Genomic DNA, 230,686 nt, shown 5'->3' on the forward strand with positions numbered 1-230,686 from the left:
TTGGATATGACAAAACGGGCAAAAAAATCTGTGAAACAGAAATTAAAACTGCCGGAAAACCTGCTGCAGTCAAACTAACTGCAATTCAAAGACCGGGAGGAACATTAGCAGATGGCAGTGATGTCGCAATTGTTGAAGTTGAAGTGGTAGATGAAAAAGGAAACCGCTGTCCGACAGCTTTAAATATGATCAATTTTGATGTTCAGGGACAGGGAACATTTATTGGCGGAATCGCACAGGGACCGGATAATTACATCGGTTCGAAAAACATTCCGGTTGAATGCGGCGTTAACCGAATTATGGTAAGAGCCGGAGAGAAACAAGGAGAGATTAAAATAAATGCTTCTTCTGAGAATCTTAAAACGGGAACCCTGGTAATTAAAACCATTGCTGTAGATAATGCAAAACTCACGACAGTTATGCCGGATCATCAATTACCGTCTTATACTAAAAAAGGCCCGTCACCAGGTACACCTTCTTTTAAAAAGACAAGAACCCCGATTGCCATAATTGACGCTAAAACTGCTTCGAATCAGACTGATGCTGCTAAAAGTTATGATGATAATGAATTAACAGAATGGTCAAACAGTAAAGACGGAAATCCGGTAATTGAATTTGAATTAGAACGTGAAGCCCTAATCAGTCAGTCAGTAATAAAATTTGCAGGATGGAGAAGCAAAAAATATCCCATCCTAATTTATGTAGACAATAAGGAAGTATTCAATGGTACAACACCAACCAGTTTAGGATATGTAACTCTGGAATGCAAGCCAACAAAAGGTAAAAAAGTCAGAATTGAATTAGCTGGCGCCACTAAAGACAGTAACGAGATAAACCTTGTCGAAATTACAGGAAAAGTGGATCAGGCGGGATTAAAGTCAGGAGATAAAAAGAACGGCGAATTGACAATCGTGGAAGCAGAATTTTATGAGCCTCTTGACAAATAATTTCAGTTTTAAAATAAAAATATTCAAAAATAAAGTTTGTTTGGTTTAATTGGTTTGCTATCAGGTAATTCATACTTACCTGATAGTTTTTTTTACTTATTTAAACAAACAATTTGGTCATTTTTAATAATTTATTTAAAGTCAGATAATATTCAAAGTTCGAACCGACAAGTTCATTTACTCTTCCGGAACTTTGTAACTGCCTTCTCCCGGATACTGAATACTGTCTTTTAATTCTTCTACACGTTTAGGGTCAAATTTAGGAAGCTGAAGTTCGTTATTTTCCTTCCATTTTTTAACAGTTTTCGCTACCTCCTCAGTTTTCTCTTCTGACATTCTGTTATCTCGTGCCATATAAAGTGTTTGGGAAGGATATGCTAAAGATGTTCCGCTATTTTCTATAACATCCATCATTCGCAGTAAAATATCTTCCTGCACTTCCTGCGATATGTCAAAAGTAAAAGCTTCTATATAAGCTGTAATTTCCACTTTTAATGCATCGGTTGTAATACCCGTAAAACGTACCACAGGAGGTGAATTGAGTACGGCAGGATGAGCATACAATAAAGACCGAAGCTCTACCAGCAGGTAACGCATTTGATCAGGCGTGGTTTCCATTCTGAAATTGAATACAGGATTAAAGATAAAACGGTCGCGATGGGCAAAATTTTCTATTTTACTTGCAGAGAGTTGTCCGTTGGGAATGGTCACAATGCTTCGGGCAGACGTGCGCAGCGTAGTAGAACGCATCCCGATAGATTCTACGGTACCTTTGATGTCGTCAACTCTGCAATAATCCCCTACTCTTAATGGCTGGTCGGCGATAAGACTTACACTGCCTACAAAATTCTCTATTGTTTTTTGTGCTCCCAAAGCCAGTGCGATCCCCCCAATTCCCAACGCTGCAAGACCAGCTGTAACATCTACACCAATAATACCAAGGAGCGCAATTATACCGATACAAACGATTGCCGCTTTTGTGGTACGACTTAAAAATAATACGGCAGATACAGCGGATATACGTCCTCTTCTCGTCATCCTGCTGCGTGTAAACATACTGATAAAGTCCGTTATCCTCCAAAGCAGTATAAGAAAAGCTGTAATTCCGATGGTAATCAGGATAATACTAAATCGTTGTCGAACTACTATAGAAATTCCCATACGCTGGGTGAAGGCTATAAATAAAATTACGGTAAGATACATTTGCACAGGTAATGAAAAAGCTTCTATAATTGCTGTCCCTTTATCAGTAGCCGATTTTTTCCATACTTTTTGTATCATAAAAACAAACAGATAAATCAGCATTCTGGAAAGCAGGTAAGAAGCCACAGTCATAATAACCACTACGACCCAATGTCCTATGGGCACATTTCCAAATTTTCGTTCTATTAATGCAGGAGGCAGTATCCTGTCCAGAAAAGTTTTCTCTACCCTGATATCAGCAGAAACTATCGATTCTACTGTAGCTGCAGAGAAAAGCCATACAGCAGGCTGGCTATCGTCGGACTGGTTTTCTACATACAGAGGCAATACTGTTTTTCCGGCCGCTATATTTCCGACAAGGTCCTCTCCTGCTGCCAGATCATCATCAGTACGTCCTGTTTCCTTATTACTAATAATCGAAGAAGGTGATAAATTACCGCCCTGATCCAGCAACTGTTGGAAAGTTTTCGCAATACGTATTCTTTCAGCGGTTCTGCGGTATGAGCGTTTGCTAAGTACAAAATATTGGCTGGCACGAAGATAATTCTGCTCTCCTATAGCTCTTATAAAACCATTCACTGTTCCCTGTGGTGTTCTTCTTCCAAGGGAATCCTCCGGAGTTTTTGCCGGCTCTTCCGTTACAGTTTTATTCGAACCCAATAGCTGGGCTGCAGCTGTGTTCGGCTTTATTAGTAATATCAGTAACAAGAGTAATGACAGTAAACGCTTAATATCTAAAATCATAGTTTTACAGGTTTCAATTTATTGAACTACTAAATTTAATAAATATAGCAGACAAAAGAAACCTTTTCATAATAGAAGTACTAAATATAACCCTGCCAATCTGATTTCAAACAAACAAGGCCTAATATTAAAAGAATATTAGGCCTTGTCTTAAAAGATGTTTTTTTACTTACATCATCAAACTTTCAATTCTGGAATATGAAATTTCAGGATTTGCACCCGGAGCTTCAGCTACTAATGCTCCTACCGCACAGGAAAAATCTATAGCATTTTGCGGATCTTTACCGGAAAGCAACGAGGTAATTAAGGCTGCCAAAAACGAATCTCCTGCGCCTACTGTATCAGCTACCTCAACAGGGTAACCTTTGTTTTCATATAGCTGGCCTTCCCACATTAATAATGCACCATGTTTTCCTCTTGTTACGCACATAGCTGTGACTTTATTTTTTTCTGCTATGAAGTTCATATTGTCTTCAAGAGTTGTAAACGGTGAATCCATACTTGCAGTAATTTCTAACAATTCTTCATCATTAAACTTAATAAAATCAGCCGAATGCATTAATTTTTCCAGAATTTCATAGGAATAATGGGGTTTTCTTAAATTCACATCAAAAACCTTATAGACTTTAGCCTGTAACAATTCTTCGAGAGATTGTCGGGATATTTTGTCTCTGCAAACCAGACTTCCATAAATTAAGACATCTGAATCAGCTACTATTTTTTTAGCTAAATCATTCAGTAGAATTTTGTCCCATGCGGCTGGGTAGCTTATTTCGTAACTGGCAGATCCACGTTCGTTTAGTGTTACATTTACCACTCCGGTAGCAAAATCTTCTGTTTCCATAATGGCATTGGTATCCAGACCTAAACTTTTCACCTGATCTAAAATTGCTTTTCCGTCTTCATCATGGCCTACGCAGCTGATCATGGCCACTTCACAGCCAAACGTTTTCATTCGTAAGGCTACATTTAATGGTGCACCGCCAATCTTTTTCTCATTTGCAAAAACATCCCACAGGACTTCTCCGTACGCCACCGCCTTAAGGTTTTTTCTGTTATTCATTCTAAAATTATTTTAATTAATGTTATTCGGGTTGTGTTACCTGAAGATTTGTAATTATTGCATTCTGTCCTTCAGATACTAATCCCCATTTATTTTTGTCACGTCCGTAAATACGATTGGTCAGCGCTGCTTTTCCGTTGATATAAAGTACAACAACACTTCCTTCTGCGATTATTTCAACATCATATTTAACACCGGTTTGAAATGGATACGATATTCTTGTCACTTCCTGAGAAGCCGAATTAAATCCTTTAATTTTTCCCTGAGCAATGTCAAAAACTATTTTGTAATAAACTCCGGTATCATTGGTATGAAAAGCAAATCCTGCCGTACCGGAATTATTTGCCAAAGTAACTTCTGCTTTTATTCTGGCTTTTTTTCCTATCGGTTTAAAAGTCACCATTGCTTTTTCTGCAGTGCCCTGTAAAGCATAACTTTCATTGTTCACTGTCGTATTTCCTAAAGTTACCTCAACCTCAGCAGTAATGCTTTTCTTAGAAAACAAATCTATGACAGCTTTTGGCGACTGTGTCCCTAAAGTTCCATCTGTATTCTGAATCAGTTCATGAATAACCATATTTCCTGCCCAATCTTTATTACCAAGATCGTTTTCAGGAGTTTTTCTGGCATTCCATCCAAAAACATATCTTTTGTTTCCATCAGAAGCTGTTTTTCCTGCATAAAAATATTCTCCATCAATCATATCGTTTTGTGGCGTTGTCCAGGGACCATTAAGAGATGTTGCCATTTTATAATGTGTTCCTGTATTGCCACTCCAGTTTTCAGAAAACATCAAATACCAGTAATTTCCCATTTTAAATATGTCGGCACACTCCATCATTAAATAATTCTCCTGAGGAGTTGTGGTATAAAGCGGCGTTTGAACATCCCATTTTCCCGAAGCCGGATCAGCACTTGTAAAATGCAGTAAAACCGCTTTTCTTCCGGGATCAGTCTGTGTACTAACGAGCATTGAATACTTTTTCAGATCTTCATTATAAAATACATGCGGATCTCTGAAATCATAATTATAATAACCTGCAGGCGCTGTAATTTTAAACGAAGAAATTTTGGTCCAGTTTTTCAAATCCGGGCTTGTAGCGCACAATACACTTTCTCTTGCGTTAGACTGCAAAAATGCCGGTAAACCATTGTGTCCGGTATAATAAAAGTAGTAAAGATTCCCCACTTTTACAACTGATCCTGTACCAACAGCAAAATCGGAATCAGTAGTTTGTCCATACGGAATCGTTTGGCCTTCGTATGTAAAATGTGCTAAATCGGTACTTAAAAATTCATGAATATCGTGAAATCCTTTTCCGGCCGGTTTATTTTGTGCATCATGCAGAAAATAAATATGGAACTTGCCATTATCAAAAAACGGCATTATATCACCAGTATAACCAGCACTGTAATACGGATCGTTTGCTCCCATCCATTGTGCAGGCGGCATAGGAAACACACTGGTTATCTCAGAATTACCTCCTGAAATAGAACCACCAATATATGTCTCGTCAGAACTGCATGAAACAAGTGACAAGAAAATGGCGGCTATCGTTATTATATTTTTATATTTCATTTTTGTTGCGTTCTTAGGTTATTTTTTAGCCAGATAATTGATACTGTTTTGAGTCAAAAACTTGATATTATTGATAAATTCATTTGCCTGACTCGGAACACCACTGCTGTTGGTTTCATTATACCAATCGTAAGCTCCCATTGAAATTACAATTACATTTTTATTAGCAGATGAGTTAGGAAACTCTGCAATTGTCACTCTTCCGTCAAGGTTATTGTCCCAGGCTTCACTGGCTAAATTGGTTCCACCGCTTTGGTTTCTCCAGCCTTCACCATTTCCATAACCGCCCCATTCCGGTAAGAACCACCATGCGGTATGATTCTGTCTAAAAGTTCCGCTTTGCAGTAAATTGGCTTTTCCGGCTTCAAAAGTGACCAATCCTTCAAAAACTGGATGGTTCTCGTGTCCAACAAATGACATTCCCCATGAATTGTTGTCTACAAATCCGTTTGGAGCAAAATCTCCAAAAACGTTATTCGGGCCTTTTCCTGATGGTACAATTCCTAATGCATCAACATATTGTGAAGCAAAAGACGTCAAAAGTAAATTGCCTCCGTTAGATCTAAAATTCTTTAAAGCTGTAGTAACTGCAGGCTTGTAGGCAATTGCCGGTAAATTAGCGGCCGAATCAAAATGCCACCAAATCACATCAACATCGCTTAAATCAGCACCGTTTTCAATACTGCCAAAGGAAATATATTTTGCTCCGTTAAAAGTTGAAAAGAACCAATTGGCTGCAGTTATTTCATCCATATTCGTTAACTCCCCTCTTGTTGCTGCTGTCCCTAAAAAAGCTACAACTAAACCTGTTACAGGAACACCTACATTCGCAGTATAATTTACACTTTTTCCGTTTGAAGTTATTGTAAAAGTTACAGCATTTGTAAAATCTATAGTCGCTCCGGAAGTTGGCGAAATACTAACTCCTTCGGTCAATTCAATAACCGGTTTCAAAGCCGTTAAATCAGTATTTTCAGGTAGTGTCATTGTAATGGTTTTACTCACATCATTGATGGTTGCAGCAACGCCATTAATTTTAAAACTTTTAACAGGACTCAATACCACAGTTGTCACGGTATAATCTTTATATAGATTTCCGTTTGTGACCCTGAATTTTACAGGATTTGTAAAATTAATTGCTGTTGTTAAATCCGCTTTAGAACTTGCTCCTTCTTCAAAAACAACTTCTGGTTTAACTGCAGTGATATCTGATCCGTAAGGCATCGTAACCTTAATATTTCCTGTTTTCTGATCAATTTCTCCTGCAACACCGTTTATTTTAAAAGAAGTTACATTTGAAGGGGAATCGACATCAAAACCTCCGCTTTCAAAACCATTTTCACAAGCTGTAATTATAAAAAGTATTGCTAACAGCAGAGATACTTTTCCCCAATATTTATTTATATGTTTTTTCATATTGCTATCTTAAATAAATTAATAACCCGGATTTTGTTTGTATAATCCCTGACTGAAATTAATTTGCTTCAGCGGAATTGGGCAATACTCTTCTTTATTGGCATCAAAAAAGGCATCCTGATAGTAATTACGTTTTGTTTTTTCTTTCGTATAAAATGCATTCATTACTTCATCTGTCACTCCCCATCTTACCAAATCAAAGAAACGGCTTCCTTCCATAGCCAATTCTAAACGGCGTTCCCAGCGCAAGGCTTTACGGGCAAAATCCTGAGTCCAGTTGCAATTGCTCCCGTCAACATATTTTTCGATTTTGAAGTTGTTTACATACGGAAGTCTTCCGGTACTTTGAGCAGCTCTTTCCCTGATTTGATTAATAAGCGGCAAAGCTTCTGTATGTCTTCCCAGTTCAATTAAAGCTTCTGCGCGCATCAGGATTACATCCGCATAACGAATTTGTATTCTGTTTTTTGAATTTCCATAAAACGGATCAATATTCACTACACAACTGCAGTTTGGGGCAACATTTTCTTTTAATGAGGCAAAATAACCGTATGTTCCCGGAGATCTCACCCATGCTTCAACATATAAAAACTCAGGATCATATTTGTATGGCAGTCCCGGCATGGCAACGGTATGGTACAAGCGGGGATCTACGGTTGTAGCATTGATGTTTTTATAATCAAAATCCTGATCATTATAGGTGTCAAATTCAGGTAAACCATTAGTCCCTGTTTTAAAAGCATTCACTAAGTTTTGACTTGGTTTATGAAAATCACAGCATCCTAAACCTTGTGGTGTAGACAGCACATCTGAAAAATTCAGTCTGCCGTATAAAGTTCCGTCATTATCTGAAAACTGAATCGAGAAGATGGATTCTGTTCCGTTTTCAAAAGATCCCGGTAAAAAGTTATTCGCAAAATCAGGTTCTAAATTTGCTTTTCCGATCACTTTATCTGTCGCAGTAATTACTTCCTGCAAGTGCTGTTGGTTGATTCCGGTAACGTTGAATTTATCATCCTGCGTGTATGCCTGATACAAACGTGTTTTGGCTAAATAAGCATAGGCGGCTTTTTGGGTGGCACGTCCTACCTGTGGCTGTGTTTCCGGTAAAACATCGGCTGCAGCCTGAAAATCTTCTGCAATTTTGTTCCAAAGTTCTTCGTTGGAAAAAACCTTATTCGAAATTGTTTTATATTGTTCTACAGGAACATCCTCTGTGATATAAGGAACATCCCTAAACATAATTTTTAGCATAAAGTAGAAATGGCCTCTTAAAAAACGCATTTCGGCTATTCGTGTTTTTTTCAGCGGATAATCGGCTTCCGAAATTTGTTCTAAAGCTTTCAAAGCTTTATTGGCTCTGGAAACGCCTACGTAGCTGATGTACCAAAAACTATCTAATTCTCCAAAATCAGGTCGGATATTATTAGACACTTCAAAAAAGTGAAAATCCTGAATATCATTTGTTCCGCTTCCGCCTTTATAAGCATCATCAGAACGTACGTTCCCAAATGGCCACAAGCTGTACGGAGAGTCGTAATGATCGTTGCCTAATTGGGCATAAGCTGCATTCATAAATCCTTCTATTGATTGCGGTGTCACAATATCATCTTCTGACAATACGCCACGAGGATCATTTTCAAGAAAATCCGAACAGGAAGCAAAAATCCCCATCACTAAAAATCCTGCTATATATAGTATCTTTTTCATATGTAAATAATATTTGTCTTTCATTGGAATATGGAATCGCCATTCTTCATTACTTTTTATGATTTTGATTCATGGCGATTTCATGTTTTTCGATTAAATCTTTTATAAAGTAAAATTTAGACCTGCCGTAAATGTCGTTGGCTGAGGGTATCCAAATCCAGCATTTTCAGGATCGATACCTGTGAAATTTTTGGCATCAATAATCAATAAATTCTGTCCGCTGATATACAGGCGGAAACTGTCAAAATTTATTTTTTTCAGGAACTCTTTTGGCAGACTGTAGCCCAACTGCAAAACCCTAAGTTTCAAGTAACTTCCGTTTTCTACATAATAGGTTGAAAATCTTGACTCTGCATTTCTATCGACAGTAGTTAAAGCCGGAATAGTAGAATTTGGATTGTCTAAAGACCAGGCATTCAGCAAGCGTGTTCCTTTGTTTGACCCAACATCATCCACACTCCAGAAATCTGTCTGATATTTGGTATTGTTAATCACATCGACATCTGAAGCTCCTTCCCAAAAAGTGGTAAAATCAAAGTTTTTGTAAGCCAGATTCAGGTTGATTCCGTACAATAATCCCGGATTTGGATTTCCAATCCACGTACGATCTTTATCTGTAATAGTTCCGTCGCCGTTTAAATCCTGATAGCGAATTCTTCCAAGGCCTTTTCCTTCCTGAATGGCCGAGTTATCTACTTCATCCTGACTTCTGAACAATCCATCAGCCACATATCCATACATTGAATTGATCGGGCGACCTAAAATATTATCCTCTAATCCGTCTCCTCCGTAATTATTTTTCACTTCATCAGGCAATTCGGTAATCTTATTTTTATTGGCTGAAATATTTCCTGAAATTTCATATTTCAATCCAAATGAAGTTTCATCACTGTAACCCAGCGTAAATTCCCAACCCTCATTTTCCATCGATGCTCCGTTTACCCAACGGTTTCCTCCTTCTCCAATCACTCCCAGGTAAGGTGGCAATACCAAAATGTCTTCTGTTTTTTTGATATAATAATCAATTGAACCGCTTAGTTTTTGTTTGAATAAACCAAAGTCTAAACCAATGTTGGTCTGCGTGGTTGTTTCCCATTTTAAATCGTCATTGCCTGACTGTGTAGCAATAAATCCGGAAGGAAGCAATCCGTTTCCGTTTCCTGCAATATCATAGGCTGTCCCAAAAGACGTTGCCCACGTAGGGCTTCCGCCTGCATAACTGGCCAGATAAAGACTGTAAACTGCCGTATTACTGATTTCCTGGTTTCCTGTTTGTCCCCATCCTGCCCTTAGTTTTAAATCTGAAAATACCGGAGCATTGTTTTTAATGAAATTTTCGTTGCTGATTCTCCATCCTGCAGAAACAGCTGGAAAGGTTCCGAATTGGTTGTTTTTTCCGAAACGTGAAGATCCGTCACGACGAATTGTAGCCGAAAGTAAATATCTGTTACCAAACTCATAATCTGCTTTTCCGAAATAAGAGAGAAGCGAATAAACTGTTGAAGTCCCACTCGTAAAAGATTCACCCGTTCCTGCATCCGGATACATATAATCCGGTGTTTCGATCAAAAAGTCATTTTTACGCAGGGTATTGGTATCAAAAACATCTTTATACATCTCTGTTCCTCCCATTAGGGTTAAATTGCTTTTTCCTAAATTCAGGTTGTAAATAGCAGTATTAGTCCAGGTCCATTTATCACTTTGTGACTGATCGATGGTTACCGAATTCTGGTCATTTTCAAGATAACCTGATTTATAACTTCTCTGTAAAGTGCGTTTTTTGTAAAATCCGTAGTCCATACCAAAACTTGTTTTGATGTGCAGATTTTTGATGATTTCTAAATCAGCATATACATTTCCGAAAAGACGCAGATAATCGTAATTATTATCTTTATTGTATTCTAAAAGACGTGCCGGATTTTGTCTGTCATTCATTCCTCCTACAGGTCCTCCCCATCCAATTCCGTCTACTGTACGAACCGGAATTATTGGCAATGCACGAAGTGCGGGATCCAGAACACCAGGATCTGTAACCTCTTTGGTACGATTGAGACTGAAATTTTCACCAATGACCAATTTGCCATCAAAATATTTATACGAACTATTCATTCTGGCTGAAATTCTTTCGAAATCAGTTGTTTTTACAACACCTTCATTTCCATAATAACCCAATGAAAAAACGTAATTTCCTTTGTCTGACGCATTCGACACCGACAGGTCATACGAATTGGCTACTCCGGTTTGCGAAATGGCATCGTACCAGTCTGTATTTGAAGCTTTCAGAGTCTGATCAGCGTCTAGATATTCGGGAACTAAAACCCTGTTTAATTGAGGTTTATTATTATTTACTGACCAGTCAAATTGGTAACGCAGGTTATTATTGTTTGGATTTAATCCGTCGTTAATATTGGCCTGCCATAAAGCCTGACCAAACTGATTGGCATTCATCACATCTAATTTTCTTGAGTAGTCAGAAATAGAAGCATAGGTGCTGAAGTTAATTCGCATTTTGCCTGCTTTTCCTTTTTTGGTTGTAATAATGATCACTCCGTTTGAGGCTCTTGATCCATAAATACTGGCAGAGGATGCATCTTTTAAAACCTGAATCGTTTCGATGTCATTCGGATTCAATTCATGCATTCCTGATTTCGTAGGCATTCCGTCAATAACATAAAGAGGGTCTGTATTGTTTAAAGTTCCGACACCACGAATTACGACTTTCGTATTTCCTCCGCTCGGAGAACCGTCAGATGAAACCTTTACCCCTGCGATTCTTCCCTGCAATGCTTTAATTGGGTTAGGTTCCGGCTGTTTCATGACTTCTTTCATGTTTACAACTGCAACGGCACCGGTAATGTCGGTTTTCTTTTGTTTGGAATATCCTGTTACAACCACCTCGTTCAGCTGATTGTTATCCACTCTTAAAGTGATATTGAGCGTTTTTTGTCCTTTTACGGAAACCGACTCAGGTGCATAACCGATAAAAGAAACAATAATTGTCGCATCAGGCGCTATGTTTTGGAAAGTAAAATTTCCGTCAAAATCTGTTGTTGTGCTCGTGTTTGTACCTGAAATAAGTACACCTGCTCCCGGAAGCGGCATTCCGTCACTGGACGAAAAAACCGTTCCTTTAATTCCGCCTTCCTGTGCTGTCATCAGCAGCACCGGGAAGAAGAAAAATAGAAAATAAATCATTTTACTTTTCATAGTTTGTGGTTTGGTTTAAGTTAGTTTAGTTAATATTTAATTGGTTTAATACGATATTGCTCATCTCAATTCCTTCATTTGAAGAAACTGAAAGAGAAGTAAATGGCTGATTAGAAAAAAAGATTTCTGTCAATACTCTTTCGCCATTGTTATAAAATATTTCAATAGATGTTTTGTCTAGGATGATTTTAAAAGCACCTTCTTTTTGGCTTCCTTCCAAGGCTGCTTTGCTAATCTTTGAAGCAAATTTTTCTGAAAAATCAGTTTTTCCGGATTTAGAACGATCCAAAAACAAATGATTTTCTGTATTGTTAATACCAAAAGTCAAAGATTCTCCTGATGGATTTGAAAGTATAAAAGTGTACGTGTCCTCTTTTAAGTTCTTCACATTAAAACTGATAATTGCCTTAGTTAAATCTACTTTTTCTGCTTCCGGAATCGAAAGTTTTCCTTTTCCTTTAAGGTTTTTTCCTTTAATAGTTTTAGAAACATATTTATTTATTTCCTTTACTGGATTACTGATGAGATTATAATCATTTCCTTTTTTAACTAGCTCTATTTCACGTGCAATTGTCGTCGCGCTTCTCCATGTATTAGTTGGTACATCTTGCGCATAATCCCAATTGGACATCCATCCAATAAATAATCTTCGCCCGTCTGCGCTCGGAACATTATTCCAGGTTACGCCTGCATAGTTATCTTTTCCGTAATCAATCCAAACGGCTTTTTCTTTTTCTACTTTTTGAGCAAAATTATTGTCCTGTGTAAAGGTTTTTCCATCAAAATCCCCAATAAAATATTGCGTTCCGGAACCACCGTTTGCTCCACCCGGATTTAAACTCTGAATTAAAACCCATTTGGTTTCGTTAGTTCCTTTTACTTTTATTTCAAAGAAATCCGGACATTCCCAAACACCTCCGTGAGCACCGATATTTTTTCCAAAATCCGATAAATATTCCCAGTTTTTAAGATCTTTCGATTTGTAAAATTGGGATCGATCCTGAGCTGCCAAAACCATTATCCATTGTTTATGCGTTTCATCCCAGGTCATTTTTGGATCACGGAAATCACGAATTCCAGGGTTTTTGATGACAGGATTTCCTTCCTCAAATTTCTGCCATGTAAAACCGTTGTCATTCGAATACGCAATATCCTGCTGTTCTACATCAATCTTGTTTTCTTTTTCCTTTGTCATATCATGCAACGTATAAATCGCCACAATTGGAGCTGTTTTTCCTGTACCCAATCCCGAAGTATTGTTCACGTCGACAGCAGCACTTCCTGAAAAAATATATTTGTCACGGTCTGGATAAATAGCAATAGGCTGTTCTTCCCATTTAATTAAATCTTTGCTTATCGCATGTCCCCAATGCATTGGCCCCCATTTATTTCCATCAGGATAATACTGATAGAATAAATGATAATTTCCGTTAGCATAGAACATTCCATTCGGGTCATTCATCCAACCTTTTTTTGGTGTAAAATGAAAATTAGGACGGTACATTTTTTCTTCAGCTGTATTTACAACCGAAGTCTGAGTATTTTGTGCAGCAGCTGAAAATGGTTTACAGCCCGATATTGAAAATAGAACAGCACTACAGAATGCCAGCGGTAGATGTTTCATTGATTTCATGGTTTTTGATATTTTTTTTAGTTAGATTTTCACTTAATGCTTCTAAAGAAATTCCTTTGGTTTCCGGCATCATAAAAATGACAAACAGTAATTGCAGCACCATCATAAGTGTAAAAATTAAGAATACAACTTCAGGTCCGATTTCTGAAAATAACATCGGAATTAAAGACGGAATTATCGCTGCCAAAACCCAATGCACTGAACTTCCAAAAGCCTGACCCGAGGCACGAATGTGATTTGGAAAAATCTCTGAGATGAAAACCCAGATAACCGCTCCCTGACCAATGGCGTGCGACGCAATAAATAAGAAAAGGAAAATAGGTACTGATAATCCTCCCCAATTGAAATAAAACGAAGCAGAGACCAATCCTAAGGAAATAATATATCCAACAGAACCAATGTACATTAACAACTTTCTTCCTAATTTGTCGATTAATGCTACACCGATTAAAGTAAATATAAGATTAGTAATTCCGATTCCGATACTGCTTAATAAAGCTGTATTTTGTCCTAAACCTGCTTCTTCAAAAATTCTTGGTGCATAATATAAAAAAGCATTTATTCCCGAAAACTGATTGAAAAATGCAATTAAAAAAGCCAGCATTAATGGGAAACGGTATTTTTTCATGAAAATATTTTCATGTCGGGTAACGCCGTTTTCCCTGGAATCGTCCATAATATCGGTGAGGTTGGCAGTCGGATCAATTTGAAACAGCACTTTACGGGCTTCTTCATCACGATTTTTTGATAGTAACCATCTTGGACTTTCCGGAATTGTCAGTATAAAGAGAATATAGATAAGTGATGGAAAAGCCTGAACCCCTACCATCCAACGCCAGGCATTTTCTCCAATATCTTTTAAAAAGTAATTTGAAATAAAGGCAATTAAAATTCCCAATACAATATTAAACTGGTACAAAGCTACTAAACGACCTCTTTTATCAGCAGGGGCAATTTCAGATACATAAGCCGGGGCAGCAATAGTAGAAGCGCCAACCCCTAAACCACCTAAAAATCTGAAAGCTGCAAAAACAAAAGGATTGTTTGCGTACGCAGCACCAACTGCAGAAATGAAGTATAAAATTCCAATCCAGAATAACGTCTTTTTACGACCTAATTTATTGGTTGGGATTCCTCCAAAAATAGCACCAACTACAGTTCCCCAAAGTGCCATTGCCATCACAACAGATCCATGAAAAGCATCAGATGAATGCCAGAGAAGCTGCAATTGTTTATCAGCTCCAGAAATAACTACGGTATCAAAACCGAATAGAAAACCTGCCAGTGCAGCAGTAACAGACCAAATCAATATCTTATTCATTGTACATGTATTAAAAACTTATCGCTAAGATATCTGCAATAAAATCAACTTATTTTTAATGATGTTACAATTTAATTATATAAATATTGATAGTTTGACAATTAACCCGTAAAGCTTTTATTTACAGTACTTTGACTAATTTTTATTTTATTTACGAAAACCGTGTAGTTTCGATTTTGTTACATTAGGTTTAAAATTGATACCTGATTTGCATCAATTTTAAACCAACTTTAATTTGAGGATTTGTATTCCTTAGGTGATATTCCAAATTTATTCTTAAAAGCTGTAGAAAAATAGTTTGGAGAAGTAAATCCAAGAGCGTATGCAATTTCAGAAATATTCATTTCATTTGACTTTAAAAGCTCTGCAGCTTTCTCCAGTTTGACATTATTAATATGATCGCTGATATTGATTCCAATGATTGCTTTTACTTTTCGGTACAGCTGAACCCTTGAAACACCAAGCTTGTCTGCCAAATCTTCTACTGAAAATTTAGGGTTTTCAACATTTTTATTGATCAGGTCATTCATTTTAGTAATAAACGACTGTTCGGGGTTACCAAATTTCGATTCAGGTTCTACACGGTAAATATTGTTGGTATAATAATAACGTAATTTTTCTCTGTTAAAAAGCAGGCTTAAAATAGATTGTTTTAAAATCGCAAGGCTAAAAGGCTTGGTAAGATACTGATCAACTCCGCTCTGCAATCCTTTTAAAACAGATTCCTTATTACTTTGAGCCGTTAATATAATAATCGGAATATGAGAAGTCCGTAAATCCTTCTTAAGATCTTTACTAATTTCGTAGCCATCTTTATCTACTAAATTAATGTCGCAGATTATAATGTCCGGTACAATTTCCATAGCTTTTTCAAAAGCATCGCTTCCATCAGAAGTATGCACTACATACTCACCTGATAATTTAGATTTTAAAAAAGCAACCAGATCTGTGTTGTCTTCAATCACTAAAAGAGTATGTTTCTCCGATTCAGAAGTTAAGACAGCCTCTTTGAATTCAGTATCTTCTTCAAGATAATCCGTTATCAGATTTGGAATCCTGTTTAGATTTTCCGCTGCATTTATAATTTCTGATGGCTCCAGATGACTGCTTCCTTTCAATAAAGTAATTACAAATTCGCTTCCCTGTTTCGATTTAAGTTCAATATTTCCATGATGTAAAAGCACAAACTCTTTTGACAGATGAAGCCCGATTCCGGAGCTGTTTTTGTTATTGTTCGACGCTTTAAAAAAGGGGCTAAACACATTGGACAACTCATTTTCCGGTATTCCTATTCCAGAATCCTTAAAGCTAATTTTAACCGAATTGTCCTGATTCTCTGTAATGGAAATGACTATTTTTCCGTTATCCGGAGTAAATTTAAAAGCATTAGACAGCAAATTGAAATACACTTTGTCCATCAGGCTTCTATCCATAAACAGTTCCAGGTTTTTATTTTTGCAAATAAGCTGAAAATCTATATTCCGGCGCGACGCTTCACCTTTAAAGTTGGTCATGACTTCATTTGTAAAATCGTAAACTTTAGTGTTTATAGCTCTTAAGGTAAATTTTTGCTCTTCAATTTTTCTAAAATCCAAGAGCTGATTTATTAATCGCAACAGCCTGTTCGAATTTTTATGAATCAGTTTTACTTCATCAATAAGTACAGTTCCTTTAATCTTATCATTTTCTATCAACGACTCCACATAACTCATAATCAATGTTATGGGGGTTTTAAATTCATGTGAAAGGCCAGTAAAGAAATTCAATTTTGCTTCGTTGCTCCTATCGGCAATTTTAGCCATTTCCTGAATTTCATTATTCTGATGAATTACGGTCTGGTTAATTTTTTCGAGCTGCTTTTTCTTTCTTGAAATTGAAATCGTCGAATAAATACTGTAAATAGTCAGACTCAGAATAATTACTAAGAAAAAACTCAACAGTCTTACCAGATTATTTTGCGAAGCATATTCTTTTTCCTGAACATTTATAGCACCTTGCTGGGATTCAATAACAGCTTGCTGCTGATCTACTTTATCCATCTGATTTTCGATGATCTCGGCATTATTCCTGTCGATTACAATTGTATTGAGAATATTATTTTTGGCAAAAGGTTCTTTATTGTAAATTTTCAAAGCCAGTTTCAATGCTTCATTTCCTCCGGTGGGATACAAGATTGTACCATCTAAAATGTCATTTTTTACCAACTCAATACCACCGCTAACCGTATTAAGCCCGTCAACTCCCAAAAATTTAATCTTTTTTTCTAAACCTAATGTTTTAGCAGTTTCCCATGCGCTTAAAGCCATGCGATCGTTGTGGGAAAAAATATATTCGATATCCTTATTTTGTCCCAAAATTGATTTTAGAGAAGCCTTAACAGATTCACCTTCCCAGTTGCCATGAATAGTGTTTTCGATTTTGAAACGTTTATTTTCGTTGACTACCTGAACAAATCCCAAACTGCGTTCGTAAGCCGGTGATGAACCGCTTGCTCCTGTAATTTCAACAATTTTACCAGATCCTTTACTATGTGAAATGATATACCTGGCGGCAATTCTTCCGATTTCAATATTATCAGCCCCAAGATAAGCCGTATAATTTTCTCCTTCAATTTTTCGGTCTACCACAAGAACCGGAATTCCTGCTTTTATTGATTTTTCTACAACAGCAGTCAGGGGTTTTGACTGAATAGGTGAAACGATAATAACATCTACTCTATTGGATATAAATTTTTCAATATCTTCTATCTGCTTTTGAATGTTGTTATTGGCATCACTAATATACAAATCGACTTCAGGGCGTAATGAAGCTTCAATTTTTATCGAACTGTTCATTTGTTTTCGCCAGTCGTCTGTAGTCATGGCCTGAGAAAATCCGACTTTTATTTTATTTCCCTGTTTTTGTGTGCAGGAAACTAAACTTAATGATGCTAAAAAAAACATCAAAGTATATTTTACAAATTGATACATGAAATTATGAGTTTATGTAATGAAACGAATTTAGAAACTATCTTTTAGAACAAAAACCTGTCAAAATAATTAGGAAGGATTATTTTTCTGTGACAAGCATTAAGATATATAAATAAAAGGTAAAATTAAGCTTTTATTCCGTCCATACAAATTAGAATCGACAATTCATTATTAGCAGGATTTTTTAGCAAACTTTATCTTGAATGAATTGTTGCGATTATTATATCTGACTATATTTTTTATTACTTTAAATAATATGTAAAATTATAATTGTATTTTTTACACTAATGTTTAAAAAATGATTATATTCGGCAAATAGATTAATAACAAATGAAAGCAGAAAGAGAGAATGCCACAATTAATTTAGAAATAAATTCAAGTATCCCTAAATATATCCAGATCGCAAACAGTATTGCAGATGATATTTTTGAAGGGAAATTTGTTATTGGTGAACGTCTTCCCTCGATAAGGACTATAAGCAACAAAAACGCTGTGTCACGTGATACAGCCGAAAAGGCATTTAAGGAATTACGGGATCGCAGTTTAATTTATTCGGTTACGGGACTTGGCAATTTTGTAGAATCTAAAGATCTTGATTCTAATATTAATGTGTTTTTTCTTATAAATAAGCCATGTACTTATAAAATGGAAATTTATAATTCATTTGTGAGTGCGTTGGGAGAAAAAGGCCAGGTTGATATGTACCTGTATTATTGTGATGAACAGCTTTTTATTAATGCTATAAAGAAAAATATAAATAATTACAATTATTTTGTCATCATGCCTCACTTCAGAGACGTTAACCAAAGCCATATCAATCATACACCAATAACAATTAAGGCTATTAATTCTATCCCGAAAGATAAATTGGTTCTGTTAGATAATTCCCATGCTGAAATTTCAGGAAGTTTCCCTGTGATTTATCAGGATTTTAAATTAGATGTCATTAACGCCCTTAATGAAGGAGCTGGAAAATTAAAAAAATATGAAAAAATAATTTTAGTATATCCTACAAAAGCGGTTTTTCCTTACCCTGCGGGACTTTTAGAAGGATTTTTAGAATTTTGTTCCGATCATCAATTTGAATTTAGGATTATGGAACAAATACCTGCCAGTCTGGAATTTACATCAAAAGATGCCTATATTATTATCGAAGATAATGACCTCGTAAATCTGGTACAGCAAACCAAAGAAAAAAAACTTAAAATAGGAGATGATATCGGAATTATATCTTACAATGATACTCCGCTAAAAGTTTTGTTGGATATTACGGTATTAAGCAGCGATTTTATAACAATGGGACAAAAAGCTGCAGAAGCCATACTTACCAAAACAAAAGATAATTTTAAAAATCCTTTTCTATATATTGAACGTAATTCATTGTAAAAACTAATGTTTTATACAACTGATAAGAATTGGCATTTAATTAAACATGGTCTAGACACGCAATAGTGTTGTCAAATGTTTTCGACCGGTGATGGAAATTATACAACACTTCTGTCAAACTATGTAAAAATCAATTGTTACTATTTAACAAATTTTGGTAAAGCTCCTAATTTGTATAAAAAATGAAACGAATTTTATTTTTATATTGTGTAATTTCTCCTGTGCTTTCTTTTTCACAAGCTTTCAATTATAATTCCAAAGTTTCATTTGCTATTGAGACATACGCTTTTCTTAAGGGACAGAACACAGCTCTTCAAAAAATTGCAGTCCAGTTTCCACAGCTTAAACCTAATGTTACTGTTGCAGAAAAAAATTTAAAAACCGTTTTCGGCAGAGCTGAGAAGAATCTTAAACAATTTTTGAAAGAAGAACTTAACCACAAACAATATAACTCATTACAGAATTACCTTGATTCTCTTTTACATCACCAATTTCCAAATCAAATTGAGAAAGAGAAATATGCTCACGACTTCCTTTTAAAAGTTCAGGAGCGATCTAATAATATTAATAATGAAATGCTGTCAAAAGGGATTTTGTCGTTTAAATATCATGACGCACCACATCAGGAAATTACCGATGGCCATGTTGATTTTTTTACTACCGAAAATCATCCTAAAGCAGAAGAAACTTCTTTGACAATCCCGATACCAAAAAGCTGGCTTGCTGAAGAAGCTGAAATGCCTCAAACAATTCAGCAATTTACCAGTTACTATGGGAATGGCAATGAAAAAATACTGATTGTGGTATATGATTTACCTGAAGAGCTGCAAGGTATCAAGCTGACTGAAAAATCAATTGCATCCATACTGCCTCCCAATACCAAACTTTTCCGCTCTGAAGCCGTAACAATTGATGGACTTCCTGCACTTATGATAGAAGTCGAAGAATCATTACAATATCACAAAGACTCCATGAAGGTACGAATGCTGCAATTTATGCTTGTTCAGAATCAGAAATTGTACTGTCTGCAGGGAAGCATTGGACCGGAAGAAGCACATGAAGATCTGGAATTACAGATTGAAAAATTTGAACCGCTTTTCAGACTTATTGCTTCCAGGGCAGAGCTGGATGAGTAATATATAATTTATTAGTTCCTTTTTCTTTAATTTTAAAGCAAAAAAAGTGTTCAATAACTGAACACCTTTTTTTTTAATTTTTCAAAAATCTGAAACTATTAGAAGTTGCTTTTAACTCTTTGCCTGTAAATTCCATGTCAATTATCGCAGCTTTTCTGGGTGAAACTTCAGTCTCACTAAAATGCGTATGCAATACATAATGCATTACATTGGCTTTATCCCAAAAAACATCTCCATGTCCAACACCATTGAAACCTGCGTTTTTCTTACTGATTATCGGACTATTACTTGATTTTTCCCACGGACCAAAAGGACTTTGACTTGTTGCATATCCAACAGCATAATCCGGATTTCTGAAATCATTGGTCGAGTAAATCATATAATATAAACCACCATGTTTCACTACAGTCGGACCTTCCGTTACCGGCCAATTTGTATTTTGAGTATTTTCCCATGGTAATGTTCCTGAAATACATTCCTTTAAAGTTTCTGGTTTTATACTTTGAAGGTCATCATTCAGTTCAGCAGCAAAAATGCGGTTTCCATTAGTCAGCCTTACAAAATACAAGTATTTTTTTCCATCTTCATCAATAAAAATAAAAGGATCGATTTGATTTCCGGTTTCAAATACCGGCTTTTTAGATTCGTTTTTAAAAGGCCCAAGAGGACTGTCACTGCTTGCAATGGCAATATTTTCATTAGCCGTATAAATCATGTAAAACTTGTTGTTATACTTCAAAATCTGAGGTGCCCAGAATCCTTTGTCTCCATAAGAATCGCCTTTTTTTAAAGCCAGTCCGTTCTGTGCTCCTTTCGGCTCGCTCCACTTTTGCAGATCTGAGGAAGTATATACTAAGAATCCATCACCGTTGGCTATATTTCCCGTTGTGGTTCCATATAAATAATAAGTCCCATCGTTATAAAAAATAGTCGGATCGGCTACAAAAATATTTTTTGGTACTGTTATAACAGGGGCTTTTGTCTCATCCTTATCCTGAGAACAGCAAACGAAGATGCAAAACAAACTCAATGATACAAATACATTTTTCATTTTATAATAGGTTTTTAATTGTTATTAGAAATACCATTTTTAAATTAGTACTAATACTATATTACTTGACAGAGAACTGGTAGTACGAAACAGTATGGTATTTTTCTCCCGGTTTTACTACTATTGAGGCAAATTTTGGCTGATTTGGAGCATCCGGAAAATGCTGTGTTTCTAAGGCGAAAGCTGTTCTAAAATCGTCTTTTGCACCGGATTTAAAAGTATTTTTACTCTGCATAAAGTTCCCGCTGTAAAACTGTAACCCGGGTTCCTGTGTGTAAATATCCAGAATTATTCCGGATTTGTCAGCTGAAATGGTGGCAGCATGGTTTAGTCCCTTTTTCTTAGTACCATTCAATACATAATTATGATCGTATCCTTTTCCAAATTTTAACTGCTCCTCTTTTGTTTCAATTCGCTCACCAATAGTATGTTTAGACGTAAAATCAAAAGGAGTATTTTTTACCGGTTTTAATTCTCCGGATGGAATTAACCCTTCGTCAACAGGCGTAAACTGATCGGCATAAATTTGTAATTCATGATTCAGGATTGAACCGCTTCCTTCTCCGTTCAGGTTAAAAAATGCATGATTCGTCAAATTGACAATTGTGGTTTTATCAGTCGTTGCTTCATATTCCATCTTAATAGCTGAGTCATCTGTAATGGTATAGGTCACTTTTATAGCTAAATTTCCTGGAAAACCTTGTTCTCCGTCTCGAGAAATATAACTAAAAACCAATGTGTTTTCATTCGTTTTTTTTACATCCCAAACTACATCCTGAAAACCTTTTACACCGCCGTGCAAAGCATTTTTGCCATTGTTTATCGGAATTTGGTATTCTTTTCCTTCCAAAGTAAATTTTCCTTTTGCAATTCGGTTACCCACTCTTCCGATTGTGGCTCCGAAATAAGGTTCAGTAGCGGTTTTAAAACCTTTAGCACTGTTCATTCCGACTACAACATCAGTTTGTTTTCCGTTTTTATCGGAAACCCAAAGTCCGATTAATCTTCCTCCATAATTGGTAAATGCGGCTTTTATACCTTTATTCTCCATCCAGTATAATTGGACTTTTTTACCATCAATTATTGTATCAAAATTTTTAGCTTCTAAAACCGTTTGGATAGAATCTGTTAGAATTTCAGAAGTATCTTTTACAGAGGCATTTTCTTTCTTGTTTTCTTTACAATTAAATTGAAAAAGTGCCAGCATTGCTACTGCAGCGATTCGAATGTTTCTCATTTATATATTTTTAAGATGATTTTTATTTGGATGGAACAGCCAAAATACTTTCTTCACTAACAGGCTCGCCAAAAATAGGAAAACCGTTAGCATCCCAGTTGATTTTCTGCATTCGCGGAGATCTTTTATTACCGCAGCCTTCACCCGGATTCGAATTGGCATGATATAAAATCCAGTCTTCTTTTCCGTCAGGGGATTTAAAAAAAGAATTATGTCCTGGAGCATACACTTTATTTTTATCTGATTGCTTAAATATCGGCTCATCTGATTTTTTCCACGCCGAAGCATCCAGTAAATTATCCGTTCCCCTAAAAGTCAGCAATCCTAAAGCGTAATAATCTGTCCAACAGCCGCTGGCAGAAAACACGATAAAAATTTTATTTCCGTTAGCCAAAAATTGCGGGCCTTCATTTACGTTTACCTGAGGCGGGTTATTAGGGTCATTTAGCTTTCCGTGTGTTTCCCAGTCGTAATTTGGTGAAGATATCAAAACCCTGTCCCCTTCTATTTCAAGCGGATTTTTCATTTTTGCAATGTAAATATTCTGCTGCCCGTTGGTATCGCCTTCCCAGCCAGCCCAAATCATATACAGCTGATTTTTATGCTTAAAAACATTTCCGTCAATTGCCCATTTATCTGTTTTTGCTGCTATTTTACCTTTAAATTCCCATTTTCCTTTAAACGGATCTGAAGATTTATTTTCTAAAACATACATTCTGTGTGTATTATTATCACCGTTGTCTGCAGCAAAATAGGCATACCACTTGCCGTCGATTATATGAAATTCCGGAGCCCAGATATCAGCTGAATAATCAGTTCCTTTTGGTGCCTGCCATATCACTTTGCTTTCTGCATTTTTAAGATTAGCTAAATTTTTAGTTTTCCATAAAACAAGTCTGTTCTGTAATGTATTTGTATAGTAATAATACCCGTTATAATATGTACTATATGGATCAGCACCGGAAGGCAGAATCGGATTAGAGAAGGTTTCGGCAGATTTTGACTGAGCATTGGCTATCAATCCTAGAAAAAGGAAAATGAATACTATTATTTTATCTTTCATTAGTGCGCATTTATGATTTTAAACAAATAATTACCAGGCCATTTCCACATAGCCTGGCAATTAAAACTAAACTTAACTAACCAATTAATCATGTGAATTTTATTTCACATTTTTTTATTCTCTTAATTATTCAATTTTAAAGTCGACCATGTGTAAGGCTGACCGTTTATATTGTTAGAGATGTTTTCTGTATAATTTGCGAATCCCCTTTCACGCAATTCTATATTATAACCTATTCTGGCTTGTTTGGCTGGCATTCCACCCAATAACGTCCAGGGAATTTTAGTCTCTACCTGATAACCATTAGCTGTTTTAGCAACATTGATTACAACTCCCTGCGGATTTTGCAATTTTTTCCATTTACTGTTTTCACCTTCAGACATCGAAAAAAGTGCCGTTTGTCCTAATTCCAGTTTAAAAATAGATTTTCCGGGAGCAATCAGGTTTTTGTTTTTTGGATCTAAATACAAATTAAAACCGTCACTTTCTGATATCGCATTTACATTTGTAATCTGGCTGTCTTTTACTTTTGCAAGAACATACAAAAACGAGGCATCATAGCTAAAATTGGCTTGTAACTGAGTCGCTCCTGTCTGACCAATAAAAACCGGAAGTTTTTTTTGCCATATTACTTCATTGGTTTGCCCGTCAATAGTTACGGTTTCATTTTCGGCATTAATTTCGGGCACAACATGTCCCTTTATCATCCATACCTGAGAGGCATTTCCAAACTGATTTGTGGTAGTTAAGGCCACAACCGTATCATCATCTAAAACAGTAATGCTGTTCCATAATGCTGATTTTCCACTTGAAATTAAAAACGGAACTGATTTTCTGTTGAAATTTCTTGCCTGATTATTACCAATAACGATTTTCATTTCAGCATTATTAATATCATTTGTCGCTCTGTTTTCTGTTCCCTGATACGACATTAAAACTTCACCTGTACTCAATTGTACCAAATAAGGAGCGCCGGCATAAACTGCATTGTTTAATTCTTCTGTCAATGCATAGTTTCTGTTGCTGCTGCTTCCATCAACAATTTGTTTCCAGTTTTCGGCAATTGTATTTCGAATGATATAAGGCTTAAACTGATTATTAACGCCATTGTCTTCTATTGAAAACACAATTTCATTCTGGTTTTTAAGCAATAAAGGTGATGGCATACCGTCTCTCTTCCCAGATCTGAAACTCACAATTTCAGGAGCCGCAGACCATGTAGCACCGTTATCTGAAGAACGGAGCAGCGAGATATTTTGCTCGTCAGAATTTCTGTAAACATTTTCATTTGAAAAAAACAATTGAATTTCTCCACCTGGAAGCTGCAATGCTGAGGGTTCCCAACAGCCATTTCCAAAATCAGAATCCGCTTCGTATACTTTTTTATTATCACTCCAGGTTAATCCCCCGTCAACACTTTTAACTGTATTAATAGAAAACTTTTCACCACTGCCTGCGATTGGTCTTGGATTGTAACAAATCAAAATAGAATTATCCTGTAACAGCACAATATCCGGAGTAGTCATATTTACGGCAGCGGTTCCTGAAACTGCCTTTACCGCATCACTCCATGTTTTTCCCAAATCATTACTGATTTTTACTAAAATAGCTCCTCCGGATTCATAAGTACAGATTAATTTTTTGTCGTTTAACTGAATCAGTCTTCCGTAACCGTTATAATCAGAATTGTTTTTATCTGAAATTTGAGTCATGGATGCGTAATCCCAGGCTATCCTGATTCCTTCAGTTGCTGGTTTTGATGCAATCTGCTCCTCAACAGGTTCCTGATTATTCGTGTCATTTCCATCGCTGCTACAGGAAAATAACGGAATGCACAAAAGCAACAGTAATACGTTATTTATATTTTTCATTTGTTTTTTTGATTTGATTCTGTTTTGGTCAGGCCAAATTTTTTCACCAGACTATCATATTCTTTTCCCGAGATTGAAATCATGCAGCCATGACGTACTTTTTCCGGAAAACTGTATTTGTCCCAGTCAGCAAAAAAAGTATATCCTGAAGCCTGATACCAGGGTCCGTTTAGATTATCTGCGATTGATAAACCGTAAGAAACTCCGGGATATTGTTCGTAATACATGTACCAAATTTTGTCATCCGGAGAAGGAATCAGCATAGGAGCTTCTCGAAAATTGGGACTTATCGATTGTTGGGGCAAAGAATAAGGACCTAAAAGTGATTTAGATTTTGCAATTCGGATGGTTTTTCCGGTTGTCCAGTACAAAGTTGGATAGGTTTCATCCTTGATTACGGCGTAGTAGGAATCGCCGATTTTACGGATAAAAACATCAATAGTTCCCATATCCCAATCAAATAAACGTTTGGGTGTTCCTTCGAAAGTTTTTAAATCTTTGGATAAAACATACAATGTTCTCTGGCTTGCCCAATAACGTTCCGGATCTTCCTTTGTTCCGTCAAGATGTGGCGTATGCCAGGTCATAATAAATTTGCCGGAATCGTTATCATAATACAATTTTGGAGCACCAATTCGCTGTAACGCATTTGAATAATCCGGTGTACTTTTTAAGTCAGGCGTATAGTCCGAATGTCTTTTCCATTTTATTAAATCCTCCGAAACCCAAATATTGATACTTTTTGCATCATCTCCTGTATTACCGGCTATGTAATATTTTCCGTCGGGGCCTTTGCAGATATCAGGGTGTCCTTTATATTCTTCAAATACTCTTTTTCCGTTGTTTAAATTATCCCAATGAAGCCCGTCAAGGCTTACAGAATAATACAATCTTCCGTAATCATTATGAGTCATATGAGCAAAAAGATACGCCTCGTTTTTAGGTTTTTCGCTGCCCTTAACTTGCCCGGGCGGATCCGGCTGCTGTGCATTTACTGAAAATCCAGCCAGAATTGTCATCAGAAAAAATAATTGTTTTACTTTTTTCATAAGCTTTTTTAATGTGACAATTAGTCAATTTGATAATGAGATAATTTTTAAGGTATGTTAATTGACTAATTTTCTAATTATCAAATTGACACATTATCTAATTCTCTAATTCTTCTTATTCACTTCTGAAGTCATTTTTGTAATCAAATCCGTTTCTGCTTTTATGTATGGTGTTCCGTCGTTTTGAAACACTTCGTGAAACCATAATTTTGGAGCTGCATCATATGTTTTGGTCCAGCTGTCCCAGGCATATTTTGTTTGTGATTTTCCATCGACAAATCCCCAGTTAATCATTCCAACATTGTACTTTTTAGCAATTGGGAGAAAACCTTCAAAAGTGCTTCCGTTTGGTCTTGCCATATATTCTGTACAAATCATTGGTTTACCGTAACGCTGCAATTGTTTGATTACTTTTTCGAAATCCTCCGGTTTATTGTAATTATGGAAAGAAACAAAATCTGACTGCTCCAACTGCATTTTATGCATTGGGAGCATTTTAGCTTCGTCGCTCCAGTCGCCTAACCAGACTCCCGAAGTCAAAGGCTGTGAAGGATTGCTTTCTCTTGCCCACACAAATACATCTTTTAAGAGCGCTAAAACCAATTCGGGTTTGTTTTTAATTTCAACTTTCTCGTAAGATGGTCCTGTCATATTATCTGGTTCATTCCAAAGGTCCCATCCTAAAATTCTTTTGTCATCCCTGAATTTTGAAATTGTTCCTTTTACATATTTTTCTAAGCGTGGATATTGTGTAGAATCCTGCAAAACCTTTTGTCCCGGACTTTGCACCCAGCCAGAATTGTGTTTATGAGGCTGCGGGGCACGCTGTTTTCCTAATGCAGGAAACGGATCCCAGCAGGAATCAAACAAAACGAATAATGTTTTGATATGATGTTTGTCTGCAATTTCCAAAAAAGTATTCATCCGTTTATAAAGCCCTTCTGCATCCTGCTTATGCAATAAATCATGCAGGTATACACGCATTACATTCATTCCGATTCCTTCTGCCCAGCCTAGTTCCTGATCGATTCTTTTAGGATCAAAAGTGTCTTCCTGCCACATTTCCAACTGATTTATGGCAGTGCTTGGATAATAATTGGCACCCACCAGCCATGGCTGTTCTGCGTACCATTTAGTAGCCTGCTCCTTGCTCCAGATTTCTCTTTTTTCAGTTACAGCTGTTTCTTTATTCTGTTCACTTGTGCTTTTATTGTCTTTACAACTAAGCAATACAGATCCTGCTAACAGGATTGTTAGGTACAATTTTACTTTTCTCATTATAAATTTTGTTATTTTTTGAACAATCGTTCTTTATGATAAGGGAATCCGATTTGAGTGATCTGATTCCCCTAAAAATTAGTTTAATATTCCGGGTGCTGATTTAAATTTGGATTGTTCTCATCTTCAACTTGTGGGATAGGTAATCTGTGGTGTTTACCTACTACGAAATTATTAAAGTCAGGGTCACGCAATGCGATTTTATCAACAGAAGCCTGTGAATTTAAATCTCCCCAACGTTTTAAATCTTCCCAGCGAACACTTTCGCCTGCTAATTCCAGAGCTCTTTCCATTTTTAAGCGCTCTAAAAATTTATCATGATCATTTCCAATCTCAGGATGCGCAACAGCCAATGTGTTTAGATTTACACGTGCTCTCACCATGTCAACATACTGATAAGCATCGGCAGTATTTCCGGTTTCGTTTAAAACTTCTGCGTAACGTAACAGGATATCAGCATATCGAATTAATCGGTAGTTTACCTGGCTGTAATAATCTTCATTATTTCGGTAATAATCCCTGCTTCCTTTTCTGAACCAGGCTTCATTGCCCCACTCCCAGTTTTTACCATATGTTTTATCTCCGAAATCAGCTAATAATTCAGGATAATATAATGTCCATCTTAAACGAATATCAAGAGTACCGGCTTTATTTGGTTCCTGTTTAAAAGCATTTACTAACCATAAACGAGCCTGTCCGTCTGACCACCCAATACTTCTTGGAGCAAAAAACTGTGCACGGTTGCTGGAAACAGCAGCACTTTGGCTTTCGTCAGTACCTCCCAGCCTGTTATCTCCAAACTGAATTTCAAATACAGATTCACTGTTATTTTCGCTGACATCAGTAAAATTGTCTCTGTAATTGGAAACTAAACTATATCTGGCACCTGGTCCTGTAATTAAATATTCCAGAGCTGTTTTTGCTTCAGCCCATTTACGCTGCTGCATGTAAACTTTTGCTAAAAAGGCTTTTGCAGCACCTTTGTCAGGTCTTCCTGTTTGGTCTGCCCCCCATGAAGGTGGTAAATCGGCGAAAGCCTCGTTTAAATCTTTTTCTACCTGAGCCCAGACTTCAGTTACATTTTTCTGTGCCGGTAAATCTGATGGCGTAGAAGGTGTTAAAACGATTGGAATATCTTCCCACAAAACGGCAGCATAATAATAGTGTAAGGCTCTTAAAAACTTAGCCTGAGCCAGAATTTTCTTTTTATCATCTTCGTTCTGAAAAGCAATATTTGGAACATTAGCCAATACCTGATTACATCTAAAAATGGCTTTGTAGGTATCTCTCCATGTTACAACCTGTCCTTCCCAAAAATTATAATTGACATAATTGAATCTTGTCCAATCCGCTAATTCTGTCCACGGACTTACGCTATATCCTTCATCAGAAGTTAAATCCAGACGAAAATAAATCCATCTTGCCCATAATCCATCTTTATAAAACATGGCATAAATTGCGTTTACTCCTGCCTGAGCATCACTTTCTGTTTTCCAAAATTGCTCTGTTGTCAGTGCGTTTGGGTTAGTTTGTGCAAGCTCATCATCACATGAAGATGCAAATAGGATACTTATCAAACCGATTGTTATTATAATTATCTTTTTCATTATGCTATTTTTTAAAATTAAAAACCAAACTCGACACCAAATGAATATGTTTTCAGATTTGGAAAAGCTCCCACATCAACACCTCTTTCAAAAATATTACCATTGCTAAACTCAGGATCCAGTCCTTTGTATTTGGTTATTGTAAGTATATTTTGTGCTGATAAACTTAATCTTGCTCTTGAAATTCCTGCTTTTTTCAAAACATTCTCCGGAACATTAAATCCAAATCCTATGTACTTAAGTCTGATAAAATCACCGCTTTCCAGAAATCTGTCAGTATCTCCTCTGGAGTTTAAAGTAGAACCTTTTGTGATTCTTGGAAAATCAGTATTTGGATTTTCAGGAGTCCATGGCTGAATTCCGGTTCTGTAATTACTATTATCATCAAAACGGTCTACCACGCTTCTAAATCCGTTATAAACTGTAGCTCCGTGAGAACCAATCCAGTTCATTGAGAAGTCAAAACTTTTATAGGAAGCACCGGCATTCAACCCCATTTCAAATTCAGGCCACGGACTTGCTACGATATCCTTATCTTCGTTTGTAATTTGACCATCATCATTAACGTCTTTAAATCTAATATCACCCGGTTGGGCATTTGGCATAATAACCTGTCCCTGAGAGTTTTTATAATTCTGGATTTCCTCCTGAGTCTGAAATAACCCATCAGTCTTTAAAACGTACCACATTCCTACTGCACCTCCGTCTCGTGTGATAGTATTTCCCTGAAAATGTGTATTTTGTCCGTTACCTAATGCAACCAGTTTGTTGTTTAATTTTGTAAAATTTAAAGAAGCATTAAATGAAAAATCATTAATTTTTTTACTGTATGCCAACTCTAATTCAAAACCTTTGTTTTCTACTGTAGCCGCATTAGAAATTGGATTTCCACCGTCGCTGCCTGTAGTCATTAAAATTGGAAATCCATATAATACATCCTCTGTACGAGCTATGAAATAATCAGCTGTAAAACGAAGATCATTATTAAGAATTCCTAAATCCATACCGATATTCGTTTGTTTTAGTTTTTCCCAACGCAATTGAGAATTAGCCAATCTTACCTGTGTTGCTGATGGATACATAATTTGGCCATTTCCTAATATAATAGCACCATTTGTATTAATGAAACCCTGATATTCATAGTTTCGAATAGCACCACTGCCTAATTCACCATAACTGGCTCTTAATTTTAAATCTTTTATAAAATCAGCTTTAAAAAAAGGCTCATTACTTACTCTCCATCCTAATGATACTGATGGGAAATTCCCCCATTTATTTCCATCACTAAATTTTGAAGATCCATCGCGTCTAAAAACAGCATTAAAAAGATAACGATCTGCATAATTATATTCCAGCCTTCCTAAATAAGATGTTAAAGCAGCTTCTTCTCTAAAGCCCGCTACTTCCGGTGAATCACCTAAATCCAAAACATCAAAATACTGACCTGTACTTGGATTAACCAAAAGGTTTCTCTTCGTTCCGCTGATCTGGTTATAATTGTCTTTTTGAAAAGTCTGTCCTACCAATGCAGTAATATTGTGTTTGCCGAATTGTTTTTTGAAAGTCAGCGTATTTTCATAAAGCATTGTTTCAGATCTTCCTTTATTTTGGTTGATGAAAGATTTTTCAACAGGCTGATTTAAAGACCAGTTCCCAATTTTTCTGATAAAATTATAGCTATCAAAGCTGGTTTCATATCCAAAATTGAAACGGTATTTCAGCCATGAAGTAAATTTTAGCTCTGACCACACATTTCCTCTTATTCTGAAATTCTCATTTGTCGTATTTGCAAATTCAGCAATTGCTAATGGATTTGTTCCAAAAGTATCTGCAACACCTTGTTTACCGTATCCATATCCTCCCGGATTGGCAGCATCGTAAACCGGAATTGTTGGTGTCAATCTGTAAACATCAATAATTGGGTTTCCTGACATTTCATCTGTTTTGGCATTACTTAATGCAATGTTTTCTCCAATACTGAAAATTCCTTTTGAACCACTTGAATTTACCCTGAATGAAATTCTGTCAAAATCAGTTCCAACAACGGTTCCTTCATTTCCAAAATAATTTCCTGAGATGAAAAAGGTAGAATTATCTCCGCCACCTGAAAAACTGGCATTATAATCCTTGATCATTCCTGTACTGAAAACCTCATTTTGCCAATCTGTATTTACTGACATATTAAGATTTTGTCTAGGAAGACCAGCATTGTCGTATGCCATATTATTATATTTTGCGAACTCTTCAGTTCCCATCAAATCGTATTTTGGCATTACAGTAAAACTTGTTTTTGCCGAAACTTCAACCTGAAGCGGTCCTTTTTTTCCTTTTTTGGTTGTAATAATAATAACTCCGTTTGCAGCTCTTGATCCATAAATAGCAGCTGCCGAAGCATCCTTTAAAACCTGAATACTTTCGATATCGTTAGGGTTAAAATCTCTGTTGGCCGTTGTTATCAAACCATCGATTACGTACAGCGGATTGGTACCCTGAAGATTCTTCAGACCACGAATCTCGATATTGGCTTCCTGTCCTGGTCTTCCTCCCCCACGAACTTTAACACCGGTAACCAGTCCCTGCAGCCCTTCGGCAACTGTGGTCACTTGTCTCTTTTGGATTTCATCTGCTTTCACTACTGAAATCGCTCCCGTTAAGTCCTTTTTCGACTGCGAGCCATATCCCACAACTACAACTTCGTTTAATGAAAGTACATCGGGGGTCAGGGAAACATTTATTGAAGTCTGATTGTTTACCGGAACTTCTTTTGATTTATAGCCCTGCGAACTGAACACCAGGATGTCTGTTCCTTTTGCTGTAATGGAATAACTTCCGTCAAAATCGGTAACGGCTCCAGTAGACGTATTTTTAATTAATACATTAGCAAATGGTATGGCTTCTCCTCCTGCAGAAGATACTCTCCCTTTAATAGCAATCTGCTGCGCATAGGTTTGTTGTAGTAATAAACTAAAGAAAAACAAGAGGTAATATCTCTGGTTTAAAATTTGAGTGAACTTTGTTTTCATTGATTTTTCATTTTAGATAGTTTTCTTTTGGTCGGTTTTTAAATTTGGGTACTTAAAAGTTAATCATCCCTGATTCGAGCAAAAAAATAATCAGTGTTGCTCTTAAATAATAATTTGTTCATTTGTTTTAAAATTATAATATATGTATTTTTTCAAACAATTATTTATTGATACATTATTTTTTAAGCTTAAAAATTATCAATATGATTTATTTGAAAATTCAAAGTAGATGATTTTTATTCAAAATAAAATGCTTCATTTGTGTCAATATTTAAATCAAATGATTCAAATCGTACTGAAAATCAACCAATTTGATTCGTTTGCAACATTTTGTAGAAGATTGACCTGATTTGTAAAACCAACCTTTGCCATAAAAAAAACCAACAATGCGTAAATTCTTTCTTTTTTTATTTTTATTTCTTTTGTCTGTAAATTTTATTCAATCGCAGGAATATTATTTTAAGCATTTTCAGGTGGAAGAAGGTTTATCTAATAATACTGTTATTACCTCGATGCAGGATGAAGACGGTTTTATGTGGTTTGGAACAAAAGACGGCTTAAACAGATTTGATGGTTATCGTTTTAAAACATATCGAAGCAATGGTGATCCGTTTCATAGTTTAGGAAGCAATTATATTCAGTCCCTGCACGAATACAATAAAACAATCTGGGTAGGAACAGATAAAGGTCTGTATCAATATGACAAGAAAAATGATCAGTTTGCCATTTTAAATGAAGCAATAAACGATCGTATTAACGATATAAATCATGATAAAAAAGGAAACATTTGGTTTATATCTGGTAATATCTTATACAAATATGCACAGGATAAAAAACAGACAATTACTTTTAATCCAAATAAATATTTTGCTGCAACATCCATTACAAAAGATACAAAAGGGGAAATATGGGCTTCATCATTAAACAAATTGTATCATTATTCTGAAGAAAGCCTTTCATTTGAAAATATCGTTTTAAATCCGCCTTCCAACAAAGCAAACTTCAGAATTACCATTATCTACGCTTTGGATCAAACCAATATTGCAATAGGAACACAGGATCATGGCGTATTGATTTATGACAGGCAGCATAAAACTTTAAATGAATTAAAATTCAGCATCAAAGAACCTGTTTTTGTTCGTCAGTTCAAAAAACGGGGAAATGAAGAACTTTGGATTGCCAGTGAATCCGGTGTCTACGTTTACAATCTCAGAAACCACACATGTTTGAATCTTCGAAAAAATTATAACGATCCGTATGCTATTTCAGACAATGCTGCATATTCGATTACGATTGACAAGGAAAACGGAATCTGGGTTGGAACTTATTTCGGAGGAATTAACTATCATCAAAAGCAATACACACAATTCAAAAAATATTTTCCTCAAAAAAATCAAAATTCTATTAGCGGAAGCGCTGTCAGAGAAATTCACAAAGATGATTTTGGCGATATATGGATTGGTACCGAAGATGCTGGTCTAAACAGACTCAATCCAAAAACACAGAAATTTACTTCTTACCTGCCAAACGGAAGTAAAAGCGGAGTTTCTTTTTATAACATTCATGCATTATTGCCCCGAAAGGATAAAATCTGGGCAGGAACTTTTGAACACGGTCTTGATGTTTTAGATCGAAAATCAGGCGCTGTCATCAAACATTACAGTGCAAATGATCCTTTGACCGGATTACGCAGCAATTTTATTTTTTCATTTTATGAAACGAGAAAGAAACAGCTTTTTGTAATTACAGCTTCGGGAATTTACATTTATAATGAACAAAAAGATACGTTTGATATTCAGAAAATGTTTCCGGAAACCTCGCATTATACGACTTTTAAAGAAGATCGTTACGGAAATTATTGGGCCGGAAGTTACCGTGATGGTCTGTTTTTCTACAATCTAAAAACCGGAAAAAAAGAGGTTTTTATATATGATTACAAGAATCCGAAAGGAATCAGCAATAATTCCATTAATTCGATTTTTGAAGACAGTCATCAAAATTTATGGTTTGCCACTGAAAACGGACTGAATTTATTTGATAAAAAGACAAGAACTTTTAAAAAATTCACAACTAAAAACGGACTTCCGAGTAATGTCATTTATTCGATTTTAGAAGATGATACCAAAAATTTATGGCTGACTACTTCAAAAGGTCTGGTGAAATTTAATCCGAATGATAAAAGCGTTAAAATTTTTACCACTGCCAATGGTTTACTGAGTGACCAGTTCAATTACAGTTCTGCTTTTAAGGACACTAACGGCGATATGTACTTTGGGAATCTGAATGGAATGATTAGCTTTAATCCCAAGAATTTTACCAAAAATAAATACACACCATCTATTTTTATTACCAATCTTCAAATTAATAATAAAGACATTGATGTCAATACGGCTGATTCTCCACTTGAACAATCCATTTCACATATAGAGGAATTAGAACTCACAAATAATCAGTCATCGTTTAATCTTGAATTTGCTTCGTTAAATTACACAGCTTCAGAACTTACCGAATATTGGTTCAAGCTTGAAAATGTAAATCAGGATTGGGTTTATCTGGAACGCAACAATAAAGTTTTTTTTACCGAACTGGCTCCGGGTGATTATGTTTTTAAAGTAAAATCACTTAACAGTTTTGGCGTATGGAGTAAGGAAGCAAAACTGAAAATTACAATATTGCCACCATTTTATGCCAGCTCTTATGCCTACTTTTTTTATTTTCTGGTCGTTTGCGGTTCTTTTTATTATATCATTCGGTACTCACAAAATCTGACACAGGTAAAAAACAACCGAAAAATAAAACATCTGAACGACGAAAAGGAAAAAGAGCTTTATCAGGCTAAAATTGACTTTTTTACAAATGTTGCACATGAAATCAGAACGCCTCTAACGCTGATAAAAGGCCCATTGGAAAAATTATTAACTATAGAACACCATTCTCCCGAAGTACCGCAAAATCTATCTATAATGAAGAAAAACACTTCAAGGCTTTTGAAGTTGGTGAATGAATTACTGGATTTTAGAAAATCTGAAATTGGCGGACTGAAACTTACTTTTGTAGAAACCAATATTTCAGCCATGGTTCGGAATTTACATTTGCGTTTCAGCCAGTTAATCGACGAAAGAGGAATTAATTTTGAACTGGAGCTGGGAGAAAAAGACATTTTTGCTTTTGTAGACAAAGAAGCATTCAAAAAAATCCTAAGCAATTTAATCAGTAATGCTATAAAATATTCTAATAACACAGTCGTAATAAAGCTATTCAGAGATGATAAAAAATTGAACCTGATGATTAAAAATGATGGTAATTTGATTCCGTTTCAATTAAAAGATAAGATTTTCGAGCCTTTTTTCAGAGTTGACAATATGGATTCTACTTCCGGAACCGGAATTGGACTTTCTCTGGCAAATTCACTGGCGCAACTGCATAACGGAAGTTTACAATTAGTTTCTGATGCAAAACTGAATATTTTTGAACTTACTGTACCGCTCCATCAGGAACAGGAATTTATGTTTTATACAGATAATGAAAAAGAAAAAACGGAAAAGGAAACAGCAGTTATTTCAACTGACCCTAAACAGGAAAAATCCCAAATATTAATTGTTGAAGATAATGAAGATCTTTTAAGCTTTATTGGATCAGAACTAAGCTCATCTTACACCATTTTAAAAGCACAAAATGGTGAAGAAGCCTTAAAAATAATCCATAATGAAAATATTCAGTTAGTCATCAGCGATGTGCAAATGCCTGTTATGGATGGGATTTCGTTGTGCAAAAACATAAAAGCCAATTTAGAAACCAGTCATATTCCGGTTATTTTATTAACGGCAAAAAACTCTCTTAAATCTCAGATTGATGGTCTGGAAGTTGGTGCCGATGCCTATATTGCCAAACCTTTTTCGATGGATTATCTGAAGGTTCAGACCAATAATTTAATTGAAAACAGAAAGCAGATTATGAATTATTATGCCAGTTCACCGCTTTCTCACATTAAAAGTATTGCACACAATAAAACAGATGAAAAGTTCCTTAAAAAGCTTGATGAAGAAATACTTAAAAATATAACTGATCCTGATTTAAGTGTAGAATCTTTAGCAGAAATTATGAATATGAGCCGTTCTACTTTGTATCGAAAAATAAAAGATATTTCAAATTTAAGTCCGAATGAGCTAATCAATATTGTACGCTTAAAAAGAGCAGCAGAATTGCTTTTGAATGAAAATTATAAGATATATGAAATTGCTGAAATGGTAGGTTATAAATCACAAACCAATTTTGGAAGGAATTTTCAAAGGCATTTTTCAATGTCACCGTCAGATTATATTACAATGAATAAATAATATAATGCATTTGGTAAAATTAAAAAGAAATGTCAAGCTGAGCGGAGTCGAAGCCTTTTTCAGTTAAAAAGTCTTCGGCGAAGTTTATCCTAAACGAAGACGAATACTAAGCAGTTCCTTTACAAGATTCAAAAAACTCATAGGCTCTTTTCTCTACGTATGAATAGGTCGAATTACGCACCGGAAAAGCACAATGTCCTCCATATTTTGGGGTTTCCAGATATACGTATGCACTTTCTTGCGCTATGGCTCTGGGATAGCATCTCTCACCTAAAAAAGGATCATCAAGTGAATTAATAATTAAAACCGGAGTGGTAATGTTTTTAAGGGAAAATTCCGGAGAAACACGTTCGTAATAATCATCCCGGCTGGCAAACCCATGAAGAGGTGCAGTAAAATACTGGTCAACTTCATCAAAAGAAGAAATTTTATCAATCTGATCACGGTTTATAAAATCAGGAAATTGTGCCGCTTTGTATTTGAGTTTTCTTTTAATATCAATTGTAAAATTCTTTAAATAAACCCTGTTAAAACCTTGTTTAAGAACAGCTGCACTTGTTGCAATATGAGTTGGCACTGAAATAGAGACTGCCGCCTTTATACGTTCATCAATTTCTGACCATCCTAAATAATTCAGAAGCTGAACACCTCCCATCGAATATCCGATTAAGTAAACATCTTCGAATCCTTTTTGCATAACAAATTTCACCACTTCATCAAGATCATCAACTGCACCGTGATGATAAAGTCTGGGAAGACGGTTCATTTCTCCTCCGCAGGTACGATTGTTCCATGCGAAAACTGAAAAATCTTTTTGCTGAAAATAAGCTGAACAGCTATTATTGTATGTCCTGCGTGAATCACCTTCCAGGCCATGGCATAAAATAACTGCTTTTTTAGAATTATTGATAATAAAATCGACATTGATAAAATCTCCGTCACTTAACTCAAGTTTTTCTCTTGTATATTTTGGAATTTCAAACTTTTTAAACATAGCAGCATAAATAGTAGAAATATGCCTGTTGCGATGCATAATAGAAGGTAAATCATACTTTGATTGTTCAATTATAGGCATAATAAAAAGTTTTTAAGGTCCTTACTACAAATCTAAGAAATCAATTAATATCTTGTTTAATACTTTCTTTTTATTTAAGCCACTTTATCCTTTCTAATTTTTCTTAACAGCAAAATGAAAAGATTGTCATTGCTTACTCACAAATACATAAATCTCTTTGTTCAAAGCTATTGAAAGAATGCAAATACATCATTTGTCTTACATAATGCTTCAAATCTTTTATTGTCCTCACTACTGTAAACCTACATTTACAATCTTAAAATTCTGTTGATTTGATTCACATTTACCTATAAAATTATAGTATTCAAAATAGATCATAACTAAAAAAGAGAATGTTTCATATATACAGGATTTAAAAAACTTTAGATAACTAAAACCATAATGATGAAAAAAATTAAAAACTATACCTTTTTGCTACTACTTGTTTTAGGAAACGGATATGCTCAAACAAAAAAACATATGGATACCAACAAATCTACAGAAGACCGAATTTCACTTTTGATGAAACAAATGACTTTAGAAGAAAAAGTGGGTCAAATGAATCAATACAACGGTTCATGGGATGTTACGGGACCAAAACCGGAATCAGGTTCTAATGAAGAAAAATACAATAATATAAAGAAAGGATGGGTAGGCTCTATGTTAAGTATAAGAGGCGTCAAAGAAGTAAGAGCCGTACAAAAAATAGCCGTTGAAGAAACCCGTCTCGGTATTCCGTTAATCTTTGGTTTTGATGTCATTCATGGTTATAAAACTCTGAGCCCTATCCCATTGGCAGAAGCTGCAAGCTGGGATTTAGAAGCCATTAAAAATTCGGCTCGGGTTGCTGCTCTTGAAGCTTCGGCATCCGGGTTAAACTGGACTTTTGCTCCAAATGTTGATATCTCAAATGATGCAAGATGGGGACGAGTAATGGAAGGTGCCGGTGAAGATCCATATTTGGGAAGCAAAATTGGAGCTGCAAGAGTCATTGGTTTTCAGGGAGAAAAATTAGGCTCAAATACTTCAATCGCAGCTTGTGCCAAACATTTTGCTGCCTATGGTTTTGTAGAAGCAGGCCGTGATTACAATAGTGTCGATATGAGTAATTCTAAATTATACAATAGCGTTTTGCCTCCTTTTAAAGCCACAGTTGATGCAGGAATCTGGACTTTTATGAATTCATTTAATACGTTAAACGGTATTCCCGCAACCGGAAACAGTTTTTTGCAGAGAGATATTTTAAAAGGAGCCTGGGGATTTAAAGGATTTGTAGTTTCTGACTGGGCATCTATAGCAGAAATGATTACACATGGTTACGCGGCAGATGGTGCTGATGCAGCTAAAAAAGCAGCTATTGCAGGTTCAGACATGGATATGGAATCAAGTATTTATGTGAAAGAATTAGTTCAGTTAGTAAAAAAAGGAACGGTTAAAGAAAGTGTGATTGATGATGCTGTACGCAGGATTCTTAGGGTAAAATTTGAATTAGGGCTGTTTGATAACCCCTATAAATATTGTGATGAAAACCGTGAAAAATCAGATATTGGCAGTAAGGCAAATCATGATAACGTTCTGGACATGGCAAAAAAATCAATCGTTTTGCTGAAAAATGATAAAAACCTTCTGCCTCTAAAAAAAACAGGAGCTAAAATTGCTTTAATTGGTGCTTTGGCAAATGATAAAAACAGTCCGATGGGAAGCTGGAGAATTGCAGCTGATGACAATACAGCAATTTCAGTTCTTGAAGGGATGCAGCAATACAAAAACAACTCATTGGTTTATGAAAAAGGAACAGATGTCGCTACCAATAAACAGACATTTATAGAAGAAGTAAAAATTAACACCACTGATTTTTCCGGATTTGAAGCAGCAAAAAAAACCGCTAAGGATGCTGATGTAGTAGTGATGGTTTTGGGTGAAATTGGTTTTCAAAGCGGCGAAGGACGCAGTAGAACCGATTTAGGTTTACCAGGGAATCAACAGCAATTACTGGAGGAAGTTTATAAAGTAAATCCTAATGTTGTTTTGGTTTTAAATAATGGCCGACCGTTAGCATTACCGTGGGCTGCAGAAAATATTCCGGCTATTGTGGAAGCCTGGCAGTTAGGAACTCAGTCCGGAAATGCAATTGCTCAGGTTTTGTACGGAGATTATAATCCAAGTGGAAAATTGCCAATGTCTTTTCCAAGAAATGTAGGCCAATGCCCTATTTATTATAATTTGTACAATACAGGAAGACCAACCGATAAAGATCAAAATGTTTTTTGGTCACATTATTCTGATGTTGAAAAAACACCTTTATATCCTTTTGGTTTCGGATTAAGCTATACTTCTTTTGCGTATAAAAATCTAAAAATGGCAAAATCAACGTATAGAAAAGGAGAAAAAATAGAACTTTCAGTTGATGTGACCAATACTGGTAATTTTGATGGTAAAGAAATCGTTCAATTGTATATAAATGATGTTGCGGCAAGTATCACAAGACCAGTCAAAGAACTGAAAGGTTTTGAACTTATTTCATTAAAAAAGGGAGAAACTAAAACAGTTGCATTTACATTAACTGATGCAGAACTTGGATTTTATGACAACAACGGTGCCTATTTGGTAGAACCGGGCTTGTTTAATGTCATGATTGGCTGGAATTCTAATGAAGGACTTTCTGGAAAGTTTGAATTAAAATAATTCCGGAATTCCTATAAATAAAAAATAAATAATTTAGAATAATTTGTTTCTATTTTAACTATCTTATAGCCTGAGTACGATTCATTCTAGTGAAATTCGTACTCAGGTTTTTAGTAATATGATAAATTTGTATAGAATAAGTAAACCTGCAATATTGAATCTAAATGAAAACTATTAAATATATTCTTTTATGCTACTTTGTGTTTGCAAACTATTTGTTTTCTCAGGGTAAATTTGACAGTTACCAGTTTAGAAGCATTCAGGAAACAACTTCAAAAAGAGCAATTTCTTCTATTATTCAGGATAAAAATGGATTCATTTGGATAGGTACAAGTGGTGCAGGCGTGTATAGATATGATGGTGTAAATTATTTTGGCTATAAATCCAATAAAAAATCGGGTTCAGTAAACAGTAACTTTATCTATACCACTTTTATTGACTCAGATAATAACTTATGGGTGGGTACTGATGACGGTTTGTGCCTGTACAATAGAGATTTAGATAATTTTACTAAAATCAATATTGAGGATGTAATTACAAAAGGTTATGATGAGCCCATTACTATAAAAACTATTATTCAGGATAACAACGGCAATTTAATTCTGGGGACTTATGGCTTTGGATTGTTTAAACTAAATATAAAGACTTTAAAAGCTTCATTAGTTCAGTCAAAAGCTTTAAAACCAACTTTGCTAATAAAATGTTCTGTAAAAAATAAACAGGGAATTATTTATCTGGGAACCAGCTATGGCCTTTTGGAAATAGATTTAAACGGAAAAGTCAAACAGGTTTATAAAGACAAATTCAAAAGAGAACCTGTATTAGATGACGTAGAAAATCTTGTTATAGATAAATTTGGATATTTATGGCTGGGAACAACAGAAAACGGGCTGATAAAAATCAAACCTGAAACAGATAATTATCAATTCGAACATTATTTTATTACCAAAAACAAAATTCTTTCCATTGTAGAAAGCAGTCTGGGTTATATAGTTTGCGGAACAGAAAACGACGGATTATTTGTTGTAAATTATAAAGGACAAGTACTGCAAAAATATCTGCACAGCAAATACAATAATTTCAGTTTAAAATCTAATTCTGTCTGGTCATTATACGAAGATAAAGAAAAGAGACTCTGGTTAGGCTATTTTAACAAGGGACTTGGAGTATTTGATAAACCTGATAATAAATTTAATTCGCTTGAATCTCTCGTAAATAATGATAATTCACTACAAACCAGCTATGTCACCTCTGTTATAAAAGATAAAAAAGGTAATCTGCTCATAAGCAATGAAGGCGGTGGATTAGATATTTATAATCTTAGTAATAAAAGTTATATACACGTTAATAAAAACAATCAAAGTTACTATTCAGGCTTGGATGCTGTTGATATTCAGACCATATTTATAGACAGTAAACAAAACATCTGGATAGGAAGCTGGGATCGTGGAATCTACTTTTTAAAAAATGGAACGACGCGATTTATAAACTACAATACTGCTAATACAGCCGGGCTGAAATCAAATAGGATTTTTAGTTTCTCAGAAGATTCAAAAGGGCGAATCTGGATTGGAAGTTTTATAAAAGGATTGCATTATTTTGACAATAACAGTAACTCCTTTGTTCATTGTGACTTCACACCATTTACTGAAAACGCTCTGGATAATGCATTTATCCGAAAAGTTTTTGTGGACTCCGATGATATTTTGTGGGTAGGAACGATCTTAGGTATATACCAGGTAAATATAAAATCGGACTCAGGATTTAAAGTAACAAACATGCGGGACGCCATGTTCAGTCACATACCTAAGCATAAAAGTATTCAGACTATCTTATCAATTTATGAATCTAATGACAAGACAATATGGATAGGAACAGATAGTGAGGGGTTATTTAGTTACAATAAAAAAAACAGGAAATTTTCAAATTATAATGACTTTCCGGGTTTTACAGAGAAATCTGTTCGTGCTATAATTTCTGACAATAGCGGCTCTTTATGGGTAAGCGGCGGATCCGGATTAACAAAACTTGATTTTAAAAATAAAAAGAGTACCAATTTCAATAAAGATGACGGTCTTATTGATAACGATTTCAATAATAACGCTGTTTTTAAGGACGGAAATGGGGACTTGTATTTTGGCAGTTACGAAGGAGTAAATTATTTTAATCCTAATGAGATCAAAAAAACAGAAAAAGCACCGAGTTTGTATTTCAGTGATTTTAAGTTATTCAATCAATCGGCAAAACCAAATGAAGATTTCTCGCCATTACACAAAGTAATTTCCCAAACCAAAGAAATAACTCTTAATTATACACAATCTGTTTTTACGATTGAATATGTGGGGATTAACTATAATTATTCTAAAAAAAACCAATACGCTTATTATCTGGAAGGTTTCGAAAAAGACTGGAATTATGTTGGAAACAACAGAACAGCAACCTACACAAACCTGGCGCCGGGCAATTATGTTTTTAAAGTAAAATCGGCAAATGCAGATGGCTCCTGGAGTACGGATCAATTAGAACTAAAAATAAAAATTTTGCCACCCTGGTGGAAAACCATTTGGGCTTATTTAATATATGCATCTATTTTAGTTTTCTTAATTCTATATCTCAATAAAATTTATCAAAATCGTTTTAAAGCTAAACAGGCCATCATTTTAGAAAGAGAAAAAACAATTCAGTTAGAGAAATTAAACAATCAGAAATTACAATTTTTCACTAATATTTCGCACGAATTCAGAACACCATTAACACTGATTATCAATCCTCTGGAGGATATTTTGAGAAGCAGGAATATATCTCGTGAAATACATCATAAATTAAAAATCGTACATAAAAGTTCGGACAGGCTTTCACGGCTAATCAATGAACTCATGGATTTTAATAAATTAGAGTTTAATAAAATTTCTCTTCAGGCTAAAAAAATTGAAGTGATAGCATTTATAAATGAGATTATTGGCTATTTTAATGAGGAAGCTACTGCACGAAACATAATTATTGATTTTGAACCGTCAATTGATGAGCTGGAAGATTGGTTAGATCCGAAAATGCTGGAAAAAATAATATTCAATATTATTTCAAATGCTTTCAAATTTACTCCGGATAATGGTTTTATTACTATTTCTGTTGATCAGTCAGATAATATATTGCTGATTAATGGAGAAAAAACACCATCATTTTCAATAACAATTGCAGATACCGGCTCAGGAATTCACAAAGATGATTTAAACAGAATTTTTGACAGATTTTATCAGGTCAATAACCTGAATAAAGATTACTATGGCACCACAGGAATCGGATTAGAAGTTGTAAAAGAATTTGTTGAACTCCACAAAGGAAAAATTGATGTGGAAAGTGAGCTGGGAAAAGGTACAAAATTCACTGTAACGTTTCCTTTAGGCAAATCTTTTTATAAGGAAAATGAAATAGTCGATGAAGTTTTTGAAATAGATAAAATCAAAAATAAATTCTTATTCGAATCTAATAAAAATCAAAATGATGATGACGATGAAGATGAGATTACCACCGAAACAACCAAAGAGCCTGCTAAACCCTATACTGTTTTGATTGTCGAGGATAATCTTGAATTACGGAATTATTTAAAACACGAATTAAGCAAATTATATAAGGTCATTACAGCCGAAAATGGTAAAAAAGGCTACGAACTTGCCGTTCAAAAATTACCGGATATCATCATTACAGATGTTATTATGCCTGTAATGGATGGTCTGCAAATGTGTAAAAATATAAAAGGAGATATAAAAACGAGTCACATTCCTTTATTAATGCTCTCTGCAAAAGCAATGGTGAACGACAGACTTGAAGGGATCGATTCCGGTGCTGATATTTATTTGAGTAAACCATTCGAATTGGATATTTTAAAATCCAGTCTGGCGCAGCTTATCACGAGCAGACAGATCATGTTTAAGAAATTTTATACCGGAATCACAAAAGACGGAAAAGAAAAAACGACTACGTTGGATAACGATTTCATCCAAAAAATTCTTCATTTAATTCATGAAAATATCAGTGAATCTGAATTGAGCGTGGAATTATTATCTTCGAAGGTTTTCCTGAGCAGAAGTCAATTGTACCGAAAAATAAAAACGTTAACAGGTGTATCGGTAAATGAATTTATTAGAAATGTACGATTAGAAAAAGCAAAACAATTGCTCGAACAAGGAAATAATGAGGTTAATATTAATGAAATTAGTTATAAAGTTGGTTTCCCCTCACCTTCCTATTTTGCCAAATGTTATAAAATTAAATACGGCTACCTTCCTACTCAGGAAAAAGGAACCAAAGAATAAAAAACAGCTTATTACAGTGTAAAATAATTTTAAAAAAGCTTCGATGTAAATCGAAGCTTTTTTTGTCAGAATATTTGCTTGAAAATCATTTTTAAAGTTTTGATAAATTTTACATTTTTAATAGAATTAATACAATTATTTCTTTTTAAAATATTTTTAAGCTTGCTTTTTTAGCAATACTTCAGTAATTTTTTTGATTGTTTAATTCACTTTTTAGTGAGAATCGCATATCAAAAGTTCATTTTGCATCAAATGCTGCATGATTTGCTTCATCTGTTTCACATTAGAATCCCTCCAGATTTTACTTTCGTTAAGAAATATTTATGAAATCGTTTTCTTTTTTCAAACTCAAATAATGAGTCTGTAAAAGACAATATTTCAAATATTTCTAAACCAGAATTTAACTAATTATTTAATCCAAACTCAAAACAACCAAATTGTATGCAGAAGAGAACATTAAAAAAACTATTGTATTTAATAGTATTTATGTGGGGGAATTTTTTCTTTGCCCAAACAACTGTTAAAGGTAAAGTAACTTCCGGGGGATTCAGCCTGCCCGGCGTTAGTGTAATAGTACAAGGAACAAAAAACGGAACTGTCACTGATTTTGACGGCAGTTTTACGTTAAACAATGTAGAAACAAAAGCAATATTGCTTTTTAGTTATGTAGGTTATAAAAATATCTCAATGCCGGCAAATACCCAATCGGTGATGCAGGTAGTGATGGTAAATGACCTGGAAAAATTAAATGAAGTAGTCGTTATAGGTTACGGAACTTCAAAAAGAAAGGATATTAATGGAGCAGTCTCCTCTATTAAAGCTTCTGAAATTCAGGACAAACCTTTTACTTCGATCGATCAGGCGCTTGTTGGTAAAGCTGCAGGGGTTAACGTTACTCAAAATTCAGGTACGCCTGGAGGAGGAATTTCTGTTCAGATTCGTGGAATTACTTCTATAAACGGAAATGAGCCTCTTTATGTTATTGACGGAACTCCGGTTTTTGCAGATAAAAACAATGATTCTTTTTCGTTTAGCGCATTAGGAGGAGGAAATGGACAAACGAAAAACTCAGCTTTGTCTAATTTGAATATTTCTGACATCGAAAGTATTGATATTTTAAAAGATGCTTCGGCAACGGCAATCTATGGTGCAAATGGTGCAAACGGTGTTGTTTTGATTACCACTAAAAAAGGGAAAAAAGGAAAATCAACATTTGCATACGAGACCTATATAGGTGTTCAGGAAGTAAAAAATTCTGTTGACGTTTTAAATTTACCGGAGTATGCCAAATATCAGACAAAGATTTATTCCTTAAATGGTGAGCCAATCCCCTATCAATATCAAAAGCCTGACTTATTAGGTAAAGGAACAAATTGGCAAAAAGAACTTTTTAGAACAGCTCAGGTTTATAATCATCAGTTATCATTTTCGGGTGAAAAAGAAGGAACAAGATATTACACTTCTTTAAATTACTTTAATCAGGAAGGAGTGGTTATCAATTCTGATTTCAACAGATTATCACTGCGTTTAAATGTAGATTCTAACGTTAAATCGTGGTTGAAAATTGGAAACAATATGTCTGTAAGCCACTCTTCACAACAAGTAGTAAGAAACGATGACAGAGGTGGTTTGGTTATGAACACCTTAAGACAATCTCCGGAATTGCCGGTTAGAGCTGCAGATGGTTCTTACTCAGGGCCAACTACTGGTTTAGGTTCTTCGGCAAATGAAGCGACAAATCCAATTGCCCTGGCTGAATACAATAATGCTACAACAGAAAGATTTAAAATTAATGGTAATTTATTTGCCGATTTTACTTTACTCAAAGGATTAGTTTTCAGATCTGAATTAGGCTACGACCTTAATTTTGCAAAAAGCAGTGTTTTTGTCCCAAAATATACTTTAGGAACTGTAAATGAGCTTCTAAACAAATCATTCAAACAACAGGATCAAAGTTATTATTGGAATATCAAAAATTATCTGACTTATAATAAAACGATCAACCAAAATCACAACTTTACTCTTTTATTAGGTCAGGAAGCACAGGAAAGCCGTTATGAATATTTGAGCGGTTACAGAACAGGTGAATTTTTGAATAAAGATTTTACCAACTTGAACATTGGTGATATTGATACAGCTGTGAACGGAAATGGTTCCGGAAGATGGTCTATGGCGTCTTATATTTCGAGATTAAACTATAGTTTTTCAGACAGATACTCTTTTTCAGCTTCTTTGAGAGCAGATGCATCGTCAAACTTTGGACCTAATAACAAATGGGGTTATTTCCCTTCATTTTCAGGAGGTTGGACTGTTAGTAACGAAAAGTTTTTTGAGCCTTTATCAAATACGGTAAATTACTTAAAATTCAGAGCAGGTTATGGTGCCGTAGGGAATCAAAACATTCCGGCAAACAGATACGAAACCATTTTATCTTTACTTTCTTCACCATTTGGAGGTGTCTCACCAACAATTGATAATTTAGGAAATCCGGATATCAAATGGGAATCTCTTAAGTCATTTAATGCCGGTTTCGAATTAGGATTGGTTAATAATCGTGTAAAAGTAGATTTTGATTATTACATCAAAAATTCTTCAGATTTTCTTACCAAACAAATCAATGACGAATCTAATCAGAGTGCACTCAACTATTACTTAAATACGGGTGAAATTGTAACAAAAGGTGTCGAATTTACATTGAATACCAAAAACATTATTACAGATAATTTTTCCTGGGACAGTACCATTATTTTATCAAAATATAACAATGAGCTGACCAAATTTCAAGGCGCAGGAAAAGCTTTGTTAGGAAAAGTACAATTTGACCTTTATAACGTTACCAGAACGACTGAAGGACAGCCTGTAGGACAATTTTACGGATATGTTACTGATGGTTTATTTAAAAATGCTGCCGATTTAGCAGCAGGACCAACTCAGGAAACCGGAACCGGAATTGGAGATATACGTTTTAAAGATCTTAATGATGATGGAAAAATTGACGCTAAAGACCAAACAGCAATTGGAAGCGCAATTCCTGATTTTACCTATGCCTTTACGAATAATTTCAAATATAAAAACTTTAGTTTATCAGTTGCTATAACAGGAAGTCAGGGTAATGAAATCTACAACTTCACACGTCATTATACAGATGGTATTTATCCGGGATTTGGCGATAGATTTGGAAATGTAGGTGCTCAGGTTTCAAATGCATTTGAAGCTGGAGTAAATGAAAATACAAATGTACCAAGAATTACCCTTAATGATCCAAATGGAAACGGCAGGATTTCTAACCGATTTGTTGAAGATGGTTCTTACCTAAGAATTCAAAATGTTTCCTTAAGCTATGATTTACCAAGTAAAATTTTCAAGGAGTCTATTATTTCTAAAATCAGATTGTACGCCAATGTTCAAAATTTATACACGTTTACAAAATATTCCGGATTTGATCCTGCACTGGGAAATTTAGATCAGAATATTACGCTAAGTGGTATTGATTTAGGAAGATATCCTGTACCAAGAACAATTTCTGCAGGGATGAATTTAGAATTCTAACATTTACAATAAAACACTTTTAACTTAATGATTTATAGTCATTAGCCTAAAATAATAGTTATGAAAAAACTTTTTAAACTTTTTATGATGGGAATGCTGATACCATTGCTGTCTTTATTTTCCTGTTCAGATGAATTCTTGGATGCACCATCTGAAAACCAATTAACACCAAGCGATTTACCTGAAGGTGTTACAGCCTTTGACGGAATTGCCGAGAGTTTGTACTTCAAACCGTGGTTTACTTTTAATGATAAATTCCTGATAGCTGTTGGAGATATGTACGCCGGTAACGCTTTTACATTTGATGGGGCTTACTCACAATTCTTAAATACTCAGGTAACTTCACAAAACCCAATCTTAACAGAAGGCTATGTTTCGTTATTTTCGGTTATTGATCAATCTAATAACCTGATGAGTTTAGTGGAAGACAGAAAGAGCGAATTGCCTGAAGCATCCTATAAAAATGCAATGGCAATATCAAGATTCATGAGAGCTAATGCTTATTTCTATTTAGTGAGAACTTTTGGAGCCGTTCCGATCATTGCGAAAGCAGGTTCTGCACCACAGCCAAAAAGAAATCTTGTTGCAGATGTCTATAAATTTATCAAACAGGATTTAGAATATGCTATCGAAAATTTACCAGAAACTTCAGCCAAAAAAGGATATGTGAATAAAACTGTAGCTATGGGTATCCTTGCAAAAGTACACTTAACATTAAACGAATATGCAGAATGTGCCAGTTTAACTGAGGAAATCATGGGGAAACAATATTCCCTGATTCAGGAATACGGAAACATGTTCAGCAGCCCTGAAAACAACAATAGCAGAGAAAGTATGTTTGCCCTGCAATGGAAAGCTATTGCTACCGAATGGGGAACTCAAAATACAAATCAGGCGTATATTGTTCCAGGAAGTACAGGAATAACAGGCGGAGGTGACGGCTGGGGAGTTTACTTGCCTTCTATCTCATTACAAGCCGGATTTGAACCAAAAGATGCCAGAAAAAAATACACCATCATGACTGATGGGGATTTTTATCCTGAATTGTTAAAAAATTCTGGTGGTTTCACGTATAAAAAAATCCTTTCTTCTACAGGAGCAAATTTCAGGAAATACATTGTAGGTTCCGCTGCAGAAAGAAATGATGTGTTTTTTATGAGAACTTCACAAAACACTATAATTCTCAGATATTCAGATATATTGTTAATGCATGCCGAAGCTATTTTAGCAGGAGCAAGTTCTACCACTTCTGCTTCTGCCCTGACTGCCTTTAACGAAGTAAGAACAAGAGCCGGACTACCAACTAAAACAGTACTTACAAGAGATGAATTATTTAATGAAAGAAGAATTGAGTTTGCTCTTGAAGGACAATATTTCTTCGATTTAAAACGCCGCGGTATTACTGAAGCAACAGCAATTATTTCGAATCAGGAAGTTGGTTTTTATTCTGATGATGCCAGAACAGAATTAATTTCTAATAAAATAACTCCTGGAAGTCATTATTTTGAGTTGCCATTGCCACAGTCTGCTATTGATACTAATCCATCATTATTAGAGCCTCCGGTTCCGTTTAACTTTAACTAACTTATATTATGATTAATAAAATAAAATATAGAATTCTAATTCTTTTTGCGTTGGCATCTTTTACAGCTTGCCAAAATGATGACGCAACTACTGCAAATATAGATGCAATGGTTGCTGAACCGGGAGATTTACTTAATCAGGCTTTTCCATCGAATAAAGTAAGGGTCGAAGGCGAAGGTTTAGCAGGATTAAAAAAGATTACGCTGGACGAGAAAATTGATATCAGTTTCAATCAAAACTACAATTCAGATAAGTCGTTTATTTTCACCATTCCATTTGATGAAAAACTAGGAAGCAGATTTGGTGTTCAGCCCATTACATTTACAACGGCATCAGGTTCAGTAACTAAAAATATCGAGATTTTACAACCTGTTCCTACAGTTACAAAAACAATTCCGGCTGTAGCAACTCCAGGATTTCCGCTGGAAATTGAAGGCACCTGGTTTTATAATATTTCCTCGGTAACTTTAGGAGGAAAAGCACTGAGTTATACTCTAAAATCATCTTCTTCAATTATTATAGCCTTACCTGCTAATGCAGTTTCAGGATCTGAACTTGCAATTACAACTCCTGGAGGTACAGCAAAAAAAATAATAGATTTTGTAACCATCGTTCTCGTATCTGACTTTGACGGTAACGGCGTAAGAAAAGATTGGTTCTCTTATGGTGATGTTGCTGCTTTTAATGCAAATACCGCTGGTGGACCAACAGGTAATTATGCAACATTTACCTGGTCTGGTTCGACTGTTAATGGTTACAATGGAAGCAGCGCCGGAGGAGGAACAAGTTTTTTAAGTGCAACTAATACTGATGCAACAAAAACGTATATAGATATTGATATAAGTGCAAATGTTGCTGGAGCACAATTTGCGATTCAGCTGAATACTATTGATGGTGCAGACTACGCTTATAATTTTAAAGTAACAGATGTCAATTGGACAACCAAGACTATAAATTTAGCTGATTTTAAAGATAATTACGGTTATGGTTCAAACTCTGCTGCTTCGTTGAATGCTTCTAAAGTTAATGAAATCAAAATTGGCGTTATCCAAAATGATACTCCTAATCCAAGTATAATAAAATACGATAATATTAAAATACGCTACCAGTAATTAAAGGTTTGTATTTTAATTTTTAAACTTCAAAAAAGGTTGTTATCCCCAAGACAACCTTTTTATTGAAGTAAATTTTAAAATAATATAAAGTAAACTATAAAACAGAATATTCACTTAGCATGAGAATGTTCTATTAATAAAATACAGTATGAAAAATAAATTTTTACTAATACTAATCAGTCTCTTTTTTTTAAGTGCCTGTTCTGGAGACGAGAACGAAACTGCTGATACTTTAGAAACGCCAATTGCTATTGGACCAAAAGATGTAAATGATAGCGGTTTTAAAGCAAAATGGTATTACGTTTCCCACTCAAAAAGCTATCTTTTAGATGTTTCAACAAACGAAAATTTCACCACTTTTCTGCCTAATTACAATTCAAAAGAAGTTACTGATTTAAATGACGTTGTTGTTGGTTTAACAGGTGGTACTCAGTATTATTACCGGGTAAGAGCCAAAAATGAGACACAAATTTCAGACTATTCAAACGTTATTAGTGTTGTAACTACAGGTTCCAGCAATATCCCTGAAGACCCAACTTTTTTAAAGGTAAAAGCAAACAAATTAGCCAATCCGTTTTTTGTAGGTATGGCAGTAAAGGCTTCGCAATTAACAACTGGAAGTGGCTATGATATCATTTTGAAAAATGAATTTAGCAGTATTTCTGCCGAATATGAAATGAAAATGAATCCAATTTCTACGGCAAGTGGTGTCTACAACTGGGCTGCTGCTGATAAAATTGTGGCGTACGGAAATGCAAACGGTATCAATGTTCACGGTCATGCTTTGGTTTGGCACAATGCAGTACCACAGTGGTTAAAAGATTTTTCAGGTACTGATGCCGAATTTGCTTTAGAAGTAAAAAAATACATTACAGATGTTGTTACTCATTATGCAGGAAAAGTAAAATCCTGGGATGTTGTAAATGAAGCTGCCGATGATAATGGCGGAGCTATGAGAAATACTATTTTTCTTCAGCGAATGGGACCTAATTATATCAAAGACTGTTTTCAGTGGGCCAGAAATGCAGCAAATGCTGCAGGTGATACATCGCTATTATTGTTTTATAATGATTATGCAACTTCAACAAATATCCCAAAACAAGATAGGGTTTTTAGCATTGTAGATGATTTAAAAGCCAGTAATTTAATTAATGGTCTTGGTTTTCAAATGCATAACACTTATTTAAGCCCAACCAAAGCTCAAATTGAAACTGATATCAACAGAGCTGTAGCAAAAGGTCTGAAAATTCATATTTCGGAATTAGATATACAAGTGAATCAATTTAATGACATCTCAACTTTTACAAATGAAAGAAGGTTAGCGCAAAAAGAAAAATACAAAGAAATAGTGAAATTATACAATGCCATTCCTGCAGCAAATAAATACGCTTTGACAGTTTGGGGAATGAAGGATAATGAATCCTGGATTCCATATAGTACAGAACTGAATCATGTTGGAAATGACTGGCCTTTATTGTACGATGCAAACTTTACTATTAAAAGCTCACATACCGGATTCCTCGAAGGTTTAGATTAAATTTTAGACAAAATACTTTACTCAATTTTACTTTAACCAAAAAACGAAATTATGAAAAAACTAAGTTTGTTCTCATTAACACTAGCTTGTGTATGTGGATTTGGATTTGGGTTTGGATCCTGCTCAGATAATGCGGCTCCTGAATCAGAAACTCAATCCACAAGTGTAAGTACGGGTAAAATAGCGGCTGCACCCTGGGTAAAACAATTTGAAGATACATTTAATGTGGGCTCTAATCTATCGCAATGGACAAAAGAACAACGATCAGATTATAATTCATGGTATTGTGACTATAATAGCTCAGTGCCCACCACTCAATGGAGAGATGGAAAGCAATGTTTAGAAATCAAGACTACAAAATTGAGCACGTACAAATATCAATCTGGTTTCATCAGTTCTAATTATCAATACAAACCGGAAAATAATACAGAGTATATGCTTTCTGCTAATATTAAATTAATAGCGATGGACGGCGGAAATTACAAGTCATTTACAGAAACTTACGGTGCCTGGCCAGCCTTTTGGTCAGTACAGGGGAATGGCTGGCCGACTAAAGGAGAAATCGATATTATGGAAGGGTATTCTTTTGCTCCAAATGCAAGTCGTTTTGCTTCAAATCTTTTTTATGGAACGGCTGTTGGAACAAACTTACTTGGAAATACAGCCGAAAGAAATTATCCCGGTAATTTTGATGTAAACGGAAATAACGGATGGCATTTATATGAATCCTTTTGGAAAATGAAAGACAATGTTGTAACCATAACCATAAAGATAGACAATGTAACTGTTGCAACATACACCAATAGCAGCGCGCCTAATCTTAATTTAAATAATTTCGGAGCACATTCGATTATTTTTAATGTGAATGTGGGATCAAAAGACTCCAGTTTTATAGATCCAAATAAAATAAACTTATTTTCAACTGTAATGATGTGGGTAGATGATGTAACTGTTTATAAAAGACCAATCTAAAAGCACATAGCCACAGACTTAGAGCTTTATACCCTGCTCTTCCAATAAAAAAGTCCTGAAAAATTTCAGGACTTTTTTGGTATCTAAAACTCCAAAACCTAATTATTTAGGTTAGAAGTTGATGTTTATACCTATTCTAAAACAAAGCTAACACTCACATTTGCAGTAATTTCAATTTCACCAATTGCAAGGGTTTCGTTTGAAGCTCCCAATGCATCTGCAGTTTCTTTCATTCTCATAGAAGCATACATTGGCTGCGGGTGGTAAATTTGTGAATTATCAGAAATAACAAAAGCTTTTCCAACTTTTTGTCCCAATACTGAAACATAATCTTCTGCTTTTGCTTTTGCGTCTTTCATAGCTAATTTTCTGGCTTCAGATTGCAATTGCAATTCTTTCGAAGATTCAAAAGTTACTTTATCAATACGATTAATTCCCTGCTGTACCAGACCTTCCATTAATTCATCATATTTAGATAAATCTTTCACCAAAATTTCAACAGTTTGTACTGCATTATAACTTGTTTTCTTTTTTTCGTAATCATATTGCGGGTTCAGCGCAACTTGCTTGGTTTTAAAATCGGCTGTTGTAATATTCATCTTTTTTATGAATTTCAAAACAGCATCCATTTTTTCGTCATTTTGTTTTTTGACGTCTTTAGCATTATTTCCTTTAGTTTCTATTGTAGCTGATATAGAAACCTGATCAGGAGCTACTTTTACTTTTCCTTCCCCATTAACACTGATAAGTGGAATTTGTTTGGTTTCCTGACCGTAAGACATAGTCATAAACATGATTGTTAAAAATAATACTACTTTTTTCATTTTTGTTATATTTTAAGTTATTTGATATGGGCATTTCAAAAGTTATGCCAGCATTACAATTTTCCTAATTTGGCCATAAGAAAAAGTATAATTATTGGAATTGCCAATAAAACAACCATTAAGCTATGATCATAAACCAAAGAAGGATATTTTATGAGTGTAATCAAATAGCCACCTACAGCACCACCAAAATGCGCTGTATGACCAATATTATCGTTTTTGGCCCTCATTCCGTAAATAGAATACAATAAATATAAAATTCCAAATAGATAGGCCGGAATCGGAATTACAAAAAAGATTCCCAGCATCATGTCAGGCTGTAATAAAATAGCTGAATATAGAACTCCGGTTACAGCTCCTGAAGCTCCCACAGCTCTGTAACTGTAATCATTTTTATGAAAAATCATGGTAAGAAGACTTCCGAAAATCAGACTTCCAAAATAAATTAAAACAAAAGAAAAAGTACCTAACCAGTTTAAGACCACCGGGGCAAAAAACCAAAGTGTCAGCATATTAAATGCTAAGTGCATCATATCTCCATGCAAAAAACCGGAAGAAAGCATTCTGATTTGCTCTCCGGAACGAATGCTTCCCACATGGAATTCATATTTTCTAAAAAAAGCAAGATCATTAAAACCTTTATAACTAATCAAAACATTGGCAATGATAATTCCTATCAAAATGGTATTCATAAATAATAATTATTGTGAATTGTAAATATAATCATTCTCTTATAAAGGTTAGAGAATTACTAAAATTTAAAGCTGGCATTTTTTTTATTTTATCTTTGTGAAAAAAAGTTAGATGCAGTTCCTTGTTTATATTTTAGCCTACCCATTACTTTGGCTTATTTCAGTACTTCCATTTAGAATATTTTACTGGTTTTCAGATTGTGTTTATCTACTTGTTTATTATGTTATTGGATACCGTAGAAAAGTTGTCCGTGCGAATCTTGCGCTTGCCTTACCTCATTTAAGCGATGCTGAACGTAAAAAAACAGAAAAGAAATTTTACCAGCATATGTGTGATATGTTTTTAGAAATGATCAAAACAATGAGTATTTCTGCTGAAGAAATGGAAAAAAGATTTCATGTAACAAATATTGATTTGATATTAGATTATGCAAAAAAAGGAAAAAGTGTAATTCTTGTAGCCTCGCATTATGCAAGTTATGAATGGCTTTTGACAATTAATCCAAAAATTGGCTTTCAGGGTGTGGCTGTTTATAAAAAACTTGCCAATCCTTATTTTGATAGACTGATTCGAAAAATTCGTTCAAAATATAATACCGAATTAATTCCAACAAAACAGGCAATCCCGTTAATGGCACAAAATCAACGTGAAGGAAAATTAAGTTTGTATGGATTAGCGAGTGATCAATCTCCTAAATTAGACCGTATTTTTCATTCGAGTAAATTTATGGGAGTTGAAGTTCCTGTTCATACAGGAGCCGAAATGCTTGCAAAAAAATACGATTTAAGCGTGGTGCTTGTAAAAGTAAAAAAAGTAAAAAGAGGTTATTATGAAGCCACTTTTGTTTCTCTGGCAGATAATCCAAAAGATTTCGAAGATTTTAAAATTACAGAAATGTATTTAAATGAAGTCGAAAAACAAATTTATGAAGCACCGGAATATTATTTATGGACACATAAAAGATGGAAGCACAAACAATAAAAAAAGCTCAAAAGGAAAATTCTTTTTGAGCTTTTTTGTAAATCCGATTTATTTTATTCTTTTACCAGATAAATACCGTCTTCTTTAATTTCAATGAGTTTTTCTTTATACAAAGCTCCAATTGCTTTTTTAAAGGTCTTTTTACTCATTTTCAATACTGTCTTAATATCTTCAGGATGTGAATTATCGTTTAATCTTAAAAAACCCCGGTTGGCTCTTAATTCATCTAAAACTTTCTCTGCGTTAGGTTCAATACTCTCATAACCTTGTATTTGCAACGCAACATCTATTTTATTATCAGGACGAATATTTTTGATATAACCTCTCATTCTGTCACCGGTTCTTATCGAATCATCATAAACTTCATCTTTATAAAGCAATCCTTTGTGCTGTTCATTAATGATAACATTAATTCCTAATTCGGTGATGTGCGAAACTATCAGATCAACTTCTTCTCCTTTTTCTACTGTAAGCTGATCGTTCTTTAAAAACTGATTTAACTTACTTGAAGCAACCAAACGCTTGGTTTTTTCATCCATATAAAGATAAACCAAATAACGTTTTCCTTTTTCCATAGGACGTGCCTGTTCCTTAAACGGAACAAGAATATCTTTTTCCATACCCCAATCCATGAAAGCACCAACCTGATTGATATAATTTACTCTTAAAAGTGAAAATTCATTCAATAATATATAAGGTTCAAGTGTAGTCGCAACTGGACGCTGTTCATGATCTAAATAAACAAAAACGATCAGTTCTTCGCCTATTTCAAATTCATTTGGAACGTATTTATTGGGTAATAATATATCGTGAATTCCTTCCGGATCTTTTTCAGGATTTCCTAAAAATAAACCAACTTTGGTATCACGTAATATAGTAAGTGCATTGTATTTTCCTATTTCAATCATATTTTGATGTGCTAAGCTGCCAGGCAACTAAGTTTCTAAACGACAAAGGTACGAAGTTTGAAATGGTACAGCTAAAAATATTTATATAAAAAAGCGCCTCAATGACGCTCTTAATTTTTAAATCAACTCTTTAAAATATTGTTTAAGAATAATATCGTTTTCAGCCGTTGGCGTAAATATTTCTAAAATAGTGGGAGCATCATTTATTTCATAAAATGAAGTGATGCTTTTCTCTAATGAATCTATATCAGTTGCTGTAAAATAATTCATCTGATACATTTTTGCCAGATGCTCAGCCGTTAAATGATGTGAAGTTTCAAAATAAGTAGTAAAGACCGGTTTTTCTTCATGCCCGGGCAAAATTCTGAAAATCCCCCCTCCTCCATTATTAATCAAAATAATTTTGAAATTTTTAGGAATATAAGAATTCCACAAAGCATTACTGTCGTATAAAAAACTAATATCCCCGGTAATAAAAACCGTTTGTTTTTGGCTTCCAACTGAAGCACCAATTGCGGTAGAGGTACTTCCATCAATTCCACTTGTTCCTCTGTTGCAAAAAACTTCGATTGAAGAATCTATGTCAATTAATTGTGCATATCGAATAGCCGAACTATTACTTATTTGCAACTGACTGTATTTAGGCAAAGAGGCTATTACTTTTTCAAATACTTTAAAGTCTGAAAAAGGAATTTTATTCAGATACTTTTCCTTTCTAATTTTTCGCAACTGATAAACTTCATTGATTTGTTTGAAATAATCACTTTCTACAAAAACTGTTTTTGGCAATAAATCGTTGAAAAAATCATTTGGCTCCATTACAAAATGTTTTGTCAATGCATTGAATGTATCGTATGCACGTAAAGTATCAATATGCCAATGATGCTGTGGTTTATATTTTCGCAGAAATCCTTTAATTCTTTTTGAAACGACCATGCCGCCGAAAGTCACTAATATTTCCGGTTCAAACTCTTTAAAATCATTATCATCAAAAGGCGTAATTAAAGTATCAATACTATTAATAAAATTGGGATGATGCAAATTAGACGTCGTTTCGGTCAAAACCACAATTGACGGATCATTGGCCAGATTTTCTATTGTTTTTTGATCAATTGAATCCCCTTCATTTACTCCAACTAAAACAAGTTTTCGCTTGGCTGAGTTCCAAATTGAAACAAAATCTTGTACATTCTCAATTGACTTTGTTCCGATAACTTCATCAGAATCTGTGATTTTTGGCTGAACAGAAAGTGTGTCTGTTGTTTCATATAAAGGCTCTTCAAAAGGTGCATTGATGTGTACAGGTCCTTTTTGAAGAATTGCAGTTTCTATGGCTTTATTTATTTTCAGGTCATTTTCTTCGGAAGCTTCTTCAGTTAAATTGGCATTGAAAAACGAATGATTTTGAAAAACATTTTGCTGGCGAATCGTCTGTCCATCGCCAATATCAATCTTATTTTGCGGACGATCTGCGGAAATCACAATTAAGGGAATCTGGCTGTAAAATGCTTCGGCCACAGCCGGATAATAATTTAATAATGCAGAACCTGAAGTACAGATAATTGCCGTTGGTATTTTGGTTTGCTGAGCAATTCCCAACGCAAAAAACGCAGCGCAGCGCTCATCTACTATACTGTAACAGTTAAAATTAGAATTTTGGGCAAAACCAATAGTTAATGGTGCGTTTCTGGATCCCGGAGAGATTATAATATTGTGAATTCCTTTTGCTGAACAAATTTCGATAATGTTTTGAGCAAGTGGTATTTTGGGGTAAATCATGCTAAATGGCGTATTATTTTAAAGAAAATTTATTACTGAATTTTCTTTTTTCAAACACAAAGTTACAAACTTCGCTGGTCATTTAATTCATAAATAAAAAGATATTAAGACTGCTTTTGGAAAAAGACAATATCTTTGCAAAACGTATTTTCAAACTTCTTTATAAGTTTCACATTATGAACGTAATTCTTAGACGAGCCGCTTCAGACGATTTAGAAAAAATCCTTGAAATTGTAAATCATTCTATCTTACATACAACAGCAAATTATAGCTACGAAATCCAAAATTTAGAAACTCAGAAAAAGTGGTTTGAAGAGAAAAAGGCTAAAAACCTACCTGTAATAGTAGCTGATTTGGACGGCGAAGTAGTTGGTTTTGGAACCTATGGGCAATTTCGGGAGAAAATTGGTTATCAATATACCATTGAACATTCTGTTTATGTTGTTGATAATGTGATTGGAAAAGGCATTGGCAAACAATTATTGACAGAATTGATTGGTTTGGCAAAACAGCAGGGTTATCACGTTATGATTGGCGCAATCGACGCTGATAATGCAGGAAGTATCGCCTTTCATGAAAAATTTGGTTTTGTCAACACAGGAACAATTCGGGAAGTAGGTTATAAATTTGGTCATTGGCTTGATCTTGTCTTTATGCAATTGATTTTGAAATAATTATTTTAGAACTTCGTAATAATCAGAAGAAAAAGGATAATATAAAAATCATAACCGTTTACAAACTGTATCTTTGCGACTTTACAAATATTATGGATTTTACGTTACTCTCTTCGCCTTTACAAGGATTTACAGATTTTCGCTTTAGAAATGCCCAAAACAAACTTTTTGGAGGAATAGACACTTTTTATTCTCCCTATATTCGCTTAAATGGAAAATTGGTTATAAAAGCATCTTATGAAAGGGATTTACTTCCCGAAAACAATATTGGTTTAGACGTAATTCCGCAGGTGATAACGAATGATGCAGATGAATTTTTATTTGTGGCTAAATATGTCCGCGAATTGGGCTATAAAGAATTAAACTGGAATTTAGGCTGCCCTTACCCAATGGTTACCAAATCCGGAATGGGTTCTGGTTTAATAAAAAATACCGACCAAATCAATCATATTCTGGACAGAGCACATTCTGAAACTGATATTATTGTATCCATGAAAATGCGTTTAGGATATGATACCACTGAAGAAATCCTTGATGTTTTGCCAATTTTAGATACTTACCCACTTAAAAATATCGCCATTCATGCCCGTATTGGCAAACAGTTATATAAAGGCGGCGTACATCTGGATGCATTTCAGCAATGTATTGACAATACGAAACATAAATTGTATTATAATGGAGATATTACGTCTGTAGCAAAATTTCATGAAATGCAGGAACGTTTTCCAACCATAGACCACTGGATGATTGGAAGAGGCTTAATTTCTGATCCTTTTTTACCAACAATGATAAAAAACAACACTTTTGAATATCCTAAAAACAAAATGGAACTATTCAGTACATTTCATGATACACTATATGCCATTTACAGCGAGTCTTTATCCGGACAAACTCATATTTTACTGAAGATGTATCATTTATGGGAATATTTTGCGGAAACATTTTCAAATCCCCATAAAATATTAAAACAGATAAAAAAGGCAAAAAGTATTCGAAATTATGAAGCTGCAGTTTCCTCTATTTTCAAAAATGAAAAATGAGATTTTCAGTTGCCTAAAAATCTCATTTCAAATTATTTTTTAAATATCATTATCCTTTGATCCAACTTATAATTTCAGGATCTGTAGGTAATGTTCTTGGTTTAATCACTTTTACCAATTCACCTTTTTCATTAATTAAATATTTCTGAAAATTCCATTCTACTTCAGAATCCTGCACACCATTTTTAGATTTTTGTGTCAGGAATTTATAAATTTCAGCCATATCATCTCCTTTTACAGAAATTTTATCCATCATCGGGAAAGTTACACCGTAATTCTGCTGGCAAAAAGTCTCGATTTCTTTATTTGTACCTGGTTCCTGAGATGCAAAATTGTTTGCCGGAAATCCTACTATTACGAAACCTTTGTCTTTATACTCCTTATAAATAGCTTCAAGATCTTTATATTGAGGTGTCAATCCACATTTTGAAGCCGTGTTTACAATCATAATTTTTTTTCCTTTAAGAGAAGAAAAATCAAAAGTATCACCTGACAAATCCTGTACTTTAAATTGATAAATGGTTTGTTTTCCCATAACTTGTGCTGTTTTAGGTTTATTGATACTTGTTTGAGCCTGAATTTGTGCTGTTATTAAAAAAACGGCACTACAAACTAAAAATGCTATTCTATTCATCGTTTTAATTTTTTATAAAATTACTGAAATTCTAATGTAAATCAAGAACATCCATACTCATATTTTACTAATGAAAAGTTAAATAAAAAGTGAAGCCTAACGTTAATCAGGCGTTAGGCTTCTACTTACAAACAAATCAAACCATGTAAAAACTTATATATCTTTATTTAAAAGTGTATTATTCTAAAAATCCTTAATAACCGGAAGGTCAAACAGTCCAGCCGTACTAAATAAACTGAACTGCTCTTCTTCCGTCCCCAATATCTTTATTTCTTTAATTAATGTTATCAATTTAACTTCGATATTTTTTCTAAAATAGTTGATGCTCCGGCAATGGACTGTATATAATTAAAAACACGTACATAAGTGATTCCCAAATAATGTGGTATTTAAAATTGGTAACCTTATCTAATTCATCTGCACGTGCGCAACTTTTAAATTATCAACTATTTCTTTTGGAAGTCCGAAGTCATCAACTATCAATATTTTTGAATTTAATTATCTTTTTTTTTTAAAACTTTTTTACTCATCCCAAAAATTAATTTTCAATATTTCTTTGCATTTTGCTATTAAAAACAAATTAACTTTTATGATATAATAGCATTTACGTAAAAAGAATGTTTATGGTTTTAAAAAAGTAAAAAAAAAGTGATTTTTTTTACAGTTCCTTATTTTATAAGGTCTCACAGACCTAAAAAAAATAAAAAAAGTAATAAAAAAATAAATTATCTTTATATCGAGGTACTAAAAAAGTAAATTAAATTTTGTTAAAACCTAAAAATCTAAATTTATGAGTCAGGAAGAATTATTAGTTTTAATCTACAAGAAAGATGAAAGAGCTTTTACCCACTTGTATGATATGTATTCCAAAAGTTTATTTTCGGTCATCAATGTTTTAATAAAAAACCGGGAAGAAGCCGAAGATGTTTTACAGGAAGTTTTCGTAAAAATCTGGAAAAATACCGATTCCTATAACGAAAATAAAGGCAGGTTTTACACCTGGATCCTTAATATAGCCCGAAATACTGCTATAGACAAACTCCGGTCTAAAAATTTTAATAACTCTCAAAAAAACCTTTCCTCCGATAATTTCGTACATCTATTAGACGACAATAACAAAATCAATAATAAAATTGACATCATTGGAATTCAGGAATTTGTAAAAAAACTAAAACCAAAATGTATCGAGATTATTGATTTGTTATTCTTTAAAGGATATACCCAGCAAGAAGCTTCAGAAGAATTGGCAATGCCACTGGGAACTATCAAAACACAAAACAGAAACTGTATTAATGATTTACGTAATTATCTAAAAATCTAATGGAAGCAAAAGAATATATAGAATCAGGAATTCTGGAACTTTATGTTTATGGTTTATTGACTGAAACTGAAAATCTGGAAATAGCCGAAGTAGCAAAAAAGAATCCCGAAGTTGATAATGAAATTATTTCGATTGAAAAAGCAATAGTCGCTTTATCATCAAGTTTTTCTCCATTTCATTCGGTAGCTAATTTCGAGAAGATAAAATCACGCTTAGAATTGAAGCACGGCAAAGTTCTCGAGATGAAACCTGCATCAAACCGTACACAATACATTGGTTGGGCTGCAGCGATATTATTACTGTTAGGTTTGGGGTATCAGACTTTAGAATTAACAAAAACAAAAGGCGCTATCACGACTGTCGGCAACGAAAAAGACAAAATCGAAAGAGAATTTGCTTATTTAGACAAACAAAATAAAGAAACGGAAAAAAGCCTGACAATCGTTAGGGATATTAAAAATACCGGGGTAACACTTGGTGGCCAGGCTGTTTCTCCAACATCATTTGCAAAAGTGTATTGGAACAAAGAAACCAAAACAACTTATATTGATGCTGCCGGTTTACCAAAACCTCCAAAAGGGAAAGTCTATCAGGTTTGGGCACTTAAATTAAGTCCTACGCTAACTCCTACGAGTATTGGTTTATTAAGTAATTTTGAAGGAAATAATCAAAAAATATTTGCAGTAGAACAGACGGTCTATGCAGAAGCGTTTGGAATTACATTAGAACCTGAAGGAGGAAGTTTATCTCCGACAATGGAACAATTATACACTTTAGGAAAAGTGTAATTCAACAAAATAAACTTTAAATCTAATCTTTCCATCCCTAAATTTTATTGATTTAGGGATTTTTTTATCTATCAGCTAAAGAAAATAAACAACAGTTCTTTACAGTAATTCTTCCAAAGAAATACACTACACTATTATAGTTTTAAGAAAAAAAGTCATTTAAAAATAGCCTATTCTTATAAATAGTGACATTAAGCCTATATTCACTTAAAAATCTACTCAAAATTTATAATTATTTTATAAAAATATTTGTTTTAAATTTTAATAAATTAAATTTGTGCAATCGATTACATTAACCACTTTGTAAAAAATTTTAACAAACTAAAATTAATTTTTTAAAATGAAAAAAACATTCCCCCTATTCTTTTTGCTACTGAGTTTATCAAGTCTTTTTGCTCAAAATTATTATATGTCAGCTCCTGAAGGCTTTGGTGTCGCTGCAACTGGAGGTGGAACTCCTACTGTTTCTAATACTATAACAGTTTCTACTTATACAGCTTTAAAGAATGCACTAAACTCAACTACGACTGCTAATTCAGTAATTTTGGTATCTGGTGTTATTGATTGTGTTTATACTAGTGTACAACTTAACAACAAAACAATTATTGGATTACCTGGGGCAAAACTTAGAAATACGCAGATAACTGTTGGTGATGTTACTTTATCAAAAAATAATTCCGGAATTCTTTATATAAAACCAAGTTCTAAAAATGTCATTATCCGAAACCTTATTTTTGAAGGCCCTGGAGCCTACGACGTTGATGGCCGAGACAATTTAACCAACGAAGGAACTGATGTATGGGTTGATCATTGTGAATTTCAAGACGGAATGGATGGTAATTTCGATAATAAAGGAGAAGCAGATAATGTAACTATTTCATGGTGTAAGTTTACTTATTTGAAAGCTCCAATACCAAGAAATACTACCGGTTTTAGTAATGATCATCGCTTTTCAAATTTAGTTGGTTCCGCTAAAGATGATTTTAATTCCGCTGATGGACGCTACAGCATTACTTTCAAAAATTGTTATTGGGCGGAAGGCTGTAAAGAAAGAATGCCAAGAGCGAGAAATGCCGAATTACATATCTTAAACTGTTATTACAAAACTTCAATTTCTGGATCTTTAGCCATTGGTTTAGGAGGCGGAAACAATAATACTACTTGTTATGTTGAGAATAGTAACTTTGAAACTATTGGTAGTGTTTATCAAAATTATTCAGGTGATGGTGGAACTGTAGGTGTTGCGTTTGATGGTTGTATTAATAGAGCTAATTCAGTTACCGGAATAGTTTCAAAACCGTCTTATACTTATACAGTACTTCCTGTAGCAGATGTAGCTACTTATGTTCCAAATGCAAGTTGTGGTGCAGGAGCTACGCTTCAGGTAACTTCATCCGGTGTAATATCAGCTTGTACTAATTTAGGAGTAAATGATAATGTAGCCAACTTAGACATTCAATATTTTCCAACAGTGATTAATAATATTTTAAATATTGAATTTTCAAGTATCGAAAATGGTAAAGCAGTTATAGAGATATTCTCTCCAAATGGTTCGAAAGTTTATACAACTTCTAAAAATGTTACTGGTAATGAAAAATTAGAAGTAAACATCGCCAATATTACAAGAGGAATTTATATTTGTAAAGTTCAAATTGAAAACAGAATTAAAACATTTAAAATTCTAAAAGGATAGTTTTACAAACTAATAATACAATTAAAAACAGCGGTAGAGTTTACCGCTGTTTTTTTTATAATAATATATACAGAAACTATTAAAAACTTCCTTCTGATCCTCCACCACTAAAACCTCCTCCACCAAATTCCATTGGAGATTCAGAAGGTTTAACTTCTGGCTTGATTCCGAATGTTGAAGCGATTATTAAAGCTTCGGTATTCAAAAATGTATTTGAATTTGAGATTCTGTCTGGTTTAAATGTTAATCCGCTTTCTTTTGTTTTAAGTTTCCTTATAAAAAAGAATGTAACTGCAAACATGATTAGTCCGCCTAATGTTAATGCAACTTCAATTGGTAAAACCGAATGATAAAACCGGAAGCTGTAAAATGAAAAAGCTATGGCAAGAAAACTAATCCAGAGCATAATTCTGTCTTTGTTTTGTAATGAATAAACAAGATATAAAACCGGAACAATAAAAGTAAAAGCCCAAAAGAAAAATGCAAACGGAATTTCCGGACTTATCTCATAATAACCTGCTGTCAAACTTGCTGATAATTCTCTAACTATTAAATAATTACCTGATAAATAAAACAAAATTAAACTGATACTTTTTATTAAAAGGATTCCATTGTAGTAATAAGATTCTGTTAGACCTGCAATCAATTTTCTGCATGAAAAATAAGTACTTGCAGCATAAAACATCATAAAAAAGGGCAAAATTGCCTGCCCTGCTTCCAAATATTCAAATATTGAATATCCAAGTGTTCCTGTAAATGCTAAATAAAAAATCAATGCCGATACTAAATGAATGTAACGCAAAAACATTATGAATGAAATTATGGCTACAATAATGCTAACCGGAAGCACTTCATTGAAATCTGCAACAATTGCAATTGCACAACCAAAACTTAATATAGTTCCCAAAACAAATGCATCATCTAATCCGTGATTGTGATAATCTTTTTGGGCCAAAAATTCAGATCCAAAAACGCCAATAATGCCAAAAATAAAAGGAAAAATTTCCCAGTAATGGTCAAGTCCTGAAATTCCTAAAAGCGATACAGCACTACATATTGAGGAATATAAAAATGATCCTAAAAGAAAGAAACCTATACGAACCAGAATATTTTTATGGCTATTTAGTCCCGGAAGTTCTTTTTTAATAAAGTCCAGTTGTTCTTTACTAATAAAACCAGCATTTTTTAACGAATCTGCTTCTTCAATCAAAACAGAATTTTCTAACTTAATTTTATCGAATACTATCATTTTGCAATTTCTTTATTGAAGTTTTTAATTAATTTTATAAACAAAACGATTGAACCTATAAAATATCCAGGAATAGCTAAAACGAATAGCATCCAAATATCCTGAAAATCTATATTCTCAAAAATCCTAAATAAGAAAACATTAATTCCGATATAGGCATAAAGAATCATAAAAACATATAGAGAAATGGCCTTCTGCTCATAACTTGCTTTATAAAAATAAAAACATGAAGCTGCAAGAACTGCAGAAAAAAGTAGCCATAAGCCATCATATTCGTTTACCATATTACTAATGGAAGCAATACTAATCATGTGCAATGCAAATGTTAGATAAATTAGATTAAAATGTGTTTTAAGAGAAATTTTTAAGCTGTAGATTGTCCATAAAATCAATAAACTACCCAGAATTATAGCAGAATAACTTAACTCCAGATGAGAATAGAAATCATTATGGAATAAATCCTGAGGCGTTACAGAAAAACCTACATAAGCAGCCAAACCCGTAATGGCAATAGTTAAGACGCTTTTGTTGTCAAAATAATATGCACAAATAAAACTGACAATTGTTGGCACTAATGTCGCTAAGCCATAATGTGTCCCAAAAGGCTTATATTGAAATTGCAAATAGCCAATAAAAATACAGGTTAGAATATTCGCAAGCAGCACCAGATATTCTAAAACAGGACTTTCAAAAGTAGTTTCTGATTTTTGGAATCCTTTTGAATTTTTAAAACAAAAGTAAAAGCAAACGATGGTAACAATTAATAACAAAGACAGAATGGCGACATGTCCAATAGTATCAATGTTTTCGTAAATCAAAATTCCAATTCCGGATGTAAAAAGCAAAACTGATAAATACAAAAACATTTTTAATTCAGCATTAAGCGAAAAAATACCCAAACTGCGATAATTTTTTATCTGAGTTAATTGTTCTTCTGTAATAAAATCTCTCTCAAATAATTTTTGAGTATGCTCTTCTTCAAATTCTCTCATATTTCAAAATAGTTTAAACTGATTCTCAAATTTATACTATTTAGGTTGAATTTTCTTAAATTCAAACAGATATAATCAAATAAAAAACCGATTTGTAAATTGATACAAATCGGTTTTCATAGTTTTAAAAATGAAATTAAAAAGCAACTTTCATCTTATCTTTTATATTTTCTAAACACAAATTATTGATACTTCCTTCGTGCGTGTGTTTGGTTTCTTTTGGAGATTTATACGTTCCGGCTTCCAATTGTTCGGCAACGGCTTTGTAAGCATCTCTAAATGGCATTCCATCAACCACCATTTCATTTAAAGTATCAACTGTAAACAAATAATCGTATTTTTTATCTTCTAAAATATGATCTTTTACGGTAATGTCTTTTATTGAAAAGATAGCAATATCCAGACATGCTTTCAGGTTTTGAATAGCAGGAAACAAACCTTCTTTTAAAAGCTGTAAATCTCTGTGATAACCGCTTGGAAGATTGTTTGTTATTAAAGTTATTTCATACGGAAGTGCCTGAATCTTATTGCATTTTCCTCTGATCAATTCAAAAACATCTGGATTTTTTTTGTGAGGCATGATGCTCGAGCCTGTTGTAAGATGCGCCGGAAGACCAATAAAATCAAAGTTCTGGCTCATATACAAACAAACATCCATGGCGAATTTTGATAAAGTTCCTGCCACACTTGTCATGGCAAAAGCTACTGTTTTTTCTGCTTTTCCACGGCTCATTTGTGCTGCAACGGCATTGTATTTTAAAGTTTCGAAACCTAATTCCTGAGTTGTAAATGTTCTGTTGATTGGGAATGAACTTCCGTAACCTGCCGCAGAGCCTAACGGATTCTGATCAACAATTTTTAAAGCAGCATTTAGCATTGTAATATCATCGATCAGACTTTCCGCATAAGCCGAAAACCACATTCCGAATGACGATGGCATTGCGATTTGCAAATGCGTGTATCCTGGTAATAATACATTTTGATGCTTTTCTGCAGATTCCATCAACAAATCAAAAAGTGTTTTTACCTGCTCTTTTATCGCTTTTAATTCATCTTTCAAATACAAATGAACATCTACTAAAACCTGATCGTTACGGGAACGCGCTGTGTGGATTTTTTTTCCAGCATCACCTAGTTTTACCGTTAATAAATACTCAATTTTAGAATGAACATCTTCAAAACTGTCTTCGATTTCAAAATTCCCAACCACAATGTCGGCAATGATGTCATTTAGAGCATCAACCAAAGAAGTGGTTTCTTCTGGGGTTAATAATCCTATTTGTCCCAGCATTTTGGCATGGGCGATTGATCCTAATGCATCGTATTTTGCCAAAACTAAATCCAGTTCACGGTCGTTTCCTACTGTAAATTGTTCGATTTGTTTATCGGTTGGTATTCCTTTTTCCCAAAGTTTCATAACTTAGATTTTTAGACTTTTTAGATAATTAGATTATTAGATTTCTTAGATTTTAGACTTTTAGATTATTCTCTTTGTCGAATCTTTGAAGTTATTTTCTAACTTATTTCTAATGTCATTGTTTATATTGATAGTATTCCTAGCCCCGATAGTAGTGGAAATCCTTTTGCTGGCTTCTTTAGACAGAAAAAGATTGTAACGGATAGCGGGAATAGCTCCTGAATAATTTTATAATTTAAAGAAATCGGTTAGTATTTTGATATACAAATCGACTCCTTCCTCTATTTCATTTACAAATATAAATTCGTCTGCTGAATGCGATCGTAGGGTTTCTCCTGGTCCTAATTTCAAGGACTGACAGCTTAAAACTGACTGATCAGAAAGCGTTGGAGACCCATAAGTTGTTCTTCCTAAAGCGATTCCGGCCTGAACCAGACCATGAGCTATTGGAATAGACGATGCATTTAAATGCATAGATCTTGGTTTCACTTCGGCATTTACATTGGCTGTAACTACTTCTAAAATTTCAGAATTAGTGTAGCAGTCGTTTACACGAATATCAACCACCAAGTCACATTCTGACGGCACCACATTATGCTGTTTCCCAGCGTTGATCTGGGTTACAGTCATTTTTACAGGACCTAAAACGTCTGAGATTTTATCGAATTTATAGTTTTTAAACCATTCCATTACCGGAATTGATTTGTATAAAGCATTATCATCGTTTTGATGTGCGGCGTGGCTCGCTGTTCCCTTTACTTTTACATCTAAAACTAAAAGACCTTTCTCTGCAATTGCTAACTGCATTAATGTTGGTTCGCCCACAATCGCACAATCCAGTTCCGGTAAATGTTTTAAAACGCTGTTTAATCCATTTTTCCCGCTGCTTTCCTCTTCTGCGGAAGCAACAATAACGATATTATGTGATAAATTTTGATTTTCGTAAAAATGTGCAAACGTCGCCAATAACGAAACCAGACATCCACCGGCATCATTACTTCCTAATCCGAAAAGCTTACCGTCTTTTTCAATTGCCTTGAAAGGATCATTTGTATAAGCCTGATTAGGTCGTACCGTATCGTGATGAGAATTTAGTAAAAGTGTTGGTTTGTTTTGATCGAAATATTTATTGAAAGCCCACACATTATTGTTTTCTCTTTTGAAAGGAATCTCATTTTGAGTGAACCAATTTTCTATTAAAAGAGCTGTTTGATCTTCTTCACTTGAAAATGAAGGGGTTTCAATCAGGTTTCTCAATAAATCAATTGCTTCCCAGGTAAGCGTTTCTATATTTTTCATTTTAATTAGGTACTGATACTATCCCGATAGCTATCGGGACTGAAATTCTAAGACTGCAAAAGTCTTGGTTTCTTTGAAACTTAGCAACTTTTTCTTTTATAAAGTAATCGTTGTATGCAGAACATCTGAATTTTGAAGCATTCTGTGATGCCCAATCTTAATTTTCTGCACACCTCGTGACAAACTATTGAAACAGTTATCCAATTTAGGAATCATTCCGGAATGGATTACTTTTTCTTCTTTCAGTTTATTGTACAATGCTTCGTTAATTTCCGTAATCACAGACGAATCATCTTCTGAATCCTGCAAAACACCTTGTTTTTCAAAACAGTATGTCAGGGTTACATCATAAACTTCAGATAATGCAATTGACAATTCACTTGCAATGGTATCTGCATTTGTATTTAATAACTGACCGTTTTTGTCGTGTGTAATTGCGCAGAAAACCGGTACAACTCCGGCTTCTAATAAAGTCGCCAGCAATTTTGTATTGACTTGCTTTACATCTCCCACAAATCCGTAATCGATAGTTGGGTGGTTTCTTTTTGTTGACTGAATTAAATTCCCATCAGCCCCAGAAAAACCAATTGCATTATTGTTTTTTGCCTGCAATTGTGCCACAACATGTTTGTTGATCTGACCAGCGTAAATCATGACCACAACATCCAGCATTGGAGCATCTGTGATTCGGCGTCCGTCAATCATCTGAGGAACCAATCCAATGCTCTGAGCCATTTTCGTAGCCGATTTTCCACCGCCGTGAACTAAAACTTTATATCCTTCAATGTTAGAAAAATCAGTTAAAAATTGTTCTAATTCAGTTGGATTGTCGATGATGTTTCCACCTATTTTTATTACTGTAACTTTATTCATGAGGTTCAAAGATTCAAAGAGACAAAGGGGCAAAGTTTAAGCACAGAATTTAACCTCTGAACCTTTGTAACTTTGTGCTTTTGCATCTAAAATTTACAATTTCTTTAGAATCTTCTGCAGCACTAATTGCGCAGAATACGTTCTGTTATTTGCTTGTTCAATTACGATTGAATTTTCACTGTCAATTACTTCATCGCTTACAATTACGTTACGACGAACCGGAAGACAATGCATGAATTTTCCGTTGTTGGTTAACGCCATTTTTTCGGCAGTAACTGTCCAGTTTGGATCACTGTTCGTTACTTTTCCGTAATCATTAAAATTACTCCAGTTTTTTACGTAGACAAAGTCCGCGTTTTCAAAAGCTTTATTTTGGTCGTATTCTATTTTGCAGTCCTTTGTAATTTCCGAGCTTAGCTCATAACCTTCAGGATGTGTAATTACAAAATCCATATCTTTTTGCATCTGCATCATTTCTACAAATGAATTGGCAACAGCCTGTGGCAAAGCTCTTGGATGCGGAGCCCACGAAAGTACTACTTTTGGTTTGTGCTTTGTTTTGAATTCTTCCATCGTAATCGCATCTGCTAATGACTGTAATGGATGACGCACAGCACTTTCCATATTTACGATTGGAACTGTGGCATGTTTTAAAAATCCTGAAATAACAGTTTCCGCATAATCTTTTTCTTTATCCAATAAACCTGCAAAAGCTCGGATAGCAATAATATCCCCATATTGAGAAACAACTTCTGCTGCTTCTTTAATGTGTTCTGAAGCACCTGAATTCATTACGGCACCGTCTTCAAATTCCAAAGTCCAGCCTTCGCTGCCAAAGTTCATCACCATAACATTCATTCCTAAATTCATGGCCGCCTTTTGTGTACTTAAACGAGTTCTCAGACTAGAATTGAAGAACAACATTATTAAGGTTTTATTCTTTCCCAGTTTCTTGTTCTTGAGCGGATTTTTTTTGATTTTGATCGCGCTTTTTACCCATTTTGATAATGAGTCGATATCTTTTATTGAGATGTAGTTCATTTTTTAATTAATTAGTTAATGTGATAATTCAATAATTTAGATAATTGTGACATTATCTAATTATCTGATTGACACATTATATTATTTTTGTAAAAGGAATTTCGTTCTTTAGTGCTTTCAAAATAAAATTATCATTTAGTCCATTGACTATCCAGGTTTCAATATTGGCTGCTTTTGCAATTCCGGCAGCTTCAATTTTCGACTGCATTCCTCCTGTTCCGTGTGATGATTTTGAATCTCCGATTTCTTTTTCTAAAAGTTTCAAATCGCTTACCAGTTTAATAGTTTCAGGAACTTCATTATGAATTGATTCTTTGGTATAAATTCCGTTTGTATTGGTTGCAATTATCAGTATATCAACATTTAGCAGCTCTGCAGTCAAAGCGGCTAGTTTGTCATTATCTCCAAATTTAATCTCATCAGTTGCTACAGTATCATTTTCATTAATTATTGGTATATAATTGTTTTTTACTAATACATTAATCGTATTTACAATATTGTCTTTGGATTGTTGTTTCTCAAAATCAGAATAAGAGAGCAGGCATTGTGAAATATGCAGTCCTAAATCACTGAAATTTTCATGATAAATACGCATCAAATGAGGCTGACCAATAGATGCGAGAGCCTGTTTTACAAACACATCTTTATCATTATTATCCAGCTTCACAAATTGTTTAGCTGCAGCAATCGCTCCTGAACTGACAATAATAAATTCATATTTGTCTTGTAAAGCTGCAATCTGCATACCAATATCCTCAATTTTTCCCCGCGAAATATGATTGGTTTCTTTGGTTAAAGTATTACTTCCTATTTTTAATAAAATCCTTTTTTTTGCCATGTCTTGTTTTTTAACCGCAAAGGGCGCAAGGTTTTTAATGTTGTTTGTGTTTACAAAACGCTAAGTTCGCAAGCTAAATCTTTAAATAAATTCCAATAATCTGAAATCAAAAATCGTTAATCATCAATCTAAAATTCTAAGAAGTCTAACAATCTAAGAAAGTCTAACTATCTAATCTGCCCTTCTCCGTACACATACCATTTATTGGTCACCAGATGCTGTAAACCAATTGGTCCTCTTTGGTGCAATTTATCAGTACTGATCGCTAACTCTCCACCTAATCCAAATTGTCCACCATCCGTAAAACGGGTTGAAGCATTATGGTACACAGAAGAAGCGTCAACATTATCCATAAATTCCTGTGCCAAAGCTTCATTTTCAGTAATGATAGAAGCCGAATGACCTCCACAATATTTATTGATTTTGGCAATTGCTTCGTAATTTGAATTTATCGTTCCGATTACAATTTTATAATCTAAAAACTCTTCATACCAAATTAAATCATTTTCAATAGCAGGAACTCCTGTTGCTTTTGCAAAAGCCTCATCTCCTAAAACAGTAACTTTAAATTTCTCTAATTCTGTAACCAACTGTTTAGCAAACACTTCCCAATTTGGCAAATTCGTATCAATTAATACTTTATCCAAAGCATTACAAACTGATATGTTTGATGTTTTTCCGTTAATAATAATTACCATTGCCTTTTCTAAATCGGCATCTTCATTAACATAAACGAAATTATTTCCGCGACCACTTACAATTACAGGACAAGTAGCATGTTTTTTGGTAAATTCAATCAGTTTTTCACCACCTCGAGGTACAATCAAATCTACTTTTTGTGTTGGTTTTTCAAGAAATTCCTGTGTCTGAACTCTGTCATAATTCAAGTATTCAACCCAATCGGTTGAAACTCCATTGTTTTCCAATGCCTGATGCCAAAGGCTTACAATTTTCTGATTGGAAAGCAAGGATTCTTTACCGCCTTTCAAAAGAATTTTATTTCCCGATTTAAATGCAATTCCTCCCGCTTCTACAGTTACGTCCGGACGAGATTCATATATAATTAAAATAGTTCCAAAAGCAGCTGTTTTATTGCTGATTTTCATTCCGTTTTCATGAGTGAAAGTAAAACGAACCTGCCCTACCGGATCTTCCTGGCTCGCTAATTGCTGCAGGGAAAGAATCATACCATTTACTTTAGCATCATCTACCAGCAGACGCTTTTCCATTGCCAGATCTTCACCCGAATAATTGGATAAATCATGTTGGTTGATGCTTTTAAGTGATTCTCTTTCCTGCTCTAATAAACTCGCCATTGTAGTTAAAACAGCATTCCTTTTTTCGATTGGAAGTATTGTATTCATTGTTATAAATATTTAGCCAATGACAATTAATTTTTAAGCTCTTGTAAACTTTCTTTTAAAGCTTTTACAAACGTATCGATATCCGCTTTTTTCACTGTTAAAGGCGGTAAAATTCTTAATAGATTTTTGTTGTTTGCACTTCCTGTAAAAATGTGTTTTTCGATAATTAATTTCTTTCTTAAAGCAGCCACATCAAAATCAAACTCTACTCCCAGTATCAAGCCTTTTCCTTTTATTTGTTTGATCCCTTCAACTTCTTTAATTTTTTCTAAGAAATATTCGTAAACGTCGTTTACATTTTTTTGTAAATCAAGCTTTTCAATTACATCTAAAACTGCAATTGACGCTGCACAAGACAAGTGGCTTCCGCCGAAAGTAGTACCTAACAAACCGAAACTTGCTTCAAATTTTGGAGAAATCAAGATCGCTCCAACCGGGAAGCCGTTCCCCATTCCTTTTGCAACTGAAATAATATCAGCATTGATTCCGTGGTGTTGGAAAGCGAAAAATTTACCGCTTCTTCCGTATCCTGACTGTACTTCGTCTAAAATCAAAACAACATCGTGTTTTTTACACGCTTTTTCTAAAGCCTGAAAAAACTCAGTTGTTCCCTGATCCAAACCTCCAACTCCCTGAATTCCTTCAATAATTACAGCTGTAACATCGCCTTTTGTTAATTCAGCTTCAACCAATTCTATTTTATTTAAAGGTAAGAAAGTCACTTCCTGCTGTGCATTTATTGGCGCAACAATTTTTTTGTTATCAGTAACCGCAACTGCAGCAGAAGTTCTTCCGTGAAAAGAATTATGAAATGCCACAACTCTTGATTTTCCATTATGGAAAGAAGCTAATTTCAATGCATTTTCGTTTGCTTCAGCACCAGAACTGCACAAAAACAATTCGTAATCTTCTAAGCCAGAAAGTTTTCCTAATTTCTGAGCTAATTCTACCTGTAAAGGATTCTGAATTGCATTCGAATAAAAGCCTAAATGATCTAATTGATTTTTAAGTTTTGCTACATAATCCGGCTGTGTATGTCCGATGGAAATTACACCATGTCCGCTATATAGGTCTAAATATTCTACTCCTTTGTCATCAATAATTGTACAATCAATTGCTTTTACCGGAGTGATATCGTATAATGGGTAAACGTTGAATAAGTTCATTTTTGTTTTGTTTATTTTGTTTCAGGTTTCACATTTCAAGTTAACTTGTAACGTGAAACCTGAAATTAGTTTATGTTTCTTTATATTTTTTCAGGTTACATAAAAACGTGAAACCTGAAACTTGAAACTAAAAATTAAAATCCGCTTGGTTTCAAATGTAAACCAGTGGTTTCTTCTAATCCGAACATTAAATTCATGTTTTGAATCGCTTGTCCTGAAGCACCTTTGGTTAAGTTATCGATAATTGATGTTATGAGAACCCGGTTTCCTTTTTTCAATAAACTAATGATGCATTTATTCGTCTGAACCACTTGTTTCATGTTTATATTGGTTGTTGTAACAGTTACAAAAGGTTCGTTTTTATAGAACTCTTCATATTTAGCAACCAATTGTTCCAAACTATCATCGCATAATGTGTACAGCGTTGCAAAAATTCCTCTTGGAAAATCTCCTCTGTTTGGAATAAAAAGCAATTCGCTGTCAAAATCATCCTGCAGCTGAACCAGGCTTTCTGAAATTTCTCCTAAATGCTGGTGTTCAAAAGCTTTGTAATGCGAAAAATTATTGTTTCTCCAGCTAAAATGAGAAGTTTCTGAAAGACTTACTCCTGCTCCTGTACTTCCTGTTGTAGCATTGATGTGAACATCATTATTTAGTAAGTTATGTTTCGCTAAAGGCAATAATGCCAATTGAATTGCCGTTGCAAAACATCCCGGATTAGCTATAAAATCTGCTTTTTTAATTTCAGATTTATTTATTTCAGGTAATCCATAAACGAAATCTTTTCCTTCGAAATGTGCGTCTTTATTCAATCTGAAATCATTTCCTAAATCAATGATTTTAGTATGACCTCCAAACTGATTTTCCTTTAAAAAAGAAATTGATTTACCGTGACCCAAACATAAAAAAACAACATTTACCTCTGGATTGATTTTATCCGTAAAATTCATTTCAATATCGCCCATCAAATCGTGGTGCGCTACTGAAAGCGGCTTTCCGGCATTCGTTGTACTATAAACAAAATCGATGTTTACATTTGGGTGATACATTAAAATTCTGATGAGTTCTCCGGCTGTGTAGCCTGAACCACCAATAATTCCGATATTAATCATGATCTAAATGATTTACAGATGAAAATATGTTTTGTGCATTTCCAAGAATTTTAATAAATCCTTTTGCATCGTCAGATGTCCAGGCATTATTCATTTCACCGTATTGACCAAAACCTGTGTTCATTAAATCATTTTTAGATTCGATTCCGTCAAGTGAAAAATGATATGGTTTTAAAGAAACGGTTACAGTTCCATTTACTGTCTTTTGAGTGTCCTGAAGAAAAGTCTCGATGTTTCTCATCACCGGATCTAAAAACTGACCTTCGTGAAATAACATTCCGTACCAGTTCCCTAACTGCTCTTTCCAGTATTGCTGCCATTTTCCAAGCGTATGTTTCTCTAACAAATGATGTGCTTTGATGATAATTAAAGGTGCAGCAGCTTCAAAACCAACTCTTCCTTTAATTCCGATAATGGTATCACCTACGTGAATGTCTCTACCAATTGCGTAAGCATTTGCCAGTTTTTCAAGTTTTACAATATTTTTCTCAGGAGCATCTTTTTTACCGTTTAATGCCACTAATTCTCCTTGTTCAAAATGCAAAGTCACTTTTTCTTCACCTTCTTTTTGCAATTGCGAAGGATATGCTTCACTTGGCAATGGCTGGCTTGAAGTTAAAGTTTCTTTTCCTCCAACACTCGTTCCCCAAAGTCCCTTATTAATCGAATATTGTGCTTTTTCCCAAGAGTAATGCACTCCGTTTTGAGCTAAATAATCTACTTCTTCTTGTCTTGAAAGTTTCAAATCTCTAATTGGAGTAATGATTTCGATTTCCGGAGCAATGGTTTGGAAAATTAAATCAAAACGAATCTGATCGTTTCCTGCACCTGTACTTCCATGTGCGATAGCACTTGCTCCTACTTTTTTAGCATATTTTATAGCTTCAATTGCCTGAAAAACACGCTCTGCACTTACAGATAATGGATAGGTATTGTTTTTTAATACGTTTCCGAAAATCAAATATTTTATAGCTTTATCATAATATTTGTCTACGATTGTCAGGTTGGCATGTTGCGCACTTCCTAATTCGTAAGCTCTTTTTTCAATAGCTGATAATTCTTCTGCATCGAATCCTCCTGTGTCTACAAGAACAGTATGAACTTCGTATCCTTTTTCATTTTTTAAATATTTCAAACAATACGAGGTATCTAATCCTCCGCTATAAGCTAATACTACTTTTTTCATTTTTTATAATTTAGGCTAATACTTTCGTATGTAGCAGTTTGAGATTTCTTTTTTAATTAATTGTTTAAGTAAATAAAACAGACAATAATTTATTTAAAAATAAAGCCTGTTTAATTTTTTTAAGTCTGCTTAAAACAGCTTCATTAAAAGGATGTCTAGGCGGATCTTTTGGTTTGTCTTTAGGATCATATAGCATACCTGTACAAAGACACATTTTATTTTCTTTACTCTGTAAAATTTGAAAATTAGTGCATGTTTTACAGCCAGCCCAGAAGCTGGGATCAGTAGTCAATTCAGAGAAAGGAACCGGTTTATACCCCAAATCAGAATTGATTTTCATTACTGCAAGTCCGGTTGTTATACCAAATATTTTTGCTTCAGGGTATTTTTTCAAAGAATATTCAAAAACTTTTGATTTAATCTTTTTAGCCAAACCCAGATTTCTGTAATCCGGATGTACAATCAAGCCGGAATGTGCCACGAATTTTCCGTGCTGCCAACTTTCGATATAGCAAAACCCTGCAAATTTTCCGTCTGCCAGAGCAATCATTGCGTCACCATTTGACATTTTTTTCTGAATATATTCAGGAGTCCTTTTAGCAATCCCTGTACCTCTTAACAAGGCAGATGATTCTATCGTATCGCAAATTTCCTGTGCGAATTTGAAGTGTTCTTCCTGAGTTACAACAATAGAGATCTTCATTTCAATAGTTGAAGTTTAGCGTTAAATATTAAAACGTATTGTTTGGTTTGAAATCCAAAAACAGAGCTAATAAAATCAGACACAATAGAAGTAATATCCTCAAAATCAAAAAATTGATTCAGAAAATTTTTAAAAAAATAAATACTTTTGGTATGTGTTTGCCCGATGGACAACTTAAGTGATTTCAAAATAAAAATGAATATAAAATAAATACGCGACGAAAAACTCTTTTGAATACTATATAGATAGCATCCGTACTTCGGGAGAAGTACCAGGTGAGATTGTCCGTGACAAAGAAGTTATATGTAAACTTATTTTATTCATTGGTGCAAAAGTACACTATTTTTTTATTTAGAAAACTAATTTTAAAAAATCTAACATTTTTTTAATGCAATGTTATTTTTTTTTAAAAATAAAAAATTCCGATAGATTTCATAAACCTATCGGAATTAATTACTTATAAGTTTTATTTTAGTTTTTAGTAAACGGAATTACCTGCCCATTTCCTAAAACAGTCATATCAAAAGCTGTCTTAGCCTCATTAAATTTAAATTTCAAACCTGCTCCGTTTGACACAAAAGTATCTTTTTCACCTGCAACCGGCTCAACTGTGAACTTTGGAAAATTTGTAATCTCTACATTCAAAACACTGTTTTTCTCCGTTAATTCAATTTTCAGAGGAGCATTTTTTGTAGAATAAATCCCTAAATATCCATCCAGAATGATATCTTTCTCTAGCTTTCCTTTTCCTGCTGTCCATGCATTATTGCTTTCATTATTATCCGGAAAAACATGATCAGGATCTAATGTTATGCTTTCTATTTCTTCGGTCGAATTATGTTTGAAAAACCAGTCATTGTTGCGTTGCCAAACTTCTACAGGTAAATTAACTCTCGTGACTTTTCCACTTTTCGTTTTTACATCCACAACAACCGGCATTGGCATTTTATCGAAATTTTCAACATTAATTATAACTCCTTTCGAAGGGTCATTTTTTACGTATTTAATTGAATTAATTCCCTGATCAAATCGCCAGTTATTTACATACCAGCTTCTCCAGAACCAACTTAAATCTTCTCCTGCAACATTTTCCATAGTTCTGAAAAAGTCATCAGGTTGTGGATGTTTGTATGCCCAACGCTCAATATAAGTCTTAAAAGCTGTATCAAAACGTTCTTTTCCTAAAACCTGTTCTCTTAAAATTATCAAACCTGCACTTGGTTTAAAATAGCATAACATGCCAATATTAGCTTCTTTCATATTATCAGGAGAGCTCATAATTGTTTCTAAGTCTGGTCTTGTAAAAGGTTCTGCCATTTCGTGTAAATCCGTTGCTGCCTCTTTATACTCTCCGTTGTTAAATGCTATGGTGCTCAAAGAATTAATAAAAGTATTAAAACCTTCATCCATCCATGCAAATAATCTTTCGTTTGAACCCACAATCATTGGAAACCAGATATGACCAAATTCGTGATCTGTAACTCCCCATAAATCTTTTCCTTTTGATTCCCAACTGCAGAATACAATACCCGGATACTCCATTCCTCCTTCATTTCCGGCAACATTTGTTGCAGCCGGATAAGGATATTCAAACCATTGTTTTGAATAATGTTCAATCGAAGCTTTCACATATTCAGTAGAACGTCCGTATCCATCTTTGCCGGAACTTTCAACTGGATATGCAGACAAAGCCAAAGCTTTTTTACCACTTGGCAAATTAATTTTTGCACCATCTAAGACAAAAGCAGATGATGAAGCCCATGAAAAATCACGTGCATTTTTAATTTGATAATGCCATGTTTTTTCAGTTCCCGCATTTGTATTTGCTGTAGCATTTACTTCTTCCGCAGAACGAATCGTAACCGTTTTATCACTTTGTCCGGCTTCTTTGTAACGCTTAAATTGTTCAGCCGGTAATACTTCTGCTCCATTCAGTAATTCTCCTGAACTTACCACATAATGATTTGCCGGCACAGTAAGTTTTACGTCAAAATTACCATACTCCAGATAAAATTCAGAAGCGCCTAAATAGGGTGCTGTATTCCATCCTCTTACATCATCATAAACACACATACGCGGATACCACTGAGCAATCGTGAAAACCTTACCATTTTTAGTTTCTAAAACTCCCATTCTGTCAGATCCTTCAAAAGGAGCTGTAAATGAAAAATCAATTTTGATTTTTACTGAACCGCCTTTTGATGCTAATTCCTGTGGAAGAAAAATTTGCATTCTGGTATCTGTAACTATATATTTTGCTTCAGTTTCTGTTTTTTTCTTATCTCCTGAAATTACTTTTACTGATTTTATTTTATTTCCACCATCAAAAAGCTGCCCTTGTGCCCCATTGCGACTTCCTGTTAATGGCACAACTGCATTTCCCCTTGAGTCATTTTTAAATAAGTTCTGATCTAAATTAAGCCAGACAAAAGACAATTTATCCGGACTATTATTAGTATAGGTAATTTCATCCGTTCCAGTAATTTGATTTGTCGTCGCATTTAATTTTGCAGTTATCTGATAATCTGCTCTGTTTTGCCAGTACTCAACACCCGGCTGCCCACTTGCTGAACGGGTTGGTGTGCCGTTTTTTGTGTAGAAATGTGGTGCGAATGCATCATGATAATTGTATTTATTAACCGGATTTTCTGTACCTGTCGGAGTTTGTTGTGCCCAAACAGGAGAAATTCCTACAAACAAAGCCATTGTAATTAAGGCTTTAGCAGACTGTCTTTTCATATTTTATACCTATTTATGTAGCAAATTAATGAAAAAAAAAGCTATTTAGAGAGAAAAATCAAAGCTTATATTTATTTTTAGCAAAATATTATCAAAAAAATAATTTAAGCGATTTTCGTAAGAAAATAAATTTTATAAAATTATATTTACAATAAATACAAAACTAATCTTTTAAAATACCATTTTGAATACAACAATATCAAATTCGAAACTTAAAGCATCGATCAAACATCGCGGAGCTGAACTATTCTCTTTGTCTGATAATCAAAGCAAGGAATATATGTGGAATGGAGATCCTAATTACTGGCCAAAACACTCTCCTGTACTTTTTCCGATTGTTGGAAGTTTAAAAAACGAAACGTATACTTTTAATGACAAAAACTATCACTTATCAAGACATGGTTTTGCACGTGATATGGAATTTCAATTGATTGAAAAAACGGAATCTTCAGCTACTTTTTCTTTATCTTATAATGAAGAAACGCTTCAAAAATATCCTTTTGAATTTGAATTGCAGATTATTTACAAACTTCAAGAAAACAAACTAAGTATAGAGTATAAAGTAATCAATAAATCAGAAACTCAACTCCCTTTCTCCATAGGTGCACATCCTGCTTTTGCTTTACCTGAAAACTTTTCAAATTACAGTATACAGTTTGAAAAAGAAGAAAAATTAAAATATTCACTTCTTGAAGATGGCTTAATTTCTAATACTACTGAAACTTTAAAGACTTCAAATAATGAAGTGTCTTTGAATTATAAATTATTTGAAAATGATGCTTTGGTTTTTAAAACTCTTGAGTCAGATTCACTAACTATCTTCGAAAATTCGAAACCATATATTAAAGTAGATTTTGAGAATTTTCCGAGCCTGGGAATCTGGACCAAAGAAAATGCTCCCTTTATTTGTATTGAACCTTGGTTTGGTTATTCTGATACACTTGAAAAATCAGGAGATTTATTCAAAAAAGAAGGAATAATGATTCTCGACGCAAATCAAAGTTTCAATACTTCATTTGGTATAGAAATACTTTAATTAAAAACAATAAAAAACCCATTTTGTATCAAAATCAAAATGGGTTTTATTTTATTTTATAAAAACAGCATTACAGATTATCTGCTCCATTCTGAAATACTGTCTTTGTTCATTTTTACATAATCCTGATTGTTAGCAGCTTCTGCAGATGCCAGCGAAATTTTAGCTGTTTCAATAGCACCGGCTTTATCACCTTGTTTTGCCTGGATTAATGATTTCAATCTTGTAAGGTAATAAGGTTTATCTGGACTCAATTCTAAAGCTTTATCAACATACTCTCTTGCGCTAATCATATCACCATTTGATTGAAATAAATATTGAGATGCAGCGTAATAATCATTCCATGTTGGTCCTGCCAACGCCTTTTTAATACTTGCAGTTGCTATTTTTGCAGTAGGAACTTCGAATTTCAAAGCTATATGAGAGTTTTCCCAGGCCATTTCTAAATAACCGGAATTTTGATCCAAAGTATTGATGCCTATTGTAAAGGTTTCAACAGGAGTCGGCAAGGCATCTTCTTTAACAGTAGTTTTTAAAACTACATATGCCTCGTTCCAATTCTCAGGCAATCCCCAATTGTCTGTAGAAAGATAAAAAATTACCTCCCAGCTTTCTATTCTTGGAATCGTATAAATGGAATATTTTCCTTTTTTTAATGTCTTACCATCAATAACAACATCATCTCCAAAATTGATTATTGTGTTTTCATTGGCTCCGGTTCTCCATAATTTTCCAAATGGAACCAGATTTCCAAAAACCGCCCTGCCCCTTGCACCTGGTCTTGAATAGGTAACTTCAACATCGGTCAATCCAACGGTTTGTTTAACATACCCTTTTGGACTAGCCTGTGGTGTTTTTATTTGTGCTTCTGCAACTAAAGGCGCCAAAATAATGGCTAATGCAATAAGTAGTTTTTTCATTTTTATAAATCTGTTTGTTTTTTTTCAAATTTACGAATTCAAAAAAGGACAAAAGTTAAATTTTACTTAATTCAAATACTTAATTGTGAGATTTTAAAAGCATTTAATTCATTAAAATGATTGACAATTAAATTTGCCTCTGACAAGTCCTGTCCTTCTGAATTTTCACTTCTGTAACCTACACAAAAAATCCCGGCACCTTTAGCCGCTTTTACACCATTGGTACTATCTTCTATAATGATACAATTTTCTTTTGGAGCAACTGACAATGAAGCTGCATGCACGAAAATTGCAGGATTAGGCTTGGATTGTGGAAAATCTTCACCACTCACTATTGCAGAAAAATACCGATGCAGATTAAATCGCGTAAAAACACGTTCAATAGTTACTTTTGAAGCAGATGATGCCAAAATTAACTGAATTCCGTTGGCATGCAAATCTTTTATTAAATCTTCAACCCCTTCCAATAAATACAAATCTTCTTTAGTATCAAAAGCATCATTAAAAATACTTCTTTTCCTTTGGATTAAATCCTCTACACCATGCTCTATAGTTGGAAAAAATCCTTTTAATGTCTGAAATGTATTTCGGGTTGAAAATCCCGTAAACGAAGTATACATTTCTTCGGTTACATTAATATTTAACTCTGAAAATTGTTTGTAATAGGCATAACGGTGAACAGGTTCAGTGTCTACAATTACACCATCCATGTCAAAAATTACTGTTTTTATCATTTTTTTTTAAGTTACTAAGGTTCTGAGATTCTATATTTTGCTCTTAATTTTAACGACTTAAAATCTTAGCATTATACAATCTATTCTTTTTTAAGCAAGTGACGAATTACGGTCTCAGCAGCATGAAGACCAAATAATCCCGGCATATAACTGTTTGTTCCGTAAAAAGATTTTTTAAAATTTTTACCATCCGTTAATTTCAGGCTTTTTTCATTTTGTATTTCTGAAGAAAAAACAACTTTCAATTTATTGATTTTTGCAGCCTTTAATCGCTTTCTGATTGCTTTAGAAAAATAGCAATTAATTGTTTTAGAAATATCTGAAACCTTAACTTTAGAGGCTAACATTTTTCCGCCAGCTCCCATACTGCTAATTATTTTTACTCTTTTTCGTTTTGCTGCGATGATTAAATTCAGTTTTGGTGTAATACTGTCAATACAATCCAAAACATAATCAAATTCAGGTGAAACGATTTCAAAAGCACGCTCAGGAGATAAAAATTCCTGTACACGGATTAATTTCAGTTCTGGATTAATATCCATCAGGCGATCTCCTACAATTTTAATTTTTGGTTCACCCACAGTCGAATGCAAAGCAGGTAACTGTCTGTTTATATTAGTAATATCAACAACATCCCCATCAACAATAGTCATATTTCCTACTCCTGCTCTTGCCAAAAATTCAGCAGCAAATGATCCTACCCCTCCTAAACCTACAACCAAAACATTTGCATTTTGCAGGTTATCTAATCCTTCTTTTGTAAATAAAAGCTCAGCTCTTTCTGTCCACTCTGCCATATATTTCTTTTCTTATTTTAAATTTGTTTAGTTATTGTTCCAGAATTAGTGACTCTGAAACACATTTTTGTAATTAACTGAAATTATATTTTGCAATTCATTATTTTTAAACTCTTTATATTTCGAAGCTATTTCATAAACCTGTTGAATATTTTCTTCAATTGTATCAGTTTCTAAAAAAAAACGATCATTTGGTATATTTTGAAAAACAGTTTTTAAATCAGGATTTTTAAGCAAATATTTTCCAAACGAAATATAAAACCCTTCCTTAATAAGCTGATTCGCAATTTGATTATTATTTTTTGAAAATCCGTGTATAATCATTGGAACAGAGATTTTCATTTTTTTCTTAATTGCAATTACTTCCTGAAAAGCTGCTACACAATGTATTACAACCGGTTTTTTATATTTTTCGGCCAGAGCGAGTTGTTTTTCAAAAGCTAAAATTTGTTGCTCAAACGGAATTTCAATTCGTTTATCCAGACCACATTCACCAATTGCTAAACAATTATGTTCTTTTAATTTTTCTTCAATGATTTGTAAATCGGCATCTATTCTGTCTTCAACAATATACCATGGATGAACTCCAACCGAATAATATGGAATGGAAACATCAAAATCCTGTGGATATTGATTAACCAATTCTAAAATATCAGGATTATTTGTAAACTGATGTGTATGAAAATTGAAGAATTTCATTAATGAAAAGTTTTTACTCCGGCATTAATTTCAACATTTAAATCATTTTCTAATGGCACAATTGGACATGAATACTTATGATTGTAAGCGCAATAGGGATTATAAGCCTGATTAAAATCAATTGCAATCGTATTGCCTTTTGGTATTTCAAGATCAATATATCTTCCTCCTATATAACTTTCCTTCCCACAGGTTTTATCTGAAAATGGTAAAAATAAATGGTTTTTATATTTATCCATTTTAGAAAGTTCGACATCCTGATAAACATTTAACTGCAATGCTACTCCATCAATACTAAAGAAAACGGTTCCATATTTAATGTATTTTGGTTTTCTTGAAGTCGATGTTTTCATTTCAAAAGCTTTTTCATTTACAGCCTTAACAAACTTTGCATTTACAAAATACTTGTTGCTTACCGGATAAAATCCTAATGATTTAAAAGTTTTTAAATCTTTTTCCTCTAATGGACTTGTCTTAGCATCAGCATATTCAGAGTTAATTTTCTTCTGGAATTTTTCAGCCTCTGAGTAATTAAACTTTTTTTGAGAAAAACCTGCAGTAGAAGCCAAAAGCACAATAAAAACAAAAAAAATCTTCATGATTAAAATTTTTGCAAAATTAACTAAAAGCAATAAATTATGAGTCCTCTTTTTTATTTATTCAAATTATTCTGCAATATTTTATTATCCGATAGACGTATGTAAGAAAGCATAATTTATTTTAACACTATTTGATTGAACTTATTCAATCTTTATAAATTAATTCCTTGGTAAGTTTACACCATTCATTACAAACTGATTATCAAATATTTATTTTTAACAATTAGAATAAACAATATTTTATTAACCTCATTTATTAACCACTATCAAACTTTAAATTATTATGAAAACAAATTTTAAATTGCTCATTTTATGTTCTATTCTTTCTTTTACTGCATGCGAAAACAGCGATACACCAGTTGCAGAAAACGAAACTGCTATTGATAATCAAGAAACTATACCAACAAGTACTTCTCTTACTGCTAAAACCACTACAGTCACAACCGAAGCAGCATTAAGGTCAGCCATTTCATCTGCAGTTGCAGGTGATATTATAAAAATTAGCGGTACAATAAACCTGACGCAAACATTAGAACTTGCAAAAAGCGGAACCTCGAGTTCAAAAATAAGTTTTACAGGAGGTGTTTTAAACTGTTCAGGCCAGCCATCAGGCAGCTGGGGTGTAAAAGTAAACGGAAGCTATTGGAACATCACAAACATGACAATTAAAAATGCAAAAGACTGCGGTTTGGTTTTTCAAAGCGGCGGTTACAATTATGTATATAATGTGAGTACTTTAGCTAATGGTGATTCGGGCCTGCAAATTTATAACGGAGGTCACGATAACTATATTCTTTCCTGCAAATCGAATGACAATTACGATGCTGCAAATGCAGGAGAAAACGCTGACGGTTTTGCCTGTAAGTTATCTGCAGGAAAAAATAATGTATTTGAAAATTGTACAGCGAATCATAATTCTGATGACGGATGGGACTTGTACGGACAGCCTTATACAGTAACCATAAAAGGATGTACAGCAAGCAATAACGGTTTTGGGACTAATGGAGACGGGAACGGATTCAAATTAGGCAGTGCAGGGCAAAACGTCGCTCACACAGTAACCAATAATACCGCAACAAATAATCTTGCCTGGGGTTATGATGGCAATGGTAATACCGGACACATTACGATTACTGGCAGCGGAGGTTCCGGAAATAAAAAAGGATTATTTACACGTCTTTATTAATGTTAATTAACAAATATTACAAGGCTGTCATTAAATTGACAGCCTTTTTTATTTATAATCAACACTTTAGCATACAAAAACTACAAAACACGTTAAATAACTATTTTTATAGTTGCATAACTAAAAAAATAGTTGTAGGTTTGATTTAAATTTAAAATACATGCAAAAGTTAACTAATAAGGAAGAAGAAATTATGCATATTTTATGGAAGCTCAAAAAAGCATTCGTAAAAGAAGTACAGGCAGAAATTATTGAAGACCAGCCTCATTATAACACTCTTTCAACTATTATTCGAAATCTGGAAGAAAAAGGATTTGTCGGACATAATGCTTTTGGAAATACCCATCAATATTATCCAATAATAAGTTTAGAAGCTTACAGCAAAAAATATATGAAAACTGCAATTGATAATTATTTCAACAGTTCTTATAAAAATATGGTTTCATTTTTTGCTAAAGAAGAAAAAATATCTGCGGCCGAGTTACGTGAAATCTTAGCCATGATCGAATCGCAACAAGAAGAAAAATAAATTATTTATGGAGGCACTTTTTATTTATATTGCAAAATCATCCGGGTTAGTTGTATTGTTTTATTGTGCTTACTATTTTTTGTTGCGCAAAGAAACATTTTTCAATAGCAACAGATGGTTTTTATTAGCAGGATTAATTACTTCGATAGCATTGCCTTTTTTTGTTTACACAAAAATTATCTGGGTAGACCCTGCTCCAATGACAAATTTAAATCTGTCTCAGCTCAATATCCCTCAAACAATTGAAAAAACATCTTTTGAAATAAACTGGAATTATGTTTTTTTAATCATTTACAGTATTGGTTTTATCGCCTTGCTTATGAAATTTGCAATGGATTTTTACAGCTTACATGTTATTTTAAAAGGAAAAAAAATAAAGCATCAGGCAGACTATAAATTTATCGATGTATCTGAAAACATTCCTCCTTTTTCTTATTTTCAAAATATAGTATACAACTCATCAATGTATACGGAATCAGAATTAGAAAATATTCTTGAGCATGAAAAAGTGCATAGTGACCAAAATCACACTATTGATGTTCTGATCTCCAGATTCTTTTGTCTGATATTTTGGTTCAACCCAATACTATGGCTTTATAAAAAAGCAATTGTTCAAAATCTTGAATTTATTGCCGACAAAGAAGCTGCGAAAAAAATTTCAGACAAAAGAGCTTATCAATATACTCTTTTAAAAATAACAACACATGAAAATTGTGTTGCAATCACCAATCATTTTTATCAATCATTAATCAAAAAACGAATTGTCATGTTAAACAAAAATCAATCAAAAAAAAGGAATTCATGGAAATACTATGTTGTAATTCCGGCACTTGCAGTATTTGTACTTTTATTTCAAGTTGAAATCGTCGCGCAAGAAAAAGCCTCAGGCATTATCGAGAAAATAAATTCGGATGAAGTTGAGTCAGTAGATGTATTTACAATAGATAAAAATACCACAGATGAAGAAATAGAACAAAGAGTAAAAACATTGAAAGAAAAATTTAATATCTCTACCGCCATATCTAAATTAAAAAGAAACGCCAACAATGAGATTACTTCTGTTAACATTGATCTAAAAAATGAAAAAGGAGCTAAAAAAATTAAAAAATCGGTAACATCAACAGGAATTGAAAAAATTGGAATCATTGTTATTAAAGATAAAAACGGAACCATTTCTTTTAATTTTACGGATACACAACCTACTGTAATTGGCTATAAAACAGAAGCCAAAGACGTTTTAATAAAAGTTAAGGATACTCAAATTTCTAATACCAACAATGATGCTAAAACTAATTCTGATACTGATAAAAACATTAGTACTAATGTTAATACTAATACTACTGTAAATACAGAGAAAAATACAATAAGAATTGTATCTGCTACTGATGCAAAACCAATAATTATTGTTAATGGTGTTCAAACAAATTCAGAAATGAATATTAATGACGTCCCAAATAATGAAATTGCAAGCATTAATGTAATAAAAGGTAAACCTGCTGAAGACAAATACGGAACAATCGGAAAAAATGGTATCATAGAAATTACCACAAAACACTCAACAGAAAATCCTACAGTCATTTTATCTGATAAAATAAATATCAGAAGTTCTGAAAAACCATTAATTATAATAGATGGAAAAATTACAAATAAAAGTACAGATGATTTGGATCCACAAAATATTGAACAAATAAACGTATTGAAAGACCCGACAGCTATAACTAAATATGGTGAAAAAGGAAAAAATGGTGTAATTCTAATCACCACCAAAAAATAATTTCGAATAAATTATAAAATTAACAAGCAAGACATGCAGAAGCTAACAAACAAAGAAGAAGAAATAATGCACATTTTATGGAAGCTTAAAAAAGCTTTTGTAAAAGAAGTTCAGGCAGAAATTACTGAAGACCAGCCTCATTACAATACACTTTCTACAATTATTCGAAATCTGGAAGAAAAAGGATTTGTGGGACACAATGCTTTTGGAAATACGCATCAATATTATCCAATTATAAGTTTAGAAGCGTATAGTAAAAAATACATGAAAACTGCAATTGATAATTATTTCAATAGTTCTTATAAAAATATGGTTTCGTTTTTTGCTAAAGAAGAAAAAATTTCTGCGGCCGAATTACGTGAAATCTTAGCTATGATTGAGAATCAAACAGAAGAAGAAAAAAAATAATATCTTATGGAAGCACTTTTCATTTATATCGCAAAATCATCCGGGCTAATCCTATTGTTTTATTGTGCCTATTATTTTTTATTGCGTAAAGAAACTTTTTTTAACAGTAACAGATGGTTTTTACTGACTGGTTTAGTTACGTCACTAATTCTTCCTTTTCTGGTTTATACAAAAATTGTCTGGATTGATCCTGTTCCGGTTTCAACTGTTAGTTATCCACAAAATTTTATATCTCAAGCTGTTGAGCAAGAATCATTTGAAATCAATTGGAATTATATAGTGCTTTCCATTTACTGTATTGGATTTATTGCACTTATAATAAAATTTGCTACTGATTTTTATAGCTTAAATTCAGTTCTAAAAGGAAAAAAAATACAACAGCAAGCTGATTTTAAATTTATTGACGTATCTGAAAATATTGCTCCGTTCTCCTATTTTGATTATATCGTATACAACTCATCAATGTATACAGAAGCAGAATTAGAAAATATTATTGAGCATGAAAAAGTGCACAGCGATCAAAATCACACTATCGACGTACTTATTTCAAGAGTATTTTGCGTATTATTTTGGTTCAACCCAATTATTTGGCTGTATAAAAAAGCCATTCTGCAGAATCTTGAATTCATTGCCGATAATGAAGCTACTAAAAAAATATCAGACAAAAAAGCCTATCAATACACGCTTTTAAAAATAACAACACATGAAAGCTGTGTTGCAATCACCAATCATTTTTATCAATCATTAATCAAAAAACGAATTGTCATGTTAAACAAAAATCAATCAAAAAAGAGAAATTATTGGAAGTATTACGCTATACTTCCAGCACTTGTAGCTTTTGCGCTTTTATTTCAAATAAAAACTATTGCGCAGGAAAAAAAGGAAAATCATAAGGTTTCAGAAAAAAATCAATCTGTAGATGTTTACAAAATTAAAAACACAACTACAGATCAGGAATTAAAGATGATGACTGAAAAGTTAAAACAAAATCACAATGTTGATATTGAAATTTCCGAAATAAAAAGAAACTCAGATAATCAATTAACTGCGATTAAAGTTGATATTGAAAAAGGCACAGGAAGAGATCAGACTATTCAAATTGAAGGAGACGAGGCTATTAAAAGCTGTGGAATTATTATTACAACAGAAAACGGGACTAAAAAAATTAATTTAGTTACCGATGGTGGAATGGACAAACCACTAGTTGTTGGAGACAACCTTATCTTAAATGAAAAAAATCCTGTCAAGATAAGTACAATTTCGACTATAACACCTCCTGTTCCTCCTACTCCGCCTTCATTTCCAACGGGACCAATGCCACAGGCTCCTACACCAGATATGTCAAAAATGCCAAAACCACCAGTTCCTCCCGCAAATCCAAAAGATAAAGTCGCTATGACCAAATTCGAAAAAGAAATGTCTGAATTTGAGAAAAAAATGGAATCATTTGAACCCGATATGTCGGCTTATGAAAAACAAGTTGAGGAAATCATGTCTAAACGCGAAGCTATTTTTGAAAAAGAAATGGAAAAATATGAAATCGCAATGGAAAAATTCAACGCTGACATGGAGAAATTTACTGAAGAGATTGAAATAAAATACGGTAAAGATTCCAAACAGTACGAAATAAATATGAAGCAATTTGAAAAAGACATGAAAGTATTCGAGAAAAACATGAAACTTCATGAAAAAGAAATGAAAAAAATGGAGAAAGAAAGTCAAAAATCGTAAACTATCTTATCCTAAAAGCAGAAAAGACTTTGCCGTTAAGCAAAGTCTTTTTTTATATCTTTGATAAAATTTAAATTTTATGTATAAAATCTTAGCCAAAATAAATAAAATCCTTTTACCAAGTTTTACGAAACAAGGTTTAGATATCGCAAAAGCAAAAAAATGGCAAATGGCAATTATTGGCTATCGGGCTTATGTAACAAAACGAGCTTTAGATTAATTTACAAATATCTTTCAGAAATCACCTTTAAATGATGATTTTGGTGTCCTGTAATAATGTAACCAATTGCTCTCACCGAAATACTATTGTCTGAACTTGTCCCCAAAAACAAAAGCTGATCTTCATTAAGACTTTCAAAAAAACTAATTGTTGCTTTTCTGACATTTTCATATTCTTCCAATAAACTCTCTATTGAACGTATATTACCAAATGCTAAAGGAACATAATCATCTTGTTCAAATCCCGGTAAAGGCGTTTTATCTCCTCTACTGATTCTCAATCCACGATATGTAAAAATTCTTTCTGTATCGATGATATGAAGCAAAATATCTTTAATGGTCCATTTTCCTTCCTCATAACGATATTCTAATTTTTCAGCCGGTATATTTTTTACAAAATTAACCAGCTGAGACAAACCTTCTTTTAAACCGTCTAATAATGTTTTATTAGAATCAAAGGCATTTATGTAAGTTGTCTGATAAAGAGAATATTCGTTTGTTGATAAATCTGAAACTAACATAATAAATTAGGTTTAGGCAGAGTTTCTACTTGCATTAGTATTTCCGAACAATGAACGGGTAACAATTTTCTCGTAAACTTTAATCAGATCCTGATCGATTTCTTTTTCCTTATTCAATTCATTAATTCTCAATAAAGCATATTGCTGTATTGTCAACAATGGCAATACAATACGCTCTCTTATCTGAATTGAAGCTTTACCATCAGGATAATTTTCCATTAGCGTTTTATGACCCGCAATTTTAAGTAAAAGACGTTCTGTTTCTAAAAACTCATCGTAAATAATTTGCCAGAATTCCCCAAACTCAGGATCTTTTCTCATGTAAGCTGTTAATGGCAAAAATGATTTTGCTAATGACATCATACTATTTTCTAAAAGTGTTTTAAAGAATAAAGAACTATGATACAAGTCGCTAATTTTACCCCATTGGTTAGTATCTTCAAAATGCTTTAGAGCAGATCCAACTCCGAAAAATCCTGGTACATTTTGCTTCAACTGACTCCATGAACCTACAAATGGAATTGCTCTCAAGTCTGCAAAATCCAATTGTTCAGATTTGCTTCTTTTTGATGGACGGCTTCCAATATTGGTTTTAGAATAGTATTTTAATGTACTCATCTTTTCTAAATACGGAATAAATTTGGGATGGTTTTTAAAGCTTAAATACTTATCATACCCTAAACCAGCCAATTGAGTCAAAATAGCTGTTTCTTCAGCGCTTAATTCATTTTTCTCTTTACTAAAAACCTGATTAGTTACTCCGGCACTTAATAAATTTTCGATATTGTAGCGGCAAGAATCTAAAGTTCCAAAATTAGAACTAATAGTTTGCCCCTGTACAGTAATCTGAATTTCGTTATTCTCAATTTTAGGTCCTAATGACGCATAGAACTTATGTGTTTTTCCACCACCACGTGCAGGAGGCCCACCACGTCCATCAAAGAAAATAGCTTTTATACCATATTTTCTTGAAATTTGGGTAAGCTCAATTTTGGCCTGATAGATACTCCAGTTTGCCATTAAATAACCACCATCTTTTGTTCCATCTGAGAAACCAAGCATAATCGTTTGTTTATTGTCACGGGATTTTAAATGTGCTGCATATTCAGGATTTGTATATAATTGTTCCATTATTGAATGTGCATTTTGTAAATCATCAACTGATTCGAAAAGTGGAATAATATCAACCGTAGGGTTTTCCCAATTATTTAAACGAATCATTGCAAAAGTTTCCATTACATTTAATGCACTTTCGTTATTACTGATAATATAACGATTTGCACCAAATTCACCATTATTTTCCTGAATCGTTTTGATTGCCTGAACAGATTCTAAAGTCAATTTAGTAATTTCATTATCAAAATCAGCCGGATTTAAGTCACCTTTCACTTTTGACAAAACAACTAATTTTTCATCTTCAGATAAGTCAAAATAATTATCAGGAAATATTTTCGAATCTGAATTCAAATAATAATTTACCACATCATGAAAAACAGCATTGTGAATTTTACTGTTTTGACGGATATCTAAGGTAGCAAAATGAAACCCAAACAAATTAATTTTAACTAACAAAGCTTCTAATTCATCTAAATATAAAGACTGATGTTTCTCTATAATTATGTTTCTGATTTTATTTAACTGAGTTAATAATTCATCTAAAGTAATATAAATTTCACCCTTAGAATAAAAAACAGACCTGTAAAGTTTATATTCAAGTTCAGCAACCAAAGTATCTACACCTGAGAAAGTTAACTTTCGTTTTAAATTTCTCATTTCAACATAATAGCATTTCAAAATCGAAGTACGTAAACGCTCAGCAACCTTTAATGTAATATCAGTAGTTACAAATGGATTTCCATCACGATCTCCCCCTGGCCAGAAACCCAGTTTAATTAACTGATTTTGGATTGCTGCTCCTTCGAGAATATTTTTCTGCAAATAATGAACTATTTCACCTGCAGTTTCATAGAATACATTTTCCAAATACCAAATCAAACTTACCGCTTCATCATACGGATTCGGCTTTTCATTTTGTATAAAAGGTGTTTTTCCTAACTGGGCTAACAACTGTTTGATTTTTAATAAATCATTCTGCCTGATCGCCTCTGTCAAATCATTTATAATCCCAAGAACCGGTCCAGGATAGAACTGTGTCGGATGCGCAGTCAATACAGTTCTAACGTTGAAATTTTCAAGAAAATCGATTAATTCATCGTCTTTTTCCTTTGCATCTGACTTTTCTTTAATATCACGAAGCGAACCGCGTCCTTCCATATTATTTACAACTGGAAAAGCAGCATCTTCAATCGCATCAAATAATACAATTTGACGTTCGATATACTGAATAAAACGAAACATTAAGTCAATTTTTTCTGTTTCTGAAGCATTATTTAGAAATTTATTTGAAAAAAAATCAAAAATTTCCTTAGGAGTTTCCTGTTTTTTAAACCCTGTTTCACAAGTTTCAGTAAACAGAGGAAGCAAAACCCCAGTATTATCAATAGAATCAAAGGGTAATGTTATAAAAACACTATTATAAATATGATATTTAGAGAGAACATCCTGATTAAAACGCTCTATTTTTGGCAACGTATACATAATCCTTTTTGTAAGTTGTAATTGGTTAATTAGTCATAAAAAAACCCCAAGAAAACTTGAGGTTATATTTTTAATATAGCATTCAAGAAAATATTACATATTTTTGAAAATAGTATGCATCAAACGCTTCTTGTCGTTAATACTTTCTTCTAATGAAATCATTGTTTCAGTTCTGTAAACTCCTTCGATATCATCAATCATAAAGATAACTTCTTTAGCATGCTTAGTATCTTTAGCTCTAATTTTACAGAAAATATTGAATTTCCCTGTAGTTACAGAAGCCACAGTTACGAATGGAATTTGGTTAATTCGCTCTAATACAAATTTTGTTTGTGATGTGTTATTAAGAAACACCCCTACATAAGCAATAAATGAATACCCTAATTTATCGTAATCTAAGGCTAATGAAGATCCCATGATTATTCCGGCATCTTCCATTTTTTTTACTCTAACATGTACAGTTCCGGCAGAAATCAACAATTTTTTTGCAATGTCAGTAAACGGAACTCTCGTATTATCTATTAACATATCTAAAATCTGGTGATCTACTTCATCTAAACGAAATTTACTCATAATTCTTTAATTAATATTACTAATTTGTATTACAAAGTATAAAAATATATATAAAAAACAACAAATTCACATAAAATTTAACTTTCTATCAATCCGTTAACAAATTTAACGTTTTTATTTAAATAAAAATTTGCTTTTTGATTCGTTTTCGGAAAATTAGCAAAATCATCTGAGTATGCAGCGCCTTTTGCATCGTAGACATAATGTCCGAAATAATTTTCTAACTCTCCTACTTCAACTATATAAGCATTAAATTGAATCTTGCTGTCAATCAATTCTTCTTTGTATTGAGCGACAAAATTCGTAATAATTTCAATACCATCATAATTTATTTTGATATTTTTATACATAAAATCATAAAAAACCACTTTATTTTGTGAAATATTCAAATAATCATTAATCCTATTATCAGCTATATCGTTTTCGGAAAGCGCTTTAAAACTGGTAATAAGTGAAAAGAATATATATTTTCTGGTCACTTCTCTCTTATAATCGTTTTGAAAATGCCCAGCTTCAAATAAAATTGTCGGCACACCTAAATACTGAAAAGTATCTCCGATACAATTAATATTAAACGAATCATCAAAACGCCCTACTTGCCCAGGTATATGCCGCTGCAGTTCATCATTAATTGCCGCGATTAAGTTAATTGCCTTTAATCTGTTGTCATTTATTTCCCTTTCTTCATTATAAGAAGGAGCCAAAAATGAAACAGTTGCCGGTTTTCCCGTTTCACCAGCTCCAAAAATAGTACGCTGATCATGAAGGTTGAAACAAAAATGAGGCTTAAACGCTTCAAAAACCTCTCTTAAAACCCTGCTTTCCGGTTGTGTCAAATTTTGCGAATCTCTATTTAAATCAATTTCATTTGCATTGGCACGTGTATATAAAGCAGCTCCGTCGGGATTTAGTATTGGTATGCAGTAAAAAGTAAAGGCTGAAAGCATTTTTTCTGCAAACGCAGAACTATTATTCAAAACATTAATAAAATCAAACAAGGCTTTAGTGGTCGTACTTTCGTTTCCATGCATTTGCGACCACAAATAAATTCGGGTTTTTCCTGAACCAATTTCATAACTATATATAGGTTTACCCAAGACAGATTCTCCAATAATCTTAACCTGATTGTTTGTATTGATCCTTTCTAATATTGGCTGAATATGTTCTAAGGTCAAATAACGACCTTCTATTGACTCTTCTTTGTTTTGATTAAATAATTCTTCTAAATTCATTGTGCTTTTAATTAGTTTACAAAAGTAAATATCTTTATTTTAACAATTGCAACTCAATTAAAAATTTAATAATTCAATATTGTAAACAAGTTTTTTAGATATTAAGCATTATATTAGCATAGAATACTTATATTTTTTTTTAACAAAAAAAATACACATACAAAATATTACTAACCAACAAATTAAACACTAACACATATTTCTTTTGTTTAAGTTAAAAAGTGTTATTTAACTGGATTTACAATTGTAAAATTGCTATAAAGGCTCTTTTTATTTACATTTGTAAATACAGGATCTCAAACTAATAATTTACAATGGTAAACATAAATGAATTTGTAAAAAGACTTGAAATTGTACTTAATTATTATGACTTAAACGCATCAGCCTTTGCAGATAAAATTGGTGTGCAACGTTCCAGCATGTCTCATCTACTGTCAGGAAGAAACAAGCCAAGTTTAGATTTTATAATGAAAATATTAGAGGTTTTTCCCGACGTAGATTTATATTGGATTTTGACCGGAAAAGGAAATTTTCCAAAAAATGATAATGAAAAACTTTTAGGAATTTCAAAATCTTCACCGCCTATTTCATCAAATGAAAATTCTAATAAAAGTAAAGATGATGGTCAAACTGTAGTCGAAAGTTCATCAGAATTTAAAAATTCTAATTTCAATTTAGAAGACAACGAAATAGAAAAAATTGTACTTTTTTATAAAAATGGGACATTCAAATCTTATTCCAGATAAGTTAAATATTGGTACTTAAATGGACATTCGCAAAAATTATTTTTTTTTCATTTTGAAGAAAATCATATGAATTATAATTGAAAGCCGTTTTGAGGAATTTTACCACTAACCCCTATATAATGTTTCTTTAAAATTTCAAAATCGGCATTATAATTATCAGTTGGAAAAAATGGCTTGCCAAGATTAACTTCTTTTTTTTTCCAATCAAAAGCTACAGGAACAATAGGTACATTTGCTTTAAGGGCTATAAAATAAAATCCGGTTTTAATTTCTTTTACTTTTTTACGGGTTCCTTCAGGAGCAATTGCCAGACGAAAAACTTCCTTTCTATCAAAAATAGCTGCAATAGCATCAACCTTATTTAAACCTCCGGAACGATCAAGTGGCTCACCTCCTACACTTCTAAAATAATAACCAAACGGAAATTTAAACAACTCCTTCTTTCCTACCCAGTTCATCTCTAAACCTGATATTCCTCTTGTAAAAATTCCTAAATAAAAATCATGATTACTGGTATGCGGCATTACCATCATCACACATTTTTTTACTTCGGCATTCTCAATTCCAACTATTTTCCATCCCATTAGCTTTAGAAAAAGAAATTCGTACAATTGTTTCTTCATTAAAATTCCATATTTCGCACAAAATAAAAAAAATTAATGCTAAATTTGGGTAAAAGCGCAAAAAATGATTCAAAAAATATTTAGTTATTTAATACCAATTAAAATATTCAAAAAAAAATCAGCTCGCAGTAAAGTGATAGAAGTAACATGGGCTAACGGAGAATTAGTTTTAGATTCCGAAAACACAAATTATTCTTATGGAAGCTTACAGAGAATATTAAGATATGGTTTAAGAAATATTGGTTTTAAAACCATTCAGAAAATGAATCATATCTTAGTGCTAGGTGTTGCAGGAGGCAGTGTTATAAAAACCCTGGTTGATGAAGTTGAATTTAAAGGCAAAATAACAGGAGTTGAAATTGATGCAGATATGATTCAGATTGCAAATCAATATTTTAACCTTTCTCAAATTAAGCAATTAGAAATCATTATTGATGATGCTTTTGAATTTGTTTTAAAAACTAAAAGCCAATACGACTTAATTATAATTGATATTTTTGAAGACACCAATATGCCTAATTTTTTATTTGAACGTTTTTTTAGCGAAAGAATATGTTCTATATTAAAAAAGCAGGGCTTTGTACTTTTTAACACTATGATTCTTGATGAGAAGCATAATGTTAGAAATCGTAAATATATTTCAGAAATTAATCCTAAATTATATTCCACTAAAATGCTGCCTCGTGTAGAACATCACAACGAGTTAATTATTATTGAAAAAGTTGCCTAATCCTATTATGAAACCTCTTGCCTCTATATTAAAAAATATACCACCCACTAAGATTATCGATTCAACCATTGATTATTCAAAATACATTACTTTAGATTTATCTATAAATAACCAGAATTTAACCGGAAGTAAATCAGGAAATTCAGCTGATTTTGAAAAATATATTACCAATTACTTAAAAAAAAATAATGCCGAAGTAGCTTTTGGCGGCTATATTGAAGGACGGACTTTGTACCAAAGAAGCACCATTTTTAAGAGCGATTTAATTCCCGAACGCAACATCCATATTGGTCTGGATTTATGGATAAAAGCCGGAACTCCTGTATTAGCAGCTCTTGATGGAAAAATACATAGTTTCAAAAACAATATTGGATTAGGTGATTACGGTCCTACTATAATTTTGGAACACGAAATTGAAAATCAAAAATTTTATACTTTATATGGCCATTTATCGTTAGAAAGTATAGAAGGGATTAGTGTTGGTGATTTTTTTAAAAAAGGAGAATACCTGGCAAACATCGGAAATTCAGAAGTAAACGGAGATTATGCACCTCATTTACATTTTCAGATTATCAACAATATTGAAGATTATTGGGGTGATTATCCTGGAGTTTGCAACACAAAAGATTTAAATTTTTATATTGAAAACTGTCCAGATCCCAATTTATTATTAAAAATAACATAAATAGTTATGAAGAAAGCAGGATTGATTATATGTTTGCTGTTATTAATAGGTTGTAAATCCAAAACAGTCAGCAGGAGCACTGAAGACATAAAAATTAAAAAAGTTTTGGCAGCCGAAATAAATTCGAATCAGCAAAATAAAGCTTATTCATTAGGTAAAAGAGTTCTTGAAACCTGTAATACATCAAAGTTCAAACCTTTTAATGAAACTGAAGTAACGAAATCAGTTATGGAGAATACAACTGAAGAACGTTTAACAAAAACTTGTTTAAGATTTCGACAATATTATGGAAGCTTTATTGATTTGAAATTAGACGGCGTATACAAAACCAAACACGAAACCATTTACCGTTACCATGCATTGTATACAAAAAAGGTAGCCAATAAAGAACTTCGTATTTTTGTTAACGAGGAAAATTTGGTTTCTGCAATAAAATCAATGGATTGGGATGAAAAGTTTGATGCTAAAATAATTGAATAATAACATAAACTTATGAATTTAAAATTATCCTTCTTCTTATTTCTTTTAATTTCATGTTTTGCAACTGCGCAGCAAACGATAACTATTAAAGGATCAAAACCTTATCCGGCAACTGAAAATTATACTTTTATTTGCGAAAAATATGCTCTTACCGGAGAAGTGGATGTACAGATTGCCAAAACAGAAAAAGGCGGAATTTTAAAACTAACAATAGCAACCACAAACGATAAGACCAGAATCTCAGGAGGCGTATATGTTGACTTAGTTAATGCTGATGTAATTGCCTGTTTAGATAAAAATGTTAAAGAAACTGAAGAAGGAAAAACAACATCCTATTATTATTTTACACTTGCAGAATTTTTAAAATTAAAGAAAACAGATATAAAAGGAATTAGATTTATAATTACCGGCAATTCAAATGCATTTGGAAATCAAACCGGTTATTTTACAGCCGAAAGCAAAAAAAACTATTTTTCGACTGCTTTTGACAAATCGAAAAAAACTTTTGATACAGCTGCTTCAATTAGTCTCCTATAAAGATTGTTTATCCAAAAATAATCTTACTTTTATAGCCTAATTTTGTTAAAAATGAATCCTAACGAGAATTTAATTGCTAAATTTTATAATGCATTTTCCAATGCTGATGCCAAAACAATGAGCGAATGCTATCATCCGAAAGTTCATTTTATAGATCCTGCTTTTGGGCTTTTAAAAGGTGAACAGGTTTTAAAAATGTGGGAAATGCTGATTTTAAAAAGTAAAGGAGATATTAAAATCGAATTTTCAAATATAAAAGCCGATGAAATTTCAGGATCTGCACGTTGGGTTGCAACTTATAATTTCAGTAAAACGAATCGTAAAGTAATTAATAGAATCTCTTCTGAATTTATTTTTCAGGATGGATTAATTATCAAACACACCGATAATTTTGATGTTTGGAAATGGTCCAAACAAGCTTTTGGAATTACCGGATATTTATTAGGATGGACAGGGTTTTTTCAAAACAAAATAAAAGAGCAGGCGTTGTTATCACTGAAAAAGTTCCAGCAAACCAAATAAAATTGTACTTTATTTTTTTTAATGTTCTATATTTTCTAACTCCTTTGGATCATGTTTATATTTGAATAAAATTGCAAAAGCTATTGCAATAACAAATGCATAAGCTGCAAACGAAAACCAGACATTTGACCACTGTATTTTATTCCCAATTGTAAAATAACTTACAGTCCGCCCAGCCAGTTCACCACCAATTATAGCTCCAATTCCATTAGTCATTAACATAAAAAGCCCCTGAGCACTTGATCTGATTTTACTGTCTGTTTGTTTTTCTACAAATAATGAGCCTGAAATATTAAAAAAGTCAAAGGCCATTCCGTATACTATCATTGATAATATTAGAAAGATTACTCCTGAACCGGGATTTCCAATTCCAAATAAGGCAAAACGCAACACCCAGGCAATCATACTAAAAATCATAACCTGTTTGATTCCGAATCGTTTTAAGAAAAATGGAATTGTTAAAATGAACAGCGTTTCTGAAATTTGAGATAACGAAATAATAAAAACAGAATGTTCTACTCCAAAAGTACCCTTATATTCAGGGTTAGAACCAAAATCCCTAATAAATGTATCACCAAACATATTGGTTATTTGCAATGCAGCACCTAATAACATGGCAAAAACAAAAAATATTGCCATTTTCTTCTGCTTAAAAAGCACAAAACTATCTAAACCAAATTTACTGGTAAGCGATTGATTGCTGTTTTTATTTTCTGCAGGAACATCAGGCAGAGTAAAACAAAACAATCCTGTTACAATCATTGATACAGAAGCAAAAACAAACTGAAGCGTATTCGATTTCCAGTCTGTCAAATCTGTCACCCACATTGCTATGATAAAGCCTACCGTTCCCCATACACGAATTGGAGTAAATGTTTTTTGAACATCAAAACTAAATTTATTTAAAACGGCATAACTTACTGAATTGTTTAATGCAATGGTTGGCATATAAAAGCAACTTGTAGCAAAAATAACCCAATACATTTCTGTAGAATTAGAAGCTTTTGTTGCAAAAAATATAGCAATTCCGGCAATGATATGTGAAATCCCCAACACTTTTTGAGCGCTGAAATATTTATCTGCAATGATACCAAGCAAAGCCGGCATAAACAAACTTGCCCAGCCCATAGAACCGTATGTTCTGCCAATAGATAAACCAATACTACTACCTTCTACAGGACCAAAAACCTGCCCCATATATCCTCCTAATGAAATCAGCCATATTCCCCAAACAAAAAACTGAAAAAAATTCATGATTGTTAGTCGTAGCTTTATACTCATAATAGTATTTGTCTTTAAATTAATGAAGCGGTAAAACTACCATTAAAAATGAAATCTACAAAAAATTAAACAGTTTTAACAACCTCATTCACTAATTCTAAAACTGCATTAAATTGCTCTTCTCTATTTAGGTAAGAATTGTCAATTTCTATTGCGTCATCAGCAATTACTAGGGGAGAATCCTCACGGTGTGTATCTATATAATCTCTTTCGACCACATTTTTCAAGACGTCTTCATAAGATACATTGTCGCCTTTTTGCTGCAGTTCATCAAAACGTCTCTGTGCACGGGTTTCTGCACTGGCAGTCATAAAAATTTTGAGTTCAGCTGTAGGGAAAACCACAGTTCCAATATCTCTCCCATCCATTACAATAGCTTTATTGGTCCCCATTTCCTGTTGCTGTTCTACTAATTTCGAACGAACTTCAGAAACTTCAGCAACTTTACTCACAAAATTTGAAACTTCGATAGTACGGATTTGTTTTTCAACATTTTCTCCATTCAGGTACATTTCGGCAAAACCTAAATCAGCATTGTATTTAAACTCTAATTGAATTTTAGGAAGTGAATCAATTAAAGCTTTTTTATCAAAAAAATCGGTTTTAATAAAGTTGTTGTTCATAGCAAAAAAAGCAACTGCCCTGTACATTGCCCCTGTATCTACGTAAACATAAGCAAGTTCCTTGGCTAATTGTTTTGCTAAAGTGCTTTTTCCGGTTGAAGAAAAGCCGTCAATAGCAATGGTAATATTTCTCAAAGTGGTAATTTTTAATTAAAATAGTTTATTATTATTTTAATAATAAATATCTAAAAGGATGTTTGATTTTGAAGAATCAATAATTTTTTCAATTCTTTTAAAAAATTGCTCATTAACCATTGGGCATCCATGACTACGACTGATGTAATGATCTTGTTCTTCGTATGGAACTGCTGAATAATGGTGCAAAACGATAGCTCTTTTAAATGCATTACTATTAGTTTCATCCAGGCCATATAATCGATATGCTTTTCCGAAAATTCCATTATAATTATTTCCAATAGAATATCTTCCTAATGAAGTAGAATTTGAATTGGGTATATTACTAAATTTTAATTCACCTTTAATCCCAGTATCCGAACCACATCCATGAGCAACAAGGCCCTGATCTATAATTTTATTATTTTGTAAATCATAAACGAAAAAACGATTTTTTCCGGATGGAATTCGCATGTCAACAAAAAAAGCAATTTTAGAGTTGTATTTAGAATTGCCATTCAGCATTGATTTCATTTCATCAATCCTAAAATTAATTCTTTCTATTTCCAGACTGTTAGTTTCATCTTTGAAATAAGGCTTTGAGCTGATAAAAAAACCTGATATTATTACAACTAAAATTAAATTAAATATTTTCATATAAAAATCATTATTGAAGATTAATATTTAAACCAAAAAGACTTGTATTTGCTGCTAATGTATATTTAGAATACGAATAATTGAATTTTAATCGATTCATTTTTAATCCAAAACCTAAAGAAACTCCTGAAAAATTACGTTGCTCCTCAATTCTTAATTCTTCTGCTCTTCGAAAATTATATCCTAATCTGATATTGAATGCTTTTTTAGGAAAAAGCTCTACTCCAAAAACCACATGTCGCAAAGCGTTATTTACAAATGAAACTTTATCTTCTTCTGTTGATCCGTCAATATTACCTTCTCCACGTACAGGATTCGAAAAAGAAATATTCCACTGTTGCAAATTTTCTAAAGACAGATGCCATCTGATTGGCACATGATCTAATTCTTGTGAAACACCTGCTATAATCTCCAGAGGTAATTTTTCCTTAATCCCTGAATAAGTAGTAAATTGAGTTCCAATATTTCGTATTGACAATGCCCAGTTTACATCATTCCTTTCATCAATGAACAAAAAACCTAAATCTATTGCTCCGCCTATAGAATTATAACTTTCTAAAGTAGAAGTTATTAACTTAGCATTTGCTCCAACATGTATGTCTGTATACGGGATATTGTATGCATAACCTACCGAAAGAGCTCCTTCACTTCCTGTAAAATCTGATGTAGCCTGTCCATTTTCATCATACCCTTCAAAAGTACCATAATTTATGTAACTCATACCAGCATAAAATGTTTGTAAATGCCTGTCGTAAGTATAAGCATACGAAGCTGTTCCGTAAGTTGCTTCACCATAATAATTACCATAATTCATAGCCAAATGATTATCCATATCTGCATTTAATGTTGCCGGATTAAACATAACCTGATTAACATCTTCATCATAGATTGTAATTGCTTTTCCGCCCAACGCTGCCTGTCTTGGTGAACTTGTTAAATTCAAAAACTGATAAGCATACCTCCCGCCTATTTGTCCAAAAGAGAAGGAAACATTTAAAAACAAAAAAAACAGAGTAATTTTTTTCAACATTTATGTTAAGGGCTTAATCTGCAATTAGAACGTAAATATGAAGATTAAATTATAATTCTGAAACATTTATATTTTAAAATATAACTTAAAATCCATATATATATTGTAAACTGCAGCAAAAGTACAAAAAAACAAATCGCAATAACAACTTAATTATGAAACATTTATGAACTAGAAACATTTATGAACTAATAGTTTTTACAATTCAAGTTTATCAATATCGTTATAATGCTCTTTTTGAATAATAGTTCCATTTTGAATAACCACAACGCTTGGATTTGCTCTTTCAATTGTTTTTAAAGCTATGGCATCACAAAAGTAAAAATCGACATTTAAACCATACTGCTTTTTAGTTTTTGCAATCAATTCATCTGCTGATGCAGTCATTGCAATTACTTTATATCCTTTAGATTTGGCATCAACATTTAATTTCTCTAACTTTTTAAGACCATCAGGATTTGACAAAGCTAAATCATACGTTACAAAAACTAATAATTTTGGCTCTTTCAATAGTTCGTCTTTATAATCAGAACCCTCTTTAGTCATTGTAAAATCATGGATTGGCGGTACATATCCTTCTGTAATCACTTTGTCTTTTCGATCAACGAACGTTGCTCCTTCAGGAATATTCAATAAATCTTTTTCCGTAAATTCTTTTTCTACACCATTCACTTTGTAAATAAAAATCATTTTTACAACAGATTTTGGTGCACCTTCCGGAATTTCCATTCCTTTCTCAATGTTAGTTCCTACTTTATATGGACGAAAATCTTTTAACGGATTATGATTCAATACCCAAACAGCCATAAATGCACATAAAACAACACTTAAATAAATCGCAAAATTAGTTTGTGGAGTTGAAAATAAAGGTTTTATTAATTTTTGGTTGAAAAATAAAATCAAAATAAAGAATAGCAAAACAACATCTTTTGTAAATGACTCCCAAGGGGTTAAATGCAAAGCGTCTCCAAAACAGCCACAATCTTTAACTACATTAAAGTAAGCCGAATAAAAAGTAAGAAAAGTAAAGAAAACGATTAAAAGCAATAAACTCCATATTGTTGCTTTTGCTTTATATCCGACCAGTAGCGCAACACCTAAAACCACTTCTAAAATCACTAAAAAAATTGCTAATCCTAAAGCTAATGGCTCTAAAAAAGGAATATTAAATACCGGTTCGCTAAAATACTCTGCTAATTTATAAGAAAAGCCGACAGGGTCGTTTAGTTTTATTAATCCGGAAATAATAAACAATACGCCAACAAAAAGGCGAGAAAACTGGGTAATACTATTTTTCATTTTTAGAATTTGGGATTTATTTGAAATCTATTGTTTTGGTGTAAGGGGATCTAAAATTAATGCAAAAACAGCATAATTAATCATGTCCTGATAATTAGCATCGATCCCTTCAGAAACCAGAGTTTTACCTTTATTATCTTCAATTTGCTTTACTCGAAGTAATTTCTGCAAAATCAAATCTGTTAACGAACTTACACGCATATCGCGCCAGGCTTCTCCGTAATCGTGGTTTTTGGCCTCCATTAATTCTTTGGTTAATTTAATTTTAGCATCATATAATTCGGTTGCTTTTGTAACATCCAAATCGGGCTGATCCGCAATCCCTAATTCCAATTGAATCAATGCCATAATGGAGTAATTGATGATTCCGATAAATTCGCCTTTTTCATCTTCATCAACTTTTCGGATTTCATTTTCCTGTAAGCTTCTGATCCTTTGGGCTTTTATAAAAATCTGATCTGTTAACGAAGGCAGTCTTAAAATTCGCCAGGCACTACCATAATCTTTCATTTTATTGATAAACAAAGTGCGACAAACTGTAATTACATTATCAAATTCAAGGGAAGTATTCTTCATTTATTGCTGTATATTTGCTAAAATTTGTTCAAAAATAAGGATTAAATTAAATAGTTTCAAGTTTCAGGTTTTCTTTGTTTCAAGTTTTTTCCAAACAAATTGTTAATCCCGCAACCTGAGTCTTAAAACCGAAAAAATAAAACTCAAACAAAATGTTTATTAACTGTAAAGGTAGTTTGATCGATTTAACAATTCCTAAAGTAATGGGAATTCTAAATGTAACGCCAAATTCTTTTTTTGACGGCGGAAAATATAAAAACGAAACTGAGATTGTTTCCCAAGTTGAAAAAATGCTTACTGAGGGTGCTGATTTTATTGATATTGGTGCCTATTCAAGTAAACCCAGTGCTGAGTTTGTTTCGGAACAAGAAGAAATTGAACGAATTGTTCCGGTAATCGAATTAATTATGAAGCATTTTCCGGAAACGTTATTATCTATTGATACTTTTAGGTCTGAAGTCGCAAAAGCTAGTATAGAAAATGGTGCAGCAATTATAAATGATATTGCAGCAGCAGAACTAGACGATAAAATGTTTGAAGTTATTGCAAAATATAATGTTCCTTATATAATGATGCACATGCGCGGCAACCCGCAAACAATGCAGAGCCTGACACAATACGATGATATTATAAAAGAAATGCTTTTTTACTTCTCTGAAAAAGTAACAAAAGCCAGAAGTCTGGGAATTAATGATTTAATTATAGATCCGGGTTTTGGATTTGCTAAAACTATAGATCAGAATTTTGAGGTAATGCAGAAAATGGAACTTTTTAATCTTTTAGAATTGCCAGTTTTAGCAGGAATTTCAAGAAAATCAATGATTTACAAAACACTTAGCATCACTGCAGCGGAAGCTTTAAACGGAACTACTTTCCTGAATACAATTGCTTTGACAAAAGGTGCTAAAATTCTTCGTGTCCACGATGTTAAGGAAGCGGTGGAATGTATTACTTTGTTTAATAAAATAAGCCAGTAAATATGAAATACATTGTATTATTGCTTGTATGCTTTATGTTTTCATGTGAGACAAAAAAAGATGTCCAGCTATCAAAAGCAAACATCTCAATTGTAAAAGACGTTCAGGATCATTCTCCAATTTATATATTTTTTAAAACTGAAGGAAAAGATACAATAGCGGAAGTAAACCGAAAAAACAGTATTATTTCGACCAATTGGATTTTCAATATTGATAAACGCCTGCCTCTAAAATTAGTAATTCCTGAAGTTATAAAACTACAAGAGAAAAAACGTGGAGACAGTGCTCATAAAAACGAAAAGGCGCAGAATTATTATTCTTACGCCGATTCTATTGGAAAGAATTTAGCTTTTTTACCTTTCACTAAAGTGTATTATAAAATGAATAAGCCTAAATTTGGCATATTGATTTATTTCACAAAAATGAATTCAATATTGGTTAATGGCATTTTCGTTGAAAAATCCAATTTACAAAATTATTTAACTAATCTGGACAGTGATAAACCTAACAAATTCATATTTTCATTTAATCCAAACATGAGTTTCGAAAATTATATTCAAAACAAAATACTAATCGCTAGCTTAAAATTCCCTGATTATAGTTTAAAAAATGAGGAGTTTATTTTTTAAATTAAATTCTAATAACCCCAACTTTCGCAGCTGTTTCCCTTGCCTGGGGAATTAAAGATTTCAGGTTGGCAATTCTGGTAGCATCTGAAGGGTGTGTACTTAAGAACTCAGGCGTCCCCGAGCCTCCTGATTTAGCTGACATTCTGGTCCAGAAAGCAATTGAATCATCAGGATTATAGCCTGCAATTGCCATAAGCGTCAAACCAATTTTATCAGCTTCACTTTCATGACTTCTGCTAAAAGGAAGCATCACTCCTACCTCTGATCCCAAACCATAATATTGTTGCCACATAGCCTGTTTTTCTGCACTTTGGCTTCCGGTCGCAACTGCAACACCTACAGCACCTAATTGCTGCAATTGAGATGCACTCATTCTTTGAGCACCATGATTTGCCAAAGCATGTGAAACTTCATGTCCCATCACTGTAGCTAATCCTGATTCGTTTTGTGTAATAGGCAGAATACCTGAATAGACTACAATTTTCCCTCCGGGCAAGCACCATGCATTGACTTCTTTATTTTCTACTAACTTATATTCCCAACGATAATCTTTGAGATACTGTGTTTGCCCCAGGTAAGTTAAGTATTTTTCTGCAGCTGCTTTTATTCTGGCTCCTACATTGCTTACTAATTTAGCATCAGCTGTTCCCGTTATTACTTTATTTTCCTTAAGAAATGTGTCATATTGTTGAAAGGAAGAGGGAAATAATTCACTGTTAGAAACAAAATTAAGGTCTTTTTTTCCTGTTACAGGATTTGTGGCACAAGAGTAAACTATAAGTGTTACAAAGGCAGTTATAAATAAATATTTTTTCATGATCTTATGTTTTTTTTGAGTACTGTAAATTTATCAAAATTCTATTTTGTAGTCTTATATAATTTATTTCGAAAATAGCATAATTTTAATTTTTTGTTCAAAATATTAAAACTTAATTATTAATAATTTTATTTAACTAATTTGTCATTTTTTTTTACATAAAAAGAACATTTTAAATCTATTTAATGCTAAATTTAAATGCTCAAAAAAAACAAAAACAAAACAGCAACAAACAGATTTACAATACAATAAGTTTTATTATCGTAATTTATCCGCATGACAGCTAATTTTAAATGTCTTTTTATCTTTCTTTTTTTTATGCTAACAATTTCTTTGTTCGCACAGATTGATGGAAATAATAAAAAAACATTCTCAGCTGTAAAAAAATCACCCGAAGCTGAAGAGAAAAAAGTGGTTACATCTTATTATAATTTATTTAATAAGGGTGAGGAAAAAAAAGCACTAAAAAATGCAAAAGCATTTTTAAAAAAAGCGAGATACCCTTCTAATAAAGCCAGTCTTAACTTATTACAAGCTTACTATTATAATAAAAGAGCACTTTTAGATTCATCTATCTACTATACAGATCAAGCCTTAAAATACAATACGAAAATAGCTAATGACTCTTTAAAAAACAGACTTCTTTCTTTAGGGCATAATCTAATGGGGCTGAACTACAAAAAGAAAGGATTATTTGAGGCAAGCAAAAAGTGGCATTTAAAAGGCCTGGTAACTTCTCAAAAACATAAAGAAACCAATTTATATTATACACATTTACATGGATTAGCTGGTATTTATAAGTCTTTAGGAGATAATACCAATGCTTTGAAATCATATAAAGAGTGTTTAGAATATAAAAAAGATGATGAAATACGCTTAGGAAGTTATATCAATCTGGGTGATATTTATTCAGATTCAAAGGATTATGAAAAAGGCAATTACTATTATAATCTGGGCAAACAACTGAGTGAAAAAACAAATAATCAACAGGCCAGAGCTGTAATTGCACTTAGTATTGGAACAAATTATCAATTACAACAAAAAATAACTGATGCCTTAAAAATGTATGAGGAAGTTGTTACCATTGCGGATAAAAACGAATTAAACCAGATTGCTCTAATTGCACGCGGTAATATTGGGGATGCTTATATCGACTTAAAGAACTACAAGGATGCTAAATTGATTTTTTCTGATGCCCTGCAAAAAGCTATTGATTTTGGTTATTTAGACAATCAGGTTTATTTTTATGATGAATTAAAGAAAATTGCAGTTTTACAGGAAGATTATAAAAGTGCTTTTGAACATCTGACAAAATCTGCCAAAGTAAAAGATTCTGTAAATAAAATACAGAAAATAAAAGAAATTAATGAATTGGAGATCAAATATAAAACAGCACAGAAAGAAAAAGAAATTAGATTTCTGCAATTTGATAACACAACCAAGAAATTAGAACTTGAAAAACAACAAGAAGCTATTGAGAATATGAATCTTCAGGAAGAAATTTCTCAAAAGATAACTGAAAATACTATCTTATTTTTTCAGAATTCATCACAAAAAAAACTAAGCGAAATATCTTTGCTGAAAAAGGATCAACAACTAAAATTATTGCAAATAGAGCAGGAAAAAGAAACCAAACTGCTGACCATTTTTGGTTTTCTGATTGTTTTAATTCCTATAATCGGACTATTGCTTCAATATTACAAACGACTTAAAACACAGCGATTGTTAAATATCCAACAGGCTGAAATAAGTACCCAGAATATAAATAATCTTTTAAAAGATCAGGAGTTAAAATTAATCAAAGCATCAATCAGCGGACAGGATAAGGAAAGGCAGCGTATTTCTCAGGAGTTACATGACAGTATTGGTGGAAATCTGGCAGCAATAAAACTTCAATTGAATCATTTGGTAATTTCCAATTCTCCAAAGATTAAAAATCTTACTGCTCTGTTAGATGAAACTTATCAGCAGGTTAGAAATTTATCCCATACCTTGATTCCGAAGAAATTTACACATCACAAATTTTGTGAAGTTTTAGAGTCCTATTTTAATAATATTGGCGAAGCGAGTACTATTAAAACCGATTTTAATGTATATCCAAAAAAAGAAATTGATGCTTTAAATGAAGAACTCCAAATTGAAATTTTTAAAATAATCCAGGAACTTCTAACCAATACAATAAAACATGCAAAAGCCTCAAAAATGGATTTGCAACTTAACCTTGTTGAAAATGTCCTTAATGTTTTATTTGAAGATAATGGCATTGGTTTTAATCCTGAAAATTACAAACCCGGAATTGGTTTTATTAATTTAGAAAACCGAATAGCGAAACTAAATGGCACTTTTGTAATGGATTCTAAGCTAAAAAGAGGCACGATTGCCAATATTGAAATTCCAGTTTTATCCAATGTTGAAAATGAAATAACAAAGGGAATTAACGTTAAAAGACAACTTGATAATCTAACCAAACTATAACCTCAAATTAATAAATGGAAAAATTAAAACTTATTATTGCAGATGACCATACCATGTTTCTACAAGGAATTGTTTCTCTTATTGAACATGAATCCGGGATAAAAATAATTGGCAAGGCAGTAAACGGTATTGAAGTTTTGAATATTTTAAAAATTCAAAGTGCAGACATGGTAATTCTGGATATTAGTATGCCTGAAATGGATGGAATTGAATTAAGCAAAATATTAAAAAAAGAATATCCCTTTATAAAAATTATAATTGTTAGCACACACAGTAATGCAAAAATAATTTCAAGATTAATCAGGATTGGAGTAAACGGTTATTTGCTTAAAAATGCAGAAAAAGCAGAATTGCTGGAAGCAATCTATAGTGTTGCAATTGGTAAAAATTATTTTTCTGAAGAAGTAGAAGAACAATATCAAAACAACAGCCTGAAGATTGAAAAGCAAATATCCAACATAACTGAATTAAGCTCACGCGAAAAAGAAATTCTGATTTTGATAGCTCAAGAATACAACACAGCCGAAATAGCAGAAAAAACTTTTATCAGTTTTAATACAGTTAATACGCATCGCCGTAATTTATTATCAAAACTAAATGCTAAAAATACAGCCGGGCTGGTAAAATATGCTGTTGAAAATGGACTGGTTGATTAATTTTTCTATTCATTAAAAACTTTATTAGGCCAACTTATACTCCTTCATAATTCCCGGTTGGCTGTAATAAAAGTCCTGACCAGGATTCTTTTTGGAGTACATCGGCAATATTTTTAGAAATAACTATAAATCCCGCACCATATAGTGTACGAAAAAAAGATAAATTCCCTGTTTTTTGCTCATCTATCACAATAGTTCCCGTAAAATAGGGTTTTCCAAAACGAAAGCGATACTGCGAACCTTCTAGTTTTATAGCATCAATACAACCAATAACATTTATTGCAGAATAACCCAACACGTCTTCACCTGTCACATTGTTATGCAATAAAACCAGATAAGTATCCATATTGTCAATACCAAGATTGACTAAAAAAGCGATTAAGCAATTTGACATGACAGGTACAGTTGAATCAAAAAAGTCGGGTAAATTGTTGCCATTTTTAGAGTCAATCATTAAGGTTTGAGGTTTCAGTGACACCGAAAACTTGTGACCGTCAATCCAGCTTAGTGCTCCCGTATCTGCAGTATGTCCAACAAGCTGTACCCTATTTTGATGCTCAAAAAAATTTTGTCTTAGGAAGTAAAACATAATGTGTTATAAACTAATGTAGTCTTTTAGCCTTGTGATAGATATTCCCTGCAGTCCGGCCTCTTCAATGCCTTCTTTTATATAGGTGTCAATTATTATTAATCGGGGACTTTCATATAAACGAAATAATTGTCCATCTGCGAGATCTGAATCAATAACAGGATTTTTTATCATGCGCCTTCCTGAAGGGTTGATTTCAATGCCACTTTTAAGACATTTTATCAATCCAGATATTATACCCAGATAATAATGAGCCACAACTTCTCCTGATTCTTCATCGAAAAGCTCTACTGGGAAGTAATTGATATTATCGATTCCTAAATCATCAAGTTTATTTTTTAATCTTTTCGAAAACAGAGGAATGTCGGCAGTCATCATGTCCGGATAGACTACTTCTGATTCATCCTGAATGGTTACAGGCAAACGAATAGGAAGATCGAATGAATACTCTTTTCCCATAACCACTTCAATCATATCTATTTGCTCTGGTAATTCTCCAATATAGGGTATATCCGGATTTCCAGCTACTTCATCAAGTATGTAATATTCCATTTTTTACGAATTATAATCTATGGTTACATTATTTATTAATTTCCAATATTGAGTTCTCTGATCTATTGGGACATTGAGCGTTATGCAAAAAATGGATGCACAAAACTTCATATATCACCATAATTAATGGTTGTAATTATGATACCATTAGAATTGAAAAAAGGTTATTCCGAAAATATCCAGAATAACCCATTTAAATTAAAAAATAATTATAAAACGCTCTCAATTTCTTTTTTGATTCTTTCTTTTTCCTTATGTGGAAATTTATAACCCGAACTTATTGCGATATTGAGCTCTTTATTTTGTAAAACCATCGAATCAGCTTCTGCAATTGAAATTTTAATGGTTTCTATATTTTCAACTACTGCTTTTTTCCCTAATTCATCTTCAGTCAGCGATTCAAAAATTGATGGCAAGAATTTAATTGTTTCCAAAACAAGCCTTCTGTTTTCTTCCGGATAATTGTCTGTATCTAAAACCAGACTCATTTTAGACGAAATACTTTTTTCCAGATCTTCTTCAACTTTTTTGGCACTACGCTTTAATTCCAAAACACTAACTGTAGCACTAGGTTCAAGCACCCTCAGTGTCTCATTAGCATCCATAAAAGTTATTGCTGCCACCTGAGAACCCGGAACCAATGTAATTTCAGATTTTGGATTTGAATCAGGAATTCCTATTACCATCAATAGTTTTTCCTGTCTGGTTCTGTCATAGCCTATGATACAACCGCGAATAACATTTCCGGTATGCAATACCAGTTCAAGTTTAGGCAAACTGTAAACGTCTTCAGCCTTATCAGCAAAATCAGTAAGTTTGATAAACCAGCCAGAAAATTCAATGAAAAGATTCTTTTTATAAGACTCAATCATTTACAGTAACTTTTCTACGTAATCTGCAATTTGCGAATCGGTTTGTGAGCTAAAAGAAGCCTGAACCAACTGATGCGTCAAATACAAAGTATTGTCTTTTAGTTCCATTGCCACCTCATCATTATTTTCTGTGTTGGTCAAATGAATAGTTGAAAGTTTTTCTTTTAAAGCTTCTTTCCCCATATCATCAGCACATATTTTTTTTACAAATGATTCCAAATCATCAAAAACAATATCTAATCTTTCAAGCGGATACTGATTAAAAGCTGTAAAAGTATTCCAGTCAACATCGACTTTGATATCATATCCTGCCTTATCTTTTAATTTTGCTTCAAAAGCTGGAATTTTTTCAACTTTAATTGATTCTGCTAAACGTTTTTCTGCTAATCCCATGAGTTATTATTTTAGTTAATTATAAATTTTATACTGCAAATCTAATCCTGAGTTTTTTACCAACAGTCACTATAAATAATGATTTTACATTTTGAAAAAGCTCTTCAAATTATTCTAATCGAATGATTAATTTCTTTTGGTTTTTATCATTTTAGAAGAAACATTATTAATTTTAACTGTAGTGGTATCAAAAGCAACACTATAAGCCTTTTGATTATAAATCTCTTTTATTTCAAGTCTTACACTGTTTAATTTTGTTACTTCAAGTTCAACTTCTTCATCTTTATCTATAATCCATTGAGGGCTTTTTATCTGGGTAATTATTATTTTGGTTTCATCATTATCCTTCCATTTCCATTTACCAAATTCTGCAAAACTTCCTGAATTTTGCGACAAAATTTTAAAGTTCGTAAAACAGGTTCCTGCCTTAGAAAAATTTATTAAACTAATAGTATCGTTAATGGGCATTTGTCTTGTAAATTTCCAGGTATGACTGCATAATAAATCTGTTTTAGGAGTGCTCACAAAATCTTCAGCCTTAGTAACATTTAACTCATATGTATAGGTGTTTGATCCTTTATACATTATTGAAAATTTAATATGATTTGGATCACTATCATCGAATTTTACAGTTCCAAAATCAGAGAGTAAAAAAATATCTGTATCTAAAATTTCATAAGTTCCGGTGACAAAAATTTCTTCCGGTTCATTTATTTTTGATGTTGCCGAAGCTTTATTTTTTGTGATGATATAATTTCCATTACTATCAAATTCAATTGACTTAAATTCATCAGAATTCTCAGCAATCCATTTATTTTCAATACTTTTTTCTTCTGTATCTTTTATTCCGCCATCTTCTTTCGAGCAGGAAACTAAGCTTGTTATTATTAAAAAAGCAGCGGTAATTTGTTTTAATTTGTTCATTTTTGAGATTTACAATGGTTTAATTTAAAATAGTCGTATCTAAAATCGCTTTTAATTTGTTGATTATATTTTTATTATCAGTTCCATCTAAAACAGAACTTATTTCATGGCATTTTTTAACATCGAAATAATCTAACAAATAGTCAATAAATGCTGAATTCTCAGTATACACAGCATAATGAAAAGCCGTTTTTTTGTGTTTGTCTGTATGATAGAGATTAGCGTTATTTTCAATCAAATATTTTGCTATATCAAAATTAGACTGGATAATATGATGCATTAATGGTGTCTGTTCTCTTGGAAAAATGATTTCATTCAAATCTTTTATAATTCCTTTTTCGACTAAAAACTGAAACATTTCTGGTGTGTTTACCCAGATACTTGCACGTACTTCTGTCGAAAGGACAGCCCCATTTTCCAGCAATAATTCTACTAAATCATAAAAATTATGTCTAATGGCTTCCAATATTGGACTTTCTTCATGATTAAGACCGTTTACATCAATTCCATGATGAATTAGCAGTTTTGCTATTGCTATCTCGGGTTGTGTTTCATACAATGTACTTTTGTCACGAATTCTATAAGCTTCGCAAGAAAATATTAAATACGATTTTGCATAAGGCTCAAATTCGTTCAAATTGATATTATACTTCAATAATAAAGTTACCAAATCAATATTATTTTTCTCAATTGCTGACTTTAACGAATAATCAAGTCCCTGATCAGCTCCATTTTCCAGCATAAACTGAACTAAAGCAAAATCATTATTAAAAACTGCTTTCTCTATAGGATAAAAAATATCTGATTTCTGATTAAAGTCAACCCCAAATGTCAAAAGCATTTTTACAACTTCCAATCGGTTTTTATCCTCCCAGGATGAAACCACTCTGTACAAAACAGTTTCATTTGGATAATCCTTCTGGCAGAAATTAGGATCTGCGCCTTCTGATAAAAGTATTTTTATTTTTTCTAAATCATTAGTATCATACTTGCCTTGGTCAGCCAATTCAAAAAGCTCAAGAGTAGCATTTTTATTTATTTTTTTCATTCTAATTTAAATGTTTTTATTTCGAAAATCCTCGCTATTCAATTGATATTGCTTAACAAAATGATTGTCTATATACAATTCGACTACATTATATGGCTTAAGTACTATTTTCATTGGCAAAACAATTTTCTGGTGAAGCCAAAAAACAAACCCTATTCTTACGCCTTTTTTTTCTTTTAATAAATTATAGTCAAACGGAAATTCCTTTGTAAACGATTGACCGGCTTTTGCAGAATAATTTCTGAAAATGATTTTGTCTGCAAATCTTACGATATGCGGATATGGTTCTTCTTTAAAATCAGGCCGTATATCAGTAGTATAACCATTTGAAGGATTTTGAAAAGAAATTTGTTCTACAACTGAAGTACCTCCTGTTTCATCTACCAGCTCTATTTTACAACTACTAAATTGCGCATGATAAAAAGTGGCATCAGCAATATAAACGTAAACATACCTGAGAATAGCAAACATAAGAATCAAAGCCAGTGGAATGAGATAAGCCTTTTTGGGTACACGGTTTTGTGTTAGATGGCAAACCAAAGCTAAACCACAAAGCAACGATGCAAAAATTACAAACATTGGCGTGATATATTCAGAACTATCGGGACCGTTACTGCCTCCGTTGGGCGTTGCATGCTTCAGTGATACATACAGAAATCCAATAAAAAAAGCTATTAAACCAGTAACTCCCAATGCAACCGACCAATGTGTAAATCGTACCAAAAACCACTGTACACCAGCAATAATAACGGTTAAAACGATTAGCATACCTATCAATTCCTTAGCATCATTATTCATATTTTAATTTTTTGTGTTTAATTATTATTCTCCCAGTCATACTTTTTTTCCTGATATTCGTCTATCAAATCATGAGAATAGGTTTCATACAGGTTTAACAGCAAATCGTTATTAGCTTCAATATTTTGAAAATCTTTATAAAAAGTACCTAAAACCCAAACCAAGTGACCCGCTAATTCTTGCTTATGCAGCTGTAAAAATGTTTCTTTTGACTCTTTTTCATCACTTAACAACAAAAGCAATATACAAGCTGCAAAATAAAAATTGGGTCCAATATTTTGATGAAACTTATTTGCTGAGAACAATAAAACTGCTTTTTTAGCTCTTTCTACAAGCAATTTATTTTCAAGAAAAACAATGAATTTTCCAGCGTTCTTTCGCATATTGAAAAGATCCCTGTAAGAATGCGATTTCCATATAAAATCTCTAATTTCAGAATAGTCTTTATAACTGGTTTTATAGATATAATCCTGATCATTACTATTTAAAACTTCAAATAATAAATAAACCATCAGCTTATCCATCTGGCAAACAAGATATTTTGATTCTTCAAATTCATCCAATAATAATGTCAGTGCTTTTTGAAGATAGGGATAATTGATTCCATCTATTTTGTAAAAATTGCCATGACGGAGTGTATGATAGAGTGTTTTTACAATTTCATTCTCCTCAAAACCTTTCATTTTGGTTTTAAGTATTTTAGCTATTTCATAATGTGCCATACAATAAAACCTTCCCTGAAAAACATATTCTTTCGCCAGATCCTCACTTTCTATAAAATGTCTGATAGTTTCTTTTTTATCAGCAAACACTTTACTAAAATCCATTTTGTCATAAATTTTCTTTTGCTGCAGCAAAACGTTCTCTGATTGTTGTTCAAAATCAATATTTGATGTGGACATATATTCTAAATTTAATTCCCTCTAAAATCTTTGTATCAATACAGTTACACCTTTAATTATTACAGAACCTAATATTGCAACAGGCAAAAAATAGACCGGTAAAACCATCACCATAGCCCCATCTCCGGAATAAGGCAGACCAAAATTTTCACAGATATAAATTGTCAAATGCCAGTAGATAAAGAAACATACAGATGATAAAAACCAATGTAAAACGAAATACCAATAGTGCTCTGAAAAAAATGAAAGCATAAAATTTATTATCAGACATACAGCAAACAAATAGATTCCGGATTTGATTATAACAGTTTCTGAAAGTCTGGAAATCAATACTATTACTGTCAACAAAATACATACAAACAGTAATTGACAGTAAACATTATCTGCAAATAACATTTCTTTCCAATTATTCATAGTCGTTCCAGTCAATGTTTAGCCATGGTGAATTTTTATTAGTAAGCAAAAAAGTTATATTGTTTTTAGTTTCTCTCATGGTGACTTCATTGTAATTTGCCCTCTTCCAGTATTGTGCCCCAACTAAATAAGACAATCCAAAACTTTCCCATGAATCAAAAGATTTTTTAATGAGATTTCCGTTTTCTTTCAATAGATTCCAACTTTCCTCTTCTGTAATAAATCCGTTGTAAAAAGCATGCCTGATAACCCACGAACAACGCCCGTAATGCCAGGCAGAGTCGCTGTTATTTAAATCGTATTGGTAATTCCGGGCCATGTCAGTCAGGTTTCTTAATTCCAGCATATCATTTCCAAAATACCGTGTTTTATCGAATTCTGATTCGCTTAAAAATTCCCAGCTGCTTTGTACCGGAGCAAAAGTTTGTTTGGTGTGCAAATATTTTATTGTATCACTCAAATCGGCAAGATCTTTTGTTTCCCAATCGCGTAACAGGCATTGTTTACTTTCTTTTAGTAACACATCAGTCCCATAAATATGGTGTGGCAGCAAGGTGTCATGAAATTCCTTATTCAATTGCGTAAGCATAGCCGAATTAGCTATGAGCCATAATTGCGATTTGCTTAAATTTGTTGGGTTTTCGAATTTCTGATAGGTTGTAATTGTGCTCATCATACATTATTTTAAATTTCCGGAGAGTTTCGCAGTGTTTATAAAATCCTGCGAGTTAGCTACTAATTCTTTCCATTCTTCAGGAAATATCCATCCAAATTCAATACACATTTGGTGATACTTCAAGGCTTCATCCTGATTTCCTTCTTCAGAATAAAAATTAGCAAAATGATGTGTAAGCCAGACATGACCGCCCTGCGGGATTTTAATAAAATCCAGATAAATATTTCCAAAAGCCATCAAATAGGGTTTCATATTGTTTTCGAGACAGGCCTGAAAATTTACAAGCAGATTATTTGCCAGCCAATCTATTGGCGGATCACTCATTTGCTGATAACATTTAATACAGCTTAATGCCCATTGCATTTTTTTCTCATCATTACCCTGTACACTGTATGCATAAGAAATATAAAAACAGGACAAACGTACAGAAGGATCGTCCTGATGCTTTTGAAGTACTTCAAGCGTAGGCGTTTCAAGTAACTGAATAAGCCTTTCGTATTGTTGTAATGCATGCAAACATTCCGGTAATAATTGAAACTTACATTTTTCCAAAAGTGGCCAGTTGTACTCTTTTACATTTTCTAAAATGCATTGCAGATACGTTACTCCTTTTTCGTAATTTCCAATTTTATAACACAAATTAGCCGCCCAGTACATCGATCTTGATCCATTATCATTTATCCAGAAAGTATCGGGCTTTGGATATTCATCGTATAATTCGAGCATATCGTTGACATAAGCGAGATTATGATATTTACCTTCAATTTTATCCATATGATAAGACAAACTCGTTGTAAAATAAAAGAAATATTTAGGATCAAATTCGTTGTTACGGCAAATGCTCAACAGCCATTTTGCACCGTTATGGGCGTTTCTGTACTGCTGTAATGCGTACGTACAATCACAGTATATTTCATTGGCAATTACATTGTATTTATTATAGAACAAATAGATATTAACGTATTCCAGAGCTTCGGAATGTATCCCGAGCATTGATGTCACCCTTGCCAGATTATAATAATTACTGATTTTTTCAGGGTTTATTTCTTTAGCCTTTAGCAAATAATCATACGCTTTTTCATGATTACTTTCGGCAAAATAAAACATTCCCATGTGGTAATTGGCCATCGAATCATTAGGGTTTTCCCTGTAATAGTCAAAAATAAAATCTTTTTCGGACTGAATGTCTGAGAAATAGAGCAGATCATGCAGATAATGTTCTTTTATTTTCCGAATTATTTCTTTGTCTTTAGTTAGTGATAATGCTTCAATCAGTTTTTCTTTGTTTTTTTCGCCTGTTACTAAAAACGTTTCCACATCCTTTGAATAAAGCAATAATGCTCTTATGTCGCCATCTTCTTTTGGTGCTTCATCTGCAAAAACAGTAACCTCATCAAACATTCCTTTTTCGATCAGTGTACTAATAATGCTAACGTAATACTGTTTGTCATTATCTTTTGGATCATGTTTGCTGATACAGAAATCAATATATTTTCGGCTTGCAATCGCTGCAGACGTAACATATTGCATATTTAACGGATTGATCTTTTTCAGGTTTTCAAAGATAATAAGCGCTGCTCTGGGAATTTCTAATTGAAGATAGCACTTTCCTAACAGAAACAGGCACTTAGCATGATCCGGGATTATTTTTAAAGTCTCAATTATTTTGTCCTTAAACTGTTCCGGTTCATAAAAATGGAAAAGAAATTTTGCCCTTATATAAAGCAAATGTTCATCATCCGGAAATGCCGTTAATGCATTATGAAGCGTATTTTGAAGAAGGTCAATGATATTATCTACTTTTTCTATAAAAACAGCTTTATATAAAATATTAAGTTCCCTCTGCCAAATTAAAAGCGGTTTTATATCAGCAGGTATTCCGTCTGACAGTGCATTGAAAGCCTGAGGTAATAAATTATTACGATAATAATTGGAAGAATTCATTAATCGGTTATAAATATCATCCAGTTGTGAAGAAGAAAACTGTCCGGTATTGATGATATCGGCATGTAAGTCAAGTTCTAAATTCCCTGCTGCCAATAAATGATGTACAAAACCATATTGCTGCCAGAACGCTGCATTTTGTTCGTTTTTTACTTTAGGAAAGAATTTTCCAAAAGGTAAAGCATCAGCAATTAAAAGCAATACATCAGATTTCAGGAAGGGTTTTGCGTTTAAAAAATCAGCAACGGGTTGTAAATAATTTTCAAGTTTTTTACCGTCAAATTTATTTAACGATTCTAGTACCGATTTCCACAATAATTTATTAAAACGTGTGGTCGGATTATCGTACAATATCTCAAAATACCTGATTAATTCTTCGGGAGTATCATACCCTTCTTCTGTATTGAAATCTTTGATTACTTCCCGGTATTCGTCAGTAATTACAGTGTCATCTAAAGTAACTTCACTACCTGCATTTTTGATAAGTCTTTTTGAACAATGTATGTAATTGAAAATTTTTTCAATGTCAATTTCAAAATCTAAATCAGAGATTTTTTTAATTAAGGCATTCTTTATTTCTGTTTTGTCCGAAAGTGTATTCACTCCTAATAATTGCTGGTCTGTCATTGTTAATTTTATTTTACCCTTTTGAAAAATTTTCAATAGCTGAATGCAAAAAGGAATCTGTTGTATTTTGATTTTTATAAAATGAAATCACCGCAAAACACAATGATTTAAACAATCCCGACAAATATAAATTATGGTTGCTTTTTTGCAGTCACTATTTATAATGATATTCGGCTTCTATCAGAAACAAAATCGCTAATTAGCATTTGAAATATTTTATTTTTTAATTTCTTTGGTCAGACAAATTTTGAATTACAATAAATTAGAAATAAAAACAGATGAGTTGGGATGTAGTACTATTTAATTCGGCACAAAAAATAAGCTCAATAGAAGAAGCCGATGAGAGCATGTTTATAGAAACTGATTTTTGCGAAGTTTTAGATACCTGTTTCGCAGCTGGAGATAGGGATTTCAGCACGGTAAACAAAGAATACTCAATAGAGTATTACAAAGACGATGAACGGGTTAGCAACAAAATGGTTAGCCTGTATGGTGAAAATGCTTTGTACGAATTAGTAATTGTGGCTAAAAAGCATGGCTGGCAGATTTTTGACACTTCACTTAATGCAATGATTGATCTGGAGTATCCGGCCAATAACGGATATGAAAATTTTCAGCATTACCTGAAGAAAATTAATGATTTATAATTAAAAATAGTTTTAGCCTAATGTACAATTCGTTGAAAAAGCAATATAATTTAAAATTATATATTTGACAATTCTTTCTTTAGATAAGCTTTTATATCTGCAGCCTGATTTTCATTATCATCATCTACAAGTTTTTTTATTGTATTACATCTATGAACATCGTAATAGTTGTTTACAAGATAGGTAACAAACTCCAGATCGGACCAAATGGATGCAATATGAAAAGCCGTTTCGTTATTATTATTTACTGCATATAGATCACTGGAATTGAGCAAAAAAGTTATGTATTCCAAATCGTCTGTCTGAACAATAGTCCGAATTAAGACTGTAGACCCATCGGTCCATCGTTGATTGATATCAATTCCATTTTTGATCAATAATTCTGCCATCGGAATTGTATGGGCGTTAAAAAGTAAATACGGATGCTCGGATAGTTTAATCCCATGCTGGACCAACAACTGAAAAAGCTCAATAAAACCATGTGAAACGACAGTATCTATTGTATTAATAAATGAGCTGCCTCGTCCATTAGGATGTGCACCATGTTTTAGCAACAGTTTTGCTATTTCCAATCCAGCCAAAGGATCTTTTTGTTTATGCAATCTATTCGTTTCACAGCAGTCACAAAGATAGGAATCCATAACTGAATTGATTGCAGTGATACCGTGATTATTGACGTCAAAGCCTTCATCAATCATTTTTTTTACTGTGACTATATCATTGTCCCAAATGGCCTTTTTAAATGTAAAACTCATTTTTTAATATGTTAATTTATAAATGTATGACAATACAGGGTTCTTGTTATTTCGGATAATTCAACTGATGATTGATTTAAAATAAAACCCGCGATGTCAATACTTATTATTAATTTTATATTGAAGCATATTTTGATAAAAATCATTTTCGTTGCAGCGTTCAAAATCACGTGCCATTACCAAAAAATTTTCCGTTTTGGTAAATGATTTTGAAAAATCGAAATGCATCAATCGCTTGCAAACTCTTAAATAAGTATCAAATACCTGTTTTTCCCATATCCCGCATGCTTCTTCATCCTGCCATGGAATATTTTCTCCATACGAAGTTGTAATCAAATAATTGGGCTGAATATCAATTGGATAAAAATCAATATTAATTGAATTGGGGTAGTCATTCTCAGAGAAATACTGCATGTCGGGTGCATTGTAGAGTTCATATAATTCCTTATCCTCAAAATTGCCTTCTATTTCTGAAGTTATTCCAAAAGCAATTGTTGGCGGAAAAGGTCCCTGCATGGTGTATTCAAACAATATACAATAAACAGGCTCTTCTATTTTTACTTTTTCAAGAATCTGATCTGCTATGTTTTCTACCAAAAACGTTTCTAATTGTGCCAAAACTTCTTCAATATTTTTAGTCGAAACTGTGGCATCAAACAAAATACGAACCCTTCCATCTGAAGCTGTTTCTGTAATCATTTCCAAATTTCTTTTAGTATCAAAAGTCAATTCTCCTATACAATGATGATTGTGTTCAGGCCATTCCAGTTTATAATTTTTAATGATTCCGTTTTCGCAAGTATAGGATTTAAGTGAAATACCATATTCTGTACATTCTATAAACTGGTCGGGCATTCCGTTTTTTAAATAGAGATAACTCAGATTGGTCGCTTTTACAGTTTCCTTATTTTGGTATACTGAAAAGCTTTTATGGTACTCATCTGTGTATTCATAAAGAGTGCTATAAAAAACACCGCCGCCGTAGTGCTCTCTTTTAAGATAAGTCTTTCTGCTTTCAAAATTGATTTTGTATTCGTACAGATCATCCGTTTCCGGATCAAAATCATCTTCAGATTCAATTGTCAGTTTTGCATCCGGTCCTAATACTTCATTAGCAAGCTGTGCAAAATAAGGCTGAATATCGTAAAGATTATATTTTGACTGAATCGTAATTAGACTTTCATCTGCCAATACATCAATCTCTTTTTCTATAAATGTATCAGCAATGCGATCAAATTCTTCCTGTATTTTGGCGTATAATGTATTGTACATACTTATTCTGTATCAAATGATAGTCTGTTCCTAATTTCATCCTTGCGTCCTTCCCAATAAACAGTTAACGCTTCATTCGACATTTTATTTAGTTTTTCCCAGCTTAATTCAGGATTATAGTAATAATTTTTTTCTACCTCTTCCATAAACAGAATAGTGTCCTGCAAAAAGTCTTTTATCTGATTGTATTCTGAATTTTTAAATTGTTCGAAAAGATCGTAAAAAGTAGCTTTAGCGCACAGTTCGTGCAAAATCAAACTTTTGGTTGCCTGCAGGATAGCTTCAGTCTCATTAGACTCCAATAATGCTATGCATGTTAACAATCCATAAGGATAACTGTAAAAACCTTTTGATTCGATTTCAATTTCTTCGGCAACACCTTTAAGTTCGCTCAAAGCAGGCTTTTTTATATTACCATTGTAGGTGTAACAATATTCTAAAAATTCTGCATACCGAAGATTTAAGGACGCATTGGATTTTACCTTTTCTAAATTATTTTCAAACATTAATCTTGCTTCAGTAATAGCAGAATCTGCTAATTCCTGCTGATTATTTTGAAGATGTATTCTTGCTATTTCCCTAAGAATACTGACAATGTAAAATATTTCCAGAAAGCTGTCTTCGTAAGTGTTTAATATATGCTCGTACAAAGAAATTGTCTTTTCTAAAAAATCAACCCGATTCGCTTTAGCGCCTGTTTTACTGAAAAATTCTGCACATTCGTATAAACTTGTTCGGGAAAGTTCTTCCGGAATATAAGCCAATGCTTTTTCTGCCCATTGAAAAGCCAAAGTTTCCGGAAAAACGTTTTCAACCTTTTTCCAGTTCAGAAATTCTTCTAAATTTTGATAGGCCAGCGCAATCTGATACGCTATTACCGCCCCTCTGTCTTTTTCGAATTTTTGAATTTTAGTATTTACTATTTTCTGTTCCTTTTCCTGTTCTCCGCTTATTTTTTTATCCTCGTTAAAAGGGAAATAAATCAGCTCTAAAAGCGAAGACCAAGAAGCATTTTCAGGATCATAATCTATTGCTTTTTTGATTTCCAGAACAGCATTTTGCCAGTACAATAAAGCATTTGCCGGTTCTGTTTCAATCATCCACTGATAGGCTAAAGAAACCAATCGATGAATGTTCAGTTTTTCAGCAGGTTGAGAAATCAAATAGTTTTTAAAGGCTTCGACTGTCTTTTTTAATAATTCAAAAGCAGTTTCCGGTTTATTTTTACAGGCCATTTCCAGCATCATATGAAATGCATAACTGCGATGTTCCCACTTCTTCTGTTCCCTTAAGATTTCTATCTTTTCAACTATTGGAAGCAAGCAGGCAATACCGGCTTCAGTAAGCTTTCCGCTGGCGTGATCGTAGTACATTGTCCAGAATAAATTGTCATATCCGTTTATGGCGAGATCTTTTTTTTCTAATTTTGATGTACTGTCATTTTTCGTTTGTTCAAATAATTTATCCAAACCACTGATATCATAATCGGCAACATATTTTTTTATTTCTTCATGGAAAACTGAAATCATATAAGGCTCTTCCAAAATAGAATTATTCACAAACGTATATTTCAGGTACTGCATATAATTTTGCTCAGAAGCCACCTGAAAATAGGCTTCATCAATGAAATAATATTTAAAATAGAGATGATCCGGATCATCCATCATCTGAACACGAAAAAAAGCTATTCTTTCCTGCAACTCTTCAAGAGTAGCAAACTCGAAATATAATGCCGAATCATGTTGCATTACTGTGTGCTCAATTATAACGAATGGAAAAGTTTTAATATGTATTTCATAACAGGTTGCATACTCTTGTGTAACTTCCGGCAAAGTTTGCAAATACTCTAAAGCCTGCTCTTTGAGTGGACAAATTGCAGCAATCCACGATTCAGTCTCTTTTGTGATTTGTATAGCGTACATATTATATTTTAATATTTAATGAAATTCGGAACATCATTCATTTATAAAAACAACTATTTTTTCTTTTTATTTTTATGCTTGTCCTTAATCGGATTTAATATTTCCCATTGTAATTTGAGAGGCAGCTTATTAAATTGTTTTTCCGTCATATCTGAAGGAATATCAGCTGATGGATTGGTATTTATTGTTGGACGAACCACGAATACACCGCCTCCAATACGATTACTACCCCCATTTTGAGCCGATTCCATAAATACCAGTGAATTTTTAGTCTCATATTGTTTGGGCACTTGAAAAGTGCGAAGACCTAAATTGTAAGCCGGAACAAAACTTATTTTTGCTACTTCTAAAATTTTAATTCTGAAAGTTTCTCCTTTTGCCCTGAAACGTACATAAGTTGTCCCAACAGATTCACCCAGTACATAAATTGGTATACAGCCATATCTTGCAACGCCCTGCAATCCCTCAGAGTATTCTTTTTTATAGTTCACAATAGCAAACTCACGATTGAAGCGAGTTCTCCAATGTACAAACGGATTGATGTTAGTGGTTTCCAGTCTGATAATTTCGATTTCCGGCTCAGATTGTGGGAAAGTCTCTTTATTTGAAATATCCGGCAGATAATAATCCCCAAAATCATTAACCGTCCTGTCTTCGTGAAAGCGGCGAATCATCCGACTATCCCTGACACCTGAAAGCAGAATTTCGACCTTTCCTCCTTTTTTAAAAATTATGCCTGCTTCATGAATCTGATCTCCCAAAACCCGAAGATTAATATATTCTATGTATTCTGATGAAGTGTACAATTGTATAAAAAGTTTTTCAAAATCCCTCCTGCCTAAACTCAGATCTGAATTATGTATTTGATGGTACGGGATTTCCTCATTTTTTCCACTTTCCAGCAAAGGAATGTATCCAGAAGGTCCATAAAAACAGCCGCTGCGATGAGAAAAACTTAAAGGTATTTCGAATGTAATTATACTTTTTCCTTTTTCATCCAACAAAACATGTGTTTTTCCAGCTGACTTATCTGATGTTTCATGCACCCGAAAAGGTCCTGATTTATCGAGATCCGAATAAACCAAATATTGTTTTAAAGCCGGAATGTAGAAATAACGCGGATAATAGATACGCCCGCGAAGAACAGGTGCTAATTCATATTTTTTAGAGGTACTTAAAATCGTATTCCGAAATAAGTATTTGTACTTTGGTAAATTTCGGCTTCTAACAAAAAGAAAAATTCCTGATAATAAAACGGCAGTTAAAATATAGGTGTTTGGCATTCAAAATATGTTTGATTGTTTTTAAACTATGATTCACCATAAGCGGTTAACTCTTTCTCACTCATTGATCCGGCAACAAAAATTTTGGAATTATCAATTCCGCAAGCCAGGCCTGATCTTACATCAGACACTTTATGAAATAATTCCTGACCCGAATTTGCATCTAATGCGTAAATTCCGTCACCCATCGTAGCAAAATAGATTTTGTCCTGTGCAATAACCGGTCTGCCAATGTCTGCTTTCGTTTTAAAATTCCATTGCCATGACCACGGATTTGTAGTTAAATTAAGTCCAAGTATGTAATTGGCAACTGTTATAATCAAAATACCATTATTGTAATTTAGACTTCCATTAGTAATGCGAATGGTAAGATCTGCTATTTTTGATTTCACTACCGCTCCGGTAACTAAATTTACTTCACATAATTCGGCATTGGTATTCAGATAAAATAAATATCCCTCGGCACAAATAAGATTTGACCAGAGATCGGGTGTTTTAATTTTCCACACCAATTCTTTTTTCTGACTATCTATACATTGCAATTCTTCTTTACCGGAAGCCTCTTGTGTTACAGCATAGATTTTTCCGGAAGCGATAACCATATTTGTATTTCCGGATTTTTTTTTCAAACCAAATGTCCATTGTTTTTTTCCGGTAAGAACCGAAATACAATGTATAGTTTTACCTGCTGTTAAATAAAGCAAATCATCCTGAACGATGGGTGTTCTTTTGACAGGTGCTGTTGATGGTCCTGTTTTGTATTTCCAGATTTCCTGACCGGAATTTTTATTTAAAGCATAGACATGATTATCGATATAATTCCCTCCAAAAATCAGCAGATCATTATAAAAAACCGGAGATGTGGTACGTCCCGGAGTTTTAAATTCCCAAATCGTATTGCCTGTATCGGGGTCGATTGCATAAAAAGTATGATCTTCACTGCAATATAAAACACCTTCGTAAACAACAGGGTCTGATTGAGCTTCGAAATTTCTTTTCCATAACTCTTTTAATCTTTTTTCAGGTCCCTGAATATCTAAGATATAATTTCCATTTGCAAGGTCAAATTGTTTTTGTGTAGATTCCATTTTTTTAAGCCTATAAATATTTATTATGTTGTCACTAAATTATTATCAGTCTGGAGCATGTTTTATAATTAAGGCTTCCTTAAGTGAAAGGATAGAATCTTGGCGGTGCTCCTGCCGTGCGGTTCATTACTTCCATTATAAAACTATCATCTTTAGGAAGTGCTTTAAAAGCATCCAGTTCTATACATTTTTCAGCAGTCAGGCATGCAATCTCTGCAATTTTATTAGATACACAATAACGTACGCTAACTAAACCATCATCGTCTAAGTCTTGCGGACGTTCTGAAGAAAACCATTTATACAAATCAAATGTCCCAGGCCATCGGTATACAATGTCATCCTTTCCGCCCATTGCTACATCTTTAAAAAAATTAGATGACCATGCTAAAATGACTTTTTTAAGAGGTTTGGTTTTTTCATGGGATAACCAGATTAAAAACTCAGTAAATACAGGTAATAGTTCATCTGAACATTTCTGAATATCTATATCTTGCAGATGATCCATAAATTTTCGCTCAGGTGTATTTGGCTCCGTATAACAGGTTGTTGCGAAACGTAATCTTTTAAGCCTAATATTACCATGATCAATTTCGTATCGCTCCCCTTTATATGTGTATACCTGTTCACATTCCCATCCTGCGTGTTCACCTACACTGAAAACAATTTCTGCTGCACGGGGTAGTTTTAAAAACTCAGGGCTTTTACAAGCTTCAGACAATACTTTTTGATAACAAACAGCTAAAAACTGTGTCACGAGTTCACTATTTTTCTTATACAGTTTCATAAGTCCTAAATCGTCGAGACAAGGGCTTGCCGCTTCACTTTCCATACATTGTCCTTTTTCGTTTATCAGCATAGTGTATACATAACCTAATTCATCAATTTCTACTCCCACTTTTGCAATTGGAACTAAAACCGGAATATGCTCCATCCAATGATTAAAATTATCTGGCAATTCTTCTTTTATTTTAAAAGCAACCTCATCAATTGCTAAGAGGGCTTTATCTTTACCGGTATAATTTTTTAGTTCTGCTGTAAATATTGATTCTAATTCACTCATATCTTTTTGTTTATATTTTAATATATCATTCCAAATTTCATTTTTTTCTCTTCCTCATTAATCTCTCCTTCTTTATTTTCAGGGCTGTCTATTAGTATTATATCTTTGTAAAAAAATTTGAAGCCTCCGTTTAAATAAAGATGCAGATACAACGGTTTTGTCTCCCTGCCCCTAAATACTTTAAATTTATCTATCGAACATTTTTGCTGCTCTTCAATAAATTTCTTAAAAGGAAAAGGAATTTCTATTTCATAATATTTATTTTCGACATAAGAAAACCATGATAATAAAACCGTATCTGCATTAAAAGGAATCTGAACCATCTCCCTAAATCCTTCTTTATTGATATAATAATGCCTTGATTTTGTTTTTACTGCCATAAATTCTTTTTGAGAATATGATCTTATGTTATTCGTTATTTTTATATCAGAAGACTTTCTGTTTGCTGTATTTACAAACTGAATATTATTAATCGCTAAAAACAGATTCAGATCATAATTGACAGCCAGAACTATATTTATGAATTCAAGATCCTGGTACTTTTTTACAAAATAATATTGCCCTAGTTTTAAAGTATAATACAACAATGGCAAGCCAAACAAAATCCCTAGCCAGGAATAAAAGTGAAAAATGTTGAATTCATTTTTTTTTTGGTACAAAACCAATAAGTAAAACCCAAAATCGGCTATTAATAAAACAATGAATATGATTATAAAAGAACAAAACCAGGAAAGACTGGGTCTAAATCCTAAATCATTATTATTAAAAATTGGCAGATAGCTTTTTAAGCCTTTGTGAAAATAATTTGCGCTTAAAGAAAGAAAAACATTAAAAATTATTGCACTTTGAGTCCCGAAAAAATATAATATTGGATAAGAAATATAAGATGCTATTACCAATGGCAAAACAATATTAGCCAGCAATTCCTCAAAATTACAATAGACAGGTTTTACTTTTTTGTATAATTTGTATCTTTTCATAGGAGATATTCATAGTAAGCCAAATTTATTGCTATTGAATTTCTCAAACATCACTATTTGTAGTGATTTTCTATAAATAACGTAGTCCTTTACTTTCTAAAATAGCGTTTAGTGTTTGTGATACGTGACCTAATTTTTTCGACTTTTCCGCAGCTTCAAGTGCTTTTTTAGGCTGATTTAGTTTGCAGTATATTTCGGCAAGATTGCAGACATACATTCCGTCTTTTGGATTACTCAGAATAGCCTTTTCAAAGCAGGAAAGAGATTCATCATAACATGATTGCAAATCGTAAAGACATCCGTAATTATTATACATATGTGCCAAAGCAGCCGGTTCATGCTGTGTTTTAGTAATAAAATAATCTTTTTTGGCATAACATGCTTCAAACCCTTCTTTATACCACAAAAGCCTCACCTCCAAAAAATAAGCAAAACCAAACCTCGAATCTATTGCTTTAATTGTATCGCATTTTTCCTGAGCCAGATCGTATTGTTTGGTGGCAACTAAATCCCATGCTTCCTTATACAGGCTACGTTTTTGTTCATCTTCATTTATATCCAGAAGATGATCTTCCATACTTTGTTTACGTTCTTTATCTATTTCAATTTTCCAATCTGTAAAATCTACTAACTTACCATTTCCAGTAATAGTGAACTTTAAATCTACGCTCGATGAATTCTCAAAAGCAAGGTCAAACAACACTTGAGTTTCCTGATTCTCATCAGTCAGTTTTTGAATGTTCCGATAAAGTTTTTGTGTATCAATACGTAAAATCAGCCATCGATACAAATAATCACCTCTGTAAATAATTTCAAGTTTTTTAGGCAAGGCACTCATTATCGGTATTTCCAGAGCGCTAAATTCGCTTTTGTATTCACTAAACGAAACATCAAACACTTCCAGATAATTATTACCCTTAAGTCCGGAAATACTCATACCCCAAGGAATCAATTTGTTCTTTATTAGAAAACGCTCCTCTATTCCACCAGACGATTTAATCTTGTCAATTAAATTCGAAAATGCTTTCGGGTCACTATAATATTCATGTGAGTACCGATGAAATTCTATTTTTTTATTTCGTTCTTCTTCAGAAATAGCGGTCGGAATACTTTCCGGAAGATCGATTAAAACCATATCATCATTAAAAAGTCGAATTCCTCCATTGGTATGAATATGCAAATTTAGCGGCTTGGATTTTTTACCTCTTAAAACTGCCGAAACATCGGTAGGATATTTTTCCTGTTCAATAACCAGTTTTTCAAAAGGAAAAGGTACTTCGATATCATAATACTTATCTTCTATAATTGAATACCAGGACATAAAAAGCATATCTGCTTCAAAAGGCATATTTATCCGGCTGTAGAAAATATCTTCTTCTAAATAATGATTCCTGGAATTATCACTCTCCATTTTTTCCAATTCTTTGTCCGAATAAAAACATAGCGGTTTTTCTAATTTTATATCCGACATGGTACGATTTGACGAATTCACAAACTGAATACTATCAATAACTGTTAGCAATTCCCTGTCATGATGTACTGTTAGAGACACTTTTAGATAGGTTACTGCATTCGTTGTTTCTTTAAAATAGAATCGGCTATATTGAAAAATGTAATATAAAACAGGAACTCCTAAAGTAACTGCTAACCATATATAAAAATAAAGTTTATTAAAAACGCCTGTTTTTTGATAATTGACCAAAGCATAAACACCGTAATCAACAAATAAAAAGAAACCGGATGTAAGGGCAACACGAATTAAAAAATCTAAAGTTATATTTGTAGATGACTTGCCATAATAATAGAAATAAAAATTTCCAATAAATGAAATAATTATATTAAAAAGAACCGCAACGACAATACCAAAAAAGTATAACAATCCATAGCTAATAAGAGAAGCCATAACGATTACTGCTATCGGAAATGCGAATTCTGAACTAATATAAACTTCTTCTGTTTTTTTATAAAAACTGTAATTTTTCATGATTTATGTATTTCGAAAAAAATATAAAAGTGATCGGTTTTCTGTGATGTTTATTAGTTATAACGCACGCCTTTACTCTCTATAATAGCGTTTAAAGTTGAAGATTCATGTCCTAGTTTTTTTGCTTTTTCAGCTGCTTTAAATGCTTTTTTAGGATTATTGAGCTTGCAATATAATTCGGCAATGTTGGAAACATACATTCCATCTTCAGGATTACTCAGAATAGCCTTTTCAAAATAAGGGAGGGATTCTTTATAGCGTAATTGCAGATCATATAAACAACCGTAATTGTTATAAATGCGCGCCAGTGCAGCCGGTTCGTGTTGGGTTTTGGCAATAAAATAATCTTTTTTTGCAACGCAGGCTTCAAATCCTTCCTTATACCACAATATTCTTGCTTCGAGAAAATAACCAAAACCATAATCCGGATCAATCGCTTTAATGGCGTTGCATTTTTCCTGTGCCAGATCGTATTGCTTGCTATGTACCAAATCCCAGGCTTCTTTCTCTAAGGAAAATTTTTGCTGGTCATCGTTTATGTGCTGTAAATTATCTTTTATAATTAGGTTATTTTCTTTATCAATTTCAATTTCCGAATTGTTCTTTAATATTGGTTTATCAATGATTTTTGCAAAATCAAAATTATCTACATGGTCAAAATATAATTTTTCAACCAAATTAAAATGCTTTTTATTTTTATTAATAACCGAATTAATAGTGTCTATTACTTTTTGGTCACCAGTTCCAACTTCATTCGGCCAGTTAGGATAGAATCCTGAAATATTAATTTCAAAACTGCTTGAATCAATCTCTTCTAATACATCTTGTATATAACCACTATCATTGTTTTCAACAGCCTGTATTAAAGCCTCATCAAAGTTTTCTTCATCAAAAATCAAATTCCCATATATATTGAGAAAAGGAACTGTTTCCATATTTTCATCCACAGAACTATCAACGTAAATAAAAATGATTGTTGGATTGTCTTCATGGGACACAATGTTTTTTAATGTTTTTTCTATTTGTTTAGCAATAATTAATTGACTCATGAATGTTTATTTATTTAAATTTTAAGTATTTATCTATAATTCGTCTGGTTATTTAATTTCGATAAAAACATCTGGATTTTCAATTGCTTCAGGTTTTGGCATTGGATCATAAGAAGCCTGAATCTCCGTTTTTTGTTCACCTGTTTTTTTATTTACGACATATTTACCAAAAGAATATTGATTTTTAAGATCTATAAAATAATCTTCTTCTCTCTCATAAATTGTATTTTCAAAACCGGAAGAAAACCCTCCAAAATTTTTCTTTACAAATTCAATTGCCTTTTTGTCTTTTTCGGTTTCAATATAAAACTCAGATTTAAAAAAGTCATCAAATGGTAAAATTTCAGTAGTATTTAAATTAACTGTTATATCATAGGAAAAACGTTTTTCCGGATCAGTACCAAACGGAACATACCGTACAATCCTTTTAAATTCGACCAGCATATTTTTACTGTCACCTAAAACCTTAGTCTCATAATCCTCAAAATTTAATTGTAATGATGGCTGTCTTTTATTTAATAAAGCAACTGCCATATCAATAATTGTTTTTTTTGAAATTTCATCTCCTTTAAAAAGTTTAACCTTTTCCTCCCGATCATAAGTAGATTCAAGAACAGGTTTTATATGTGGTACAGAATACGTACCTTCCAGCAAGCCAGACTTGAAACCTGTTTTTTTATTTATAAAAAACTTGCTGAAGGAAGTTTTACTACTGTTGCTTATCCAATAATGGTCTTCATTCTCAGTGATTGTAATTTCAGAGTTGGATTGTTTTGCAAAATCAGTTTTACTTTTAATAAAATCGAGTTTTTTTTTATCCTCTTCTGTGGGAATAAAAAAAGTAAAATTAAATACGGAATCAAACGGAAGAACTTGTTTTGTAATCAGGTTTACGGTAATATCATAATATTGATATGGATCAGTATTTAGCGGAATAAAACGAATGTATCTTCTAAATTTCACTAGGATTTTTTTACTGTTTTGCCATGCCGTGCTTTCAAAATCATCAGAGTCAATTATTAGAGATTGCTGTTTTTCTTTCAGGATTTCTAAAGCGATCTCTATAAGTTCCTGTTTACTTTTCGACTTTAAATGTTCCATATTATATGCTTTTGTATGTTGGGCCAGAGAACTAATCGTGTTCAGAATCAAAATAAGCTTCATAAGGATAATCTTGGTTCTTCTGATTTTCTTCATATAAATTTTGATTATTTTTCTTCAATTACTTTTAAAAAATCAGCATCTGCCCAGTATTTTTCAAAATCGGTATCGTCTAAAAACTGCTGTTTTATTTTACCTAATCGAATGGATTCTTTAATATAAATCAGCATTTTTTCTTTTCTGCCAAAATGAGCAAATCCGCAGGCAAGATTATAAGCTAGTAGTACTTCTGATATCTTTTCTATTTTTTGAACTTCTTTATAAAGCAGGTCAAAATAAGGTTCATCATTTAGTTTTGTGGCTGCTATGATGTTATAAAACAGAGTACCTTCATTTTCTGAGTATTTGATTTTAGAATGCAAAATTTCAAAAACCTCTTTTGCGGTTTCATATTTTCCGGAATCTACTAAACCATACGTTTGAGACCTCAAATCGCTATAACGAATTTCTCCTTTGATTTTTAAAGCCACTGCTTTTGCTTTTTCAAGCGTCCATCTGCTATCTACCCAATGCCAATCGAGATAGTGAAAAAAAGAATATAAAAAACGGTCTATTTCTATATTATAAATCTGGTCAAAACTCATATCACAATGGGTTATCATGAAATTTTCATATATTTCAAGTTCTGACAAAGGGGTATTTGATTCGCATAATTTTTTAATAATACGTTTTGCTATCTCAGTTACATCATAAGTATCAAAAATATTTTTCTCTAACTTGGCTTTCAGAAAATCAATAATTTTTTCAGGCGTTTTTTTATGATACTGAAAAATAAGAATACCCGGTAAATCGTTTTTATTTCTTTCTTTTATCATCAAATTCAGCAAAACTATCAAATTTGATTCGGGCAAAATTATTTCTTTGGCAGCGCTTGTAATCTTCTTAAAATCAGACTCATTAATATTTTCCGTTGTTTTGCTTACAAACTGGTCAATAGCAGCGGGAAAATTTTCTTCGTTTAGATTTTCCAATAAAGTGAGCCAGTTTTCCGGTTCTTTATTTCCTTCTTTATTTTTCAAAATCAAATTCTGCAATTCAGCTGAACCTACATCACTTATTTGCTGTAATAACTGATCGAAATAACTTTTGCCATAATAAGTTCTTGCCTCCTTTTCATATTCAAAGAAAACATTCAGCAATTTCTCTTGTAATTGCTCATCTTTTGCATTTTGAAAAGCGGGAATAAATAATTCCTCCATTTGGTCACCACCTTCACTATTCAGCATATCTGTCGATGCTTTTTTAAGAAGTTCATAAAGTGCTTCTGAAGTAAACTGAGCAAACAAATTATCGATAAGCTGGTCATGAACGGTGTAACTCCAAAAACGATGTCCGGCATCATAATATTTACAGGCTTTATAGAATTTCTTAATGATTTTTTTTTGGGTTTCTATATTTTTTCTGGCTATTATTTCATTCAAAACAATCAGAGCTGCATTATAATTATCAAATCCAACTGTTTTAAATGTCATTGCAAAAATGGTAACAAGTGTTTTATCAGAAAGATTTTTAAGGTGTTTTTGAATGGCTGCATCTAAAATTTCAATTTCGGTAATTTCCTCATCCCGTGTTTTGATTCCGAAAAAACCTGCTAAAGGATTTTGTTCTTCGTTGGAATTGGCCTTTACATGTTTGGATAAATGCAAAATAGCTTCTTCAAATTGATCAAGGTCATTTGTTTGCAGTTGAGCAATAATCAAATCCAGTTCAGGAAGTTTGTTATATTGCTCTCTTTTTTTCCATTTTTTTAGTATTTCCTCGTTAGCTTTTAACTTTTTTATACCCGAATGACTATACAATGGTGAAAAATCTCTGATATAATTACAGCTTCGAATATGCAATTCTTCCAGTGCTGCTAATGATGAAATCACAGCAATTGATTCGCTGTGACAACTGTATAGATTAAGTTTTTTTAAAGGCAAAGAATTTAAACCATCTATATTAATTAAATCATAACTGGTTGAAAGATTGAGTTCTTCCAGCATTTTGAAATTAGAAAAACCATTACAATTCTTTAAAGCAGAATATTGTAAATTGAGTTTCTTCAATTTTCTTAATGGTAAAATAGGTGTGATGTCAAAAACACCGCAAATCGCCAGATTTAAATCTTCCAGATTTTCGAGCTTACCAATAACCTCCGGGATCGGTTTTAAATATATTTTTTCATTAAAAAAACTACCTGCAACATCCATATTCGCCCCATTAAGAGCACTATTTAAATTTAGTTTTCTTAAATTTTTCAAATTGCTTAAACTGTCCGGTAATTTAGCCAATGACTGTGAAATTTCTAAAATCTCCAGATTTTCTAATTGGGTTATTTCTTCGGGAAAAGTATTCATAGGAAGTCCTCTTAAATTTAATTCCGTAAGCTGTTTTAAATTCACAAAAGACTTTGGCAGATTTCCTAAACCACAAGACACTAAATGAAGGGATTCCAGAGATTTCAGGTTTTCAATTTCATCCGGCAGGTTTTGATTTTTTAAATGATCGCCCCAAATTTCAAGATATTTTAAATTAGGAAAAAGTGCCACAATATTTCTGGTATCTGCTTCTGTATTTTTTACAACAACATCCAGTTTTTCCAAATGAACCATCGGCTTTATTTTAGAAAAATCACAATAACTCCAAAGTATTAATTTCTTTATATGAATTAATTTTTCAAGATTATCCGGAGTTTCAAATAAATATTCTTTCGAATCACCATAAAAACTTAATTCTGTAATATTTGGATACTCGTTTATCGCAGACGGAATCTCTATTTTATCTGTATAATTATCAAATCTGATTGATGTAATCTCATTCAAATTCAAAAGCTCAGAAAAATTAAATTTTTCTTTTGATAAATCTATGGTTAACTCTTTTTCGTTCATTTTTTTTCTAATTAATCTTCATCCGTTTCATATACTGTATCATCTACGGCTATTTTTTGCTGTGCACGCTTTACAAAAACATTGTCATTCTCAGCTCCAAGAGCTCTTTGTGTCGGGGTTAAGTTTCCGTTCAGCCAGATCATTCTCTCTGTTTGGTTTTTAGGAAGAAAATTATTTTGCAACCTTTGTATCGCCTCTTCGTAAATTTCCCAAAGTACAGGATGCTGGCTTTCTTTCTGTTTTGCGATAAACAATGGCAATGCTTCTTTATGTCCTAAATCGGTTAAAGCAAAAACAGCGAACATCGGATTGCTGCTATCTTTACTATTTTGCAAATACAACAAAGCCTCCTGAGCATTTTTTTCTAAAAACCATTTCGCATATAAAGTTTGTTTTACAAAGGCATTTTCCTGATAATGCTTGCCTGTTTTTGTAATGGCATTATTTATAACCTTGATATCAAAAGCAGTTTGAAAATATGTTAGCTGAATTGCAATAAAACCGGAAGCCTGACTCAATTCATAACTTCTTTTTTTCTCATTACTGCTAAACTTGTAAATATCAAAAACCAAATCGGCAAATTGTTCCCTGTCTTCTTCTTTTAAACTGGAAATAGCTTGTACTAATTCTAATAATGTTGAGCCATTGGGATCTTTATTTGCTTTTTCTCCATATTCAATTTTTTCTTTTGCATAGGTTTTAGCATACTTAAAAGCGGAATTAAAAAATAAAACCACATCCTGTTTAAACTTTGGATTATAATAAGCCTGTGCCAGTGCAAAAAGAGATTGCCCGTTTACATACAAACCCTGATGAAACAAAAAGTCTTCTCCTTTTAGAAAATCGGTGGCGTATTCTAAAACCTTTTGAAATACTTCTTCAATGTCCAGAGCGATCATTACATCATAGCGTCTGTCTACATCATAATCTGCAATTTCAACAATTTCATTCGCCAGATTTTTACTTTTTGAAATCTTGTATTCCTCAATAGCCTGATTTATATAATACCCTATTAACTGATTCTTAAATGGTAAGAAGGAATAATAATCATCAGTGTAATCACTATAGGAATATGATCTTATTTTATCTACTATCAACTTATGCTCATGTGGATGTTTCTTTGCAAACTCAGCTATTTCCTGCGTAATTATTTTTTCAAAATTTTTCATATTATTGCTGTTGTGCTTTTAAAATTGATTCTTTCAAAGTTTCTAAACTCAATGTTTCTTTTTGGGAAACCACTTTGGAATCTTCGTATTGCGTGTATTTATATTTGTCTTGTTTTTCTTTTTCGATCAAAAATCCTCTCAACGGATTTCCTTTTTCATCCAGATATAAAACTGCATTCGTATTGATGCGTTTGTCCAGATCTAATACAAACGAATAATCATTGTTGTCCTGATTTGAAAAATATGGAATGGGCTGATTGTTCATCACCAAAAAAACTCTGGAAATTAAATTAGAATTTGGTCCGTAAGCCTCGTTATACAATTTTTTATCGGTTTCCAGATTGTAATTCTGAGCCATTAAAACAGTATTATCGTTGAAGAAGAAATAGGATATAAAACCTGCTATTGGTTTTATTTGCTGAGAAATATCAGCATAACTGAAGCTATATTTTGTAATGAGTTTATTTTCGACTTCATAAACCACATTTCCATTTTTAGAGTCCTGAAATTCGACTTTAATACTTCTAAACTTGTTATCTATTGCTTCATCTTCAACATTAGGCAGGCTTTCTTTATAAATAATATAACCATTAGGTAAAAATTTAAGTTTAATTAATTCTGCGTAATGTACCGCCATGACCCAAAAATCTACATTTGTGATTTTACCGTCCTTGTAATATTCTGAAGCTAAAAGATGCGCATCTTCTAAACGGAACTCTTCCTTATGAACCAATCCGTTCTCTAGTTTGTTGTTTTGATACGTTGTTTTAATGAATTTTAAATTGAATTCCTGACCTTCATTACTTATTAAATCTAGTAATGAACAAGTATATTGAGCTATGAATCTTCCGTTTTGATAATAATCTATCAACGGAATTTCAAATTCGTTTCTATAAACAAAGTGTCCTTCAAAAGGTTTTCCTTCCTGATATTTCCCAACCAATTCTCTTTTCCCTTCTAAAAAATAACGGTAATTTGTTTCCTCTATTAGTTTTCCATCTTTGTATAAATGTTTGTATTCTGTCTTTTCATCATAAGAAGTATGAATTAATTCACCCTCACGTTGTCCTGCATTGTTCAGTTTTTCCTGATCGTATTTGTATTCCATATTTTTATTCTGTGCGTTCATAATGATATTTCCAAAAAGCAAAAAGAGTAAAATGATATTCTTCATTTGAAACCGGTGTTAAAAAATATTGTTTATTTTGACAGACCATCCATCACCATTATTTCGGTCGCGAAGATGATCTGCATTTCCAAAAATGACGACTTCCTCTAAATCTTCCAGTCTTTCACTTTGCGGACAGATTGCTTTGATTTGTAAGTATCGGTTATGAAATTCGGGAGAGTCCTGTACTTTTAATTCTAAACCGTTTTTACTAAAGTTGATATATTGTATATTCTGCTGCCAGATTCCTTCAGAAAATTGATTGTAAAGTATAAATAAGCCTGTACCCTGCCCTACGATCAAAGTTTCTCCAATCAATAAACAATTGTTATCCTGACCCGGAATCAGACAATGAATTTTATAAATCTCCGGAAAATCAATTAGTATGTTTTTAAAAGATAAAATCGTACCACCGGCCGTAACCCTTCCAAATAATGGTTCTGACAAACTTGTGACAGAATCTCCATAATCTAAACCGGAAAACCAAACACCATCCTGAATGGTTTTACCGTTTTGGGTTTTAAAAAACGGTACCATTTTATGAATTGGCTTTAAATTTTCAATTCCGAAATGTCCCAGACCCTGATTCCAGATTAAGACATCATCATTACTATATTTAGAAATGCCATAATCTTCGAGAACGAAATAATTTTCTGAATCTGAATCCGAAACATGTAACCCGATTGTTTTTGGATTGGACTGATCTATATCCTCGTCTCTAAAACCTGTAGTTTCTATCGTTATTTTGTTTTGCCACTGTACCGGAACATAATCATCATGACTTCCGCAAGGCACACATTGGTACCAGCTTCCACTGATTAAAAACGAATCATCCTTGTCTTTTTGTATGGCATGTATTTCTGTTGCATATCCTTTATCAAATAGCCTGGAAGTTATGATGGTATTCTCTTTAAATAAAGCCAGTACAGCACCCGAGTATAAGCTTGAAAATTTACTGCCAAGCAGATAAAAGCCATTATTAAGATTATAGATACAATTCCATTTTAAATTTTTTGAAAACTTATAGCTGTCAATAATTTCCAGTTTATTAAGGACAATTATTTGCTGGGATAAAGATTTATATTCTTCTGTTTCCCAAATATTTAAAAGTACCATACAATCAACAGCTGAAGCACTCACTCCTGCAATTTCCGCATGATGGCTATCTTTAAATTTTTCTTTTAAATTTATTGACTTGATTGATATGTCTAAATTCTTAACCAATTCTAATTGATGATGATTTTTCGTCTTAATGGTTTATTATCTTTTTCCAAAACAATAAAATAAGCTCCTTTTGACAGTTGAGATAAATCGATTACATGGTTCTCTTCATTGTTTAAAATCACAACTGATTTTTGTAATTGTCCCAACATATTGTAGACTGTAATTTTATCGAGAAGGGCATTCCTGATATTCAATAATCCACGGGAAGGATTTGGGTAAACAATTGTTTTTTCAAAAAGCAAGTCGGCTGTTCCAAGCGTACAGCTTTCTGAATAACTCATAGATACATCTTTTTTGGAATCCCAGTTTGTACCCGAATAGCTTTGGCTGTCTACTAAAATACAGGTCAGATCCGGATTATTTTTAAAATTGGGATAATTAGGATAGGAATATGCAATTTTAGCATTGTTGGTATTTTTTAAATTAAGGCTGGTCAGTTTATTATTTTCACACTTTAAAAACTCCAAAACCTTATTTTGAGAAAGATCCAGACTGATCAATAAATTATCACTGCATTCTAACCGATTTAATTTTAGCATTTTAGAAACATCTAAAACTGTAACCTGATTATTAGTCAGCATTACATTTATCAAAGAATTGTTGTTTTGAAAATCTAAAGTTGTTAATTTATTAAAATTACAAAGCAAGGTTTCCAGCTTATCATTTTTAGAAATATCAAGTGAAACAATCTGATTAGACGAACAGGACAAACTTTTCAGCAGTAAATTATGTGAAACATCTAAACCCGATAATTCATTCGATGCACAGGCCAGATAGGTTAATGCTTCGCAACCGGTAACATCAAGATTTTTCAGTTTATTAGTCGCAGTTACTAAATAATCTAACTGTTTATTATTTGAAATATTTAAAACTGTTAACTGATTTTTGGAACAATCTAACCTGTTCAATAAAATATTAGCCGAAATATCTAAACTGGATAAATTATTGGTGTAGCAGGATAAATTTTTAAGTTTGACCGATTTTGATACATCCAAAGCAGCTAATGAATTTCCATGACATAGCAATTCTTCCAATTCTCCATTGAGAGGCAATACAATGCTTGTAAGTTTATTAGAAACGCACTGCAGTTTTTTCAGCTCATTATTTGTCGCTGTATTTAGAGTAGTTAAATTATTTCTGGAACAATCTAAATAGCTTAAACTTATATTTGTAGAAAGATTCAGACTGGTTAAATTATTATTGTAACATTGTAAGGTAGTAAGATTTGTATTTTTGGAAAGATCAAGACTTTCCAATGAATTATAATAACAATAGAGTTCCTTAAGGGCAATAAAATCCTGGATTCCGGTTAAATCACTAATGTTACTGTTATCAACTGCCAGAGATGTTATTCCGGCTATTGATGAAGTTAAAACCCGCTGATCAGGGTTTCCGCTGTCGATTCCTAAAGAAATAAGTTTTTTTTCAAAATTAAGATCAGGAATACTGGTATACTGTGCATAATTTGAAACACTAAAACAAAAACAAAAAGCGAGTAAAATATTTTTCATGAAGTAAAAATTATGAAATGGCTTATATTAGTTTTTATAATGACTGAAACCAGTTTAAAAGATCTGGCATTATTTTATGTATCCAGGCAAATTTAATTTTTACTCAAACGAAAGGAATCACTATAAATAATGATTTTATGTCTTATCAAAAAAAGGGCTATCTAAAATTATAGATAGCCCTTTTTATATAAAACCTTAAGTGTTTTTAATCTTTAATCAATTTCGACACATAGGTATTTTTATCACTTATTACTTTGACAAAATAAAGTCCTTGAGGCAAGCCTGATACATTGATTTTTTCAATACTGTTCTGAGATGCAAAAGATTGTTTTTTAACTACTTTGCCTGTTGAATCTGAAATAATGACTTCTGAAATTGCTTCATTCAAAGCAGAAACAGTCAATTCATTCGCTACAGGATTTGGATAAAGCTGAACATTTTCTTTGATTTTTGCATCCGGATCATTAGTAGTTGACGAATCATCTGTTTTTCCCGGTTTTAAACCATTTAAAATAGCATCTATAATTTCTGCTTTCTGCTCTTCTGTAATACCGGCAGTATTTGCTGATTTAGAAGTGGTATTAAACGTTAACTGATAGGTAAAGCCACTATCATAACAATCACACTCGGGTGTGTACATTCCGATTATATACAATTTATTATTTGCAAAAGTATAACCAGGGAAAGTAGTAGTTAAATCCCATGTTGTTGGCGATGAAGTTCCTGCAAAAGGAGGCAGATTACTTCCTGTATTATTTCCATGGGCAAAAGTACTCCAGTTAATCACTATAGAAGGATATGAAGTTACCTCAGCTACATACCAATGGTATTTTCTGCAATTTCCTTTAATACTGTCATCTGTTGTCGCTATACTATTAACCGATGCAATAATTGCATTATTCGTTCCATTGTGCTGTACGGTAATAGCAAGCCCCGGATCACCTAAAGCACCTACATAAATATCATCAATCGCCAGATCATTTCCATCACCGTTACCTGTTTCATCAAGATAAATTCGTACCGTTTCGCTGGCTCCTGATGCAGTAAAAACCAAATCTGCATTTTGCCAGTCACAAGCATTTGCAGTAGCCACATTTACAGTAAATAAGGCTGAACTGGCAGATCCCGCTTCTATTTTAACTTTTGGAAGAATATCAAAAGTACATTGTTTCATATTTTTGAAATTCGCACAAAAACGATAAGTTTCCCCTCTTCTTAATCCTGTTATTGTTTGTTCCCAAACCACAGAAGAACCTGTTTGTTGTGTTTTTCCGTTCACTGTCAAATATTTGCTATTTGAGGCATACGCTACAGGATCAGCACAAAATGAATGATCTGTTACTGTTGCTCCAAAAGCCGCTGCAGTATTAGTTACATTATATTGTCCCGGATATGTAGATGCATCTAAAGTATAAGTACTGGTGAAACCTGAATTTCCAGCCTCAAAATTACCATTCACAACCAAATTTTCGGAATCACAACAATAGGCTCCTAAATTATTGATGCAAAAACAGATGTCATTGTCAAAACCTGCCGTTTGCCCATATTGCACTCCTAAAACAGGATTTGCAGAATACTGAACAACTGTTTGTACGTTTCCGTTTAAGTCAATTAAATTAAATGTGAGTTTTGCTACTACATCATAACAAGTTCCGGGCGTTTGATTTGGAAAATCAGTTGCCGCTACATCAACGGTATAATTGGACCCTGAAACTGTACTTGCCGCAATAGTATTCAGTAATGTTCCGTTTTGATAAATTTCAAAACTAATCTGAAGATTGGTTGCTGCTGCTGGAACAGTAAATGTCCCATTGAAAGTTTGTTTCGGATTTATACAATCGTGTCCTTTTAAATCTAAATCAATAACTCCTTCTGAAGTATTTTTACAAGTCGTACACGTATCATCAATGTAAGTGTATCCTCTATGGCCACCTGCAGAGCAATCAGAGTTTATAAACATGATCACCACTTCTCTGCCAATATGGCTTGACAAGTCAAGATAAGCACAACGCCAGTCTCTGTAATACTTAACTCCTTCCGGTGAATTGGTTGCATTAATAAAAGGATTCGACGGAGCTGCAATATCTACCATTTTATCAACCGTTACTCCTGTCATATCTACCGCTTCGGCAATAAAAAAGACTTCAGATCCATTTGCGCTCCCGTTTGCGTTTGAATGACTTTTATCCATTACCATAGCATATTGAAAATAGTATTTTGCATTGGCTGCTGTTACAACAAATCGTTTAGCAATGCCTTCTGCCCCAAAACCCGGCTGGTCATTCCCTAAACGAATTGATTGTGTACCTGAAGATCCCGGTGCTGTTTTAGACATTGAAAAAGCCGGAGTCGAAGCCAATAAAAGAGCATCTGTACCTGTTGTTTCAATTGAAGTAAAATTCTGTCCGTATGCTGTACCGGTGAAAGGTAAAGGCGAAATACCAGGATTCAGTATCAAGCCATTTTCAATAGGAAGCGACGTGCTTCCGTGTTTCAGGCTCAGACCGGTCCATCCGCTGTAACCACTTTCAAATCCAGAATTTGCACAAGGATTTTTAGATACTTTTATATTTTGCAGAATAGACTGAATTTGTGTAGAAGATTTAATAGAAGGTTCTGATTGGTTTTTGATAAACTGTTCAATATTTCTCGATTTAACTTCTTTAGACCAGCTTACATCAAATTCATAATGCAATCTTGTATTCTTGACTGTAATTAATGTGTCCTGATATTTTTGTGCAGAAACAGACCCACACATTAAAATGAACAATCCCGTAATTAGATGTACAATTGTTTTCATAATAAGATAATTTTGAGGTTAATAAATTGTATATACACACTTATATCAGATTCCATTTACAATTGTTACCTCTCAAAACTTCAAAATAAAAAAAATGCCTCTCCAGAAACCTGGAAAGGCATTTAGAATAGTATAAAAACTTGTTCTATTTTGTAAGCAGCAATTCTCTGTATTTGGTCAATGTCCAAGTTTCATCATCAACCAATAATTCTAATTTATCACAATGATTACGGATTTCTTCAAAATAAGGTTTCACTTTGTTACAATAAGCTTCAGCCGTTTTTTGTGCATCAGTTAAATGGTTTGCAGTTCTTCTTTCGTTAGTCATAGCTTCCACTTTCGAACTGATTCCTTCAATATGACTTGAAATTTCCTTGATCAGAATAATTTGTTCTTTGGCAATCGTTTCAAATTCTTTTCCAAAAATTTCTTTAAGGCCTTTTACGTTTTCAATTAAGGTATTCTGATAACGAATAGCGGTTGGAATTACATGATTCTTAGAAATATCGCCTAAAACCCTTCCCTCGATCTGAATTTTTTTAGTATATTCTTCTAATTCTATTTCGTAACGCGCTTCTGCTTCAATATGATTTAGAATTCCGAGTTCTGCAAATAAGTCTAAGGCTTGTTTAGAAACTTTGGCTTTAATAGCTTCCGGAGTTGTTTTAAAGTTACTTAAACCTCTTTTAGCTGCTTCTTTTTCCCATGCATCGCTATAGCCGTCTCCTTCAAAAAGTATTTTTTTAGACAGTTTGATGTATTCTCTTAAAACATTGAAAATAGCCTCGTCTTTTTTCAGACCTTTAGTATCGATTAAAGCATCTACTTCAATTTTAAAATCTTTCAGTTGTTTTGCCACAATCGCATTTAAAGTTGTCATTGCATTCGAACAGTTTGAATTTGAACCAACTGCCCTGAATTCAAATTTATTTCCTGTAAAAGCAAAAGGCGACGTTCTGTTTCTGTCGGTATTGTCCAAAAGAACATCCGGAATTTTACCAACCACGTTCAGTTTTAAATCTGTTTTTTCTTCAGGAGATAATTTACCCGTAGTAACGCTTTCTAATTCAGTTAACACTTTGGTCAATTGTTCACCAATAAAAACCGAAATAATGGCTGGTGGCGCTTCATTTGCCCCTAATCTGTGATCATTACTTGCTGTTGCTATAGAAGCTCTCAACAAGGTTTCATAATCGTTAACTGCTTTTATCGTATTTATAAAGAACGTTAAAAACTGCAGATTACTCATTGGTGTTTTGCTCGGACTCAACAAGTTAACACCAGTATCAGTTGCTAAAGACCAGTTGTTATGTTTTCCTGAACCATTTACACCTTTAAAAGGTTTTTCATGGAATAAAACTTTAAAATCATGACGCTCTGCAACTTTTTGCATGACATCCATTAATAAAGAGTTATGATCTACTGCAAGATTGGTTTCTTCAAAAATGGGTGCCAGCTCAAACTGATTTGGAGCTACCTCATTATGACGCGTTTTTACCGGAATTCCCAACAACATGCATTCCTGCTCCAAATCTCTCATATAAGTAAGAGCACGTGTTGGAATAGATCCGAAATAATGATCATCTAATTGTTGTCCTTTTGCTGAAGTATGTCCCAATAAGGTTCTTCCGGTCATCATTAAATCAGGACGTGAATTTGCCAATGCTTTGTCAATTAAAAAGTATTCCTGTTCCCAGCCCAAAGTTGCCGTTACCTTTTTTACATTTTTATCAAAATATTTACAAACCTCTGTAGCTGCTTCATCCATGGCCGATAAAGCTCTTAACAATGGAATTTTATTATCTAATGCTTCACCTGTGTAAGCAATAAATACGGTAGGAATACATAAAGTTGTACCATAAATAAAAGCCGGAGAAGTTGGGTCCCAGGCTGTATATCCTCTGGCTTCGAATGTATTTCTGATTCCACCATTCGGAAAACTGGATGCATCCGGCTCCTGCTGTACCAATTGTGCACCACCAAATTTTTCTACAGGATCGCTTCCGTCATAAGAAGTTTCAAAAAAAGCATCGTGTTTTTCTGCTGTAGTCCCGGTAAGCGGCTGAAACCAGTGTGTGTAATGGGTAACACCTTTGGCCAAAGCCCACTCCTTCATTCCCATGGCGATATAATCTGCCAGCTTTCTGTCTATTTTAGTTCCGTGTTGAATAGCATCCCTCACTCCTTTAAAAGCATCTGAAGTCAAATACTGCTTCATCGCTTTCTCATTAAAAACATTTGCCCCGAAAATAGTTGACTTTCTGTCAATTTCCTCAAAATGTACAGGCTTTCTTGATGAAGCTTCCTGTAAGGCCTGAAAACGTAATGTTGACATTTATATAATTTTAAAAATTCGTAATAATATTGATTGAAATAAAGTGAAAACAAATATATAGAATAAAAAAGCCTTTTTTTATCATAAGTTTTAGATTTTTGAAAAGGATTTTTTCAATAAAAGGCACAATTTATAAAGAATTCTGAAATGCTTTTAAAAAAATATAACAAAACATACGAATAATACTAAGGAAATAAACAATTTTTCATAATTGGAACAGAAATAAAATTAAAAAACAGATATGTTTATTACGAATTTATTTTTAAAACATTAAAAAATTGCTATTTTTTAAATATACCCCTATCAAAATTGCGCTTATGTAAAAAATTATATCTATCGAAACAAAATACACCCCCTAATTTTTATGACTTAAAAAATAAATCTATATTTGACCCAGCGAAAAAACAAAAAAATTAATTTATATTATTATGGCTAAAATTAAGTTAGAGTACATTTGGTTAGATGGATATGAACCAACTCAAAATCTTAGAAGTAAAACTAAAGTTGAAGAGCACGAAAATTTCAAAGGAACGATCGAAGAACTTGGAAACTGGTCATTTGATGGTTCGTCAACAAAACAAGCTGAAGGAGGTTCTTCTGACTGTTTATTAGTTCCAGTTGCAATCTACCCTGATCCAACTCGTATTAATGGATATTTAGTAATGTCTGAAGTTATGTACGCTGACGGAACTCCACACCCTTCTAACGGTAGAGCTACAATTGATGATGATAATGATGATTTCTGGTTTGGTTTCGAACAAGAGTATTTCATCATGGATACTAAAACTTTATTGCCATTAGGATTCCCTGTTGGAGGTTATCCTGCTCCACAAGGTATGTACTACTGTTCTGTTGGTGGAAAAAACACTCACGGAAGAAAATTAGTAGAAGAACATGCTGATTTATGTATCGCTGCAGGAATCAACTTTGAAGGTATTAACCAGGAGGTTGCTTGTGGACAATGGGAATTCCAATTATTCGCTAAAGGCGCTAAAAAAGCCGGAGATGAAATCTGGGTTGCTCGTTACCTATTAGATCGTTTGACTGAGAAATATGGTTACTATATTGAATACCACCCAAAACCACTAGGAGATACAGACTGGAACGGTTCAGGTATGCATGCTAACTTCTCTAACAATGTATTAAGAACATGTGGAGATCAGGCAACTTACGAAAGAATCTGTGAAGCTTTCCGTCCTGTTACTGCTGAGCATATCGCTGTTTACGGAGCTTACAACGACCAACGTTTAACTGGTAAACATGAAACTGCATCTATCCACGATTTCTCTTATGGAATTTCAGATAGAGGAGCTTCAATCAGAATTCCTTTAATTACCGTTCAAAAAGGATGGAAAGGTTGGTTGGAAGACAGAAGACCAGCTTCAAACGGAGACCCATACAAAATTGCTGCCAGAATTATCAAAACTGTTAAATCAGCGCTATAATTTTAAGCTTAGATTATATTTAGAAAGTGCCATCGCAATTGATGGCACTTTTTTTATACCTCTTTCTCAAATAAAAAGTACATCTTTTATATTATAGCAAAAGTTAACTTTTCAATAACTAATTCTGAAATTAAAATTCATAACTTATCTTTATATAATTTTTTAAAGCTAATATCATGATAGTCTGGATTTTATTTTTGATAGCTGTATTTTTTATTCTTGCTTTAGACCTGGGCGTTTTTAACAAAACCCCACATATCATCAGCAGTAAAGAAGCCAGCAAATGGACACTCGTTTGGGTTACATTATCCTTTCTCTTTTCGGGAGTAATTTATTGGCTTTATACCACTGATTATATTGCAAACCCTGATAAGCTGCTGCCCGCTGTAGCTTCTATGAAATTCATTACAGGGTATTTAATTGAACTTTCCTTAAGTGTAGATAATATTTTTGTAATTGCGATTATTTTTGCCTCGTTTAAAATTCCACAAAAATACCAGCATCGTGTTCTATTCTGGGGAATTCTGGGCGCAATTATTTTCCGGGGGCTAATGATTTTCTTTGGTGTAATGCTCATCAATAAATTCAGCTGGACTACTTATGTGTTTGGAATTTTTCTGATTTTTACCGCTATAAAAATGCTTTTTTCAGGTGAAGATGAAGATTTTCAGCCTAAAGATTCATTCATTTATAAAACATTAGGAAAAATTATTCCGTTAACCTCTGAAACAGATGGAGAGAAATTTTTCATTGCTACCAAAACAGCAAAGAAAGCCGCTACACCGCTATTCGTAGCTTTGATTGTAATTGAAGTTATGGATGTTCTTTTTGCAGTTGACAGTGTTCCGGCAATTTTAGCTATTACATCAGATCCGTTTTTGGTATTTAGTTCTAATATTTTTGCCATTTTGGGATTGCGTTCTATGTATTTCTTTTTAGCAAATATGCTGGCAAAATTCAGTTACTTAGAATATAGTTTAGTTGCAATATTGGCCTTTGTTGGATTAAAAATGCTGCTGCACGATTATATCCACCTTCCTGAATGGGCTTCATTAGGGTTTATAGCACTTTCTCTTTTAGTTGGAATTTTGGTTTCTTTAAAATTTGGAGAAGAAAAAGTACTAACCGACTCAGAAGAAGAATAGTTTTTTTATCGAAACATATAGATCTAAAAAAGGAAATCGAAAGATTTCCTTTTTTATACTGCAAATAAACATTTATAATATTTTATCCTTTACTTTTTAATAGTATAATAAACATTCCTTACAACAGGAACACCTGATCCTGTAATTCCTTCTAAAGCTACTTTTATTTTAGTTTCAACTTTGGTGTTATAATAATTTACATTAGCACTTCCTGCCTTATCTGGATGTACATAAGGATTCCAATAAAGTGTATTTCTTACAGCCGATTTATTGTCCTCTGAAGAAATTTTTTCAGGATCCGGTGAATAAAAAACACGCGCCATGTAAAAGCCGTCTACCTCTTGTTGTATAGAATGAGAATATTCATTTTTAAGCCTGTTGCCTGTACTTGGTTTCGTATAAATTGCAATAATACCGTTACTGCTCTCGTCTCCAAAATATAACTTTGCCTGACTTCCTTTTATAGCGTCTATTTTCTCTATATCTGCCAGATAAATAGCATCTACTTCTTCTTTAAAAGCGGTCATGCCATTTATTATAAAAAGCGGTGGCGCTTCATAACGTGTAAAACGAACAGTATCATCAAAAGATACAACCCCTGCTATTTTTTGCTGAATAAGTTCATAAATATTGGTAAACAAACTTATATCCTTATCTACAGTATAACTTGCATCCGGAATTCCAAAATAAGAAATTGATCTGGATTTCTTTTTTCCTGCAATACTGACTTCATCCAGAATATTTTCAGGTTTTACTCCAAAAACTGTATATTTCTTAAAAACGTTTTCAACGATTAGTTTTGTTGATTCATCCCATTTAACCGGTTCATTTCTAAAAGCAGCAATCATTGCAGGCTGTTCAATAGGATTTACCATTATTTCGCCAGTATATTTTCCTTTTTCATTTCTGGAATTTAATGACATTTTTGTTTTTCCTGAAAACATGATATTTTCAAATTTAAAACTTCCTATTGAATCGGTATACGTCTTAAAAACATTCATATGCTTTTTATTCATCAAAACCATTCCTATTCTTTGATTCACTTTTGCTTTATTACCAAAAAGCTGCTTAACCCTACCGGTTATTGTAAAACCTTTTTCGGCTATATACTTAATATTGTCATTAGACTTTGGTATTGTTTTCCATACAAAATCACGCCAGCCTTGTGTTAAAACCAAGTTCTCTAAATGTTCAAGTCGTTTTAAATTGGCGGGATCAAAATAATATCCGGGATTGTGCACCTTTCCCCTAATATCTGATTCCATCAAAAAGTAAGAACTGATATTTGTACCAAAATCTTTCTCTTCTGTCACACCATTCATATCGGTTACGCTTAATGAAAAACTGGCAGATTTAGCAATACCTGTTTTAGATTTTGAAATAACGTTTACCGTAGCTTTTTCATTAGGCTGATAACTCACTTTGTCCGTCAATAGCTGAATGTCTAAATCCTGTTCTTTTTCAATATAGATCAAACGCTCGCTGAGTGGTTTTAAACTGCTGTCGTATAGTGTTATTTGACTGATTCCTTCGGGAGTCCTCTCTTTAGGAAGTTCAAAAGATACAACTGTTTGTGTTATAGTTTGTGCACTTTCAAAGTAGGAAACACCTTTTGCCTTGCAGACAACCGAAAGCACTGCATTTGGATTTTGCAATAAAGTTTCCTCATTGGTCATTATAGATATAATATTTTTGCCTCTTACTACCCGATAACTCAGTAAATAACCTGATTTTTCGACTCCAGGAAGCTCTGTTCTCAATTCAGGTCTATCCGGAAACTTAGTTTTTGCATAATATTTTTTTCCTTCAATGGGTATTATTTGAAATTTTCCCATACCATCATGAGCACTTGAAAAAGAAGTAACCAATTCATTATTAGAATCAAAAATTTCCCCTGTGACATCTATCGGATTTCCTTTAGCATCAACAGCCTTGAAACCCACAACGCTTGCCACATTTTGTAAGAGTGAACCGCCTTCCGGAAAAAAATCAACTTTGAAATTATTTTGTTTGCTGATTTCAGTAATCTTAATGTCTGAAATACTATTCTGAGTTTTATTAGGTTTGGAATGCGATTCAAAAACATCTATGATTTCAATATTCTTTTTAAAGACAAAATCTTCACCAAAGTTTCTATTCCAATTGGTGTAAGCACGTAACTGGTACACTCCAGGCTTTACGCCAAGGGAATCTGTTAATTGAAAATCACCGTTTCCTAACCCCATTTCCAGATTTGTCTTGTTACGTGCAACTATCTTAGAATCGGGAGAAATTAATTCTACATATAAGATATTGCTGTTATCAAAAAGCAAATTATTCTTGACACGTACGTTATAAGCTTTATAATACAAATCATCGCCAATAAAATATCGTGAATTGTCTGTATGAAGATATATTTTTTCGATATCAGGAATCGTTTTGTTTTCTTGTGCGTGTAAGCAGCCACATGCCGAAATTATACATAAAAAATAAAAGAAATTGTATTTTTTAATCTGAGTGAAAGTTTTAAACATTTAGCGAGATAGATTTTTTTATTAGAACATTAAAAGAGTTAAAAATATATAAAAATCTTATTAATTTAACCTAAAACACAAATATTATAAATAAAATATTTAATTCAACTGATTTCAATCAAATTATATATCAAATTTAATTCCATAAAAAAAAGGAAATCTTTCGATTTCCTTTTTTAGCTTTTGTACTAATTATTAATTCAATTCTTTAACTTTACTATCATCAATATTATACTTTTTAATAACTGCATTATAATCCGAATAATCTTCTTTATTAACAGATTTTGCTGTACCTGTCGGAGATCCAGGAACGATTACAATCCTAAAAGTCTGATTATCTAAAAATGCAGGGGTTAATTCTAAATCATAATTACCTTCAGCGTAAATTATAAAATGTTCAACACTAAATTCAAAATTATAACTTAGCCTTCCTTGCGGTGTATATATTGTTGTAGGGATTTGTTCCCATATTGGAGCATTTGTACCAGTCATAAAGCCAATTTTTCTATAAATCAAAATAACATCATCATCATAAAGTATTGGATTTAATTCTCTATTAATATTAAATCCATCTTGAGTATTATAGTCGAAACTTACGTTAGTGAGCTGAAAAACCTCACTAATTGTATTAGTATCATTATCATCATCCGAACAACTAGAAAACGCCATTAATCCAACAACTGCGAAAAGTGTCAATATTTTTTTCATAATTTTTATTTTTAAAGTTTATACTTAAAGGTATTCCAAAAATCAAACCAAAAAAAACTTTTAACGCATTCTTTGGGAATATTTTTACTTATTTTTTTGTAATCTCCTGATTTTTAAGCAATATTTTATTAAAAAATAATACATGATACGGCAATGCATTTTCCCAATATTCCCAGGTATGTGCGCCTGGTCTTTCCGTATAATCGTGCTCTACTTTATTGTATACCAGCCTTCTGTGGAGTTCTTTGTTCGGCTCAATTAAAAAATCATCTATGCCACAGTCAATAATCAGTGGCAGTTTATTGGCTTTTATTTTATCTATCATATTTAAAACAGCATGCTGCTCATACATTTTTATATCATTACTTTTATCTCCAAAAACAGGTTCAATCAATTTAAGAACCTGAGCAGAAGAATCACGATTCAACATTATGCTCATATCGACTGCTCCGCTCATACTTCCGGCGGCACAAAATAAATCAGGATGTTTAGCCGACAAGTACAACGCCCCATGGCCTCCCATGGAAAGTCCGGTAATGACACGGCCATTTTTATTAGCGATGGTTCTGTATGTTTTATCCACTTTCTGAATCACTTCCTTAGTAATAAAGGTTTCAAACTGGCTTCCTGAATTTACCGGACTATCGATATAAAAACTAAACGTTTCGCCTTCGGGCATTACAATAATCAGATTATACTGGTCTGCTAAGTTTTTTACAAGCTCTTTATTTGGCGTATTTTTCAGCCAGTCGCCAAAATGTCCGTAAGCGCCGTGCAATAAATACATTACAGGGAATGTTGTTTTACTTTTAGCGTATGAATCAGGCAGTACAATGGCTGCTTTGTATGTTTTATTCATTACCGTGCTGGCGACTTCTAAAGTATCAACTTTTGCTGCGTAAGAAATTCCGGTAGATACCATACAGACAAAAAGCAGCATTTTAAAATGTTTCATAGTTTTAAGTTTTAAGAAACATAAATATACCAGATTTATGTTCAAAAAAGACACAAAAAAACCATCACAAAATTGATGGTTAAGATTTTAACATGCCATAAAAAAGACTTTTACATAATCGTAGCTCTGTGTTCCTGTCTGTATTCTGAAGCACTTTTGCCTGTATATTGTTTAAACGACTTACTGAAATGACTGAAGTTATTAAATCCGCTTTCATAACAAACTTCATTTATACTAATAGGTTTCTCCGCCAAAAGCTTTGAGGCATGAACCAAACGGTATTCATTTACAAATTCGGTAAATGTTTTATTGGATATTTTTTTAAAATAACGGCAAAAAGACGGTGTAGTCATACTGACCAGTTTAGAGATTTCGTCTACAGAAATAGGCTCCTGAAAATGATCTTTTACATAACTAAATACGACATTCATTCTGTCATTGTCTGTTACCTGCATTTCCATTAGAAATCCGTCTGCGTTTAAAATGGTATATTCTTCAGAAGATGCCAGATCTTTTAAAATACTCAAAAGAGTCAGGAAACGCTCAAACGGGGACTTGTTCTCCATCAATTCCATCCTTGTTCCGATTATTTTTTTTGTTTCTCCTCCAAACGCAATACCGGCTTTGGCCTGTTCCAGCAATTTTTGAATCTTTTTCATCTCCGGGATACCAAAAAACTCATTTCCTAAAAAATCAGGTTTAAAATGGATTACAGTTTCATCGGTATTTCCTGTTTTTTCATTAGTAAATCCGCAATGTGGCAAATTGGATCCTATGAGAATCAGTGAACCATTTGTATAATAGGAAATATGACTCCCTATTTGTCTCTTACCTGCTCCCCCATTTACAAAAACAATTTCGATTTCAGGATGGTAATGCAACAAATGTGATTTACTGTTCGTTTTTTCTGCATGTTTAGTATAGGTAAACGAGCTTCCATAGGAATTTGATATTATTTCAAGAGCTGGGGCAATCGGTTTCATTTTGTAATGATTAAATAATAAGAGCAAATTTAACAAAAATACCTAAAATAATTTAAATTTTAACCTATAACGCTTTCGCAATTAACAATAACGCACAAGAACCTACAAATAACACCATTTGAAGCCTAAACATTTTAACAAGAATAAAATTAACATATTAATTTTAAAAACGAGGATTATGAAAAATATTTTAAAATTAAGTTTTCACTCTCTTATGTTAATTAAGCATTAGAAAAGCGAAAAATAAGCTTACAAATGAGTAAAAACATCAAATGGAAATCATCAAAAGAAAATTTTCAGAAAACTTATTTCAACTAAAATTGTTAAATATTAATTTTTTTCCCACAAAAATAACGATTACGACATTAAATCATTTAATGCGTTTCCATATTCTCAATTAGACAGAAATATTTGAAAAATAATAAGCAAATACACAAAAACACCAAGAATAATTCAAATTTTAACATATAACGGTTTCGTAAATGAGAATATAGCATATATATCTGCAAATAGCGTTGTGTACTTTACTATACAATCAGAGTAATTTAGCAGTATCAAATTAGAAGAAATAATCTAAAAAAATATATCATGAAAAAGACGTTAAAATTAAGTTTAGTATGTGCAGTACTTTTTGGAACAAGTACTTATGCAATTGACGGTAATGGAGATTTTGCTCTTCATGTAATTAAAGGAAACGGTAACGAAGTAACTTTTGCATTAAACAATGTAAAAAAAGCACACTTATCAATCTATGACAAAGATGGTACACTTATATATTCTGAAATTGCTTCCGGAAAAGATGGAATTTTAAGAACATTCAGTTTTGAAGAATTCCCTGAAGGAACTTATTTCTTAGAAGTAGAAGACAGTGTAAAAACTACAAAACATGAAATTACTATAAAAAACAATGTTGCTCTTTTATCTAAAAAAGCAGTTTCATCAATTTATAAAGCAGGTTTTTCTGCTCAAAATACAAACGTAGCAGTACGTTAAAAGAGTTTATACTTTCATAGTATAAAAATGAGGTTAGATAGTTAGTAAAGTTTAAAACTTAACGGTTTTTAAAACAGCTCTTGGTGGTTCTTGAGCTGTTTTTTTTGTTATCATTTTTTGAAAGTTTAATTGTGCCCCTGCTTTTAATAGGATTGAAAAAAGCTGGAAAAAGTTACGTTACTCAATTAGTCAATTTTAAATAATTGTCATCTAATTAACGAAACCGATAAAAATAACTTTATATTTTAACCTATATCGGTTTCGTAAATGAGAATATAGCATATAAATAAGAAAATTCAGTTGTGCAAAATTATATATTTCATAAGTAATTTAGCATCAGAGAATTAGAACTATTAATTTAAAACTATTGTCATGAAAAAGATTTCAAAATTAAGTTTAGTAGTAGCAGTACTTTTCGGAACAAGTACTTATGCAATCGATGGTAATGAAGGCTTTAATCTTCATGTATTAAAAACGAATGGAAACCTAATCACTTTTGCTTTAAACAAAGTAACAAAAGCAAAATTAGCAATCTATGACCAGGACGGAAATCTAATTTATTCTGAAACTGCTTCAGGTAAAGATGGAATTTTGAGAACATTCAGTTTAGAAGAATTTCCGGAAGGAACTTACTTTTTAGAAGCTGAAGACAGTATCAAAAAAGTAAGACATGAAATTACTGTTGCAAATAACAAAACAGTTTTATCATCTAAAGCAATTTCATCAGTTTACAAAACAGATCTTGCTAAAAATGCAGACGTTGCTGTTCGTTAACAGCTTACAATTTCAAAAATTGTATAAAAATGGTTAGATAGTAAAAGATTTAAAACTTAATTGTTTTCGGAAACAGCTCTTTGTGGTTATGGAGCTGTTTTTTTTGTCATTTATTTTAAAAAAAACTGATCTCTATAGTGGTGCTTTTTAGAAACGAAAAATTATTTTTAAAATTCAAGGATGTTGGTAATATTTCACATACCCTGTTAGTTTTAGCAAAATTCATTTTCTCAGATAATTTGTTCTGATTTTACCTTTTCACCTTCTTTTTAGTAATAAAACCCATTTATCACACCTTTAAATTATACTTTTTGTAATTTCAGAATAGGTCAAAATTATTATAACTTAATTTTTATCGGTATAAAATTACGACATACAAATAAAAATCAACAGGTAATTAACACATTCTCAATCGGCACAATAATTTTAAAAAATTATAACCAAATCAATCAAAACACCAACAATAATTTAAAATTTAACATATAACGGTTTCGTAAATGAGAATATAGCACATATATCTGCAAATCCAGTTGTGCACTTTACCTTACAGTTAGAGTAATTTAGCAGTATAGAATTAGAACAATAATTTAAAAAAATATAACCATGAAAAATATCTTAAAATTAAGTTTAGTAGTAGCAGTACTTTTTTCAGGAATTAGTAGCTATGCAATTGATGGTAATGGAGATTATATCCTTCATGTAATTAAAGAAGATGGTAACGAAGTTACTTTTGGATTAAACAAAGTAACAGAAGCAAAATTAGAAATATACGACCAGGATGGTACTGTAATTTATTCTGAAACTGCTACAGGTAAAGACGGAATCCTAAAAAAAATCAGATTTGAAAATTTTCCTGAAGGATCTTATATCTTAAAAGTAGAAGATAAAGTAAAAACAACAAGACATGAAATTACTATTGCTTATAATAAAATAGTTTTATCATCTAAAGCAATTTCAACAGTTTATAAAACTGTAGATGTCGCAAAAAATACAAGCGTAGCAGTACGCTAAAAAAGTTTATGCTTTCATAAGTATAAAAATGAGGTTAGATAGTTAGTAAAGTTTAAAACTTAACGGTTTTTGAAACAGCTCTTGGTGGTTCTTGAGCTGTTTTTTTATGAGCTGTTTTTTTTAATACAATTTTCGAGTGACAATAAAATAAAATCTACTGCACAACCTCACCTGTAATTCTTTTGAATACTTTGTTAAATAATAACCAAATTAACATTAACGATGTAAATAATTCAAATTTTAACCTATAACGGTTTCGTAAATGAGAATATAGCACATATATCAGAAAATCCAGTTGTGTAATTTACTATACTATTGAAGTAATTTAGCAGTATAGAATTAGAAACAATAATATAAAAAATAAAGCCATGAAAAAGATGTTAAAATTAAGTTTAGTAGTAGCAGTACTTTTTGCAGGAATCAGTACATATGCAATCGATGGTAATGGAGATTCTACTCTTCATGTAATTAAAGGAGAAGGTAATAAAGTAACTTTTGGATTGAACAATGTTACTCAAGCCAAATTATCAATTTACGATAAAGACGGTGATTTAATTTATTCTGAAAATGCTTCAGGTAAAAATGGAATTTTAAAAACCTTCAGCTTTGAAGAATTCCCTTCAGGAACTTATATCTTAGAAGTAGAAGACAGCGTAAAAACAACAAAACATGAAATTACTATTAAAGGTGATATCACAGTTATATCAGCAAAAGCAATTTCATCTGTTTATAAAGCAGGATTTTCTGCTAAAAATACAAGCGTAGCAGTACGCTAAAAAAGTTTATGCTTTTCATAGTATAAAAATGAGGTTAGATAGTTAGTAAAGTTTAAAACTTAACGGTTTTTAAAACAGCTCTTGGTGGTTCTTGAGCTGTTTTTTTTGTTATATATTTCTCACATTTAAAAATAAATATAAAAAGTTAAAAAAAATTAACAAAATATTACTTAAAAAACTTAACGCCTTGAATGTTAAAATATTAAAAATAGTTTAAAAAAATAAATCTAAACTCTTAATAAAACCGTATATGCATTAATAAAACAAGACAAATACTTTCAATTCAACAACTTAGTGTTAATAAAAAAAGAAATAAAAATTTTGAAATTAAGGAACTATTTGTAGTTTTGTCAATACCACGAAAAGAAAATTAAAATTAAAAATTAAAAAAAAAAGATGAAACAAATTTTAAGACTGAGCTTTGTTGTAGCTGTATTATTAACAACACTAAGTACTTATGCAAGTAATGAAAAAGGAGATTATATCTTGTATATCAAAACCGGAAATGGAAAAGTAGTAACCTTTACATTAAACGCTGATAAAAAATCAAACTTTTCAATTCTTGACGAAAAACAAAATTTACTTTACACAGGAGAATTTTCTGCAAATGAATTAGAAGTTTCAAAAACCTTAAGTCTTGAAACATATCCTGCCGGAACTTATTATCTAAAAGTTTTGGAAAACAACAAAGTAGTAAACCATAAAATTACCGTTTCTACAAAAAAATCAAAAACAATTGCGTTAGACCAGTCAGTAAACGAAAGTCCTGCTTTCCGTCGCTAATACTATTTTGCCCCTAATATAAAAAACAGTCCATCCCCAAGGACTGTTTTTTTTTATTTATTCTCTTTTCGCAAACCGGCTCCGATTTTTACCAGTTTCCAAAAAACATCCGCTTCTGATGTGATGGCTATTTTTTGAAATTCTTTATAAAAAGAAGAATATGCAAAAGCATAAACATAATCCAATAGTTCTATGGCTGTGAAAGTTTGCCTGAATTCCGGACGTAATTCACTGCTATTGGCAAAGCAAATATTTCCGGTTTCTTTTTCGCTTGAAAATAACAAACTCAGACAATCTGTAAATAATTGTACTATTTCACTATTTAGAATAACCGATTCGGCTGATTGATCAAAAAGAGTTTCAATAGTAAAATAATTTCCGTTCATATCCTGCAAAACTTTTAAAACAGCATTTTCTAAATCAGTATCATCCGAAAACTGAGAAATCTCATCTACTCTCAAATTGTTGATTTTATTTGAATACTCCTTGATAGTCATAATTATACTGCTTTACACTATAAAGTTATACCATATAATTTTTATTGAACATTTTTCTACATTAAAAATGTCTGAAAACTTTTAAATAACACACCATAAATAGTTAAAATTCACGAAAAAAGAACTCAAAAACACCTTACATTACTGATTTAGATATATTTGCGAAAACAAAAAAATAAAAAACACCACGAAACAATCTCTTAAACCGATGCTTATGCAAAAAAGACTTGTTATTTTAGTATTAGGGACATTTTTTTCATTCAGTGCTGCTGCCCAAAGTGAAAAAGTCTTTATTACAGACAAAGTAAGCAACACTTATGCTTATGTTGATGTAATGAAAACGTATGAAAGAATTGCTGCAAAAGGCTACAAGTCTGTAGATTTATTTCAAAAATTAGGAGATTCTTCTTTTTCACATTTTAAACTGGAAAAAGCTGCCGAATGGTACAGTAAACTTTTTTCGCTGACCTTAGATTTAGCACCTGAATATTATTACCGTTATGCAGAATCGTTACGATTCATTTGCGAAAACGAAAAAGCGGATGCTATTCTTGAAAAGCTGAAACTGGTTAAGAAGAAGGTTTGATTTTTTCTTTTACGGATTTCTAAAATATATAAGACGCAGGGCAAGCATTTTAATTCTTTAATCAAAAGAAAATTTTCCTTCTTTAATCTTAAAACTAAAAAGTCGGGAGCTATCAATTTCTTTTCCGTTCATTGTCCCTACTTTCCAAACACCAAGCGAGTTGAAAACTTTTTCAATTTGTTGATCCAATTCACTACTTTTGGTATTGTTATCCATTTTGCATTCGACAATTTTTCCTTTACAATTAATAATCAATCCAATCATACCTTTATCCTTATATTTTGGATTTTGCTTCAAAAATTCAACTTCAGTATTTAGTCGCATTAAGATAACTTCATTAGAAACTGGACATACTGCTTCAACCTGACCATCAATTGGAAAAAGTGAATATACCTCCTGGTCATTGCAGATTCCTTCAATTTTTTCTTTTATCTCGCGCTTAATTATAAACTGAGCATTAATTTGGAACGTAAGCATTATTATAAAAAACGCAAAATAAAGTTTTTTCATTTTTTTAGTAGTATGATTCATAATTGGGGGTGTCTGTTCAAAAATAGATCTTTTTTATTTTGGCAAACTTAATTTTTCTAAAGTTTGCAGTAACCAATCTTCATTTACTTTTTTAAGAACTTTATTACTCTTAATCTGTTCTTCTATTAATGGTATAAAAGTTTTATCACCAAACTCTTCTATTATTTCTAAAATCAAAGAACCGGAATCATCTATTTCTAAAAGTTCATTTTTCAAAACTCCTTTAATATTCTCATCTTTTCTTTTAGCCAAACCTGCAATAGCTTCATGTCTGATATTTTTATATTTGTCATTTACTCTTTCCCATAAAGCTTTTCGAATTAATTCATTGTCAGTTTCTATTTGGCTTCCAATTCCAAATGTTGCCCAATCTCTAATATCTGAATCTTTATCTTTACTTAATTGAATTAATGTCTCAATAGATTTGGTTTTATCAATAGCAAGAATTGCATAAACCAAACTGTATCTTACATTCACACTTTTGTGATTTTTATATGGGCAAATTATACCGATTTGTTTGTCAGTTAGATTTTCATTGTTATGGCCGATTCCATAAAAAATAGCACTAATTACATCTTTATCAGTTTCCTTTTTTAATAAATCGAAATATATTTTTAAAATCTCCTTTACATGTAATCTGGGATATCCAAACTGAGATAAAATGTTTATTCCGAGAATTTTCTCTTTAGCTACATTTGATTTAGTTAATTCTACACTTTTTTCAAAAACAGACTTTTCAGTTCTTTTTCTTAATTCAGTAATATATTTCCAATAATTTTTATTCGACTTATTATTTAAAAGCCTGTCAAATAGTTTTTCATTAGAATAATTAATTAGACTCATTTCAATTTTTTCTCAAATTTTAAAATTTTCTTATCGAATAAATATAGTACAAATATCTTTTAAAATAAAAAAACGCATTCGATCATTTGATCAAATGCGTTTAAAAATTATAAGATTTAAAATCTACATATTCCTTCTATACTGCCCGCCAACCTCAAACAACGCCGAAGTAATCTGACCCAACGAACAAACCTTTGTAGCTTCCATTAAATGATCGAATAAGTTTTCATTTTTAATAGCGGCTTGCTGTAAGGTGTTTAAATACTCGTTTACTTTTTCTTCGTGGAATTGATGCAAGTTGTCCAGCATTGTAATCTGATATTGTTTTTCTTCTTCGGTGGCTCGAATTACTTCTGCCGGAATTACCGTTGGCGAACCTTTTGAACTCAGGAACGTATTGACACCCACAATTGGGAAATCTCCGTTGTGTTTTAAGGTTTCGTAATACAAACTTTCTTCCTGAATCTTAGAACGCTGGTACATTGTTTCCATTGCGCCAAGAACTCCTCCTCTTTCTGTGATTCGGTCAAATTCCTGTAAAACTGCGGCTTCAACTAAATCAGTCAATTCTTCTATGATGAAGGATCCCTGAATTGGGTTTTCGTTTTTCGCCAGACCTAATTCTTTATTGATAATCAGCTGAATCGCCATGGCACGACGTACCGATTCTTCTGTTGGTGTTGTAATTGCTTCATCGTAAGCGTTGGTATGCAATGAATTACAGTTATCATAAATCGCATACAAAGCCTGCAACGTCGTTCTGATATCGTTAAAATCTATTTCCTGCGCATGCAGCGAACGTCCGGATGTCTGAATATGGTATTTCAGCATTTGGGCTCTTTCGTTGGCTCCGTATTTATTTTTCATGGCTTTCGCCCAAATTTTACGTGCCACACGACCAATAACCGAATATTCAGGATCAACTCCGTTCGAGAAAAAGAATGATAAATTTGGTCCAAAATCGTTGATGCTCATGCCTCGGCTCAGGTAATATTCCACGTAAGTAAAACCATTCGAAAGCGTAAATGCCAACTGTGTAATTGGGTTCGCTCCTGCCTCAGCAATATGATATCCTGAAATCGAAACCGAATAGAAATTCCGAACGTTTTTGGTAATAAAATATTCCTGGACGTCACCCATCAATCTTAAGGCAAATTCAGTTGAGAAAATACAGGTGTTTTGCGCCTGATCTTCTTTTAAAATATCGGCCTGAACGGTTCCGCGAACCTGAGACAAGGTTCTGGCTTTAATTTCATTATAAATATCCAAAGGCAAAACCTGATCTCCGGTAGCTCCTAAAAGTAGTAATCCCAAACCATTATTTCCCTCTGGTAAATCGCCCTGATAATGAGGACGCTCTACCCCTTTTTCCTTATATATTTTATTGATTTTGGCTTCAACTTCTTTTTCTAAATAATTGTCCTTAATGTACAATTCGCATTGCTGATCAATTGCCGCATTCATAAAAAAGCCTAATAACATTGGCGCAGGCCCGTTAATCGTCATACTCACCGAAGTCAAAGCGTGAACCAAATCAAAACCTGAATAGAGTTTTTTAGCATCGTCTAAACAACAGATTGAAACGCCCGCATTTCCAATTTTACCGTAAATATCAGGACGCAAATCTGGATCATTTCCATATAAAGTAACACTGTCAAAAGCAGTTGAAAGACGTTTTGCTGGCATTCCGGCACTTACATAATGAAAACGTTTATTGGTTCTTTCCGGTCCGCCCTCGCCCGCAAACATTCTTGACGGATCTTCGCCTTCACGTTTAAAAGGATATAATCCCGAAGCAAAAGGAAATTCTCCGGGAACATTTTCCTGTAAATTCCAGCGCAAAATATCGCCCCAGGCTTCGTATTTCGGCAAAGCAATTTTTGGGATCTGCAAATGCGATAAACTTTCAGAATGTGTTGCAATTTTAATTTCTTTATCACGAACTTTAAACGAGTAAACCGGATTTTTATACTTCGCCACTTTTTCGGACCAATTCAGGATAATTTCCCAATTGTACGGATCTAAATCCATTTTTAGTTTATCGAATTGATTCAGTAAAAGGTTAAAAAAAATTCTGTTTTCATCATGTTCCTGAAATCCTCCAGTTAAAACAGTTGAATCTTCGATTCCTGCTTTAGTAATCTGTGGAACTTTTCCGGAAACAGATTCTATGGTTTTGAAAATTCCGTATAATTTCTGCGCTACTTTTTGCTGCGAAATTGCCGTTTCATCATAAGATCTGTTATTCTCGGCAATTTCAGATAAATAACGCGTTCTGTGTGGCGGAATCACGAAGATTTTTTCGCTCATTTCTTTTGTGATTTCAAAAGTCGATTTCAAATCAGAATCGGTTTTTTCTGCCACTTTATCCATAATCGCTTTATACAGCGTGTTCATTCCGGGATCGTTAAACTGCGAAGCAATGGTTCCGAAAACCGGCATTTCGTCAGGATTTTTGTCCCACAGATTATGATTTCTTTGATATTGTTTTTTTACATCGCGCAACGCATCAAGTGCACCGCGTTTGTCAAATTTGTTTAAAGCCACTAAATCGGCAAAATCAAGCATGTCGATTTTCTCCAATTGTGTTGCTGCTCCAAATTCCGGAGTCATTACGTAAAGCGAAACATCAGAATGATCCATAATCTCGGTATCAGACTGTCCGATTCCTGAAGTTTCCAGAATAATCAAATCGTATTTTGCAGCTTTTAAAACCTGAATAGCTTCAGAAACATATTTAGACAAAGCCAGATTCGACTGACGCGTAGCCAGCGAACGCATATATACACGAGGATTATTTATGGCATTCATACGGATTCTGTCGCCTAAAAGCGCTCCTCCGGTTTTTCTTTTCGAAGGATCAACAGAAATCAATCCAATAGTTTTTTCAGGGAAATCAATTAAAAATCTACGGACTAATTCGTCTACCAAAGATGACTTTCCGGCTCCTCCCGTTCCTGTGATTCCTAAAACCGGAATTTTAGAATTAGTATTTATTTCGTGAATTGTATCAAAAGCCGATTTTGCAATTTCAGGAAAATTTTCAGCAGCAGAAATCAAACGCGCAATTGTAGTTGGAACTTTATTTTCGATATGATCGCTTTCTCCATTTAATTGATCTCCAATAGGAAAATCGGCACGTTCTACCAGATCATTTATCATTCCCTGAAGCCCTAATGATCGGCCATCATCCGGAGAATAAATCCGTGTAATACCATATTCATGCAATTCTGAAATCTCACTTGGAAGAATCACACCTCCTCCGCCTCCAAAAATCTTAATGTGACCCGCTCCTTTTTCCTGAAGCAAATCATACATATATTTAAAATATTCATTGTGACCACCCTGATACGAGGTCATCGCAATTGCGTTTGCGTCTTCCTGAATAGCTGTATTTACCACTTCTTCAACACTTCGATCGTGGCCAAGATGGATTACTTCAACGCCTGTTGACTGAATAATACGTCGCATAATATTGATGGCGGCATCATGCCCGTCAAAGAGTGAAGCGGCGGTAACAATTCTTACTTTATTTTTAGGAATATATGTTTTTTGAAGATCCATTTTGTGAATATGATAATTTTGTAGTGCAATTTACAAAATATTTTATCAAATCATAAACACCATAGCTATATGTTAACAAAAAACAATTACTTCACAGATGTAGAAATTTCTGTCATCTGGAAATATTTTATATAACATTTGGAAATCAATAATTTAAAGAATTAAAATAGATTCAATTTTACCCTTTTTGATTAAAAACTCTTTTTGATTTTGGATAAAAATTCATGGGTTACTCCTAAATAAGAAGACAAATTTTTATTATTTATTTTTTGGGTCTTTTGGGGATACTTGTTTACAAATTCAACATACCTTTGTTTGGACGTTTTATTTAAAACATCTAAAAGTCTTTCCTGTATTGCGATATTGGCCCTTTCTACCATTAAGATATGAAACTGAATCAGTTTAGGAACCTGCTTAAATAATAACGTTTTATTCAATTTATTAATTACCAGTATCTCACTATCTTCTATTGCCTTTATGTTGTATTTTGTTAATTTCTGGTAATAAAAGCTTTCCAGATCACACATCCATTCGTTTTCAAATGAAAAGAAAATGACACTTTCAGTTCCGTTTTCATTTAAAATATAAGTTTTGAAAGTGCCTTTCAGAATAAAACCTTCATAGGAATTATTAGAATCCTGAATCTGCAAAAATTCATTCTTTTTTAATTTAATGAACTCTGTTTTGTCTACTATTAATTTCCACTCCTCATCTGTAAGAGTGATTTTTCTTTCAATATTCTGCCTTAGTTCTTCGTACATACTTTTAATTATTTCTTAATTAAAATTTCTAAAATTCTAAAATTTGGGAGGGGAATTTAAATAATGTAATCGATTACGCAAAAATATAAAAATTATATTATATTCAAATTAAATAAGTTAAAAAAATTAAATACTCAATTTAATTACTAAAATATTGAACAAGTTCAATATTCTTGTAAGAATTAATAAACATCTTTGCATTGCTATAAAATTTAGTAATAACCAAACAAAAAACAAAAACTATCATGACTTTTAAAACCAAATTTACAATTACGCTATTTGCATTTGTTTTAGCCTTTTCAAGCTGTAACACAGAAGACGTTGCAGAGCAAAATGCTGATGAGGCAGCTTTAAGTACCAATAAGGAAGTAAATGCTTCAACATCTAAAGTTGGAGTTTGTTCAGAAGTTCCTGGATGGGCATCTCAAAATGGAGGAACAACCGGAGGAGGTACTTCAGCAGAAACAGCAGTAACGACTTATGCTCAATTAAAGTCGGCTATTGAAAATACTGCTGTAAAAGTGATCAAAGTGTCGGGAACAATTACTGTTTCTGCCAGAATCTCATTTCAAAACCAAACCGGAAAAACGATTTACGGTACCAGCGGTGCCAGAATTGTTTCAACAAACCAGACGAAAGACGGCTCCGGTATTATTTATTTTAAAGGATGTAAAAACATTATTATCAGAAATCTAATTTTTGAAGGTCCCGGAGCATATGACACAGATGGCTGGGACAATGCTACTTTAGACAACTGTCAGAATGTATGGGTAGATCACTGCGAATTCAGAGATGGTGTTGACGGCAACTTTGACATCAAAAACAAATCTGATTTCATAACTGTTTCTTACACAAAATTCACTTACCTGAAAGCCCCTAAAGCTGGTGGATCCGGAGGTTCTGATGATCACAGATATTCTAATCTAATTGGTTCAAGCGACAGTGCTACTGCAGACCGCGGAACATTCAGAATCACATTTGCACGTTGCTGGTGGGCAAGCGGCTGTAAAGAAAGAATGCCAAGAGTTAGATTTGGAAAAGTACATATCATCAACAGTTATTTCAATAGTTCTGTTAGTAACAAATGTATTGCTGCAGGTTTTGAAGCTAATATCAAAGTTGAAAATAATGTTTTTGAAAATGTAAAAACTCCAATCGAATTAATGACTGGTCTTACTGCCGTAACGGTTACTTCAGGAAATGTTTTCACTAATACAAGTGGTAACAAAGCAGGAAAAAATACCGCATTTACTCCTCCTTACAGCATTGTAACTTTAGCTGCATCTGCAGTGAAATCCGATGTTTCTGCCGGAGCCGGTGCTACATTTTCAGGTAATACTTGCGGATCTTTCTAAATTTAAAAAATTGTTTTTACAGAAAAGCTATCCTGTTTTAGGGTAGCTTTTTTGCTTTCGGTATTATGAAAACCTAAATTTCTAAAATAGCCCCGATGGAAGCGGTATCCCGCACTTTTTCTGTGCGGAATTTAGCGGACAGCGGGACAAAAGTTAATTATGAAACAAAATGTTTGTGCTCCTGAAATAAAATTGTGGCTTTGTTTTTGAATAAGTAGTATTTTTGAAACTTATAAAACCCCATCAATGAAAAAGATTTTATTATTAGCGATTACATTTTCACTTACATCTTGTGCTCAGGTACAGCAAACATTAAATCAGTTACCGCAATTATCCTCTCAGATACCAGGAGTTGGCGGTGTCGATATCGCTTCGGGCTTAAAAGAAGCTTTGAACAAAGGAATTACTCAGCAGGTAAGTAAACTGACTGCGGTTGATGGTTTCTATAAAAATGAGGCTGTAAAAATTTTAATGCCGGCAGAATTGCAAAAAGTAGACGCCACTTTACGAAAAATAGGTCTTGGCTCACTGGCTGATGAAGGAATAAAAGTACTGAACCGTGCGGCTGAGGATGCCGTAAAAGAAGCAACGCCTATATTTGTTTCAGCTGTTAAAAACATGTCTTTTACTGATGCGAAAAATATTTTATTAGGTAATGACAGCGCTGCAACGAGTTATTTGCAAGGCAGTACTACAACTGCTTTGTATGGGAAATTTAATCCGGTTATTAAAAGTTCCTTTGAAAAAGTAGGTGCCGATGTTATATGGACAAAAATCATCAATAAATACAATACAATTCCGTTGGTAAAAAAAGTAAATCCGGATCTAACTGATTATACCACAAATCAGGCTTTAGCCGGTGTTTTTAAAATGATTGCCGTAGAGGAAAAAGAAATCCGCAACAACATTAGTGCAAGAACGACTCCGCTATTAAAAAGTGTTTTTGCTATGCAGGATAACAAATAAGCCATTAACCGATTAACCATAAAAATTATAATGCAAAAAATAACAATTCTGATTCACTGTAAGGATCAAAAAGGAATTATTGCTGCAGTAACAGCTTTTATTGCAAAAGTAGAAGGGAATATTACCTACATCGATCAGCATGTTGATACAGAGCAAAATGTCTTTTTTATGCGATTAGAATGTGATTTAACGAATCATACTATAAGTATCGAGGCCATAAAAGACGATTTCAACCAAACCATTGCAGCTGATTTTGATATGTCGTGGGACTTATACAATCAGGAACAGAAGCCTAAAATGGCCTTGTTTGTTTCTAAGTATGATCATTGTTTGTTTGATATTTTAGGACGTTACAGTGCCGGTGAGTTAAATGTTGAAATTCCGGTAATTATCAGTAATCATAATGATTTGCGTTCTATTGCAGAACGTTTTGATATTCCGTTTCACTGTGTTCCTTTTACCAAAGACAATAAAGAAGAAGGTGAAGCGAAACAAGTTGAACTATTAAAAAGATATCAGATAAACTTTATTGTACTGGCGCGTTATATGCAAATTATTACCCCTGGTTTGATTTCGCTTTACGAAAATAAAATTATCAACATACACCATTCGTTTTTACCTGCTTTCCCGGGTGCAAAACCGTATCACTCCGCATTTAAAAGAGGTGTGAAAATTATCGGTGCCACGAGTCATTACGTAACCGAAGAGTTAGACGAAGGCCCAATTATTGAACAAGATATTGCGCGTGTTTCACATATCCATTCTGTTGAGGACTTTATTATGAAGGGACGTGATTTGGAACGAATTGTTTTGGCAAGAGCCATAAAGCTTCACGCCGAACGCAAAACCATGGTTTACAGCAATAAAACAGTTGTTTTTTCTTAAAAACTCAGCGATTTATAAAATTAAAGAAGCCGTTTCAAGTTATTTGAAACGGCTTCTTTTTTGGAAAATATTTTGATATTACCTCTTAATCACACGGATTGTTTTTCTGTTTCCTCCCTGAATTACAATAACATTGTACACACCGGTTGCATAATTTGCTCCTATTGTCTGGTTATTAGCTTCAGAAATATCACTGAATTCAAAGCTATCAAATAACCTTCCATTCATATCATATACGTTTATTTCAATTTTATCAGTACTGATTGAAGTTACATCTAATTGAAAAGTTGAACTTACAGGAACCGGATAAGCTACTACTTTAAATAAAACATTTATTTCTGAAGGATTTTCAATACCTAAATTAGGGTTTGTTTTAACAAAAATACCCGGTGAACCAATTTCAGTACTGCTGTTAGCAGCAAGAAACGCTCCATTAGTACCTACTGCACTCAGTTGTGTAACTGGAGTAGTTATCGTAGTAATTCCATCTGTATTGTCAAAAGTTTTAAAAGTACCCGTTGATGAAGTTCCAAATAATACAGAAGCTACAGGCGTACTGCTTACTCCGTTATATAAATTTACCTGATCTCCACTTGTACCAAAACCAATTCCAGATCCTGTATAGTTTCCAATTCTTAAACCTGTCGGAGGATTAGCACCAAACCAGTTACTCAAAAACAAAGTCGTTTTTCCGGCTAAATCAGCAGTCTCAATAAAAATTACAGATTCCCCAGGTGCAATACTTGTAATTCCACTTAATGCTACTGCAGCTGCAGGCGATTGTGAATTATCATCTACTTTCCATCCAGTAATATCAACAGCTACCGCTTTAGTATTTGTTATTTCGAACCAGTCAGCTCCAACAGGGCTGTCACCGCTTGACCAAGGCGCTACTTCAGAAATAAACAATTTACCTGTAGTTCCCGGAGAACCAATTTGATTTGCATCATTTTTGGCTGCAAAAGCATCATTAACACCAACCTGGCTTAATGTTGAAATGGTAGCATTGTTAAGACTGGCTGCATTATTAAGTGTTATATTGGTAGTTGATGTTCCAAAAATAATATTCGCTTTAAGATTCCCACTCGCATCAAATAAATTTACCTGATCACCTCCTGAACTTAGACCTATCGAACCGCCAGTGTAACTTCCTACCTGTAAACTTGCCGGTACGTTGCTTCCAAACCAGGTTGATTTAAAGTTAGCAATAACGGTTGCGTTATTTGCAGCGGTAGTTTCTAAGAAAATTACAGATTCTCCCGGCTTAATAGTCGTAATTCCGTTTAAAGCTAAAGCTGATGAAAATGTCTTAGAATCGTCATCTACTTTCCATCCTGTAATATCAAGATCAGTTGTTCCGTTGTTTGTTACTTCAAACCAATCGGCTTTAATTGGATCAACGCTGCTGGACCAGGGCGCTACTTCTGTAATACTTACCGTTGCAATTGGTGCTACTTCATTGACTACATCAGTAATTGACAAGATAAAGTTAACAGAAGCGTCAGGAGCAGAACCAACAGTAGTATCATCTACATTTACAGTAACTGAATAACTCGTTTTTGTTTCATAATCTAATACCGTTCCTGCTTTAATGTATAAAGATGAACCAATTATTTGAAAAGAACCTGCATCTGTACCGGATAATGACAAGGTGTTTGTTCCTAATCCGTCATCTGTAACTAAAATATCTGAAATTTTAACCGCCGGTGTAGTGGTTGTATTCTCTAAAACTGAATTTGTTGTATTTGCTAAAGCAACAGCTGTTGGCGCCTGATTTGGCAAAGCAGAAGGAGCATAAACCCAAAGCTGCGGATGATCAATGTCGCCACCTCCATTTTCGTTAACAATATATAAATTACCATTACGATCCATAGTCATTCCTTCGTGCTGCTGATTAGCAGCATCTAAAGGATTACCCGGATCTGACACAATAGTTAAAGTACTTAAAATTACGCCATTTCGGTCTATATTCACCACTTTAGCATTTTCCTGGCTCAATACCAGTAAATTGTTATACAAAGGCTGACCAGTTAGTGCCGCTAAATTCGATAAAGCAAAAACATCAGCAACATCTGAAAAACCTAACAATGCAGGATCGAAAAGATTCACAGAGTTATCTGTTGTAGCGGAACCATTTGTAGCTGTTCCTGCATCAAAATCGATTCCTGTCTGGAAAATTCCCATTGGAGAAATCTCTTTTAAAACAATATAACCATTAGTCAACGGATCATAAGAAAGTCCTTCTGTTCCGGTATTATTCACAAATGTTCCTAATTTTACGGTCTTAGCATTGTTTCTTGTAAGCGTTGTTCCTGCAGCATAAGTAAACAACACGACTTGTCTGTCACGCTCTTCAGTCATTACAAACTGACCGTTACCAATATAAGTAATTCCTTCAGAGTCATAAAAATCAGTTCCCTGCGGACTGCTTCCCTGAGCGAGTGTCATTGTATCTATGAATTGTCCTGTTAATGATACCTGAGTAACAGAGGTAGTTCCGTCTCCCACAATAAAAAGGGTATTGGTATCCCAATTGTACGTAACGCCTGAAGCTTCCTGCGCCAATAAATTATTAATTGGATGGGCTGTTCTTGTTGGTTCCGGTAAGTCATAACGTCCCACTCTGACATAGGTCGAAAGATCTACAGTTTGAGCCACACTATTTTGGTTAAAACCTAATATTGCTATAATCGCAAATAATCCTGTTCTTAAATTAGGAAGCAATTCTGGCTTAAAATTGGTTGCAGCGTTGTTTGGTTTTAATAGTAAAGATTTTATCATATTCAGAGTAAATTTTAAATTCGGTACAAATGTATCTAACAGTTAAAATTTGCATTTGATGTAATAGTTACGTTATGATTAACTCTTTGTGTATTATTATTTAAGTAAATGTTACGAAATAGCTACGAAAAAAATAAGCTCAAAAAAAACCGTCTCAGATTGTGAGACGGTTTTATATTTAAGAGTATATATTGTTTTTATTTTTCTTTTCTTCTTTTGCGTTCTGCTTTAATCATCGACAATTCACGACTGGTTTGCCCTGCTACCGAAGTATTCTCTTCAGCACGACGAATCAAATACGGCATAACATCTTTTACAGGTCCGAAAGGCAAATATTTTGCAACATTATAACCATTCTCGGCAAGATTATAACTGATGTTATCGCTCATTCCGTACAATTGTCCAAACCAGATTCTGTTTTCATTTTTCGCAATTCCTCTTTCCTGCATCAATTCCATGAGCTTATAAGAACTCAATTCATTGTGGGTTCCGGCAAAAATTGACATTATATCAAGATGCTCTAGCATGTAAAGTACAGCTGCATCATAATTTTCATCAGTAGCTTCTTTAGAAATACAAATTGGAGAAACATATCCTTTTTCTTCTGCCCTTTTATTTTCTTTTTCCATATAAGCGCCTCGAACCAGCTTCATTCCAATATAAAAACCATCTTTCTTGGCAACCTCATGTAGTTTTTTCAAATAATCCAAACGATCCCAACGGTACATTTGTAATGTATTAAATACAATTGCTTTTTCTTTATTGTATTTACGCATCATTTCGGTTACCAAATCATCAGCTGCATCCTGCATCCAGCTTTCCTCACCATCAATCAATAAGGCTACATCTTTTTTATGTGCTTCACTGCAAACCTTGTCAAAACGAGCTACAACCCTATCCCACTCCGCTTGTTCTGCTGGTGTAAAAGTCTGATTTTCTCCTAACTTTTCATATAATTCAAAACGTCCTAAACCAGTTGGTTTAAAAACTGCAAACGGAATTGCCAAACGTTCTTTTGCAAACTCAATTGTTCTTAGAGTCATTTCTAAAGCGGCATCAAACTGTTCTTCTTCTTCTTTTCCTTCAACAGAATAATCCAAAACAGACGAAACGCCTTTTGTAAACATTTTGTCTACAACAGTAAGACAATCGTCTTCGTTTACTCCACCACAAAAGTGATCGAAAACTGTAGCGCGAATTAATCCTTCAACAGGCAGATGTGCCTTTATGGCAAAATTGGTAACAGCAGTTCCAATCCTCACCAGTGGTTCACTGTCGATCATTTTAAAAAGAAAATAAGCTCTGTCAAGTTCCGTATCGCTTTTTAACGAAAATGCAACCTGAGTATTGTCGAATATTTTTTCCATTAAATTAGTTTTTGGGCAAAGATAAAGAGTGTTTGCAATATTATTTAACAAAATCAGTATATTTTTAAAAAATCATAACATTTTTACATCCGTTTAAGATTAATCTGTAAATTCTAAATAAAAGAAATTTAGAACTAAATCACTTAAAACTTAATCAACTAAATTTATTTTTAATGATTATAAAAACTCATTTTTAAAACAAATTAGAATCAGTTTTTGAATATTATTTAGTTAAAAATGCCTTATTTTGCGGATTCAATTAACCGAAGAATTATGCAGTCTATTCAAGCCAATAATTATTTAGTACATTTTAACCAAAATGCTTACGAAGCTTTAAATAATCATTTAAAAGAAAACAAATATTCTAATGTATTTATCATTGTTGATGATAAAACAAACGAGCATTGTTTGCCTAAATTTTTGCCTTTACTGGAGACCGATTTAACTATCGAAATTATAGAATTCGAATCTGGAGAAGCCAATAAAAATATAGAAACCTGTATTCAAATCTGGAACGTGCTTACTGAATTAGGCGCTGACAGAAAATCGTTAGTCATAAATCTTGGCGGTGGTGTTGTAACTGATTTAGGAGGTTTTGTAGCTTCAACATTCAAACGTGGAGTAGATTTTATCAATATTCCAACCACTTTATTATCTATGGTAGATGCTTCTGTTGGAGGAAAAACCGGTGTTGATTTAGGTAATCTTAAAAACCAGATCGGTGTGATTAATGTGCCACAGATGGTTCTGATTGACACTCAGTATCTTGAGACTTTACCGCAAAGTGAAATGCGTTCCGGTCTTGCCGAAATGCTGAAACACGGTTTAATTTATGATGCTGCCTACTGGAGACAATTTTTAAACTTAAAATCAATTGATTATGCCTATTTTGATGAGTTGATTTACCGTTCAGTTGAAATTAAAAATGAAATTGTAATTCAGGATCCAACAGAGAAAAACATTCGAAAAGCTTTAAATTTCGGCCATACTTTAGGGCATGCTATCGAAGGTTACTTTTTAGAAAGCGAAACAAAAACAACCTTATTACACGGTGAGGCCATTGCTGTCGGAATGATTCTCGAAAGTTATATTTCCCTACACAAAAATCTTATTACTGCGGCAGAATACTCCGAAATTAAAACAGCCATTCAGGGAATCTATGATCAAATCCATTTTGAAGAAAATGACATAGATCCAATATTAGAATTGCTTATTCACGACAAAAAAAACGAGTATGGCTTGATTCAATTTGCATTGATTGAAGGCATCGGAAAAATAAAAATTAACCAATCCGTTGAAAATAAATTAATTCTGGATGCGTTTCAGGATTATAAGTCTTAAACTTTTTTTAAGGAAAAGCGTTGCATTAGGTATATATTATTTTTTACATTTGCCCTCAATGAAAACAAACAGTAAACAAAGGCATTTTAGCTCTTACAGAAACCGTCTCAATAGTTCTTTATTAAGGATATTGAATCGTTTTTACAATAGCAAAAGTCCGTTTTGTTTAGACATTTTTTTATGTTTAAAGGCAGAACACGAAAAACTGGAAATTGTATTTGCCAATATCAGGGTTTGAATTAAGATTTTAGAAACGTTAACTGGATTTAAAATACATTCTAAATATTCAAAACTAAATGAATACAAAATATTCTGACTTAATCAATCAAACCTATTATTTCCCTCAGGAAGAGTTTAAACTGAACAAAGACAACTTACAATTTCACAATATCGATTTGATGAAATTGGTTGAACAATATGGTACCCCATTAAAATTCACATACTTACCACAGATTTCTGAAAATATCAATAAGGCAAAAGCCTGGTTCAGAAAATCAATGGAAAAAAACAAATACGAAGCAAAATACTATTATTGTTATTGCACAAAAAGCTCTCATTTTGAATACATTATGAATGAAGCTTTTAAAAACAATATTCATGTTGAAACTTCATCAGCTTTTGATATTAATATTGTTGAAAATTTACTCGAAAACGGTAAAATCAACAAAAGCACTTATGTTATTTGCAATGGATTTAAAAGAGATGAATACATTACTAATATCGCACGATTAATCAATAACGGGCATAAAAATACTATTCCGATTATTGATAATTATGAAGAGCTTGATTTACTTCAGGGTGAAATAAAAGGAAAATTTAAAATCGGAATCCGTATTGCTGCTGAGGAAGAACCAAAATTTGAATTTTATACTTCCAGATTAGGCATTGGATACAAAAACATCGTTTCTTTTTACAAAAAACAAATTCAGGAAAATGATAAATTAGAGCTTAAAATGCTTCACTTTTTCATTAACACCGGAATAAATGATACAGCCTATTATTGGAATGAATTGGTAAAATGTATCAAAGTATACATTGCACTTAAAAAAGAATGTCCTTCTCTTGATGGATTGAATATTGGCGGTGGTTTCCCGATTAAAAACTCACTTGCATTTGAATATGATTACCAGTACATGATTGATGAAATCATCAATCAGATAAAAATTGCCTGTGACGAAGCCGAAGTAGATGTTCCAAATATATTTACAGAATTTGGTTCTTTTACAGTTGGTGAAAGCGGTGGTGCTATTTATCAGATCTTATATCAAAAACAACAAAATGACAGGGAAAAATGGAACATGATTGACTCGTCTTTCATTACCACTTTACCTGATACCTGGGCAATCAACAAACGTTTTATTATGCTGGCGGTAAACCGTTGGAATGATACCTACGAGCGGGTTTTATTAGGTGGACTGACTTGCGATAGTGACGACTATTACAATTCTGAACAAAACATGAACGCCATTTATTTGCCTAAATACAACAAAGAAAAACCTTTATATATTGGTTTCTTTAATACAGGAGCATATCAGGAAACTATTGGGGGTTACGGAGGTCTGCATCACTGTTTGATTCCACAGCCTAAACATATTTTGATTGATCGTGACGAAAACGGAATTTTGGCAACTGAGGTTTTTTCAGAACAACAAACTTCTGATGATGTTTTAAAGATTTTAGGTTACACTAAAAAAGCATAAAAAAAACATGCAAATTAAAAGTTAATACATATAAAATTATTAATTTGCAGTATAACCCAAAAGGTTAAATTATAATTCAAAAAAAAACAAAAAAACAAAAAAACAAAAATGAAAGGACCAATCAGTCAGTTTATTGAAAAACATTATTTGCACTTTAATTCTGCTTCATTGGTTGATGCCGCAAAGGCATACGAACAGCAATTAGCAAATGGTGCTAAAATGATGGTTAGTATGGCCGGCGCAATGAGTACAGCAGAAATTGGTAAAATTTTTGCTGAAATAATCAGACAGGATAAAGTACAGATTATTTCATGTACCGGAGCCAATCTGGAAGAAGACATCATGAATTTAGTAGCACACTCTCATTATGAAAGAGTGCCTAACTATCGTGATTTAACACCTGAAGATGAATGGGCGTTGCTTGAAAGAGGGTTAAATCGTGTTACTGACACCTGTATTCCTGAACATGAAGCATTCCGTCGTTTACAAAAACACATTTATAAAATCTGGAAAGATGCGGATGACAAAGGAGAACGTTATTTTCCACATGAATTTATGTATAAAATGTTGTTATCCGGTGTATTAGAAGAGTATTACGAAATTGATTTAAGAGACAGCTGGATGTATGCAGCTGCTGAGAAAAATTTACCTATTATTGTTCCTGGATGGGAAGATAGTACTATGGGTAATATTTTTGCATCATACGTAATTAAAGGTGAGTTGAAAGCCTCTACCATGAAATCAGGAATTGAATACATGACATTTCTTGCTGACTGGTATCCAAAAAACAGTGCTAACGGAATTGGATTTTTCCAAATTGGTGGTGGTATTGCAGGAGATTTCCCAATTTGTGTGGTACCAATGCTGTATCAGGATATGGAAATTCATGATGTACCGTTTTGGAGTTATTTCTGCCAGATTTCAGATTCAACGACTAGTTACGGATCATATTCCGGAGCAGTTCCAAACGAGAAAATCACATGGGGTAAATTAGATATTAAAACCCCTAAATTTATTATTGAGTCGGATGCTACAATTGTTGCACCGTTAATTTTTGCTTACTTATTAGATTTATAGGATATTTATGAAAAGAGTTATAGTAGACTACGCCAAACTTACCAACGAAATTTTAAACCTTTTGGTAGAAAAATTTCCTGATGGTTATGATGATTCGGATGTTATCCGTTTTAGAAATGCTAAAAACGAATTAATCGAAGCTGTTGAAGTTCGTACTGAAGACACTATTTATTTAGTAAAAATTAGTACTAAACTTGCAGATAGAATTGAAAATTACGACGAAGATGACGATATCGATCTTGATGTTGACACAATCGAACCAGTAAAAGGTCTTGATCTTGATGAGGATAGTGATGATGATGACGATGATGACAACCAGGACAAACCTGATACAGATGGCGGAGACGGGGATGATGACGATGACGATGATGACAAAGACGATATTGGTGACGAAGATGATGATGAAGACGATGAAGATTAATTCATATTAAAATAAATTAAAGGAACTCCAAATCAGGGTTCCTTTTTTTATAATCTAATTTGAAATAATGTCTAATTATAAGAAAAATATTATATTTTTATTATATATATTTGAAAAAAATACAAGCCAAATGAATTCAGAAATACTACATGCCAAACTAAAAGAAAATTTTGGTTTTGAAAAGTTCAGACCTAATCAGGAAAATATAATAAACACCATTCTTTCAGGTCAGGATACGCTCGCTATTATGCCAACAGGAGGCGGAAAATCAATATGTTTTCAGTTGCCTGCATTAATCCTACCGGGAATTACAATTGTTATTTCTCCATTGATTGCTTTAATGAAGGACCAGGTGGACAGTTTAAAAACTAACGGGATTTCAGCTTGTTACATTAATAGCAGCCAATCGACAGAAGAACAACAATTCTATATTGACAATTTAAAATCAAACACCTTTAAGCTTGTTTACATTGCTCCGGAAAGCTTGTCTTATCTGGATATTGTGTTTTACGAATTAACAATCAGCCTGATTGCCATTGATGAAGCGCATTGTATTTCATCATGGGGACACGATTTTCGTCCAGCTTATACCAATTTAGGGTATTTAAAAAATCGCTTCCCTTCTACTCCAATTCTGGCTTTGACCGCTACGGCTGATAAAGCAACGCGAACCGATATTACAAAACAATTAAATTTAAAGAATTCCAAAACTTATATTGCGTCATTTGACAGAAAAAATCTGAGTCTGGAAGTTCGTCCGGCACTTGACCGAGTAAAACAAATTATAGATTTTGTAGAGAACAAACCAAATGAATCCGGTATTATCTATTGCCTGAGCAGAAAAACGACAGAGGAGTTAGCTGATAAATTGCAAAAAAACGGCATCACTGCAAAAGCATATCACGCAGGTTTAGATAATAAAGTCCGTGCTAAAACACAGGATGAATTTATAAATGATGATTGTCAGGTTGTTTGTGCAACAATTGCATTCGGTATGGGAATTGACAAATCGAATGTCCGATGGGTTATTCATTATAATTTACCAAAAAATATTGAAGGCTATTATCAGGAAATTGGTCGTGCCGGCCGGGATGGCTTGCCAGCCGAAACAGTTTTGTTTGAAAGCTATGCGGATGTGATTCAGCTTCAGAAATTTGCTTCTGAAGGTTTGAATTCTGATGTTCAACTGGCCAAATTAGACCGAATGAAACAATATGCTGATGCATTGAGCTGTAGAAGAAAAATTCTGCTTTCTTACTTTGGGGAACTAGTTACAGAAAACTGCGGTAATTGTGATGTCTGCAAAAATCCTCCAGTATTTTTTGACGGTACCATTTTAGCACAAAAAGCATTATCGGCAATTACACGTTTGCAGGAATCTGAGCCTTTAGCAGTAATTGTCGATTTTTTAAGAGGTTCGAAAAATGCCTACATCTACGAAAAAAACTATCAGGAATTAAAAACATACGGAATTGGCTCAGATATTTCCTGGTACGACTGGAATCAATATCTGATTCAATTAATTAATTTAGGCTATTGCGAAATTGCCTTTCACCAACACAATAAAATTTTACTGACTCCTTTTGCAAAAAAAGTTTTGTTTGAAGGTGAAAAAGTAAAATTAACAACCGTTGTTAAGAAAGTAATTGATAAAAAACAAATAAAAGAATCTAAAGCTAAACCAAAGCCTGCTGCTGATTCACTTTTTGAAATCCTTCGAAAATTACGCTATGAAATTGCAAAGGAAGACGAAGTTCCTGCTTATGTCATTTTCAGTGATGCCGCTTTGAGGCAAATGGAAACTTTACGACCAACGAGTGATGAAGAATTTCTGGCAATAGATGGTGTTGGAAAAACAAAACTCGAAAAATATGGTTCTGAATTTATAAATGCCATTATTGAATTTCAAAAGAGTAAAATTTCAAATACCAAAACAAAAAAAGAAAGTGCTACTTATAAAACTACTTTAGAAATGTTTGAAAAAGGAGTTTCTGTTGAAGAAATTGCTGAAAAAAGAAAATTAGGGCTTTCAACAGTTATTTCACATTTGGCAAAATTATATTTAGATGGAGTTGATATTGATGTCAGCCAATTTATTTCTGATGATGAAGTTGCACAATTAGAAAAAGCTCAGGCGGAACTCGAAAATCCAAATGCTTTAAAACCTTATTACGACCATTTTGAAGAAAAAATGGGATATGACAAAATTCGGTTTGGTCTTGCGGTACTTGAGAAACAGAAACAATAAATAAAATTAATAAAATACGCAATAAAAAAATCCAAAATCCAAAACTGAACTTCAGATTGGAATTTTGGATTTTATAAAAATTTGAATTTTGAATTTTATTTCAATGTTTTTGCATTCTTTACATTCTGGTCTGTTAAAGCTAAAGATAATACTTCACTCATTTCTTTTACATAATGAAAAGTCAAACCTTCAAGATATTCAGCTTTAATTTCATCAATATCAGATTTATTTTCGTGACACAAGATAATTTCTTTAATACCAGCTCTTTTCGCTGCTAAGATTTTCTCTTTAATTCCGCCAACCGGTAAAACTTTTCCCCGAAGGGTAATTTCGCCCGTCATTGCTAAACTTTTCTTTACTTTCTTTTGAGTTAATAAAGAAACCAATGAAGTTAACATTGCTATACCTGCACTTGGTCCGTCTTTTGGCGTAGCACCTTCAGGCACGTGCAAGTGAATATTGTATTTTTGAAACAAAGCAATATCAAGTCCTAACTTTTTAGCATTTGCTTTAATATATTCCAAAGCAATTGTAGCCGATTCTTTCATTACAGTCCCTAAATTCCCTGTAATACTTAAAGAACCTTTTCCTTCAGAAATCAAAGATTCTATAAACAAAATATCTCCTCCTACACTTGTCCAGGCAAGACCAGTAACCACTCCGGCAATATCATTGTTTTCATATTTGTCACGTTCCAGTCTTGGTACGCCTAAAACCTTTATAATATCTTCATCGGTAACTTTTTTGTTGTATTCTTCTTCCATTGCAACGGCTTTTGCCGCATTACGAATGACCTGAGCAATTTTTGTTTCCAGATTACGAACACCAGATTCACGTGTATAACCCTCTACAATTTTCTCTAATTGTTTTTTTCCAATTGTCAAATCTTTAGCAGTTAATCCGTGTGCCTCTAATTGTTTTGGAAAAAGGTGTCTTTTTGCAATTTCTACTTTTTCCTCAATTGTATAACCTGACATTTTAATCACTTCCATTCTGTCACGCAATGCCGGCTGAATGGCTGCCATATTATTTGAAGTCGCAATAAACATTACTTTAGATAAATCATACCCCATTTCAAGGAAATTATCATAAAAAGCATTGTTTTGTTCCGGATCTAAAACTTCTAATAATGCTGAAGATGGGTCACCGCTATTGCCATTTGAAAGCTTATCAATTTCATCTAAAATAAATACAGGATTTGAAGTTCCGGCTTTTTTCAAACTTTGAATAATTCGGCCTGGCATTGCACCAATATAAGTTTTTCTATGCCCTCGAATTTCTGCTTCGTCACGTAAACCACCTAAAGAAATACGAACGTATTCACGACCAAGAGCTTCTGCAACTGAACGACCAATAGACGTTTTTCCAACTCCAGGAGGACCTGTTAAACATATGATTGGCGACTTCATATCATTTCGCAATTTTAAAACAGCCAAATGTTCAATCATTCTTTTCTTAACTTCTTCAAGTCCAAAATGATCCTTATCTAATACTTTCTGAGCAAATTTTAAATCAAATTTATCTTTAGAATATTCAGCCCATGGCAATTCCAGAAACAACTCTAAATAATTACGCTGAATTCCGAAATCAGGAGATTGCGGATTCATACGGCGCATTTTAGACAATTCTTTTTCGAAATGTTTCTGCGTTTTTTCATCCCATTTTTTGGTTTTTGCCTTCTGCCCCATTTCATCCATTTCCTCTTCCTGCGAAACGCCTCCCAGTTCTTCCTGAATGGTTTTCATTTGCTGGTGAAGGAAATACTCACGCTGTTGCTGATCTAAATCAAAACGAACTTTTGACTGAATATCATTTTTCAGTTCTAACTTCTGAAGTTCAATATTCATATAACGCAATGTCTCTAAAGCGCGCTCTTTCAATCCATTTATCGATAAAAGACCTTGTTTTTCTTTTACGGATAAATTCATATTCGAAGAAACAAAATTGATCAGAAATGATTGACTTTCAATATTTTTAATTGCAAAAGTAGCTTCAGACGGAATGTTTGGACTTTCTTTAATAATTTGAATCGCTAATTCTTTTACTGAATCTAAAATAGCTGTAAACTCAGTATCATCATCTGATGGGCGTTCTTCTGAAACTTCTTTAATCGTAGCGGTTAAATAAGGCTCTTCTGAAACAACTTCATCAATTTCAAAACGCTTTTTTCCTTGTAAAATAACGGTAACATTTCCATCAGGCATTTTTAAAACGCGCAGAATTCTGGCAACAGTACCAATTTTATGGATATCATCTTTTGACGGATCTTCGTCTTCTTCATTAATTTGAGAAACTACCCCAATAATTTTTCCGCCGGCGTTAGCATCATTAATCAATTTTATCGATTTATCCCTTCCTGCTGAAATCGGAATAACTACACCGGGAAATAAAACAGTATTGCGTAAAGGCAAAATTGGAAGCGAAACAGGAAGTTCCTCATTATTCATTTCCTCCTCATCTTCCGGAGTTAATAATGGAATTAATTCTGCTTCTGAATCAAATTCCTGAAGTGACAGATTGTCAATAGTAAGTATTTTATGGTTTGACATAATAATGTATAAGTCGTTTTGTCATTAAAAGGTTTGTTCTAATCTCAAACACAAGTTAAGAAAGCAGTGTTTTAAGTAAAAACATGCTGAAAATTGCCTTTGAAAATCAGGTCATAAAAATAGACAATCATTATGCCAAAAACAAAGACATTTGATTCGAAATATTACTTCAAAAACTATTTTATGCAAGATTGACGGGCAATTATAAAAATTTACAATTAATTTTAACAAAAGTGTAACAAACCCAAAAAAACACGGTCATTATAAGAAACCAGCAATCATTACTTGAATATAACCAATCAAAATATCGAAGAATTAATCACGCTTTGTAAAGATAATAACCAAAAAGCACAATTCGAAATTTACAATCGTTACTGTAAGGCAATGTTCAATGTCGCATACAGGATTGTAAAAGATGAACATTTTGCACAAGACGTCATGCAGGAAGGTTTTTTGAGAGCTTTTACAAAGATTAACGATTATAAACAGGAAGTTGCATTTGGTGCCTGGCTAAAAAAAATCATTATTAATTATAGTATTGATTTTTACAAAAAGAACAATGCTTTTCAAATGGAAGACCTTAACAAAACACTTTTTAAAATTGAAGAAAATGATACTATTTTATCTGAAAACATTGATTTGAATTCACTTAAAGTAAAGCAGGTTTTGGATATTATTTCAGGTTTAAAAGATAATTACCGTATGGTTTTGACACTCTTTTATATTGAAGGTTACGATCAGGAAGAGATTAGCGAGATCTTAAATATTAGTTATTCCAATTGCAGGACTACATTAAGCAGAGCTAAAGAAAATTTGCGAAAAAAATTAGAGGATATATGAAAAAGGAAAACAACAATTTAGATCAATTATTTAAAATATTTGAAAATCAATGGGATGTACAAGAAATGAATACAAACCATCAGAATGATTTCTTAAATAAATTACATAAAAAAAAACCGAAAAAAAATTACTGGTTTGTAGCAGCAATTGCAGCTTCAATAGCATTATTGTTAGGAATATCTGTTTTTTATAATACTAATGAAAATGCCAAAGAATTCAAATTTGCATCAAAAGAAACCAAACAAACCGATTCAATTTTCAGTATTTTAATTGAAAATGAACTGGTTAAACTAAAAGAAAAAAGTTCACCTGAAAATAACCAAATAATAAACGATGCCTTAAAACAGATGAAAGTTTTTGATGCTGATTATGAAAAAATAATAAAAGAAGTTCAAAGAAACGGTGAGAACAAACAAATTATATATGCCATGATCAGCAACCTACAAACCCGAATATCTTTTTTACAAACGGTTTTACAACGAATTGAAGAAAATGAAAAACTAAAAAATACCACTCATGAAAAAACATTATAACATACTGATCCTATTTGTTTTAATTCCTCTATTAGGATTTTCAAACGATGATATTTTTGTTTCAAAACAAAAAAGTATCAAAAAAACCTATATTGTTAATTCAAACGCAGGAATTGATATTGATAATAAATATGGAAACATTTCAGTCTCTACCTGGGATGAAGACAAAATTGACCTTGACATTACCATAAAAGTAAACGGTCCGAATGAAAACTGGGTAAACGAAAAATTAAATAGCATTGATGTAGACATTACAGCCCTTAAGTCTATGGTTACGGCAATAACTAAAATTGGAAATTCATCTTTAAAAAGCAAAGGAAGCAGCAACAGTTTTGAAATTAATTATGTGATTAAAATCCCAAAAAACGGAACCGTAAAACTTAATAATAAATACGGAAACATTTCTGCTCTCAACTTAGAATCAATAACAGATATTAATTGTAAATACGGCAAAGTCACTCTTGGAAAACTAAACGGGGCAAACAATCGTGTTCAGATTGAGTATTGTCAAAACTCTGCTATTGATTATATCAAAAACGGAACGATTGAAGCACGTTATTCGGCTTTAAAGATTAATGAAGCCGGTTCAATTAACCTGGACGCAAATTATACTGACGTAACCGTTCAGGAAGGTCAAAATATATTATTTGATTGCAATTACGGTACATTTAAATTTAATAAAATCAATTCATTTGGCGGTTCCGGAAACTATATAACCATTTCATTTGGTGAAGTTTCTAACAACTTAAATTTTCAGGGCAACTATTCTAAAATAAATATTGACAACATAAGAGAGAGAGCCGGCAATATAAACATTAATACCGGATACACGAATATATCTTTGGGACATGACATAAATTATGCTTTTGATTTTGAAATAGTTACAAAATATGGAAATATTAAAACCGATAGTGGCTTAGAAATTTCTGTAAATGAAATTAAAAGCAACACAAAAAGAATAAATGGTTATTACAAGAAAAAAGGTCAAAATAAAGTCAATGTTAATTCAAATTATGGAAATGTAAGCTTAATCAAAAAACAATAACATATTTAAACAGTATTTCAATCATCAAAACACCTGTATTATTACCGGTGTTTTTTTTATTAATTCAAGGCCGATAAGATTTAGTTTTTAATGAGGAGCCATACACCTCTTTTGTCATTCCTTCAAAAATTACTATTTTTGCACTCTAAAATTTTATGTCATGCCGAAAAGAAAATATAAAATAGCCGTTGTTCAGTTAAATCTTAACGACATTGCAGAGAACAACCTTAAAAAATGTATCAGTTGGGTAAAAGACGCTGCCAATAAAGGGGCCGAAGTTATTTTATTACCTGAATTGTATAGCAGTCATTATTTTTGCCAAAGCGAAGATGTAGACAATTTTGCATTAGCAGAACCACTTTACAGCACTTCATTCATTGCTTTTAGCGAATTAGCAAAAGAATTAGGAGTCGTTATTATTGTTCCTTTCTTTGAGAAAAGAATGGCCGGAATATACCACAACAGCGCTTACATTATTGATACTGATGGAACTGAAGCAGGTTTATACCGCAAAATGCACATTCCGGATGATCCGCATTTTTACGAAAAATTTTATTTTACTCCGGGAGACTTAGGTTTTCAGGCAATTGAAACTAAAAAAGGAACTATTGGAACGCTTATCTGCTGGGATCAATGGTATCCTGAAGCAGCCCGTATCACAGCTTTAAAAGGTGCCGAAGTATTATTTTATCCTACAGCAATTGGATGGCATCCAAAAGAAAAAGAGCAATATGGCGAAAATCAATATGGCGCATGGATGAATGTTATGAAAGGACATGCCGTTGCAAATGGTGTTTTCGTTGCGGCAGCAAACCGAATTGGCTTAGAACAATATATTGATGGAACTGACGGGATTCAGTTCTGGGGAGCATCTTTTATTGCAGGTCCTCAGGGAGAAATTTTAGCTCAGGCTTCTCATGATCAGGAAGAAATTTTAATTGCCGAAGTAGATTTAGACCTTCAGGAAAATGTGCGTCAAAACTGGCCATTTTTTAGAGACCGAAGAATTGATGCTTTTGGCGATATTACCAAAAGAGCGATTGATTAGATTCAATTTAATTTTATAAAAAAAAGCTGTTTCAAAAATTGAAACAGCTTTTTTAGTATTATTTTGAGTTTTTCTTTATTTCACCTGGAAACTAACTCTTCTTACGATTTGACGCGCTTCCTTTGAATTTTTATTTACAGAAGTGTCTTCTCCATTAGCAATTACATTAAGTCTTGAAGCATCAATTCCTGCATTTATTGCCACTTGTTTTACTGCTTCAGCTCTTTTTCTTGACAATTCGACATTATAACTTGAACTTCCAATTTCATCAGCATAACCTACTACATCAGCCGATTTATTTGGATTATTTTTCAAATATTTCACTAAGAAGTCAATACCTGACAATGAAGCATTAGTTGGCTTAGTAGAGTTAAAATCAAAATATACATTTACATAGCCGTCATTAATTAATTCTTCTACAGTTGTGTTTGTCGCGATTTTATCACTTTTCTGACCATAAGTTTTTTCTAAGTAACTCTCTAATTCATCCGGAACTCCATTTTGGTTGTTATCAATTGATTGTCCTTTTGTATTTACAGCAACACCAGTAACAGAATTTGGCTCTAAATCGTATAAATCAGCTACACCATCTTTATCTGTATCTAAAGCCCCTGTTTCAAGTAGCGCAACTCTTTTTTCTAACTCATCAAATCTGTCTTCTTCAGCAAACCAGTCAGCATGAACTTTATTTTTACCTAAATAAAATGTTAGACCTAAAGACGCATTTAACAGTACCCCATCTAATGGTCGCCCTTTTGAGGCATTCCCCATACCATCAAAATTAAAGTCTTGTAAAGTGTTAACTAATCCACTTACATCTGCTGTTAAAGCAACTCTATTTCCTAACTTGATCTGACCAGTCATACCAAGAATTCCATGAGCTAAGTAATCCTCGCCATCCAAACCGTTCTTTGAACTGATTTGTGATGCTCCAAGTCCACCATGAACCAATATTCCAAAAGTATTTGTCCAAGTTTCAAAATTCAAAACCCTGCTTAAATTAATTACACCCTGAAAACTGGCTCTAATCATCCTGCTTTCAAACTCGGGAGTATTGTCACGTTCAGTAAACTGATCATATCCTAAATCAAGTTTTAATCCGAACTTAGGATTAAACATATATCTTGCCCCTAAATCAGCGTGAAAAGGATTAAAAGATTCTGTTGAATAACCTGCAGTTATTGTTCGCATAGGTGTATTAAAACCACCATTTAATTCGATGGACCATTGATTGTATTCAGGTTTATCCCTAAAGGATTCAATTGAAGTTGTTGTGGTTTCATTTTGTGCATTTGCTACAAATGAAAGCACTAAAAATGTTAAGGAAGCTAATTTTCTTTTCATGATATCTAAGTGTTTTAAAAAATTTACATTTCAAGCTTTAACATGAATCTAACATTGTTAGTTAATTAAAACTCACAACAAACTTATGTTAATAGCATACAAAAAGCGTTCTATTCATTTTTTGAATTTTTACATAATTCCCATAACAGTAGGTTTTTAATGAGAATCAATGAATTTTTAGCTTTTTCTTAAAACAACTTGGGGCGATATATTTTAAATTAATAATTATTAAAATTTGATGAAAACGATCTTTTTATTGAAACTTAGACCTACATTCATAAAAAAGAAAATCATTTCTTCTTTTAATGAATATCAATCTCAATTAAAAGTAAACTTTAACATAAAAAATTATAGAATTTTCATCAAAATTAATTATCTTATAAAAAGATAAAATTAATGTTTTTTTTTAAATTAAAAATATTTTTTTTGTAAAAAATTTCAGCATTAACTTAATAAAATCTTAACAAAAAAGACATATTGAGTAATTATCAACAAAGTTTTCTGTTTTAAGCCATATTTTTTTAAATTATTTACCGAATTACACAATTAAAACAATTAAAATCAACTTCAAGTTTCGAACTATTTCATAATCCTGATGAATGATTATCTTTGTGGTTATTTAAATTTAGAAAAATTTCATGACAGCAACTAACAGAAGATTTCCGGCAGAATGGGAGAAACAGCAAGGAATCGTATTATGTTTTCCTCATAATGGAAACGATTGGCCTGGAAAATACGAAGCAGTTCAATGGGCTTTTGTAGAATTTATCAAAAAAGTAGCCACTTTTGAAACGGTTTTTTTGGTGGTAGCCGATGAAAAATTAAAAGACAAAGTAGCCGAAATATTAGAAAGAGCATGTGTAAACATCAAAAATGTTTCTTTTATTATTCATAAAACAAATAGAAGCTGGATGCGGGATTCGGGACCAATTATTGTAAAAAACGGTTCTAAAAGAGAAGCCTTAAATTTCAATTTTAATGGCTGGGCAAAATATAAAAATTATCAGTTAGACAAATTTGTACCCGGTAAAATTGCTGATTTTATTGATGTTTCGCTCACACAGGTTATGTACAAAGGAAAACCCGTAATCGTTGAAGGCGGAGCTATTGATGTAAACGGAAAAGGAACTTTATTAACTTCTGAAGAATGCTTAATGCACCCAACAATTCAGGTTCGAAATCCCGGTTTTACCAAAGAAGATTACGAAGCTGTTTTTAAAGAATATCTTGGAGTCACTAATGTTATCTGGTTGGGAGACGGAATTGAAGGCGACGATACTCACGGTCATATCGATGATTTATGCCGATTTGTAAATGAAGATACCATTGTTACAATTGTTGAAACTGATAAAAACGATTCAAATTACAAACCTTTGCAGGACAACTTAAAACGTCTGCAAAACGCAAAATTAGAAGATGGCAGATCGCCAACAATCGTTGCGTTACCAATGCCAAAACGTGTTGATTTTGAAGATTTAAGATTACCTGCAAGTTATGCTAATTTCCTAATTTTAAATAATTGCGTTTTAGTTCCAACATTCAATGACAGTAAAGATCGTGTAGCTTTAAATATCTTAGCAGAATGTTTCCCTGACAGAGAAGTAATCGGAATAAGTTGTATTGATTTTATTTGGGGATTTGGAACGCTACATTGTTTGAGCCAGCAGATCCCTGCTTAGCAATAAACTATTACTACATATTATAAAAACCATTTTAATACTTTTATCGGTGCGAAAAAAAAGCTTGTTAGAATAAACTAACAAGCTTTTTTATACAAATCATAGTACTGATTAAAAAATACTATGCTCCCTTCATTGTCTTATAAAAGGCGGTAACAATTGGCTTGCAACTTCTCCAAAACCAATTCGTACTTCAGCATTTTCGCAGAAACCACGAATAATTACCGTATCATTATCTTCAATAAATTTACGCTCGCTTCCGTCATTTAATTTAAGAGGATTTTTTCCTCCCCAGGTTAATTCCAACATTGAACCAAAACTATCAGGAGTTGGTCCTGAAATAGTTCCTGATCCCATCATATCTCCTGAATTTACACGACAACCGTTTGAAGTATGATGCGCCAGCTGCTGGCTCATAGACCAGTATAAATATTTAAAATTAGATTTTGAAACAATTGTTTCCTGCTGATCTTCAGGTTTAAGTGCTACTTCCAAATGAATATCAAAAGCTTTTTTCCCTTTTGTTTGTAAATACGGCAGTGGGGTTGGATCCTGTTTTGGCCCTTTTGCCCTAAAAGGTTCCAAAGCATCCATAGTTACAATCCATGGAGAAATTGATGTTGCAAAGCTTTTTGCCAGGAAAGGTCCCAATGGCACATATTCCCATTTTTGAATATCGCGTGCACTCCAGTCATTAAGCAAAACCATCCCGAAAATATAATCTTCTGCTTCGTAAGTTGAAATATTTTCGCCCATTACATTGACATCAGTAGTAATAAAGGCTGTTTCCAATTCAAAATCCACTAAACGTGAAGGCCCAAAAACCGGATATTTTTCTCCAGCCGGCAAAATTTGCCCCATCGGTCTGTGCACCGGGATTCCCGACGGAACAATCGTAGAACTTCTTCCATGATACCCAACCGGAATGTGCAGCCAGTTTGGCAATAATGCATTTTCAGGATCACGAAACATTTTACCTACGTTTGTAGCATGTTCCCTGCTTGAATAGAAATCGGTATAATCGCCAATTAAAACCGGCAATTGCATCTCAACATCGTCTATTTTAAAAATTACAATATCACGATCTTTTTCCGAGTCTCTAAGTTGCGGATTTTCTGCATCAAAAATATCTGCAATACGATTTCGGACTAATCGCCATGTTTTTTTTCCATCAGAAATAAAATCATTTAGCGTATCCTGCATGAACATATCATCAGTTAGATCTATTCCTTCAAAATAATTTAGTTGCTGTAAAGCCCCTAAATCTATAGCGTAATCGCCAATTCTTGTTCCTACTGTAACGACATTTTCTTTGGTAAGAAATACACCGAAAGGAATATTCTGGATAGGAAAATCACTGTTCTTTGGAACTTCTAACCATGATTTTCTCTTAGTATCGTTGGCGGTTATTGGCATGTGAATGTTAATTATTTGTTGAAAAATTCTATGTCAAATATATCATAATCTAACAGTTTCACAAACGTTTTTTTGTATTTTTGCAGGAAATTAACGAAAAACGAAAAAATGCAACGCGACGAACAAATTTTTGACCTTATACTAGAGGAACAAGACAGACAAATTCATGGATTAGAACTTATTGCTTCAGAAAACTTCGTGAGTGATCAGGTAATTGAAGCAGCTGGTTCTGTTTTAACTAACAAATACGCTGAGGGATATCCTGGCAAAAGATACTACGGCGGTTGCGAAGTAGTTGACGTTATTGAGCAGATTGCTATTGACAGAGCCAAAGAATTATTTGGTGCTGAATATGCAAACGTGCAGCCTCATTCTGGTTCTCAGGCTAATGCTTCTGTTTTCCACGCTTGTTTACAGCCGGGAGATACAATTTTAGGTTTTGACTTATCTCACGGTGGTCATCTGACTCATGGTTCACCTGTAAACTTTTCAGGACGTGTTTACAATCCAGTGTTTTATGGTGTAGACAAAGAAACCGGAAGATTGGATTACGATAAAATTCAGGAAATTGCAACTAAAGAGCAGCCAAAATTAATCATCGCAGGAGCTTCAGCTTATTCCCGTGATATGGATTTTGCCCGTTTCAGACAAATTGCTGATAGTGTTGGAGCAATTTTATTTGCTGATATTTCACACCCAGCAGGTCTTATTGCAAAAGGTTTATTGAATGACCCGATTCCACATTGTCATATCGTTTCTACAACAACACACAAAACATTGCGCGGACCAAGAGGTGGTTTGATTTTAATGGGGAAAGATTTTGAAAACCCTTGGGGATTGAAAACTCCAAAAGGCGAAATCAGAATGATGTCATCATTATTAGATCTTGCTGTTTTCCCAGGAAATCAAGGTGGTCCTTTGATGCATATTATTGCTGCTAAAGCCGTTGCTTTTGGTGAAGCATTAAAAGATGAATTCTTTACTTACGCCATGCAATTGCAAAAAAATGCTAACGCTATGGCAGATGCTTTTGTAAAAAGAGGATACAACATTATTTCCGGAGGAACTGACAATCACATGATGTTAATTGACTTAAGAAATAAAAATATTTCAGGAAAAGAAGCTGAAAATGCATTGGTAAAAGCTGAAATTACAGTTAATAAAAACATGGTTCCATTTGATGACAAATCACCATTTGTAACTTCAGGAATTCGTGTTGGAACAGCTGCTATCACTACCCGTGGTTTAGTTGAAAAAGATATGGAAACTATCGTTGACTTAATCGATAAGGTATTAACTGATCATACAAATGAAGCTGTTATCGAAGAAGTAGCAAATGCAGTAGATGAAATGATGAGCGAAAGACCAATTTTCGTATATTAAGAATAGTTTCAAGTTTAAAGTTTCAAGTTTAAAGTTTTGTGGCGTTATAAAACGTATGCAAAACTTTAAACTTTTTTCGTTCCTAAAAAGAACGTAATACAGGTAGCTTGAAACATGAAACTTGAAACAAAAAAACAAAAAACTATGGGTGTATTACGATTACAATTACCAACCGACCCAAGATGGGTAAATATAGTTGAGAAAAACATTGAAGAAATTCTGACTGATCACGCCTGGTGCGAACAAAAAGCAGCTACAAACGCCATAACGATTATCACTAACAATTCTGAACATCAGGATTTAGTAAAAGATTTATTGGCTCTAGCCAAAGAAGAAATCGATCATTTCGAACAGGTCCATAATATAATCATTAAAAGGGGATTAAAACTTGGCCGCGAACGCAAAGATGATTATGTAAATGAATTATACCAATACATGAAAAAAAGCGGGGACGGAAGCCGTGTTTCAGGCCTGGTCGAAAGATTGCTGTTTTCAGCAATGATTGAAGCCAGAAGCTGTGAGCGTTTTAAAGTTTTATCTGAAAACATTCAGGATGAAGAATTGGCTGTTTTTTACAGAGAATTGATGGAAAGTGAAGCAGGACACTACACTACCTTTATTACATACGCCAGAAAATACGGTGTTGGAATTGATGTTGAAAAACGTTGGAGAGAATGGCTTGCTTTCGAGGAATCTATTATCACTAATTACGGAAAAGGGGAAACTATTCACGGATAGTTTTTTCTTTGTTTACAAATTTTCCTGATGCAAATAATTACAACTGATCATTTAATTTTATACTATTTTTAATACTTTTTAAGTTATAGACTTTTAAATTGCAGTAAAATTAAAGTCAATTATGATTATGGATAAAATAAAAATACTTTGGGTCGATGATGAAATCGATCTTTTAAAGCCTCATATATTATTTCTGGAGAAAAAAAATTACGCAGTCACTACCTGCAATAACGGGCTTGATGCAATTGGCCTTTTTGAAGAAGAAAATTTTGACATTGTCTTTTTAGATGAAAATATGCCTGGAATGAGCGGCCTGGAAACACTTTCAGAAATGAAAGAAAAAAAATCAGCCATTCCAATGATTATGATTACCAAAAGCGAAGAGGAATATATCATGGAAGAAGCAATTGGTTCTAAAATTGCCGATTACCTGATAAAACCTGTGAATCCGAATCAGATTTTGTTAAGTTTAAAGAAAAACCTGGATCATTCCAGATTGATTTCTGAAAAAACAACTTTAGATTACCAGAAAGAATTTAGAAAGATTTCAATGGAATTAGCTATGGTTAATTCTTTCGAAGACTGGGTAGAGCTTTATAAAAAATTGATTTTCTGGGAACTAGAACTTGAAAACATAAAAGATCAGGCGATGATCGAAATCCTGGAATCACAAAAAGTTGAAGCCAATTCGCAATTTGGTAAATATATTGAACGAAATTATGAAGACTGGTTTGCTCCAAAAGCGGATAAACCAATTCAGTCCCACAATTTATTTAAGGAATTAGTGGTTCCTGAACTTAAAAAGAAAGACAAACCTATTTTATTTGTTGTCGTTGATAATCTACGATACGATCAGTGGAAATCTTTTGAAACCGTAGTCTCAAATTATTATAAATTAGAAAAAGAAGTTCCTTATTTTTCAATACTTCCAACCGCTACACAATATGCCAGAAATGCAATTTTCTCAGGTTTATTGCCGGTAGAAATGGAAAAACAATTTCCTGAGTATTGGAAAAATGATGTGGAAGACGGCGGAAAAAACCTTTACGAAGCTGAATTTCTTAGTGCTCAACTAAAGCGTCTCGGACTAAACATAAAAGAGGATTATTTTAAAATTACTAATTATTCAGGCGGTAAAAAACTGGCAGAAAATTTCAAAGCTTTAAAAGGCAACGATCTCGTTACAGTAGTTTATAATTTCGTGGACATGTTATCACATGCTAAAACTGAAATGGAAGTTGTAAAAGAATTAGCTTCTGATGACAAAGCTTATCGTTCCCTGACTTTGAGCTGGTTTAAAAATTCTCCTTTGTTGGAAATTATCCAACAGGCACAGCTTTTAGGTTTCAAATTAATCCTGACTACCGATCACGGAACTATAAACGTAAAAAACCCATCAAAAGTAGTTGGAGACAAAAACACAAGCTTGAATTTGCGTTACAAAACAGGCCGTAGTTTAACCTACGAACAAAAAGACGTTTATGTGGTAAAAGAACCTAAAACCATTGGTTTGCCTGCCATAAACATGAGCAGTTCGTTTATTTTTGCCAAAAACGATTTGTTTTTAGCTTATGTAAACAACTATAATCATTATGTGAGTTATTACAAAAACACGTATCAACACGGCGGAATTTCGTTAGAAGAAATGATTATTCCGTTTTTGGTGTTTAATCCGAAATAAAAAAGTTGCCACGAATTTCACAATTTTTACGAATTAATATTTGTATTTCTATTAATTTAAAAAAAATAAATTAGTGTAAATTCGTGGCAAAATAATCTTGCTTTCGCAGAAGACAATTGCATTAAATAAATATACAATGAATATCGTTTTTTCATTAGATCAGATTCAGGAAGTAGCTAAAAAAATTATTGCTCAAAATCCAAAAAAAATCATTCTTTTTAATGGGGAAATGGGCGTTGGAAAAACTACTCTGATTAAACAATTATGCAAAACTCTGGGAGTTGAAGACGCAACCAGCAGTCCGACTTTCTCCTTAGTCAACGAATATTACACTTCTGACAATCAAATCGTTTATCATTTTGATTTTTACAGGTTAAACAAAGAAACTGAAGCTCTTGATATGGGCGTTGACGACTATTTATATTCAGGAAACTGGTGTTTTATTGAATGGTCTGAAAAAATTGCAGGTTTAATTCCGGAAGAACATTCTGTTATTACTATTGAGTTAGTTAACGATGGAAAAAGAAGTTTAAAATTGGTTTAATATATTTAAAATGAAAACTTCAGATACCGTAGAAATAATTCCTTTTTCTCCTGATCTAAAAGATCATATTAAAATTTTAAACATTGCCTGGCTTACAAAATATTTCAGAATTGAGGAAAAAGATGAATTAACGCTTTCAAATCCACAAGAAGAAATTATTGATAAAGGCGGAATGATTTTTTATGCAAAATACAAAAATGAGATTCTGGGAACAGTTTCTTTAATAAAAGTTGATAACGCAACTTTTGAATTGAGCAAAATGGCTGTTTCTGATCAGGCACAAGGTCTCGGAATAGGAAATATACTTTTAAAACATTCAATTGCTGTTGCTAAAGAAAAAGGTATCGAGAATCTAATTTTATATTCCAACCGAATTTTACTTCCGGCAATTCATTTATATGAAAAATTTGGATTTACTGAAATCCCCCTTGAAAAAGGCCTCTATGAAAGAGCTGATATAAAAATGCAAAAAATAATATCTTAGACTAAAATAGTATTCGTAGAATTTCATATTGATTTTAAAACTTTTTACGTAATTTGTACTCTTAATTATTTTTACACCCCATGTCAATAACTCTTACTCCATTTACGAAACAGCAATTGCTGCCACAAGAAGAAAAGCTTGAAGTTGGCCGCCATAAAAGAGAACTTTTCATAGGGATCCCTAAAGAAACAAGCTATCAGGAACGTCGTATTTGTCTAACCCCGGATGCCGTAAATTCATTAACATACGCCGGACATCGTGTCATGATTGAATCAGGAGCCGGAGAAAGTTCCAGTTATTCTGATAAGGAGTATAGTGATGCAGGAGCAGAAGTTACAAAAGATACTAAAAAAGTTTTTGGCTGTCCGTTATTACTCAAAGTGGAACCGCCTACTTTGGCAGAAATTAAAATGATTAATCCTGAAACGACAATCATATCTGCTATTCAGCTAAAAACAAAAAAGAAAGCTTATTTTGAAGCTTTGTCCCAGAAAAAAATTACCGCACTTGCTTTTGAATATATTAAAGATGAAGACGGGTCCTATCCTGCCGTAAAATCATTAAGCGAAATTGCCGGAACAGCCTCCATACTTATCGCAGCTGAACTGATGATTACCGACGAATTTGGAAAAGGACTTTTATTCGGAAACATTACCGGTGTACCTCCTACTGATGTTGTTATTTTAGGAGCCGGAACTGTTGGCGAATTTGCCGCAAAAACAGCTATTGGGTTAGGTGCCAATGTAAAAGTTTTTGATAATTCAATTACTAAATTACGTCGTTTACAAAACAATTTAAATCAGCGTATTTTTACTTCTACAATTCAGCAAAAAGCATTACTAAAAGCTTTAAGACGTTGTGATGTCGCCATAGGTGCCATGCGCGGAAAAGAACGCTGTCCGATTATCGTTACTGAAACTATGGTAGAACACATGAAAAAAGGAGCTGTAATTGTCGACGTCAGTATTGATATGGGAGGCTGTTTTGAAACCTCTGAGGTTACTACTCATGAAAAACCTACATTTATAAAAAGCAATGTCCTGCATTATTGTGTACCAAATATTCCTTCAAGATATTCTAAAACTGCTTCTCTTTCTATAAGCAATATAATCACCCCTTATTTATTACAGATAGCCGAAGATGGTGGTTTGGAAAGTGCAATCAGATGCAACAAAGGTTTAAAAAACGGGATTTATCTTTACCACGGAATCCTGACTAACAAAGCTATTGGAGAATGGTTTGATTTACCTGATAACGATATCAATTTACTTGTTTTCTAAAATAACTTTAGCTTACCTTTGCAAAAAATTTAATTCATGAAGTTCGTACACCGTTTTGCTTATTATTTGATTGGTTTAGTTATGGGGTGCTTTTTTGTAGCACTCGTTTTTAGTGGAAAAGATACTCGCTGCAACTACTTTCCGAATGCCAGAGTTTTGAATAGTCTCAGAACAAAACCATTTCAATATTCTGAAAAAGCAATTCAAACGCTGAACGAAAAATGGGTAGATACTGCTGATATTAAAAACACACTGCAGTTTGGTGATGTAGATTTTGATCAGAGTAATACTCCTCACAACAAAGGAAAATTATACATCATTGAAGGGAAAACAATTAAAAACCAAGAGATTATTCTTAAAGTGACCAACTACGAAAACAAAGCTGTTTTAGAGGAAATTATTAAAAAATAATCAAAAATTAAATATAGAATAGAATATAAGGATGGTTTTTACTATCCTTTTTTTTATGCTAAATATTATTATTATGAAACCTAAAACCCTAGCCCTGATGGAAGCGGCATCCTTTTTCTCGCTTCTTTAGCGAGGAAAAGATATAGCGGACAGCAGGAAATAGCTCCTTCTTTTCAAACACTTTATTTTATTTGAAAATTAGTTAAAACAAAAAAGGTCCAGCTTTTCAGATGAACCTTTCTACAAATTATTTTTTTATTTGCTTTTTATAATATTTTCGGTATTTCGGATATGTTATGGCTCCTATTACTGAAATTGCGGCCAGTGAATAATATATCCAGTCAAGAGATTTTGCTTCTCCGCTTGCATAAGAATGTAAACCTACCAAGTGGAAATTCACTCCATAATAAGTAAACAAAATGGATATAAATGCAAACATACTCATTAAGTTAAATGTCCATTTTCCTCTTAAAGCAGGTACAAAACGAGCGTGAATTACAAATGCATAAATCATGATGGAAATCAAAGCCCATGTTTCTTTTGGATCCCAACCCCAATAACGTCCCCAGCTTTCATTGGCCCATTGTCCTCCAAGGAAGTTTCCTATCGTTAACATAATCAATCCGATTGTCAATGCCATTTCGTTGATGTATGTGATCTCCTTAATATTCAGATCCATTTTGGCTTTGTTTTTTTCTGTTGTAAAGAAAATTAAAATTAAGGAAACAAAACCTAAAATCATTCCTAATGCAGTTGGACCGTAACTTGCTACAATTACTGCAACGTGAATCATTAACCAATATGAGTTAAGAACAGGCTGTAAATTTGCAATTTCCGGATCAATCCAGTTTAGATACGCTGCCATTAAGATCATCGCTGTCACGAAAGCTGATGAAGCAACAGTTAATTTTGATTTTCTATCGAAAGCCAATCCAAAGAACATTGTGGACCAGGCTACATATATAATAGATTCGTAAGCATTACTCCATGGAGCGTGCCCAGAAATATACCAACGTGCTATTAAGCCTAAAGTGTGCAACGCAAAGAAAAAACCAATAATAATATGACATGTATTTACACAAAAACGAATCCATTTTTTTTCAAAAAAGATATTTACAATTGTAAAAATAAACATGATGATTGCTGCTGTAATGTACCAATATGTTAATTTTTGAAAAACATCGTATTTATTATAAGCGATTTCGGCATCAATTTTTTCTTCGCTCGGACGTACTTTAGCTCCAAATTTCTTTTGGAAGCCGTTGATGCTTTCGACTAAATCATCGGCAGTTTTAAAATCTTTAGAAATAGATCCATTATTTAAGGCATTGAAATAAAGTGGCAGGATTTGTTTGGTATAAGTTGCTTCCATTCCTTTTAAACCTGCATGTTCCAATTCGAGATATGAAATCCATTTATCGCCCGGATGATTTGGAACAGGGAATATTTTCAAAATACTTCCGCTTAATGCAGATTCCATCAGGTTGACTTTTTTATCGGTTTCAATAAAATCTTTTTCAAACTGATTTGGATTAGCTGCTTTGTAAGCTGCATCTAAATATGGAGACAATTTATAATTTCCGTTTTCATCAAAAAACTTTACAAAAGGTGCTTTTTTTGTCTCCTTATCTACTCCAATAATTTTTCTGATACTATCATTTCCGGCTCTTAAATGAATAATCGGAACCTGAATCCAAACCTGGGCATATTGTGTCATCGACAAAAATACCTGATCAGAATTCATACCGTTGTAAGTATCGCTGTGGCTTACTTTTCTCAACAACTCTGACGAAAAGGTATTAATAGGCTTCATTCTTCCTCCTGCATCCTGAATAATCAAACGACCAAATTTAGCAGCATGAGCTTCCGGTGCTTTGTAAATAGTCAATAATGAATCTATTTGTTTCTGGCTTGGCGGGCGTGTTACGTGATTGGCATGATCATTAGGATCATCGTTATGAGTGTGTGTATGATTGTGGTTATGATTGTCTCCAGGTGTATGAACATGTGGCTCTTGTGCAAAACTGTTAAAGCTCAACATTAAAACTAAAATCGTAATTAATTTTGCTTTTTTCTCTTTTACTTTTTCAAGTTTTCGTTTTAAATCTGTAAAACGGGAACCTTTGGTAAACATGATAGCCATAAGCCCAAAAAACAACATAAAATATCCCAAATAAGTAATCGATGTTCCCCACCAATCATGGTTAACCGATAATACAGTTCCTTTTTCGTCGGGGTCAAACGAAGACTGGAAAAACCTGTATCCTTTATGATCTAAAACGTGATTCATATAAATATCAGCATCAAAAGTTTCAGAAGAATCCTGAACAGTAACCTTACTTTCAAATGCGGAATAACTTTTCTCTGTTCCTGGATATTTTGTTGCAATAAAATCATTTAGTTTCACTTTAAAAGGTAAAATATAGGCTTTACTTCCGTAAAATAAACTGTATTCAATTTTTCCGATTTTAACGGTTTGTGGCTCTCCCACACTTCCTTTAGACCCCATAAGGCGTACTTCTTTTTCCTGACCTTCCGCTTTAACTTTTACGATTAAAGCATCAGTATGAGATTTAGCTTTATAGTCATTATTCGATACATAATCCACAATTCCTCTTACGGCCGGATCCGGGAAAACAATTCGGATGTCACCAATACTGTACAAAGAACGCATCATTAAAGGTTGTACATTATCTTTGGTTACTTTTCCTTTAAACTGATCAGCCATTCGCATAAACTCACCTTCAAAAGGAGTTTGGATCGTATATTTTTCACCGGTTGTATTAATATTTATAGCACCATCTGTTGGTTTATTCAAAGCAAATAAAACATTGTGGATGTTTTGAACTTCTCCTTCTTTTAGAAAATGTTCTTCACGCCCACCGGCTCCGGCTTCAACTAATTTAATGTATAAAGTCCCTTTTGGATCGGGTTTTATGGTTTCTTTAGCCCCCATTATGTAATTAACGTAAGTTATTTCAAATGGAGTTTCGTCAAATTTACCTGAAAGGGTAAAGTCGTTATTGGTAACCGGAGAGAACAAAAGGCTTTTTTCAAAAGTTCTGCGTTTCATTTCTCCTTTATATTCTCCATCTGCAAAAACGGTTAAAAATGTTTTATCGGAATAGATTTGGTTTTCAGCTGCTCCTTCGCGGATTGGCATAACTCCTTCATAACTGATATAACGCGTAATAAATGCTCCTAAAAGAATAAAAATAAATGCAAGGTGAAGTAACAATGTTGCCCATTTTTCTTTTTTCAATAATTGATAGCGTTTGATGTTTCCAAAGAAGTTAATCAGGAAAAACACCATTATGGCCTCGAACCACCAGGTATTATAAATTAAAATTCGTGCGGTATCAGTATTGTATTTACTTTCGATAAAAGTTCCAATGCCCATTGCTATTGCAAATGTTAAAAAAAGAACGGCCATTAATCGTGTAGAAAACAAAAAAGAGAATATTTTTTTATCCATTTTTGAAGGAATTACTGTGTATAAAAGTGGCACAAAAGTACTTAAAAATGTTGAGTTGTAATATTTGTCTTTTGTTAATTAAAACCAAAAACAGACCAATAAATCAATCCGATTTGACAATTAAACAGGTATTCTATTACAATCCATTTTTAAAACTTTTATTTTTTATTTGAATGAAACTTTTTAATAGTTGATTTCAATTTGATAAATATTAATTCAAACTTTGAACAGCTTCGATATTTTTTAAAAAAACACTAATTTTGCGTTATGGTTAAAATAACGATAATTGGTTCCGGAAATGTTGCGCAACATTTAATAAAGGCTTTCACAAAAAGTGATAGAACGGAAATTGTGCAGGTCTTTTCAAGAAAAAAAGAATCATTACTGCATCTGGTCGATTCGGATAAAATTGTAACTGATTTTTCAGATTTAAAAGAAGCTGATTTGTATGTTATCTCTATTACTGATGATGCCATTTCTGAAGTTTCAGCACAATTACCTTTTGAAAATCAATTAGTAGTTCATACATCCGGAACTTCACCAATTGCCATATTAAATTCAAAAAACAGAAAAGGCGTTTTTTATCCTTTACAAACTTTTTCAAAAGCAAAGCCCGTTGATTTTTCGATTATTCCAATTTGTCTGGAAGCTGAAAATCAAACGGATTACACTATTTTGGAAACGGTTGCTAAAAGTATTTCGAATGCTGTTTTTTCTATCAGTTCACAGCAAAGAAAAGCATTGCATGTTTCCGCTGTTTTTGTAAACAATTTCACGAATCATTTATATCAGATAGGACAGGAAATTTGCGAAGAACATCAGGTTCCTTTCGAAATCTTAAAACCTCTTATTCAGGAAACTGCAGAAAAAATACAAACCCTTACCCCTGTTGATGCGCAAACTGGCCCGGCAAAACGTAACGATTCTACAACAATTGATGCTCATCTCAATTATTTAACCAATGAAAATCAAAAAAACATCTATAAAATCCTAACACAATCTATACAAAATAATGGCAAAACACTTTAAAGAAATAATGAATGACATCACAACGTTTGTTTTTGATGTTGATGGCGTACTTACAGACAGTTCCGTTTTTGTAACCAATGAAGGAGAAATGCTTCGTACCATGAATATTCGCGATGGTTACGCAATGAAAGCAGCTGTAGAGAGTGGTTTTAATGTATGTATTATTTCTGGCGGAAGCAACGAAGGTGTTCGTATAAGATTGCGTAATTTAGGCATTTCAGACATACATTTAGGAACTCCGGATAAAGTAGAAACTTTTAAACAATATACTGAAATACACAACATAAAGCCAGAAAACGTGTTATACATGGGTGATGATATTCCCGATTTTCATGTTATGAAATTAGTAGGTTTACCAACCTGTCCACAAGATGCAAGTCCTGAAATTAAAAATATCTGCCGTTATATTTCGCACGTTAAAGGCGGAAGAGGGGCTGTACGCGATGTAATCGAACAGGTTATGAAAGTTCAGGGAAAATGGATGGAATATTTTAACGGAAAACACGACTAAATAATTATCAATTGTTAATTATCAATTGTTTATCCAAATCTTTGAACTTAAAATGAAATTCCTAAAACTTATTCGTTACCAAAATCTGTTAATGCTTGCTTTTATGCAGGTTTTATTCCGTTATTCTTTTTTAAAACAACAAAATATTCCTTTGGCCTTATCAGACTTTCAGTATGGTTTATTGGTTTTAAGCACCGTTTTAATTGCAGCCGCGGGATATGTAATTAATAACATTTTCGATGTAGAAACAGATTCAATAAATAAGCCAAAAGATGTAATCATCGGCAAAGGCATTTCTGAAACTGCGGGTTATAATATCTATATTGCATTAAATATTGCCGGTGTTGCAATTGGTTTTTATTTATCAAATGTAATACAGAGACCCGGATTTGCAACTCTTTTTATATTGATTGCTTCAATGCTTTATTTTTATTCTACAACCTTAAAACAAATTATGATCTTAGGAAACATTGTTGTCGCATTATTATTAGCAATCAGTGTTATTATCATTGGTGTTTTTGATATTTTCCCAGCAACAATTTCTGAAAACAAAGCACAAATGACTAGTTTGTTTTCTATCTTAACCGATTATGCTTTATTTGCCTTTATGATTAATTTTATAAGAGAAATAGTCAAAGACATTGAAGATGTAAACGGAGATTACAATCAGGGAATGAATACCCTTCCTATTGCCATTGGAATTAGCAGAACCGCTAAAATTGCGTCCATACTTTCAATTATACCTTTTATTTTATTATTGCTTTATATTAAAAATTACTTTGTTGAGAATGGCCTTTTTATAGCAACTTTATATGCGTTTGCATTAGTTTTGGCACCGCTTCTTTACTTCATAATTAAAACTTTTACTGCTAATTCACAGAAGGAGTTCCATCATTTAAGCACTGTTTTGAAACTAATTTTGCTTTTCGGAATTTTATCAATTGTGGTTATTACCTTAAATATTCATTACAATGCTTAAAGAAAAACTAAAAAAATATACTTTAATACTAGCTTCAGGATCACCGAGAAGACAGCAATTTTTTAAAGATCTGGATTTAGACTTCGAAATCAGGTTAAAAGATATTGAAGAAATATATCCTCCGGAATTAAAGGCTGTTGAAATTACAGACTTTTTAGCACTTTTAAAAGCAAATGCCTTTGAAGGAGAATTAAAAGAAAATGAAATTTTAGTAACCAGTGACACTATTGTATGGCATCAAAATAAAGCATTAGGAAAACCAAAAAATGCAGAAGATGCTTTTGAAATGATAAAATCAATGTCAGGTACCACTCATGAAGTGATTACATCAGTCTGCTTTAAAACCAGCTCTGCTTCTACTCTTTTAAATGATATTACAAAAGTAACCTTCAACAATTTATCAGATGAAGCTATTTTGTATTATATAGAAAACTATAAACCGTATGATAAAGCCGGAGCCTATGGTATACAAGAATGGTTTGGCTTTATGGCTGTTGCAAAAGTTGAGGGTTCATACACAAATGTTATGGGGCTTCCAACTGCAAAAGTTTACGAATATTTGAGTATATTAGAGTAAAATTTAATTTATGTTTTCATTTAAAGAATATAGCCAGGAAATTTTAACCACTATAATTCTCCTTATAGCACTAGCAGCCCTAAGGGTTATCATTGCCCAATTAGTACGAAGATACGCCAGTACAAGTCACTTATTAGAACATCGCACTAATCTGGTTATTAAATACATTCATATTTTAATGAATATTTTGGTAACCATAAGTCTGATTGTTATTTGGGGCGTTGACACTAAAGATATTTTTATAACTGTTTCGTCAATTGCTACTGTAATCGGTGTTGCTATGTTTGCCCAATGGTCAATCTTAAGCAACATAACTTCCGGAATGATTTTGTTTTTTTCTTTTCCTTTCCGAATTGGTGACACCATTAAAATCCACGATAAGGATTTCCCGATTGAAGCAGAAATTGAAGATATCAGCGCCTTTCATGTGAATTTAAAAACTAAGGAAGGAGAAAAAATCATTTATCCAAATAACCTTTTATTGCAAAAAGGAATTTCAATTATGCCTCCAGTGTATGATGACAAGGAGTTTTTTGACTAATTCATAATGGGAATTTTATAAACTATATATTGAAAGCTAAAACAATAATTAATTAAATAAAGTTAATATTTGTTTAGCCTAATTATAGTTTAAAAATCCAAAAAATGAACCAGCCTGTAACATTGCCCTTTTATGCAAAATTTGCATTAATCCTTTTAAGTTTAATTTGCATTGGTTTTATCACATACATCGGCAGTAATATAATCACACCTGTGATGCTTGCATTTTTATTTACAGTTTTGTTATTGCCACTTCATACATTTCTAACCAACAAATTACGGCTTCCTGTATATCTTTCTTCTTTTATAACTGTACTGATTTTTGTACTGTGTATCATTGCTATTTTAGCATTCATTTCTTATCAGGTAACCGATATTGCCAATGATTTTGATATGATTAAAAAGAATGCCATCTCCTTTTTCAATAATGCACAATCCTACATTCATGAAAAATTTCAAATTAGTATATGGGAACAAAAAAAATATATAAATAAAGTGACGACTGATTCAGTGCAAAATGGTTCCGGAACATTAGGAACTGCTATTGGATCCTTAACTGATGTGTTAGCGAATTGTATGTTTGTAGTTGTTTTTACATTTTTGTTCCTTTTATACAAGACTCATTTTATCCTTTTTTTAGCTAAATTATTTAACAAAGAAGATCATCCGAAATTGAAGGAAATAATTACCCAAATAAAAATTTCCATAAACAATTATATACTTGGTCTTATTTTTGAAATGTTTGTAGTTTCTATTCTAACAGCTTTAGGTTTATGGATTATTGGTGCAAAATATTTTATTTTATTAGGGCTTTTAACCGGAATTTTAAATTTAATTCCATACATCGGAATTATGATTGCAGGAATTCTAACCATTTTATCTTCACTTACAGGAACTCCGGACGTATCCATAATTATAAGCATTCTAATTGTAAATATCATCGTGCAGCTTATTGACAATAACATACTTGTACCTTTAATAATCAATTCAAAAGTTGAAATTAATGCCCTATTTTCAATAATTGGAATTATTATTGGAGGAGCAGTTGCTGGAATCTCAGGAATGTTTTTGGCAATCCCTTTATTGGCAATTTTAAAAATTATTTTTGACCGAATTGAATCTTTAGAACCCTGGGGATATGTTATGGGCAATCACATGCCTAAAAAATTTACCTGGAGGATTAGAAAAGTAAAAACTGAAAATTAAATTGTTTTACTTTCAGGATATTATATCAAATTATACAATTCACCAATAATTTAAGCTAACTTTAGTAGCATGTTTCAAAACTTTATAAAAATAGTTTTAGTGTTTTTTCTTTGGAATTTTTCCCAAAGTGCTTTTTCACAAGAAAAACAGACTAAAAAAGATAGTGTTGAGACATATGAAAAAATTAAAAAACTATCAGAAAAAAGAAAATTTACTACCTTTTTAAGAAAAATAATTTTCAAACCCTCGAAAATTAAAAAGAAGAACAAAACATTAGTTGAAAAAAAACACCTGCCGAATATCGATGGAAAAATTATTAGAAACATTAGAATCATAACATTAGACCCTTTTGGGAATTCTGATACTGATTCTACTATGGTTCCAAATAATTGGGGAGAACGAACAGGAAATAGATTACACCTCAAAACTAAAAGATTTGCTATTCAGAACTTACTTCTTTTTAGAAAGAATTCATCATATGATAGTTATAAAATAAAAGAAACGGAACGTATTATCCGAGCTCAAAAATTTGTGAATAAAGTAACTATATCAGAAGAATTGGCTGGTGTAGGTAATGATTCTCTGGATGTTACAATTCGTGTACTTGATTCCTGGAGCTTACTCCCTAAGTTTTCAATTTCAAGCTCCCGTTTAGGTGTGGGGTTTAATGATCGTAATATTGTAGGTACTGGCCAGCAACTCGAATATAAATTTACTAACAGATTTGATGATGGACATAATGCTCATGATGCTTTATACACTGTGCCAAACATTAAAAATACTTTTATTACCACTAAATTTAAATACTATAATGATTTAGATGACAATTATATTAAAAGCATTTCAATAGAACGTCCTTTCTACTCTCCTCTTGCCAAATGGGCGGGTGGTGTTATTTTAGGTCAGCAATTTAGAAGTGACACCTTACAGGATGCAACTCTAAAATATGAACACCAGCCTTTTAAATATAATTCTCATGACTTTTGGGGTGCTAAGGCATTTAATATAAGTGGTGTAAATCCTAAAAAAAAGGAAAGAACTACTAACCTGATTATTTCCGGTCGCTTCTTAAATATTGATTATACGGAAAAACCCAGCTTTGCATTTGACACAATTAACTTTTTTTCAGATGAAAAACAATTTCTAATTGGTTTTGGAGTCAATACACGGGAATTCGTAAAGGATAATTATATTTTCAGAAACGGATATACCGAGGATGTTCCGATTGGAAGAATATACGGAATCACAGCAGGTTATCAATATAAAAATAAAATATGGCGTCCCTATCTCGGGGCTCAGGCTTCTTTTGGAGACTATTACAAATGGGGATTTTTAAGTACCAATTTCGAAATCGGAACTTTTTTCCATCAGGCAAAAACATATCAGACTTCTATTGCATTAGGTGCCAATTATTTTACCAATCTCCTGACAATTGGAAATTGGAAATTAAGACAATTCATTAAACCTGAAATGATTATAGGAATTAACCGAGAAAATTCTATAGGAGACCAGCTCACTATAAACGAAAATTACGGACTTCAGGGATTCAATGCAGCACACTATGGCAAAAGTAAAATGGTACTTACATTACAAACTCAGACCTATGCCCCTGAAGAAGTTTTAGGATTTAGGTTAAACCCTTATTTTAATTATTCAATTGCTGTATTAGGAAACAGTAATTCAGGTTTACTTCAAAATAAATATTATTCAAAATTCAGTTTGGGACTTTTAATCAGTAATGATTACCTTGTTTTTAGTGCATTTCAGCTATCTATTTCGTATTATCCGTCCATTCCATTCCAAGGAGAAAGTATTTTTAAAACAAATACTGTTGAAACCCAGGATATCGGCCTTGAGTCTTTTGAGTTAGGAAAACCTAAAATTGTTGAATATAAATAATCTTCTTTTAAAATTTAAAGGTAAAATTTATTTTATTCAAATACTTCTCAAAACAAATTAATAATCAACAACATATAAAATTATTATTATCATTTTGAAGTCATAAATCATTTTTCATAGGGCAAGTACATTCTAAAATATTATTTTGGCACAGTATATGAATATCCCCATATATCGATTAACATTAAAAAATATTAAAGATGAAAACAATTAAAATAGCAATCGTTGGATTATTTCTAATCTTTGCAAATGCCACGCAAGCTCAGGTATCAATAAATGTAAATATAGGAACTCCTCCAGCTTGGGGACCAGTAGGGTATTCAGAAATGGAATATTATTACCTTCCAGACATAGAAGCTTATTATGACGTACGCGCCTCGCAATTTATTTATTTTGGAGGTGGAAGATGGGTTAGAACAACTTACCTTCCAAGACATTATAGAAATTATGATTTGTACAGTGGCTATAAAGTAGTTTTAAATGATTACCACGGAAGAACTCCTTATAAATATTTTGACCGTCACAAGGTAAAATACTATAAAGGATATCATGGAGCTCCTCAAAGATGTTACAAGCCGAGACCAACTTACAGTTATAATGATCGTCGTCATGATAATCATAAAAGTTATAAGCATTATGATAAGCATCACGATAGACATAATAAGCACGATAGAAATGACAGACACGATAGACATGACAGACACGACAATCATGATCATGGAAGGAGATAAAATTTATCTTAATTTAAAAAACAGAGTACCAAAATTTGGTACTCTGTTTTTTTTTTGAACGATAAAATGTTAGAAAAATCCGTCCAAATACACTTAAACCTAAACTACTGTATAACAACAGGTTTTATTAAAAAAATTAACAATATCGCCCATGCTTTGTTATAAAAAACAACTTAAATTTGCACCGAATTTTAGAAACCAATAAGAAATTTTATGAGAAAGAATGTTTATTTATTTACATTTTTAACTATGTCACTTTTAATAGGTTGTGACAATAATGATGACAACACAAATGATAATCAGTCAAAAAATAAAATCACAATTACTACAGATCAAAATTCTTTGAATAAAAGACTTGATTATACCAATGCTGGAGTAATTTCAATTGAGAATAATAATGCTACAGGAAAACTGGCTAGCACAAGTTCCTCTACAACTCTTCCTTTGGTACAAATTGCAGAAGTAAATCCTCCGGTTGATAAAAATGGAAGAACCCTACAGGCAAGTCACGTTGCTGTAAATGGAAACTATGCCTATGTATCTTATACTATGAGAGGTGATGACTATTCTGGAGCAATAGATGTTATTGATGTTTCGGATCCATATAAACCTAAATTGGTCAATTCAGCATTAATTGCTAACACAGATATCACATCACTTACTTATTCTAACGGAAACTTAATTATTGGAGCTGCAAAAGACGTAGATACTGATCCTTTATTGATAAGTCCTTCGATAGTAATAAATATGGAACTGAGTTCTGGTTTACTTACAGATAAGTATAAAATCAACTATCTTGAAAGCAGAGTAACAACAGATGTTGCTGCAAATGCTACTTCTTATTTTGCTGTAACAGGTAATAACGGAAATTTATACAAATTTAATAGTTCGACTAAGGCAGTTGCTGGAAAAACAGCTGTAGAAGATTTACGATCAGTAGCTTTAACCAGTGATAAAGTTATAACATTGAGTGGTACTAAAGGAGTAAATGTTTACAATCAGTCAACGCTGTCTCTGCAAAAAAACTTTAGTATATCTACAGATGTGAGCGGTGCTAAAAGAACAATGGAAATTGACGGAACAAAACTTTTAGTTTCCGAAGGATATAATGGTTTGGGTGTTTACGATATCAATACCGGTTCAAAATTACAAAGTATAAATATACCTACTACAGGAGAAGACAATGTTACAAATGCAGTTTCTGTAAATGAAGGATATGCTTTCGTTGCGAATGGTGCATTAGGTTTAAACGTTTACCAAACAGGTTCTCAACTTAATTTATTAGGTACATTAGATATTTCAGGATCATCAAACTATGTAAAATCAAGTGGTAATTATATTTATGTTGCCAGCGGAAAAGGCGGTTTAAAAATCATTAAGATGGAAAAACCAAATAATACATTTGCAAGCTGTTCTCAATATGGAACATATAACCAAGGCAAAGATTTGATTTTAAATTCAAATGAGATTAAATCATATGCCGGATCTACTGCTATTAATTCTGCTATAGTAAATTCTGGTGGCGTACTTACACATTGTGGTTCAATATCAATTCAAAATGGTTTGATATTAAATAGTGGTGGTACTTTTAACATGAGAGGGAGTTTAGCTCAAGGTAAATATCAGCAGTCAAACCCAACAGAACTTATCATTAACAGTAATGCCATATTACAAATTGAAGGATCTGTTGTAATTTGGGGAGATTTAAGACTTAACAGCGGTGCAAAAATTAATTTTATTGAAAATTCTTCTATAACAATTTATGGGAAAGTAACCAAAAATAGCGGAGTAACTATTACAGGTAGTTATACTGATACAGAAAATAAATTGAAATAAATTATTTGTTTCTCAAAAAAGAGAGGATAATGCATCATTATTAAGAGAGATCATCATAGTATTGATGATCTCTCTTTTTTTTGACATCAATTAAACTAATCTGTTTATCTTAATTAAGATCAAAATAATAAACAAATAAGATTATACACAATTAATCTAACATAATCTGACCTTCAGATGATTGAAAAAATTTGATCTAATAATTATTCGATTTTTGGCATAAAAAAACCGTCAAAATAATTGACGGTCTTATTTGTAATTTATTTTAAAAGACTACATTGTAGCTTTTAATGCTTTAGCTTCAGCAGTCATTTCAAGTGCTTTGTAAACCCCTAACAACGTTTTAGAAACATCTTCGTTCTTAGGATCTAATTCATTTGCTTTTTTAAGATATGGAATTACACTTTTGAAAACATTTTCTCTTTGTTTTTTTAAAACATCATAACGCTTCATATCTTTATCAGAGGTACCTAATTTATTCATTTCATCAATAATCGGTTTTTCAGCCTCTAATTTTAATGCTGCAAGGTTAAGATAAGCATTTGCATAATAAGGATCTATTTCAATAACTTTTAAATAATATTTCTCAGCATCTGCAGCATTTTTAGCATTTGCACTTAATACACCAAGATTAAATATTAATTCTTTATTATTTGGATCTTTTTGCAAAGCTTCTCCAACTAATTTTTTATAGGTATCATAATCTTTAGTTTCTAAATATAAGTTAGCTTCAGAAAGAATTAAAGAAGAATCTTCCGGATTGGCTTTTCTTGCATCAGCTAAAGCTTTTTTAGCATCTTCAGTTCTTCCTTTCTGAACTAAGATTAAAGCATAATTTTTATAAATCTCACCTCTTTTAGAAGGAATATTTTCAGTTTTAGGATTATCATGAGTTCCTAACTTAATCGCTAAATCCCTATCTTTCAAATTATTAAATCCATCTTCACTACCCGAAGCTTTATTTACAGCTGTATAACTGGTTCCTTTTCCTGAATAATTTAATTTTTTTAATTCTTCATACATTGGTAAAGCTGCATCATAATCCTGAGCATTTACGTAAGTGGAAGCAGCATAATATAAGTTGATTGTATCTTTTTTATCTAACTGATAAGCTTCATAGAGTTTTTTTGCACCTTCAGCACTTTTGTTGGACTGAGTATCAGCAATCGCAGAGTTAATCAGTTGACCTCTGATATTTGTAATTGATGTTGCAGCCTGAGTTGAATATTTTTGCTTTCCGGAAGCCTTTTCAACCTCAATTAATTTTTTATAGCTATCGGCTGCTAACAAAAGATTTTTACCCTCTTCAACTTTTTTGGTTGCAAGATCCAAATAGGCATTCCCCTGAATAAAATAGTATTGTGCCTGCTCAGTATCTTTTGCATTTACAATAAGATTTTCTGCATCTTTTAATTGTGCAATGGCACCTTGTGCATCGCCACCTTTTAATGCTTTTTCAGCATTTTTTATTTGATCTTTTTGAGCAAAAGTAGCTACTGAAATCAAAAAAGCTGACGCTAGTATTACATATTTACTTTTCATAATTATTCAATTTGTGTATTTAATTTTAATTTATGTGATAACTTCTATTCTTCAGATTCTTCTTCGGAATCATCTTCATCTTCTACTTCTTCTTCAGAATCATCGTCTTCATCCTCTTCTACCGTGCCATCATCTTCAAGAACTTCTAAATCCGGTTTCACTCTTTCAATAACAGACTCAATAACATTTCCATCTTCATCTACAACCACTTCTTCTACATCATCTTTCATTACTTTAGTAACTGCTGCAATAGAGTCTTTTCCTTTAAGGTTAATCAATCTTACACCCTGAGTTGCACGTCCCATTACACGAAGATCTTCAATTGCCATTCTGATTGTTAAGCCCGATTTATTAATAATCATCAAATCATCAGAATCTGTAACAGCATTAATAGAGATTAATTTTCCTGTTTTCTCCGTAATATTTAGCGTTTTAACACCTTTTCCTCCACGGTTTGTAATTCTGTACACATCTTCTCCGTCATCATCAACTAATTTGGTACGTTTACCGTATCCGTTTTCAGTAACAACTAAAATTTGCGAATCATTAATATCATTTTTATCGACAGTAACCATACCAATTACTTCATCAGTATCATCTTTCAAAGTAATACCTCGAACTCCTGAAGCTGTTCTTCCCATCGGGCGTGTTTTTGTTTCTTCAAAACGAACCAGCTTACCGGATTTTACTGCTAAGATAATCTGACTTTCACCATTAGTTAATTGCGCGCCCATTAACTCATCACCTTCCTTAATAGTAATAGCTGCAACACCATTTACCCTCGGTTTAGAATATTTTTCTAAAGATGTTTTCTTAACCTGACCTTGTTTGGTAACCATTACAAGATTATGGCTGTTGATGTAATCTTTATCTTTTAAATCTTGTGTACAAATGAAAGCTTTTACTTTATCATCACTTTCAATATTTACAAGATTCTGGATTGCTCTTCCTTTAGCTGTTTTACTTCCTTCAGGAATTTCGTAAACTCGCATCCAGAAACATTTTCCTTTTTGCGTAAAGAACATCATATATTGATGGTTGGTTGCAACGAACATGTGTTCAAGGAAATCCTGATCTCTTGTTCCGGCGCTTTTTTGTCCTACTCCACCTCTATTCTGAGTTTTGTACTCTGTTAAGTTTGTACGTTTGATGTAACCTGCATGGGAAATTGTAATAACCACATTTTCATCAGCAATTAAGTCCTCAATACTTACATCTCCACCGGAATATTCAATTTGAGAACGACGCTCGTCACCATATTTATCACGGATTTCTTCAAGTTCTTCTTTAATTAAATTTGTTCTCAAATTTACATCTGCTAATAAAGCTTTTAAATGCTCAATTAACTTCATTAATTCTTCGAATTCAGCTCTTAACTTATCTTGTTCCAGACCTGTTAACTGACGTAAACGCATCTCTACAATAGCACGGGCCTGAATATCTGATAAACTGAATCTCTCAATTAATTTCTCACGAGCTTCTTCTGTGTTTTTAGAACCTCTGATAATAGCAATTACTTCATCAATATTGTCAGATGCAATAATTAATCCTTCTAAGATATGGGCTCTCTCTTCTGCTTTACGCAATTCAAACTGCGTTCTTCTAACTACAACATCATGGCGGTGCTCAATAAAATAATGAATCATATCTTTCAGATTCAGCATTTGTGGGCGTCCTTTTACTAATGCGATATTATTTACACTGAAAGAAGACTGGAGTTGTGTAAACTTATATAAGGTATTTAAAACTACGTTTGGAGTTGCATCGCGCTTTAAGATATAAACGATACGCATACCATTTCTGTCTGATTCGTCACGAATATTAGCAATACCTTCTATTTTTTTTTCGTTAACCAGGTCTGCTGTACGTTTGATCATATCAGCTTTATTAACCTGATACGGAATCTCAGTAACAATAATTGATTCTCTTCCATCAACTTCTTCAAAACCAACTTTAGCACGCATTACAATACGTCCTCTACCGGTTTTAAAAGCTTCGCGAACGCCTTCATAACCATATATAATACCTCCTGTTGGAAAATCCGGAGCTTTAATATGCGTCATTAATTCGTCTACTTCAATATCGTTATTATCAAGGTATGCTAATGTACCATTGATAACTTCAGTTAAATTGTGTGGAGGCATATTGGTTGCCATACCAACCGCAATACCCGTTGCTCCGTTCACTAATAAAGTTGGAACTCTTGTAGGCATTACTTTTGGTTCATATAATGTATCGTCAAAGTTCAATTGAAAGTCAACTGTTTCTTTTTCGATATCTGCCATAATTTCTTCCGAAATCTTTTTCATTCTGGCCTCGGTATAACGCATTGCTGCCGGGCTATCCCCGTCTACAGAACCAAAGTTACCCTGACCATCAACTAAAAGATAACGCATACTCCATTCCTGAGCCATACGAACCATGGCATCATAAACAGATGTATCACCGTGCGGGTGATACTTACCCAAAACCTCTCCTACAATTCTCGCAGATTTTTTGTGGGCTGATCTTGATGTTACTCCTAAGTCATACATTCCGTAAAGAACTCTTCGATGCACTGGTTTCAAGCCATCTCTAACATCTGGAAGTGCTCTTGATACGATTACTGACATCGAATAATCGATGTAAGCTGATTTCATTTCATCTTCAATGTTAATAGGAATTAACTTTTCTCCTTCAGACATAAATTGTTATATTAAATAATTATATTAATTTTCAAAGCGTGCCAAGATACGTTTTTTTGAAATTTTTTCAGCTATTTCCTTACAGATATTTCAATGATTTATTAACAACTTTTTTTTACCTTTTAGTTAATAAATTAAGCCTTTTTTAACTGTTTTATTATTATTTTTTTTGTCTATTAGCTGACAGGTGTTTCTGAAAGGTATGGTTTTTGTTTTTCAATCACTAATTCATTAAATTTACAATACCAATTATATATTATGGATGATAATTTTTCACCAAGAGTAAAAGATGTTATTACATACAGTAAAGAAGAAGCCCTTCGTTTAGGACACGACTTTATTGGTACTGAACATCTCATGCTGGGCATTTTAAGAGATGGAAACGGAAAAGCCATTCACATCCTTAATAACCTGGCAGTCGATTTAGACCATTTACGCAGGAAGGTAGAAATACTCAGTCCGGCAAACCACAGCGTTGAAGTAAATACCGAAAAGAAAAATCTTCACCTTACCCGACAGGCCGAAAGAGCCCTGAAGACAACTTTTCTTGAGGCTAAAGTATTTCAAAGCTCGTCGATTAGCACGGCACACCTGCTTTTATGCATCTTACGAAACGAAAACGATCCAACAACCAAGCTATTGAATAAACTAAAAATAGATTATGATATAGCTAAAGAACAGTATTTAAATATGACTCCAAACGAAGAAGAATTCTTAGAAAACTTGCCAAAAAACGAATCATACAATGATGATTCAGGACAAGATGACAGTCTTAAAGAAAGTAGTTTCAACAATCCAGCCAATAAGTCAAACAAAAAATCTAAAACCCCGGTTTTAGATAATTTTGGGAGAGATTTAACAGAAATGGCTGAAGAAGGAAAACTTGATCCGGTAGTAGGACGCGAAAAAGAAATTGAACGTGTTTCTCAAATTTTAAGCCGAAGAAAAAAGAACAATCCGCTTCTTATTGGAGAACCTGGAGTTGGTAAATCTGCTATTGCTGAAGGACTGGCTTTACGTATTATCCAAAAGAAAGTATCTCGTATTCTTTTCCACAAACGTGTAGTAACATTAGATCTTGCAAGTTTAGTTGCAGGTACAAAATACCGTGGTCAGTTTGAGGAAAGAATGAAAGCCGTAATGAACGAGCTTGAGAAGAATGACGATATTATTCTTTTTATTGATGAAATCCACACTATTGTAGGTGCCGGAGGAGCAACAGGCTCACTTGATGCTTCAAATATGTTCAAGCCTGCATTAGCAAGAGGTGAAATCCAATGTATTGGCGCAACTACTCTTGATGAGTACAGACAATATATTGAGAAAGATGGCGCTTTAGAAAGACGTTTTCAAAAAGTAATTGTAGAACCAACTTCTGTTGAAGAAACCATTGCTATCTTAAATAATGTAAAAGACAAATACGAAGACCATCACAATGTAACGTATACACCGGAAGCAATTGAAGCTTGTGTTAAATTAACAAACAGATATATGTCTGAGCGTTTTTTACCGGACAAAGCTATTGATGCCCTTGACGAAGCAGGTTCTCGTGTACATATTACAAATATTGATGTTCCAAAACAAATTCTTGATTTAGAACGTCAGCTGGAAGAAGTGCGTGAAAACAAAAATATGGTAGTTAAAAAACAAAAATATGAAGAAGCTGCCAAACTTCGTGATGATGAAAAACGTATCGAAAAAGATTTAGCCGTTGCACAGGAACAATGGGAAGAAGATTCTAAAAGCAACCGAATTGAAGTTACAGAAGATAATGTAGCCGACGTTGTTTCTATGATGACCGGAATTCCAGTAAACCGAATTGCACAGACAGAAAGCAACAAACTAGCCAAACTACCAGAATTAATTCAAAACAAAGTAATTGGTCAAAATGATGCTGTTTTAAAAATTGCACGTTCTATACAACGTAACAGAGCCGGACTTAAAGATCCTAATAAACCAATTGGTTCGTTTATTTTCTTAGGTCAGACAGGAGTTGGTAAAACACAATTGGCAAAAGTTTTAGCTAAGGAACTATTCGATTCTGAGGATGCATTAGTTCGTATCGATATGAGTGAGTACATGGAAAAATTTGCGATCTCACGTTTAGTTGGAGCGCCTCCGGGATATGTTGGTTACGAAGAAGGAGGTCAATTGACTGAAAAAGTTCGAAGAAAACCTTACTGTGTTGTCCTTTTAGATGAGATCGAAAAAGCACACCCGGATGTATTTAATATGATGCTTCAGGTATTGGATGACGGATATTTGACAGACAGTTTAGGTCGTAAAATCGACTTTAAAAATACTATTATTATCATGACATCTAACGTTGGTGCACGTCAGTTAAAAGATTTCGGACAAGGTGTCGGATTTGGAACTGCTGCGAAAGTAGCTCAGGCTGATGAAAATTCTAAAAGCATTATCGAAAATGCATTGAAGAAAACTTTCGCTCCTGAATTCTTAAACAGAATTGATGACGTAATTGTATTTAACGCATTAGAAAAAGCTGATATTGATCTTATCATTGAAATTGAACTTAAAAAATTATACGCCCGTATTTCAGAACTTGGCTATAATTTAAGTTTAACTGACAAAGCAAAAGCATTTATTGCCGAAAAAGGTTTTGACAGACAATTTGGAGCAAGACCATTAAAAAGAGCAATTCAGAAATATGTTGAAGATTTATTGGCTGAAGAAATCATAACTTCAAAAATACATTCAGGTGATGAAATCTTAATGGATTTAAAAGATGATTCTCAGGAACTTTCAGTAGAAATACACAAAGCAGAAGAGCCGACTAATCAATAAATTAGTTTAAATTTATAACAGAAATAACACACCCGTTACGTTTTCATAACATAACGGGTGTTTTTTTTAGGCAAATCACTATCTTTAGTAAATGCAAATAGCTATTTTTGAATATTAAATTTTTACAATAAAAAACAATATATGCTTCAAAACAAAGTCATTTTAGGCAGTGAAGAATGGTGCGCATTTCCTGATCTTGGAATCCCTACAATAAAGGCACGTGTAGATTCTGGTGCCAAAACTTCGGCAATGCACGCTATAAATATAGCTCCTTTCATAAAAAATGATGCTAATTGGGTGAAATTTGATATAAACCCAATTCAAAATAATATTAAAACTGTCATTCATTGCGAAGCTCCTTTAGTTGACAAAAGAATTGTAAAAAGTTCAAGTGGTTTCAGGGAACATCGTTATGTAATTCAGACCAGCATTAAACTTGGCGAAATAAAATGGCCAATCGAAATGACTTTAACCAATCGGGATTCAATGGGCTTCCGTATGCTTTTGGGACGCGAAGCTATGAGTGGACGTGTCTTGGTAGATCCTGAGGAAAAATATATGTTGGGACAGCCTTCTACCGAAACATTAAAAGAATTATACCAAAACTCAGAAAAAGCAACTTCCGGATTACGAATTGGACTTTTAGCCAGCAATCCTGAATTATACAGCAATAAAAGAATCATGGAAGCCGGCGAAATGCGTGGCCATGAAATGCATTTTTTGAATATCAAAGAATGCTACATGAAACTTGACGCCAAAACTCCTGAAATTCATTATCGTGGTGGAAAAATACTGAATCAATTTGACGCTATAATTCCAAGAATCAGACCAAGTATTACTTTTTATGGTTGTGCTTTAACACGTCAGTTTGAAGCTTTGAAAGTTTTTGTTTTAAATTCGGCTACAGCCATAACGCAATCACGTGATAAATTATATTCATTACAATTATTATTAAATAGCGGTATTGATATACCAACAACCGGTTTTGCAAATTCACCTTTAGATACAGACAATTTGATTAAAATGGTAGGTGGCTCTCCATTAATCGTAAAATTACTTGAAGGAACACAAGGAAAAGGCGTTGTTTTGGCTGAAACCAAAAAAGCAGCTGAAAGTGTTATCAATGCTTTTAAAAGCTTAAATGCAAACATTCTGGTTCAGGAATTCATAAAAGAGGCAAACGGAAAAGATATTCGTTGTTTTGTTATTGATGGTAAGGTGGTTGCTGCCATTCAGCGTGAAGCTATGCCGGGAGAATTTAGAGCCAATATTCATCTTGGTGGTACAGCCTCTGTAATAAAAGTAACAGCCGAAGAAAAAAAGATTGCTATTAAAGCCGCTAAAGCAATGGATCTAAAAGTGGCAGGTGTAGACATAATCCGATCTTCTAAAGGTCCATTATTGCTGGAGGTAAATTCTTCACCAGGCCTGGAAGGCATTGAAGGTGCAACAAACAAAGATGTTGCAGGAGAAATGATAAAAGCAATTGAGAAAAATTTTAAATTATAATCAAAAACAACAACTTTTAAATATTTACTGGCTTTGTCATGGTTTAAAACTTTGGCAAAGCTTTTTTTTATAACTTTAAAATAAAAAATGACATTATTCCCTTATTCAGATATTATTTTTCGAAGCATTGCAGTTTACTTTTTTATGACAATTGCATTAAGGATTTTTGGAAAAAAAGAACTTTCCCAGTTAAACACTGCCGATATTATCCTGATTCTATTAATCAGTAATTCAGTTCAAAATGCAATGGTAGGTCCTGATACCAGCCTTTGGGGAGGTTTAGTCGCAGCTCTGGTTCTATTTGTAATTAATTTTACTATAAAAAAATTAACGAAGAAATATAAAATATTTGGTGAATTGTTCTTAGACAAACCCGAAGTTTTAATTCACAATGGAAAATTAGATTTTAAAGCCTTAAGCAAATTAGATATTTCTAATGAAGAATTAAAAGAAGCAATGCGCGAACATGGGGTAGAACACTTTACAGAAGTAAAATTATGCATGCTGGAAATTGACGGTACAATCAGTATAATTACTGAAGATAAAAAAAATCTTAAGCAATCACATTATAAACGAAAACACAATCATAAAAATTTTAGAAAGTAAATTCACTTTTAAAATTTTGCTAAAAGAAAAGGGCTATTCATTATATCGAATAGCCCTTTTTCTTTTATTTTATAGGAAATTATTTTTGAAATAATTTATTAATCTGATCTTTTACTAATGGCTCAGAAACATTACTTGAACCTGAAGAAGCATCTTTGCTTGAAACCATAAATTGAACTGTAGATTTCTCAGGAAGAGTACTTCCTGTGTAATGCAACCAAATGTAGTTATTAGGCAATTCTAATTTAATATCATATAATGGAGTGGCATTAAAACCATTCATAATAATATTGTAAAGACCAGTATAATCGTTATTAACGTTTTTAAAAGAGAATTTTTTTAAGCTTGAAGAATCATCATCATCACTCACAATACTAGTATAATAAACAGTATATTCATCTCCAATTTTTTGAATGTAGTTGTTATTTACTTTTCCTAATTTTTCAACCGGTACAGTTTCAAGAACTTTGATCTGTGCAACTGAAACAAAACTAAAGAACAAAATGGCAAGGGTAATAATCTTTTTCATAATGAATTTGGGGTTAATTTTTACTACTTTAATGAACGCCGAAATTATGAAAAATTACTTCTAAAATTACGCTTCAGTTAACATTAAATTGTGAATTTTATTTAAAATTGATTTATTCTGAAGTCTTAAAATTACAACGTTTTAATAATCAATAAATTATAAAAAAATAAAATCAGCGAATTAACCTTTTTTTTTACTAAATTTTCTAAAAAGAATTAAAAAGATCATCTTTCTTCTTCTTTTTTTACAACTTTTCTTGCAACTTCAATCTTAAATTTCCTGCCTTTCATCTTCTCTTCTTTCACATTTTTAAGCAGGTCTTTTACTTTATTATATTTTACCGCTGCAAACGAAATAAAATCTTTTACTTCAATCAAACCTAAATCCCCTTTTTCGAGTTTTCCTTTTTGAGAAAAGAATCCTACAATATCAATTTTATTCAATTTTGTTTTTTTTCCACCACTGATATAAATTGTTTGAAATTCCGGTGGTTTCGGCAGAGTAGTCATATTTTCTACTTTTAAAACTTCCATGCCATAATCGATATAATCAAATTGCTTTTCACTTTCGTGAATGATAATATAAGCCGTTCCTGATGCCTGCATACGTGCAGTTCGACCGTTCCTATGTGTAAATTCATCTTCTTTTAAAGGTAAATGATAATGAATCACATGCTTCATTTCAGGAATATCCAAACCACGGGCAGCCAAATCTGTAGTGATTAAATAACTCATACTTCCATTTCTAAACTGAATTAAGGCACGCTCACGTTCCTCCTGATCCATTCCTCCATGATAATAAACGGAATAAATTCCTTTTTCATTTAAAGTATCACTAATCCGTTCAGCCGCATCACGATGATTACAAAAAATAATAGCCGATTGTGATTTCAAAGAACAAATTAAATTAAACAAACTTTCTAATTTATCCTTAGCAGGTGAAATCACCATTTTCATAGAAAGATTGGCTTTTTCTTCTTCTTCCGGAATAAAATCTAAAACCGTTGGATTAATTACTCTTGTGTATTTTGGAATCTCAATATCCGAAGTAGCGGAAACAAGTACTCTTTTGTTTAATTTCGATAATTTCCCAATGATATAAGACATTTGCTCATGAAAACCCAATTGCAATGACTTATCAAATTCATCCAGAATTAAAGTCTGAATTTTATCTGTTCTAAAAGTTTCTCTGTCAATATGATCGGCTATTCTTCCCGGAGTTCCAATTAAAACAGCAGGCGGATTGCTTAAGTTTTTAATTTCAGTATCAATTGAGTGACCTCCATAGCAAATATTTACTTTATATGAAGTCCCCATCTTTTTCCAAACCTGTTCAATTTGCAAGCCTAATTCACGTGAAGGAACCAGAATCAGACATTGAACCGAAAGAATTTCGGGTTGTAATAATTCTAAAATCGGTAATAAAAAGGCTAATGTTTTTCCGGAACCTGTAGGTGAAAGCAATAAAACATTGTTGTCATTTAAAATAGCATCCTGAGCTGTCTCCTGCATTTCGTTTAGGCTTTTAATCCCTAAATTCGAAAGTATATTGTTGGAATGGTGATTCTTGTTCATTTTGCAAAAGTAGCGAAATTAATTTGGGATGCTATTTTTTTTAATTTCAACTTAATTATCTGATTTTTATAATCTCTTTTAGAAATCGTGTTTCATACTTATTATGTTTTAATTATTTTTGAGTCACGGCAATAAATGCTGATCTTACTCTAAATTATAAACTATGGAAAAACACAGAATCTTTACCACATCATTTTCAAGTGTATATCCACATTATATCAATAAGGCTGAAAGAAAAGGCCGTACAAAAGCAGAGGTAGACGAAATAATTCTTTGGTTAACTGGTTATACACGCCAGGAATTGAAAAAAATAATAGAAAACAAAAAAGATTTTGAGGCTTTTTTCGCTGAGGCACCGCAACTAAATCCAAATGTTTCAAAAATAACCGGCGTAATTTGTGGATATCGGATAGAAGAAATAGAAGACAAACTCATGCAGAAAATTCGCTATTTAGACAAACTGGTTGATGAACTGGCTAAAGGAAAGTCTATGGAAAAGATTTTACGTAAGTAAATTTATAATTTAAGTTAACCTAAAATATACAAAACTAATTCATAAATGATACAGTTTTTAAGATCATTACAAATCATTTCTGAGTCAGAACTTGAGAAATTAAAAGACATAACAAAAAATAAAATCCTCCAAAAAAACGACTATTTAATTCAGGAAGGAAATATTTGTAATGAAATTGTACTAATAAAAACGGGTATACTTCGCTCATTTTACAGAAATAGTGAAGGCAACGAAATAACTAAATGTATTGCTTTTGAAAATGAACTTGCATGTGCCTACTCCAGTTTCATAACGCAACAGCCAACTTTTGAAAATATTCAGGCAATATGTAATACCGAAGTAATTGTATTGAACAGAAAGGATTTATATAACTTATATGAAAACAGTCAGGAATGGCAAAAACTTGGACGCTTGTTAACTGAATTAGAATACATACAACTAGAAAACAGAACCGTTTCATTTCAAAAACAAACTGCTCAGGAAAGATATGACACACTTATAAACAATCATTCAAAATACCTGAAGTATATCCCTTTAAAATATCTTTCCTCTTATTTAGGAATAACATCCAGACATTTAAGCCGATTGCGAAAAACGAATTAATTTTAGGACAATTGTCTATTTTTTTGAAATCGATAATTAATTTCTTTGTATAAATGTAAACATATATTCATGCAAAGAATTGTAAATACAAATCCGACTAAAGTTAAAAACAAAATTCCGATAATTCTAAATCGCTGTCTGGCAAAAACAAAAAACGGAGAAATTGAATATGTTGATGAAGGAAAAGGAATTCCCATTTTGTTTATCCACGGAACACTGTCTAACTCCAATACATGGAGAAAAATCATTCCTGAGTTAAGTTCAATATACAGATGTATTGCTATTGATTTGCCACTTGGAGGGCATTCCGTACCTTTAGAAAATAAAGTAAAATTATCTCCTAACGGGATAGCAAATATTATCAAAGATTTTTTAGACTATTTAACCATAGATAAAATCATAATTGTATCTAATGATACCGGAGGAGCTTATACACAGATTTTTACTTCACTCTATCCTGAAAGTATTGACAAATTAATTTTTTCAAATTGTGAAGTCATGGAGGTTTTTCCTCCATTAAAATTCAAATATTTAATTAAAGCTGTAAAAATTCCCGGCTTTACTTTTCTTTTAGGAAATGCTTTTAGGATAAAAAGTCTCCTTACTTCTGATATGATGATGGGATTATTATCGCATAGTTTAACCAATGAGGAACTTTCTGAACTTTATTTAAAATCTTTTATTACTGACAAAATTGTTCGTGAAAATTTCGTTTCAAATGTAAAAACCTGGTCGCCAAAATATACCATTGAAGCTGCGGACAAATTAAAAGCTTTCGAAAATCCTGTTCTTATTCTATGGGGAGAAGATGATAAAAAGCTATTTCCGATAAAATTAGGACAACAATTAAAAAGTATTTTCAGGAATTCTAAATTGATTGTAATTCCAAATTCAAAAACATACGTTCAGGAAGATCAGCCTGAAATTGTAATTAGAGAGCTTATTAGTTTTATAGGGAGTTCAGCTTCATCAAGATGAAATAATTACTGACTTTTGATATCTATTCTATCCTCTTCAAACAATAATTTGATGTTTTCATAAGAGTTAGTAAGAGCCTCCTTGATTTGTTCAGGGTTTAACCAGGCTACTTTCTCAATACCTTCTTCGATTTGTCCATGTGGAGTTCCTTCAAAATCTGAATGCATTTCGAACCAATGTGTAATTTTGAGTTTGTATTTTCCATTGCGTTTAAAAACATGATATGTTTTTTCGAGTTTGTTTGTAATTCTCAATTTTCCAACACCAGTCTCCTCTTCTACTTCCCTCATGGCCGTGTTCTCGATTTCTTCGCCTTTTTCGGTTCCACCTTTTGGCAGATCCCATTTTCCGTTTCTGAAAATAAACAAAACTTCTCCTTTTTTATTATAAACTAATCCACCACCGGCTTTATTAACAGGTATTTTAGCCTTTAAGGTTTTCATTATTTCCTTTTCGTCAGGATGATACAGATAAGCTTTCTGAATTTTATTTTGAAACATTTTCACGATGACCTGCTCTATATCAATACTTTCCAACAAGAATAATTGAAAATTAGTCTCCTTTGAGATTTCATTTGTCAAAAAAAGTGGTTTGTCGTTCACAAAAACTTTATACATTTGTACTATGATTTTTAATAAAGATACCGCCGAAAAAACAGCAGAATTGCTTTTGCAAATAAATGCAATTAAATTGAATCCAGAAAATCCTTTTACATGGGCTTCTGGATGGAAATCACCTATTTATTGTGATAATAGGTTAATTCTTTCATTTCCTGCCATCCGAAATTATGTTCGTGATGAGTTTGCGAAAAATATAGAAAAACAATTTGGTAAACCAGATGTTATTGCCGGAGTTGCCACAGGAGCCATTGGAATTGGGATTCTTGTTGCTGAAAGTCTGGGATTGCCTTTTGTATATGTCCGTCCGGAAGCCAAAAAACATGGAAGACAAAACCAGGTTGAGGGTTTTTTACAAAAAGGACAAAATGTTGTTGTTGTTGAAGATTTAATTAGTACAGGAAACAGTAGCTTAATGGCTGTAGAAGCCTTACGCAATGAAGGAGCTAATATTAAAGGGATGGCAGCAATTTTTACTTACGGTTTTAATGTTGCTCAGGAGAATTTCAAAAATGCAAATATTGACTTGTACACGCTAAGTAATTATGAAAATTTATTAGATTTAGCAGTTCAGAAACAATATATAAGCGAAGATCAACAGACAGCTTTACAAGAATGGAGTTTGAGCCCATCAACTTGGGGGCAGGAATAGATTTTCAAAATTTGTTTAGCTCTTTTTGGAATTTGGTATTTAAAAAACTGGAATTTCATTAAAGCTTAAGCTTTGTAAACTTACAATTTCAACTCAAAGAAATAAAAAACCTTGCGCTTTTTGCGGTTAAAAAAAATAACAAACAAAAAATAATATGAACTTAGAAAGTCCAAAAGTTACTGTTCAGAAATCAGCTCAGGATTTATTTGATTTATTGACTGATGTAAAGAATTTTGAAAAATTAATGCCGGAAAATATTGCCAAATTTGAAGTAATTGGCGAAGATGCTTTTATTTTTGGACTAAAAGGGATGCCGGAAATAAAACTTAAAATGAAGGATAAAGTGGCGCCCAACAAAATTATTTTAGGAGCTGCAAGCGATAAACTTCCTTTTACTTTAGTTTCAAATATCGAAAGCGTTTCTGATTCATCAAGTGAAGTTCAATTATTATTTGAAGGAGAATTTAATCCAATGATGGCTATGATGATTAAGGGGCCTATTAGCAAATTTATTGAAACGTTAGCTATTAATATGACTAAATTATAATAAATTGGTTTATTAATTTCCTATTTTACAATTTAAAAAGCCTGATTCAATCAGGCTTTTTTATTTCCATCCTCAATTTAATAATGCATTTGGATTTCTTTAATATCAAATTCTGAAACCGAATCATCTTCTAATAAAATTTGTATTTTTCCAGTAGAAGAAACTCCTTGAATTATCCCCATGAAATTTTGGTTTTCGAGGTTTTTAAATACAGTTGGGATGCCTTTTCGAAATAAAGAATTGAAATATTCTTTCCAAAAAAGTGCAGAATTAGTTTCCCACAATTCTATTTTCTCTCTTATTTTTTTAATGATAAAAAAAGGTAAAGAATCTTTATCAAAATCTACGTTGCAAATTACTTTTAGTGAAGAAGCATTTGGTAAATGTTCAAAATTTATTTGGTTAACATTTAAGCCTAACCCTACTACTGACACAATTCTGCCATCACTCTTGATGGTATTTTCGATAAGTATGCCACCAATTTTTTTATTGTATGACATAATGTCGTTTGGCCATTTTATACTTAAATTAGGAATATCTAAAGATTTTAATGTTTCAATAACTGCTAATGAAACTATGATACTTATATTAAAAACCTGCTCGTTATCATACAAAAAATCCTTAACCAAAACACTCATAATTAAGTTTTTACCTGATTCAGACTCCCATTTAGCTCCCATCTGGCCTTTTCCTTTTGTCTGATTTTCAGCTGTTACCACTGTAAAATTATCCAGTTCATCCTGACTTGATAATGCCTTAAGAAAGTCGTTTGTTGAATCTATGGCATCGAGTTTGATTAGTTTCATTCAAGTAATTTAAATAACTTAATTTAATATTTTGTTAAGGTTCAAAAATAATCACAAATTTTGGTAACTTTACAAATTCATATAAAATAATTCATGGCGAAAAAGACTATTAATAATGATGTTCTATTGGCGAACATAATCAAAGGAATTGAAGAAGTAAAAGGAAATGATATCGATATTCTTGACTTAAGAGAAATAGACACGGCTGTTTGTGACTATTTTGTAATTTGTAACGGAAGTTCAAATACTCAGGTTAACGCCATTGTAAACTCAATTCAAAAAACAGTATCTAAAGACCTAAAAGATAAACCCTGGCACGTAGAAGGGACCGATAATGCAGAATGGGTTCTTATGGATTATGTGCATATCGTGGTACATGTTTTTCAAAAGCACATTCGTGAATACTACAATATCGAAAGCCTTTGGGGTGACGCCAAAATAACTACAATCGAAAACAAATACTAAAAGAAATTTTCTCTACTAATGGCTAAAGATAATAATCCAAATCCAGGTAAATTTAAGATAAGTCCCTGGTTAATATACACCGCTATACTCCTTGTATTTTTATTTATAAGTTTTGCAACAGGAGGCTCTAATTTAAGCGAACCAGCCCAATTGAAATCGTCTGACATTGATAATATGTTAGCCAAAGGGCAAATTAAAAATGTTATTATTTTCAATAATAAAGATGCTGAAATTTATCTTTCTGATGCAGCACTAAAAGATCCAGCGAATAAAAAGGTCGCTAAAGATATGTTTGACAGACCTAACAAAGGTCCTCATTACACGACTAAGTTTGGTGATTTAAAATCTTTTCAGGAAAAACTTGATAAGGCTAAGGCTGAAAAAAAATTAGTTGATTATGATTTTAAAGAAGCAAGTAACTGGAGCGATATCTTAGTTAGCTTACTCCCTATCATCATCATCATTGGTGTATGGATTTTCATAATGCGTAAAATGTCTGGTGGAGCCGGTGGCGGTGGTGGACAAATTTTTAACATCGGAAAATCTAAAGCTAAACTTTTTGACGAAAAAACTGATATTAAAACAACATTTAAGGATGTTGCCGGTTTAGAAGGAGCCAAAGAAGAAATTCAGGAAATTGTTGAATTCCTTAAAAATCCTGAAAAATACACTAACCTGGGAGGTAAAATTCCAAAAGGTGCTTTACTTGTAGGACCTCCGGGAACAGGTAAAACTTTGCTTGCAAAAGCTGTTGCAGGAGAAGCTCAGGTACCTTTCTTCTCTTTATCTGGTTCTGATTTTGTTGAAATGTTTGTAGGTGTCGGAGCGTCGCGTGTTCGTGACTTGTTCAAACAGGCTAAGGAAAAATCTCCTGCCATTATTTTCATTGATGAAATTGATGCTGTTGGTAGAGCGAGAGGAAAAAGTAATATGTCTGGCGGAAATGACGAAAGAGAGAATACTTTGAACCAATTACTAACCGAAATGGATGGTTTTGGAACAAACTCCAACGTAATTGTTTTAGCAGCAACCAACAGAGCCGATGTACTTGACAAAGCCTTGATGCGTGCTGGCCGTTTTGACAGACAAATTTTTGTTGACTTACCGGACATTCGTGAAAGAGCTGAAATTTTTCAGGTACACTTAAAACCGATCAAAAAAGTTGAAGGTCTTGATTTAGATTTCTTAGCAAAACAAACTCCGGGCTTCTCCGGTGCTGATATTGCAAATGTTTGTAATGAAGCGGCTCTAATTGCTGCACGTAACAACAAAGCTGCAGTAGACAGACAAGATTTCTTAGATGCTGTTGACAGAATCATCGGTGGTCTTGAAAAGAAAAACAAAATTATTACTCCAGACGAAAAGAGAGCAATTGCAATTCACGAAGCAGGCCACGCCACTGTAAGCTGGATGTTAGAGCATGCTGCTCCATTGATCAAAGTAACTATTGTTCCTCGTGGACAAAGTTTAGGAGCTGCATGGTATTTACCTGAAGAAAGACAAATCGTAAGAACAGATCAAATGTTAGACGAAATGTGTGCTACTATGGGGGGAAGAGCTGCTGAAAAAGTAACTTTTGACAGAATTTCAACTGGTGCATTAAGCGATTTGGAAAAAGTTACACGTCAGGCTCGAGCTATGGTAACGATTTATGGTTTGAATGATAAAATTGGTAATGTTACTTATTACGATTCAACAGGACAGAGTGAATATAATTTTTCTAAACCATATTCTGATGAAACTGCTAAAATTATTGATGCTGAAATCTCAGAATTAATTGAAGGTCAATATCAAAGAGCTATTCAAATTTTAGAAGAAAACAAAGACAAGCTAAATCAACTTGCCGATATATTGATTGAAAAAGAAGTTATTTTTAAAGATGACTTAGAAACAATATTTGGAAAACGTACTTTTGACAAAAATTTAGGAGAAGTAGTTTCGTAATTTTTTAGCAAAATATTCAATATTTTTTAAAATCTTAATTCAAAAGAGGCTTTTGAATTAAGATTTTTTTATCTTTGAACGTTTTCAATTAACATGTAAAGTATTTCATATAAAATGAGTTTTTTCAAAAAAATATTTGGTACTGCCAATACTTCATCAGATGAAGAAAATGAAAGTGAGTATGGAAACAATCCTACCCCAAACAGTCATTTATCCATAGATGAGCAATTCATTTTTAATTTTAAAAAAAATGGAGGAAAATTTTTGTATTGCGAAAACAAACAGGAAGTTGAAGAACAACTAGAAAATATTTTAGAAGAAAATGATTGGTTTGAAAGTGAAGCTTTATGTTATGAACCAAGGCTTTTCCCTTTATTAGAAGAAAACAAACTATTATATATTTCACCTAAAAGCCCAAAATTTTTATTAGCTTCATGTGAAAATCTTATTGCTGATGAAGGATCCATTTTATTTTCATCAAAACAAATCAGGCAAGACAAACCAAATGAGCTGCCGGCAAATATTGTCATAATAGCAACTACAAGCCAAATACTCCCTATGAAAAGCGATGGTTTAAGCGCTATTAAAAGAAAATACGAAAGGGATTACCCTACGAATATTACAACAATAAAATATTTCGAAAAAGCAAAAGAAGAAGATTTTACTCAATACGGAAGTGTTGCAAAAAATTTATACTTATTGCTGTTAGAGGACCTTTAAGATGAATGAAACACTCAAGAGAACCATTTCTGGTGCTGTTTATATCGCTTTACTATTGACTTCTATTCTGTTTTCTACTGAAAGCTTTATTTTTCTTTTTGGTATTTTTCTAATTATTACTATTTATGAATTTTGCAATTTAGTTAACCTTAATAAAGTATTTTCTATTCTTTTTGGAATTTTATTATACTCCGGTATTATATCAGTAAGTCATTATAATCAACAAACTACTTTATTTTTGGAGGATTTATTTAATTCAAAATTAAATTTGAACGCCAATATTCAACAGTTAGATCTAATACTGCTAGCCGTTACTATTGTTATCTCAATAAAATGTATTTTATTTTTATTTTACGATAATGTGCAGAAAGTAAGTATTTCATCAAAATACCTCTATTTACTAGGATACATTACCCTTCCTTTTATTTTTATCATTAAAATCTCTTTTGGGACCAATGATTATAATCCAAAGATTATTATTGGATTATTTGTTTTGATCTGGACCAATGATACATTTGCTTATTTGATAGGAAAATCCATTGGAAAACATAAGTTATTTGAACGCATTTCACCTAAAAAAACAATAGAGGGCTTTCTTGGCGGAGTTGTTTTTGCTGCCTTTGCAGGCTTTTTAATTTCAAAATTATACATTCAGCCCAATCCAGATTTCAGCAGCAGATCTATTTTGATTTGGACGATTATTGCTTTAATTGCCAGTATTTTTGGAACGATAGGTGATTTAATTGAATCCAAGTTTAAAAGAATTGCAGGCGTAAAAGATAGCGGTGCCATTATGCCAGGACATGGAGGTATTTTAGATCGGTTAGATAGTGTTATATTT

General features: G+C 33.0%; 186 protein-coding genes (2 of these 186 cut by a window edge). 84 read left to right on the top strand and 102 right to left on the bottom strand.

Translation table 11 applies throughout. The features are described from left to right. A protein-coding gene (locus DMB68_RS07100) for a glycoside hydrolase family 2 protein (protein WP_110345912.1) crosses the window boundary here: on the top strand, positions 1-947 show its 3' end. The gene continues 2,044 nt to the left of window position 1, outside the view; the window shows 947 of its 2,991 coding nt (coding positions 2,045-2,991); its start codon lies beyond the left edge, outside the window; its stop codon occupies positions 945-947. A gap of 177 nt (positions 948-1,124) precedes the next feature. On the opposite strand, the gene DMB68_RS07105 is transcribed toward DMB68_RS07100, so the two are convergent. The 9 genes from DMB68_RS07105 to DMB68_RS07145 all read right to left on the bottom strand — a co-directional run bounded on the left by DMB68_RS07105 (position 1,125) and on the right by DMB68_RS07145 (position 17,792). Next, positions 1,125-2,894 carry a mechanosensitive ion channel family protein gene (locus DMB68_RS07105; RefSeq protein ID WP_110345913.1) on the bottom strand — a complete coding sequence of 590 codons (1,770 nt, stop codon included), beginning with the start codon at positions 2,892-2,894 and terminating at the stop codon, positions 1,125-1,127. Between the two features lie 169 nt (positions 2,895-3,063). After that, the gene (locus tag DMB68_RS07110; protein WP_110345914.1) at positions 3,064-3,957 is read right to left on the bottom strand and encodes a carbohydrate kinase family protein; all 894 of its coding nucleotides are present in this window, start codon (positions 3,955-3,957) and stop codon (positions 3,064-3,066) included. Between the two features lie 22 nt (positions 3,958-3,979). Continuing rightward, the gene (locus DMB68_RS07115) at positions 3,980-5,536 is read right to left on the bottom strand and encodes a glycoside hydrolase family 32 protein (protein ID WP_110345915.1); all 1,557 of its coding nucleotides are present in this window, start codon (positions 5,534-5,536) and stop codon (positions 3,980-3,982) included. Between the two features lie 18 nt (positions 5,537-5,554). After that, positions 5,555-6,952 carry a DUF4960 domain-containing protein gene (locus DMB68_RS07120; RefSeq protein WP_110345916.1) on the bottom strand — a complete coding sequence of 466 codons (1,398 nt, stop codon included), beginning with the start codon at positions 6,950-6,952 and terminating at the stop codon, positions 5,555-5,557. A gap of 18 nt (positions 6,953-6,970) precedes the next feature. Beyond that, positions 6,971-8,662, bottom strand: coding sequence for a RagB/SusD family nutrient uptake outer membrane protein (locus tag DMB68_RS07125; RefSeq protein ID WP_110345917.1), 1,692 nt, complete (start codon positions 8,660-8,662; stop codon positions 6,971-6,973). 102 nt (positions 8,663-8,764) lie between these two features. After that, positions 8,765-11,869, bottom strand: coding sequence for a SusC/RagA family TonB-linked outer membrane protein (locus tag DMB68_RS07130; protein WP_231131601.1), 3,105 nt, complete (start codon positions 11,867-11,869; stop codon positions 8,765-8,767). 25 nt (positions 11,870-11,894) lie between these two features. Next, positions 11,895-13,493 (bottom strand): glycoside hydrolase family 32 protein, encoded by a 1,599-nt coding sequence (locus DMB68_RS07135; protein ID WP_231131603.1) that lies wholly within the window; start codon positions 13,491-13,493, stop codon positions 11,895-11,897. Beyond that, entirely contained in the window at positions 13,465-14,823 is a 1,359-nt protein-coding gene (locus DMB68_RS07140) for a sugar porter family MFS transporter (protein ID WP_110345919.1), read from the bottom strand. The genes DMB68_RS07135 and DMB68_RS07140 overlap by 29 nt, the downstream gene beginning before the upstream one ends. Positions 14,824-15,053: 230 nt before the next feature. Continuing rightward, the gene (locus tag DMB68_RS07145) at positions 15,054-17,792 is read right to left on the bottom strand and encodes a substrate-binding domain-containing protein (protein ID WP_110345920.1); all 2,739 of its coding nucleotides are present in this window, start codon (positions 17,790-17,792) and stop codon (positions 15,054-15,056) included. Positions 17,793-18,122: 330 nt separating this feature from the next. Here DMB68_RS07145 and DMB68_RS07150 point away from each other — a divergent pair, with 330 nt between their 5' ends. Next, on the top strand, positions 18,123-19,178 hold the full coding sequence (locus tag DMB68_RS07150) for a GntR family transcriptional regulator (protein WP_110345921.1): 1,056 nt from the start codon (positions 18,123-18,125) through the stop codon (positions 19,176-19,178). A gap of 182 nt (positions 19,179-19,360) precedes the next feature. Continuing rightward, positions 19,361-20,314: a hypothetical protein gene (locus DMB68_RS07155; protein WP_110345922.1), complete on the top strand. Its 954-nt coding sequence runs from the start codon at positions 19,361-19,363 to the stop codon at positions 20,312-20,314. A 73-nt stretch (positions 20,315-20,387) separates the two neighbouring features. On the opposite strand, the gene DMB68_RS07160 is transcribed toward DMB68_RS07155, so the two are convergent. The 8 genes from DMB68_RS07160 to DMB68_RS07195 all read right to left on the bottom strand — a co-directional run bounded on the left by DMB68_RS07160 (position 20,388) and on the right by DMB68_RS07195 (position 32,493). Beyond that, positions 20,388-21,365 (bottom strand): glycoside hydrolase family 43 protein, encoded by a 978-nt coding sequence (locus tag DMB68_RS07160; protein ID WP_110345923.1) that lies wholly within the window; start codon positions 21,363-21,365, stop codon positions 20,388-20,390. A 61-nt stretch (positions 21,366-21,426) separates the two neighbouring features. Then, positions 21,427-22,602: an aldose epimerase family protein gene (locus tag DMB68_RS07165; protein ID WP_110345924.1), complete on the bottom strand. Its 1,176-nt coding sequence runs from the start codon at positions 22,600-22,602 to the stop codon at positions 21,427-21,429. A 22-nt stretch (positions 22,603-22,624) separates the two neighbouring features. Next, positions 22,625-23,665 carry a glycoside hydrolase family 43 protein gene (locus DMB68_RS07170; protein ID WP_110345925.1) on the bottom strand — a complete coding sequence of 347 codons (1,041 nt, stop codon included), beginning with the start codon at positions 23,663-23,665 and terminating at the stop codon, positions 22,625-22,627. A gap of 122 nt (positions 23,666-23,787) precedes the next feature. Continuing rightward, entirely contained in the window at positions 23,788-25,536 is a 1,749-nt protein-coding gene (locus DMB68_RS07175; RefSeq protein ID WP_110345926.1) for a sugar-binding protein, read from the bottom strand. After that, positions 25,533-26,585: a glycoside hydrolase family 43 protein gene (locus tag DMB68_RS07180; protein ID WP_110345927.1), complete on the bottom strand. Its 1,053-nt coding sequence runs from the start codon at positions 26,583-26,585 to the stop codon at positions 25,533-25,535. The genes DMB68_RS07175 and DMB68_RS07180 overlap by 4 nt, the downstream gene beginning before the upstream one ends. 105 nt (positions 26,586-26,690) lie before the next feature. Further along, on the bottom strand, positions 26,691-27,863 hold the full coding sequence (locus tag DMB68_RS07185; protein ID WP_110345928.1) for a glycoside hydrolase 5 family protein: 1,173 nt from the start codon (positions 27,861-27,863) through the stop codon (positions 26,691-26,693). Positions 27,864-27,946: 83 nt separating this feature from the next. After that, positions 27,947-29,470, bottom strand: coding sequence for a RagB/SusD family nutrient uptake outer membrane protein (locus DMB68_RS07190; RefSeq protein ID WP_110345929.1), 1,524 nt, complete (start codon positions 29,468-29,470; stop codon positions 27,947-27,949). A gap of 17 nt (positions 29,471-29,487) precedes the next feature. Next, entirely contained in the window at positions 29,488-32,493 is a 3,006-nt protein-coding gene (locus DMB68_RS07195; RefSeq protein ID WP_110345930.1) for a SusC/RagA family TonB-linked outer membrane protein, read from the bottom strand. A gap of 386 nt (positions 32,494-32,879) precedes the next feature. Here DMB68_RS07195 and DMB68_RS07200 point away from each other — a divergent pair, with 386 nt between their 5' ends. Next, positions 32,880-36,830, top strand: a complete 3,951-nt coding sequence (locus DMB68_RS07200) for a hybrid sensor histidine kinase/response regulator transcription factor (RefSeq protein ID WP_110345931.1) — start codon at positions 32,880-32,882, stop codon at positions 36,828-36,830. A 106-nt stretch (positions 36,831-36,936) separates the two neighbouring features. On the opposite strand, the gene DMB68_RS07205 is transcribed toward DMB68_RS07200, so the two are convergent. Then, positions 36,937-37,905: a YheT family hydrolase gene (locus DMB68_RS07205; RefSeq protein ID WP_110345932.1), complete on the bottom strand. Its 969-nt coding sequence runs from the start codon at positions 37,903-37,905 to the stop codon at positions 36,937-36,939. Between the two features lie 381 nt (positions 37,906-38,286). Here DMB68_RS07205 and bglX point away from each other — a divergent pair, with 381 nt between their 5' ends. From bglX to DMB68_RS07240, 7 genes are all read left to right on the top strand, one after another. Next, positions 38,287-40,569, top strand: a complete 2,283-nt coding sequence (gene bglX / locus DMB68_RS07210; protein WP_110345933.1) for a beta-glucosidase BglX — start codon at positions 38,287-38,289, stop codon at positions 40,567-40,569. Positions 40,570-40,733: 164 nt separating this feature from the next. After that, positions 40,734-44,882, top strand: coding sequence for a hybrid sensor histidine kinase/response regulator transcription factor (locus DMB68_RS07215; RefSeq protein WP_110345934.1), 4,149 nt, complete (start codon positions 40,734-40,736; stop codon positions 44,880-44,882). Positions 44,883-45,323: 441 nt separating this feature from the next. Further along, positions 45,324-48,431, top strand: a complete 3,108-nt coding sequence (locus DMB68_RS07220) for a SusC/RagA family TonB-linked outer membrane protein (RefSeq protein WP_110345935.1) — start codon at positions 45,324-45,326, stop codon at positions 48,429-48,431. A 60-nt stretch (positions 48,432-48,491) separates the two neighbouring features. Further along, complete coding sequence (locus DMB68_RS07225; protein ID WP_110345936.1) at positions 48,492-50,015, top strand: RagB/SusD family nutrient uptake outer membrane protein; 1,524 nt, start codon at positions 48,492-48,494, stop codon at positions 50,013-50,015. Between the two features lie 8 nt (positions 50,016-50,023). Beyond that, positions 50,024-51,127 carry a CIA30 family protein gene (locus DMB68_RS07230; protein WP_110345937.1) on the top strand — a complete coding sequence of 368 codons (1,104 nt, stop codon included), beginning with the start codon at positions 50,024-50,026 and terminating at the stop codon, positions 51,125-51,127. 151 nt (positions 51,128-51,278) lie between these two features. Then, on the top strand, positions 51,279-52,667 hold the full coding sequence (locus DMB68_RS07235; protein WP_110345938.1) for an endo-1,4-beta-xylanase: 1,389 nt from the start codon (positions 51,279-51,281) through the stop codon (positions 52,665-52,667). 51 nt (positions 52,668-52,718) lie between these two features. Next, on the top strand, positions 52,719-53,639 hold the full coding sequence (locus DMB68_RS07240) for a glycoside hydrolase family 16 protein (RefSeq protein ID WP_110345939.1): 921 nt from the start codon (positions 52,719-52,721) through the stop codon (positions 53,637-53,639). Between the two features lie 131 nt (positions 53,640-53,770). On the opposite strand, the gene DMB68_RS07245 is transcribed toward DMB68_RS07240, so the two are convergent. Together DMB68_RS07245 and DMB68_RS07250 are read right to left on the bottom strand one after the other, a co-directional pair. After that, positions 53,771-54,463, bottom strand: coding sequence for an SIMPL domain-containing protein (locus DMB68_RS07245; protein WP_110345940.1), 693 nt, complete (start codon positions 54,461-54,463; stop codon positions 53,771-53,773). A 53-nt stretch (positions 54,464-54,516) separates the two neighbouring features. After that, the gene (locus DMB68_RS07250; protein ID WP_110345941.1) at positions 54,517-55,155 is read right to left on the bottom strand and encodes a rhomboid family intramembrane serine protease; all 639 of its coding nucleotides are present in this window, start codon (positions 55,153-55,155) and stop codon (positions 54,517-54,519) included. Between the two features lie 112 nt (positions 55,156-55,267). Here DMB68_RS07250 and DMB68_RS07255 point away from each other — a divergent pair, with 112 nt between their 5' ends. Further along, positions 55,268-56,137: a lysophospholipid acyltransferase family protein gene (locus tag DMB68_RS07255; RefSeq protein WP_110345942.1), complete on the top strand. Its 870-nt coding sequence runs from the start codon at positions 55,268-55,270 to the stop codon at positions 56,135-56,137. A 53-nt stretch (positions 56,138-56,190) separates the two neighbouring features. Here the strand turns inward: DMB68_RS07255 and DMB68_RS07260 are convergent, their stop codons facing one another. Next, positions 56,191-57,045, bottom strand: coding sequence for a CvfB family protein (locus tag DMB68_RS07260; RefSeq protein WP_110346388.1), 855 nt, complete (start codon positions 57,043-57,045; stop codon positions 56,191-56,193). A 117-nt stretch (positions 57,046-57,162) separates the two neighbouring features. Beyond that, on the bottom strand, positions 57,163-58,824 hold the full coding sequence (gene menD / locus DMB68_RS07265; RefSeq protein ID WP_110345943.1) for a 2-succinyl-5-enolpyruvyl-6-hydroxy-3-cyclohexene-1-carboxylic-acid synthase: 1,662 nt from the start codon (positions 58,822-58,824) through the stop codon (positions 57,163-57,165). A gap of 176 nt (positions 58,825-59,000) precedes the next feature. Between menD and DMB68_RS07270 the strand changes: the two genes are divergently transcribed. Both DMB68_RS07270 and DMB68_RS07275 read left to right on the top strand, forming a co-directional pair. Beyond that, positions 59,001-59,498, top strand: coding sequence for a GNAT family N-acetyltransferase (locus tag DMB68_RS07270; protein ID WP_110345944.1), 498 nt, complete (start codon positions 59,001-59,003; stop codon positions 59,496-59,498). Positions 59,499-59,590: 92 nt separating this feature from the next. Further along, positions 59,591-60,538: a tRNA dihydrouridine synthase gene (locus DMB68_RS07275; RefSeq protein ID WP_110345945.1), complete on the top strand. Its 948-nt coding sequence runs from the start codon at positions 59,591-59,593 to the stop codon at positions 60,536-60,538. 49 nt (positions 60,539-60,587) lie between these two features. Here DMB68_RS07275 and DMB68_RS07280 read toward each other — a convergent pair whose 3' ends face one another. Then, positions 60,588-61,172: a glutathione peroxidase gene (locus DMB68_RS07280; protein ID WP_110345946.1), complete on the bottom strand. Its 585-nt coding sequence runs from the start codon at positions 61,170-61,172 to the stop codon at positions 60,588-60,590. A gap of 790 nt (positions 61,173-61,962) precedes the next feature. On the opposite strand from DMB68_RS07280, the gene DMB68_RS07285 reads away from it, so the two are divergent. From DMB68_RS07285 to DMB68_RS07295, 3 genes are all read left to right on the top strand, one after another. Next, positions 61,963-62,493, top strand: a complete 531-nt coding sequence (locus tag DMB68_RS07285) for an RNA polymerase sigma factor (protein WP_110345947.1) — start codon at positions 61,963-61,965, stop codon at positions 62,491-62,493. Then, the gene (locus DMB68_RS07290) at positions 62,493-63,281 is read left to right on the top strand and encodes an anti-sigma factor (RefSeq protein ID WP_110345948.1); all 789 of its coding nucleotides are present in this window, start codon (positions 62,493-62,495) and stop codon (positions 63,279-63,281) included. The genes DMB68_RS07285 and DMB68_RS07290 overlap by 1 nt, the downstream gene beginning before the upstream one ends. Before the next feature lie 340 nt (positions 63,282-63,621). After that, entirely contained in the window at positions 63,622-64,974 is a 1,353-nt protein-coding gene (locus DMB68_RS07295; RefSeq protein ID WP_110345949.1) for a pectate lyase family protein, read from the top strand. A gap of 79 nt (positions 64,975-65,053) precedes the next feature. On the opposite strand, the gene DMB68_RS07300 is transcribed toward DMB68_RS07295, so the two are convergent. From DMB68_RS07300 to DMB68_RS07360, 13 genes are all read right to left on the bottom strand, one after another. Further along, the gene (locus DMB68_RS07300; protein WP_110345950.1) at positions 65,054-66,223 is read right to left on the bottom strand and encodes a hypothetical protein; all 1,170 of its coding nucleotides are present in this window, start codon (positions 66,221-66,223) and stop codon (positions 65,054-65,056) included. Beyond that, positions 66,220-67,215, bottom strand: coding sequence for a DUF2157 domain-containing protein (locus tag DMB68_RS07305; protein WP_110345951.1), 996 nt, complete (start codon positions 67,213-67,215; stop codon positions 66,220-66,222). Before DMB68_RS07305 ends, DMB68_RS07300 begins: the two co-directional genes overlap by 4 nt. A gap of 136 nt (positions 67,216-67,351) precedes the next feature. Next, a complete protein-coding gene (gene argH, locus DMB68_RS07310; RefSeq protein WP_110345952.1) occupies positions 67,352-68,632 on the bottom strand; it encodes an argininosuccinate lyase in 1,281 nt (426 codons plus the stop codon). Between the two features lie 228 nt (positions 68,633-68,860). Next, positions 68,861-69,931, bottom strand: a complete 1,071-nt coding sequence (locus DMB68_RS07315) for a M20 family metallo-hydrolase (RefSeq protein WP_110345953.1) — start codon at positions 69,929-69,931, stop codon at positions 68,861-68,863. A 96-nt stretch (positions 69,932-70,027) separates the two neighbouring features. After that, complete coding sequence (gene argB, locus DMB68_RS07320; protein ID WP_110345954.1) at positions 70,028-70,804, bottom strand: acetylglutamate kinase; 777 nt, start codon at positions 70,802-70,804, stop codon at positions 70,028-70,030. 93 nt (positions 70,805-70,897) lie between these two features. Continuing rightward, positions 70,898-71,845 carry an N-acetylornithine carbamoyltransferase gene (locus DMB68_RS07325; RefSeq protein ID WP_110345955.1) on the bottom strand — a complete coding sequence of 316 codons (948 nt, stop codon included), beginning with the start codon at positions 71,843-71,845 and terminating at the stop codon, positions 70,898-70,900. Positions 71,846-71,921: 76 nt separating this feature from the next. Then, the gene (gene proB / locus DMB68_RS07330; RefSeq protein WP_110345956.1) at positions 71,922-72,683 is read right to left on the bottom strand and encodes a glutamate 5-kinase; all 762 of its coding nucleotides are present in this window, start codon (positions 72,681-72,683) and stop codon (positions 71,922-71,924) included. Positions 72,684-72,850: 167 nt separating this feature from the next. Next, the gene (locus DMB68_RS07335) at positions 72,851-74,047 is read right to left on the bottom strand and encodes a glutamate-5-semialdehyde dehydrogenase (RefSeq protein ID WP_110345957.1); all 1,197 of its coding nucleotides are present in this window, start codon (positions 74,045-74,047) and stop codon (positions 72,851-72,853) included. A gap of 26 nt (positions 74,048-74,073) precedes the next feature. After that, on the bottom strand, positions 74,074-75,213 hold the full coding sequence (locus DMB68_RS07340) for an aspartate aminotransferase family protein (protein ID WP_110345958.1): 1,140 nt from the start codon (positions 75,211-75,213) through the stop codon (positions 74,074-74,076). A 134-nt stretch (positions 75,214-75,347) separates the two neighbouring features. Continuing rightward, positions 75,348-76,325 carry an N-acetyl-gamma-glutamyl-phosphate reductase gene (gene argC, locus DMB68_RS07345; protein WP_110345959.1) on the bottom strand — a complete coding sequence of 326 codons (978 nt, stop codon included), beginning with the start codon at positions 76,323-76,325 and terminating at the stop codon, positions 75,348-75,350. Further along, a complete protein-coding gene (locus DMB68_RS07350; RefSeq protein WP_110345960.1) occupies positions 76,318-77,511 on the bottom strand; it encodes an argininosuccinate synthase in 1,194 nt (397 codons plus the stop codon). Before DMB68_RS07350 ends, argC begins: the two co-directional genes overlap by 8 nt. A 64-nt stretch (positions 77,512-77,575) precedes the next feature. Further along, positions 77,576-78,214 (bottom strand): GNAT family N-acetyltransferase, encoded by a 639-nt coding sequence (locus DMB68_RS07355; protein ID WP_110345961.1) that lies wholly within the window; start codon positions 78,212-78,214, stop codon positions 77,576-77,578. 471 nt (positions 78,215-78,685) lie between these two features. Beyond that, positions 78,686-80,953, bottom strand: coding sequence for a M1 family metallopeptidase (locus DMB68_RS07360; RefSeq protein ID WP_110345962.1), 2,268 nt, complete (start codon positions 80,951-80,953; stop codon positions 78,686-78,688). 184 nt (positions 80,954-81,137) lie between these two features. Here DMB68_RS07360 and DMB68_RS07365 point away from each other — a divergent pair, with 184 nt between their 5' ends. Next, positions 81,138-81,989 carry an aldose 1-epimerase family protein gene (locus DMB68_RS07365; RefSeq protein ID WP_110345963.1) on the top strand — a complete coding sequence of 284 codons (852 nt, stop codon included), beginning with the start codon at positions 81,138-81,140 and terminating at the stop codon, positions 81,987-81,989. A gap of 77 nt (positions 81,990-82,066) precedes the next feature. On the opposite strand, the gene DMB68_RS07370 is transcribed toward DMB68_RS07365, so the two are convergent. The 5 genes from DMB68_RS07370 to DMB68_RS07390 form a co-directional block, all read right to left on the bottom strand. Then, positions 82,067-82,909: a DUF2911 domain-containing protein gene (locus DMB68_RS07370; RefSeq protein WP_110345964.1), complete on the bottom strand. Its 843-nt coding sequence runs from the start codon at positions 82,907-82,909 to the stop codon at positions 82,067-82,069. A gap of 71 nt (positions 82,910-82,980) precedes the next feature. Continuing rightward, on the bottom strand, positions 82,981-83,643 hold the full coding sequence (locus tag DMB68_RS07375) for an HAD family hydrolase (protein ID WP_110345965.1): 663 nt from the start codon (positions 83,641-83,643) through the stop codon (positions 82,981-82,983). Between the two features lie 80 nt (positions 83,644-83,723). Next, positions 83,724-84,440: a tRNA threonylcarbamoyladenosine dehydratase gene (locus DMB68_RS07380; RefSeq protein WP_110345966.1), complete on the bottom strand. Its 717-nt coding sequence runs from the start codon at positions 84,438-84,440 to the stop codon at positions 83,724-83,726. Between the two features lie 45 nt (positions 84,441-84,485). Continuing rightward, on the bottom strand, positions 84,486-85,139 hold the full coding sequence (locus tag DMB68_RS07385; protein WP_110345967.1) for a TatD family hydrolase: 654 nt from the start codon (positions 85,137-85,139) through the stop codon (positions 84,486-84,488). Then, positions 85,139-85,738 carry a DUF1684 domain-containing protein gene (locus tag DMB68_RS07390; RefSeq protein ID WP_110346389.1) on the bottom strand — a complete coding sequence of 200 codons (600 nt, stop codon included), beginning with the start codon at positions 85,736-85,738 and terminating at the stop codon, positions 85,139-85,141. The genes DMB68_RS07385 and DMB68_RS07390 overlap by 1 nt, the downstream gene beginning before the upstream one ends. 283 nt (positions 85,739-86,021) lie before the next feature. On the opposite strand from DMB68_RS07390, the gene DMB68_RS07395 reads away from it, so the two are divergent. The 6 genes from DMB68_RS07395 to DMB68_RS07420 all read left to right on the top strand — a co-directional run bounded on the left by DMB68_RS07395 (position 86,022) and on the right by DMB68_RS07420 (position 91,586). Beyond that, positions 86,022-86,924: a right-handed parallel beta-helix repeat-containing protein gene (locus DMB68_RS07395; protein WP_110345968.1), complete on the top strand. Its 903-nt coding sequence runs from the start codon at positions 86,022-86,024 to the stop codon at positions 86,922-86,924. A 160-nt stretch (positions 86,925-87,084) separates the two neighbouring features. Continuing rightward, positions 87,085-87,453: a BlaI/MecI/CopY family transcriptional regulator gene (locus tag DMB68_RS07400; protein WP_110345969.1), complete on the top strand. Its 369-nt coding sequence runs from the start codon at positions 87,085-87,087 to the stop codon at positions 87,451-87,453. A 7-nt stretch (positions 87,454-87,460) separates the two neighbouring features. After that, positions 87,461-89,227, top strand: a complete 1,767-nt coding sequence (locus tag DMB68_RS07405) for a M56 family metallopeptidase (RefSeq protein WP_165830107.1) — start codon at positions 87,461-87,463, stop codon at positions 89,225-89,227. A 33-nt stretch (positions 89,228-89,260) separates the two neighbouring features. Next, complete coding sequence (locus DMB68_RS07410; RefSeq protein ID WP_110345970.1) at positions 89,261-89,635, top strand: BlaI/MecI/CopY family transcriptional regulator; 375 nt, start codon at positions 89,261-89,263, stop codon at positions 89,633-89,635. A gap of 6 nt (positions 89,636-89,641) precedes the next feature. Further along, a complete protein-coding gene (locus DMB68_RS07415) occupies positions 89,642-91,366 on the top strand; it encodes a M56 family metallopeptidase (protein ID WP_110345971.1) in 1,725 nt (574 codons plus the stop codon). A 79-nt stretch (positions 91,367-91,445) separates the two neighbouring features. Continuing rightward, positions 91,446-91,586, top strand: coding sequence for an SsrA-binding protein (locus tag DMB68_RS07420; RefSeq protein WP_110306088.1), 141 nt, complete (start codon positions 91,446-91,448; stop codon positions 91,584-91,586). 1 nt (position 91,587) lies between these two features. On the opposite strand, the gene DMB68_RS07425 is transcribed toward DMB68_RS07420, so the two are convergent. The 4 genes from DMB68_RS07425 to DMB68_RS07440 form a co-directional block, all read right to left on the bottom strand. Next, positions 91,588-92,106, bottom strand: coding sequence for a DinB family protein (locus DMB68_RS07425; RefSeq protein ID WP_110345972.1), 519 nt, complete (start codon positions 92,104-92,106; stop codon positions 91,588-91,590). 12 nt (positions 92,107-92,118) lie between these two features. Continuing rightward, positions 92,119-94,704 (bottom strand): phosphoenolpyruvate carboxylase, encoded by a 2,586-nt coding sequence (locus DMB68_RS07430; protein WP_110345973.1) that lies wholly within the window; start codon positions 94,702-94,704, stop codon positions 92,119-92,121. Positions 94,705-94,797: 93 nt separating this feature from the next. Next, positions 94,798-95,277: an Lrp/AsnC family transcriptional regulator gene (locus DMB68_RS07435; RefSeq protein WP_007805990.1), complete on the bottom strand. Its 480-nt coding sequence runs from the start codon at positions 95,275-95,277 to the stop codon at positions 94,798-94,800. Between the two features lie 77 nt (positions 95,278-95,354). Next, positions 95,355-96,509: a M14 family metallopeptidase gene (locus tag DMB68_RS07440; RefSeq protein WP_110345974.1), complete on the bottom strand. Its 1,155-nt coding sequence runs from the start codon at positions 96,507-96,509 to the stop codon at positions 95,355-95,357. 314 nt (positions 96,510-96,823) lie between these two features. On the opposite strand from DMB68_RS07440, the gene DMB68_RS07445 reads away from it, so the two are divergent. Further along, on the top strand, positions 96,824-97,255 hold the full coding sequence (locus tag DMB68_RS07445; RefSeq protein WP_110345975.1) for a helix-turn-helix transcriptional regulator: 432 nt from the start codon (positions 96,824-96,826) through the stop codon (positions 97,253-97,255). 71 nt (positions 97,256-97,326) lie between these two features. Here the strand turns inward: DMB68_RS07445 and DMB68_RS07450 are convergent, their stop codons facing one another. After that, positions 97,327-97,878, bottom strand: coding sequence for a 1-acyl-sn-glycerol-3-phosphate acyltransferase (locus tag DMB68_RS07450; RefSeq protein WP_110345976.1), 552 nt, complete (start codon positions 97,876-97,878; stop codon positions 97,327-97,329). Between the two features lie 64 nt (positions 97,879-97,942). On the opposite strand from DMB68_RS07450, the gene DMB68_RS07455 reads away from it, so the two are divergent. Genes DMB68_RS07455 through DMB68_RS07475 form a run of 5 tightly spaced genes read left to right on the top strand, consistent with a single transcriptional unit; the run spans position 97,943 to position 100,832 of the window. Next, positions 97,943-98,608, top strand: coding sequence for a spermidine synthase (locus DMB68_RS07455; protein WP_110345977.1), 666 nt, complete (start codon positions 97,943-97,945; stop codon positions 98,606-98,608). A 7-nt stretch (positions 98,609-98,615) separates the two neighbouring features. Then, the gene (locus DMB68_RS07460) at positions 98,616-99,293 is read left to right on the top strand and encodes a peptidoglycan DD-metalloendopeptidase family protein (protein ID WP_110345978.1); all 678 of its coding nucleotides are present in this window, start codon (positions 98,616-98,618) and stop codon (positions 99,291-99,293) included. A 6-nt stretch (positions 99,294-99,299) separates the two neighbouring features. Further along, positions 99,300-99,773: a hypothetical protein gene (locus DMB68_RS07465; protein ID WP_110345979.1), complete on the top strand. Its 474-nt coding sequence runs from the start codon at positions 99,300-99,302 to the stop codon at positions 99,771-99,773. Positions 99,774-99,785: 12 nt separating this feature from the next. Then, complete coding sequence (locus DMB68_RS07470; RefSeq protein WP_110345980.1) at positions 99,786-100,310, top strand: hypothetical protein; 525 nt, start codon at positions 99,786-99,788, stop codon at positions 100,308-100,310. Between the two features lie 51 nt (positions 100,311-100,361). Next, on the top strand, positions 100,362-100,832 hold the full coding sequence (locus DMB68_RS07475) for a nuclear transport factor 2 family protein (RefSeq protein WP_110345981.1): 471 nt from the start codon (positions 100,362-100,364) through the stop codon (positions 100,830-100,832). Between the two features lie 18 nt (positions 100,833-100,850). On the opposite strand, the gene DMB68_RS07480 is transcribed toward DMB68_RS07475, so the two are convergent. The 6 genes from DMB68_RS07480 to DMB68_RS07505 form a co-directional block, all read right to left on the bottom strand. Continuing rightward, positions 100,851-102,113, bottom strand: a complete 1,263-nt coding sequence (locus tag DMB68_RS07480) for a nucleoside permease (RefSeq protein ID WP_110345982.1) — start codon at positions 102,111-102,113, stop codon at positions 100,851-100,853. A gap of 65 nt (positions 102,114-102,178) precedes the next feature. After that, positions 102,179-102,871, bottom strand: a complete 693-nt coding sequence (gene cmk, locus DMB68_RS07485) for a (d)CMP kinase (protein ID WP_110345983.1) — start codon at positions 102,869-102,871, stop codon at positions 102,179-102,181. A 36-nt stretch (positions 102,872-102,907) separates the two neighbouring features. Continuing rightward, a complete protein-coding gene (locus DMB68_RS07490) occupies positions 102,908-103,507 on the bottom strand; it encodes a murein L,D-transpeptidase catalytic domain-containing protein (RefSeq protein ID WP_110345984.1) in 600 nt (199 codons plus the stop codon). A 10-nt stretch (positions 103,508-103,517) separates the two neighbouring features. After that, positions 103,518-104,537, bottom strand: coding sequence for a type IX secretion system protein PorQ (gene porQ / locus DMB68_RS07495; protein WP_110345985.1), 1,020 nt, complete (start codon positions 104,535-104,537; stop codon positions 103,518-103,520). A 198-nt stretch (positions 104,538-104,735) separates the two neighbouring features. Then, on the bottom strand, positions 104,736-105,836 hold the full coding sequence (locus tag DMB68_RS07500) for a BT_3928 family protein (RefSeq protein WP_110345986.1): 1,101 nt from the start codon (positions 105,834-105,836) through the stop codon (positions 104,736-104,738). A gap of 27 nt (positions 105,837-105,863) precedes the next feature. Further along, positions 105,864-106,412 carry a DUF1599 domain-containing protein gene (locus DMB68_RS07505; protein WP_110345987.1) on the bottom strand — a complete coding sequence of 183 codons (549 nt, stop codon included), beginning with the start codon at positions 106,410-106,412 and terminating at the stop codon, positions 105,864-105,866. Between the two features lie 152 nt (positions 106,413-106,564). Between DMB68_RS07505 and folP the strand changes: the two genes are divergently transcribed. Both folP and DMB68_RS07515 read left to right on the top strand, forming a co-directional pair. Further along, complete coding sequence (gene folP, locus DMB68_RS07510) at positions 106,565-107,389, top strand: dihydropteroate synthase (protein ID WP_110345988.1); 825 nt, start codon at positions 106,565-106,567, stop codon at positions 107,387-107,389. Between the two features lie 2 nt (positions 107,390-107,391). Then, positions 107,392-108,018, top strand: coding sequence for a hypothetical protein (locus tag DMB68_RS07515; RefSeq protein WP_110345989.1), 627 nt, complete (start codon positions 107,392-107,394; stop codon positions 108,016-108,018). A gap of 1 nt (position 108,019) precedes the next feature. On the opposite strand, the gene DMB68_RS07520 is transcribed toward DMB68_RS07515, so the two are convergent. Beyond that, positions 108,020-108,835, bottom strand: coding sequence for a M48 family metallopeptidase (locus DMB68_RS07520; protein ID WP_110345990.1), 816 nt, complete (start codon positions 108,833-108,835; stop codon positions 108,020-108,022). Positions 108,836-109,153: 318 nt separating this feature from the next. Here DMB68_RS07520 and DMB68_RS07525 point away from each other — a divergent pair, with 318 nt between their 5' ends. Together DMB68_RS07525 and DMB68_RS07530 are read left to right on the top strand one after the other, a co-directional pair. Beyond that, positions 109,154-111,310, top strand: coding sequence for a tetratricopeptide repeat-containing sensor histidine kinase (locus DMB68_RS07525; RefSeq protein WP_231131605.1), 2,157 nt, complete (start codon positions 109,154-109,156; stop codon positions 111,308-111,310). Positions 111,311-111,324: 14 nt separating this feature from the next. Then, entirely contained in the window at positions 111,325-111,966 is a 642-nt protein-coding gene (locus DMB68_RS07530; RefSeq protein WP_110345992.1) for a response regulator, read from the top strand. Between the two features lie 34 nt (positions 111,967-112,000). Here DMB68_RS07530 and DMB68_RS07535 read toward each other — a convergent pair whose 3' ends face one another. The 11 genes from DMB68_RS07535 to DMB68_RS07585 form a co-directional block, all read right to left on the bottom strand. Next, the gene (locus DMB68_RS07535; protein ID WP_110345993.1) at positions 112,001-112,555 is read right to left on the bottom strand and encodes a hypothetical protein; all 555 of its coding nucleotides are present in this window, start codon (positions 112,553-112,555) and stop codon (positions 112,001-112,003) included. A gap of 6 nt (positions 112,556-112,561) precedes the next feature. Further along, positions 112,562-113,107, bottom strand: a complete 546-nt coding sequence (locus tag DMB68_RS07540; protein ID WP_110345994.1) for an imm11 family protein — start codon at positions 113,105-113,107, stop codon at positions 112,562-112,564. Between the two features lie 209 nt (positions 113,108-113,316). After that, a complete protein-coding gene (locus tag DMB68_RS07545; protein ID WP_110345995.1) occupies positions 113,317-113,979 on the bottom strand; it encodes a hypothetical protein in 663 nt (220 codons plus the stop codon). Next, the gene (locus tag DMB68_RS07550; RefSeq protein WP_110345996.1) at positions 113,980-114,372 is read right to left on the bottom strand and encodes a hypothetical protein; all 393 of its coding nucleotides are present in this window, start codon (positions 114,370-114,372) and stop codon (positions 113,980-113,982) included. 126 nt (positions 114,373-114,498) lie between these two features. Further along, entirely contained in the window at positions 114,499-115,296 is a 798-nt protein-coding gene (locus DMB68_RS07555; protein ID WP_110345997.1) for a hypothetical protein, read from the bottom strand. A gap of 19 nt (positions 115,297-115,315) precedes the next feature. Next, positions 115,316-116,344, bottom strand: a complete 1,029-nt coding sequence (locus tag DMB68_RS07560) for an ankyrin repeat domain-containing protein (RefSeq protein WP_110345998.1) — start codon at positions 116,342-116,344, stop codon at positions 115,316-115,318. A gap of 6 nt (positions 116,345-116,350) precedes the next feature. Further along, a complete protein-coding gene (locus DMB68_RS07565) occupies positions 116,351-117,142 on the bottom strand; it encodes a hypothetical protein (RefSeq protein ID WP_110345999.1) in 792 nt (263 codons plus the stop codon). Between the two features lie 17 nt (positions 117,143-117,159). Next, positions 117,160-118,044: a hypothetical protein gene (locus DMB68_RS07570; RefSeq protein ID WP_110346000.1), complete on the bottom strand. Its 885-nt coding sequence runs from the start codon at positions 118,042-118,044 to the stop codon at positions 117,160-117,162. Between the two features lie 21 nt (positions 118,045-118,065). Next, positions 118,066-118,458, bottom strand: a complete 393-nt coding sequence (locus DMB68_RS07575; RefSeq protein ID WP_110346001.1) for a hypothetical protein — start codon at positions 118,456-118,458, stop codon at positions 118,066-118,068. Further along, positions 118,451-119,131 (bottom strand): DUF1266 domain-containing protein, encoded by a 681-nt coding sequence (locus DMB68_RS07580; RefSeq protein WP_165830108.1) that lies wholly within the window; start codon positions 119,129-119,131, stop codon positions 118,451-118,453. The genes DMB68_RS07575 and DMB68_RS07580 overlap by 8 nt, the downstream gene beginning before the upstream one ends. A gap of 6 nt (positions 119,132-119,137) precedes the next feature. Further along, a complete protein-coding gene (locus DMB68_RS07585; protein WP_124019401.1) occupies positions 119,138-121,705 on the bottom strand; it encodes a tetratricopeptide repeat protein in 2,568 nt (855 codons plus the stop codon). Between the two features lie 278 nt (positions 121,706-121,983). Between DMB68_RS07585 and DMB68_RS07590 the strand changes: the two genes are divergently transcribed. Then, positions 121,984-122,352: a hypothetical protein gene (locus tag DMB68_RS07590; protein WP_110346004.1), complete on the top strand. Its 369-nt coding sequence runs from the start codon at positions 121,984-121,986 to the stop codon at positions 122,350-122,352. 56 nt (positions 122,353-122,408) lie between these two features. Here DMB68_RS07590 and DMB68_RS07595 read toward each other — a convergent pair whose 3' ends face one another. The 17 genes from DMB68_RS07595 to DMB68_RS07675 all read right to left on the bottom strand — a co-directional run bounded on the left by DMB68_RS07595 (position 122,409) and on the right by DMB68_RS07675 (position 147,983). Continuing rightward, the gene (locus DMB68_RS07595; RefSeq protein ID WP_165830109.1) at positions 122,409-123,050 is read right to left on the bottom strand and encodes an ankyrin repeat domain-containing protein; all 642 of its coding nucleotides are present in this window, start codon (positions 123,048-123,050) and stop codon (positions 122,409-122,411) included. Between the two features lie 153 nt (positions 123,051-123,203). Further along, complete coding sequence (locus DMB68_RS07600) at positions 123,204-124,379, bottom strand: hypothetical protein (RefSeq protein WP_110346006.1); 1,176 nt, start codon at positions 124,377-124,379, stop codon at positions 123,204-123,206. Between the two features lie 2 nt (positions 124,380-124,381). Next, positions 124,382-126,301, bottom strand: a complete 1,920-nt coding sequence (locus DMB68_RS07605) for a hypothetical protein (protein WP_110346007.1) — start codon at positions 126,299-126,301, stop codon at positions 124,382-124,384. Between the two features lie 53 nt (positions 126,302-126,354). Continuing rightward, the gene (locus tag DMB68_RS07610) at positions 126,355-127,584 is read right to left on the bottom strand and encodes a leucine-rich repeat domain-containing protein (protein WP_196783691.1); all 1,230 of its coding nucleotides are present in this window, start codon (positions 127,582-127,584) and stop codon (positions 126,355-126,357) included. 26 nt (positions 127,585-127,610) lie between these two features. Next, complete coding sequence (locus tag DMB68_RS07615) at positions 127,611-128,672, bottom strand: PQQ-binding-like beta-propeller repeat protein (protein ID WP_110346008.1); 1,062 nt, start codon at positions 128,670-128,672, stop codon at positions 127,611-127,613. A gap of 79 nt (positions 128,673-128,751) precedes the next feature. Further along, positions 128,752-129,732 carry a hypothetical protein gene (locus tag DMB68_RS07620; RefSeq protein ID WP_110346009.1) on the bottom strand — a complete coding sequence of 327 codons (981 nt, stop codon included), beginning with the start codon at positions 129,730-129,732 and terminating at the stop codon, positions 128,752-128,754. 17 nt (positions 129,733-129,749) lie between these two features. After that, positions 129,750-130,712: a hypothetical protein gene (locus tag DMB68_RS07625; RefSeq protein WP_110346010.1), complete on the bottom strand. Its 963-nt coding sequence runs from the start codon at positions 130,710-130,712 to the stop codon at positions 129,750-129,752. A 70-nt stretch (positions 130,713-130,782) separates the two neighbouring features. After that, positions 130,783-132,696: a tetratricopeptide repeat protein gene (locus tag DMB68_RS07630; protein ID WP_231131606.1), complete on the bottom strand. Its 1,914-nt coding sequence runs from the start codon at positions 132,694-132,696 to the stop codon at positions 130,783-130,785. 53 nt (positions 132,697-132,749) lie between these two features. Beyond that, a complete protein-coding gene (locus DMB68_RS07635) occupies positions 132,750-133,745 on the bottom strand; it encodes a tetratricopeptide repeat protein (RefSeq protein WP_110346012.1) in 996 nt (331 codons plus the stop codon). Between the two features lie 48 nt (positions 133,746-133,793). Next, positions 133,794-134,942 (bottom strand): hypothetical protein, encoded by a 1,149-nt coding sequence (locus DMB68_RS07640; protein WP_124019402.1) that lies wholly within the window; start codon positions 134,940-134,942, stop codon positions 133,794-133,796. An 11-nt stretch (positions 134,943-134,953) separates the two neighbouring features. After that, positions 134,954-137,776 (bottom strand): leucine-rich repeat domain-containing protein, encoded by a 2,823-nt coding sequence (locus tag DMB68_RS07645; protein WP_110346014.1) that lies wholly within the window; start codon positions 137,774-137,776, stop codon positions 134,954-134,956. Positions 137,777-137,787: 11 nt separating this feature from the next. Further along, on the bottom strand, positions 137,788-138,945 hold the full coding sequence (locus DMB68_RS07650; protein ID WP_110346015.1) for a hypothetical protein: 1,158 nt from the start codon (positions 138,943-138,945) through the stop codon (positions 137,788-137,790). 1 nt (position 138,946) lies between these two features. Then, on the bottom strand, positions 138,947-140,119 hold the full coding sequence (locus DMB68_RS07655; RefSeq protein ID WP_124019403.1) for a hypothetical protein: 1,173 nt from the start codon (positions 140,117-140,119) through the stop codon (positions 138,947-138,949). 12 nt (positions 140,120-140,131) lie between these two features. Further along, entirely contained in the window at positions 140,132-141,337 is a 1,206-nt protein-coding gene (locus DMB68_RS07660) for a hypothetical protein (protein ID WP_110346017.1), read from the bottom strand. Between the two features lie 2 nt (positions 141,338-141,339). Further along, positions 141,340-142,848, bottom strand: a complete 1,509-nt coding sequence (locus DMB68_RS07665; RefSeq protein WP_110346018.1) for a T9SS type A sorting domain-containing protein — start codon at positions 142,846-142,848, stop codon at positions 141,340-141,342. 205 nt (positions 142,849-143,053) lie between these two features. Further along, on the bottom strand, positions 143,054-145,648 hold the full coding sequence (locus DMB68_RS07670) for a T9SS type A sorting domain-containing protein (protein WP_110346019.1): 2,595 nt from the start codon (positions 145,646-145,648) through the stop codon (positions 143,054-143,056). 145 nt (positions 145,649-145,793) lie between these two features. Beyond that, entirely contained in the window at positions 145,794-147,983 is a 2,190-nt protein-coding gene (locus tag DMB68_RS07675; protein WP_110346020.1) for a glutamine synthetase III family protein, read from the bottom strand. Between the two features lie 428 nt (positions 147,984-148,411). On the opposite strand from DMB68_RS07675, the gene DMB68_RS07680 reads away from it, so the two are divergent. Then, positions 148,412-149,428 (top strand): glutamine synthetase beta-grasp domain-containing protein, encoded by a 1,017-nt coding sequence (locus tag DMB68_RS07680; protein ID WP_110346021.1) that lies wholly within the window; start codon positions 148,412-148,414, stop codon positions 149,426-149,428. 176 nt (positions 149,429-149,604) lie between these two features. Continuing rightward, a complete protein-coding gene (locus tag DMB68_RS07685) occupies positions 149,605-150,573 on the top strand; it encodes a TerC/Alx family metal homeostasis membrane protein (RefSeq protein ID WP_110346022.1) in 969 nt (322 codons plus the stop codon). 89 nt (positions 150,574-150,662) lie between these two features. On the opposite strand, the gene DMB68_RS07690 is transcribed toward DMB68_RS07685, so the two are convergent. From DMB68_RS07690 to DMB68_RS07705, 4 genes are all read right to left on the bottom strand, one after another. Beyond that, positions 150,663-153,086 (bottom strand): TonB-dependent receptor, encoded by a 2,424-nt coding sequence (locus tag DMB68_RS07690; RefSeq protein ID WP_110346023.1) that lies wholly within the window; start codon positions 153,084-153,086, stop codon positions 150,663-150,665. Between the two features lie 195 nt (positions 153,087-153,281). After that, a complete protein-coding gene (locus tag DMB68_RS07695; RefSeq protein ID WP_110346024.1) occupies positions 153,282-153,794 on the bottom strand; it encodes a hypothetical protein in 513 nt (170 codons plus the stop codon). A gap of 88 nt (positions 153,795-153,882) precedes the next feature. Then, positions 153,883-154,749, bottom strand: a complete 867-nt coding sequence (locus DMB68_RS07700; RefSeq protein WP_110346025.1) for an alpha/beta hydrolase — start codon at positions 154,747-154,749, stop codon at positions 153,883-153,885. A gap of 110 nt (positions 154,750-154,859) precedes the next feature. Beyond that, positions 154,860-155,732, bottom strand: coding sequence for an AraC family transcriptional regulator (locus DMB68_RS07705; RefSeq protein ID WP_110346026.1), 873 nt, complete (start codon positions 155,730-155,732; stop codon positions 154,860-154,862). 588 nt (positions 155,733-156,320) lie between these two features. On the opposite strand from DMB68_RS07705, the gene DMB68_RS07710 reads away from it, so the two are divergent. The 5 genes from DMB68_RS07710 (at position 156,321) to DMB68_RS07730 (ending at position 160,069) form a co-directional block, all read left to right on the top strand. Further along, positions 156,321-156,725 carry a secretion protein gene (locus DMB68_RS07710; RefSeq protein WP_110346027.1) on the top strand — a complete coding sequence of 135 codons (405 nt, stop codon included), beginning with the start codon at positions 156,321-156,323 and terminating at the stop codon, positions 156,723-156,725. A 372-nt stretch (positions 156,726-157,097) separates the two neighbouring features. Then, positions 157,098-157,499, top strand: a complete 402-nt coding sequence (locus tag DMB68_RS07715; RefSeq protein WP_110346028.1) for a T9SS type A sorting domain-containing protein — start codon at positions 157,098-157,100, stop codon at positions 157,497-157,499. 603 nt (positions 157,500-158,102) lie between these two features. Further along, positions 158,103-158,510 (top strand): T9SS type A sorting domain-containing protein, encoded by a 408-nt coding sequence (locus DMB68_RS07720; protein ID WP_110346029.1) that lies wholly within the window; start codon positions 158,103-158,105, stop codon positions 158,508-158,510. Between the two features lie 368 nt (positions 158,511-158,878). Next, positions 158,879-159,286, top strand: coding sequence for a T9SS type A sorting domain-containing protein (locus DMB68_RS07725; RefSeq protein ID WP_110346030.1), 408 nt, complete (start codon positions 158,879-158,881; stop codon positions 159,284-159,286). Positions 159,287-159,682: 396 nt separating this feature from the next. Further along, positions 159,683-160,069: a secretion protein gene (locus DMB68_RS07730; protein WP_110346031.1), complete on the top strand. Its 387-nt coding sequence runs from the start codon at positions 159,683-159,685 to the stop codon at positions 160,067-160,069. A 53-nt stretch (positions 160,070-160,122) separates the two neighbouring features. On the opposite strand, the gene DMB68_RS07735 is transcribed toward DMB68_RS07730, so the two are convergent. After that, the gene (locus tag DMB68_RS07735; protein ID WP_110346032.1) at positions 160,123-160,566 is read right to left on the bottom strand and encodes a hypothetical protein; all 444 of its coding nucleotides are present in this window, start codon (positions 160,564-160,566) and stop codon (positions 160,123-160,125) included. Between the two features lie 214 nt (positions 160,567-160,780). Here DMB68_RS07735 and DMB68_RS07740 point away from each other — a divergent pair, with 214 nt between their 5' ends. Then, positions 160,781-161,152 carry a flagellar motor protein MotB gene (locus tag DMB68_RS07740; protein ID WP_110346033.1) on the top strand — a complete coding sequence of 124 codons (372 nt, stop codon included), beginning with the start codon at positions 160,781-160,783 and terminating at the stop codon, positions 161,150-161,152. 57 nt (positions 161,153-161,209) lie between these two features. Here the strand turns inward: DMB68_RS07740 and DMB68_RS07745 are convergent, their stop codons facing one another. The 4 genes from DMB68_RS07745 to DMB68_RS07760 form a co-directional block, all read right to left on the bottom strand. After that, the gene (locus DMB68_RS07745; RefSeq protein WP_124019404.1) at positions 161,210-161,662 is read right to left on the bottom strand and encodes a hypothetical protein; all 453 of its coding nucleotides are present in this window, start codon (positions 161,660-161,662) and stop codon (positions 161,210-161,212) included. 54 nt (positions 161,663-161,716) lie between these two features. After that, positions 161,717-162,526: a hypothetical protein gene (locus DMB68_RS07750; RefSeq protein ID WP_110346035.1), complete on the bottom strand. Its 810-nt coding sequence runs from the start codon at positions 162,524-162,526 to the stop codon at positions 161,717-161,719. Positions 162,527-162,649: 123 nt separating this feature from the next. Next, on the bottom strand, positions 162,650-166,090 hold the full coding sequence (locus DMB68_RS07755) for a methylmalonyl-CoA mutase family protein (protein ID WP_110346036.1): 3,441 nt from the start codon (positions 166,088-166,090) through the stop codon (positions 162,650-162,652). Between the two features lie 191 nt (positions 166,091-166,281). Further along, entirely contained in the window at positions 166,282-166,851 is a 570-nt protein-coding gene (locus tag DMB68_RS07760; RefSeq protein WP_110346037.1) for a Crp/Fnr family transcriptional regulator, read from the bottom strand. A gap of 245 nt (positions 166,852-167,096) precedes the next feature. On the opposite strand from DMB68_RS07760, the gene DMB68_RS07765 reads away from it, so the two are divergent. The 3 genes from DMB68_RS07765 to purU all read left to right on the top strand — a co-directional run bounded on the left by DMB68_RS07765 (position 167,097) and on the right by purU (position 170,057). Next, the gene (locus DMB68_RS07765) at positions 167,097-168,206 is read left to right on the top strand and encodes a pectate lyase family protein (RefSeq protein ID WP_110346038.1); all 1,110 of its coding nucleotides are present in this window, start codon (positions 167,097-167,099) and stop codon (positions 168,204-168,206) included. 246 nt (positions 168,207-168,452) lie between these two features. Beyond that, the gene (locus DMB68_RS07770; protein WP_110346039.1) at positions 168,453-169,172 is read left to right on the top strand and encodes a DUF4197 domain-containing protein; all 720 of its coding nucleotides are present in this window, start codon (positions 168,453-168,455) and stop codon (positions 169,170-169,172) included. A gap of 30 nt (positions 169,173-169,202) precedes the next feature. Continuing rightward, on the top strand, positions 169,203-170,057 hold the full coding sequence (gene purU / locus DMB68_RS07775) for a formyltetrahydrofolate deformylase (RefSeq protein WP_110346040.1): 855 nt from the start codon (positions 169,203-169,205) through the stop codon (positions 170,055-170,057). 78 nt (positions 170,058-170,135) lie between these two features. Here the strand turns inward: purU and DMB68_RS07780 are convergent, their stop codons facing one another. Together DMB68_RS07780 and DMB68_RS07785 are read right to left on the bottom strand one after the other, a co-directional pair. Continuing rightward, positions 170,136-172,838 (bottom strand): SdiA-regulated domain-containing protein, encoded by a 2,703-nt coding sequence (locus tag DMB68_RS07780; protein WP_110346041.1) that lies wholly within the window; start codon positions 172,836-172,838, stop codon positions 170,136-170,138. 197 nt (positions 172,839-173,035) lie between these two features. After that, positions 173,036-174,205 carry a proline dehydrogenase family protein gene (locus tag DMB68_RS07785; protein ID WP_110346042.1) on the bottom strand — a complete coding sequence of 390 codons (1,170 nt, stop codon included), beginning with the start codon at positions 174,203-174,205 and terminating at the stop codon, positions 173,036-173,038. Between the two features lie 273 nt (positions 174,206-174,478). Between DMB68_RS07785 and aroB the strand changes: the two genes are divergently transcribed. The 5 genes from aroB to recQ all read left to right on the top strand — a co-directional run bounded on the left by aroB (position 174,479) and on the right by recQ (position 180,992). After that, positions 174,479-175,546, top strand: a complete 1,068-nt coding sequence (gene aroB, locus DMB68_RS07790; protein ID WP_110346390.1) for a 3-dehydroquinate synthase — start codon at positions 174,479-174,481, stop codon at positions 175,544-175,546. 296 nt (positions 175,547-175,842) lie between these two features. Beyond that, positions 175,843-177,246 (top strand): type III PLP-dependent enzyme domain-containing protein, encoded by a 1,404-nt coding sequence (locus DMB68_RS07795; RefSeq protein ID WP_110346043.1) that lies wholly within the window; start codon positions 175,843-175,845, stop codon positions 177,244-177,246. Positions 177,247-177,354: 108 nt separating this feature from the next. Then, positions 177,355-178,323 carry a deoxyhypusine synthase family protein gene (locus DMB68_RS07800; protein WP_110346044.1) on the top strand — a complete coding sequence of 323 codons (969 nt, stop codon included), beginning with the start codon at positions 177,355-177,357 and terminating at the stop codon, positions 178,321-178,323. A 7-nt stretch (positions 178,324-178,330) separates the two neighbouring features. After that, positions 178,331-178,744, top strand: a complete 414-nt coding sequence (locus DMB68_RS23355) for a DNA primase (RefSeq protein WP_165830110.1) — start codon at positions 178,331-178,333, stop codon at positions 178,742-178,744. Between the two features lie 130 nt (positions 178,745-178,874). Beyond that, entirely contained in the window at positions 178,875-180,992 is a 2,118-nt protein-coding gene (gene recQ, locus DMB68_RS07805) for a DNA helicase RecQ (protein ID WP_110346391.1), read from the top strand. A gap of 95 nt (positions 180,993-181,087) precedes the next feature. Here the strand turns inward: recQ and lon are convergent, their stop codons facing one another. Continuing rightward, positions 181,088-183,541 carry an endopeptidase La gene (gene lon / locus DMB68_RS07810; protein ID WP_110346045.1) on the bottom strand — a complete coding sequence of 818 codons (2,454 nt, stop codon included), beginning with the start codon at positions 183,539-183,541 and terminating at the stop codon, positions 181,088-181,090. A gap of 285 nt (positions 183,542-183,826) precedes the next feature. Between lon and DMB68_RS07815 the strand changes: the two genes are divergently transcribed. The 4 genes from DMB68_RS07815 to DMB68_RS07830 all read left to right on the top strand — a co-directional run bounded on the left by DMB68_RS07815 (position 183,827) and on the right by DMB68_RS07830 (position 187,007). Continuing rightward, a complete protein-coding gene (locus DMB68_RS07815; protein WP_110346046.1) occupies positions 183,827-184,381 on the top strand; it encodes an RNA polymerase sigma factor in 555 nt (184 codons plus the stop codon). Then, positions 184,378-184,914: an anti-sigma factor gene (locus tag DMB68_RS07820; RefSeq protein ID WP_110346047.1), complete on the top strand. Its 537-nt coding sequence runs from the start codon at positions 184,378-184,380 to the stop codon at positions 184,912-184,914. The genes DMB68_RS07815 and DMB68_RS07820 overlap by 4 nt, the downstream gene beginning before the upstream one ends. Further along, positions 184,898-185,959: a hypothetical protein gene (locus DMB68_RS07825; protein ID WP_110346048.1), complete on the top strand. Its 1,062-nt coding sequence runs from the start codon at positions 184,898-184,900 to the stop codon at positions 185,957-185,959. Before DMB68_RS07820 ends, DMB68_RS07825 begins: the two co-directional genes overlap by 17 nt. A 160-nt stretch (positions 185,960-186,119) precedes the next feature. After that, positions 186,120-187,007: a carbon-nitrogen hydrolase gene (locus tag DMB68_RS07830; RefSeq protein ID WP_110346049.1), complete on the top strand. Its 888-nt coding sequence runs from the start codon at positions 186,120-186,122 to the stop codon at positions 187,005-187,007. A gap of 75 nt (positions 187,008-187,082) precedes the next feature. Here DMB68_RS07830 and DMB68_RS07835 read toward each other — a convergent pair whose 3' ends face one another. Continuing rightward, a complete protein-coding gene (locus DMB68_RS07835; protein ID WP_110346050.1) occupies positions 187,083-188,351 on the bottom strand; it encodes an OmpA family protein in 1,269 nt (422 codons plus the stop codon). Between the two features lie 638 nt (positions 188,352-188,989). On the opposite strand from DMB68_RS07835, the gene DMB68_RS07840 reads away from it, so the two are divergent. Continuing rightward, positions 188,990-190,030 (top strand): agmatine deiminase family protein, encoded by a 1,041-nt coding sequence (locus tag DMB68_RS07840; RefSeq protein WP_110346051.1) that lies wholly within the window; start codon positions 188,990-188,992, stop codon positions 190,028-190,030. 132 nt (positions 190,031-190,162) lie between these two features. On the opposite strand, the gene fahA is transcribed toward DMB68_RS07840, so the two are convergent. Beyond that, positions 190,163-191,446, bottom strand: a complete 1,284-nt coding sequence (fahA, locus tag DMB68_RS07845; RefSeq protein WP_110346052.1) for a fumarylacetoacetase — start codon at positions 191,444-191,446, stop codon at positions 190,163-190,165. Between the two features lie 108 nt (positions 191,447-191,554). Here fahA and glyA point away from each other — a divergent pair, with 108 nt between their 5' ends. From glyA to DMB68_RS07880, 7 genes are all read left to right on the top strand, one after another. Continuing rightward, positions 191,555-192,829: a serine hydroxymethyltransferase gene (glyA, locus tag DMB68_RS07850; protein WP_110346053.1), complete on the top strand. Its 1,275-nt coding sequence runs from the start codon at positions 191,555-191,557 to the stop codon at positions 192,827-192,829. Positions 192,830-192,943: 114 nt separating this feature from the next. Beyond that, positions 192,944-193,567, top strand: a complete 624-nt coding sequence (gene miaE / locus DMB68_RS07855; RefSeq protein ID WP_317047356.1) for a tRNA-(ms[2]io[6]A)-hydroxylase — start codon at positions 192,944-192,946, stop codon at positions 193,565-193,567. A 127-nt stretch (positions 193,568-193,694) separates the two neighbouring features. After that, positions 193,695-195,248 carry a T9SS response regulator signal transducer PorX gene (porX, locus tag DMB68_RS07860; protein ID WP_110346393.1) on the top strand — a complete coding sequence of 518 codons (1,554 nt, stop codon included), beginning with the start codon at positions 193,695-193,697 and terminating at the stop codon, positions 195,246-195,248. A 136-nt stretch (positions 195,249-195,384) separates the two neighbouring features. Next, positions 195,385-195,792 carry a tRNA (adenosine(37)-N6)-threonylcarbamoyltransferase complex ATPase subunit type 1 TsaE gene (gene tsaE / locus DMB68_RS07865; RefSeq protein ID WP_110346054.1) on the top strand — a complete coding sequence of 136 codons (408 nt, stop codon included), beginning with the start codon at positions 195,385-195,387 and terminating at the stop codon, positions 195,790-195,792. Between the two features lie 10 nt (positions 195,793-195,802). After that, positions 195,803-196,276, top strand: a complete 474-nt coding sequence (locus tag DMB68_RS07870; protein ID WP_110346055.1) for a GNAT family N-acetyltransferase — start codon at positions 195,803-195,805, stop codon at positions 196,274-196,276. A gap of 80 nt (positions 196,277-196,356) precedes the next feature. Further along, positions 196,357-197,556 carry an alanine dehydrogenase gene (locus DMB68_RS07875; RefSeq protein WP_031457656.1) on the top strand — a complete coding sequence of 400 codons (1,200 nt, stop codon included), beginning with the start codon at positions 196,357-196,359 and terminating at the stop codon, positions 197,554-197,556. A 36-nt stretch (positions 197,557-197,592) separates the two neighbouring features. Further along, positions 197,593-197,967, top strand: coding sequence for a DUF4258 domain-containing protein (locus DMB68_RS07880; RefSeq protein ID WP_110346056.1), 375 nt, complete (start codon positions 197,593-197,595; stop codon positions 197,965-197,967). 247 nt (positions 197,968-198,214) lie between these two features. Here DMB68_RS07880 and ccsA read toward each other — a convergent pair whose 3' ends face one another. Continuing rightward, a complete protein-coding gene (ccsA, locus tag DMB68_RS07885) occupies positions 198,215-201,442 on the bottom strand; it encodes a cytochrome c biogenesis protein CcsA (protein WP_110346057.1) in 3,228 nt (1,075 codons plus the stop codon). 267 nt (positions 201,443-201,709) lie between these two features. On the opposite strand from ccsA, the gene DMB68_RS07890 reads away from it, so the two are divergent. From DMB68_RS07890 to DMB68_RS07930, 9 genes are all read left to right on the top strand, one after another. Continuing rightward, positions 201,710-202,471, top strand: coding sequence for a Rossmann-like and DUF2520 domain-containing protein (locus DMB68_RS07890; protein WP_110346058.1), 762 nt, complete (start codon positions 201,710-201,712; stop codon positions 202,469-202,471). Beyond that, positions 202,455-202,982 carry a KdsC family phosphatase gene (locus DMB68_RS07895; protein ID WP_110346059.1) on the top strand — a complete coding sequence of 176 codons (528 nt, stop codon included), beginning with the start codon at positions 202,455-202,457 and terminating at the stop codon, positions 202,980-202,982. The genes DMB68_RS07890 and DMB68_RS07895 overlap by 17 nt, the downstream gene beginning before the upstream one ends. A 52-nt stretch (positions 202,983-203,034) precedes the next feature. Beyond that, positions 203,035-203,961 carry a geranylgeranylglycerol-phosphate geranylgeranyltransferase gene (locus tag DMB68_RS07900; RefSeq protein ID WP_110346060.1) on the top strand — a complete coding sequence of 309 codons (927 nt, stop codon included), beginning with the start codon at positions 203,035-203,037 and terminating at the stop codon, positions 203,959-203,961. Beyond that, the gene (locus DMB68_RS07905; protein WP_110346061.1) at positions 203,954-204,538 is read left to right on the top strand and encodes a Maf-like protein; all 585 of its coding nucleotides are present in this window, start codon (positions 203,954-203,956) and stop codon (positions 204,536-204,538) included. Before DMB68_RS07900 ends, DMB68_RS07905 begins: the two co-directional genes overlap by 8 nt. A 10-nt stretch (positions 204,539-204,548) precedes the next feature. Further along, the gene (locus DMB68_RS07910; RefSeq protein WP_110346062.1) at positions 204,549-205,079 is read left to right on the top strand and encodes a mechanosensitive ion channel domain-containing protein; all 531 of its coding nucleotides are present in this window, start codon (positions 204,549-204,551) and stop codon (positions 205,077-205,079) included. 104 nt (positions 205,080-205,183) lie between these two features. Further along, positions 205,184-206,284, top strand: a complete 1,101-nt coding sequence (locus DMB68_RS07915) for an AI-2E family transporter (RefSeq protein ID WP_110346063.1) — start codon at positions 205,184-205,186, stop codon at positions 206,282-206,284. A 69-nt stretch (positions 206,285-206,353) separates the two neighbouring features. Further along, complete coding sequence (locus DMB68_RS07920; RefSeq protein WP_110346064.1) at positions 206,354-208,183, top strand: BamA/TamA family outer membrane protein; 1,830 nt, start codon at positions 206,354-206,356, stop codon at positions 208,181-208,183. 200 nt (positions 208,184-208,383) lie between these two features. Next, positions 208,384-208,914 (top strand): hypothetical protein, encoded by a 531-nt coding sequence (locus DMB68_RS07925; protein WP_110346065.1) that lies wholly within the window; start codon positions 208,384-208,386, stop codon positions 208,912-208,914. A gap of 249 nt (positions 208,915-209,163) precedes the next feature. Further along, on the top strand, positions 209,164-210,750 hold the full coding sequence (locus DMB68_RS07930) for an LVIVD repeat-containing protein (protein ID WP_231131608.1): 1,587 nt from the start codon (positions 209,164-209,166) through the stop codon (positions 210,748-210,750). 273 nt (positions 210,751-211,023) lie between these two features. On the opposite strand, the gene DMB68_RS07935 is transcribed toward DMB68_RS07930, so the two are convergent. Both DMB68_RS07935 and gyrA read right to left on the bottom strand, forming a co-directional pair. Beyond that, positions 211,024-212,292 (bottom strand): tetratricopeptide repeat protein, encoded by a 1,269-nt coding sequence (locus DMB68_RS07935; RefSeq protein ID WP_110346067.1) that lies wholly within the window; start codon positions 212,290-212,292, stop codon positions 211,024-211,026. A gap of 44 nt (positions 212,293-212,336) precedes the next feature. Then, the gene (gene gyrA, locus DMB68_RS07940) at positions 212,337-214,976 is read right to left on the bottom strand and encodes a DNA gyrase subunit A (protein WP_110346068.1); all 2,640 of its coding nucleotides are present in this window, start codon (positions 214,974-214,976) and stop codon (positions 212,337-212,339) included. Between the two features lie 258 nt (positions 214,977-215,234). On the opposite strand from gyrA, the gene DMB68_RS07945 reads away from it, so the two are divergent. The 3 genes from DMB68_RS07945 to DMB68_RS07955 all read left to right on the top strand — a co-directional run bounded on the left by DMB68_RS07945 (position 215,235) and on the right by DMB68_RS07955 (position 219,896). Continuing rightward, entirely contained in the window at positions 215,235-217,781 is a 2,547-nt protein-coding gene (locus DMB68_RS07945) for an ATP-dependent Clp protease ATP-binding subunit (protein ID WP_110346069.1), read from the top strand. Positions 217,782-217,922: 141 nt separating this feature from the next. Beyond that, entirely contained in the window at positions 217,923-219,290 is a 1,368-nt protein-coding gene (rimK, locus tag DMB68_RS07950; RefSeq protein ID WP_110346070.1) for a 30S ribosomal protein S6--L-glutamate ligase, read from the top strand. 87 nt (positions 219,291-219,377) lie between these two features. Beyond that, positions 219,378-219,896: a DUF421 domain-containing protein gene (locus DMB68_RS07955; protein WP_110346071.1), complete on the top strand. Its 519-nt coding sequence runs from the start codon at positions 219,378-219,380 to the stop codon at positions 219,894-219,896. 79 nt (positions 219,897-219,975) lie between these two features. Here DMB68_RS07955 and DMB68_RS07960 read toward each other — a convergent pair whose 3' ends face one another. Together DMB68_RS07960 and DMB68_RS07965 are read right to left on the bottom strand one after the other, a co-directional pair. Continuing rightward, on the bottom strand, positions 219,976-220,425 hold the full coding sequence (locus tag DMB68_RS07960; protein ID WP_110346072.1) for a hypothetical protein: 450 nt from the start codon (positions 220,423-220,425) through the stop codon (positions 219,976-219,978). A 224-nt stretch (positions 220,426-220,649) separates the two neighbouring features. Then, positions 220,650-221,999 (bottom strand): DEAD/DEAH box helicase, encoded by a 1,350-nt coding sequence (locus DMB68_RS07965; RefSeq protein WP_110346073.1) that lies wholly within the window; start codon positions 221,997-221,999, stop codon positions 220,650-220,652. A 163-nt stretch (positions 222,000-222,162) separates the two neighbouring features. Between DMB68_RS07965 and DMB68_RS07970 the strand changes: the two genes are divergently transcribed. From DMB68_RS07970 to DMB68_RS07980, 3 genes are all read left to right on the top strand, one after another. Next, positions 222,163-222,513, top strand: a complete 351-nt coding sequence (locus DMB68_RS07970; protein ID WP_110346074.1) for a DUF2200 domain-containing protein — start codon at positions 222,163-222,165, stop codon at positions 222,511-222,513. Between the two features lie 45 nt (positions 222,514-222,558). Continuing rightward, the gene (locus DMB68_RS07975; protein WP_110346075.1) at positions 222,559-223,116 is read left to right on the top strand and encodes a Crp/Fnr family transcriptional regulator; all 558 of its coding nucleotides are present in this window, start codon (positions 222,559-222,561) and stop codon (positions 223,114-223,116) included. 69 nt (positions 223,117-223,185) lie between these two features. Beyond that, the gene (locus DMB68_RS07980) at positions 223,186-224,094 is read left to right on the top strand and encodes an alpha/beta fold hydrolase (protein ID WP_110346076.1); all 909 of its coding nucleotides are present in this window, start codon (positions 223,186-223,188) and stop codon (positions 224,092-224,094) included. A gap of 5 nt (positions 224,095-224,099) precedes the next feature. Here DMB68_RS07980 and DMB68_RS07985 read toward each other — a convergent pair whose 3' ends face one another. Beyond that, a complete protein-coding gene (locus tag DMB68_RS07985) occupies positions 224,100-224,711 on the bottom strand; it encodes an NUDIX hydrolase (RefSeq protein WP_110346077.1) in 612 nt (203 codons plus the stop codon). 7 nt (positions 224,712-224,718) lie between these two features. Between DMB68_RS07985 and pyrE the strand changes: the two genes are divergently transcribed. Next, a complete protein-coding gene (gene pyrE / locus DMB68_RS07990; RefSeq protein ID WP_110346078.1) occupies positions 224,719-225,363 on the top strand; it encodes an orotate phosphoribosyltransferase in 645 nt (214 codons plus the stop codon). A 154-nt stretch (positions 225,364-225,517) separates the two neighbouring features. Continuing rightward, positions 225,518-225,910 carry an SRPBCC family protein gene (locus DMB68_RS07995; RefSeq protein WP_110346079.1) on the top strand — a complete coding sequence of 131 codons (393 nt, stop codon included), beginning with the start codon at positions 225,518-225,520 and terminating at the stop codon, positions 225,908-225,910. A 77-nt stretch (positions 225,911-225,987) separates the two neighbouring features. On the opposite strand, the gene DMB68_RS08000 is transcribed toward DMB68_RS07995, so the two are convergent. Further along, complete coding sequence (locus DMB68_RS08000; protein ID WP_110346080.1) at positions 225,988-226,716, bottom strand: biotin--[acetyl-CoA-carboxylase] ligase; 729 nt, start codon at positions 226,714-226,716, stop codon at positions 225,988-225,990. Positions 226,717-226,809: 93 nt separating this feature from the next. Here DMB68_RS08000 and rsfS point away from each other — a divergent pair, with 93 nt between their 5' ends. The 4 genes from rsfS to DMB68_RS08020 form a co-directional block, all read left to right on the top strand. Next, positions 226,810-227,181, top strand: a complete 372-nt coding sequence (gene rsfS, locus DMB68_RS08005; protein ID WP_007809313.1) for a ribosome silencing factor — start codon at positions 226,810-226,812, stop codon at positions 227,179-227,181. An 18-nt stretch (positions 227,182-227,199) separates the two neighbouring features. Beyond that, a complete protein-coding gene (ftsH, locus tag DMB68_RS08010) occupies positions 227,200-229,125 on the top strand; it encodes an ATP-dependent zinc metalloprotease FtsH (RefSeq protein ID WP_110346081.1) in 1,926 nt (641 codons plus the stop codon). A gap of 114 nt (positions 229,126-229,239) precedes the next feature. Next, positions 229,240-229,845, top strand: a complete 606-nt coding sequence (locus tag DMB68_RS08015; protein WP_110346082.1) for a lactate utilization protein B/C — start codon at positions 229,240-229,242, stop codon at positions 229,843-229,845. A gap of 1 nt (position 229,846) precedes the next feature. Next, positions 229,847-230,686: the 5' portion of a phosphatidate cytidylyltransferase gene (locus DMB68_RS08020; protein ID WP_110346083.1), read on the top strand. 51 nt of this gene lie beyond the right edge of the window; only the first 840 of its 891 coding nucleotides appear in the window; its start codon is at positions 229,847-229,849; its stop codon lies beyond the right edge, outside the window.

The sequence above is a fragment of the Flavobacterium hydrophilum genome, assembly GCF_003202405.1.
GTDB lineage: Bacteria > Bacteroidota > Bacteroidia > Flavobacteriales > Flavobacteriaceae > Flavobacterium > Flavobacterium hydrophilum.

What these genes read in the sequence shown, in the direction of transcription:
- DMB68_RS07105 (WP_110345913.1), bottom strand. Translation starts at nt 2,894, where the DNA reads ATGATTTTAGATATTAAGCGTTTACTGTCATTACTCTTGTTACTGATA.
- DMB68_RS07110 (WP_110345914.1), bottom strand. Translation starts at nt 3,957, where the DNA reads ATGAATAACAGAAAAAACCTTAAGGCGGTGGCGTACGGAGAAGTCCTG.
- DMB68_RS07115 (WP_110345915.1), bottom strand. Translation starts at nt 5,536, where the DNA reads ATGAAATATAAAAATATAATAACGATAGCCGCCATTTTCTTGTCACTT.
- DMB68_RS07120 (WP_110345916.1), bottom strand. Translation starts at nt 6,952, where the DNA reads ATGAAAAAACATATAAATAAATATTGGGGAAAAGTATCTCTGCTGTTA.
- DMB68_RS07125 (WP_110345917.1), bottom strand. Translation starts at nt 8,662, where the DNA reads ATGAAAAAGATACTATATATAGCAGGATTTTTAGTGATGGGGATTTTT.
- DMB68_RS07130 (WP_231131601.1), bottom strand. Translation starts at nt 11,869, where the DNA reads ATGAAAAGTAAAATGATTTATTTTCTATTTTTCTTCTTCCCGGTGCTG.
- DMB68_RS07135 (WP_231131603.1), bottom strand. Translation starts at nt 13,493, where the DNA reads ATGAAACATCTACCGCTGGCATTCTGTAGTGCTGTTCTATTTTCAATA.
- DMB68_RS07140 (WP_110345919.1), bottom strand. Translation starts at nt 14,823, where the DNA reads ATGAATAAGATATTGATTTGGTCTGTTACTGCTGCACTGGCAGGTTTT.
- DMB68_RS07145 (WP_110345920.1), bottom strand. Translation starts at nt 17,792, where the DNA reads ATGTATCAATTTGTAAAATATACTTTGATGTTTTTTTTAGCATCATTA.
- DMB68_RS07150 (WP_110345921.1), top strand. Translation starts at nt 18,123, where the DNA reads ATGAAAGCAGAAAGAGAGAATGCCACAATTAATTTAGAAATAAATTCA.
- DMB68_RS07155 (WP_110345922.1), top strand. Translation starts at nt 19,361, where the DNA reads ATGAAACGAATTTTATTTTTATATTGTGTAATTTCTCCTGTGCTTTCT.
- DMB68_RS07160 (WP_110345923.1), bottom strand. Translation starts at nt 21,365, where the DNA reads ATGAAAAATGTATTTGTATCATTGAGTTTGTTTTGCATCTTCGTTTGC.
- DMB68_RS07165 (WP_110345924.1), bottom strand. Translation starts at nt 22,602, where the DNA reads ATGAGAAACATTCGAATCGCTGCAGTAGCAATGCTGGCACTTTTTCAA.
- DMB68_RS07170 (WP_110345925.1), bottom strand. Translation starts at nt 23,665, where the DNA reads ATGAAAGATAAAATAATAGTATTCATTTTCCTTTTTCTAGGATTGATA.
- DMB68_RS07175 (WP_110345926.1), bottom strand. Translation starts at nt 25,536, where the DNA reads ATGAAAAATATAAATAACGTATTACTGTTGCTTTTGTGCATTCCGTTA.
- DMB68_RS07180 (WP_110345927.1), bottom strand. Translation starts at nt 26,585, where the DNA reads ATGAAAAAAGTAAAACAATTATTTTTTCTGATGACAATTCTGGCTGGA.
- DMB68_RS07185 (WP_110345928.1), bottom strand. Translation starts at nt 27,863, where the DNA reads ATGAGAAAAGTAAAATTGTACCTAACAATCCTGTTAGCAGGATCTGTA.
- DMB68_RS07190 (WP_110345929.1), bottom strand. Translation starts at nt 29,470, where the DNA reads ATGAAAAAGATAATTATAATAACAATCGGTTTGATAAGTATCCTATTT.
- DMB68_RS07195 (WP_110345930.1), bottom strand. Translation starts at nt 32,493, where the DNA reads ATGAAAACAAAGTTCACTCAAATTTTAAACCAGAGATATTACCTCTTG.
- DMB68_RS07200 (WP_110345931.1), top strand. Translation starts at nt 32,880, where the DNA reads ATGCGTAAATTCTTTCTTTTTTTATTTTTATTTCTTTTGTCTGTAAAT.
- DMB68_RS07205 (WP_110345932.1), bottom strand. Translation starts at nt 37,905, where the DNA reads ATGCCTATAATTGAACAATCAAAGTATGATTTACCTTCTATTATGCAT.
- bglX (WP_110345933.1), top strand. Translation starts at nt 38,287, where the DNA reads ATGATGAAAAAAATTAAAAACTATACCTTTTTGCTACTACTTGTTTTA.
- DMB68_RS07215 (WP_110345934.1), top strand. Translation starts at nt 40,734, where the DNA reads ATGAAAACTATTAAATATATTCTTTTATGCTACTTTGTGTTTGCAAAC.
- DMB68_RS07220 (WP_110345935.1), top strand. Translation starts at nt 45,324, where the DNA reads ATGCAGAAGAGAACATTAAAAAAACTATTGTATTTAATAGTATTTATG.
- DMB68_RS07225 (WP_110345936.1), top strand. Translation starts at nt 48,492, where the DNA reads ATGAAAAAACTTTTTAAACTTTTTATGATGGGAATGCTGATACCATTG.
- DMB68_RS07230 (WP_110345937.1), top strand. Translation starts at nt 50,024, where the DNA reads ATGATTAATAAAATAAAATATAGAATTCTAATTCTTTTTGCGTTGGCA.
- DMB68_RS07235 (WP_110345938.1), top strand. Translation starts at nt 51,279, where the DNA reads ATGAAAAATAAATTTTTACTAATACTAATCAGTCTCTTTTTTTTAAGT.
- DMB68_RS07240 (WP_110345939.1), top strand. Translation starts at nt 52,719, where the DNA reads ATGAAAAAACTAAGTTTGTTCTCATTAACACTAGCTTGTGTATGTGGA.
- DMB68_RS07245 (WP_110345940.1), bottom strand. Translation starts at nt 54,463, where the DNA reads ATGAAAAAAGTAGTATTATTTTTAACAATCATGTTTATGACTATGTCT.
- DMB68_RS07250 (WP_110345941.1), bottom strand. Translation starts at nt 55,155, where the DNA reads ATGAATACCATTTTGATAGGAATTATCATTGCCAATGTTTTGATTAGT.
- DMB68_RS07255 (WP_110345942.1), top strand. Translation starts at nt 55,268, where the DNA reads ATGCAGTTCCTTGTTTATATTTTAGCCTACCCATTACTTTGGCTTATT.
- DMB68_RS07260 (WP_110346388.1), bottom strand. Translation starts at nt 57,045, where the DNA reads ATGATTGAAATAGGAAAATACAATGCACTTACTATATTACGTGATACC.
- menD (WP_110345943.1), bottom strand. Translation starts at nt 58,824, where the DNA reads ATGATTTACCCCAAAATACCACTTGCTCAAAACATTATCGAAATTTGT.
- DMB68_RS07270 (WP_110345944.1), top strand. Translation starts at nt 59,001, where the DNA reads ATGAACGTAATTCTTAGACGAGCCGCTTCAGACGATTTAGAAAAAATC.
- DMB68_RS07275 (WP_110345945.1), top strand. Translation starts at nt 59,591, where the DNA reads ATGGATTTTACGTTACTCTCTTCGCCTTTACAAGGATTTACAGATTTT.
- DMB68_RS07280 (WP_110345946.1), bottom strand. Translation starts at nt 61,172, where the DNA reads ATGAATAGAATAGCATTTTTAGTTTGTAGTGCCGTTTTTTTAATAACA.
- DMB68_RS07285 (WP_110345947.1), top strand. Translation starts at nt 61,963, where the DNA reads ATGAGTCAGGAAGAATTATTAGTTTTAATCTACAAGAAAGATGAAAGA.
- DMB68_RS07290 (WP_110345948.1), top strand. Translation starts at nt 62,493, where the DNA reads ATGGAAGCAAAAGAATATATAGAATCAGGAATTCTGGAACTTTATGTT.
- DMB68_RS07295 (WP_110345949.1), top strand. Translation starts at nt 63,622, where the DNA reads ATGAAAAAAACATTCCCCCTATTCTTTTTGCTACTGAGTTTATCAAGT.
- DMB68_RS07300 (WP_110345950.1), bottom strand. Translation starts at nt 66,223, where the DNA reads ATGATAGTATTCGATAAAATTAAGTTAGAAAATTCTGTTTTGATTGAA.
- DMB68_RS07305 (WP_110345951.1), bottom strand. Translation starts at nt 67,215, where the DNA reads ATGAGAGAATTTGAAGAAGAGCATACTCAAAAATTATTTGAGAGAGAT.
- argH (WP_110345952.1), bottom strand. Translation starts at nt 68,632, where the DNA reads ATGAAACTTTGGGAAAAAGGAATACCAACCGATAAACAAATCGAACAA.
- DMB68_RS07315 (WP_110345953.1), bottom strand. Translation starts at nt 69,931, where the DNA reads ATGAAAAATATAGAAACGCTTACCTGGGAAGCAATTGATTTATTGAGA.
- argB (WP_110345954.1), bottom strand. Translation starts at nt 70,804, where the DNA reads ATGAATAAAGTTACAGTAATAAAAATAGGTGGAAACATCATCGACAAT.
- DMB68_RS07325 (WP_110345955.1), bottom strand. Translation starts at nt 71,845, where the DNA reads ATGAACTACATCTCAATAAAAGATATCGACTCATTATCAAAATGGGTA.
- proB (WP_110345956.1), bottom strand. Translation starts at nt 72,683, where the DNA reads ATGGCAAAAAAAAGGATTTTATTAAAAATAGGAAGTAATACTTTAACC.
- DMB68_RS07335 (WP_110345957.1), bottom strand. Translation starts at nt 74,047, where the DNA reads ATGAATACAATACTTCCAATCGAAAAAAGGAATGCTGTTTTAACTACA.
- DMB68_RS07340 (WP_110345958.1), bottom strand. Translation starts at nt 75,213, where the DNA reads ATGAACTTATTCAACGTTTACCCATTATACGATATCACTCCGGTAAAA.
- argC (WP_110345959.1), bottom strand. Translation starts at nt 76,325, where the DNA reads ATGATTAATATCGGAATTATTGGTGGTTCAGGCTACACAGCCGGAGAA.
- DMB68_RS07350 (WP_110345960.1), bottom strand. Translation starts at nt 77,511, where the DNA reads ATGAAAAAAGTAGTATTAGCTTATAGCGGAGGATTAGATACCTCGTAT.
- DMB68_RS07355 (WP_110345961.1), bottom strand. Translation starts at nt 78,214, where the DNA reads ATGAAGATCTCTATTGTTGTAACTCAGGAAGAACACTTCAAATTCGCA.
- DMB68_RS07360 (WP_110345962.1), bottom strand. Translation starts at nt 80,953, where the DNA reads ATGAAAAGACAGTCTGCTAAAGCCTTAATTACAATGGCTTTGTTTGTA.
- DMB68_RS07370 (WP_110345964.1), bottom strand. Translation starts at nt 82,909, where the DNA reads ATGAAAAAACTACTTATTGCATTAGCCATTATTTTGGCGCCTTTAGTT.
- DMB68_RS07375 (WP_110345965.1), bottom strand. Translation starts at nt 83,643, where the DNA reads ATGATAAAAACAGTAATTTTTGACATGGATGGTGTAATTGTAGACACT.
- DMB68_RS07380 (WP_110345966.1), bottom strand. Translation starts at nt 84,440, where the DNA reads ATGGCAGAGTGGACAGAAAGAGCTGAGCTTTTATTTACAAAAGAAGGA.
- DMB68_RS07385 (WP_110345967.1), bottom strand. Translation starts at nt 85,139, where the DNA reads ATGAAATTCTTCAATTTTCATACACATCAGTTTACAAATAATCCTGAT.
- DMB68_RS07390 (WP_110346389.1), bottom strand. Translation starts at nt 85,738, where the DNA reads ATGAAGATTTTTTTTGTTTTTATTGTGCTTTTGGCTTCTACTGCAGGT.
- DMB68_RS07395 (WP_110345968.1), top strand. Translation starts at nt 86,022, where the DNA reads ATGAAAACAAATTTTAAATTGCTCATTTTATGTTCTATTCTTTCTTTT.
- DMB68_RS07400 (WP_110345969.1), top strand. Translation starts at nt 87,085, where the DNA reads ATGCAAAAGTTAACTAATAAGGAAGAAGAAATTATGCATATTTTATGG.
- DMB68_RS07405 (WP_165830107.1), top strand. Translation starts at nt 87,461, where the DNA reads ATGGAGGCACTTTTTATTTATATTGCAAAATCATCCGGGTTAGTTGTA.
- DMB68_RS07410 (WP_110345970.1), top strand. Translation starts at nt 89,261, where the DNA reads ATGCAGAAGCTAACAAACAAAGAAGAAGAAATAATGCACATTTTATGG.
- DMB68_RS07415 (WP_110345971.1), top strand. Translation starts at nt 89,642, where the DNA reads ATGGAAGCACTTTTCATTTATATCGCAAAATCATCCGGGCTAATCCTA.
- DMB68_RS07420 (WP_110306088.1), top strand. Translation starts at nt 91,446, where the DNA reads ATGTATAAAATCTTAGCCAAAATAAATAAAATCCTTTTACCAAGTTTT.
- DMB68_RS07425 (WP_110345972.1), bottom strand. Translation starts at nt 92,106, where the DNA reads ATGTTAGTTTCAGATTTATCAACAAACGAATATTCTCTTTATCAGACA.
- DMB68_RS07430 (WP_110345973.1), bottom strand. Translation starts at nt 94,704, where the DNA reads ATGTATACGTTGCCAAAAATAGAGCGTTTTAATCAGGATGTTCTCTCT.
- DMB68_RS07435 (WP_007805990.1), bottom strand. Translation starts at nt 95,277, where the DNA reads ATGAGTAAATTTCGTTTAGATGAAGTAGATCACCAGATTTTAGATATG.
- DMB68_RS07440 (WP_110345974.1), bottom strand. Translation starts at nt 96,509, where the DNA reads ATGAATTTAGAAGAATTATTTAATCAAAACAAAGAAGAGTCAATAGAA.
- DMB68_RS07445 (WP_110345975.1), top strand. Translation starts at nt 96,824, where the DNA reads ATGGTAAACATAAATGAATTTGTAAAAAGACTTGAAATTGTACTTAAT.
- DMB68_RS07450 (WP_110345976.1), bottom strand. Translation starts at nt 97,878, where the DNA reads ATGAAGAAACAATTGTACGAATTTCTTTTTCTAAAGCTAATGGGATGG.
- DMB68_RS07455 (WP_110345977.1), top strand. Translation starts at nt 97,943, where the DNA reads ATGATTCAAAAAATATTTAGTTATTTAATACCAATTAAAATATTCAAA.
- DMB68_RS07460 (WP_110345978.1), top strand. Translation starts at nt 98,616, where the DNA reads ATGAAACCTCTTGCCTCTATATTAAAAAATATACCACCCACTAAGATT.
- DMB68_RS07465 (WP_110345979.1), top strand. Translation starts at nt 99,300, where the DNA reads ATGAAGAAAGCAGGATTGATTATATGTTTGCTGTTATTAATAGGTTGT.
- DMB68_RS07470 (WP_110345980.1), top strand. Translation starts at nt 99,786, where the DNA reads ATGAATTTAAAATTATCCTTCTTCTTATTTCTTTTAATTTCATGTTTT.
- DMB68_RS07475 (WP_110345981.1), top strand. Translation starts at nt 100,362, where the DNA reads ATGAATCCTAACGAGAATTTAATTGCTAAATTTTATAATGCATTTTCC.
- DMB68_RS07480 (WP_110345982.1), bottom strand. Translation starts at nt 102,113, where the DNA reads ATGAGTATAAAGCTACGACTAACAATCATGAATTTTTTTCAGTTTTTT.
- DMB68_RS07490 (WP_110345984.1), bottom strand. Translation starts at nt 103,507, where the DNA reads ATGAAAATATTTAATTTAATTTTAGTTGTAATAATATCAGGTTTTTTT.
- porQ (WP_110345985.1), bottom strand. Translation starts at nt 104,537, where the DNA reads ATGTTGAAAAAAATTACTCTGTTTTTTTTGTTTTTAAATGTTTCCTTC.
- DMB68_RS07500 (WP_110345986.1), bottom strand. Translation starts at nt 105,836, where the DNA reads ATGAAAAATAGTATTACCCAGTTTTCTCGCCTTTTTGTTGGCGTATTG.
- DMB68_RS07505 (WP_110345987.1), bottom strand. Translation starts at nt 106,412, where the DNA reads ATGAAGAATACTTCCCTTGAATTTGATAATGTAATTACAGTTTGTCGC.
- folP (WP_110345988.1), top strand. Translation starts at nt 106,565, where the DNA reads ATGTTTATTAACTGTAAAGGTAGTTTGATCGATTTAACAATTCCTAAA.
- DMB68_RS07515 (WP_110345989.1), top strand. Translation starts at nt 107,392, where the DNA reads ATGAAATACATTGTATTATTGCTTGTATGCTTTATGTTTTCATGTGAG.
- DMB68_RS07520 (WP_110345990.1), bottom strand. Translation starts at nt 108,835, where the DNA reads ATGAAAAAATATTTATTTATAACTGCCTTTGTAACACTTATAGTTTAC.
- DMB68_RS07525 (WP_231131605.1), top strand. Translation starts at nt 109,154, where the DNA reads ATGCTAACAATTTCTTTGTTCGCACAGATTGATGGAAATAATAAAAAA.
- DMB68_RS07530 (WP_110345992.1), top strand. Translation starts at nt 111,325, where the DNA reads ATGGAAAAATTAAAACTTATTATTGCAGATGACCATACCATGTTTCTA.
- DMB68_RS07535 (WP_110345993.1), bottom strand. Translation starts at nt 112,555, where the DNA reads ATGTTTTACTTCCTAAGACAAAATTTTTTTGAGCATCAAAATAGGGTA.
- DMB68_RS07540 (WP_110345994.1), bottom strand. Translation starts at nt 113,107, where the DNA reads ATGGAATATTACATACTTGATGAAGTAGCTGGAAATCCGGATATACCC.
- DMB68_RS07545 (WP_110345995.1), bottom strand. Translation starts at nt 113,979, where the DNA reads ATGATTGAGTCTTATAAAAAGAATCTTTTCATTGAATTTTCTGGCTGG.
- DMB68_RS07550 (WP_110345996.1), bottom strand. Translation starts at nt 114,372, where the DNA reads ATGGGATTAGCAGAAAAACGTTTAGCAGAATCAATTAAAGTTGAAAAA.
- DMB68_RS07555 (WP_110345997.1), bottom strand. Translation starts at nt 115,296, where the DNA reads ATGAACAAATTAAAACAAATTACCGCTGCTTTTTTAATAATAACAAGC.
- DMB68_RS07560 (WP_110345998.1), bottom strand. Translation starts at nt 116,344, where the DNA reads ATGAAAAAAATAAATAAAAATGCTACTCTTGAGCTTTTTGAATTGGCT.
- DMB68_RS07565 (WP_110345999.1), bottom strand. Translation starts at nt 117,142, where the DNA reads ATGAATAATGATGCTAAGGAATTGATAGGTATGCTAATCGTTTTAACC.
- DMB68_RS07570 (WP_110346000.1), bottom strand. Translation starts at nt 118,044, where the DNA reads ATGTCCACATCAAATATTGATTTTGAACAACAATCAGAGAACGTTTTG.
- DMB68_RS07575 (WP_110346001.1), bottom strand. Translation starts at nt 118,458, where the DNA reads ATGAATAATTGGAAAGAAATGTTATTTGCAGATAATGTTTACTGTCAA.
- DMB68_RS07580 (WP_165830108.1), bottom strand. Translation starts at nt 119,131, where the DNA reads ATGAGCACAATTACAACCTATCAGAAATTCGAAAACCCAACAAATTTA.
- DMB68_RS07585 (WP_124019401.1), bottom strand. Translation starts at nt 121,705, where the DNA reads ATGACAGACCAGCAATTATTAGGAGTGAATACACTTTCGGACAAAACA.
- DMB68_RS07590 (WP_110346004.1), top strand. Translation starts at nt 121,984, where the DNA reads ATGAGTTGGGATGTAGTACTATTTAATTCGGCACAAAAAATAAGCTCA.
- DMB68_RS07595 (WP_165830109.1), bottom strand. Translation starts at nt 123,050, where the DNA reads ATGATTGATGAAGGCTTTGACGTCAATAATCACGGTATCACTGCAATC.
- DMB68_RS07600 (WP_110346006.1), bottom strand. Translation starts at nt 124,379, where the DNA reads ATGTACAATACATTATACGCCAAAATACAGGAAGAATTTGATCGCATT.
- DMB68_RS07605 (WP_110346007.1), bottom strand. Translation starts at nt 126,301, where the DNA reads ATGTACGCTATACAAATCACAAAAGAGACTGAATCGTGGATTGCTGCA.
- DMB68_RS07610 (WP_196783691.1), bottom strand. Translation starts at nt 127,584, where the DNA reads ATGCCAAACACCTATATTTTAACTGCCGTTTTATTATCAGGAATTTTT.
- DMB68_RS07615 (WP_110346008.1), bottom strand. Translation starts at nt 128,672, where the DNA reads ATGGAATCTACACAAAAACAATTTGACCTTGCAAATGGAAATTATATC.
- DMB68_RS07620 (WP_110346009.1), bottom strand. Translation starts at nt 129,732, where the DNA reads ATGAGTGAATTAGAATCAATATTTACAGCAGAACTAAAAAATTATACC.
- DMB68_RS07625 (WP_110346010.1), bottom strand. Translation starts at nt 130,712, where the DNA reads ATGAAAAGATACAAATTATACAAAAAAGTAAAACCTGTCTATTGTAAT.
- DMB68_RS07630 (WP_231131606.1), bottom strand. Translation starts at nt 132,696, where the DNA reads ATGAAAAATTACAGTTTTTATAAAAAAACAGAAGAAGTTTATATTAGT.
- DMB68_RS07635 (WP_110346012.1), bottom strand. Translation starts at nt 133,745, where the DNA reads ATGAGTCAATTAATTATTGCTAAACAAATAGAAAAAACATTAAAAAAC.
- DMB68_RS07640 (WP_124019402.1), bottom strand. Translation starts at nt 134,942, where the DNA reads ATGAAGAAAATCAGAAGAACCAAGATTATCCTTATGAAGCTTATTTTG.
- DMB68_RS07645 (WP_110346014.1), bottom strand. Translation starts at nt 137,776, where the DNA reads ATGAACGAAAAAGAGTTAACCATAGATTTATCAAAAGAAAAATTTAAT.
- DMB68_RS07650 (WP_110346015.1), bottom strand. Translation starts at nt 138,945, where the DNA reads ATGAAAAATTTTGAAAAAATAATTACGCAGGAAATAGCTGAGTTTGCA.
- DMB68_RS07655 (WP_124019403.1), bottom strand. Translation starts at nt 140,119, where the DNA reads ATGAAGAATATCATTTTACTCTTTTTGCTTTTTGGAAATATCATTATG.
- DMB68_RS07665 (WP_110346018.1), bottom strand. Translation starts at nt 142,848, where the DNA reads ATGAAAAATATTTTACTCGCTTTTTGTTTTTGTTTTAGTGTTTCAAAT.
- DMB68_RS07670 (WP_110346019.1), bottom strand. Translation starts at nt 145,648, where the DNA reads ATGAAAACAATTGTACATCTAATTACGGGATTGTTCATTTTAATGTGT.
- DMB68_RS07675 (WP_110346020.1), bottom strand. Translation starts at nt 147,983, where the DNA reads ATGTCAACATTACGTTTTCAGGCCTTACAGGAAGCTTCATCAAGAAAG.
- DMB68_RS07680 (WP_110346021.1), top strand. Translation starts at nt 148,412, where the DNA reads ATGGCTAAAATTAAGTTAGAGTACATTTGGTTAGATGGATATGAACCA.
- DMB68_RS07685 (WP_110346022.1), top strand. Translation starts at nt 149,605, where the DNA reads ATGATAGTCTGGATTTTATTTTTGATAGCTGTATTTTTTATTCTTGCT.
- DMB68_RS07690 (WP_110346023.1), bottom strand. Translation starts at nt 153,086, where the DNA reads ATGTTTAAAACTTTCACTCAGATTAAAAAATACAATTTCTTTTATTTT.
- DMB68_RS07695 (WP_110346024.1), bottom strand. Translation starts at nt 153,794, where the DNA reads ATGAAAAAAATATTGACACTTTTCGCAGTTGTTGGATTAATGGCGTTT.
- DMB68_RS07700 (WP_110346025.1), bottom strand. Translation starts at nt 154,749, where the DNA reads ATGAAACATTTTAAAATGCTGCTTTTTGTCTGTATGGTATCTACCGGA.
- DMB68_RS07705 (WP_110346026.1), bottom strand. Translation starts at nt 155,732, where the DNA reads ATGAAACCGATTGCCCCAGCTCTTGAAATAATATCAAATTCCTATGGA.
- DMB68_RS07710 (WP_110346027.1), top strand. Translation starts at nt 156,321, where the DNA reads ATGAAAAAGACGTTAAAATTAAGTTTAGTATGTGCAGTACTTTTTGGA.
- DMB68_RS07715 (WP_110346028.1), top strand. Translation starts at nt 157,098, where the DNA reads ATGAAAAAGATTTCAAAATTAAGTTTAGTAGTAGCAGTACTTTTCGGA.
- DMB68_RS07720 (WP_110346029.1), top strand. Translation starts at nt 158,103, where the DNA reads ATGAAAAATATCTTAAAATTAAGTTTAGTAGTAGCAGTACTTTTTTCA.
- DMB68_RS07725 (WP_110346030.1), top strand. Translation starts at nt 158,879, where the DNA reads ATGAAAAAGATGTTAAAATTAAGTTTAGTAGTAGCAGTACTTTTTGCA.
- DMB68_RS07730 (WP_110346031.1), top strand. Translation starts at nt 159,683, where the DNA reads ATGAAACAAATTTTAAGACTGAGCTTTGTTGTAGCTGTATTATTAACA.
- DMB68_RS07735 (WP_110346032.1), bottom strand. Translation starts at nt 160,566, where the DNA reads ATGACTATCAAGGAGTATTCAAATAAAATCAACAATTTGAGAGTAGAT.
- DMB68_RS07740 (WP_110346033.1), top strand. Translation starts at nt 160,781, where the DNA reads ATGCAAAAAAGACTTGTTATTTTAGTATTAGGGACATTTTTTTCATTC.
- DMB68_RS07745 (WP_124019404.1), bottom strand. Translation starts at nt 161,662, where the DNA reads ATGAAAAAACTTTATTTTGCGTTTTTTATAATAATGCTTACGTTCCAA.
- DMB68_RS07750 (WP_110346035.1), bottom strand. Translation starts at nt 162,526, where the DNA reads ATGAGTCTAATTAATTATTCTAATGAAAAACTATTTGACAGGCTTTTA.
- DMB68_RS07755 (WP_110346036.1), bottom strand. Translation starts at nt 166,090, where the DNA reads ATGGATCTTCAAAAAACATATATTCCTAAAAATAAAGTAAGAATTGTT.
- DMB68_RS07760 (WP_110346037.1), bottom strand. Translation starts at nt 166,851, where the DNA reads ATGTACGAAGAACTAAGGCAGAATATTGAAAGAAAAATCACTCTTACA.
- DMB68_RS07765 (WP_110346038.1), top strand. Translation starts at nt 167,097, where the DNA reads ATGACTTTTAAAACCAAATTTACAATTACGCTATTTGCATTTGTTTTA.
- DMB68_RS07770 (WP_110346039.1), top strand. Translation starts at nt 168,453, where the DNA reads ATGAAAAAGATTTTATTATTAGCGATTACATTTTCACTTACATCTTGT.
- purU (WP_110346040.1), top strand. Translation starts at nt 169,203, where the DNA reads ATGCAAAAAATAACAATTCTGATTCACTGTAAGGATCAAAAAGGAATT.
- DMB68_RS07780 (WP_110346041.1), bottom strand. Translation starts at nt 172,838, where the DNA reads ATGATAAAATCTTTACTATTAAAACCAAACAACGCTGCAACCAATTTT.
- DMB68_RS07785 (WP_110346042.1), bottom strand. Translation starts at nt 174,205, where the DNA reads ATGGAAAAAATATTCGACAATACTCAGGTTGCATTTTCGTTAAAAAGC.
- aroB (WP_110346390.1), top strand. Translation starts at nt 174,479, where the DNA reads ATGCAGTCTATTCAAGCCAATAATTATTTAGTACATTTTAACCAAAAT.
- DMB68_RS07795 (WP_110346043.1), top strand. Translation starts at nt 175,843, where the DNA reads ATGAATACAAAATATTCTGACTTAATCAATCAAACCTATTATTTCCCT.
- DMB68_RS07800 (WP_110346044.1), top strand. Translation starts at nt 177,355, where the DNA reads ATGAAAGGACCAATCAGTCAGTTTATTGAAAAACATTATTTGCACTTT.
- DMB68_RS23355 (WP_165830110.1), top strand. Translation starts at nt 178,331, where the DNA reads ATGAAAAGAGTTATAGTAGACTACGCCAAACTTACCAACGAAATTTTA.
- recQ (WP_110346391.1), top strand. Translation starts at nt 178,875, where the DNA reads ATGAATTCAGAAATACTACATGCCAAACTAAAAGAAAATTTTGGTTTT.
- lon (WP_110346045.1), bottom strand. Translation starts at nt 183,541, where the DNA reads ATGTCAAACCATAAAATACTTACTATTGACAATCTGTCACTTCAGGAA.
- DMB68_RS07820 (WP_110346047.1), top strand. Translation starts at nt 184,378, where the DNA reads ATGAAAAAGGAAAACAACAATTTAGATCAATTATTTAAAATATTTGAA.
- DMB68_RS07825 (WP_110346048.1), top strand. Translation starts at nt 184,898, where the DNA reads ATGAAAAAACATTATAACATACTGATCCTATTTGTTTTAATTCCTCTA.
- DMB68_RS07830 (WP_110346049.1), top strand. Translation starts at nt 186,120, where the DNA reads ATGCCGAAAAGAAAATATAAAATAGCCGTTGTTCAGTTAAATCTTAAC.
- DMB68_RS07835 (WP_110346050.1), bottom strand. Translation starts at nt 188,351, where the DNA reads ATGAAAAGAAAATTAGCTTCCTTAACATTTTTAGTGCTTTCATTTGTA.
- DMB68_RS07840 (WP_110346051.1), top strand. Translation starts at nt 188,990, where the DNA reads ATGACAGCAACTAACAGAAGATTTCCGGCAGAATGGGAGAAACAGCAA.
- fahA (WP_110346052.1), bottom strand. Translation starts at nt 191,446, where the DNA reads ATGCCAATAACCGCCAACGATACTAAGAGAAAATCATGGTTAGAAGTT.
- glyA (WP_110346053.1), top strand. Translation starts at nt 191,555, where the DNA reads ATGCAACGCGACGAACAAATTTTTGACCTTATACTAGAGGAACAAGAC.
- miaE (WP_317047356.1), top strand. Translation starts at nt 192,944, where the DNA reads ATGAAACTTGAAACAAAAAAACAAAAAACTATGGGTGTATTACGATTA.
- porX (WP_110346393.1), top strand. Translation starts at nt 193,695, where the DNA reads ATGGATAAAATAAAAATACTTTGGGTCGATGATGAAATCGATCTTTTA.
- tsaE (WP_110346054.1), top strand. Translation starts at nt 195,385, where the DNA reads ATGAATATCGTTTTTTCATTAGATCAGATTCAGGAAGTAGCTAAAAAA.
- DMB68_RS07870 (WP_110346055.1), top strand. Translation starts at nt 195,803, where the DNA reads ATGAAAACTTCAGATACCGTAGAAATAATTCCTTTTTCTCCTGATCTA.
- DMB68_RS07875 (WP_031457656.1), top strand. Translation starts at nt 196,357, where the DNA reads ATGTCAATAACTCTTACTCCATTTACGAAACAGCAATTGCTGCCACAA.
- DMB68_RS07880 (WP_110346056.1), top strand. Translation starts at nt 197,593, where the DNA reads ATGAAGTTCGTACACCGTTTTGCTTATTATTTGATTGGTTTAGTTATG.
- ccsA (WP_110346057.1), bottom strand. Translation starts at nt 201,442, where the DNA reads ATGGATAAAAAAATATTCTCTTTTTTGTTTTCTACACGATTAATGGCC.
- DMB68_RS07890 (WP_110346058.1), top strand. Translation starts at nt 201,710, where the DNA reads ATGGTTAAAATAACGATAATTGGTTCCGGAAATGTTGCGCAACATTTA.
- DMB68_RS07895 (WP_110346059.1), top strand. Translation starts at nt 202,455, where the DNA reads ATGGCAAAACACTTTAAAGAAATAATGAATGACATCACAACGTTTGTT.
- DMB68_RS07900 (WP_110346060.1), top strand. Translation starts at nt 203,035, where the DNA reads ATGAAATTCCTAAAACTTATTCGTTACCAAAATCTGTTAATGCTTGCT.
- DMB68_RS07905 (WP_110346061.1), top strand. Translation starts at nt 203,954, where the DNA reads ATGCTTAAAGAAAAACTAAAAAAATATACTTTAATACTAGCTTCAGGA.
- DMB68_RS07910 (WP_110346062.1), top strand. Translation starts at nt 204,549, where the DNA reads ATGTTTTCATTTAAAGAATATAGCCAGGAAATTTTAACCACTATAATT.
- DMB68_RS07915 (WP_110346063.1), top strand. Translation starts at nt 205,184, where the DNA reads ATGAACCAGCCTGTAACATTGCCCTTTTATGCAAAATTTGCATTAATC.
- DMB68_RS07920 (WP_110346064.1), top strand. Translation starts at nt 206,354, where the DNA reads ATGTTTCAAAACTTTATAAAAATAGTTTTAGTGTTTTTTCTTTGGAAT.
- DMB68_RS07925 (WP_110346065.1), top strand. Translation starts at nt 208,384, where the DNA reads ATGAAAACAATTAAAATAGCAATCGTTGGATTATTTCTAATCTTTGCA.
- DMB68_RS07930 (WP_231131608.1), top strand. Translation starts at nt 209,164, where the DNA reads ATGTCACTTTTAATAGGTTGTGACAATAATGATGACAACACAAATGAT.
- DMB68_RS07935 (WP_110346067.1), bottom strand. Translation starts at nt 212,292, where the DNA reads ATGAAAAGTAAATATGTAATACTAGCGTCAGCTTTTTTGATTTCAGTA.
- gyrA (WP_110346068.1), bottom strand. Translation starts at nt 214,976, where the DNA reads ATGTCTGAAGGAGAAAAGTTAATTCCTATTAACATTGAAGATGAAATG.
- DMB68_RS07945 (WP_110346069.1), top strand. Translation starts at nt 215,235, where the DNA reads ATGGATGATAATTTTTCACCAAGAGTAAAAGATGTTATTACATACAGT.
- rimK (WP_110346070.1), top strand. Translation starts at nt 217,923, where the DNA reads ATGCTTCAAAACAAAGTCATTTTAGGCAGTGAAGAATGGTGCGCATTT.
- DMB68_RS07955 (WP_110346071.1), top strand. Translation starts at nt 219,378, where the DNA reads ATGACATTATTCCCTTATTCAGATATTATTTTTCGAAGCATTGCAGTT.
- DMB68_RS07960 (WP_110346072.1), bottom strand. Translation starts at nt 220,425, where the DNA reads ATGAAAAAGATTATTACCCTTGCCATTTTGTTCTTTAGTTTTGTTTCA.
- DMB68_RS07965 (WP_110346073.1), bottom strand. Translation starts at nt 221,999, where the DNA reads ATGAACAAGAATCACCATTCCAACAATATACTTTCGAATTTAGGGATT.
- DMB68_RS07970 (WP_110346074.1), top strand. Translation starts at nt 222,163, where the DNA reads ATGGAAAAACACAGAATCTTTACCACATCATTTTCAAGTGTATATCCA.
- DMB68_RS07975 (WP_110346075.1), top strand. Translation starts at nt 222,559, where the DNA reads ATGATACAGTTTTTAAGATCATTACAAATCATTTCTGAGTCAGAACTT.
- DMB68_RS07980 (WP_110346076.1), top strand. Translation starts at nt 223,186, where the DNA reads ATGCAAAGAATTGTAAATACAAATCCGACTAAAGTTAAAAACAAAATT.
- DMB68_RS07985 (WP_110346077.1), bottom strand. Translation starts at nt 224,711, where the DNA reads ATGTATAAAGTTTTTGTGAACGACAAACCACTTTTTTTGACAAATGAA.
- pyrE (WP_110346078.1), top strand. Translation starts at nt 224,719, where the DNA reads ATGATTTTTAATAAAGATACCGCCGAAAAAACAGCAGAATTGCTTTTG.
- DMB68_RS07995 (WP_110346079.1), top strand. Translation starts at nt 225,518, where the DNA reads ATGAACTTAGAAAGTCCAAAAGTTACTGTTCAGAAATCAGCTCAGGAT.
- DMB68_RS08000 (WP_110346080.1), bottom strand. Translation starts at nt 226,716, where the DNA reads ATGAAACTAATCAAACTCGATGCCATAGATTCAACAAACGACTTTCTT.
- rsfS (WP_007809313.1), top strand. Translation starts at nt 226,810, where the DNA reads ATGGCGAAAAAGACTATTAATAATGATGTTCTATTGGCGAACATAATC.
- ftsH (WP_110346081.1), top strand. Translation starts at nt 227,200, where the DNA reads ATGGCTAAAGATAATAATCCAAATCCAGGTAAATTTAAGATAAGTCCC.
- DMB68_RS08015 (WP_110346082.1), top strand. Translation starts at nt 229,240, where the DNA reads ATGAGTTTTTTCAAAAAAATATTTGGTACTGCCAATACTTCATCAGAT.